Here is a 230686-nt window from a genome sequence, read left to right as displayed (position 1 = left end):
GTCAAGGACGCGTGTTTGGTCTTTACACGGTCTGCTCTTTTCCTACCGACACTTTGGGCAACTGCCGGAAGCCGAAGCCCATCCGGCTGATCTCGCCCGCTTCATCCCGAAAAAACCGGATGTACGAATCTGTCTCGCCCCGTTTGAACACGAAGCCGTCCTCTCCTACCGCCCGCAGCGGAAGCTTGCCACCCATCGCTTTGAGCACCAAACCGTTTTCTTCGATCTCGACGGTTACGTTGGCCCCTTCCGAGGAACGATACTCCCCGACATACGTAGCCAGTCGCTCGACAGGCAGTTCGTAGTCTGCGTAAGGGAACGGAGGAGTTGCAGCAGGTTGGCCGCGATACTCGTTCAACAAGCCATGCATCAGGTCAGTGGCAGGCCCGCCGTCCACGTTCATGAGAATCGCCCCTGTCGTGTCGCTTTCCGGAATCGTAAAAATTTGCGCGCTGACCCCTTTGATCGCCCCGCCATGCTCGATGAGTGTACCGCCGTGGCCATCTTTGCCGATCATCAGCCCGTACCCGTAGCCTTGAAAAGGAGTGAGCGGAGCGTAAGGAGTTGTCATGTCCTTGACACTGTCCGCCGAAAGCAACCGCTTGTCGCCTACCAGACCACCCGTGCGGAACAACTCCGTGTAGCGCAACAAATCGCGAATGGTCGATTTCAAAAAGCCTCCCGAACGCATGGCCGGAGCGTCCCACCAAGCTGGCGAGCGAAACACCGCCCCGCCTTCCTCAGGACTTTTGCGGGTGAAAAGAGTTGCCACCTGCGCATCTGCTGGCAGCTCCTCGATGAGAAAAGCGCTGTTCGTCATGCCGGCAGGCTCCAGAATATGCTCGCGGACAAATTGTTCGTACGCGATTCCGCTCACCCGCCCGACAATAATTCCGAGCAAGGCGTAGCTGTCGTTGGAGTAGCTGAAATGTTCGCCAGGAGCGCCGAGCAGCTCATATTCGAGCTTTGCCATGTAGGCAAGCAACTCGTCGTAAGTCTCGATCGCTTCCGCTTTGTCCAGGTCCCATTGCAACCCGGAGCTGAACGTGCGGTTGGCCGTATCTTCGAGCATGCTGTTTTTCATCGCTCCGACGAGTGAATCCAACGGAGGGAAGCCTGCGGTGTGGGTCATCAGATGATGAATCGTCATCGCGCGAGTATAGTCTTCGTTTGGTGTGGACAGCTCAGGGATGTATTTGCGAACCGGATCGTGGACATGCAGCTTGCCTTGCTCCTGAAGCTGCATGATGGCAACGCAAGTAAATGATTTCGTGACAGAGCCGATGCCAAATACCGTGTCCGGCGTCAACTCCAGCGCGTCTTCTGTATCGTCCGCAAGCCCGAAGCCGCGGAAGTAGTCCATCTGTCCTTGCTTGGCCAAACCAACTGCCGCACCTGTAATTTTTGCCTGGGAAAGCAACTTTTGCGCATACTCCTCAAACGATTCCACCCACACCGCCATCTTTACTTCTCCCCTTTTTTCCCTTTATTTAGAAAAATCGTGAAGCAAGCCTAGCTACGGCCGGAAATTTTGCGAACGCAGGACGTAGTTCCCGACCGCTCGCTTGTTCAGTGCATAGCCGATGCCAGGTCCTTCCGGTACCGCCAATTGCCCTGGAGCAATCAGTTCTACCCCGTTCTCCACGATGTCTTCTTCCCAGTAACGGCTCGATGCCGCTGTATCGCCCGGAATTGTGAAGTTCGGCAGAGTCGTAATGGCGATATTGTGAGCGCGGCCCACTCCGGACTCGATCATTCCCCCGCACCAGACCGGAATGCCGTGTGCCTGGCACAAATCGTGAATCCGCTTCGACTCGGTCAAACCGCCCACGCGACCGACTTTAATATTGATAATGCCGCAGCTGCCCAACTCGATTGCTTTTCGCGCATCTTCCACACTATGAATGCTCTCGTCCAGACAAATCGGCGTGGACAGCTCCCGCTGCAGCTTGGCATGGTCGATGATGTCATCGTGAGCCAACGGCTGTTCGATCATCATCAGTCCGTAGTGATCCAGCTCCTTCATAATATCGACGTGCTCCATCGTGTAAGCGGAATTGGCGTCGGCCATCAGCGGCACATCGTCACCGAACTGCTTGCGGATCGCGCGAATCAGCTCCACATCGAAGCCCGGCTTGATCTTTACCTTGATTTTTTTGTAGCCTTCCGCCAAGTGCCGTTCCACTTTCGCCAACACTTGATCCACCGTCGGCTCAATTCCGATGCTGATGCCCACGTCGATCACCGCTTTGTCGCCGCCGAGCGCCCTGGCCAAAGAAATCCCTTTTTGCTTGCTGTACAAATCCCAAATCGCGCCTTCCAACGCTGATTTAGCCATGTAGTTGCGGCGAACGGGAGCGAACAGCCGATCTACGTCTTCCGGCGTCTCGATCGGGTTGGCAAACAGCTTGGGGATGAGAAAACGCTCCATCATGTGCCAGGCAGTCTCGGTTGTTTCTTCATTATAGTAAGGATCAGGCATCGCCACGCTTTCCGCGTAGCCAACCTCGCCCTCACCGTAGACGCTGACCAGAATCAACTCTTTGACAAGCGTATAGCCAAAGCTCGTTTCAAAACGGAAGCGAAGTGGAATATGGAGTTGCTGCAACTCAATGCGCTCGATTTTCAATGATCTTCATCCCTTCTGTTTCATATAGGTGGCATGCGACAAAATGACGGGGCTGTACCTGGCTGGGAACGGGACGAATCGTACGGCAAACTTCCGTGCTGTGCGGACAGCGGGTGTGAAAAGAGCATCCTGCCGGAACCCGCGAAGGACTGGGCACATCGCCCGTCAGTACAATCCTTTCTTTGCGACGAAACGGATTGGCTTTCGGCACAGCCGACATCAATGCCTGTGTATACGGATGAAGCGGGCCCGCAAACAAATCTTTCTTGTCGGCGATCTCCACAATTCGTCCGAGATACATGACGGCGATTCTGTCACTGATATGCCGAACGACTCCCAGGTCGTGGGAAATAAACAAGTAGCCAAGTCCAAGCCGTTCCTGCAAATCTTGCAGCAGATTGACAATTTGCGCCTGAATGGAGACATCCAAGGCCGACACAGGCTCATCGGCAACGACCAGCGAAGGCTGCACCGCCAAAGCCCGGGCAATGCCGATCCGTTGCCGTTGCCCGCCGCTGAACTCGTGCGGATAACGGGCAGCGAACTGCGGATTCAGCCCGACCAGTTGCAGCAGTTCCTTCACCTGCTCCCTGCGCTCGGCAGACGACATTTTCGGCTCCTTTACCCCCAGCGCTTCCTCCAAAGCCCCCTGCACGGTCATGCGCGGATTCAAGGAAGCGTACGGGTCCTGAAACACGATTTGCATTTTTTTGCGAAACGCGCGAAACCGACTCTCTGGCATGGCGGTTATTTCTTGATCCTCAAAATGAATCGTCCCGCCTGTTGGCTCAATCAAGCGCATGATGCTTCTGCCTGTCGTCGATTTGCCGCAGCCGCTTTCCCCGACCAGCCCCAGCGTCTCGCCTTTTTTCAACTGGAAGGAAACTCCATCGACTGCCTTGACCACTTCGCCGCTCTGACCGAACAGTCCTTTCTTGATCGGAAAATACGTCTTCAAATCGTTTACGGACAACAAAACTTCGCTCATACCGCCATCTCCTCTTTCGCGTACAGCCAGCAGCGGACGGCTTGCGTTCCTTTGCCTGACAGCGGCGGTTTTTCCAGATGACAGCGTTCTTCTGCCAAAGGACAGCGAAAGCGGAACGCACACCCTTGCGTCACTTCTCCGAGCAAAGGGACGCTGCCTTCGATCGGGTCGAGACGTTTTTTCTCTGCTTCATCCAAGTCCGGGATACAGCGCAAAAGTCCGGCGGTATACGGATGAAGCGGCTGCGAGAACAGGCTGGCGACATCTGCTTCCTCCACAATCTCTCCGTAGTACATGACCAGGACGCGGTTCGCCATCTCCGCGACGACGCCGAGATCGTGTGTAATCAGGAGCAGTGACGTGTCGGCCTTTTCCTTCAAGTCGTTCATCAGCTCCAAAATTTGCGCCTGGATCGTCACGTCCAGAGCTGTCGTCGGTTCATCCGCGATCAGCAAATGCGGGTTGCAGGCCATCGCCATGGCAATCATCACCCGCTGCTTCATGCCCCCCGACAACTGGTGCGGATATTCCCGCATAATTTCCTCGGCACGCGGAACTCCGACCTTTTTCAGCATCTCGATTGCCTTGTTCTGCCGTTGTTTTTTCGGCAAATCGGTGTGCAACCGATACACTTCCTCCAATTGCCTGCCGATCGTGTGCACCGGATTGAGGGAAGTCATCGGCTCCTGAAAAATCATGGCGATCTCTTTGCCCCTGATCTCTCGCATCTCCTTTGGCCCAAGCTGACCAAGCTCCTTGTTCCGAAAGCGGATGTTCCCTTTCATTTGCGCAGACGAGCTGGCCAACAGCCCCATGATCGCAAGCGAGGTGACGCTTTTTCCGCAGCCGGATTCTCCTACCAGGGCTACTGTCTCGCCTTTTTTGATCTGAAAAGAAATGCCTTGCAAGGCGGGCAGCACACCGTTTTCCGTGCGAAACTGCACCCGCAAGTCATCGACTTCCAAGAGAGAGTCTTTCATCTGTCCATCCTCCCTTACCTCGTTTTCGGGTCCAGGGCGTCGCGCAATCCATCCCCAAGCAGATTGAAGCCCAGAACCACCAGCATGATCGCCATTCCAGGGAAAATCGACATCCACCAAGCCTGACTCAAAAACGACTTGCCGACAAAAACCATCGCCCCCCATTCAGGCATCGGCGGCTGTGCGCCCAAACCGAGAAAGCTCAAGGCCGCAGCAGCCAAAATACTGACGCCAAACTGGATCGTCGACAACACGATGATCGGCGACATGATGTTCGGCAAAATGTGCTTCAAAAGAATTTGCCAATCCCGGATGCCCAAAGCGCGGACGGCTTCGATGTACTCTTTTTCCCGAATCGACAGCACCGCGGAACGCACGACCCGCACGTAGGACGGGATGACCGCGATCACGACGGCAATCATCGCATTGGCCAATCCTGGCCCGAGCACGGCAATGACTGCGATCGCCAAAAGCAAGGCGGGCAGCGACATGAGAATATCCATCCCCTGCATGATAAACAAATCAAGACGCCTGTAATATCCGGCAATAATTCCGAGCGTGACCCCAATCGTGGTCGACAACACGACCGTTATCAACCCCATCAAAAGCGAGATGCGACCGCCATGCAACAAGCGGGAAAAAATGTCCCTGCCAAAATCGTCCGTTCCCAAGAGATGGGTAGAACTGGGAGCAGCCAGGCGTTGATCAAAGTTCATCTGTTCGACGGGATGCGGGGCGATCACGGGAGCGAGCAGCGAGCCGAGTGTAAAAACAAGCAGGATGATCGCTCCGGCCATAGCTGTTTTATTGCGCTGCAATCGCTTTCTGATCCCTGACCAGTAAGACATGTGACGACTGTTATTCACGATAATCCTGCTCCTCCCCTAATCGAAGTGGATGCGCGGATCAATCCGGCTGTAAATCAGATCCACGATCAAGTTGGTCAGTGCAAAAATCAGCGCCATGAAAAATACCATCCCTTGCACCGTCGGCATGTCTCGCTTGCTGATCGCTTCAATCGCTAGGCTGCCGATGCCTTGCAAGGAAAATACCGTCTCCACGACTACAGCGCCTGCCATCAGCGAGCCGAATTGCAAGCCGATCATCGTCACGACCGGGATAATCGCATTGGGCAAGCCGTGGCTGAAAATGAGTGAAACGAGCGAAGCCCCTTTTGCTTCGGCTGTCCGCATGTAGTCCTGTTTGATCACTTCCAGCATGCTTGCCCGGGTCATTCGGGCGATCATCCCCGCTTCCGCCATCCCCAAAGTGATGGCTGGCAGCAGCAAGGAATGAACGCCCTCATAGCCGGAAATCGGAAACAGCGCGAGCTTGTAAGCAAAAATCCAGATCAGGAACAGGGCGATCCAGAAGCCTGGCGCGGAAATCCCGACCAGCGAGAGCAGGACGACGAATCTGTCCACCAGCGTATTTTGTTTCACAGCGGCAATCGTCCCGAGCAAAATACCGAATATTGCGGCAATCAAAACACTGAAAATAGCAAGCTGCAACGTGATCGGGAAGCGCGTGACAATCTGCTCCCACACACTCTCTCCCGTAAAGAGAGACGTACCCAGATCCCCCGTCAAAAGTCTGCCCAGAAAGCCGACATACTGCTGCCATAGCGGCTGATCCAGTCCGAGCGCCGTGCGCATCTGGCTGATGGCTTCCGGCGTGGCAAACTGTCCCAATATTTGCGTCGCAGGATCGCCGGGAATCAGGTGCACCATGAGAAATATCAGGACAGATACGCCCAGGAGCGTGCCCAATAGAGAAATCAGCCTTTTCACCACATAGCGGCGCATACCATCACCCCTGTTTCTCTATTTATCGAGAGTGACATCATTCAAAATGAAGTATTGCGTGTAGGAATTGAGCCCAAAGCCTTTGATGCCTCTCGTTGCCGTCACGACTTCGTTCACCCAGAGCGGCACCCATGGCGAATCGTTCAGCAAAATTTCCTGTGCCTGTTCGTAAATGCGAATGCGTTCCTCTTCGCTGGAAGCTTCCCGCCCTTTGTTCAGCAGATCGTCCAGCTCGGGCCGCGTATAGTGCATGCGGCTTTCGGCGTTGCTCTTTTCAAAAATGAGAAACAGAATGTCGGCATCGTACCAGCCGTAGTACATCAGTGCCATGTCGTACGACTTTTTGCTGATCCGGTCTTTGATTGTCGTCATTTCCTGAACGGTAATTTTGAGATCGATTCCCGCTTCTCTCAGCTGGCTTTGGAGAATTTGCGCGGCTCTGGTAAACGCTGGCTGCTGTGACACCAAAATCTCCACCGACAACGGTTTGCCGTCCTTGTCCACGATGCCGTCGTTGTTGGTGTCCGTCCATCCGGCATCTGCCAGCAACTGCTTGGACTCCGCTACATTGCGGGTGTACATTTGCTTCGCCTTGTTCTCGATCGCCTCGCTGTAGCCGAAAATCGTCGGTGCCAACGGTCCGTATATCGGTTTGCCGAAACCGTTCAACGCTACTTGTACCAGCGGATCGCGGTCGACGGAGAGAGCTACCGCCTTGCGCAGGCGAACGTCACTGAACAGTGGATGCTTGTTGTTAAAAGCGATGTACTTGATGCCGATGTCCATCGTTTTCTGAATGTCGACGCCAGGCAATGACTGCAATTCAGCGACAGAGTTTGCCGGAACATCGTGCAGCACGTGAATCGTCCCTTTTTTGAACTCCATCATGCGCGTATCGTCGTCTTTCAAAAAGCGGAACAAAACGTTGTCGATATGAAGCGGGCCTTTGTTTGCGACGTACTCCGGCCCCCAGTTGTACTCGGGATTTTTCTTGAACAGAAGCGATGCGCCCCGCTCCCGCTTCTCAAACTGGATCGGCCCCGTTCCCGATGGCTTGTCGCCAAAACCGTCGCCCAGCTCTTTTGCCGCCTTCGTGTCCACAGGAGAAACCATTCCGCTAATGACGACGTTGATAAAAGGAGAAAATGGCTTGCTGAAATGAACTTTCAGCGTCTGCTCGTCTGTTGCCTCCACTTTTTCGATCGGCCCGACGATCCCTTTGACAGGGGAGATTTCCAGCATCCGGTCAAACGACTCCTTCACAGCGGCTGCCGTCACAGGATTGCCGGTGTGGAAGCGGATATTTTTGCGTATGGTGAACGTCCACGTTTTGCCGTCCGGCGAAATCTCGTATTTTTCCGCAAGGCCGGGGATGATTTTTCCCGAAGTGTCCCGGCTCAGCAGCGGTTCGTACAAAAGGCCGTTCTCGTTGCCGAGCCAGGTTGTTTTGTGCAGATCGAGCGTGTCCGGGTCAATCAGCGATGAGACAACGAGCGTGTTGCTCGTCTTGCCCGCCTCATCGGTTTTCGGCTGCGTCGTCTGGTTGGCTGTCTGCGATGAACAGCCTGCGATGACTGCCGTTGCCAGCAGTACGCTTAGTGGCCCTGTTTTCCACCAGCTTTTTTTCATACCCTCATCCCCTTTTTTCTCTCAGCGTCACATGTCGGTTTCCCCCACGAAGGGATAGATTTGGCGACTCGTGTTTTCGTAGTTTAGCAGCCGTTCTTTCACCTGCTCGCCATCGGCCTGTACCACACCGCTGACCAGTACGCTCAGCATGGAAAAGATCGCGGTCATTCCTTTCAGCGCGGTAGGAGCAGGTGCATGAACTTTCAAGACTTGATCGGCAATCGGCCCGACCGGAGAAAGCTCGTCGTCGGTAATCCCCAAAACGACAGCCCCTCTCTCCTTTGCCGCCTTGGTGAACAAAATCGTTTCACTGACATAGCGGGGAAAGGACAAGGTAATGACCAACCAGTCCGAATTGATCTGGGTCAGCAAATAGTTCGCATCGTCGACAGGTCCTCTGTACAGGTGCGCATTTCCTTTTACGACATTCAGTGAAAAAGCGAGCCAATTGGCAGGGGCATACGAGCTGCGGAAGCCGACGACGAGAATGTGCCTGGCGGCCATGATGCTTGCTACCGCCTGCTCCAGCTGTTCCTTTTTCAGTCCGCCGAGCGTTTGCCGAATGTAGGCGACGTCCTGCTCCATGTTGAAGGAGATCAGATCGTCCTGATCGCGCAAATCTTCCGCTGCTGCCCGCAGGCTGTCAATGGCATTTTCTTTTTGCACTTTATCCAGCAAGGAGCTGCGAATTTCTTGCTGCAACTCGCTATACCCGGAGTAACCGAGCGCGTAGGAGAGGCGAATGACTGTCGTTTCACTCGTGCCGCTCAGCGCCCCGACCACCTTTGCGGGTTTTTGGGCTACGACTTTTGTTTCGGCGAGAATGTATTTGGCGGCCAGCTTTTGCTGGTTTGTCAATTCCGGATAATGTTTGCGAATGCGCTCCTGTACGTTTTCCATCTTCTTCTACTTCCTTGTCAGTTGTGGTAGGGTCGGATCTGTGATCGGGTCTAGCGGATAAAGTGGGCGATTTGCCCGTTTGTATTGGAAAAACCGGAAGTTCAGCGTCGTCAGGCCGGGTGAATCAACCGTGATGACTTTGGCGCTGATCGGTTCAAAGGCGGCCCGGAAGTGCGTACTCGACTTGAGGGCAACGATCTTGTAGCGCGTGACATCAATGCCGTGCAGCTGAAAAATTTGTTCGTCGAGCACCTGCGATTTGACCGAGCAGACGAGCACATCGACACCGCCGATTTGCAAGCGGACAGATTTGCCGTAGTCGATACGCGCTCCTTGGCCCATCGGCGTCGTGGCGACAAACTTGCCATCGGTCAACGCTTTGACGTACGCGGTTACTTCAAGCGGCTCGCCGTGCAGATGGTCGGTTTTCCCGCCTAGGCTAATCTCCAGCGTGGCCCCGACTCCCGCTGCAAATGCTTGTTGCACCACTTCTGGATCGTACATGTAGCCGAAGCAGGCGTTGGTCAACTGCGCGTCGAGCATGGCCCGCAACAGATGCGTCCCGTCGCCGGGAGTTCCTCCGCCCGGGTTGTCCGATGTCTCGTTGATGACAATCGGCATTCCTTCTGTAGCGAGTGCTTGCGCGATTCCTTCCGCAGGAGTCGGCATGATCAGCTCGAAGTCATCCCTGTGTTGCCAAACGAGCTTCGCTACATCCTCGCTCACTTTGCGGGCAAGCTCGCTGTCGTTGTTCGTGACCGTCAAAACCGCCACTCCCAGCTCCGGAATGTCCGTGTACGGGAAACCGTGAAAAAAGGCGCAGTCGATCACGTTCTCTTCCTTTTCCCAAGCCCAGCATGCCTCGTTGATTTCGTTCGCCGGAAAATGGTGGGTAGCAGAGGTAGGGATCAAAAGCGGCAATCGGGTGAGATGCATCGTCGGCTTCCACTCGCCTGCGACCATTTTGCTGGCGACGTCAATCGCCTCCAGGCCGCGCTCATAGCAGTCAACGTGCGGATACAGGTGAACGCCGAGCAGCGCGTCCGCCTCCTCAACCATCTTCGGAGTCATGTTGGCATGCAAGTCGAGCGTCACGACCAGCGGAATGTCGTAGCCGACCACGCCGCGAACGGCCGCGAGCAGATCGCCTTCCAGATCGTCGACGCCTTCTGCAACGCCCGCTCCGTGAAGCGCGAGACAGATCGCATCCGCATCCTTCGCCAGCCGCAGCCCTTCCAGCAGCTCGTTTTTCATCCGCTCGTACGTCTCATGCGTGATCGTGCCAGCCGGGTAGGCGAACGTGGAGAAAGTCGGCAAAAGTTCAATCCCCAGCTCCTCCGCCCGGTCGACCATTCCGCCGAGGAAGTTTCGGACTTTGCGGTTGCGTGAAAGGATGACCTCTCCGTGATCCCACTCCCAGCTTTGAAACAGGTCTAGCGTAGAAGGAACGTTGGAAAATGTGTTCGTTTCGTGCACGACGCCACCAATTGCCACTTTCAATCCGATCTCCTCCTCAGTCATTTTCCATTTTGAAGTTTAAACTTTAAATTTAGAATTTTTTGAAGTTATTCCTTTTCGCAAATTATATCGGCAAAAAAATCACGAATCAATGATTAATTCATGAAATTTTGTCAAGCTGGATTGTACTCGTTGAACTGCAAAACAAACGCCAAAAGACCCTCCTGCAAAAAGGAGAGCCTTTTGTCTGCACCGATTGAATTACGATGTTTTCCACTTGGCCAATTCAGACGGGAACTTGTCATTCAGCACTTTGATGTATGTCCCTTTCATGCCGAGCGAGCGGGATTCGAGTACGCCAGCGCTGGCCAGCTTGCGCAGCGCGTTGACGATGACAGAGCGCGTAAGCCCGGCCTGATCCGCCAGCTGGCTTGCTACGAGCAAGCCTTCGCGCGCGTCGAGCTGCTCCATGATTTTCTCGATGGCAATCTGTTCACTGTAGGAAAGGGAGGACAATGCAATTTTGGCAAACGTTTTGTCCCGCACTTCATTTTCAATCTGCTCCGTGCGCTGACGGACAATTTTCATCCCGATGACCGTGGCGCCGATCTCGCCCAAAATCAAATCTTCTGTCTCGAACTCGCCGTAAGCGCGAAGCAACACGAGTGTGCCCAGTCGGCTTCCGCCCGCGTTAATCGGGACGATCGTCGTCATCATTTGCGGAAACAAACTGCCCAGCTCTTTTGGCACAAAGCTGTACGGGCTTTGAATCGACTCGTTCGCCAACGTTTGCGTCACTTCCAGCAGCTTCTGGTGTACTCCGCTTTGCAGGTGGGTCTGCCCTTCTTCATTCAGGGAAATTTCCTGATTCATTCCGCTGCCGAGAATCGAGCCGTCAGCCGTAATGATGTACACATTGGCCGAGATGACTTCGGACAAAAGCTTGGCGAGGTCTTGAAAGCCGACACCGCTGCCTCCCATTGTTTTTTGCAGCATGACATTGATTTTTCTCGTTTTTTCCAACAAATTCATAATAATATCCTCCTTGGATTTCTTCATGCTCACAGTATTGTCAGAAAAATCCAGCCCCATACATGCAAATCAAAAAATTAGAAAGACACCTCATGCAATCGGTTTTTCGCCCGAAAAATGGGTGTTTGCCTGAACACGTTTGCCCCTGTCGGCGACTATTCTATATAGGGAACAAACATCACGTCACGGATTACGGGAGGATTTCAAATGGGGCTGTTTAACGGAGGCTTTAACGGGTTGTCTTTGATTCTTGTATTGTTCGTCCTGTTGACGATCGTCGGCGCAGACGACTAATTTGCTCGCTTTTTCGCCCATACAAAAAGGCTGCCTGGTTTTCTCCCAGACAGCCTTCTTTTCTTTTTCGCACTCGCTTGGCTCTTAACTCTTAGCGCAGCTGTTTCTTGATCAGCTGCTCGATCGCATCCGCAATCACATGTGTCGGTCTGTTCAAATCTTCGTCATGCAGTCGGAAGCGCACGTAGCGCTCGTCGAGGTTAAACGCTTCTTCAAAAGCGCCCAGGAAGCCGCGCGCACGCTTGTCTAGCTCCAGCAACACTTCCAGCTCTCCCTCGCGCAAGTAGAAGATTGCCTCCAACTCTTCCAGACGGCTGCGGTACGGCCCGGTCGGACGAAACTCGAACTCTTGCACAAACGGATACGATTTGCCCAGATGGCGATTGTACTCGCAATCTACTTTGTACAGTTGGAAGCCAAGGGAAGAAACAGCATCCAGCACTTTTGTCATCAACGGATGCGGACGCACTTCGATGAAATCGGAATCGCCAGGATCAATCGCATTTTTGATATCCAGTCCGGTTCGCAAATAAACAGGCTGGCGCCCCATTGTCAGCGGGGTTTCATAAGGAAGCGGGAAAGCAAAAGGAAGGACTTTGCTCTCTTTTGGCTGCAGGTACACGCGCTCGGTCAAACGGTATTTGACCAGGGTGCATTCTTCTTTCACCTTGTTGTCGTTCACTTCTCGTTCATAGTGGGTAACAACGTACATGTAGATTTCGTCGATTTCCTGTGCTACATCTCCTCCTGTAAGATGCACCTCGCCTTTTACGAGATCCCCGGGAACGAGCGACTCCTCCTCCAAACGGGTATCTACTTTCGCAGCTCCAATTCCAACACTCGCCAGCAACTTCTTGAACATGGACATGTACTCGCCTCTCCTTTGCGTTGACCCCAGACCTTGATCGATCTGCCTTCAGGTATCTATGTAGAAATATACGAGGGAAGAAAAAGAAAGTTTCGCGCAACCTTTTGCCAAACATCATCCGATATGACCTCTGCCGTGACGAAGACTTGCAGCGTCCGCGCGATGAAGACCGTCTTGATTCGCACTTCGACCATCGTGCGATCCGACAGGACGTACTCCCTGCGGCGCAGCATCTCATGCAGAACCTGGTGAACTTCTGCGACCTGCTCCGCTTTTTTGCCTTTGAGCGAAGCGAAGTCTTTTTCCACCATATCGACGACTTGTACGACAATCGTGGCATGCAAAGGCTGCTTCTGATCCGCCGTCAGCACAAAAGCGCGAACCTCCTCGATCACCTGATCCTGGTTTTTGCGGTAGACGCGCTGGTTTTGCTTCAGCTCCTGGTTTTCTTCGTACAGCTTTTTGTTTTGCAGCTCCAGGCTTTTGCGCACCAGCATCATTTGTTCCATCTCGCGCCCGTACACGAACAAAATCACGGTGCCGCCCACAAGACAGCCGATGAGCAGAAGCGCGAGGTATCGTTTCCAGAAGATGACCATCATGAGCGCACCTGCACGAGCCAGTGCACGCAAATCGTTCCGATATGAGCGCCCAAAAAAGCCACGACGATCATGACAAGCTGCTTGAATACGGGCGAGAAGTTGCCCATCAATATTTTTTCAATTTGCAAAAAGGAGTCGAAGGTGCCGCCCAAAGCGCCGACCAGCCCCCATATTTTCAGTTGGTCTGCCAGTTGTACCATCGAAAACAACGGAGGCTTTTCTGTCAAAAACGCACCCAATCCTCCGCACAAGGCTCCTCCCACGACAATGCCATAGGCTACAAAAAACGTCAAAATGACTTGTGCCATGCTGATCCCCCATCCTCCCGACTGCATGACGTATGCTTATCCCTACGCGGCTTGTCTGGTTTTTATGATCGAAAAGCCTTCCCGCCCCTGTCATCTGTTCTCTTGCCACGGCATGCCCTCTGCCAAACTCCAAAAAAAGAAGGCATGCTTATGTCGGTAGCATGCCACTGGTACTCATGGCTTGTTCCTGCCCCATCTGCGCAGACGTTTTTGGATGCGCGGGGAGTTCATCACCATAAGATCCATAAACAAATTGACCATATTCGGATTGCTTAACACTTGTTTGAACACTTCCGGATTTTCTTTGAACCATTGCTCATTGGCCTTGATCCATGCTTTGAAGCCTTGATTGGAGCGATAGTGATTGTTCAGGCGGCGAACTGGCCGATATGCGCTCATCTCAATCTATCCCTTCGTCAAAGAATATGGAGAGGAGAAAGATGATCACGATAATCCAGATCACCACTTCAAAGCCATCTTGGTTAAAAAAACCAAAACCTTTCATGCGAGATCCCCCCTTCACACTAGCTCGAACCATTGCACCTGGCATACCGCCCATGGCACCTTTTCTCTATAGGTATATGTATCGGGATGAATGTTGGATTGGACACCCGCCTGCCTCGCGTGCACATTTGTACGCTCGCCCATTTTTGTTGCATAGAGACAAACCTTTTCCACTCATACTAGAAAGGATGTTGAACAACTAGAGGAGGCGATTATGACAGCCTCACAGGGAGCACTCTGGCGCAACAAGCCTTATTTGATCTTGCTGCTGCTCGTTTTTTTCATGCACATGGCTTCGTATTTGGTCATCCCGGTGTTTCCGATTTTTTTGCAAAAGGTGCGGCTCTTGCATCTGGCTCAGGTGGGCTTCATTCTCGGGGCAGGCAGCATCGCCTATCAAATCGGCAGCCTGATCGGGGGGCCGATGTCGGATCGGTGGGGTAGACGGGCGATCATCGCGTTGGGAGCCTTGCTTCAGGGCAGTGCCATGCTCGGCTACCATTACAGTGCGAATTACGGGTTTTTCCTGTTGTTTTCGACGGTGAACGGGCTGGGGCTCGGACTGTTGGCCCCCACGATCAAAGCGATGATTGCCGATGAAGTGGCGGAAGCGCAGCGGACGACAGCTTTTTCCTGGCGGGGCATTCTCGCCCACAGCGGGATTATCGTAGCAGGTCTGGTGATTACGTGGATGACGGCGATTCATCAGCAGCCGTTTATCGTCTCTGCCATCGTTTTTGGCCTGCTCGCTGTTTTGACGTTCTTTTCCTTGCCGGATGACCGCTGTGTCGGCCCTGACTGTCGTCGCACGCCGATCTCGGAATATCGGCATATTTTGAAGCACCGCAGCTTCCTGCTGTTCTCGGGAATTACCTTGCTGATGTGGGCGCTGTACGCGCAGTTCACCATGATCCTGCCTTTGCGCGGCGAGCATGTACTGCATTCCGCAACGCTCATCGGCCTTGTCTGGACGATCAACTCGCTCTGTGTCGTTTTGCTGCAAGGCTTTATCTCGCGCTTTATTCTGCAGCGGATCAATCCGTATATCGCACTCGCCATCGGAACGACCTTGCTCGGGGCCGGACTGACCGCGATGGGCTGGGCCAATCACTTTGCCACGCTCAGTGCCGCGGCCGTCCTGTTTATCCTCGGTGAAATGCTGTTCATGCCTGTCCAGGATTCGCTCGTTACCCATTTTGCCAAAGAAGAGTGGCTGGGAGCGTACTTCGGCTTCTCCAACTTTGTCTCCGGAGTGGGAACCGCCATCGGGACAAGCCTTGGCGGCGCCATGGTCGAAAAACTCGGCGGAGTGGCGAGCCGAAGTCCGTGGATAGCTTACGGCATCGTCACCTTGTTTCTGGCGGCACTGCTCGGGTTGTTTGCCGTCTATGCCATCCCGCGCTACAAAAATCCGGCGCAGACCAACGAGTCCAGCACGAAAAGAAAGGAAGGTGCGACGTAAAATGACTCAGTCAAAAAATCAGCAGCAGCAGCAAAACGGGCAAGATGCGGAACGCAACCGTCAGCCCAAATCAGTGCAAAACGATGCCCCTGGCTACGGAGACAAAAAGCTGGAAGGGCCGAATCGCCCTTCTACTTGAGAGCTTCCCGCTTTGTTTCTGCACGAAAAAGCCATTTCCCCGATGCAGAGGAAATGGCTTTTTTCATGAAATCGGATGTAACCGCTTGCGTCAACAAAACAGTCATGACCGTTTTGTTTGGCTCGTCACCGTCTCGTTCAACTGATGGGCACGAGCTTGTATGGCAGAGAGAACTCCGCGAGCTTTTGCAAAAAGCTTTGGCTTGCCTGTTCGTCAGGGGCAATCAGCTGCAAATAGCGTGTGAAGTAAAACACGATTCGGTCTTCGTCGCCTTCCTTCAGGCGGTAATGCGATAGTTGGGCGATGTCTGTCAGTTCGTAAAAATACGCGTAGCGCTCGGGAGTCATCGGCGCTTGAAAAGAACGGCTGACGACGATTCCGTTGCTGAGATGTTCCTTGCTGTTCTCTCTCGTCGCCCCGAGGAAGCGCAAAGTTTCCCCCGCCCGCTTCGCTCCCAGCTTTTCTGCCAGCATGCTGTCGTTGTACTCCACTTCCAAATCGGTCAGTCGGTCGCGGACGGACTCCAGCATGGACATCAGCACTTTGCGGACAGCGAGATTTTCCGTTGCGAACTGGTTGTCAAAAACATTAAATTCGTAAGACGTCGCCTGACCTTGGCGCTTCGTATACAAAATAATTGCGTTCAAAAGCGCCACCTCCCCTCGTTATCTCGGCAAAATCGCTTCAAAGGTCGCCCGATCCAGCTTGCGCACGATCGCGAACAAGAGGCGCTTGGCCGCTTCGTAGTCTTCCCGATCGATGATCGAAGCATGGCTGTGAATGTAGCGGGAAGGGATTCCGATGACGGCGGACGGCACTCCTTTTCCGTGGTGCTGCACGACCCCTGCGTCTGTATAACCTTTGGCAATGTAAATCTGGTACGGGATGTTTTCCTGCTCGCATGTAGAAATCAACAGTTCCCGCAAGCCGAGCGGCATCATGTACATCGGATCGTAAATCCGCATCAGCAGGCCGCCGCCCAGTTTTCCGCCTTCGTCTTTCACGCCGGGAATATCGGTCGCCGGGCTGGCATCCAATGCGAGGAACAAATCCGGCTCGATAACGGCTGCTGCGGTTTTCGCTCCGCGCCCGCCAGACAGCTCTTCCTGAACAGTTGCTCCCACATACACCACGTTCGGATGTCCTGGCCGCTCATGCAGTTCTTTTGCCAGCTCAACAGCCAAGCTGCACCCGTAGCGGTTGTCCCACGCTTTCGCCATGACGCGGCGCGGGTTGGTCATGACCTGGAGCGGGCAGACCGGAACGATCTGCTGACCCGGACGCACGCCTGCCTGCTCGGCTTCTTCCCGCGTATCGACTCCGATATCGATGTACATATTGCGAATGTCCATCGGGCGATTGCGCTGATCTTCACTGAGCACGTGCGGAGGAATCGAGCTGATTACGCCTTCCACCGCGCCTTTTTCCGTTATGATTTGAACGCGCTGGGCGAGCAGGACTTGTCCCCACCAGCCTCCCAACGTCTGAAACGAAATAAAGCCTTTTTCCGAAATGCGCGTCACCATGAACCCTACTTCATCCATATGTCCGGCCACCATGATTTTCGGACCGTTTTCATCCCCGCGCATCACGCCGAGCATACTGCCGAGGTTATCGTATACGAACTCGTTTGTATATGTACCCAAGTATTCCCGCATGATATCGCGAACCGGACCTTCGAAGCCGGGTGCTCCCGGCGCTTGGGTCAGCCGTTTCCACAGCTCCAGTTGAAAGTCGTTTTCCATTGTGGTCAAGCCTCCTGTCATCCCTTGTCGGATGTTTGTCTATCTCTCCTATTATCCGTGAGGCTGATTTTGGATGCAACCGTTCACAAGCAGGAATGTGCCGCCTTCTGTCCGAATGAAGTAAAAATACGAATTGGATAGGGGGAAAAAAGAAATGGCGATCACGTTGCGAAGATTGACGGAAACGAGCGAAATTGAGCAGTTGGAAGCGATGGAAGGGAAAATATGGGACCCTGCTTCTGCCATTCCGTACCACATGACGCTGACCATGCACAAATTTGGCGGACTGTTTCTCGGGGCGTTTGACGGAGACGAAATGATCGGGTTTTTATACAGCTTCCCAGGCTACACCAACGGGGAGACGCATCTCTGTTCGCACATGCTGGGCTTTTTGCCCGAATACCGCAAGCAGGGACTTGGCGTGCAGATGAAGTGGCTGCAAAAGGACGAAGCAAAAGCGATGGGCCATTCCAAGATTACCTGGACGTACGATCCGCTGGAAACAGTGAATGGCGTGCTGAACATCGTCAAGCTCGGCGGGATCGTCCGCACGTACTTGCCCAATTGCTACGGCGACCTCGATGACGACTTCAACCGCGGCTTGCCGACCGACCGTTTTCTCGTGGAATGGTTCATCGACAGCGGACGGGTAGAAGCCCGCCAAGCAAACGGAGCACCGCGACTGTCTTATGACGGCGCTCCAAATATTTTGCACTATGAGATCACGGATGGCATCCCGACCCCTGTTGCTCTGGCGACCGATCGGGAAGAGTCTGTCCTGCTCTTGCCCGTCCCTGCCTTCTTCCAGCAGGTGAAGCAGGCAGACATGAGTGTAGCCGCTCTTTGGCGCAAGCAAACCGGCGAGTTGCTCACGACGTATTTTGCCAAAGGATACATGGTGACGGATATCGTCCGCGATGAGACAATCGTCCGCTACGTGCTTACGAAAAAGCCGCTCGCAGACATTCTCGCCTGACGCACAGGCATCCCCCTTTTACGCCCGCGGTTCCCTTCGCTCTCTTTTGGGCGAGAGAGCAGGTGTTGTGGTAAAATGGGGGATGCCTCACCCTACACCATAACTAAGGACGAAAACGAAATGAATCGATCACAGTACGATTTTGATGTCATCATTATCGGCGGCGGGCCTTCCGGGCTGATGTCCGCTGTTGCGGCTTCGAGTCAGGGAGCGCGTGTCTGCCTGGTAGAAAAAGGCGGGAAGCTCGGGCGCAAGCTGATCATTTCTGGCGGCGGCCGCTGCAATGTTACCAACGCCAAGGAACAGGACGAGCTGATCAAGCAAATGCCAGGCAATGGCCGTTTTATGTATAGCGCTCTGACGCAATTCGGCAATCGGGAAATCATGCAATTTTTCGAGGGCTTGGGAGTCGCCCTGAAGGAAGAAGATCGCGGGCGAATGTTTCCTGTGACGGACAAGGCGGTTACTGTAGCGCAGGCGCTCATTGACCTTTTAAAGCGGCAAAATGTCACCATCCGGCTGAACTCTCCCGTCCAGGAAGTGCTCTATGAAAACGGCAGAACGACTGGCATCTTGCTGCAAACGGGCGAAAAGCTCTCAGCCCCTTGCGTCATTATCGCGGTAGGCGGCTGCTCGGTTCCTCAGACAGGCTCGACGGGAGACGGATACGCCTGGGCCAAGGCTGCCGGACATACGGTGACGGACTTGTATCCAACAGAAGTGCCGCTGACCGCAAACGATTCGTTCATTCGCGACAAAACGCTTCAAGGACTGTCTCTGCGCGATGTGACGATGACGTTGTACGCCCCGAACGGCAAAAAGATCAACACGCAGGAAGGCGACATGATTTTTACCCATTTCGGGCTGTCTGGACCAGCCTCGCTGCGGATGGGACACTATGTTTCTACCAGCCAACGCAAATACGGCGCGATCCCGCTGTCGCTCACGCTCGATCTGATGCCAGCGAAAAGCAAAGACGAGATCAACGCGGAAAGCTGGCAGCTTTTGGAGGAGCAACCGAAAAAAGCGGTCAAAAACGTGCTGAAAGGCTACTTGCCTGAACGGATTATCCCCTTGCTGCTGTCGCTTGCCGACATCTCGGAAGACACGACGTACAGCCATATGAAAAAGCAAGATTGGGCAAGCTTTGCCGGCATCATCAAAGCATTTCCACTGACAATCACAGGCACGCTTTCCTTAGAAGAAGCTTTCATTACGGGCGGCGGAGTCAGCGTCAAGGAAATCGACCCGCGGACGATGCGTTCGAAGCTGATGGATGGCTTGTACTTCGCTGGGGAAGTCATGGATGTTCACGCCCATACCGGAGGCTACAACATTACTATCGCCTTTTCATCGGGACATTCCGCAGGTACGCACAGTGCGGAAGAAGCTTTGGAATTTTTTTGCGAGAATAACGTTTAGGGGAAGACAAATCGGGGAAACTAGCAAGCAGGTACTCTTTTTTGCGAAAGAGTGATCAGCACCTTACTCCCCCCTAGTTGTAAGGTGCTGGTTATCAGACCTTTACTCCCTTTATCTTCCCTAGATGGAGCATCGCCCTCGTGAGCGATGCTTCTTTTTTTTTTGCACAAAAAAACACCTGTCGCGTACGGAGCGCATTCCGCCTGCGATCAGGTGTTTTTTATGGAAAATGCTAGGTTAGGCTGCCATCCGGAACAAGTAGGCAAAGCCTGCTAAAACAAAGGCCAGGCCGAGCAAAAAGAATGTGTTCGCCCTTTGCTTCACCCGCTTTTCATTGCCCCGGAAATAGTGGTTCATCCGACTTTGCCATCTTTTCGTTCGGGGCTGAAGCATGACAAGCACCCCTGCGGCCATCAGGAAAAAGGGAAGGAGCTTCATCGGTGGCTCACCCCTTTTTCTTTCTGCGCAAAAGCCAGCGATTGTCTTCCTCGGCTGGAGCGCCTTCGATGACAAGACGCGCTTCCTCCGCCAGTTGGTATGCTTCCGCGAAAGCGAGCTGTCGGAATGATTGCTCCGCTTTTGTCAGCAGTTCGTTGACATGCCTGTTTTGGCGGCGGTAGCGGTTGGTGTACTGGATAGCTCCTTCCGCCAGCTGGCAAGTCGAAATAATTTGCTCCGCCATTCGCTCTGTCTCTACGACCAGCTCGTGCGCATCCTGAACCAAAATCGCCACTTCCTCCAAATCGTAACGATACTGCTCCATGATCATCTTGATCCGGCCCAAAGTTTGCACGACTTCTTCAAACATGTACTTCAAATGATCGGGAATGCCAGGCAGGTAGCTTCGCTTGATTTGCTGGCGTACACGAACTAATGTACTCGAAATCCGCTCCAGCTCGTCGAGAGCATCGTCCTCTGTCTCGATCAGCAAATAAGCTTGCTCCTGGACTTCCTCTTCATAGACTGGCTGCGGCTCAGCCTGGGTTTTCGGGATCACCAGCTCGTACTCCGTCTCTTCCTCGACGTCACGGCTCGGCTTGGTCGGCGGAGCATGAACCGAAGTCGCTTTTTCCGAGTTGGCAGGCTTCTTGAGTGCTTGCAGCAGCACAGCCCGTTCCGCTTCGCTCAACTGGTCGCGTGTTGCAGTTGCAATCATCGGCGCCGCTTCCGCAAAAGTCTCGTCAGCTTGCTCCTGATCGTACACTGCCGCTTTTGGCGCTTCATGCACGAACTCTTTTGGCTCTGGCTTGTGGATCACAGGCGCATGCTCGTCTTTGCTCGCCTGATTCCATACTTGTGCAGCCTGCTCGATGATCGCTGCCACTTCTGCATCGCTGACTTCGCGTTCTTTGTCAGTCGCAGGGGCATGCTCTCTTCCGGCTGCTTCTTCCTCGCTCTCGCTCCACTCATCTGCAAGCGGCTGCTCCAGAACCTGTGCGGAAGCGGAAGCCGCAGCAGCCTCGTGCTTGGCCATTACTCCTTCTTCAATTCCTTGATAAGTAGCGTCCAGCAACACATCGAAAGCTTTGGAGTGAGTCAAGACCATCTCCAAATTGCCTTCTTCCAGTGCGCTTTTCGCGGACGAAAGCAATTGCTTTGCCTGCAGCAGCGCCTTATCCAGCGCGTCCTGCTTCAAGTCAAAGCCGTCGCGAGTCGCTTGGCTGATTCCGTCCTCCAGCTGCTTGAACTCCTCCGGCATCGCCTTTTTCACGCGATGCACCAACGTCGGGAGTTGCTCCATCGTCTGCCCTACGCGTTCCAGCAGCTGCTGTGCCTTGATCGTCGTATCGTAGGCAGCGATATCGTCGCCTGCCGCCCGCGCCGTTTTCACCAGGCTTCGCATCGTCTCGACCTCATCCAGCGATGCTTTCAGCTCGTGAAACGACAGGCCGTATTCCAAACGCAAATCGGACAAGCGGCGCTCCATCTGCTCCACTTGCTTGCCGATTTCCGGGATGACAACTTTGTTCTCCTGTTTGGTAATCGCGACTTTTGAGGTGTCTTCCTTCAGCTCGTTCAGTTCATCCTCGATCTGGTTCAGCGTCTCGCGCGCTTCATCGAGCATGCCGAGCGCCAGCGAAAACCGGAAGCGGTCGCACGCTTCTTCCGCATCGAGAATCATCATCTCCACATCGGGGATGCGGATGCGCAGCAAGTTTTCCTTTTTGTCTGCCAGGTGGTGATAGCGCACCTCTGTCATTCCGCTGGAGCGGCGCAGCGGCTTTTCCACTTCGATGACATTGATTTTCTCTATCAGCTCATCCTTCCAATCTTCTACGTCGTCGACTAATTTAAAGATCGCGCGGCGACGAATCATGGCGTAGACCAGTCCGATTGACAAAGCCGCAAAGACAGCTCCGATCGCGTAAATCCACCACGGGATGCCGCCAAGTCCGTCTTTTTCCTCCGTCTGTTCCTGTGCTTTCGCATCGGTTGCACCCGCAGGAGCGGCAGCCTGCTTGTCCGAGATGCGGCTCAGTTCCCGGTTTACTTCCCCGATCAAAGTCTGAATGCCGTTCAAATACTGCTTCTGATTGCGGAATGGTTCGTAGTACGACGTCATTTTTTCATGCAGCATTTCCATCGATGCGCCTTTGGCCTGCAAGGCTGGCCCTGCATACATCCCGAGCTGTTCGGTGTTGTAGTCCAGGACGACCATCATGGCGTCATCAGCCAAATTGTAATTGTCAAACAGCTTCTGCGCGTACATGTCAGGGGATTCTGCTTCCGGTGCTGTGCTTTCCACTACGACAACTTTGTAGCTGCCAGGCAGATTTTGCATCGACTTCGCAAAGTTCGCCTTCTCTTCTTTTTTCAAGTAGTTGTCGGCGTCCTGCACAACTTCCTCTTTTTTGTCAGGAAAAGGCGTGGCGTAAGCCGGATTCGTATATAGCAACATGCCTGCCAGACAGAGCAGGAACAGTTTTCGTTTCACTTGTCAAACATCCCCTTAAAAAGTAAATTCATGGGAGAGGGCGCACCTTATGCCGGCAGCAAAATCCCATGCAAAAAACGCATGATGGAATCTTGCAGCCACCTGGCGAACTCCTCGGAAAACGGCTCCAGGTCATAAACCTGCCGAACCATCTGCGGTTGTAAAAACGGATATATCATCTGGCTGCTTACGGCCAGCACTATACGATCAATGGATACGGGCAAAAAATCACCCGCTGCGACTCCGCCTTCCAGCACCCTCGAAAGGCCGTGCTTCCAGCGGCTCATGTAAAGTGTCATCACTTCACGGGCAAGCATCGACTCGACACTCAGTTCCCGATGAATCAGCCTCGTGATCGGCGCGTGTTCCATCTGAAAACGCAAATACAGCTGAATCACCTGTTCAAGTCGTTGAATGGCAGAGACGTGCTCCTGCATCGTTTCCTGCTCCTCCAATAAACGAAACAGCGTCTCGAAGTAGGAAGCGATCAAGGTCTCCAGCACTCCCTGCTTGCCCTGGAAGTGATAAGAAATCAACGCGGAATTTACTTGTGCCTCGGCAGCGATTTGTCTAACGGATGTCCCTTTGTAGCCATACGTGTCAAACAGTTTGGCGGCTGCGGACAAAATACGCATTTTCGTCTGATCCATCGCTGAATTTCATCCCCTTTACACCCCGGCTGTGGCAAAACCGGAAAGCGACCATAGCCAAAAGAGTAGCGGTCGCAGTAGACACTCGATTTTCAACGGACATCTTTTCTATTGTACGGATGATTCGACGCAAAAAGATAGACCTGTTGTAAGTTCGACAAAGTTTTCCACTATTCCTCCTAGGAATAAAGACCGTCTGCGAAAAAAGCGGGGAACAATCCGGCCCGGCTCCTCGCAAACAATAAAGACGGACAACAACCCGAAAGCGTTACTTCTCCGATTGGAAAATTGCACCGTGTACCAGACGGGGGCAACAGGCTTTATTCAGACAGTCAAAGCAGCCGCAAACACCTCGCTTTTGCAGACGTGCGGGCATTTCTGGAAAAAGCTGCCTCACGACTCACAGAAAAAAAGACGCTCCCTTGCCCGCAGACATGGAAGGTGAGCGTCTCTTTCTTCTGCTGCTTATTTGCCGCCTTCTGCCGCAGTTGGCACCGGCTTGGCCCGACCGTAATTTTGCAAATACGTTTCTACCTGGGAGTGCTCTTTTACCCGCTGGTCGTTCAAATCGTATGCGGAGCGAATCGACATCGTCATGTTGGTAGGCAGCATCGTCTTCTTGTTGTAGTAAATCGTGTACTCCGCTTCCACATCCATCTGATCGACCATCGCCTTCACGTCCTGCGCCTGTGCTTGTTTCGCCTGAATCGAGACACCAGCCCCAGGCGCAGCCGCTCTCGTCCAGTTTCCGTCTGACAGCTGCATCGCCAGCTTGACCCTTGGCTTGTGGGAGGCGAAAGGGCCCGCTGCGGACTGAATCCGCGAGCCAGCCCCGGCTTGTTCCTGCATTTGCGCAGCCAGCCATTCTTTCAATTTGAGCGAATCCAGCGTCACACCGATTGCTTCGAGATCGTCCTGCGGATTTTCATCGGGCAGCTGGCGGACGCTTTTTTTCAGCTCGTCCATTTGCTGAAAGCAAAATGGCGGACTCCAGTTGTTCATCTCCTGCCGCAAAGCAACTCCTTCGCCCGGGACAGGCTTCCATTTTTCTTCCTGGCCTTGTTTGGCGTACAGCTCGCTTCCTTCGGAGAGCAGCGACAAAGTCTCCACTCGCTGCTGTTCTGGAACGGAAAACTTCACGTTCATATACACCGCTTCCCCGTCTTTTCGCCCGGAGAAGTTCACCATGTTGGCATTGGCGCTGTTCGCTGTCAAAAGCTTTGTCCTTCCGTAAAACGCGTACGAGTTCTGCGCCGCAAACTGATCGCGCACCTGTTCAAAAGCTGAATGGGGGTCTTGCTTGACGCCCATTTGATTACAGCCTGTCAAAGCGGTGCACGCGATGGTCAAAAGGCACATGGTCCAATACTTGCGCATCTGGTTCCTCCCTCGGCTACCCCGGATTATGCCACTTCCAGGTGGTTGCAGGGTAATTGTCCCTTTTATCGTTTCCGGGGAGGAATAGGCTTATTCTGCTTGTTTCGCCAATGCCAGGAATCCGTCAGGCTACAGGTGATAGTACAAGACCCCGTCTTGTTCGCGCACCTCGATCTGATGCAAGATCATCAGCAAATCGATATGCCCGAGCGTCTCGGAAAGCGTCAGCGGCAGCTCTTTTTCATAAATAGCCGGAAACAGCAGCGTCGTCAGTTCATACGCTGTCAATTCCTTGTCAGCAAGCAGGCTGCGCAATGTGTCGGTCCGGCTCCAGTTTTTTTGCAGGCGAGAGGAAATCAGCTCGCGGTGGTTCCGGACGATCTCGCCATGACCCGCCAGCACCTGCTCGATCTCCATGTCCGCGCACATCTGCAAAGCCGTCCGGTACTGAACGAGTGTCAGCGGACGCGCACCCGAACGATCCCGCGGTGGCTCAATAAAGGCATTGGACGAAATATGTCCGATAATGTGATCTCCGCCGATCATCGTGCGATCCCGCTCCCGGTACAAGGACAGATGGCTCTGGCTGTGCCCCGGCGTGTAGAGAACCTGCCATTCCGGAAGATGCGGCACTTGTTGTTCATGCTTGAGCTTCAAGTCAATCTGGCTTGGCTCGGAAAAAGTCGTCATCAATTTGTGGAACTTCTCGATGATAATCAGCTTGTCGCTTGGCACGCCGCTTTTTTTGTACAGCTGCAAAAAGAACTGATCGTGAAAATCCATGAACTCCGCATCCAGCTCGACGTACGGCGCTGCCTGCGGATGCGCCAGTGTCAACGCCCCTGACTTTTGCCTCACTTTTTCCAATTGGCCGCAATGGTCAACGTGATGATGGGTCAGCACGATCTGCTCAATCTCTTCCACAGAGACGCCAGCCGCTTGCAGCCCTTCTGTGAGCGCCTGCCATGCCTCGTCTGTCTTCGGCCCCACATCGATCAAGGTCAGCTTCTCGCCTTTTACCAGATAGACGTTGACCGCTCCGACATTGAAGGGAGTCGGGATTTCCAGACAGTAAATATCCGGCGTGATTTGTGTCGCCTTGGTGTGCCATTCACGCATGTCCATTGCCAATTCCTCCATCTACCTCTCAAGTTTGTCCGATTTTTTTCCGAAAAAGAGAAAAGAGCCATTTATTTGGCTCTAGGCGAGAACAACTTGGTTTCGACCAGAATTTTTCGCTTCGTACAACGCGATATCTGCTTGATGGAATAAGGCTTCGACGCTCAGATTCACATCCAGCTCCCGGTTCCATTTGGCCAGACCGCACGAGATGGTCACGCGCGGAGAAGTTTCCTGCTCCACACATTCCCTGATGCGCTCGGCAACAGAGTGGGCGGTCGCTTTGTCAACGCGCGGCAGGTAAACCGCAAGCTCCTCCCCGCCCCAACGCGCAGCGATATCGCTGTCTCTGATGCTGTGGCGAATGAGGTCGGACACCTGGATCAGCACTTCGTCGCCTACCTGGTGACCAAACGTATCGTTAACCGTCTTAAAATAGTCGATATCAATCAAAATCAACGAGCCGTAGCTGTCTTTTTCAAGCGAAGCCCTGACTCGCTCATTCAAATACCGCCTGGTGAAAAGTCCCGTCAAGTTGTCGGTAATGACCATCCGTTCCATCTCATTGTGCAAAACGGCATTGGTCATGGCAAGACTTGCGTGTTGGCCAAAAATTTCGAGCAGCTTGTAGTCGTCAAAACTAAAAAAATGATAGCGGGAATCTGCGACTAAAAGCACTCCGCTAATCTCACCCTCAACGACGAGCGGAACTCCCATGAGCGAGCAGCAGGAAAACAGCGAAAATGGCAGCGGACCTGTCCCTGGCTGAGCCAAAAGCAGCGTTTGCTTGCTCTGCATGATTTGCTGAAACGGCTTTTCCAATGCGTTGACGACTGTGCCGTTAAAGGCGGGAACAGATGAAGAGAGGACGTCGAATTTGTCTTCCCCTGGCTGTTTGCGGAGAATCGCACAAAACTCCGCATCAAAGGTCGCCTGCATCATTTCTGTGACAAAATCTAGAATTTCCTTTAAATCAAGACTTTTATTAAGCTGTCGCGCCATTTCATTAATGAGACGCAGTTCACGAATGAGATTGCGCGATTGCTGATACAGTTGGGCGTTCTCGAACGCAGTGCCCGCTGTATCTGCCAAAATGGAAATGTAGTCCTTCTCGTGCTGGCTCAACGAAATCGGCTGTTCCGAAGTCACCTGCAAAACGCCGTAGATGCCTTGCTTGCCGAGGAGCGGAGCGGCAATGACAGTCACCCGCTGATCGCCTTCTCCCACTTCTTCCGCGATCAAGCGCCCTTCCAGGTACGCTTTTGTGCTGGTGGACGGCTCCACTTCCTGGAATGACAGCTGCTTGACGGGCGTAGTGGCATTCGGCTCTACCGTCAGGAACAGCTCGACGGAGAAATACGGGTACAAGCTGGGAATGCTGGTGACGATTTCGTGCAAAACGTCATTGACATCAATCGACGCCTGGATTTTGGACATGAGCTGGTACAACAAATCTTTTTTGCTGGCTTCACGGCGCAAATCGTCGGACATGATCGCCCGCCAGAGAGCGCAGCTCGACTTTTCCGCCACCTCCTGCAAAAAGGCGATATCCCGCACATCGTAGACGCAATCCTTTTCCTCGGGCGGCAGGTGCATAAACAGCGCATAGAGCGGGATGTCATTGAGGCTCACCGGAACGACGATTACCCGGTGATCGTCGAGAACCGAAGACGTCACAGGCGTATTGCCTACCCGCGAGACCAGCTGGTGGATGTGAGCCTGCCCGGGTTCAGCTTCTTGCGTGGTGACGATCTCCTGGGGAATCAGCACCCCGTCCTCGGACAGCTTCACTGCCGAGCAATGACCCTTGGAAATGATGTGACTGATTTGTCTCGTCAAGCTGCCGAGCAAATCCCGCGCGGTGTCATGCAGGGTCAAATCCGTGACAATCTGGCCGGTGGCGTGCTGGATGTACGCATCGTATCCCATGCGGATGAGCGGCTCCAGTCCGCGCATGTAAGCACGCAGATCGAAATCGATCTCTCGCTGTGGAATGAGCATGCCAATGACAGCCCGCACGCTCCCGTCCAGCTCCTTCAGCGGAAAAGCTCCGCAGACCAGCGTGTTCTCTCTCTTCGTCTTGACGACAATCTCTTTCGTGCTCAACGCTTCCGATACATAATCGCAGACTTCTTGTGTCTGCATGTAATGGCGTGCAGCGTCGGACAGAGAGCTTCCAGATTGACTATCATGCATGTCCATGAAGTTGATTATGCGGCCCCCGGAATCTGTCAAGAAAAGGATGCCTGGGCGCTTTTCCGGCCAAGATTGTAAGATAAAATGGGCCGTGTAGGAAAAGACCGTCTCTAACTTCCCCAACATTTTACTTGACACGAGAAACTCCCTCTCTCAGCATTTTCTCAAGCTTCCAAATGGTCAGTATCATTTACCTGGAGCACTTCCCACCTGCGATCGACGTAGCGGAAAACGGATATCCCGGTGTTGTCGATCCGCGTGATGCCAGTTCCTTGCTCCCCTGCTGTTACGTAATGCAAAAAGCTGTTGATCAGGCCGCCATGAGAAACCACGACAATCGCTTCATTCGGATGCTTCGCTGCCAGCTCGCTGAGAGCAGCAACCGCGCGCCGCTGCATGTCTTCGAAAGTTTCAATTCCACACGAAGCCTCATCCTGACTCTCAAAACGCTCGCGGATTTCCTCGTAGGTGAGCCCCTCCCATTGTCCGTAGCAGCGCTCCCGCAAAGTCGGATGCGCCCCGACGGAAAACGAGAAGTTTTCCGCTATTTTTGCTGCCGTGTCACGTGCCCGGCTTAAATCACTGGAATAAACTGCGTGAATCGTCTCGCTTCGGAACCTTCCGGCTACCAGCTCGGCCTGCCGCATGCCCAGCTCGTTCAAAGCGATGTCGCTGTGTCCTTGAATACGCCGAATCTGATTCCACTTTGTCTCTCCATGACGAACGAGGTACATGATGGTTTCCAAAACGCAATAGCCCCTTTTCTGTGGAAACCGCCCTGCATCGCCTGCCAAGCACAAAACAGAGCGGGGTTATTTTCAAAACATGCAGATGACCCGTTGCGGTCATTGGAACAGTCGAAACTGTCTTTTTCAATTGTAGGATGGATAGTACTACTTATTATATAAGATGGTTGTTCACAATTCTAGTTTCATCCGTTAACATTTGGTACAAAATTCCTATGTTTCTTGCTTTTTCGCAAATGCGCTCTCTTTTTTCTCGTTTCCAGATGAAACGATTCCACTCTTCCTCTCGTCAGAGGTTGTAAAGCAAATGATATTAACATCGTGGGGGGAATTTTCATGAAGCCTTGGATAATTCGATCCAGCTCATTCGTATTGACAGCAAGCCTGCTGCTTCCCGCAGCACAAGCATATGCCCAAACACCTGCAGCCGCTACAGGCAAAATAGTCGCTGCCAATCCAGCTGACAGCACTCTGCTGGCGGCGGCAAGCAAAGTAAAGCTGTCCAAAGAAGCGGCGCTTACTCTTGCGGCAAAAGTGGTTCCGACCAGCGGGCTCACACTGACAAACGTGTCGTTTCGCTCCTCTGACAGCTGGCGCGCCTTCCCGGAGTGGTCGTTCAGCTGGACAAAAAAGGACTCGAAAAATGAGCAAACGCTTCTGTCGTACAGCGTCAGCATCCATGCCAACACTGGCGAGTTGACCTCTTACTCCTATTACGATCAAAGCAGCAGCAACCTGCCTTACGCCAAAAGAGTGTCCTATGAAGATGCCCGCACTGCCGCCGAGCAGTTTTTGAAAAAGCACAATCCGGGCAAGGCTGCCGAAACTCGCCTCTACCTGCGCGAGACGCCGGAGCAAAAAACGCCGCTCAATGCCGATGCTTCCTATACATTCCGCTTTGTCCGCGTGGTGGATGATGTTTTGTTCCCGGATAACGGAGCAGACATCACAGTAAACGGCTCAGGGGTCGTCAATCAATTCTCCTTGTCGTGGAACGAGGTGAAATTCGAAAAGCCTGACCAGGCGATTTCTTTGGAGGAAGCGGAAAAGCTTTTCCAGGAACAGGCAGACCCGCAGCTTGCTTACCTTTTGCCCTGGAATCGTTCCGGTTCTGAAAAAAACAGCGTCTCACTCGCCTATAACAATCCGTTTGCTTTCTACATCGACGCCAAAAGCGGCAAAGCATTGAACACTTCATCCCTCACTCCCCGCAGCGAGTTGAAGGAGCCTGTCGCCGTCAGCAGCAAACCGCTCTCTCCGCGCCGCTCCGGCGGGGTACTGAGCCAGGACGAAGCGGGCAAGTGGGCGGAAAAGACGTTTGACCTCGCCAATTACGAGCTTCGTTCCGCCAACTACAACGAAAGAGATTACCAGGCCAACCGCGCGATCTGGAATCTTGAATACGCCCAAAAAGGCAAGGAAGGCGACGGCTACGTATTTGTCTCATTCGACGCCGTAACAGGAGACATCTATTCGTACAGCAAAGATCGGCCTGTGCGAAAAGACGGGGAAAAATCCGGAAAGACTGCCGATGCGAAAAAGCTGACGGAAGCGGCAATGGAAACCGTGCGCAAGTGGACGCCGACTTCAGCACACCAGTTGTTTTTGCTTGATCGTGGCGAGAGTGAAGCAGAAGTAGAACCGTATAACTCCGACCGCTTCCGCATCTCGTTTGAACGCTATATCGACGGTGTCGCCGCAGCCAGCGGTTCTGCCTACCTTACGTACGACTCGGAAACAGGCGAACTTTTGTCCTACAACGCTGATTTCGGCGGCGAAACTTATCCGACGAAAGTACCAAAGCACTTGTCTGCGGAAGAAGCTGTCCAGTCTTGGTGGAAAGAATCGGAGGCAGAAGCGGTTTATGCCCTTGAACCGCTCAGCGAGGAAGACAACAAGAAAGTGCAGAATCAGCCTTCCTACATTCCGAAACGAACTGCGAAGCTTGTTTATCGCGTGACCGCAACGCCGTTCGAGCAGCCTTACTACCTCGATGCGACGTCAGGCGAGTGGCACTCGACTGCATCTGGAAAAGCGATCAACCTGCATCGCCAGGCACCGCTTGATCTCAAAGATCATCCCGCTGAAAAGGAACTGCTTTTGATGTACGAATACGACGCCCTCTCTCTGGAAGATGGCAAAATTTTGCCGCAAAAACCGATCACTCGCGGCGAAATGATCGAAATGTTGATGATCAGCCTGAACCAGGGCCAGCAATACCCGGTGTACTCCGCCGAAAGAAAGGCGACTTACAGCGACGTGGCAAACGGCTCCCGCTTCTTCTCCGCTGTCGAAGGTGCTGTAGACCGCGGCCTTTTGGACAAAAACGCGTCTGCCCTGAATCCTGATCAAGCGATTACGCGCGATGAATTGGCCGACATGATCGTTCGGGCGCTTGGCTACAACAAGCTGACCGACTACCCTGGCATGTTCCAGTCGTCGTTCACGGATATCGCAAACGCCAAGCACCGTGCTTCGATTATTATCGCGACGGCCATGGGCATCGTGCCTGCGGAAAAGACGACGTTTGCGCCACAAGCAGCCGTATCGCGTGCGGATGCGGCCATTACGTTCACACGCTTTTTGGAAAAACGCGGAACCCCGGAGTCTCTGTCAGCTGCCCTCCGCGACTAATAAGACTTTTGCGCCATCGCTCTTATAGGATGGCGCATGTCTTTTCGCATGTCTTTTCGCATGTCTTTTCGCATGTCTTTTCGCATGTCTTTTCGCATGTCTTTTCGCATGTCTTTTCGCTTGACTTCCCCACACCTCGCCTAGTATGATTAAGTGTATGTGTACAGGGTAGCATTGATTGTAGGTAAAAACGGAAGGATACACCTTCTTAGTTCCCTCCCTTTACAGACTGCGGCTGAATATCTGTGAGGAGCACGATGCGGAAACGCTACCGTCCGAAGTTCGTGTAGATAAAGTAGGAACTAACCTGCCGGAAGTAAACACCTACGAATCCAATTTAAAGGAGACTGAATACATGTCACGTTACACAGGACCTCGCCACAAACTGGCTCGTCGTCTGGGCATCTCCCTCGACGGTACAGGAAAAGACATCAAGCGCAACTTCCCTCCGGGCCAACACGGTCACAACAACCGTCGTAAACTGTCCGAGTACGGAATCCAGTTGCAAGAAAAGCAAAAACTGCGCCACATGTTTGGCCTTAACGAAAAACAATTCCGCCGCACTTTCGACCAAGCTAGCAAAATGGCTGGCGTAGTCGGTGAAAACTTCATGAAATTGCTGGAATCCCGCCTGGACAACCTGGTATACCGCATGGGCTTCGCTCCAACTCGTCCTGCTGCTCGTCAGCTGGTAAACCATGGCCACTTCCTGGTAAACGGCAAAAAAGTGAACATCCCATCTTACCGTGTTCAACCGGGTGATGTGATTTCCATCCGCGAAAAGTCCCGTGGTCTGCAACTGATCAAGGACTCTTTGGAAGCTCGCAACTTCCTGCCAAACTACGTAACATTCAACGATGCTGCTGCTGAAGGTACTTACACTCGTCTCCCAGACCGTGAAGAAATGCCTTCCGAAATCAACGAAGTTCTGATCGTTGAGTTCTACAGCCGTTAATCGTCTGGACATAAAAAGAGCAGTGCCGCCCGTCGGCCTGCTCTTTTTTCTATGATCTGCCCTCTTTCGCTCCTCGTCCATCCGTTGCAGAAAATCACCCCGAATAGTAGATGGCCATGCTCACGCGGACCAGCTCCGCTCCTTCGTTGCGATAGCTGTGCGGCCTGTCTGCCTTGAAGCGAAGCGCCAGCCCGCAACGTATACATCTCTCCTTTGATCTCGACTGCCAGCTCCCCGGAAAAAACCGTCAAAAACTCTTCCGTTCCCTCCTGATGAGCACCAGAGCCTAACGAGCCTCCCCCTTCGATTTCAACAGCCCCTCTTTCGATCTGCCCGATCATCCGCCGCTCAACTCCGCTCGTTTCTCCCGAGAAACAAGCGCGGCTTTCACATCACCATGGCTGTGCTCCTGGTGGCAAGCTCGATCCTGCTTCTCGTATAAATCTAAACCGCGTTCGGCCATAAACAGGCAAAACGCAACACTTTTTGACAGATTCAGACGATGCACGGAACTTCTCTGTAGACGCTATCATCGCTTCTACCCTCATGGTTCCTCGTATGGTATAATTAGGGGGTATGCTAGGGGGTCGTAGACTATGTCGAATAACCACACATCTTCCTCTGAACCGTCGAAAAAAAAGCGACGCCGTAGCCGTGGCAGAATAATATGGATCATCGTACAGATGGTGTTTCTGCTTGGGCTTATGGGGGCAGCTGTCGCCGGAGGAATCGTGACAGGTTATGTTGCCGCACTCGTGAAAGACGAGCCAGTGCGCAGCAAGGAGGAACTGGAGGACAAAATTTTCACCAATTATCTGACTGGATTCGCCTACTACAACGACGGCTCTCTCATCGGCCAATTGCGGGCTGAAGAAGGCGATCGGCGCTTGGTGAAAAAGGCAGACGTTTCTCCTTATTTGATCAATGCCATCATCGCAACAGAAGACAAAACCTACTACCAACATTCCGGCGTTTCCCTTCAATCCACAATGCGTGGAGCGATCCAGGAATTCACCAACCAACCTGTCGTGACAGGCGGTAGTACGATTACGCAGCAGCTCGTAAAAAATACGATCCTCTCCGCTGAAGTGAGCCACACCCGAAAAGCGCGGGAAATCTTCAGTGCCATCCGGATCGAGCGCATGTTTTCCAAAGATCAGATTTTGGAAGCCTACATGAACGAAATTTACTTCGGGAAAAACGCCAACGGCTCCAACGTCTACGGTGTACAGGCTGCCGCCAAAGGGATTTTTGGCAAAGATGTGAAGGAACTGAATCTCAGCGAAGGCTCTTACCTCGCTGGCATGATTCAAAATCCTGGCGCGTACTCTCCATTTCGCGCCGAAAGCTATCAGCGCGGCAAGGAGCGCCAGAAAATGGTGCTGGACCGCATGATGGAAAATGGCTACATTACCCAGGCCCAGTACGATGGTGCGCTCAAGGCCGACCTGAAAGCGCAGCTGGCCAAGCCTGCCCAGCAAGCGTACCGCGAAGTTCCGTTCCTGATGATGGAGATCGAGGATCGGGCCGCCCGTCAGCTGGTCGATGCTGATCTCGCGGAAAAAGGGCGCGACAAGTCCACCATCGGACGCAACGAATACCGTCAACTGGTCGAGGACAAGCGCCGCGACATTTTGCGCAAAGGCTACAAGGTCCACACCACGATTGACAAAAATGTCTACAATATTATGCAAGCTGTTGCGACCGATCCGAAAAACTTCGGAAAAAACCGCACCTACACGATTCGCCGCTCCAACGGCAAGACGGAGAAAATCGAGAACGCGCTGGAAGAAGTCGGAGCCATGCTCATCCATAATAAAACGGGCGCGATTCTCGGGATGATCGGCGGACGCGATTTTAAAGTGGAGCAGACAAACCACGCGACTGTGCCGCGCCAGCCTGGTTCGGCCATGAAGCCGCTGGCAGCCTACGCTCCTGCCTTTGAACTGGGGCTTTTGCAGCCAGCTTCGCCAATCGATGACGCACCCGTGCTGCTCGCAGACGGCCAAAACGGCTCTCACCTGCCGAAAAACTGGAACAACAAATGGCAAGGAATCATGAGTGCACGTGAAGCGCTGCGAATGTCCTGGAATATTCCCGCGATCAAGACGTACTTGAAGGTCGGGATTCCTACCGCACTCGAATACGTCAAAAAAATGGGGATCACCACGCTGGTCGATGCAGACAACCACGCTGCAACAGGCGTAATCGGCGGACTTACATACGGGACGACGGCGGAGGAAATGACCAATGCCTACGCGACGTTCGCTAACCACGGCTCCTTTGTGGATGCATACCTCATCGACAGAATCGAAGACAGTCAGGGCAAGGTAGTCTATCGTCACGAGGCTCAGCCTGTTCAAGTCTACAGCGAGCAAACCGCTTACCTGATCACAGACATGATGCGCTCGGTCGTAAACGCGGGAACAGGTACCCACATTCGCAAATTTGTACCGCGCAAAGTCGATGTGGCAGGCAAAACCGGGACAACCAACAACAGCAACGACCTCTGGTTCGTCGGCTACACGCCGGAGTTGTCCATGGGTGTCTGGGTCGGATTTGACGAGCCTTACCCGATGCCGGATGCGGACAAATACGTGCCAATGGTTGTCTGGGGCAAGGTCATGAAAGAAATCATGGACAAGCACCCGAACTTGTCTCCCCCTGACGCAACCTTTAAAAAGCCGGCAGGGATTGTCAGCGCAACAGTCGATTCCAAATCCGGATTGCTGCCAAGCGAGCTGTCCAAGCAGGCAGGACATGTGATTACCGACTTGTTCAACCGCCGCTTCGTTCCGACGAAGGTGGACGATTCCCACCAAAAGGCTAGATTGATCACGTACAACGGGGAACGTTATCTGGCGAAGGAAGGCACTCCGGACGATTTTGTCACCGAAGGCATTTTCTACCGCTCGCCTGATCCGCTTCCTTCCAAGGAACAGATTCAAGCCAAAAACAGCAAAGTGGCAAGTCAGCCGCCTGACTGGGAGCAGCGTCTCCCGGACAAGGAAGACCCGCGCACAGAGGTTGGCGGAGCGCCGTCAGCGCCAAGCGGAGTGACCGCAAGCGGCTCTGGCAAACAGATTTCGCTCTCCTGGCAGTCTGGCAAGGAAGCCGATCTCGTCGGATACCGCATCTACCGCGCCGATCCGCAAAACGGCTTTGTCAAAGTCGCAACAGTGAAAGATCCGGCCGAACTGACCTTCGCCGATTCGGCATCAGGCAGCGGTGATCTGGGCTACTATGTCACAGCAGTCGATATCGCCGGAAACGAGTCCTCCCCTTCTGCTATCGCTTCTGTCGGCTCGTCCTCCCATACGTGGGAGCTGCCGGGCACAGACACGGGAACGCAGCCGGGTGACACGACGACTCCACCGACAGATAACGGCAGCGGCAATAACAGCGGCAACAATCAAACGAATCCAGGCGAGCAAGGGGCGGGAGACGACACAAACGGCAATTCGAATCCAAACCCGAATACGCCTTCCGCTTCACCTCCTTCCGCTCCGAAATCGCTGTCGCTCAAGGCAAGCGGCAACAACGTGAAGCTGTCCTGGAAAGGCAACAGTTCCACAGAGCAGGTCATTGCCTACAACGTGTATTTCAGCCCGGATGCGGCAAGCGGCTATTTGCTGCTCGACACCGTATCGGCAACGAGCTACACGCACGCAACAAACGTTCCGAACGGCAGTTACTACATCACCGCCGTCAACAGTTACGGAGAATCGCCACATTCAAACAACGTAACGGCAACCACCACAGAATAGACTAGGAAGAAGAATCAGCAGAGATGGTCGCAATCGCCATCTCTCTTTTTCTACAAGCAAAGGGGGGGAACTGATGGAACACGTCAAACGCTATCATTCTGCGAGCATGATCGTGAACGGAAAAGAGCTTCTCATCGAGGGACCGGTTACGGGGAGGCATTTGGCTGACCTGCGCTTTGATGAAGGGCTGAAGGCATTCCGCATCCCGGAGCAGCAACACGAAGCTCTGATCGAAATTGCCGATCTGCCGGAAGGACGCATTATTTTGGCGCGGGAAGGCGACCTCGTTCTCGGCTATGTCACCTTCCTCCATCCCGATCCGCTGGAGCGCTGGTCCATGGCCAAGCTGCCCGACCTGCTTGAGCTTGGCGCCATCGAGATCAGTGACAAAGTTCGCGCGGGCGGCGTAGCCAAGAAGCTCCTTGAAGTATCTTTTGCGGACGACGCGATGGAAGACTACGTGATTATCACGACCGAGTACTACTGGCATTGGGATCTGAAAGGTACAGGGCTTGATGTCTGGCAGTACAGAAAGGTCATGGAAAAAGTAATGGGCAGCGTCGGACTTACCTGGATGGCGACAGACGATCCGGAAATATGCTCTCATCCCGCCAACTGTCTGATGGCCAAAATCGGAAAACGAGTTCCTGCTGAAACGGTTGTCGCTTTTGATGCCATGCGTTTTCAGAATCGCTTTCTTTATTAGTCTGGACATCTTTTTCAAAGGATGCAAGGAGGCCATCACTCATGCGCGTAGAAGATATCATGCGAAAAAACGTCGTTACCACCCAACCAGCTACCACGATCGGAGAAGCCCTCTTGCTGCTTCGAGCCAACCGAATCAGGCACTTGCCTGTTCTGGATGACGATAAGCTGGTGGGCATCGTCTCGGACCGCGATCTGCGCGATGCCCTCCCCTCCCGCTTGCTTACCCACGACGATGACGATACCGTGCTGCACAAGCCTGTTGCCGATATCATGCAAAAACAGGTCATCACTGCTCACCCGCTTGATTTCATCGAAGATGCCGCCCTCCAGATTTATGAGCACAAGATCGGTTCCTTGCCGATTGTGGAAGGAAACCGCCTCGTCGGGATGATTACGGAATCCGATCTGTTTTCCAGCCTGATCGAGCTGTTCGGGGTCAACAAGCCCAGCTCGCACATCGAAGTAGAAGTGGATGATCGCGTCGGGATGCTGGCTGAGGTCAGCCAGATTTTCCGCGAAGCACAAGTGAATGTCACCAGTGTCATCGTGTTTCCAGGAAAAAATCCCGGCAAAAAGAATCTGGTCTTCCGCGTCCAGACGATTGACCCGCGCGTCGTGACACAATTGCTGCTCCAAAGAGGATTTTCTGTCGTCGGACCGACGGATGGGGGGGTAATTTTGTGAGCCGGAACGCTCGTCTGATCTACTCCCCCGACTACACCACGTATTACTTTAACGATGACCACCCTTTTAACCAACGCCGTCTGCTCCTCATGCACGATCTGATGAGCAGCTACGGCCTACTCGCTGAGTCAGACATCATTGCCCCGCGCATGGCAACCGACGAAGAGCTTGCTCTCGTTCATGACGCACGCTACATCCAGTTCGTCCGCGATCAGGGCCATAGCGAAAAAGAGCTGCCCCAGGCAGCGAGCTACGGTCTTGGCACGGAGGACGTCCCCTGTTTTCAGAACATGCACGAATCGGCTGCCCTCATTGTCGGAGGGACGTTGAACGCCGTCGATGCTGTCATGAAGGGACAAGCAGAGCACGCCTTCAATCCTGCTGGCGGCCTGCATCACGCGTTTCGCGGGAGAGCCTCGGGCTTTTGCATTTACAACGATTGCTCCGTCGCCATCGCCTATTTGCGCAAACATTGGAACGCACGCGTCATGTACATCGACACCGACGCGCATCATGGAGATGGCGTACAATGGGCGTTTTACGATGACCCGAACGTCTTGACTGTCTCCATTCACGAGACGGGAAAATACTTGTTTCCGGGAACGGGGAATCTCTCGGAACGCGGGGATGGAAGCGGTTACGGATTTTCGGTCAATGTGCCGCTCGATGCGTTCACAGAGGACGACTCCTTTCTGGAAGTGTACGGCGAGCTAGTGTCCAAGCTGGCAAGAGGCTTCAAGCCGGACGTGATTTTGACCCAAAACGGCTGTGATGCCCATACGTTTGATCCACTCACGCACCTTTCCTGCTCGATGCGCATTTATCAAGATATCCCAAGGCTCGCCCACCGCCTCGCTCACGAGCTGTGCGATGGCCGCTGGATCGCGGTCGGCGGCGGCGGCTACGACATTTGGCGAGTGGTGCCGCGGGCATGGACGCTTGTGTGGAGCGAGATGAGCGATCAGCCACTGGAAGATGGCGACCTGCCTTCTGGCTGGCTCAAGCGCTGGCAGCCGCAGACGGACTTGCCGCTGCCAACCCGACTGTTTGACGAACCGTTTCCCGCTATCCCCCGCCGGGCAGAGATTACGGAAAAAAACCGGATCACGCTGGAGCGCGCCATGATGTACGCGCCTACGGAAGCAAGCAAATAGCAGATGACATTTGCGAAAAAACATACGAAAAAGCGGGGAGATCGCGCACCGAAACGATGCTGATCTCCCCGCTTTTGTGTGATTTTATGATTGCTTCACCAGTTCTTCCAGCTCGGCTGGCGCAAAGCCTTTGACCGCTTTGTCGCCCACAACGGTTACCGGAACGCCCATGAAGCCAAAACGCTCGACATCCTCTTGGTAGGCGCGGCTGGTCATGACATCGCGCACTTCGAACGAAATCCCTTTTGCCGTCAGCCACTGCTTGACCATGTCGCAATCGACGCAGTTTTTCGTCGAGTAGACGATTACGCCTGGCTCGGACGAACTGGCATCGGACAGCAGCATGTTGCGGACAATCGCATACGAACGCTGCGAAGCAAGCTTGGTAAACTCGACGAAGTTGACATGCGCAGAGCCGTCTGCCTTATCGGACATCGATCGCACGACGACAAACGGCACGCCGTTCATCGCACACACTTGTCCGACTGCCGCTCCTTCCATCTCCGTGCAATGAGCCTGGAACTGCTCGTACAGCCATTGTACCTTTTCCCGGCTGGCGACAAACTGGTCACCGGACAAAATGCGGCCGCTCACTACCTGAACACCCGCTTCCAATCCTTTTCCAGCCTCGATCGCTTGCTGCATCAGCTCCTGGTCGGCTTGCCATGTCCATTGCTCCGTAAACGGAATTTGCCCCGGGGCAAAGCCGAGCGGCGTCACGTCGATATCATGCTGCAAGCAGTCTGTCGACACGACAATATCGCCAATGTTCAATTCCGGGTGAACGGCACCAGCTACGCCTGTAAAAATGACGCGCTCCACCTGAAACTGATCGAGCAAAATTTGCGTCGTGACCGCTGCATTCACCTTGCCGACACCTGACTTGCAAAGCACGACTTCTTTGCCTTCCATCTTCCCGCTATAGTAAGCCACTCCGGCTTTGACCGTCGTCGTGGCTTGTTGCATCGCTTCCAAATACAGCGCAATTTCTTCGTCCATCGCGCCGATAATTCCGTACCGCATCCACTTATCCTCCTCTTGCTGGCAATCTGTTGCGGGCGATGCGATCAAGCCTGCTGCGGCTTGGTGCTCTCCCGATACTCGATCCGGTGCGGCAACAGCACAACGTGCTCTTCCACGTTTTCGTTGTTCATGTACTTGGTCAGCAGGCGCATCGCGACCGCACCAATATCGTACATCGGCTGAACTACGGAAGTCAGGCGCGGGCGCACCATTTCCACGAGGCGAATGTTGTCGTGGCCGATGACCTCGATATCGCCCGGCACGTTCAGACCGGAATCCTGGATGGCATGGATCGCTCCAATCGCCATTTCATCGTTGGCAGCAAAAATCGCTGTCGGCGGCTCAGCCAGCGCGAGGAATGCCTTCGTTGTCGAAAGCCCTGACTCGTAAAAGTAGTTGCCTGTCGCAACCAGCTCCTCGTCCAGCTCGATCCCGTTGTCCTTCAACGCCTTTTTGTAGCCTTCGTAACGCATCAGGCCGTTGAGCGGATCGTTCGGCGGGCCTGAGATCATGGCAATCCGCTTGTGTCCGCGCGAAGCCAAAGCTTCCGTCGCATCGTAAGCGGCCTGGAAATGGTCGATGCTCACAGAAGGCAGCACGTTGTCCGCATCGCGGGTAGCCGCAAGAACGGTCGGCACCGAAGTGCTGGTCAGCGCCTGAAGGTGGTCTTCCTTAATCTCCGCCCCCAGGAACAGCAGCCCGTCCACTTGCTTCTCCAACAGCGTATTGATCAACTGCAATTCTTTTTCCATCCGCTGGTCAGAGTTGCAGAGGATGATATTGTATTTGTACATCGTTGCAATGTCTTCGATTCCACGGGCCAATTCGGAAAAAAACAAACTGGAGATATCCGGGATGATGACACCGACGGTTGTTGTTTTTTTGCTGGCGAGACCGCGAGCAACGGCATTTGGTCGATACCCCAGACGTTCAATCGCAGCCAGTACCTTTTTTCGGGTCAAAGGCTTTACGTTGGGATTCCCGTTGACTACACGGGAGACAGTCGCCATCGAAACCCCCGCTTCTCTTGCCACGTCGTAGATTGTAACCGGCATCACACACCCTCACTTTCCCTATATTTTGGTTTTCATAGTTATTTTCATAAATATATGCACCTATGATACGACAAGCCGTATGCGGTTGCAATCGTTTTTACGGGCTTTGGCGCCGCTATTTCATTAGTTTGTTCATCGTTTTCAAAAGCTCGTCAATTACTTCGCTATCCCCTTGCTGAATGCGCTCGATGACACAAGATTTCATATGTCCTTCCAGCAGCATTTTGCCCACGGCATTCAAGGCGGACTGCACAGCAGCGATCTGGTTGAGGATGTCGTCACAGTATACGTCTTTTTCCACCATTCCGCGGATTCCGCGAATTTGTCCCTCTACGCGGTTGAGCCGCGAGACAAGGTTGGACTTGATTTTATCAGGCCGCACGGTGGCGCGATCAGACGAGCAGCAGTGATCTTGATCATTCATCTGGCATAGCCTCCTTCGCCGTTATCAGCACTTAAATCCTAGCTTACTTGGTCGACCTCGGGTTCGTCAAATCAAAAGGTCCTCCCTGCGCGCAGGAAGGACCAGCAAACTCACATCAAACTGTTTCGTTATCCTCTGGTTGCTACCACTTCGCCTTTGTACAGGCCGGAAGCAAGCAATTCGTCCACAAATTCGTTGAACTGAGGAATGTTGAGCTGTTGCTTTGCATCAGACAGAGCAACATCCGGGTCCGGGTGAACTTCTACCATCACACCGTCGGAACCGATTGCGAATCCTGCTTTCGCGCAAGGCAGCAGCAGGTCGCGACGACCAGTAGAGTGGGTCACATCGACGAAGACAGGCAAGTGCGTTTCTTGTTTGAGCAACGGTACAGCAGAGATATCAAGGGTGTTGCGAGTCGCTTTTTCGTACGTGCGGATACCGCGCTCGCACAGCATGACTTGCGTGTTGCCCTCAGATACGATGTACTCGGCTGCGTAGATAAATTCTTCGATCGTTGCGGACAGACCGCGCTTCAGCAGGATAGGCTTGTTTACACGGCCTGCTGCTTTCAGAAGCTCGAAGTTTTGCATGTTGCGCGCACCGATTTGGATGACATCGATGTATTTCGTCGCCATTTCCAGATCGGCTGGCGTGACGATTTCGCTGATCGTTACGAGGTTGAACTCGTCACCGATACGCTTCAAGATTTGCAAGCCTTCTTCTCCGAGACCTTGGAAATCGTATGGGGAAGTGCGAGGCTTGTATGCGCCGCCGCGGATTGTTCTCAAGCCGCGTTTGGCATGGTTTTCCGCTACCGCTCTCACTTGCTCGTAGCTTTCTACGGAGCAAGGTCCTGCGATCAGGATCGGGCTTTTGCCGCCGAACTCGACGCCTTTTACTGTAATGACCGTGTCTTCCGCTTTCTTCTTGCGGCTGACCAGCAGAACTTTTTTCTTGTCTTCGTTTTGCAAGTCCAAGGATACTTGGAAAATTTGCTTGAACAGATGGCGAACCGTGCTGTCGTTGAACGGACCTTTGTTATTTTCTACGAGCAGATTGAGCATTTGGCGCTCGCGCTCTGGATCAAAGCGGTTGCTGCCCAGCTTTTCTTTTTCTTTGCCGAGCTCTTGCACCAAAGTCGCCCGCTGGTTGATCAATTCCAAAATTTGCAGGTTGATTTCGTCTATCTGTTTGCGCATGGTCTCAATTTGATCGTGTGCCATTGTTTCTCTCCACTCTCCTCTTTTTATATAGGTCTGCTAGGTGGTTGCCGATAAATTAGGGTTATTATAATCGATTCAAACTCCCTTGTCAGCAGTTTAGCGCCAAAAAGCGCGAAAGTAAATTATTTATGTTTTTTTACCTTTGCAAATTCTTCGCCAAAAAAGGGATAATTCCTTGTTTCGACAGGATTCTTGATAGCTGTGGTCGAATCCATTGGATATATGTTCTAACGAAAGCCTTCATCTATTTCTACTGATCGACACGAAAACGAGGGAGTGACTTACCTTTGTCAGCCTATAACGAAACAGGCTCCCCTGAGCTGATTTTTTCACTAGATATTGGCACACGCAGTGTGGTCGGACTGATTGTGGAAACGACCGGAGATCAATTTCGCGTGCTGGACTGCGCCATTCGCGAGCACGATGAACGCTCCATGCTCGATGGACAGATTCACGATGTGGTTGCCGTTGCCAAAGTGATCAAGCAAATCAAGGACGAATTGGAAGAAAAGCACGGGCAGCTTCATCAAGTAGCTGTGGCAGCAGCCGGTCGTTCGTTGCGCACCCGCCGCGTACGTGTGGATATGCCGCTGTCGAGACACGCCTTTATCACGCGGGAAGATGTGGTCGCACTGGAGTTTGCCGCCGTGCAGGAAGCCCAGGCAGACTTGGCAAAAGAACTGCGCGAGCTGGATGCGACCCGCTATTACTGTGTCGGCTACAGCGTCGTCAACTACTACCTGGACCAGGAACTGATCGGCAGCCTGATCGATCAGCGCGGAGACATAGCCAGCGCAGACGTGATTGCCACATTTTTGCCGCGGGTAGTCGTCGACTCGCTGATTGCCGCCTTGAAACGGTGCGATCTGGAGATGCAGGCGCTCACGCTGGAGCCGATTGCGGCGATCAACGTACTCATCCCCGTAACTATGCGCAGACTCAACATCGCGCTCGTCGATATCGGCGCAGGCACATCTGACGTCGCCTTGACCGAAGAAGGTGCGATTACCGCCTACGGCATGGTGCCTGTAGCCGGAGACGAGATCACGGACGCGCTGATGAATGCCTTTTTGCTCGATTTTCCGATGGCAGAAGAGGTCAAACGTCTGCTCACCACCCATGAATCGGTGACGTTCACGGACATTCTCGGCATGGAACACACGATGAGCGCAGCGGAAGTAACCAGCGCCATTGAAGGAGACGTTTCCCAGCTGGCAGAAAAAATCGCGACGAAAATCATAGAGCTGAACGGCAAGGCACCACAAGCTGTCATGCTGATTGGCGGAGGCAGTCTGACGCCGGGCTTGACCGGAAAAGTCGCCCAGTTCCTGAACATGCCTGCCGCTCGCGTCGCTGTGCGTGGTGGCGATGCGATCAAGCAATTCGTGGGAGACAATCCGCTGCTTAGCGGGCCAGAATTTGTCACGCCAGTGGGAATCGCGGTAGCAGCACGCCGCCACCCGCTCCGCTACGTGACTGTTACCGTCAACGATGTGCCGCTGCGCATTTTTGACTTGCGGAAAATGTCCCTAGGAGATTCTTTGATCGCTGCCGGACTGGACATTCGCCGCCTTTACGGAAGACCGGGTCTGGCGATGAGCGTCACGGTAAACGGCCGGATGAAAATGATTCCTGGCGGTCACGGCACGCCTCCTGTCATCATGAATAACGGAGAAGCGGCCAGCCTTGATTCACCGATTGCCGATGGAGACACCATCACGGTTGTCGCGGGAAAAAACGGCGAGGACGCCCATGTTTTCGTGCGCGAGCTGCTCGATCAGCTGGACACGTTGGATATCGTCTGCAACGATCGCCCGCTGTCGCTGGGGCCAGTGATCCACGTCAACGGCACGCCTGCGCAGCTCGACGACTCGCTGGCCGATCGCGCGGAAGTAGAAATCCGCCTGCCCCGCACCGTTTCCGAAGTGCTGGCGGCAGCTGGTCTTTTGGCGCCTGATGAACAGCCAGCGCCATCCGGGCTGCACTTCAGCGTGAACGGGCAGTCTTACACCCTCCCAGCGCACAACCCGATTCTGCTCTTAAACGGCAAAACCGCCACTTTCAGCGATGTCGTCCGCCAGGGAGACGAGCTTTCCTATCGCCTGGAGGAAATCGCACCGCCAGCCATCCGCGACGTCATCCCGCTGGAAGAATGGGTGCAAGAAACGATGACCGTCTCCTTCAACGGCGAGCGAGTGATGCTGCCCGTCGCACAGGTGACGATCACGTTGGACGGCAAAGTGGCATCCGCAGACGAGCTTGTGCCTGATGGGGCCGTCATTACGGTCAAATCTGCCCCATCCGCCCCTCCGGTATTCAGCGATGTGTTCCGGTTCGTCAACTTCTCTCTGGAGAAGCCGGACAATGAGAGCATCTCCGGCTTCGTCATGCTGGTAAACGGACAGCAAGCCAGCTTCCAGACCGAGCTGAAAAGCGGAGATAAACTGGAGCTGTTTTGGGAGTAAACACAAAAAAGAGCTGCGCTAAAAGCGACAGCTCTTTTTTCGTAACAAACTTTTTCGATGCGGAGACTAGGCGCCGACTGCCTGCTTGATGGCATCCTTGGTAATTTTCCAGTGAGAAGTATGCCATTTCACTTCTCCGTTTTCCAGCAGGAAAATTTGCGGAGACTCGTGTTTGATCGCAAAACGCTCCGCTACTGCGTTCGATACCGGACGATCTTCGCGCACGAGAATCACGGCCGCTTCTACGGAATGATCCAGCAGATACGCCTGGAACTCTTCATAAGCGGATGTGCTGATCGGGCAAATCGTGCTATGCTTGAACAAAAGCTGCTTCCCCTTTTGCGCAACGAACTGATCCAGTTCCTCGATCGAGTGGAGTTGTTTTTGGGCCACCATTCATCTCTCCTTTTGTCGCTTCCTCTGCGCCTTTCAGTATACCGAAATCTGGATGGCAAAGTCTACGCTTGCGGTGCACGGGGGCAAAAAGGGGCAGAAGCTGACGTCTCGACTGCGCCAACAAAAAGGAGCCGCCTGTTACAGCGCCTCCTCTTTCGTGTTTATACCATGATTTTGGTCAATCGCTCCCGCAGTTCCAGCATCCATCTCTCATCGCCTAGGGACTGCGCCAACAAAAACAGATCCAGAAGCTCGTTGACCCTCTCGCCCAGCACTTCACGAACAGAAGAATCTGCCTTTTCGTTAGCAATCAATACCAATAAGTTGGATAACTCTGACATTTCTTCAAATTCGATCGCCTGGCGCTGCGGATGTTGGCCCAGTTCCTCCATGAGTGATTTCAAATCTTCTTTGATGACATCTACCACCTGGGAATGCGCGCAGCAATCGTCGACGCAAACGTGTACCGGGACGTTCATGATTTTGACCCGCTTTTTATACACGACATTGCGCAGCACGATCTCCATGTCATTCCCGCAGCGGCTGCATTTCTTTTGCACAAAGTTCACCCCTAACTCTATCTACATATGTATACCTCTCATACTATTCGAGGCTCCTCCCTTCAATCCTGCTAAAACGCAGGTGGTACATGGTGGATGCAGTGGCAAATATCGTCCATCCCTGGAGGACGTGTCAAAGCAAAAAGCGATGCCCGTTTGAGCATCGCTTTTCGTGTATGTGCCACTGTCTCGCCGCTTACGCGTAAATGGCGTTTACTTTTTCACAGTGCGGGCAAACCGCTACCTTGCCGGAATGCCCCGCCTCATCTTCCACCCGGTATCCTGTAATCTGCTCCGAGAAGCAAAACAGGCATTCCGTATTGAAATCCATATCGTACTGGGCTTTCCACACAATGGACTTGAAATCCTCGCCTACATTAATCGTAATGGGAACCAGCTCGTGCTGAAGACTCGACAATGATCTTTGCATCGCCATAACATCCTTTCGTTTTTTGCAAAGTCTTTTCGTATCCTCTAGCTTTTCCTGATTTTCAGAATAATAAACATGCGCAAGCAAGCAGATGGCATGGAAAGAATCTTCGCAAAAATGGGCGGATGCCCGTATCGGGACTGTGCATAAACCCATATGTTATGGATGTAAGCACAAGAGGCTTAACACACAACAAGGAGGATGTTCATCCTATGAGTAGCATTTTCAATGGAGACCTCGATGATTTCACCTTAGTGTTGATTCTTTTTATCCTGTTGGTCATCATCGGCTGCGGCTGCGATTGACATAGCCATATTGGCGCAGGACCCTGCATATACATGAAGAACCGAATCCTGTAAACGCGTTTCCTCCGCACGCTACCCTGGTATGGGTAGCTTTTTTCTATGCGATTTGTGTACAATACATACTGATATGATATGGAAAGCGAGGGATCCCCTTCCTATGAAAGATCCACGTATTGAGCAATTAGCTGACGTCCTCGTCAACTACTCCACCAAAGTACAAAAAGGTGAAAACGTTTTAATCTACTCCATCGGCGATGTGACTGACTTGACGAAAGCCGTAATTGCCAAAGTTTACGCAGCGGGAGGCAATCCTTACGTTCAACTGATTGACCAAAGCATTCAGCGCGAACTGCTTCTCGGTGTCAACGAAGACCAGCTTGGCATCATGCGTGAAGCTGACGTCTCCTTTATGAAGCAAATGGATTGCTACATCGGTATCCGTGGCGGCGACAACATCAGCGAGCTGGCTGACGTGCCGGGCGACAAAATGCAAATGTACTCCAAGCTGTTCGCCCGCCCTGTGCTGGACGTGCGCGTGCCTGAAACCAGATGGGTCGTGCTTCGCTACCCGAACGCTTCCATGGCCCAACTGGCCAACATGAGTACAGCCGCTTTTGAAGATTTCTACTTCCAAGTGTGCACGCTCGACTACGGCAAAATGGACAAGGCGATGGACAGCCTCGTCGAGCTGATGGAAAAAACCGACAAGGTGCGCATCACAGGACCTGGCACCGACCTGTCCTTCTCGATCAAAGGCATTCCTGCCATCAAATGCGCCGGAGAAGCCAACATCCCGGACGGGGAAGTATTTACAGCCCCAGTGCGCGATTCCGTCAACGGCACGATCTCGTACAACACGCCATCCCCATACCAAGGCTTCACTTATGACAACATCAAGCTGACCTTCAAGGATGGCAAAATTATCGAAGCGACTGCCAACGACACGACGAAAATCAACGAAGTGTTCGACACAGACGAAGGCGCCCGCTATGTCGGCGAATTTGCGATCGGGGTCAATCCTTACATCCAAAACCCGATGAAAGACATTTTGTTCGATGAGAAAATCGACGGCAGCTTCCACTTCACGCCTGGACAAGCCTATGACGATGCGTTCAACGGCAACAAGTCGTCCATCCACTGGGATCTCGTCATGATTCAACGCCCTGAGTGGGGCGGAGGGGAAATCTGGTTTGACGACCGCCTGATCCGCAAAGACGGACGTTTTGTCGTGCCAGAGCTGGAGTGCCTCAACCCGGAAAACCTGAAGTAAACAAAAAGAAGGCTTCGCCACTTTATTGCGGCGAAGCCTTCTTGCATGCGTGTTCAACCCAATTGGTCAAATCCCTGCTCAGATGGAAGCAGACAATGCTGGTTGTTTGGCTAGCGAGGGCATTTTGTGCTCCAAAAAGGAAATCGTCGACTCCAGATGATGGATCGTATATTCCCAGCAAAAGCGCTGATATTCGTCAAAATGCAGCTCCAGCTTCTTGAATGAGGCTCGGCTTTGTTGAAGCATTTGGCGCTGAAGGTTCAAACAGCTCTCCAGCATGTCCTTTTGCTCCTCGGGGGAACGGCTCTTGCCAAAGAAAATTTTCACCAGCATGTCAGAGCGCAACACAGGAGGCAAAATCGGCGTCTGGATTTCTTGACGGAACGTGTCCTTGCCCTGCTCTGTAATCTGATACAAAATTTTGTTCGGCTTTCCAGACTGGATGACCTCTTGCTTGGTGACCAGTCCTTCCTCTTCCAGCTTGCGCAGTGCGGGGTAGATCGCGCCAAAGCTGGCATCGTAGAAAAAGCCGATGCTGTTGGAAAACGCCTGCTTGATATCGTACCCACTCATTTCTCCATAGCTCAAAAAGCCGAGTATGATCGTTTTAACATCCATCTCTTCGCATCCTCCATTATCTTTCTTTTTCTCTCTCTAGCGACAAAGCAGACAATTGCCTTTTTTCAGACAGAAGTGAATATCCATCTGCTAAGCCTTTATGTTCAAAATATTCTCTAACTACATGTATTATAATTCGATTCTAATAATTATACCAATGCTATTTCTTTATTATATCAATCAAAAATAATGATATAACAAACGCCGCGCTCAAATTGGGCGTCCCTTCCCTTTCGCCCCTCCATAAGATGATATATACCTAACTGCTGTAGGGGGAGAGATTGGTGAAAAGTAAAAAATGGTCCCAATATACGCGAGTAAAGTACCCTGTGAGCAGCAGCAGTCTGCACCCGTTCAATTTTTTTGTCCCTATTGTAGAGCGCGTACAGGAGGGAGTCGTTTCCATCGTCACGGAAGACGCTCCCCTAGCTAAAGACGTCGATTCTCTGATTCGCAGTCTCATCGACCAGGATGATAATACTTCGTCACCGCCTACCGAGCGCAGTTTCGGCTCCGGTTTTATCTTCCACCCGAGAGGCTATATTTTGACCAGCGAGCACGTCATCGGCAAATCGAAAAACATTTTTGTCAAGCTGTACAACGGCAAAGTATTTGAAGCCAAACGCATCATTGCCGATCGAGTCAGAGACTATGCTGTTATCAAAATCGACGCGGACTGCAAGCTCTATCCTTTGGCACTCGGAAACTCTTCACACACCAAGGTTGGTGAATGGGTCATCAGTGTCGGTTCCCCACTTGCTTCCAAAGGAACAAAAACCAAGCTTCTTTCAGACCCTGACACGTTGTTCCCTCTGCCCTACATCCCCGGTCTGTCTCTTGCGGGCGAGATGGAGAGCGAATTGCACAGGCCGCTCGATCGCCTTGGCGTACGTGACCATATCCCCCATTTGGCGAAATACTTCCCGCCCCGGTTTCGGATTGACCTCGATCAGCCAGACGCTCCCGTCTACAGCGACACCGATATCCAGCCCGAACTCCATCATTCGTCCAAAGTAATCCTCCAGCGTCTTCGCCACCTCATGGGCAAGCGAGTGACACTCCTTCGTGATCAGCTGTGCTTGTCTCTTGCCGAATCGCTGCTCGATCAACCCTTCAAAGGAAACAGCGCGCCCTCCGCCGTGCAAATTGGAGGTCGAACTGCCAGCCTCCCCGATCCGTACCCCGGAGCCAGTCACCCTCCACTCCCCTGCCTGATCCTTTTGGATGAGCACGCGCACATCTGCCACATGATTCGGAATCAATCCGAGATCGATCCCTTGCTGCACGAGAAAATTGCCATCTGCAATCTGCTGCTCGACTACCCAGCGGCCAACCCAGTTCTCCACGGCACTGACGCTGTCCAGCTTGGCAGTGTGCGTCTGATATTGCTTGTCGCGCCCGGAGAGGCTAAATTCTTTGCCCTTGGCCGATATCCGCAAAATGCTTTTCCCTCCGGAGCCGTTCCCCGGCTTGACGTACACGAGTGGATATTTGCTCAGCATGGTTGCAACTCGCTTTTTTTCGTACAAGTGTGTTTCCGGAATCCAGTGCATCACCCGCCTGTCCTTGGCCAAAAGCTGGGTGACCCGCCACTTTTTGCTGAACGGGCTGTTGGCAAAGAAAAGCAGGTCGCTGTTTCGCAGCCGAATGTACTCGGGGACACGCCGCCGATAGCGGTCGATGACGACCTGTGGCCACGGAAACCATCTGCTGCTCCAGCCGCCGCCTGCTTTGGGAAGAAAGCCTTTGATCTTTTTTTCCTTCATGTTTACGTCCTGATGCGAAAACAGGTAAATTTCCGCCCCCAGCTTCTGCCCTGCCAGCACCAGCTTGCGCAAGTAGTCCGGCTCGCCAAAGCGCTGCCCCTGGCGCCAGGTCAAAATCCCGATCACCGGTTTTGGAAGCATCCTAACACCCTCTTCTTCTCGTATCGTTCGCCACAGTCTATGTGCATGTGCCTGCCTGTGAAACGATTTTTGCCGGAAACGGGCTTGGCTCGTGCGGGCAATCCTATTTCCAGCATAACCCCGCCCCGGTATGGCAAACATAGATAAGCACATGCCAAACACTTCGTTACTTACTTTTTTCAAGTTTATCTGCTACAATAAGCGTTAACATAACCATGCTGTATAGAGGTGACACCAACATGAGTCAAGAATTTGCTGGCGAGCACATGTGTCCCAAGTACGAATGCGCCATCAATGTCCTCGGCAAGCGCTGGACAGGTTTGATCATCCACGTTTTGCTTCGCGGCGCTGTTCGCTTCAAAGATATTCGCGAGATGGTTCCGCACATGAGCGACAAAATGCTTTCGGAGCGACTGAAGGAGCTGGAGGAGCTGGGAATTTTGGAACGAAAAGTATACCCGGAAATTCCTGTGCGCATCGAGTATGAATTGACAGAAAAAGGAAGAGATCTGCGTCCGGTCATTGAATCCATTCACGAATGGGGACAAAAATGGATGTAGCGCAGCCCCACTTGTCCAATCAGGATAAGCGGGGTTTTTTTGTGCGCAAAAAATCCAAGTTTTCCAATCTGTCCAGGCATACAAAGCGCTGTTTTGCTGTAGACTCTAGCAACCTCAGTTGATGGGAGGAAATCCGATGCGAACGGCTGTCTACATGCGCGTCAGCACCGAAGACCAGGCACGTGAAGGATTTTCAATCCCGGCCCAGCGGGAAAAACTGTTGGCTTACGTCCACTCACAAGGGTGGGAGGTTGCCGCCATCTACGCGGAAGAAGGCGTGAGCGCCAAAGATACGAACCGCCCTGAACTGAAACGGCTGCTGAAAGATATCCGCGAAGGGAAGACCGATGTCGTCCTCGTCTATCGTCTCGATCGCCTCACCCGCTCTGTGCTGGATCTGTACCGGCTTCTCCAGGAGTTTGAAAAGTATGACGTGCGCTTCAAAAGCTGCACAGAGGTGTACGATACGACTACCGCCATCGGCCGACTGTTCATTACGCTGGTGGCGGCGCTCGCCCAGTGGGAGCGGGAAAATTTGGCGGAGCGAGTCAAGCTCGGCATGGAGCAGATGGCGAAGGAACGAAAACGGCCAGGCGGCCCCCCGCCTTTTGGCTACGAGCTGGTGGACGGGGCGTTGACCATTCAGCATGCGGAGGCGGCTGGCGTCCGCGAAATGTTTGAGCGCTATGAGAAAGGCGAGTCGCCGCGGCAGATTGCGGAGTGGGCAAATCGCCAAGGACTTCGCGGAAAAAATGGCGCAAGCTGGGGGGCAAGTTCTGTCCTGCGCCTGCTGAAAAATCCGGTGTATCACGGGGCGCTGCGCTGGAACTACACCGACGGGCTTCAGCGCCAAAACTCGCCGGATCAATGGATCGTGGAAGAGGCCGCCCATCCGGCGATTATCGACAAAGACCTTTTCATGCGCATTCAGCAAAAAATGGCTGCGCGCAGCTCGCTCCACCCGCGTGTCCTTGGCTCCACCTTTTGCTTTTCCGGTTTGCTCTACTGCTCCCTGTGCCACTCCCCCATGCGCGGCAAGACAGCCAACACCAAGAGCGCGGGAAAGCGTTACGTCCATCGTTATTATGTATGCAAAAACAAGCAGGCTGGCCGCTGCGACGCCCCTGCCATCCGGGAAGACCGTCTGGAGCAGGCCATCCTCTCCGAGCTGATGAGCTATTCGCACGAAGCGCGTGCTGCTTTGGAAGAAGTCCGGGCCTCGCTTTCTTCTGTGGTCCCTTTTGCAGATGCAGAAGCGCGGGAACAGAGGCGAGCGCTCAAATTGCGGCGCTGGGAAGCAGCTTACGAGGAAGGACTGCTCACCCTCGAAGCATTTCGGCTGAAAATCGCTGCCCTCGCCAAAGAAGCTGACGCTCTGTTCCCCGATCCACCTCCGTCTTTTGCCAAAGCTGCCTTCCCGCCCTACAGTCAGCTGACCAATTGGCCGCTCCTCTGGTCCCATGCCAGCGATGAAGAGCGCCGCATGCTCATGACGGCACTCGTCAAACGCGTGGAAGCAGCCGAAGCTCCCGGCAGGAACGCACACGGCCGGACGATTCAGCTGCAGCAACTGGTCTTTTTGTAGTTTTTGTCGCTATGTACACAGGCGGTTCCCCGCTTGGGTTGGAAAACTCTGTAACGGCCGGAATTATCAGCGCCAAAAACCGTCGCCTCCAGGTGGCAAAACGAATGTATGAAGAGATTTTCCAAACCGATGCCGCCATCAACCCCGGCAACAGTGGTGGGCCACTTATCAATCTGAATGGCGAGGTCGTGGGGCTGAACGCCTTTATCATCCAGTCCAGCCAATGCCTGGGCTTTGCCATCGGGATTGACGCACTGAAAACGCAGCTTGAGCAGTATGTTTTCAAATAAGCGGAGAAGCAGATATTGGGAAAATAAAAAAACCCCGTCTACGATGACGGGGATTGCTTCTCAAATGCGATCAGGTACACATTCTCGCCTTCTGAATTGAGTTGTTCCTCTGCCTGTTTCAACTGTTGCAGCTGCACGGCCGTCAGCTGCGCAATAGGCAGTTCGCTTAAACGATTTTGCTCCATGCGCCATTCCTCCGTTGGTATCAGACTCAAGTGTTAGTCTGTCCACCTGAACGGGTATGTATTTACGCCGTCAAATCGAAAGCTTTGGCAATCGCCGAACACGAGCGCTTGCAGAATACGATTGGCAGCTCACGATCCTTCGCCTGGTTTTTCACGGTTTTCGCGAGGTTGTGATTGACGAAGTCGGTCAAAACGAGAATCATATGAATGCCCGCAGGAATTTTCACACCTGTTTGGGAGCTTTTGCGCCCCGTTACGTGATGAATATCTTTAAACCCTTGTCCGTGCAGCAAATCTACGATATTACCAAGGCGATCTCCGCCAATGACTAAAATGGATGACATAATGTTTTCCTCCTTAAAATGGGTGAGTGTCGATGTATGTTCTGGTTCTCTGTTTTCTAATTGATAATGAATATCACTATTATTGATAAATATTATCATTCCCAATTAGCTTTGACAATACTCTCCATGATAACTTTTTTGTAAAAATCCAAAACTAAACGTATCCACCCCAGTCGTGGCGTGGCTTGAGGCGATGTGCTCCCGGCAAAACGTGCCATTTATTAACAGAAAACGCCGAAAATCTACATATGTATTGCCCGGTTCATTTTTCCAACTGTATAATGAACAAATAGATCGTGAATGAGGAGGTGGCGGAGGGTGCAAGAAATTACACAGCTGCACGCCATTTTTGATCGCACCAGAGGTTACATCAATCGTTTCATGGGCATCATCCAGCCGATTATCGACGCTGCACAGGACGAGCACACCCGCTTGTACTACCATCACATTTTGGAAGAAGAAGAACAGCGCATGGGACGTCTCCAGGAACTGGTTCCTTACCTGGAAAACGTATCCGGAAAAGAATCGCTTGCCCAACTGAGCGACCGCGAGCTTTCTCAGTTGCTGTCGGATGTGAACCTGGAGCGGTTTGGCCTGCACAATTTCCGCGAGCATCTGGAGCTTTCCCTGTACGAGTTTCAAGATGACGAAACCCGCACGACATTGGACGGCATGCGCGAAAAAACTCACGCCGACTACTTGCAAGTAAAAGAAATCATGGCTTCGCTCAGCGGACGGTTCTCTGACGGGTCCCATCCTGACCTGACCGACCACGATGAAGGCCACGATATTCATCAGGTGGATCACCTGAAAGCTTCTGCAACGGCTGCTCACGGTGTTGCTTCCGTCATCAAACACGCGGCTCCTGCCAAGACTGCCGCTCCTGGCAAAAAGGGGCTTACTGTTGGAAGTTTGAAAGGACATTAAGGAAACACCGATCTTATATGACCTGGAGGTTACGCTATGGACAAGCTTCGCAAATACCCAGACTCTCCATTAACCAATGAAGAATGGAGCCAGCTGGACGCTACTGTAGTCGACATGGCCCGCCGTCAACTCGTGGGACGTCGCTTTATCGATATTTACGGCCCGCTCGGTGAAGGTATCCAGACGATCACCAATGACGTATACGATGAATCGCGCTTCGGCGGTCTGTCCTTGCGCGGCGAATCGCTGGAAATGACACAGCCTAGCCGCCGCGTAAGCATGACAATCCCGATTCTTTACAAAGATTTCATGCTTTACTGGCGCGATGTCGCGCAAGCTCGCACACTGGGCATGCCGCTTGACATGAGTGCCGCTGCAAACGCCGCTGCTGGCGGTGCGCTGATGGAAGACGACCTGATCTTCAACGGAGCGGCTGAGTTTGATCTGCCTGGTCTGATGAATGTAAAAGGCCGCCTCACGCACCTGAAGAGCGACTGGATGGAATCCGGCAATGCGTTCGCTGACATCGTGGAAGCGCGCAACAAGCTCTTGAAAATGGGTCACAGCGGTCCTTATGCGCTGGTCGTGTCCCCCGAGCTGTACTCCCTCCTGCACCGCGTACACAAAGGCACTAACGTGCTGGAGATCGAGCATGTGCGCAACCTGGTGACAGACGGCGTATACCAATCGCCTACGATCAAGGGACGCTCCGGCGTGCTGGTGGCTACAGGCCGCCACAACCTCGATCTGGCGATTGCCGAAGACTTCGACTCCGCTTTCCTCGGAGACGAGCAAATGAACAGCCTGTTCCGTGTATACGAGTGCGTAGTGCTGCGCATCAAGCGCCCTAGCGCCATCTGCACATTGGAAGAAACAGAAGAATAAACAGCCTCGGATGGCGCAAACAAACCATCCCGGCCAACACGAAAAACGTATCCATTCGATCTGATCGCTTGGATACGTTTTTTTATGGCTTTTTCTCATATTTTTCTATTTCCCTCTTGCTTTTTCCAGATCTTAGATTAAAACAAGAACAAACGTTCCTTTTTTAGTTATGGAACGCAAAATCGGCGGGAGAGGTGTTAGCCAGTATGATTCAGTCACTGCACAACATTGACTTTTTTCAAGAACAAATCGGTTCCGGCGTTCCGATTGTCATGCTTCACGGTTTTTCGCTCGATCATCACGTCATGAAAGGCTGCATGGAGCCTGTTTTTGCTGAGCGCGAAGGCTTTCGCCGACTCTATATCGACCTGCCCGGTATGGGAAAGACGAAAAATTACGACAGCGTGCAAAATACGGACGACATGCTAGAGGCTGTTCTGCACTGGATTGATCGTGAACTGCCAGGCGAACCGTTCCTCCTCGCTGCTGAGTCGTACGGAGGTTATTTGGCGCGTGGAGTCATCGAAAAGCGCAGAGAGCAAGTCAAAGGCGCCCTGTTCATCTGCCCGAGTGTTTTCCCCAAAATGAGCCAGCGCACGCTGCCAGACAAGGTCATTTTGGTAGAAGAGCAAAGCCTGTGGGACAAGCTGACAGAGTCGGAGCGCGCCGAGTTCGAAGCCATGGCTGTGGTCGCCACAGAAGAGACATGGGACCGCTACAAAACAGAGATTATAAGCGGGTACAGCATCGCGGACTTCCCCTTTTTAGAACGACTGAAAACATCGTACGGCTTCTCTTTCCCGCTTGATACGCAGCCTTTTCCCCATCCTGGATTGTTCGTCGTAGGCAAGCAGGATCATGTCGTCGGCTACCAGGACGCATGGAGCTTGCTTCCTCACTATCCGCGCAGTTCTTTTGCCGCGCTCGATTGCGCTGGACACAATCTGCAAATCGAACAGCCCAAGCTGTTCACAGAGCTTGTCCATGAGTGGCTGAACCGGGTCGAAAGAGAGCTTTCTTTGTCCTAACAATAAAAAAGACAATCAGCTTTTCAGCAGCATGATTGTCTTTTTGCATCCTTTTGCTTTTCACTTACACGCCCCGGACGCTATTGCGTCACGAGACTTTTGCTGTACTCTGTAAACGCTTTGCCGAGTCTTGCGATGGCGAGCTGCGTATCTTCGCGGTTCAACAGCGTGTAGTTCAAGCGCATCGTGTTGTGCTGCGGCTCGGCGGCGTAAAACGGCTTGCCTGGCACGAATGCCACGCCTTCTTGTACAGAGCGGGCCAACAGCTTCTCTGCGTCCACATCGGCTGGCAAGTTGACCCACAGGAACATGCCTCCGCGCGGCTTTTCCCACTGCACGCCATCCCAGCTTTGTGCGAGCAAAAGCTCGTTCATCCATTCCATGCGCTCTTTGTAGGAAGCGCGGATTTTTTCGATGTGGCTTTCCAGATCGAAGCGGGAGAGCAACTCGTGCAGCGCGATCTGGTCAATGGTGCTGGACTGGAGGTCGACGGCTTGCTTCGCTTTTACCATCATCGAAATGACGCGCTGGTCGCCGATTGCCCATCCGGTGCGCAGACCAGGAGCAACGATCTTGGAAAACGTGCTTGTATAGACGACACAGGAATTGGTCGGATGTTCGTCGAGCGAGAAAATCGAGCGGTACGAAGCTTCGCCGTCAAACTGGATTTCGCCGTACGGATCGTCCTCCAGAATGAGAATGTTGTTTGCCTTGCACTGGGCGAGCAAGCCCTGGCGGCGTTCGAGGCTCCATACTTTTCCCGTAGGATTCGCAAAAGTCGGAATGACGTAGACCATTTTCGGACGATACTGCGCGATCTTTTTCGCCAGATCCTCCAGGTCCATCCCTTCCGAATCACCTTCCACCGGAATGGCGCGAATCCCCCGGAACTGGAACAATTGGACTGCAGCCAGATACGTTGGATTTTCTACCAGCACGACGTCGCCTTCATCCAAATAGACTCGACACAGTAAGTCGACGGCCTGCTGGGAGCCGGTGGTCAACAGCATATTGTCCAAGCCTACGTTCATATGTTTTTGCTTCATTCGTGAGGCTACCCACTCCCGAAGCGGGATATATCCGTCTGTCAAACCGTATTGCAACGATTTCGCGCCCAGATCGAATGCCCGATTAAACGCTTCGCGCATTTCCTGGATGGGAAAAGAATCCTCGGCTGGCAGGCCACCTGCGAGCGAGAGCACTTGATTGCCTTGGGTCAGCTTCAAGATTTCCCGGACAGCCGAGGAGGATAATGCATCTACTGATTTCGAAAATGTGTACTCCATGTTCCGTTCCCCCTTGATTTTGCTTATTCTTGTTTTATCACTGTCGATAGGCAAAGTCCAATCCCCGCTGGCTATGAGCGGATAGGTTTTGGCTATGTCGAGCGATTGTTCAATCGACTGCTTCCTCGGCTAAGGTGATCAGGATGCCGCTAACTGCTGCCTAGTGTGCCGTGCCGTTGCAGGCTGTTTTCCCATGTAAAAAAGCCACTGCCCGCTTTTCGCGCAGGCAATGACCCTACTTTTCGATGCACCAGTCCGCTGTGCGAAAATCTGTGTACACCCCTTTTGTCTCGGTCGAGCAGGAATAGCTTTTGTGGTGAGTGAGATCGAGCAGCGTCAATCTGACGCCGTGCTTCGCCCCGGTATCAATGCCGATCCGGTCAGCTTCTGCCCAGATGTCTCCCGGCGCAACCCCCATGCGATAGGTGGGAGTGTGACCAAAGACGACGATCCACTCGTAGCGAGACGGGCTGTTCCAAAACTCCTCGCGAATGGAAAGCAGATCGACCTGCTGCTGGGCAGCGAGCGCGATTCCCGGGCGAATGCCCGCATGGACGAACAAGTATGGCCCGTGCTCGATGTACAATGGCAATCCGGCGACAAAGGCAACGGCTTGCTTGATCGACTCTGGCTGCTCTCCTGCCGCATGCTGGTCGAGAAACCATTGCTCCAGATTGCCCCGCACGGCTGCCGCCCCTTCTTGCAGCAGTCCTTGCACAAAAGAGAGCGTCTCCCACGTCTCCGGGCTTTTGTCGATATAGTCGCCGAGCAGAAACAGCCGATCGACTTTCGGATCGTACTGGGCCAGCTCCAGAAGCTGCTTTGCCCCTGCACCGTGCCCGTGAATGTCTGAAATGGCAAGGATACGTGACATGACTTCGCTCACCTTTCGTCCAGATGAGGAAACAAGTAAGCGGCTGATGGCTTCAGGCAGACGTATCCCCGTTCCGTATTTTCCAGTCGCTCCGCGTGAAAAAAGGCCAAAGTCTGCCCTCCGCCGATTTCACCGAGGATGCGCCAGCGGTTGCCTTCGTATGTGCTGTGCACGACGCGAACTGGAAAACTGTTTGCCTCCGGCTGCTGCGCCCACTCTGCTTCTTCGGGACGAAACAAAAGGTCAATCTGCTCGCCGTCTGCAAGCGCTGACTGGACATGAGCGCGATCCCCGCTTCCTTTTGCGGCGGGTATTGTACCCTCGACGAGCGCTTCTCCGATGAGCGCGATGTCGCGGCCAGCTGCCTTGCGCAACGTGCCCGTCAGCTGATTGCCAGCCCCCAGCAAAGACGCGGCAGAGCGTGTCGCTGGCTGCTCGTAGCAATCTTGCGGCGCTCCCATCTGATCGATCGCCCCCGCTCTCATGATGACCAGCCGATCTGCCATGGCAAACGCTTCATCCGGATCGTGTGTCACATGAAAGACGGTTGTTCCCAGACGGCGGAACAAGTAAGCCATTTCCGTGCGCATGCGGATGCGCAGCCGCATGTCGAGATTGGATAGCGGCTCATCCAGCAAAAGCAAATCCGGCTCTGTGGCAAGCGCGCGAGCAATCGCCACACGCTGCTGTTGGCCTCCTGACAGCTGTGGCGGCAGGCGTTGCTCCAGTCCTTCGAGACGCAGCAAGCTGACAAGCTCGGCAATCTTGGCCTGTATGTAATCCGCTTTCGCTTTTTTGCGCTGCAATCCATAAGCGATGTTCTCGTGGACCGTCATGTGCGGCCACAGGGCGTAGTCTTGAAACACCATGTTGATATTGCGCTTTTCTGGGGGCACCAGTCGCGTAGGCGAAGCGACCTGCGCACCTCGCAGCTGCACTTCTCCCGCATCTGGCTGCGTCAGCCCGGCAATGACTTGCAACAAAGTCGACTTCCCGCAGCCGGATGGCCCCAGGACGCTGATGATTTCTCCCTTTTGGACGGACAAATCAATTCCGCGCAGGGCAGCATAGTTGCCAAACGATTTGTGTACTCCGCGAACTTCCAGTATCGGATTCAAGCATGATCTCTCCCAGCTTTCCATTTTTTCGGCTGAAACAACAGCTCGACAATGACGATGATCAGGACGACCAAACCGCCGCCCATCAAGGTCGAAGCCGCCGCGTAAGCGAATTTCAGATCTTCAAACGCCTTGTTAATAAAGACGGGCAAGGTCATAAAATCAGGCGGGAACAAAATCGAAGTCGCCGCCAAATCAAACACACTACTGCCAAAAGCGGACAAACCTGCTGCGACGAGCGCCCCGCGGATCAACGGCAGCAAAATCCACCTCACGCGCTGGACGAAGCTTGCTCCCTGCATTTGCGCAGCTGCCAGCAGCTGCCCCGGCACTTTTGCCATCGCGCCGACAATGACCCGCGTAATGATCGGAATGGCACCTGCCACACTTGCCAGCGCGAGAATCCACGGCGTTCCGTACAGCAACAAGCCGATCGGTTCGAGCCAACGCTGATTCCAGACAAAAATATAGCCAATGCCGAGAACAACGCCAGGTACAGCCAGCGAGACCAGCGAGATAACGTCGACAGCCCTGCGGTATTTGAACGGCGAATACGTCAGCACGTAGGCGACGAAAAATCCGACGATCAGTCCGATAATGCCTGCGGTAGCGGCGATGCCAAGCGAATGCAGCAAGCCGTCCAGCAAGGCTTCTCCATCGGCAAACAGCTCTTCGTAATGACGCAGAGTCAATCCTTGCAAGCCCTGATCCATGCTCGATGTATCCGAGATGGACATGAGCAGGTTCGCCCCGAACGGAATGCCGATGACGACCAGCAAAAAGCTGATGCAGCCGATATTCAGCCACAGGCTGCCCCGCTTTGTTGTCTTGCGCTCCTGTCTGGTCGCCCGGGAGGACAGTACATCAAACCGCGCCTTGCGCATCACATAAAACTGAATGCTCATCGCAGCGACAATCAGCAGCACGAGGTAAAACGACAGCACTCCCGCCATGTCAAAGCGGATGGGCGACGTGTACAGAGCCGAATAAATCGAATACGGCAGCGTCGGAAAACGGAAGACAGCAGCAATTGAAGCTGGCAAGCCGAAGTCGCCGATCGTATCCATGAACACGAGCAGCGCCCCGGAACAAATCGCAGGCAGCAATAGCGGCAGCTCCACCGTGCGCCAGACCGTCCAGAGCGAGCCGCCGCACAATCTGGCTGCCTCTCCCAATCGGTCCACCTTCCATTCCAGCGCACTCGCAATCGCCAAGTAAGCGAGCGGGAATTTGCTGAGCGACATCACCACAACCAGACCTTCTGGCGAAAAGACGAGACTTGTGATCCAGGTCCAGCCCAGCCAGGCGTTCGCCAGACCATCTGCCGCAGCAAACATCACCCAGCCTTGCGCCAAAATGAACGATGGCGTAATCAGCAACACCCAGACCGCCAGATCGAGCAGCCTTGCCGTTTGAAACGACCAGCGCGAACGGACGATAGCCAGTGCGCAGCCGAGCGCTGTCGCAAATACCGTCGTTCCTACGCCAAGGTATAAGGAATTTTTCAAGGAAGCCAGCCAGAGCGGCCGGGTGAACACGTCCAGCAGCAGCGATAAATCCCCGATGTTCCACTGCCCGAAAAACACACCGGGCAACAACACTTGAATGATGACAGCAGCAAGCGGCAATAAAATCAGGAAAAAGAGAATGGCCAGCACGAGCCAGCCCATTCGGTTTCCATATGTCCCTAGCAATCTCATCGCTTTACTTTACCGCTTTGTCGGCAAACCATTGCTTGATTTCCGCTTCATGCTCGGAAGCCCACTCTGGATCGGCGACGACCAGCTTGGCATTCGCAGCCCGGTCTTTTTTGGCAACGGCTCCTTTTGCGGACGGCTCGAAGTAGCTTTCTTCTCCCTGATCGATCAATTGCTGCTGGACCTTCGGATCGAGAATGAAGTCGATAAACGCTTTCGCTGCTTCCACGTTTTTCGTATCCTTCTGAATCCCGGCTACGCGCACAGATGCAGGCGCTCCTTCTTCTGGCCAGATGATTTCAACAGGCTCTTTTTTGTTTTTCAGCGTGTAGGCATTGCTTTCTTGCAGGGCTGCCAGTTTGATCTCGCCCCCTGTCAAAGCTTTTGCCACATTCGGATTTTTCGGGTAGACGCGAGCGCCGTTTTGCAGCAGCTGATCGAAGTAAGCTTTGCCTTTGTCCATGCCCTCCTGCTGGAAAAACCAGGCGACAAACGGATAGGCTGGAGCAGCTACCGCCGGGTCCGCCATGCCGACCATATTTTGAAACTCCGGCTTGACCAGATCGTTCCACGATTTCGGAGCTTTGTCTGCCGGGAGTTGTTTCGTATTGGCAATGATGACACCCGCTGCATGTGCACCTGTCGGGTAGTACGTTTTGTTCGCTGGAACGAGCTTCGCCGCAAAGTCTGTCAAGCCCGCAGCGTTATTCGGCGTCCAGCCTTCGAGCAGTTGTCCGTCTTTGCCCAGCTTGTGAATCGACGGCATCGCGTCCATCCAGACGACATCCCAGTGCGGATTGCCTTTTTCCGCTTCGATCCGCGACATGATTTCTGCTCCGTTGCCAGAGACGAGTTTGACTTTGTAGCCTGTCTCTTTTTCAAACATCGGGCCGATGATCTCATCGAAGTCATTGAGATAGACGACGAGCGGCTCTCCCTTCGACTTGTCTTCTTTTGTTGGCGCGCTCCCGGTTGTTGTGGATGCTGCCGGCTGATTGCCCGCTTTGTCTGTACCTGATGCTGCCGGAGTGGTGGAGCCTTGTCCACATCCTGCAAAAAGCAAAGACGTGGAGACGAGCAGCGTCAATACGGACCATTTTGGCTTGCGATTTTTCTTGTTCATTCCGTTTCCCTCCCATTTCTTTTCCTACCGACAACTTTACGCGATTAGTGTGAGCGGAAAGTAAATGAGATGCTAAGCTTGTGTTAAATAACGTCTATGTTTATTGATGGAACGATAGAGAGTATCTATACTGGTGGCGGAGGGATCGACTCGATGAATATTCAGCAATTGCGCGTATTTGCCGTTTCCGCTCAGTGCAAGTCGCTGACCGAAGCCGCCGAAGCTTTGCATATCAAGCAGCCAACCGTCAGCTTTCACCTGAAAAAACTGGAGAGCGACCTCGGCGTGGAGCTGTATTACAAGCAGCCGCGGCACTTTCGCCTGACGGAAGCAGGAGCGGCGCTCTTGCCTTATGCCCGCAGAGTGTCCACTTTGCTCACAGAGGCCGGACAAGTCATGGAGGAGTTTCGCCACGGCGGCAGAGGAACGCTGAAAATCGGGGCGAGCTATACGCCTGCCACCTACTATCTTCCCCCTTATCTGGCTTCATTTCAGGCGGAGCATCCGCACGTCCTGCCGATTTTGACCGTAAAAAAAGCGCGGCCGCTCATGGAGCTGCTGCGCGATTTTGAGATCGATTTGGCGATTGTCTCGTTGTCCATGCAGCCCCAGGACGGTCTGCATGTCATTCCGCTGCTTGCCGACGAGCTGCGCCTCGTTCTCGCTCCGCAAAATCCGCTTGCCCAAAAAAGCGTGATCGAGCTGACTGATTTGCAATCCGAGCCATTTCTCATTCACGAAGCAGGCTCCACCTCACGCGAGCTTGCTGAACTTTGGGCCCAGGAAAACCAGCTGCGCTGGCAAGTGCGCATGGAGCTGGGGGCGATTGAGACGATCAAGGAAGCGACCAAACACAACATGGGCGTCAGTGTCCTGCCGTATCGCAGCGTCGTGCGCGAAAGCGAGACTGGTGAACTGATCGTTCGCGAACTGCCCGGCTACGTCAATCGCCGGCACATTTGCCTCGTCTATCGCCAGGACGACATCATGCCTTATCCGGTCCAGAGCTTCATCCGGTTTTTGCAGCATCAACGCCCGCACGCAAAAAGCCCCTCTCCGCTGTAAAAGGGAAAGGGGCGATTATGTAAATCAAATAGCTATTCTACGCGATGCGAACAACACGAGCCTTTTCTGCTTGCGGCAAGAAAGACAAGTCTACGTGTCCACGTGCTTCATCCAGTCCGATGTCCTCTGCCAAAAGCAGCGCTTCTTCCTGGAAAGTCGGCGTACAGCTTCCTTCGTTCAGCTCACAGAGACGCTTCAAACGCTTCAAGCGATCCGCGCATTTCTCTGCACGCATGCATTCATTGGTCAGCTCACATACATTTACATGGCGCGCATCTGCGATCATGCTGATATCATCTACGTGCACAATCAGCCGCTTGCCTTCTTCTGTGACGAATCCGATCGAGCAAAAATGCGCACCTGACATTTCCAAACGAGTGAGAACCGCATTGGCAAAAATCTCTCCCGTGCGCAGTCGAACCTGAGCTGCTTCAATGGCTCCACCGATCTTCCGCTCGTTGGCGATCACCGTATACATGTCCGTGTAACCGTTAATCTGATAGCGCATAGTACCCTCCCGCTCTTGCTGAGATCAATTATCATTACCATCCTATAATGAAAATCATTATCTGTCAACGGTGAGAATGATTTTTATTCGCCTTGCCTGTCTTGGTTTCCAAAAACGCATGGCCCTTACATTTTACCCAGAAAATCTCCTGCTATCCCCTGATTTCCAAACAAAAACCGCACTTTCTCATGCAGGAAAGTGCGGTCCGTTCTCATCCTATTTGGTATTGGCAAACAGTCCTAATTTCTCAATGCGCTGTACCGCTTCGGCCAGACGTTCTTCACTCGACAACAGCGCGGCGCGAACGTATCCTTCCCCGGTAGGGCCGAAGCCGTCACCGGGAGCAACGACGACATGCGCTTTTTCCAAGAGCAAATCGGAAAACTCGATGGAAGTGAATCCGGCTGGAACCGGGAGCCAGGCAAAAAACGAGCCTTGGGACGGCGGCGCTTGCCAGCCGATGCGGTGCAGATTGGAGAACAAGGCGTTGCGTCTGCTTTCGTAGACAGCCACCAAATCCCGAACGCATTGCTGCGATTCGGTCATCGCGGTTACCGCGGCCATTTGCACAGCACCGAACAGGCTGACGAAATAATGATCCTGAATCAGATTGATCAGTCTCACCAGCTCGCGGTTGCCGACCATCGCCCCTACGCGCCAGCCAGCCATGTTGTACGTTTTGGACAAAGTGTAAAACTCGACACCGACCTCTTTTGCCCCTGGCACCTGCATGAAGCTGACCGGCTTTTTGCCGTCGTAGCTGATCGCGCCGTAGGCAAAGTCGTGGCAGACGACGATCTCATGCTTGCGGGCAAATTGAATCGTTTCCTCGTAAAATTCAAACGGCGCGTTCACCGCTGTCGGGTTATTCGGATAGTTCAAAAACATCAGCTTGGCCCGATCCAAATCGGCTTGCGGAATTTTGCTGTAGTCCGGCAAAAACTGATTTTCTGCTGTCAGCGGCATCATCGACATCCGACCATTGACGACCGCCACACCCGACCAGTAATCCGGATAGCCCGGGTCCGGTACGAGCGCGACGTCGCCTGCGTTCATCAGCACCTGGCAAATTTCCACCAGTCCTGTTTTGCTGCCGAACAAAACCGCTACTTCTTCTTCCGGATCAAGGTCTACGTCAAATTGTTGTTTGTACCAGTGCGCAACAGCCTGCTTCAGCTCCAGTCGGCCGGAAAAAGGCGGGTACTTGTGGTGAAGCGGGTTGGCTGTATGTGCTTGTAGCGCTTCTACGATGTGGGGAGGAGTCGGCAAGTCCGGGTTTCCCTGCCCCAGGTTGATCACATCGTGCCCGTTGGCGATGACTTTATTTACTTTCGCTACCAACGTCGCGAAAAATTGGGTTGGCAGTCGGTCAATCATGTCGGAAGGTTGGATACGCATTTCTCTTCAGTTCCTTTCTTTTCGCCCATACAGCAAAAACCCCCTTTTTCCGTACAGAAAAAGGGGGAGATCAGCTTGGTCACGTCCTTATCTGTCAGGAATGCTCCTGCTGGAATTGGCACAGCATCTGCATCGCTACACGCGCAGATCCGCTGCCGGGCTTCATAGGGCCAGTCCCTCCGCCTCTCTTCATAAGTAAATCACACGGAATATACTGTTTTTAATCTTCTTCATACTACATTGCCTGCTCTCGACGTGTCAAGATGCTTCCCCGCAGGCGCTCGCCTTTTTTCGCTACATCTTTTCTGCGGTTGGCACAGCCACCTTTTGACGGCGATTCAAAAACGTTGTGTGGAAGGCGAAAAACGCCACGGACAAGAGCGCAAGCCCTGCCATGATGTACAAAAGCCCTTGCGCCTGGAAGTGCTGGAAAATGATCGCGCCGAGCAACGGTCCGAGCATCCTCCCTGCCGAGCCTGTTCCCGCGATCAGCCCTTGAATAAAGCCTTCCCGTCCTGCTGGCGTAATTTGCGCCGCTACGGCAGGAACGGCTGGCCAGACGAGCATTTCGCCCAACGTCATGATAAACATCGCGGCGACGAAGCCCGCATAGGAGGTCGACTGCGACAAAATCAGCATCGACAAGGCAAAGACGTAGGAGCCGAGCAGCATTTGCGCTTTCAGCGTGCGAGCAAAGCGGCGAATGACCCAGGCGATCAGCGGTTGACCAAACAGGATCAAGCCGCCATTCAGCGTCCACAGCAAGCTGTACTGGCGCAAGGAGATGCCCAAAGATTGCATGTAAGTCGACAACACCGTCGTCCATTGCACGTACACAATCCAGCTGATCAGCAAGCCGCTGCACAAAAACAGCAAGGCTCCCCAAACCACTTTTCGCGTTGGCTGAAGCTCTCCTGCGCCATGTGCGCCAAGCTGTCCGTCAGCATCGGTCTTGCTCGTGTCCGACTCGCCCGCTGGCGAAGCAGGCAGTGGCCGATTCTCCGCCGCTTTCAGATGGCGCGGCAAAAAGATCACGAAGATGGCGAGAACGATCATTTGCGTGAGTGCGTTCCCGAAAAAGGTCCAAGAAAACGATACGCTCGCCAAAAGTCCGCCCAGCGCCGAGCCTGCCGCCACTCCCGCATTCAACGCGACGTAAATCATGTTGATTCCTTTGCGCCCGCCTTCCGGCCACAAAACGACCGCCAGCGCGTTCATGACAGGAGACAGCGTTCCGTAGAACAGCCCGTTTAACAGCAGCAGGATCGTATACACGGTAAAATCGTGCGTAAGTCCAAGACCGATTGTAATCAAAATAATGCCGACAGAGCCGATTATGATCGTCCGCATTCTTCCCCAGCGGTCAAACAGCATGCCACCCGTGATGCTTCCGATCAAAAACGCGCCCTGGTTCAATAACAGCAAAAAACCCGCTACAGGCAGCGGCTTCCCCAAGTAATCGTGAATGTAAATCGTGACGAGCGGCCATATACATGCCATACCCGTAGAAAAAATGATGGCAGCAACCGCCAGAAGACGAATGCTGCTCGGATAGGATTCCCATTTCTGTCTCATGATCTAGTTCTCTCCCCGACGAAAATCGCCGTTCTTCCCGCCTGATTTGCTCAACAGACAGGTCGGCCCGATGACCATGCCTTTGTCCATCGCCTTGCACATGTCGTACACCGTAAGAGCAGCAACGCTTACCGCTGTCAAAGCTTCCATCTCGACGCCTGTTTTTCCGGTCGTCCGCACGCTTGCTTCCAGGCCCAGCGTTGTCTCGTTTTCAAACGTGAAGCGAATATCAATCCCGGTCAAGGAAAGCGGATGGCACATCGGAATGATGTCCCACGTCTTTTTCGCAGCCATGACTCCCGCTACTTGCGCGACTGCCAGCACATCCCCCTTCTCTACCCGCCCTTCGCGAATACGCTGAAGCGTCTCGGGCTTCATGACGATTTTGCTTTCCGCTACGGCCTCCCGCTTGGTGATGTCTTTTTCCGAAACATCCACCATGCGCGCACGGTTTTGTTCATTAAAATGCGTCAGTTGATCACTCATGTTCCTGTTCGTCCTCCATTTGTACGATCCCGTAACCCGCTTGCAACTTTGCTTCTTCTACCTTACTCCCGCCGCTTGCGAAAAGCAATGGGAACACCGCGAGATTTGTCTTTGGCAAATCATGTCGCACCGCTTTCACTATCTTGCTGATTTATTGCCGAAAACGTACGGAATCGCGAAAACAAAGGTATACTGTGCGTACATCGGCAATCGTTAAGGAGGCGCAAACAAAATGAACAAAAATCAGCACATATACTGGGCAAAAGTAGAGCATGGCGAGTGGAGTCTGCACATCGCAGCAACAGAGAAGGGACTTGCTTTCGTCGGCTCCAATCACCACCCGATTGACGAATTGGCACAATGGGCAGCGCGGCGCAAACCCCGATACGCTCTCGTCCAGGATGCGGCTCGGCTGGCTCCGTACGCCAAAGAGATCATCGAGTATTTGCAGGGAGAACGCCAGCAGTTTTCAGTCGCTCACGATCTGTCGGGCACTCCTTTTCAACAAGCGGTTTGGCAGGCGTTGCAGCAAATTCCGTACGGACAGACGGCCTCTTACTCCGACATTGCTGCCCATATCAACAACAGCGCGGCTGTCCGGGCAGTGGGCGCAGCGATTGGCGCCAATCCGTTGTTGTTGACGATTCCGTGCCATCGGGTGGTCGGAAAAGACGGGAAGCTTACAGGCTATCGCGGCGGCCTCCCCATGAAAACAGAGCTGCTCAAGCTGGAGAAAACGAGCGTGAAACGGAGCGCTGTCCATGTCTGACACGTTGGCGAATCGAATCGACGCGCAAAGCTGGGAGCAGATCGTTCATGAGTTGGATGCACAAGGCTACGCCACTCTCCCGCGTCTATTAAAGGAAGAAGAATGTCAGGAGTTGATCGCGGGCTACTCCGCTGACTCGCTTTTTCGCAAAACAATCCAGATGGAGCGCTACCGCTTTGGCAGCGGCGAATATCGCTACTATCAGGCTCCGCTGCCGCCGCTCGTCCAACAGCTCAGGGCAAGCTTGTATCCCCGGCTGGCTCCAGTAGCCAATCATTGGGGGCAACTGCTCGGACATACGGCTGCTTTCCCTGCGGCTCTGACTGATTTTCTCGATCATTGTCACCAGCACGGACAGACCAGGCCGACGCCGCTGATTTTAAAATACGAAGCAGGCGGCTACAATTGTCTGCATCAGGATATGTACGGAGAGCTGTTTTTTCCGTTTCAGGTTGTGTTTGTCTTAAATCAGCAGGAAAAAGACTTTTCCGGCGGGGAATTTCTCCTGACAGAGCAACGACCACGCGCGCAAAGCAGAGGTCATGTGATAACCTTGGAGCAAGGGGCGGGATTGATTTTCCCCACCTCCTACCGCCCTGTAGCCGGGACACGCGGCTACTACAAAACGACGATGCGTCACGGAGTCAGCACGATCACGACAGGCACGCGGTACAGCCTGGGCATCATTTTCCACGACGCTACGTAAAAGAAGGGATTAGCTTGAAAAGCACGCTCTTTTACAAACAACCGAAGTCGCTCCTGAATAAAGGCAGCGGCTTTCTCGCAGATTACACGCATTCGCTCAACCCGTACACAGGCTGTTCGTTCGCCTGTTCTTACTGTTACGTGCGGCAAATGCCTGTCTCGCTGTTTCGCGGTTTGGACTGGGGCACGTGGGTCGACGTCAAAACCGAAGCAGCCACGCTGCTTGCCAAAGAGCTGAGCAAAGCAAAGGCAAAAGGCAAGGTCACGATTTTCATGTCGTCGAGCACAGACCCTTATCAGCCTGCGGAGTACCGGGAAAAAGTGACACGCTCGCTGTTGGAAGTCATGGCGGACAATCCACCCGACTTTTTGCTCGTTCAGACGCGCAGTCCGCTGGTCACACGCGATATCGATTTGCTCGTTCAACTCGGAGAGCGTGTACGGGTCAGCATGACGGTGGAAACCGACCGGGAGGATATGCGCAAGCTGTTTTCGCCGCAGGCCCCGCCGATTGCGGCTCGGCTGAAAGCGTTGGAGCGACTGGCTGCCGCTGGCGTCCCGACCCAGGCGACGATCGCTCCGGCCTTGCCGAGCACGGAAGCGTTTCCCGACTTGCTGCGGCCGCTGGTCACGCGCGTCTGCCTGGACGACTTTTATATGGGAGACGGCAGCGGCGGCAAACGGACGAGCAAAAACGGCATCCCCGCCCTGTTCAGCGAAGCGGGACTAGAGGAATGGGCGGGACCTTCCGCGTATCGGATCGTCTACAAGCGGCTGTTGCGCGTCTTCGCCCCTGACGAAGTCAAAATCAGCCAGGAGGGATTCGCCCCCTAGCCCTTTTAGCGTGCACCTTGCAGCCCTTCGCTCATTGGCATCTCTCTCCGATTGTGATATCGTCAAGCCATAGAGAACTGTCATTTACAAGCGGAAGTGAGGAATTGCCTTGACGATTACCGTATTGTTGTTTGCCGGACTGGCCGAACGCGCCAATGCCCGCGACATCCAATTGACTTTGCCAGAAAACGCTACTGTACACGATCTGCTGCAAGCAATCCGGGAAGAGTACCCTGTCCTCGCCCCGCTGCTCGGCAGCAGTTTTGTTTCCATTAATCACGAATACGCCCAGCCTGATCGCGTCATTTCCGCTCAGGATGAGATCGCTCTTTTGCCTCCAGTCAGCGGCGGTGAAGAAGTGCCCTTTTTTGCCGTTACCCGGGAAAAGCTCTCGGCGGACAAGCTGGTCAGCCTCGTGAGCAACCCGCACGCAGGCGCGATTCTCACCTTTGTCGGGACGGTGCGCGAATTTACGCACGGACAGCGCACGGTCTACCTGTCCTATGAAGCGTACGAACCGATGGCAGTGGAAAAAATGAAGCAGGTCGCGGACGAGATCAAGGAACGCTGGCCTGGCGCGACCGTCGCGATGCATCATCGCATCGGAGATTTGGCTGTAGAGGAAATCGCAGTCGTCGTCGCTGTCGCTACTGCGCACCGCAACGAGTCTTTTGAAGCAGGGCGCTACGCCATCGAACGACTGAAGCAAATCGTTCCGATCTGGAAAAAAGAAATGTGGGAAGACGGCAGCGAATGGAAAGGCCACCAGCAAGGTCCGTGGAATCCGCTTGCCTCCGAGTACGGAAAGGAGGAGTAGTCGCTTTGGATACACGCTATTCCCGTCAAATCCTGTTTCATCCGATCGGACGCAGCGGGCAGGAGAAGCTCGGACAAAGCCGTGTGGCCATCGTCGGCATGGGGGCGCTTGGCACCGTGCTGTCGAATCATCTGGTTCGCGCCGGAGTAAGCTTTGTCCGCCTGATCGACCGCGACTTCGTGGAGCCGAGCAACTTGCAGCGGCAGATGCTCTACGACGAGACGGATGCCGCCGAGCATTTGCCAAAAGCGATTGCAGCCCACGCCAAGCTGTCGAACATCAATTCATCCGTCGTCATCGAACCGATTGTCGCCGATCTGTCCGCCTATAACGCCGAGGAACTGCTTTCTGACGTCGATCTGGTGCTGGATGCGACAGACAACTTCCAGGTTCGCTATCTGGTCAACGACGTCTGCGTCAAGCACGGCATTCCGTGGGTGTACGGCGGTGCTGTCAGTGCGACGGGCACGTTTACCACGATCCGTCCCGGCATCACGCCATGTTTGCGCTGTTTGTTCCCGGAAGCTCCCAACCCGGGCGAAATGCCCACTTGCGATACAGCGGGCGTCATCGGCCCGATCATTCATATCGTAGCTTCGTATCAAGCTACCGAAGCGTTCAAGCTGTTGGTCGGCGCAACAGACGACCTCAACTTGAATCTGGAGCATTTTGAAATCTGGCAAAACCGCCACCAGCAAATCAAAGTGGCGAATGCCCGCCGCAGCGATTGCCCAACCTGCGGCAAGCACGAATACACCTTTTTGCAGCCCGAATCACAGGACGGACAGGCAGTCTCTCTCTGTGGCCGAGACACGGTGCAAATCTCGCCGGGCGCTGCTGTCTCGCTCGATTTGGACGCTCTCGCAGCACGGCTCGCTCCACTGGGCCGAATTGAGCAAAACAAATTCCTGCTCCGCTTCCACGTCGATGCTTACACCCTCGTCGCCTTCCCGGACGGGCGCGTACTCGTGCAAGGAACGGATGAGGTCAGCGTAGCAAGATCGCTGCACGCCAAATACATCGGCGCGTAATGCCACGAAAAAAGACCTTGAGAATGTATGGCTCTCAAGGTCTTTTTCTTTTTCGATGCTGTTCCTCGGCGCCAGGCTGCCCATCTGGTTGAGCGTCCGCCTGCTCGCTCGGCCATGCTACTGTAAAAGTCGTTCCTTTTCCCGGCTTGCTCTCCACGGAAATGGTCGCCTCGTGCATCTCCACAATTTTTTTGACGATGGACAGTCCAAGACCGCTTCCGCCTGTTGTGCGATTGCGCGACTTGTCTTCCTTAAAAAACCGCTCAAAAATGCGTTCGAGATTTTCTTTGGCGATGCCGATCCCCGTATCGGAAATGCGCACCTGTACAGCGCCCTGCTGCTCGTGCAGTGCGACGCGAATCTGTCCGCCCGGCTCGGTGAACTTGATGCTGTTGGCAAGCAGATTGTTCCACACCTGGCTCATCATGTCCTCGTCAGCCACGATGTACACCTTTTCCAGATCAAGCTCCATTTCAATTTCTTTGTCCAGCCATTGCGGCTCGCACGCCAAAATGATTTGTTGCAACTGCTGATCGAGACGATAGCGCTTGCGTTCAAACGGGTGATGCTTGCCCTCCAGCGAGGTCAGCTTCAACAAGTTGTCGCTGATTTTGGACAAGCGGTTGCTTTCCGTTTCGATGATCTCCAAATAATGTTGACGCTCTTCGGCGCTCAGGCTGTCGTTTTGCAGGGCGCGGGCGAAGCCGCGAATCGAAGTCAGCGGCGACTGGATTTCATGCGAGACATTGGAAATGAACTCTTGGCGCATGTTCTCCATTTCCTGCAATTGCTCCGCCATGTGATTGATGCCCGCCACGAGCTGCCCCCACTCCCGCTCCACTTTGAAATCCAGATTCACGTTGAAATCCCCTTTGGCAATCCGTCTTAACGCATCGATCAGCAATTGAAACAGCTCCAGATGTCGCGGACGGACAAAGCGAGAAATCACAGACGCTATGAGAATAAACAAAACGAAGCTGAGGAAAGAGCTGACTACTGCCCGAATAAATTCGCTCTGCGTAAGTCCCGCATAGTGGAAAACGAAACCGGTCGCCCAATACGCCCCAGCCCCGCAGGCGATGAGCAAAGCCACCAGCCCGACCAGAAACAGCAGTTTCAGAACGATAAACTTGCGACTGGAATGGGACAAATGGTTCGGCATTTGTTTTGGCTGTTTCATTTGTCCAGCTCCAGTCGATAACCGAGGCCGCGGACGGTGCGGATGCGAAAGCCGTACTCCCCTTCCGGAAAACGCTCGCGCAACCGATTGATGTGCACGTCGACGGTTCGTTCGTTGCCTTCAAAATCGTAGCCCCAGATTTGCTCGATCAACTGCTCGCGCGGAATCGTCTGCCCCGGATAGCTCGCCAGCTTGAACAACAGTTCAAACTCTTTCAACGGAATCGTCCACGCCTTGTCCTGACACGCAATCTCGAACGTCTTGCGATCCAACTGCAAAAGCCCTGCCTGTACTTTGTGGGAGGCGGCGATTTTGTAGCGCTTGAGCAGCGCTTTTACCCGCACAGCCAGTTCTGCCGGCTCAAACGGCTTGACGAGATAATCGTCCGTTCCGAGTTCGAAGCCTTTGACTTTTTGTGCCGTCTCTCCTTTGGCCGTCAGCATGAGCAGCGGGGTATCGTAATGTTCACGCAATTGTCGGCACAGCTCCCAGCCGTCCATCTGCGGCATCATAATATCGAGGATGACCAGATCGGCACCGGGCGATTCCATTTTTTTCAGCGCCTCGACGCCATTTTCCGCTTCCACGACCTCGAAGCCCTCGTTGCGCAAAAAGACGCGGACAAGCTCACGAATGTGCGGATCATCGTCCACTACCATAATTTTCGTCATGTCGCCTGCACCTTCTCCTTCATCAGCAATTGCTGGCTAGCCAGCTCCTTGTACATGTCGTGCGATTCAAACAGTTGTTCGTGCGTTCCCATTCCGGTTATTTTGCCTTTTTCCAGGAAGATGATCTGATCCGCGTCCACCACGGTAGACAGTCGGTGGGCAATCACGAGAGTCGTGCGCCCCTTCATCAAGTTTTGCAATGCTTGCTGAACGATGATTTCCGACTTGCTGTCGAGGCTTGAGGTCGCTTCATCCAGCATCAAAATTTGCGGATCGCGCAGCAGGGCGCGGGCAATCCCGATGCGTTGGCGCTGTCCTCCCGACAGCTTGACGCCTCGCTCTCCTACTTGAGTGTCGTAGCCATCAGGCAATTCGTCAATAAACTGGTCCGCGTACGCCATCGCCGCCGCTTGTTTCAGTTCTGCTTCGCTAATCGGGCGGGAAATGCCGTAGCAAATATTTTCCCGGATCGTCCCTGCAATCAAAGGGCTTTCCTGGGAGACGTAGCCGATCTTGCTGCGCCAGGACGCCAGCGAAAACGCATCGATCGGATCATGTCCCAAGCGAATCTCGCCTTCTGCTGGCTGATAAAACCGTTCCAGCAAGGCGAACAGCGTCGTTTTGCCGCTTCCGCTCGGCCCGACAATCGCCGTCACTTTTCCCGCCGGAATCGTGAAGCTGACCTGATCGAGAATGCGCTCCCCGTTTTCGTAGGCAAAGCCCACTTTGTCCAGTTGGATCGGCAGCGCTGCATTTTCCAGTGTGCGACCTGTCTCGTGATCTTCCTCCGGTTCCTCCAATGTAGCTATGATTCGCTCTGTTGCGCCCATTGCCTTTTGCAGTTGGGTAAAAAATTGGGTAAACTGCCCCAGCGGCATGATGATCTGAACGAGGTACAAAATAAACGCGACAAGTTCGCCAGCGCTCAGAGCGCCAGTCGCAACGCGCATCCCGCCGTAGCCCATGATCACGACGAGCAACACCATCAAAACAAACGAGATCAACGGCCCGATCATCGCCTGCACGCGGCCTTCTTTCAGCCCGTAACGGAACAGGTTGCCAATCCCCCGGCTTCCGGCTGCGTACTCATGCGGCTCGGCGTTTTGCGCCTTGACCAGCCGCACCTCGGACAAGACTTGATTCATAACTGTAGTAAAGCTCGCTGTCTCATCTTGCAGCCCTTTGGAGATTTTGTACATTTGCCGGCCTAACGGGACGAGAATCGCGATGGACAGCGGGACGGCGATCAGCATCGTCAGCGTCATTTGCCAATCGAGGTACAACAGCGTTGCCACCGATCCGATGATGGCGATAATTCCGGTAAAAAAGTTGGCGAGGTGCTCGCTGATCAGCCCTTTGACAACCCCGGTGTCGTTCGTCATCCGGCTGATCGTTTCTCCCGTGCGATGGTTGTCATAATAAGCGACGGGCAGGACGAGCAGCTTTTTCCACAAGCGCTCACGCAGCGCAGCCACAATGCTCTGGCCGACGTGATTCAACAAGTAAATGGACAAGCCGCTGGCAATGGCTTGCGCGACGAAAGCAATCATCAACAGCGCAATTTGCCCCTGGCTGATCGTCGAAAGGGTGAAGCTGTCGACGAGGTCTTTCGTAAACATCGGAATGACCAGACTGACCACAGTCGTCGCGATGCTCATAAACAAGGCGATGCCGAGCTTCATTTTGGACGGCTTCGTTGCCTTGATGAGTTGATAAAAAGGTCGCCAATTTCCCAATCCGGGTCGTTGGTTGGTCGTTTGTTCTTTCATATAGCTGACTCCTCTGCTTGTTTTTCGTGACAAGTGATACGATAACGGATGAATGTAAACGAAATATAAACGGGATAATACATGAAGTCTGGATATTTTTCCTTCATTAAATACAACGGGAAACATACCGGTTTGTTTTTTCTCCCATCATTTTTGTATATAAATGATGAATTTGGGGTAGAAGCCGGGAAACAAATCGAGTATAATAAGTTCGTAATAAGGAAACGAAACTGCGTTTCACCAGATGAAACCCCAAGTTACAATAGGGAGGTTGTATACATTGGCTAAACAAGATGCTTACAAAGTGAAATCTTCCCTGCAAGTAGGCGACAAGTCTTTCGCGTACTATCGCCTGCAAGGATTGGAAGAACAAGGACTCGGCGATGTTTCCAAACTGCCGTTCTCCATTAAAGTTTTGCTTGAGGCTGCTGTACGTCAGTTCGATGGCCGTGCGATCACCAAAGAACACGTACAACAACTGGCGACCTGGACAAAAGGCCGCGACGAAAACCAAGAAGTACCACTCATGCCAGCTCGTATCGTCCTGCAAGACTTCACAGGCGTACCTGCTGTCGTTGACTTGGCAGCGATGCGTATCGCGATGAAGCGCGCTGGTGGAGATCCAAAACGAATCAACCCGCTCGTGCCTGTTGATCTCGTAATCGACCACTCCGTGATGGTTGACGATTTCGGTAATGCAGCAGCTCTGGACAACAACATGAAGCTCGAATTTGAACGCAACCAAGAGCGCTACCGTTTCCTGCGTTGGGCGCAAACAGCGTTTGACAACTTCCGTGCTGTTCCTCCAGCTACTGGTATCGTTCACCAAGTAAACCTGGAGTACTTGGCAACTGTTATCGCTACTCGCGAAGTAGATGGCGAACTCGTTGCTTTCCCTGACTCTCTGGTAGGTACTGACTCCCACACCACTATGATCAACGGTCTTGGTGTTCTTGGTTGGGGTGTCGGTGGTATCGAGGCAGAAGCAGGAATGCTCGGTCAACCTCTGTACTTCGTAACACCAGAAGTTGTCGGCTTCAAACTGACTGGCACCCTGAACGCTGGTGCAACGGCAACTGACCTCGCCCTGACTGTTACGCAAATGCTGCGTAAAAAAGGTGTGGTAGGTAAATTCGTGGAGTTCTACGGCCCTGGCCTGTCCAACATCTCGCTGGCTGACCGCGCTACCGTAGCAAACATGGCTCCTGAGTACGGCGCTACAATGGGCTTCTTCCCTGTAGATGCGGAGACACTCAACTACATGCGTCAAACTGGTCGTGAAGAAGACCTGATCTCTCTGGTAGAAACTTACACCAAAGCACAAGGTCTGTTCCGTACCGACGACACTCCAGACCCAGTCTTCTCCGAAACATTGGAACTGGATTTGTCCACTGTCGTACCAAGCTTGGCTGGTCCAAAACGCCCGCAAGACCGCGTAGAGCTGACTGCTATGAAGGAATCCTTCAACAACAGCCTCCGTACGCCAATCGACAAAGGCGGATTTGGTCTTTCCGAAGAGAAAATCGCAGCAAGCGCACCAGTTGCTTATCCAAACGGTGAAACCGCTACGCTGAAAACAGGTGCTGTCGTGATCGCAGCGATTACTTCCTGTACCAATACATCAAATCCTAGCGTAATGCTGGGTGCAGGTATCCTGGCGAAAAAAGCAGTGGAAAAAGGTTTGAAAAAGCCTCCTTTCGTGAAAAGCTCCCTGGCTCCAGGTTCCCGCGTCGTAACGCAATACCTGACTGACGCTGGTCTGATTGATTCTTTGGATGCGATCGGATTCAACGTAGTCGGCTACGGTTGCACCACTTGCATCGGTAACTCCGGTCCATTGCCGGAAGAAACCAGCAAAGCAATCGCTGACGAAGACCTGACAGTAGCAGCCGTCCTGTCCGGTAACCGTAACTTCGAAGGACGTATCCATGCACAGGTAAAAGCGAACTACCTCGCTTCTCCTCCATTGGTTATCGCCTACGCACTGGCTGGTACTGTAGACATCGACCTGACTACAGAACCAATCGGTACTGGCAAAGACGGAGAGCCTGTTTACCTGAAAGACATCTGGCCAACTCCACAAGAAATCTCGGAAGCAATGGGCAAAGCAATGAACCCAGACCTGTTCCGTGCCGAGTACGGCCAAGTGTTCACACAAAACGAAGCTTGGAACAAAATCGACGTTCCAACTGGCGATCTGTACGAGTGGGACGAAAAATCCACCTACATCCAAGAACCGCCATTCTTCAAAGACCTTGCTGGCGAAATCGCAGCGATCGCAGACATCAAAGCAGCGAACACCATCGCTCTGTTCGGTGACTCTGTGACAACTGACCACATCTCCCCAGCTGGTAACATCTCGCCAACCAGCCCTGCAGGTATTTATCTGCAAGCAAATGGCGTAGAGCGCAAAGACTTCAACTCCTACGGCGCTCGTCGTGGTAGCCACGATGTCATGATGCGCGGTACGTTTGCCAACATCCGTATCCGCAACCAAGTGGCTCCTGGCACTGAGGGCGGCGTAACGAAATACTTGCCATCCGGCGAAGTTATGTCCATCTACGATGCTTCCATGAAGTATCAAGCAGACGGCACTCCACTCGTTGTACTGGCTGGTAAAGAGTACGGTACTGGTTCTTCCCGTGACTGGGCAGCAAAAGGTACTTTCCTCTTGGGCATCAAAGCGGTTATCGCTGAGAGCTTCGAGCGTATCCACCGTGCGAACCTCGTAGGTATGGGCGTTCTGCCTCTGCAATTCGCTGACGGCCAAAGCTGGAAGTCCCTGGGCATCGACGGCACTGAGTCCTTCAGCATCCTGGGTCTCTCCGACGAAGTTCAGCCAGGCCAACGCGTAAAAGTAGAAGCAACCAAACAAGACGGCAGCAAGTTCGAGTTCGAAGTAATCGTTCGTCTCGACTCCATGGTAGACGTAGACTACTACCGCAACGGTGGTATTCTGCAAACCGTTCTTCGCCAGCTGCTGGACGAAGGCAAACCAGTAAACGCGTAAGTTTTCGCGACACAAATAAGTTCGTAACAGCACCCACCCAAAAAAGCAGGCCCCGGAGTTTTCGGCGGCCTGCTTTTTCGTGTTCTGGAGCACGTACAAAAACCACCACAAAAAGTCTGTGGTGGTTACTGATTTACTACTCTACTGGCGTTTGGTTTGGAAAGAAAGCAGTTCAAGTGTCACGGAGCTTTGCCAGCGGAGGCTGGGAATCCCGCACTTTTATTAGCTTACCTGCGTCTCGCTGTCTTGCGAAAACTGGCTGTTGTACAAATCGGCGTAGAAACCGCCCTGCGCCAGCAGTTCTGCGTGATTCCCCTGCTCGATCACCGTGCCCTTGTTCATGACGAGAATCATATCGGCATCGCGGATCGTCGACAGGCGATGGGCGATCACAAAGCTCGTTCGTCCTTCCATCAGACCAGCCATCGCTTTTTGAATCAACAGCTCTGTCCGGGTATCGACGCTGCTCGTCGCCTCATCGAGAATCAAAATCGCCGGATCGGCGAGGAACGCCCTGGCAATCGTCAAAAGCTGCTTCTGTCCTTGCGAGATATTCGATGCTTCCTCATTCAGCATCGTCTCGTATCCTTCCGGCAGTGTCCGCACAAAATGGTCGGCATGTGCTGCTTTCGCCGCCTCGATGATCTCGGCGTCGCTTGCCCCCGCCCGTCCGTAGGCGATATTTTCCTTGATCGTTCCGTTAAACAGCCACGTGTCCTGCAACACCATGCCAAACTGGCTCCGCAGCTCGCCCCGCGGCAAATCGCGGATGTCGTGTCCGTCAATCGTAATGCGTCCGCCATCAAGCTCGTAGAAGCGCATGAGCAAATTGACCAAAGTAGTCTTGCCAGCCCCGGTCGGTCCGACGATCGCCACCGTCATGCCTGGCTGTACATCGATGTTCATATCCGTGATCAGCGGTTCCGCTTCCTTGTAGCCAAACGACACGTGTTCGAACTGCACATGCCCCTGCGAACGGACAGCGACAGCTTCCGAGCGCTCATCTGCCGACTCCTCTTCTGCGTCCAGCACTTCAAAAACGCGTTCGGCAGCGACAAGCGTTGACTGGATGATGTTCGCAATGTTGGCCGTTTGGGTAATCGGCTGGGAAAACTGCTGGGCGTACTGGATGAACGCCTGCACATCCCCGATCGTGATACTGCCGCGAGTCACGAGCACGCCTCCGACTACACAGACAAGCACAAATCCGATATTGCCGACAAACATCATCAAAGGCATCATGATCCCGGCAAGAAACTGCGCCTTCCAGCCTGATTGATACAGCTTTTCGTTAATCGCATCGAACTTCTCGATCGCGCTTTTTTCCCGGCCAAACGCTTTGACGATTTTATGCCCTGTGTACATTTCTTCCACGTGACCGTTCAGTTCGCCGAGCGCTTGCTGCTGTCCTTTGAAATGCGGCATCGAGCGGGAAGCCACCAGTTTGATCACAACGACGCTAAGCGGCAAGGTCAGCATCAAAATCACTGTCATCAGCGGACTGATCGTCAGCATCATGACGACTACCCCCACCAGCGTGATGATCGACGTGATCGTCTGCGTCAAGCTTTGCTGCAACGTCCCGCTGATCGTATCCACATCGTTGACGACCCGGCTCATGATCTCGCCATGCGTGCGCTCGTCAAAGTATTTCAGCGGCAGCCGCGCCAGCTTTTCATTTACTTCTTTGCGCAAAGCATACACGGTCTTTTGCGCGACAGAAGCCATCACGTATTGCTGAATATAGGCAAACAGAGACGAAAACAAATACAGCCCGATCAGCGTCACGATAATTTGCCAGATCGCAGAAAAATCGAACGTCGCCCCAGGTACTCCCTTTACCTTGCCCATGAATCCTTCGAAAATCGTAGTCGTTGCATTCCCCAGCAGCTTCGGACTGAGAATACCGAAAATCGTACTGAGTGCAGCGGTCAAAAAGACGATGAACAGCTGGAAGCGATACGGCTTCAAATAGCCGAGCAAGCGGCGCAGCGTCCCTTTGAAATCTTTTGCCTTCTGACCAGGCATTGTCAGCATTCCAGGCCCGCCGAAGCCCATCGGCCTTTGCCCGCCTGGCCCTTGGGGAGGTCGTTGTTGATTTTCCTTCATGCGAGTTCCTCCTCTGTCAGTTGGGATGTGACAATCTCCTGGTAGATGCTACAGGTAGCAAGCAGCTCGCGGTGTGTGCCGATCCCCGCCACTCTGCCTTCCTCCAGCACGATGATTTGGTCAGCGTCCATCACCGTGTTGACCCGCTGTGCCACGATGATGACCGTCGCCTCCTGCGTTTCGCTTTTCAAGGCAGCTCTCAGCTTGGCATCTGTTTTGAAATCAAGCGCCGAAAAGCTGTCGTCAAAAATGTAGACGCCCGGCTGGCGAACGAGCGCCCGGGCAATCGAAAGCCGCTGCTTTTGCCCGCCGGACAAATTGGCTCCGCCCTGCGAGAGCACCGTATCCAATCCGTCCGGCATGTTCTCGATAAAGTCTGTGGCTTGGGCAATGTCCAGTGCGTGCCGGATTTCCTCTGTTGTCGCCTCTTCTTTTCCGTAACGAATATTGTCCGCAATCGTCCCGGTGAACAGCAGAGCCTTTTGCGGCACGAAGCCAATGTTTGTCCGCAGCTCGCTTTGCGGCCAGTCGCGCACATCCGTGCCGCCTACTTGAACACACCCGCTCTCGACATCGTAAAAGCGCGGGATCAGGCTGGCAAGCGTGCTTTTCCCCGAGCCGGTTCCCCCGATCACGGCCGTCACCTGTCCACGCCGGGCCACGAAAGAAATGTCGGAGAGGGCGGGCTTTTCTGCGCCTGGATAGCGGAACGTCACTTGGTCAAAAACGACGTCTCCCCCTGTGCTTGCTTTCCCTACACTTGCCTGCTCGCGGTCGACGATGACCGGCTCAGTCGAGAGCACGTCGTGAATCCGCGCCGCTGAAGCGGAAGCTCTCGGCACCATGCTGAACATCATCGACGCCATCATCAAGGAAAACAAAATTTGCATCGCATACTGCAAAAAGGCCATCAAATCGCCTACTTGCATATGGCCCGTGCTAATCCGCAATCCGCCAAACCAGATGATCGCAATCGAAGTGGCATTCATCATCAGCATCATGACAGGCATCATCCCAGCCATGATCTGGTTGGCTTTGATCGCTGTCGCAGTCAAATCTTCGTTCGCGCGATTGAAGCGTCCCCGCTCGTGCTCAATCCGATTGAAAGCCCGCACGACGCGGATGCCTGTCAACGACTCGCGCAGCACGAGATTGAGCTTGTCGATTTTGCCTTGCATGGCTTGGAAATACGGAATCCCTTTCGAGCCGATCCCGAAAATCGCCAGGACCAAAATCGGAATCGCCACAATGATCACGATGGACAGCTCCGCGTCTTTGGACAAAGCCATGATGATCCCGCCGATACACATCATCGGAGCCATGACCATCATCCGCAACATCATGTTCAGCACCTGCTGGACTTGGGCAATGTCATTGGTCGTTCTCGTGATCAGCGAAGCGGTCCCGTGCTTGTCGAACTCCTCCAGCGAGAACCGTTCAATATGACTGAACACGCTGCTGCGTATCCGCATCCCGAAACCGGAAGCAGAACGGGATGCCATGTAGCTGGCCGCGACAGACAAAACTGCAGCGCCTGCCGAGACAAGCAGCATGAAGCCGCCCGTTGTCCATATATAAGCCGTATTTTCCTTCACGATCCCTTCGTTGACGATATGTGACATCAACGTCGGGAGATACAAGTTCGCAATCGACTGAAGCAACATAAACAACATCGTCAGAAAGACCATCTGACGGTATGGCCGTAAATAACGCAATAATTTCAGCAAAAAAATCCTCCTTTTGTCCTTCAGCTACATGCGCGGTTAAGGCCGGAGCATGGAGACGCACGATTCAGTTGCCGCTTCAATCTCATCCGTGAGCAACGCCTTGATTTGTTCCATATCATGTCCGTCCGCGCGCAAGTTCTTCTTTTTCCGGTGCAAATAACCCATCGCGTGCATCATCGCTCCCCAAAACTGCTCCGCGAGCAACTCCGGCGACATTTGACGCACATCGCCTGCCTCCATCCCTTGGCGGAGCGCATCTACCATGACTTGCAAATTGTTGTCGCGCCACATCAGCCCACGCAGTTCTTCCCCCGTAAACAGCTCACGCAAATCATGGCGCATGCGAAAAAAGAACATGACATGCAAAGAGCGTTCAAACAAATTATGGAACATGACGAGGGCAAACTGTTTGCACAGTTCTACCGCTGTCCCTTCCTGCGAAAAATGATAGCGGGTATGCTTGTTGGAGAGCTGAAACATATGCGCAAACAAATCGCGAAACAACGAGCGCTTGTCTTTGTAGTAGTAATACACCAGTCCTCTGGCTACTCCGGCATGCTCAGCCACATCCTTGATATCTGCGGCTGCATAGCCCTTTTCCACATAAACAGCAAGAGCGCCCTGCATGATCGCTTCCTTTCGCTGGGCGCGAATTTCTTCGTTCTGCTCCTTTGAGCGAGGCACGAGCTGCTCCCCCCTTTTTTCATTGACTTTCGTGTCAGTCAAAATATAATCCTGTTAGCAGCGACTGTCAATAGGTGAAAATCGTCGCTGTAAAACGAATGCATGTTCTCTTCCCGCTTGAGCCACCCTTATAGGGAAGGAGGGATACGATCATGAGCGAGCAAAACTTTGAACAAATTTATGCGGAATACAAAGCGGCAGGCGAGCAACAGGCTTTGCGCGAAAGCGACCAGGGCTACCTCCCGTCTGCTGCGGGCAAAGAGCAAATTGTTGCCGTGCGCAAAAATGACGATGGCGATTTGATCGCCTTCAAAACAAACTCGGGAAGGGAGCTGGATTACCTCACCGCTTTGCAGGAGGCCAAGGCGGGGAACCTGGCGCATGTAGACGTGTTTCACAAGTACGGACGGGATATTTTGCGCAGCGAGCCTGACGGCATCAAGGAAAACAACCTGGACAACCTCCCTGCTTTTTAAGTCGCCACACCCTGTACAGGCCATTGATCCGATGGCCTGCTTTTATTTGCTTCGCGAAAAGCAGGCCACGCCTAAGCAGCAGGGGCAGCGAATATTTATGGAAAAAGCAGGATTTCTCATTTCACCAAATGGGGAGGAACATACTGTGAAACAGTTGTTTCGAGAAACGTGGATCGAAGTCAATCTCGATGCGATCAAGAAAAATATTCGGGCGTTCCGTCGCTATATTCCCAAGCAGACGAAAATCATGGCGGTGGTCAAGGCGAACGCTTACGGACATGGTTCGGTAGGCGTTGCCCGCCACGCTCTGCAGTACGGAGCAACCTCTCTTGCTGTCGCGATCATCGAGGAAGGCATTGTCCTGCGCCAGGCGGGAATCACCGCCCCGATCCTTGTGCTTGGATTCACCCCGCTCTCCCGCGTCAAGGAAGCACTCGCCTGGAATATCGAGCTATCCGCCTTCCAGGTAGACTGGATCAAAGAAGCGCAAAAAATCGTCCGCGCATCCGATTTCAGCGGCCGCCTGAACATTCACGTCAATATGGACACAGGGATGGGACGTCTTGGCGTACGGACAAAGAAAAATCTGCTCTCCGTCGTAAAAGCATTGGAGGCCAGCCCGGACTTGCACTGGAATGGCATTTTCACCCATTTTTCCACCGCCGATGAAGCCGACCACACCTTGACCAAGCTACAGCACGAGCTTTTCGTCAATGGCCTGCGCTATTTGGAGCAACACGGGTTCAAGCTCCCGACCGTACACATGTGCAATACAGCCGCCGCCATCGCCTATCCGGATTACAGCGCAGATATGATTCGCCTCGGCATCGGCATGTACGGACTGTATCCGTCCGCTTACATTCGCAGCCTGAATCGCATCAGGCTCGTGCCCGCGCTCAGTTTGAAGTCGCGTTTTTCGTATGTGAAAACGATGCTGTCGGAACCGTACACGATCAGCTATGGAGCGACGTACATAGCGAAAAAAGGCGAAGTCATCGGAACGATTCCCATCGGTTATGCCGACGGCTACTCGCGCGCTTTGTCGAACCGCGGGTTTGTGTTGTACAAAGGCAAGCGCATGCCCATTGCCGGGCGCGTGACGATGGATCAGCTGATGGTCAGTCTCGGCGAGCGAAAAGCGAAGCAAGGCGAGGAAATCGTCTTGTACGGCAAGCAAGAAGGCGGAGAAATTACCGTGGATGAAATCGCGGAAATGCTCGGAACGATCAACTACGAAGTCGTGGCTACTTTAAGCAACCGCATCCCGCGCTTGTTTTTGGTCAAAGGAGAAGTCGTGGAAATCACGCATTTGCTGCCAAAAGGATAACCGCTTGCCCACTCCCCTGTACGAACAGCACCCGCTGTCAGCAGGGGAGTTTTTTCGCATAGATTAGCCGCCAGCAACAAAACATAAGAGAATCTTGCCATGGAAAGGATTGGATTGAACCCATGAAGTCACGATGGACCTGCGCCATTCTTGCCTTTTTGCTGCTCAGCCTGCCCCTTTTCGGCTGCAAGGCTGGTGAACCATTTCAGCTCCAGGAGAAAAAGGGGCCAGCCCCGCTTTCTGACGACGGCTCGGTTCAGGCGCATAAGCCAGTCGTGGTCATCCTGATCGATTCGTTAATGGACAAGCCCCTGCAAGAAGCCATCCGCCAAGGCCGCGCTCCTGCCCTGGCTTTTTTGCAGGCAAAAGGACACTACTTCCCGCGCATCGTCAGTTCTTTTCCCACGATGTCTGTCACCATCGACAGCACGCTGCTCACAGGAAGCTACGCCGATCGCCACCACATCCCCGGACTTTCCTGGTACAGCGAAGCGGAAAACCGGATGATTTACTACGGATACGGCCCGAAAGAAGCGCTGAAAATCGACCAGCCGCAAGTGCTGCTCGATGCCATTCAGCAATTGAACCAAACCCAGCTCGGCAAAGACACAAAAACGATCCACGAAGAACTCGCGGACCTGGGCAAAGACTCTGCTTCCATCAATGCGATTGTCTGGCGCGGAAAAACAGCCCATACCTTGAAAATCCCTCATCTGATCGAGGTGGCCGCTCAACTTCCCGGCGAGCTTTCGGTTACGGGACCGACATTCATGTCCTACGCCGCCTTTGCCCAACTCGATCCGAATCAAAAGCGGCACACGCGAATCTGGCGCAAATACGGCATGAACGATGAGTTCTCTGCGCAGGAAACCGCCTTTTTGATCGATCATAGCCGACTGCCTCCGCTGACCATTGCCTACTTGCCGGAAAATGACGCAGAGGTCCACAAAAAGGGGCCAGCGACGATAGACGGGATTGAAAATGCGGACAAGGCGCTGCAAAGTCTGCTTGATACTTTTGGATCGTGGGACCAGGCGGTCGAGGAAGTGCGTTGGATCGTCATGGGAGACAGCGCACAAAGCGCGGTAAAAGCGGATCGGCAAGCCGCTATTATCGACCTGCGCAGCTTGCTCGCGCCTTTTCTCATCCCCCCGATCAGCCGTCCTCCGCAAGCGAATGACCAGGTCGTCATCGCCGCCAATGAACGGATGGCGTATGTGTACGCCCTTGATCCAAAACTCTCCCTCTCTGCGCTCGTCACTCAGCTTCAGCGTGAGCCGAGGCTCGATATCATCGCGCGCAAAGAAGGATCGTCCATCGTCGTCTCCGCTGGCGGAAGCGATGGCAAACGCCGGGTGGCGTACAAGCCAGGCGGGCCTTTTCAAGATGAGTACGGGCAGTCGTGGAGCTTGCAGGGTGACGCGAGCGTGCTCGATATCAAGCGGGCAAAAAAGCGCATCACGTACGGAAAATACCCCGATGTGCTTGCCAGGCTGAACGGTGCCTTGAACTCCCATCCTGGGCGCTACGTGGTTGTCACCGCCCAGCCTGGCTACGAGCTGGTGACAGAAAGCTCTCCTGCCCATCTGGGAGGTGCTGCACACGGCTCGCTGCATGAAGTCGATTCACTCGTCCCGCTCTTGGTCACCGGGACGGACAGCCGACCGAAAACGAACCGCATCGTCGATCTCAAAGAATGGCTGCTTCGCCTCGTAAACGAATAGGCTTGCCGACGCGCTTATTCTTTGTTGATTCGCTGTCGGGCTGATTCCCGCTTGCCTGTGGCGGGAACCAGCTCTCCCACTTCTCCCAGGCCAAAAGCAGGCATATTGACGTACACGCACTCGTAGTTTCCTGCTTCCACCAGATACGTCTCGTGATAAATCCCTACCGAGCCATCCGTCCCTACCGCCTGATTGAATTTTCGCCACGCTGTCAGGTGAAGGGGCGCATGCCGCGCATACTTTTCCAAATGCTCAAACGACCGCCAATATTGAATCTGCGTAATTGTCCGCATGTTGACGCTGGAGCGGCTGCCCAAAAACCCGAGTTCGGGATTTTGATACAGCTCCTGCATCATCCCGCCCATTGCCTTCGCCACCGGAACCCATTTGTGCACTGCCAGCAGCTGGTTGATTCGCATACCGATAATGAACACCACGTAAGACCCATCCACTTTTGCCGTATACCGCCCTGGCATTACGTTTGCCATCTGCAATCCCCTACCTTGTCAACGTTTTGAGATGAAGCTCATAGTAAGCCATGAAATCATCAGAATGAAACAAATGCGCCGACAAATACGCTCCGTAAAACATCGAGAATAACAAAACGACTGCCTCTTCGTTGCTGACATGAGCAACCAACTGTCCGTCTTCGCGCGCTTCCTGCACACACTGCTCAAAAATCTGGTGCATGTTCTTGCCGCCGATTTCAGCTCGCTGCGCCGCTTCGACATCGGGGAACAGCAAGGACAGTTCCGCCTCCGACAGTGCCGGAACGCACGGATGCATCTTTTGCTCGGCGAGAAAACTGATCAGGCTGAGCATGATTCCAGGCTGCTTTTCCGCATATTCCGCCACCATGGAAAAAGCGTGGCGCACGGCGGCAAAGCCTCGCTTCCCGTTGTCTGCCAGCTCTTTGTAACACCGCACCTGCCAAATGCTCATAAAATAAATCAGCAGCTCTTCTTTTTGCGGGAAAAATTTGAAAAAGGTCACCTTGGAGACTTCTGCCTGCGCGCATATGTCATCCACAAGCACGCTGCGGAATGTGCCTTCGTTGATCAGCGCAAGCGCTGCCTCCAGCAAGGCGAGCTTCGTCTTCGCTTTCTTTTTCTCACGCAACGAAATCGTTTCAGCCATTGTTTCCTTCCCTTCCAGTTACACCCAAGACTAGGATAGCACTTGAGTTAACTTTAGTAAAGTTTTTTATTAGAGTAAACAAAACTCAAAATCGCTTGCTGATTTCTCCTCCCCCAGTAGCCAATGGCCCAAAAACCCATACGATAGGGAAAGAGCCTTGTTGAAGGAGAGAATCCCCCGTGAGAATTTGTTTTTCCTGCAATCTCATCGAGTTCAAGCCAAAGGGGAACGTCCTGCAATTTTTTATTTTGCTGCGCTCCCTCGACCGCAAAGTGGCGAAGCTTGGGGCAAACGAACGCAAGCGGTACGTGCTCGACTGCGTCCTCCCTTTTCAGTTTCGCAACGGGATGGGCGGCTTTACGTTTGAACACGTCCGCTTTTACAAATCCGACCAGCTCGTCGACGACCTCATTGCCCGCGACCAAAAGCACAACTACGACTTTTTGTTTATCCGCGGCCGCAACGAAGCGTTTCATCTGGTGGAAAAAAAGCCGTCCCTCGGCAAAAAGCTGCTGTATTTGGCCGTCCAGTACAACTTGCGCGATCCGTACATCATGGGCAGGCTGGATCACATCTTTCAGCATTCCCGTGTCGTTTTTTTCCAGACCGAGCCGAACGCCGAGCGCTATCGCCGCTACCAGTTAAGCAAAGCCAAATACGCGGAAAAGGAACTGAACCGCAAAATCCAGGTGCTGCCCCAGTTTGTCGAGCATCAGGAAGACGGGGCGCTCATCCGTCAGCCGGGAGATCCGCTGCACCTGATCTGGGCAGGCGTCATCCGACCGCGCTATGGACTTGCTGTAGCCACCAAAGCGATCCGCCTGATCCGCAAATCGGTTCCGCAGGCGAAGCTGCGCGTCCTTTACCCGTCCATCGTCGGGAGCTATCAAAAGAAAGCGCGGCTTCTGCTGCGCACGCCCGGAGTGGCCGACCACGGGCAAAAATCGATGTGGGCGACGAAAAAAATGATCGTCCAGAGCGGGATCGGCATTGCGCTGCTCTACGACAACACTCCGGACCAAAACCCGTCCCACTCCTACTTGTCGCGGATCATCGAATGCATGGCGCTCGGCGTACCCGTGCTGACGACCCGGACGCTCGGCAATCTCGCTCTGCTCGGAGAAGCGTATCCCCTTTTCGTGCAAGATGCCCACGACATCGCTTTTCATTACGAAAAGCTGCGCAACCCGGCCTATTACGCGGACATGAGCGCGTACGTGCGGTCGCGCGGGGAGCGCTTTCTCGCCGACAACGCCGTCCAGTCTTTCTGGCGCGTCCTGCAAACGGAATTTAGCTACCGCAAATAGCCAAAAGCCAACACGCTCCTTGAGCAGAAGCTGTGTTGGCTTTTGGCGTTATTTCATCATTTTTCCCATGCGATAGGCTGCTTCCATAATGTACGGCGCGTACTGGCTCATTTTTTCCGGTGTCAGACGATTGGACGGGCCAGAAGCCGCAATCGATGCGACAAGCTGCCCGTTGCGGTTGAAGATCGGAACCGCGACCGCCGCTGTCCCAAGCTCCCGTTCCTCCACACTGGTGGCAAATCCTTGTCTTCTGATCTGGTCGAGCTGCTCGATGTACGCTTCCTGATTCACGAAGTCGGGCCAGTTCGGATCGTTCAAGACTTGCTCCAGCACATACGGATCGGCATAAGCCACCAACACCTTGCTGGACGCTCCCACAGCCAGTGGCATGCGCGCCCCGATCGGAGCGACCCGGCGAATCGGTTGTCTGCTCTGCACAGCCTGAATACGTATCCGCTCGTTTCCATCTCGCACATACAGGCTGATTGTTTCTTCGACCAAATCCCGCAATCTCTCCATCTCAGGCAAGAGAAGCGTAGCCGGATCATCGTTATGCGTCAAATTGGCCGAAAGCTCCCAGATTCGAAAGCCCAGCCGGTATTTCTCCGTCTGAACATCACGGATGAGAAAGCCCTTGTTCTCCAGCGTCGCCAGCAGACGATGCACGGTGCTTTTATGCAAGGAAAGGCGACTCGATATCTCACTAAGCCCAAGGTCTGTGGCGTCCGTAAAACAGAGCAGGATATCCAAAGCACGTTCGACAGAGCGAACGTTTGCTTTTTGTTCATCCATTGTTTCTTACCCCTTCTTCCTACTTGGTTCCGTTCGTTTCATCTGATGAAACAAATATGCTACTTTTCAGTATACAAAAATTAAAGGCATAGTAAAGAGCGAATCTTCGCCCTCCCCGCCATATCCTACCTATTTTTTGACAGCAAGGACATTCCCACAAGCGCTGAAACAAGCTGCACATACATTATGAAGAAGCAAAAGACGTTTCATGTTTCGATTGGGGGAATGACCTCTTTGGGCAAAAAAAGCGAGTCCAAGCTTACCAAATACTACGTCTTGCGCGCAAGCTCCACCCTGTCCGGCGCATTGCCGCGCACGCGTCCCTTTTCCAAACGCGCCTTGTACGATTTCCTCGATCGCTACAGCAAAGTGATCGCCAAGCCAGCCGCAGGCAGCGGCGGAGCCGGAGTCATTCTCGTAACCGGACTGGGGCGCAGCAAATACCGCATCCAGCGCGGTGCCAAACGCAAGACCAAGCACAGCAAAAAATCGACCTACAAGTATTTGCGCAAAAAAATTAACAGCCGCTATCTCGTGCAGCGAGGCATCTCTTTGGCTCGCGTCAGCGGATCTTTGTTTGACGTCAGAGTCATGGTGCAGCGAAAAAGCGGTCAGCCTTGGGTCGTGACCGGAATGCTTGCCAAAGTGGCCGGACGCGGCTATATCATAACCAACATCAAGCGCAGCGGCGGCAAAGTGCTCCCGCTCTCCACAGCCCTCCACCGCTCGAACATTCGCGGCGCTTCTCCCGCTGCCGTCATCGCCCGCATGCGGCAGGTTGCTCTGCTCGCTGCCCAGCGTCTGTCCCGCTACTATACGAGTCAGCGCGTTTTCGGCCTGGACATGGGCGTCGATGCAAAAGGGCGGGTGTGGATCATTGAAGCAAACTTGCGTCCTGACATCTCACTATTTTTGAAGCTCGCGGACAAAAGCGTGTACAGAACGATCGTTGCCTATCGCGGGCGCAGATAAACCGGGCACAAGCTCCTGATCGGGACGAAATCGTCCGGCGGGGGCTTTGCCTTTTTTGAGCACGCCTTGCCTTGATCTTGTTCGACCAGGAAAAGGCAAAAGAAAAGGGGCACATCCCCTTCGTCTGCGCGAGACGTTCGGGACAGCCCCCTGCTATTATCACCGTGATTTTAGAAATCGAAGTTGTCCGGGTCTGGCCCAAAGCGCTTGTTCTCGTTCAACGCACTGATTTTGTCCACGTCTTCCGCGCTCAACGCAAAATCAAAGACGTCGGCATTTTGCTCAATCCGAGCAGGCGTGATCGATTTCGGGATTGTGACGACCCCGTTTTGCAAATCCCAACGAATGACGATTTGCGCAGGCGATTTGCCGTATTTTTGTCCCAGTTCCACCAGCAGCGGATGATCGAGGTTTCCTTGCATCAGCGGGCTCCACGCCTCCAGCTGGATAGCGCGATCCTTGCAGTACGCATGCAGCTCCTTTTGCGTGAGCAGCGGATGGTATTCGACCTGGTTGACAACCGGCGTAATTTCGCTGTGCTTGCGCAGCTCTTCCAGATGGTGAATGTGGAAATTGCTCACGCCGATCGCGCGCACGTAGCCGTCCCGATACAGCTTTTCCAAGGCTCTCCACGTGTCCACGAACTTGTCTTTTACCGGCCAGTGGACCAGGTACAAATCAAGCGTGTCGAGCTTCAGCTTTTTCATGCTCACGTCAAAAGCTTTGAGCGTCGACTCATAGCCTTGATCCGCATTCCAAACCTTTGTCGTGATGAACAGCTGATCGCGATCGATTCCCGCCTGACGGATACCTTCTGCTACGCCTTCCTCGTTGCCGTAGACAGCTGCCGTGTCCACACTGCGGTAACCCGCCTCAATAGCCGAGCGGACTGCCACTGTTTCGTTGCCTTCCTTTGCTTTCCAGACACCCAGGCCCAACCAAGGCATTTCCACTCCGTTGTTCAAAACGGAACGATCCGTGATTTTTGTTGCCATCCGATCTCCTCCCGACTAACGCTGTTTATGTACTTACATTAAGAAAGTATATCACAGGTTGGTCGATCGGAAAACTTGTCTCATACAAGCTGGCAAAAAGCCCACCTTTTAGTACAACCGATTTTTATAGCTATCCTGCAATCCCTCAGCCACTTCTTTCGCCCCTAAACCGGGCAGCTTCACATGATCCGCGATCATTTTGGCGATATCCGGGGTCGTTCCAGCCTCAGGCCACGTGTCCGGCTTCCACAGCCCGGAGCGCATGAACGCCTTGGCGCAATGGGCGTAACATTCTTCCACTTGCACGCCGATTCCATGCGTCGGCACCTTGCCTTTGACCGCCATTTTCTCCAAAATATCCTGATCCTGGATGATGCACGCCCGACCGTTGATCCGCAGCGTTTCTTCCAAGGTCGGAATCAAAAAAATCAGGCCGATGTGCGGATTCACGAGGATGTTGGTGATCGAATCCATCCGCTTGTTGCCCGGGCGCTCCGGGATAACCAGATGGTGGTCGTCGACGATGTGCACGAAGCCTGGAGCATCGCCGCGCGGGGATGCGTCACAGTTTCCTTTTTCGTCGGCAGTCGAGATAATCAAAAAAGGCGACTGGGCTATATAATTGCGGCAATGGTCGTCCAGTTGGGTAATCACCTTGTTTTGCACCAGACGGCTCGGCTCTCCGAAAATTTCCCGCAATTGGGTTTCCGATGTGATTACTTCACGAAATATTCCGAATCCTGACATGATAGCACCTCTTTTTCCTTTTGTGGAAAAGCTCTCCCCTTCATCATACCATAACGATCGGCGGACAAGTCCGGGGATTTGCTTTGCTCACTGCCGGAAGCCTTCGACGAATTGCTGAATGTACTGCACCGACTGGACATTCAAGAAGCGATCTTCAATCAGCAGCGGCAAAAAACGCGCCTGCCTTTTCAAATAAGCACCGACGATGCTGGTGCAGACAATCAGCTCGGGCTTGGCCGCCAGCACTTCATCCAGGGATGAGGGGTACTCCATCGTGCCGACCAAAAGCTCCAGATGAGTCATCCCGGCATTCATAATCGACTGGCGGAAATTGTGCGCGCCCTCCCAGGTCGTGCCCCCGATTCCGACCAGGCTTCCGGGCGGCAATTGCTGAAGCTCGCGGATCGACTGGAGATTGGAATCCAACAGGCAGCCGATGACGATCGGCACGTTGTCTCCTTCCAGACGATCCAGCCATTTTTGCACTTCTTCTATATGCAAAAACGTCGTGACGACGAGATCGTAGTAGCCGTTCACGATGCTTGTGGCAAACTGGTCCAAGTCTTTGATCAGGCATGGCTTCACCGTGTAGCCTGTCGCTTTTTCCAGCTCGACTGCGTACTCCTGCACTTGCACGACATTGCACTCGGCAAACAGGATCGCTGGCTTCGTCCTTTCCTCCCGCTTGAAGCTGGCCGGATGTCCCGGCTTTCCTGAAACGGGCGGTGAAACAGCGGCATCCTTCTGCTGCTCTCGCGAAGAAATGCCACTCGCAGCGGGCAATCCGCTTTTTCTCGGGAGCGGGTCCGCAACCACTGCTTCGCCATCGTTTCCAATCGTGACGTAGCCCTCTGCTTTCAGCGCCTCGTACGCCTTTTGCACGGTATCCTGATTCAGCCGCAAAAAGCCGGATAGCGCACGGACTGCTGGCAATGTTTCGCGTGGCTGATAAATTCGTTGTTCCATCAAACTTTTTAGCTGCTCTTTCAATTGAACAGAGACAGAGATCGAGGATGAATCATGGACAGGCATCTGCATCAAATCACCCCAAGGAAACGGTATCGCAGTAATATTCTGTCATCTTACAATAGGTCAATCGGACAAAGCAAGTGCCAGATGCAGGGCAGCTTCGCATCTGGCACTTCTTTTTGAGATCAGGCTTTTGTTACGGCTTTTGTGGAAATTCGCCTTCCAGACAAATGATATAGTGAACACCCAAAAACGGCTGTCGATTGTTGTGCGGCATTCCTTCACCCGCAACTGAAATCGCGGCTTGGCTGAAAGGAGTCTGCTCCGAAGCGTTCGGCGCTCCATAGGCAAAGACACGTCCTCTGCCTTCCGTGTTCGCCCAGATCATCCCGTCCGGATTGTTCGTCGTCGGCTTTTCCGCTGCATTGGGAATGTGCGTATGCGCAGGCATCTCCTGAATCGTCAGTCCGACCTCGCTGCTCCCGCCCTGCTCGCCAATCGTGCGCGGCGTCAAATCCGGCGCTGCTCCATGGTGCATAGGTGCCGCCCCTTGCAAATTAGGCAGAGCAAAGGTGTTTATGCCATCTCCGCCAAATCTCGTGCCCAGGATGGCGTACAGAGCGGTATTCTGCCGAATTTGCATTAAGGCTCCATCGCAAAAAGCCCAGCCTCTTGGAGCGAACTTTCCTGTAAAAATGCGAATTTCCCCGTAATAGGCTTCCATTCGTTTTCCTCCTCTATCAATCGCGGCTCGGATATACTCCTTGGGTGGCAATGCAGTAATTGAACACCTGATACGGCTGCATGTTATAGTGCGGCTGGCCCCCGCCCGTTGTGAGCAGAGCATCCTGGCGCATCGTCGCATTAGGCTGGGCAGCAAATGCCTGATAATCCGTCTTGGCCCATACGTTCGCAACTGCTTTTTCCGTTACGCCCGTTGTGACAAGAGGCTTGGCCACGTGCTGATGCTGCGGCATTTCGCGAACCGTCAGAGCATGGACCTCCTCACCGCCAGCTTGTCCATACCCCACGCCATTTCCGACATGCACAGGCACTCTGCCCCGCAAATCCGGCAAGGCAAACGTCGTTTTTCCGTCCCCTCCGTAGGTTGTTCCGATAATGGAGTACAGCGCCTGATTTTGGTTGATCGGCAAAATCTGCCCATCGCACAGCGCCCATCCTCTCATCGGAAAAGGAAAAGCAAAGGCGCGAATTTCGCCGACATACGGTTCTGACATGATCGTCAACCTCCAGTGGTTAATAGTTTCCTTATGATTGCGGTGGATAATAGCCTTGCGTGGCAATAATGAAGCTGATTACGGTAAACGGCATCATGTTGGAATGCGGCTGGTTTCCGCCCTCAAATGTTACAGAGCCTGGGCTCATCTGGATTGCGGCGGGATTTTGCGAGAATTGCACGATTCGTTTTGCCCATACGTGCTGGCCCGGCTCGATTTCTGTGCCTTCTGCTGACGACACGTTGACCGTGTGGGTGTGGATCGGCAATTGGTTTGTCTGCAGGTGTACCGTCTCTGTTCCCCCTTTTGCCCCGATAGAAAAGGTTGTTTGCGTACGCGGATTTTTTCCCTGATGGACGGGAACCCGCCCACGCAAATCAGGAAGGCCAAACGTAGTCATGCCATCGCCGCCATAGGTCGTCCCAATCAGGTTGAACAATGCATCATTTTCCGCGATGCTGAGCAATTGACCGTTGCAAAAGGCCCAGCCTACTGGCGCAAATTCTCCGGCAAACATTCTGATTTCTCCCAAAATTGATTCCATCTTTGTCGCTGCCTCCTTGATTGCTTGTGGCGGATCAGAAAAAGCGCACATCCTATTGCGAAAGGGCCAGCTAAATCATCCAGCTGGCACCTCTCTCCTGTTGCTTGCTACTGCCTGACCTCTACTGTGATTTTGGCTGTCTTGCCTTTGTAGGTGACCGTAATCGCAGTTCTTCCGGCTTGTTTGGCGACCACATTTCCGTCGACTACTTCCGCAATCTCGGGGTCCTCGACCGCCCATTCCACTTCTTCTGCAATGAGATCTGTATAGCTTTTGCTGTATGTTCCGATCAAAGTAATCGGCTTTTCCTGACCTTCTTTCAGACGCACATACGAAGGAGCAGCCTCCAAGCGAACCGGGATTTTCTCCTCTACAACCATGAGGCGAACCCGGAATTTGCTCTTGTCCACTTTTCCGGAAATTACCGCGGTACCAGTCGCTTTGGCGATCAGCTTGCCTTCTTCTGTTACCTCCACGACTTCAGGATCGGAGGATATCCAGTTTGCCTGCTCGGTAATATCTTCGGTCTCGTCACCGTCCAGCATGACAAGCTCCAGCTGCCGCTCCTCGTCTACTTCCAGCACGCCTTCGCTGCGAGTCAGCAGCTTGATTCTGGCGTCTGTACCGCTTGCAATCGTAACGGGGATGTGCAGCTCTTGCCCTTCATACGAAACCGTGATTATGTCTTTGCCCGTTTTGCTGCCTGCCTGAATCTCGCCCGCTGTCACCGTGACAAGATCGTTTTCGGTGGAATACTCTACCGCTTCATCCGTGGTGATGTCGACCTTTTTAGCGCCATCCACCTTGAAGATTTGGAAGCTTTGCCGCTCTTTGGGCTTCAGGCGAAATGCTTTTTGTGATGCCTGCAAAACGTCAGAAACAGTTGCCTTGACGGTTACGTCCGCCGTTGCGGTATAGCCGCCGTCTGCCGTTGTGACGGTGATGCGCGCGGTACCAGGTGCTACGGCCACGACCTTGCCTTGCTCATTCACTTCTGCTACGGCACGATCGCTGCTCTCCCACTTGACCCGCTTGTCAGTCGCATTTTCCGGCTGAATCACGGCCTTCAGTTCGTGCGTCTCGCCAGCTTTTAGCACCAACTGGCGAACGTCCAGCTCCACACCCGTTACCTTGACCGCGCTTGGCGGCTGATAGACAGACAGCCTGATCTGCGCTTCCAGCTCGGTCGTGTTATGCGCTTCGTCGCGCAGTTGCAGCAGCACCTTTTTCATGCCATTGCCATACGCGAGCCGCCAAGACGTGCTTGCAGCGACCTGTTGCCAATCGCTCCAGCCCTCGTTTTCATTGGCAAAACGCATTTCTACCGTCCCTAGCGAGTCCGTGGCGGTTACATTCAGCGTCACGTAGACGGAGCTGGATGTTTGCGCGCCGCTGTTGATGGCAAACGTGCCTTGCGGAGCAGTCTTGTCAATCGTAAAGGCAATCCGTGTGACATGGCTCGCGGCATCCGTGACGACAAGCTCATGCTCGCCTTCACTGCTTACGGTCGTTCCGCTGGTAAACGGCTGACCGTCGAGGGTTGCCGTCCCTTCGTTGAACGTAATCTGCACATCGTCTTTGTAGCTTTTGCCGTTCTCCACGCCCAAAACGACAGGCGCTTCCATATCAAGCTCGATGTTGGCGGAGACGTCGGCTACATTGCCCGCCTTGTCACGCATCTGCATGTGGACGATTTTTTGCCCGTCGTTAGCAGAAAGCATCCACGTCTGTGTCGGAACCGCATCGTTCCAGGCGCTCCATGCATTACTTTCGTTGGCGAAGCGAACCTGGACAGGTCCATTGGCATCAGTAGCGGTGACAGTCAGATTGACCGTTTGATCCTGCGTCACGCTGGCCCCTCCATTAATGCTGAGCGACCCTGACGGCAAGGTTGTGTCCAACGTAATTTCATCTTGCATGTTCGCGATGTAACCCGATTTGTGCAGCAATTTCACATAGACGGTTTTGACACCGTCACCGACTGACAATTGCCACGCTTTTGTTAGTGCAAAAGGTTCTGGCACGCTCCATGTAGTACCGTCCATCGAGAAAGACATGCTTGTGTCAGCTGCACTTTTGCTTGTTGTCACGTGCAAGGTCACGTCTCGCGAGGTGGTGAACGGCGCATCTTCATTGATCGAGAAGGCGCCAAACAGCGGCGTCTTGTCGATGGAGAAGACGACGATCGTCTTGTTTCCGGCTTCGTCTGTCACGACAAGCGTGTAGTTTCCTTGCTCCGTGACAGTCGTGCCGCTCGCGAATGGCGCGCCGTTCAGCGTAGCTGTTCCTTCCGAGAAAGTAATCAGCCTGTCTGAGTTGTACACGCCCTCATCGTCAACGCCTGTTACGACAGGAGCAGTCGCATCGAGAGTAATTGACTTTTGCAGGTCAAGCACGTTGCCAGCACGATCGCGTATTTGCAAAAATACCGTCTTCGCGCCATCCCCGTCTGACAAAGTCCACGATTTTGTCTCCTGTACCGCTTCCCATCCAGACCAATCGCCGCTGCCTGTCGGAGAAAAGCGCATTTGCAACTGATCGTCGGCATCGGCGTATTGCAGCTTCAGTGCCACCTGCTTCGCGTTTGTCGCACTCGCGCCGTCATTGATCGTGAAGCTTCCGGTCGGAGCCGTCTGGTCGACGATGACGGTCGCTTCCAATGTAGCGGTATTCCCTGCTGCATCTGTTATGTTTGCCGTGACTCGCTTCTCTCCGTCTCCGGGAGCAAGCGTCCATGTCTTCGTGCTTGCGTACGGCTCTGGCAAACTCCAGTTGGCCCCGTCATTGGAATAGACAGTGGTCATGGAAGTCAAATCCGTCACGTTCAACTGCAAGCTGACTTGCGATTGATTCGTGTGAGTGTCGCCATTGCCGATCGTCATCGTTCCTTGCGGCTTCGTCTGATCCACGGTAAAAGACAGCGTTGTGACATTGCCCGCCTCGTCTGTGACGACAAGCGTGTAAGCCCCGTCTTGGGAGATCGTATCCCCGCCGCTGAAAGGCTGGCCGTTCAGCAAAGCTGTTCCTTCCGAAAACTGAACCGTAACAGCCTGCTTGGAAATCTGGTTCGCCGCAACTCCTGTCACGACTGGCGGAACCGTGTCCAGCAAAATGCTCGCTGATTTGCTCGTTTCATGCCCGGCCTGATCGCGGAATTTGGCGTAGACGGTTTTGGTGCCGTCGCCATTCGTGAGCGTCCAGGACATTTCCGGTTGCACCGGCTGCCAGCCGTCCGCGAACACGCCGTCAGTGTTGGACAGGCTCACCTCTACCGGCCCGTTAGCGTCTGTCGCTTCGAACAACAGCTTCACTGCTGCCGTGGAAGTCGCCGTATTGCCCGCATTCGTGCCTTTAATGGACATGGTGGCTACCGGAGGAACCGTATCCAGCATGATGCTGTCAGAATATTGCTGCTCATGCCCTTCGCCATCCTTGAGCTTCATGTACACGGTCTTGTTTCCGTCTCCAGCAGCCAGTTGCCATGCTTTGGTGGCGGCAAGCTGCTCCCAAGTAGACCAAGTCGTTCCGTCATTGGAAAAGCTCATCTGGATTTGTCCACTTCCCGCGCCGTCTGTACCCGTGATCGTCAGTGCAACGTCCCGTGTCGTCGTGAACGTCTTGCCGTTTTCGATCACAAGCGTTCCCGTCGGAGGAGTTGTGTCCAGAAAAAAGCGAATGGTCGTCGTATTGCCGGCCATATCTGTCACGACCAATGTATGGTCGCCATCTGCCGTTACCGTTCCGCCGCCGACAAATACAGCGCCGTCCAATGTCGCTGTTCCTTCGTTGAATGTGATTGTCACTGCTTGCGAGTAGGAGCCGTTATTGCTCACTCCAGATACCACAGGAGGTGTCGTATCCAGCGTGATATTGGCGCTCGCGGAAATTTGGTTGTGAGCCTCGTCACGCGCCTGCATATAGACGGTCTTCGCTCCGTCGCCCGCAGTCAGCGCCCAGTTATAGGAGGTAGCCGCACTGTAAGGCTTCCAGTCCTCCGTCCACTGATCGGACGCATTGGAAAAACGCACCTCTAACGGCTTGCCCGTATCGGGGTCGACAACGGTTGCCTGCAGATTAACCTGACTGGAACCGGTGGCCAGCATTCCGCCATTGATTTTCAGCTCGGCAGAGGTAGGCGGCTCCTGCACATCCTCGATTTGAATGGTAAAAGCTTTGGTGAATGAGCCTCCCGACGGATCGCTTACCTTGATCGAGACGGAATAGCTGCTTTTCGCTTCGTAGTCAAACGATTGCGTTGTGTACAAATTGTTGTCAACCAGCTTGAAGGCGCTTTGATCGCCCCCTGCGAGCTCGAAGGTCAAATTCCCTTGGTCTTCGCTGTCAGGGTCTGTCGCGCTCAATGTTCCGACCAGCGTGTTCGGTGGCAGATTTTCTTTTACGGATTGTTTGCTGAGTGAAATGTCTGTCGGTGGGGAGTTATCGACATACTTGATTTCGAGTCTGGGAAGCAAAGGTGAGTTGTTGGAAGCTTTGTCGTAAAAAAGGACTTGTACTTGCGCATTTGGGATAGGCGGAGCGGTTTGAGCACCCTTTAGCACAAAGCTCGCCACTTTGTCGTTCGATTGGAGCTTGATGTAATCAGTCACATCAAAAGACACCCAGCTGTCCTTTTGCAAACTCGAGCCGGACGCGGGAGCTTTTCCAAGGGCAGTGCCGGTAGCAGGCAAGGTCATGTCCAACTGCGACCAGGAGTCATTGTCCACTCCATACAGGTCGAGAAAAGGCTCGCCCCCTGTCCTGTCCACTTTGGTCAGGTAAAGCTTCAATTGGGCAGATTCGATCTTTCGGCCAAAGTCCACCTTGTCTGGCCCCAAATGAAACTTCATTGCAGCATTCGAAGGTCCAAAAGCAGCGTCATACCCGACAAATACACGATTGTTTCCTCCTAGGCCATCTGCTTCCCCGTACGGATACGCACCCATAGGATCTACAAAAAAATCTTCATCGACAACGATTTGAAACGGATCTTCTACCTTGGCTACGGCAACACGCTCAGGCAACACCATCGGCTGCACCAGCGAAAAAACCAACAACATGGACAACAGCCTTGAAAGCATCTTTTTCATATCGGCCTCTCCATTCCTCCTTTCGCAAATAGTAAAAATGGCTCATTCCCTCGTCTTCTGCTGACTTTCTTCCGTCATGGATAACCCAAGAAATGGCAAGTAAATTCTACCAAAATTTGCTTGAAAAAGAACCTTACTAAAGTTAGCTTTTTTTCGACAAAAAACCGCTGTCCCTCTGTCAGCAGCAGAGAAACAACGGTTCGCCAAGCAAAAAAACATTTGCAGGAGCAGATTTGACGCCAAAAATTACTTTCGCTGCCGATATCCCGTCAAAAAGGACAGCATCACATGAACGGCTGTTTTGACTGTCGCCTCCGTCCGGTCTTTGTACGGGTCGAGACATACGATGTCCATGGCTTTGACCTTCGGGTGCAAGCCTGCCTCATAGACGGCGTCAAACAGCTCGTCGACCCGCATACCCCCGGGAGTAGAAGCAGGGACGCCCGGCCCGTAGCCGATGTCGAGCACATCCATATCGACGGTCAAATAAATCGTATCGACTTGTGCCGCCAGCCGTTCGAGCGCTTCCTGCACGGTTTGGGCAACGCCTTTTTGCCGCGCCTGGCGCAGCGTCGTATAGCGCACGCCTGCCTCATCCGCGTAAGCCTTGAGCGACCGGGCATTGAAAAAGCCGTGCAAACCGATGTTGTGAACGTCCTCGGCCTGGATCGTCTTGCTTTCGATCAAATTGCGAATCGGCGTGCCGTTCGAAGGTCCGTTATCCGTCAGGTCGCGCAAGTCAAAATGGGTGTCCAGCTGCAAAATGCCTACCCGCTCGTCCGTGTGAACGTCCTTGTAGCCTTTGATCAGCATGGCCGTAATCGAGTGATCGCCGCCCATCATCATGGGCAAAAGCTGAGGATGGTTCGTGCGCATGTGCGCCATGGCTTCGCGAATGTTGCGGTGGCACTGGGCGATGTCGGTAACATGCTGCCTGACGTCGCCCAGATCGACCACGCGAAGCGATTGCAGGTCGACATCGTAATCGAGATTGTACGTCGTAAAATATTTCCACGCCCGCCGCATCGCATCTGGATTTTCGCTGGCGGCCGAGGCCGAGATGGACGAACGGGAAAGCGGCACTCCGAGCAGCGCTACGTCGTAGTCGCTCCAATCAGTGCTGCCCGCCGTTGCCACCTCTAGCGTCTTGATCCATTCGCTCACTTTTGGCTCGGCTGGCGCGGCACTCCTGTCCCAGGCAAAGCTGGGCGGTTTAAGCAGCGGGTACGGGTATGCCGTCATACGAGCCGCCCTCCCGCCACGACTACTGCTCCGTTTTTGATTACCGTATCCACATGGTTCACACCGTAACGGTATTGCAGCGTCATGAAGTCAGGCACAGCAAAAATGGTAACATCGGCTTTTTTTCCGGCCTCGATGCTGCCGACCTCGTGGGCGCAACGGATCGCGTGTGCCGCATTGATCGTCGCCGCCGTCAGCACTTCTGCCGGGGTCATGCCCATTTTCAGGCAGCCGAGGTTCATGATGAGCGGCATCGAGACAGTAGGCGAGGAGCCGGGATTGCAGTCGGTCGAGATCGCGACTGCCACGCCACGGTCAATCATTTTGCGGCCGTTTGCGGACTCCGCCATGAGGAAAAAGGCCGTTCCCGGCAGCAGTACCGCGATGACGCCTGCTTCCGCCATTCGCTCGATGCCCGCATCTGACGCCCGCAACAAATGATCGGCGGACACCGCTCCCAGAGACGCCGCCAATTCGGCTCCCTCGTACGGCTCGATCTCATCGGCGTGAATTTTCGGCAAAAGGCCGTGCTCCCGGCCCGCTTCGAGAATGCGCCGCGACTGCTCGGGAGTGAACACGCCACGCTCGCAAAACACATCGTTGAAGACGGCCAGCTTGCGGCGCGCTACTTCGGGAATCATCTGCTCGATGACGAGATCGACAAACGCATCCGGCGTTTCCTTGTACTCGCGCGGTACCGCATGTGCGCCCATGAAGGTGCTCACGAGATCGATCGGGTGGGTTTCATGCAGCTTTTGCGCTACTTCCAACTGCTTGATCTCGTCTTCCAAAGTAAGGCCGTAACCGCTTTTCGCTTCGACCGTCGTCACTCCGTGCAGCAAAAACTGGTCGAGCCGCCGCTTGCTCTGCTCATACAGATCGTCATGCGTCGCCTGTCGCGTCGCAGCCGTCGTGGCGTGGATTCCGCCGCCGTTGTTCATGATTTCCATATAAGTAGCGCCAGAGAGCCGCATGTTGAACTCGTTTTGCCGCGTGCCTGCGTGTACCAGATGTGTGTGTGGATCAATCAGGCCAGGCGTAACCAGTTTGCCTGTGGCGTCAATGACATCCGCTTCGTGGGCGCGTTCGCGGAACCACTCAGCCAGTTCTTCATCCGTGCCGACGCGTTCGATTACACCGTTTTCCAGCCAGACGCTGCCATTTTCGATGATGGACAGCTCGTTCATTCTGGCACCTGTCACCGGAGAGTGAGTGCCGCCAGCCAGCGTGGCAAGCTGGCTGGCATGGCGAATCCATACTGGTTTGTTCATCGCTTTTACTCCTTCAACATCGGGATGTGGACGCCTTTTTCCTTGGCGGTCTGAATCGCCAGCTCGTAGCCTGCATCCGCATGGCGGACGATGCCCATTCCCGGGTCGCTGGTCAGGACGCGCTCCAGGCGACGCGCCGCTTCCGGCGTGCCGTCTGCCACGATGACCATACCTGCGTGCAAGGAGTACCCCATCCCGACGCCGCCGCCGTGATGCACCGACACCCAGCTTGCGCCGCCTACCGCATTGATCATCGCGTTCAGGATCGGCCAGTCGGAAACAGCGTCACTGCCGTCTTTCATCGCTTCCGTCTCGCGGTTTGGCGAAGCGACAGAGCCAGAGTCGAGGTGATCGCGGCCAATGACGATCGGCGCTTTCAGCTCGCCGCGCGCCACCATCTCGTTAATGATTTGGCCAAAACGCGCCCGCTCGCCATACCCCAGCCAGCAAATCCGGGAGGGAAGTCCCTGGAACTGAATCCGCTCCTGCGCCATGCGAATCCAGTTGCACAGATGCGTATTATAGGAAAACTCGCGCAGAATGACTTCGTCCGTCTTGTAAATATCTTCAGGATCGCCGGACAGCGCTACCCAGCGGAACGGGCCTTTGCCCTCGCAAAATTGCGGGCGGATGTAAGCCGGCACAAAGCCAGGGAAGCGGAATGCGTCCTCGACACCCTCGTTTTTCGCTACTTGTCTGATGTTGTTGCCGTAGTCAAACGTAACGGCCCCCTTCTCCTGCAAAGCCAGCATGGCGCGGACGTGGTTGGCGATGCTCGCTTTGGAACGTCGCTCGTATTCTTTCGGATCGCGCGTGCGCAGCTCTGCTGCCGCTTCCAGGCTCATGCCCTCCGGAATGTAGCCGTTGAGCGGGTCATGCGAAGAAGTCTGGTCCGTCAAAACGTCCGGTATAAAGCCGCGGTCAAGCATCGCATTCAGCACTTCCGGCGCATTGCCCAAAAGTCCGATCGAAATGCCTTTTTTCTCCCGCTTGGCTTCCTCCGCCATTTTGATCGCTTCATCGAGGCTGTCTGTCATCACATCCAGGTAGCGTGTATCCAGTCTGCGCTGGATGCGTGTCGGGTCGACCTCGATGTTGATGCTCACGCCGCCATTGAGCGATACGGCCAGAGGTTGTGCGCCGCCCATGCCGCCGAGGCCAGCGGTAACCGTGATCGTGCCAGCGAGTGTACCTGCAAAATGCTGGCGAGCCAGCTCCGCAAACGTCTCGTACGTTCCCTGGACGATCCCTTGGCTGCCGATGTAAATCCAGCTACCTGCTGTCATCTGTCCGTACATCATCAAGCCCTTTTTGTCCAGCTCGTGGAAGTGCTCCCAGTTGGCCCAGGCCGGAACGAGGTTAGAGTTTGCCAAAAGCACGCGCGGCGCGTCCGTGTGGGACTTGAACACCGCCACTGGCTTCCCGGACTGGATCAGCAGTGTCTCGTCACTCTCCAACGTTTGCAATGTTTTGACAATGGCATCGAAACATTCCCAGTTGCGCGCCGCTTTCCCGATCCCGCCATACACGACCAAATCTTCCGTACGCTCCGCCACGTCGGGATTCAAATTGTTCAAAAGCATGCGCAGCGCCGCTTCCTGAATCCACCCTTTTGTATGCAGTTCAGTGCCCGAGTAAGCCTGAATCAATTGCTCAATGGATTGTGTCGTTGTCATCCTGCTTCCACCTGCTTTTCCTTAGAGTGTGTATCTCTTAGCTATATTGTAAAAGCCGGAAAACAGACAAAAAAGGCACCGTGCTTTCGATTTGGTGCCTCTTCTTTCGATTGAATCAAGGGAAGCAGATTGAATTTTCTAAAAAACTCTCTTTTCTTTCGATTTCTATCTTTTCTTTTGATTTCGTAACAAACGTGGGGTTGTACCCGTCTTTTCCTTAAAAATTTTACTAAAGTAATTGGCATTGACGAACCCGCTGCGCTCGGCCACCTCCTGGACGGACAACGCCGTTTCCAGCAGCAGGCGCTGCGCTTCCTTCACCCGCATCGCCGTGAGAATTTGCCGGAAGGAGCTGCCTTGCTTCTGCGCAAACAACGTGCTGAAATAAGCCGGGCTGCGGTCGACATGCCGGGCCACATCTTCCAGGCGCAAAGCCGGATCGGTGTAACGCCCCTCCATGTAGCGCAGCGCTTGCTCGATCACATCCGCTTTGATCTCGTCGCCCCTGTTGTTGAAAGTATCGAGCAGTTCGTTGATAAAAAGCAGCAGCTCCGTCACGATCCGGTACAAGATCGGGGCGTACAAAATCGTCTCAAACACACGATGGTACGCTTCTTCGAGTAAAGCGCTGTCCAGCCCGTGCGACTTCATGTAGCGCCTGACCTGCGCGAGAATGCTGGTCAGACGAATGCGCAACAGCCCCGGCTCGGGGTACGGCTCGTCCTTGTAAAAAAAATGCGCATACAGCCACTGCTTCAGCTGCTCGCGATTGCCGCTGTGCAGCATGTCGATCCACGTTCGCTGCTCGCCTGGCGTCAGGAACGGGTCGATCATCAGCCAGTTTACGCTGCCTTCCACCATGCTCACTTGCCGATAGCCCTTGAAAAAACGCAAGTGCAGCGCCTGGCTCGCCTGCTCGTATTTTTGCTGCAAGCTCTGCTCGGAATCTTCGGCATCGTGGATGACGAGAAAAAGCGGAGCATCGCTCGACGCCTCCCAGTCCATCAGCAAGCGCTTGCCGAATTGGTGCCACTGGGACCAGGACAAGGTAGCGTCTGCCGGAAAAACAGCGGCAATCGCGTCTTTGGTCGGCAACAGCACAGGCTTGTCGCGAAACGGGTAGCCGGAAAAAAAGTCGAGCAGCTCCGAATGTCTGCGGGCATCCTCCAATTGGGCGAGCATGACTTTTTGCTGACCAACTGGCGACGATCCGGGCAAAAACAAGTCGAGATACGAGATTTCCTTGCGCAGCCCCTGGACGCTCCCCGCTCCTGGCTCCAGCCGTTCGTCTCCTGAGCGTTCCTGACAGCAGCGCGTCAAAACGCGGCGGATGTATTCAGGTGTTTGCGGCTTCAGCCACAAGTCCCGCGCGGAAAGCTCGATTCCTTGCATCGCCCGCTCAAAGGTCGCTTCCGAAGTCGTGACCAGCACGATCGGCCGATATTGGGCGACCAAAAGTTTGAAGCGCTCCCAGTGCGCCTTGTCAATCATATCCAGTTCCATGCAGACGACTTGCGGCAGGTGTGCTTCCATCACCTGAAACACTTCCGCCATCGTCCCGGCCGTATGTACTTGGTCATACGGGATGGCGCAGCTTGCGACGAGCCAGCTGATCCCGGCCCGCTCTGTCGCGTCCCTGTCTGCAATCAGTATGCCGGGCATCGTCAGCCCTCCTTTTGCGGCTTGCCAGAAAAATGCGAGAACTTCTCTTGTTGCAAACAAAGGTTGCCCGTGAATGGACAACCTTTGCTCCTGCTATTTCTCTTCGTTTGTAAACGGATTTTGGATCATCGTGCCCATGATGTGATCAAGTGGAATAAAGCCGATCTCACGGGAATCCGTGCTATGGTTGCGGTTATCCCCCATGACGAAAATATGGTTGGCTGGCACTGTCACTTTTCCATCGGATACGTACTCCATCGTTTCCTTGATGTACGGTTCGTTGAGCACCGTGCCGTTGCGATACACCTGATTGTCTTTGAACTCCAGCACATCGCCAGGCTTGCCAATCACTCGCTTGACGTACATCGAGTGGTCGTCGTCCGCTTTCCCTGTCACCAGCGCCACCAATGGGTGACTGACGACATCGTCCACAAGGGACCTTTTGCGTTCCACGCGACTGTCGATGACGACGATATCGCCATAGTCCGGCAAATACGAAAACGTATGCGATAGCTTGGACACGTAAATGCGTTGCTGGTCTTGCAAGGTAGGGTCCATCGAATGACCATCAACCTTGTACGGCTGGAACACGAAGATTCCGAGAACCAGAGCGAAGACGATTGCAAAGGCAATCGAACGGACCCATCCCATCAGCTCTTTCATTATGCTATGCCACTCCTCTCATACAACTTCGTTCCCCTATCCTCTACCCTCTATCATATCACAAAAATGACGCAAACCCAAAAAGCCGGTCCCATAAGCTCCCCGGCTCTTTTCGCTCTTCATCCACGTCAGCACGCGAGAGTCACAACAGTCCGTACTCGCGCATTTTCCGAAACAGCGTCGCCCGGCTGATCCCGAGCAGCGCGGCTGCTTCTTCCTTTTTGCCCTTGCGCATCCGCACTTCATTCAAAGCTTGCGCCACAGCAGACTTTTCCAGCTCTTTGAGCGTCGCGATCGGCTTTGGCGCTTCGCTGCTATCTGTGCGTCCCGTTCTTTCCGCAGGCTTTTGCAGCCGGAATGTGTGTCCAGGCAGGCTTGCCGCTTGTATCCAGTCGGAGTTTTCCAGATTGGCCGCGTATTCAACCGTATTTGCCAGCTCGCGGACGTTGCCAGGCCAGTCATGGCAAAACAGCACGGACTGCGCCTCCTGGGAAAAGCCGCGAATCGTTTTCCCCAGCGTTTTTGTATACGCAGCCAGAAATTCATGGGCGAGCAAAAGAATGTCTTCCCTGCGCTCCCGCAAAGCAGGCAGTTGAATCGGAATGACGTGCAGGCGGTAATACAAATCGAGGCGAAACTGGCCTTGCGCGACCCGCTCCTGCAAATCGAGGTGGGTCGCGGCGATAATCCGCGCTTCGACGGGAAGCGTTTTTCCGCTGCTGCCCAGCCGCTGGAACTCTTTTTCCTGCAACACCCGCAGCAGCTTGCCTTGCAAGTGCATCGGCAAATCCCCAATTTCGTCGAGAAACAACGTCCCTTTGCCAGCCGCCTCAAACACGCCTGCCTTTCCGCCTTTTCGCGCGCCGGTAAACGTGCCGTCTTCATAGCCGAACAGTTCGCTTTCCATCAGATGCTCGGGAATCGCCGCGCAATTGATCGAAATTAGCGGCTGTTGCCGCCGCGGACTGGCCTGATGGATCGCTTTGGCGAACAGCTCTTTTCCCGTGCCGCTCTCTCCCTGGAGCAAAATCGTCGATTCGCTGCCCGCCACTGTCCGCGCGATCGTTTTGGCCTGGAGCAGCGCAGGGCTGTTGCCGGAAATCGCCGCAAAAGCATCCCCTGCATCTGTGGCCGTGACCCGGCGCGCCATCTCGACGACTTCCTGCGCATCGTCGAGCGTAATGACCCACTCCTTGATCTCGTCGCCAAGCTGAACAGGGCGGATGGCAAACAAAAACGTTTTGGCTTTTCCGCCAACCGAAAGCACCACTTGCTTGGGCGTGGGCTGCGAGCCATCGGCCAAGCGAATGGCGGCAATCCATTCTGCGGCCTGACTGTCGTCTGCATCGAGTTGCAAATATTGCCGCGCCCGCTGATTCGCTTCGACGATGCAGTTTTTTTGATCGATCAAAAGCATTGCCTTGTCCATTTCATCCATGACGACACGCAGCTTTTCGGCAATGAGCTGTTGCCTGGTGTACATGATGTGCTCTTTGAGCTTGACCGCAATCAGCTCGGCCATTTTTTGCAAAAAGCCGAGAATCGCCTCGACATCGGCGAACAACCGCTCCCTTTGTTCGTCGTCAAAAGCGAGCAGCCCGATCACGCCTACGCTTTGCCCATCCAGCCGGATCGGACAGCATATTTCCCCCGTCTCCGCACAGCTTCCATAATGCGTGCAAGGGCGGCATTTTTCATCCTGCCCCGGTCGGGTAATCACGACAGGCTCGCCATTGACAAGCGACGCCCGGTAAATATGATCTTCGCCTGCCATCGTGCGCAACACGCCGGATTCGGTTTTGCCCGTCCCTGCAATTCGCAAAAAATCGCTGTCGGCAATCTCTACTTCCACTCGCAGCACGGCGGCGACTGCCTGGGCGATTTTTTGCACGCTCTCCTGAATCTCCCGCAAGGACATCGGCTTGTTCCTCCTCTGCTTGTCTTTTTCTCATTATAACGCGGCGACAGGAGGAACCGCCTGTCTACTCCTGGCAAAACTCGCAAATGGTTTGGGCCAAAATATAGCTCATGTCCACGAGGCTATCCACCTCGACGTATTCCACTGCCGAATGCAGTCCCGCTCCCACCGGGCCGAACAGGACGGTCGGAATCCCCGCTCCTTGCAGCAGCGCGGCGTCTGTCCAGCCGGAAAAGCCGCAAATGCCGGGCGCTGCCCCCAGCCGCTTTTCGCAAGCCGCTTGCAGGGCGAGAAAAATCGGCTCGGCCAGTGCCACCTCAAACGGCTCGCGCCAAAACGTCAGCTCGGCACTCGCGCGGAATGCCGCGTCCTCTGCCCGCAGCTTCGCAAGCAACGATTCGATTTCCAGAGCCACTTGTTCTTGCGTCTCGTTCGGCACCGTTCTGCGCTCCCAGTCGATCCGGCAATAGTCGGGATACGTAGACAGTTCTGTTCCGCCTTGAATCAGCGACGCGTGAACAGATGGCGTCCCGAGAATCGGGTGCGGCGGCTCTTGCGCCAGCTTTTCCGACAAGCTTTCCAGCTCGCGCAGCACCCTGCCCGCGTGAACGATCGCATCGATTCCTTCTTGTGGCCTGCTGCCGTGCGCCGCCTTGCCGAACACCTCGCACTTGACCCAGACAAAGCCTCTGTGCACAACGCCGATTTGCAAATCAGACGGCTCGCAGCAGATCGCGGCATCTGCGGAATAGTCTTGCACCAATGCTTCCGTCCCGATGCTCTTGTACTCCTCGTCGGCGACAAACGCCAGGATCACATCGCCCGCAAGCGGAACTTTCGCCTGGGCAACCGCTTCGACTGCCGCCAGCATCGCCCCGAGACTGCCTTTCATATCCTGGCTGCCTCTGCCGAAAATTTTGCCGTCGGTTACAGTCGGTTCAAAAGGCGGGATCGACATGCGCTTGGCGCTCACCGTGTCCATGTGCCCGTTCAGCATGAGCGACTTGCCGTTTCCACTCCCGCGCAAAATCCCGATGACGTTGCACGCCGTCTCGTTGATCGGAATGACGGCTACCTCAAGCCCGATTGACTTGAGCTTTTCAGCAATAAACGCAGCAATCCCGGCTTCTCCTGCTCCATCCGCGTCCAGGTACGGATTGACCGAATCGATGCGAATCAACTCTTGCACAAGTTGAACGAGTCTTTCCCGGTCGATCGTGACATTCATCGTCGCTTCCTCCTTTTTACTTGTCGTCAGACGAACACGCGCCCTCCCAAACAATGCGCCGATAAGAATCCTGGTCCGTATCTCCTTCGGTGCTGAAGCACAAGACGACCGACTCTTCGTTTAGCCCCAGTTGCTTGGCAAGTCCTCTGTACTCCGGCTTGTTCATTAGCGCCGCCAACAGCCCTACTCCAACAGCACCGCTTTCGCCACTGATGACCTGCGGGTCGCCTGCTTTTGGCGCAGCCAGCATCCTCATCCCGTTTGCCGCGATGAAATCAGGGCAGCTGACGAAGAAGTCGGCATGGTCGCGCAAAATTTCCCAGGCAACCGGATTCGGCTCGCCACAAGCGAGTCCGGCCATAATCGTCGCCAGCTCCCCGTGCGCCACGTGCGGCTCTCCGTCCGCTGCTTCGGCAGACAAAACCATGCAATTCGCCGCATGCGGCTCGACGATGACGCTGACCAGCTCCTCCCCGCCAGCTTCTGCGACGAAGTGTCCCAGCACAGCCGCCGCCATCGAGCCAACGCCCGCCTGCAAAAACAAGTGCGTCGGCTTTTTGTCCGGCAAAAGGGCATCCAACTGCTCGCGCGCTTCTGCCGCCATCGTCGCATAGCCTTGCATGATCCAGCCCGGAATCGTCGTGTAGCCCTCCCAAGCCGTATCTTGCACCACCTGCCAGCCGCGCTCCCTGGCTACTTTTTCCGAAAGGCGGACAGCCTCGTCGTAGTTGCCATTGATGACATGCGCCTGTGCCCCCAGCGAGCGGATCGCTTCCACCCGTTCTGCTGTCGAGCCTTTTGGCAAGTAAACGACTGCGCGCTGGCCCAGCTCCCGCGCTGCCCAGGCAACCGCCCGGCCGTGATTGCCGTCGGTCGCGGTGACAAAGGTCACTTCTCCGATCTGTCTTCTCGCCTCTTCCTCGCCGAGAGCAGCGAAGCTCATCCCCTCGGGCGTGTGCCCCAGCTTTGCATACAAATACCGGGCCATCGCATAAGACGCGCCCAACACTTTGAAAGCGTTCAGCCCAAAGCGCAGCGATTCGTCCTTCACCAGCAAATGCCCAACTCCCAGCTCGCGGGCGAGTTGCGGCAGCGGGACGAGCGGCGTCGGCGCATAGACGGGACAAGACGCGTGAAAGTCGCGCGCAGGCTGTGTTTCCTCTGCGGACAAAAAGACAGGGATTGCCGGGCGCTCGGCTTGCGAGCCGCGCTGCTTTTTCGTGTTTGCCACTGCTCGTATCGTTTTTTCTGCTGACATCGGCAGTTTCCTCCTTTTGCTGGCTTTTGCCATTCTGGTTGACTATTTGAATTGCAAGGAATGTGCCAAGGCGGTTGAAGGCATGAGGATAGGCAGCCCGGCGATTTGCTCATCCCGTTCCGTTTCTTCTGGACAAAATATCCATATCAAAATGAGATGACAGAAGGATCATTTTGAGACTTTTTGTATCAAATTGAGACTATCGCATAAAAAACTTGGCTGCGCCAATGGTGGTGACAGAACCTTTCGCTGGCTGGTATCCGCCCTTTGCATTTGCGCGATACGAATTTCCATCCCGGTTTCTTTAGCAAAAAAACGCCGCCCGCACCTTCACTCCCAAAGGAATGAAACGGTACAGGCGGCGCTCTCCGTCATTCTGTTTTGCCTAAAAAGGCGCGCTACTGCTGCAAGCTATCCGCGGCGCGCGCTGCCCCCTCACTCATTTTCTTCCAACAAGAACCGTAAACTCGACGGAAATCTCTCCGCCCTCCAGCTCATGCGCCTGTGCCAACTGCTGTGGCGCGCCCCCCCACGTCAGCGGCGTCATCTGGACCAGCGCGGCCAGGCTCGGCTGGTCCAGCCGAAACGAATACGCCACCTGCTCGCAGTCGATCAGCGAAAAGCTGGCGGCGAAGCGCTGGATCGTCGCTGCATTGGAATACACCTGCTTTACAGGCTGGGCATAAAGGCGCTCGCGCAGTTCCAGCAAATATCGCTCGCCCGGCACGACCTTGATGACGAACCCGTCTTTTATCAGCATTCGCGCAAACTCCCGCGTATTGGACGGCGACAGCACGTTGAGGATGGCCGCAAAGCGATTGTCGGCAAACGGAGCATTCGCCAGATCGCCGACGCACCAGATCAGCTCGGGGTGCGCCTTGGCTGCGAGGGCGATGCCCGCTTTGGACAGATCGACACCCGCGCCGACGACATCGGCTGACTGTCGCGCTATCACCTCTTCGCGAATGCGGGCCAGGTGCGAACCTTCGCCGCACCCGGCATCCAGCACGTACAGCGGCTCGCCGCTGGTCGCTGCGTACTCCGCCAGCTTTTGACTGACAGCAGCGTGCAGCGGAGAAAAAAAGCCTTGCTCGCAAATCGTTCTTCTCGCCAAAAACATTTCTTGCTCGTACTTCGATCGGTAGCCCGCATTCGCCAGATGCACATAGCCGTGTCTCGACACATCAAAGCAATGGCGGTTGGCGCATACAAGGCTGGCTGTATGGATGAGCGTCAGCGCCCCGTGGCAAACCGGGCATCTAAGCATCCCGCTATGCCGGGCCAGCAGTTCGGCCTGCCGCTCTTTTTTGGTTGGAAGCATAAAAAAAGCACCCCATTCATTCGAAATCGGTGAATGAAAAAAGGCACAGTCAAATAAACCCCGGCTCTCCTTTTGAAAAAACGAGCGGGATCAGGCTAGACTGTACCTTTTCTTACCGATAACGCATGAATTGGGGACTCATAGTCATAGCGGACGACACTCCTGTCAAAATGCTCACGGGGGGCATTTCTCCCCCGTACCTTGCATTGTACAACAGATCGCCCAAGACCGCCGCGCTTTTTTACATCTCCTCCCCCGCCAGCCGACTGCTGTGGACGAGCATGACCTGATCGTATTTCAGCATGATCGTCCCTGCTTCGTAGTCGCCTACATTCGGCTTGCTCGCCTCTTTGCGCAAATTGCGGAACAGAGCAGCGACGGCGTTCACGCCGCTTTCGTGTGCATGAGGATAGCCGCCGCCAAACCGCGGATTGATCTCGGAGATCACGTACTGGTCCCCGAGCAAAAAGCAGTCGATGTCGAACGGTCCGCGAAGCGGCAAGACAGAGACGAGCGACGCGGCCAGCGACGTCAGCCGCTCGTCCCGGATCGCCAGCGAGCGGTCTGTCTCGCCAGCACGCATGCGAATTTTTTTGCGCGTAAAAAGCGTCGTCAGTTCACCCGTGACGAGATCGGCGTAGCCGTCCACGCCGTATTCCTCCGCCTGCAAAAACGGCTGGACAATCAGCTCCTCTGTCTTTTGCGCGAGTGCGGCAAGCTCCGACCCGCTCTCGATACGGACCAGGCCCAGGCTGGCGCTGCCTTTGCGCGGCTTCGCCAATAGCGGATAGGCAAGCTCTCCGCAGGCAAGCGCCGCTCGCGCCTCTTCCAGCGTGTAAGTAGGAACGCACGGAAGCCCGTGGTCGCGCAAAAAATCGCAGGTCGCCTTTTTATCGAGGCACAAGTCCACCACGTCCGTCCGAGAGACGACGGCCTGCACGCCAAGCCGCGAAAACTGCTCGGCATGGGCGGCGAGCACGCCAAGCTCGGGATCGATCAAGGAGAGCACCGCCCTGATGTCATAGCGCAGGCAAATTTGCTCCAATGCCTGTACGTAATCCGGGTCGTCGATGCGCGGGACGATCTGCCTGTGATGGGCGGCGAACAGCGCGGGAGCCGTAGGATCGCAGTCCACCGCGATAATTTTGCCGGCACTGCCCCACTCTTGGACGAAATACTCGATCAGCTTGACCCTGCGGCCTACGCTCGTCATGAGCACATTCATTGGGCGTATCCTCCTGTTTTGCCAGCCTGGCCAGCCGGAAATTCATAGAGCGACTCCGGGAAAAACTCCGCCAGCGTCTCTTTGCGCCTGGCGACGACGACATCGCCGCCTGCGATAGCCAGGACAGGCGGCCGCTCGCGAATAAACGGCGGATTGAATACGAGCGTGTACGCCCCCGTGTGCCCGAACACGAGAAAATCTCCCGGTTCCGGCACTTTGCCGCGAAAGCCTTGCAGCAAATAGTCTTTTTCCATGCACGTATAGCCTACGACATGGTACGTCCCTTCCCTTGCCTCGCTGCTCTGTGTCACGACGGTGGCGGGAAGCCGATGTGCATGCATGGTCGGCTTGATATTGTGGACACTGCCGTCTACAAGCACAAAGCGATCGTTGCGGTTCACCTTGACATCCACGACCTGGCAGACGAACTCGACCGCATCGGCCACAAGCGAGATGCCCGGTTCCAGAATCAACTGCGGCAAGCGTGCCGCCTCCGCCAGTTCGTCCTTGAGTACAGAAGTGATCGCTGCAGCGTAATCGTCAAAGCTCGGAACGCCGACCATCCCGAACGTGACGGGCAGCTCGCCGTAAAATCCGCCCCCGATGTCGATAAATTCAAGCCGCTCTCCGAGATGCGCTTTGCCCAGTCGGCACAGCTCGCGGGCAATTTGCCGATACACCCCCACGCTGCGGTTCGTGGAAAAATGCCCGTGCAAGCCCGTGACCCGCACATTCGGCACAGCAGACAACAGCGCCAGCGCTTGGGCAAAGCTGCCGTTTTCCACGCAAAAGCCGAAGCGGCTCACTTCATAGCCGTTTTGCAGCGGACTGACGCCGCCGCGCGTCAAATCGAAATTGACGCGCAAGCCGACGCGGACCGTCTGTTCAGGGTGCTGTCTTGCGTAGGTGAGCACAGGGGCAATCTCCGAAAACGAATCCAGATTGACCAGGCTGCCCAGCTCCAAAGCCAGCTGAATATCTTCTGCCGTTTTCAGCGGCCCGTTGAAAACGATGGCAGCAGGCTCGACACCAAGCTTCCGGGCGAGATCGTACTCCAGCCTGGACACGACCTCCGCCTGCGCCCCGAGCTGGTGCAAAGATTGGCAGACATACGGCACGTAGTTCGTCTTGTACGAGTAGGCAACGCTCACCTGCTCATAGCGACTGGCAAACGCTTCGTAAAACCGTCGGTAGTTGTCGCGGAGCCTGGCCGTATCCAGCAGGAAAAACGAAGATTGACAAAGCTTTCGCCACTCGGCAAGCTGCTCATAAGTGTACATGACCGACCTCCTTCGCGCGTCCCGACAGGCAACTCCTGATCACGGAAATGACCCGCTCCTGCTGTTCGTCGCCCAGACTGGAGCCGGAAGGAAGGCAGACGCCACGCGCGTACAGCTCGTCAGACACGCTGTACCCCAGCTCGTGCGGGTAGTAGCGGCACCCTGCAAACAGCGGCTGGCGGTGCATCGGCTTCCACACGGGCCGCGCCTCGATGTTTGCCTTTTCCAATGCATCAATCAGTTGCGTTGCGGTAATTCCGGCCTGCTCGGGGTCAACCGTCAGCGCCGTCAGCCAGCGCGTCGCTCTCCCTGTCGGAGATTCCGGCATGAAGGTGATGCCAGCATACGGCTGAAGCGCCGCTGCATAGCGTTGATAGATTCGCCTTCTCGCCGCCACCCGCTCCTCCAGCACGCGCAATTGCCCTCTGCCGACAGCCGCCAGCAAATTGCTCAACCGATAGTTGTAGCCCATCTGCACATGTTCATAATGGCGTTCCCGCTCGCGGGCCTGCATCGCCCAAAAGCGCGCTCGCTCCAAAGCTTCGAGATCGTCCGAGACGAGCATGCCCCCGCCGGAGGTCGTAATGATTTTGTTGCCGTTGAACGAAAAAATGCCGAAATGCCCCAAGGAGCCGCTCATTCTCCCTTTGTAGTCGGCGCCGAGCGACTCTGCCGCGTCTTCCACGACCGCGACCTTGTATTGCTCGCACAGCGCAATGAGCGGCCCCATGTCGGCGCTTTGCCCGTACAAGTGAACGATGACGACAGCCTTGGGCAATTGCCCTAGCTCGTTTGCTTCTCGCAGCGCTCTCGCAAGCGCCGCCTCCGACATGTTCCAGGTCGCTTCATCGGAATCGATAAAGACGGGAGTGGCTCCCAAGTACAAGATCGGGTTTGCGCTCGCCACAAAAGTCAGACTGGAGCAAAACACGAGATCGCCCGGCCCGACCCCGGCCAAGCGCAGCCCCAGATGGATAGCCGCCGTGCCTGACGAGACGGCAAGCGCTCCTTTTGTCCCGACATACCGGGCGACTTCGTGCTCAAACGCATCGACATGCTCCCCGAGCGGCGCAATCCAGTTGGAGGCGAAGGCGTGGGCAACAAGCTCCTGCTCCTCTGTTCCCATGTGCGGCGGCGACAAAAAAATGCGCGATTGTTCCCCCATATTCATTTCCCCCATGCGCGGTAGGCGGGAAAAAAAGTCGAACTTCCCGCGTCATCCGCCCGATTTTGTTCGCATAGCACCTGGTACACCTCTTCGTCGTGCACACGCTTGCCCATCCAGTAAGGATAAGGCGCATCTTTTGTAAACGATGCCTTGAAGCGAAACAGACCGTCTTGCTCCTGATTTCCTCCCCCGAGCAGCAAGTAATCCAGTCCGTCCTCCTTCGCCAGCGAAATCATCGCATCGAACAGCAAATGATTGATCCCGAGCGGCATGTCCTCCGTGTGCGATGCTCCCAGATGGAAATGGGCATAACGGCTGCCGCACAGCATGATCGCGCCCGCTACCGCGATGTCATCGTGAATCGCCAGCAACAGTCGCGGCTTGCACAGCGCCGTTTCCTGCAACAGTCCGGCAAAAAACGGATTGTCATAATAATAGGAAGCGCCAGCGTGATTGCGCTCCATCGTCTCGCGATACAACGAAATGAAAGCCGCGAGGTCATGATTGCTTTTTCCTTCCACTATTCTCACCGCATGGTCTTTGGCCTTTTTCATATTGCGCCTGACATTTTGACTGTACTGCGCCTGAATCTGGGCGAGCGAGGGCCGCACATCGACAGCAATCGTTTCGCGCACGAGATCAAGCTGCATCTGATCGCGAAACAGTTCGGCGTTGTTCAAAAGCGGATGAAAACGCACCGTTTCTGTGACGTACTTTTTGCTCTGGCAATAGGCGTGAAACTGCGCGGAAAACGACTGGACCACGCTTTGCTTGGAACACAGCGACGGGCCGCCGTACCCGATCGATACGATATCCGAATAGCCCGGGAGGAACGAGTCGAGGGAGCGCACCACATACGGATAAAAAATCCGCTCCTCTCCCTCTGAGAAGAACACTGCTTCCGGCACTCCCCCTTCTCGCTCGGCGTACAGGCTTACGTACTCTTTTGTGTAGGAAATGTCCAAATGCGCCACCTCGCGCATACAGCACGTCCAGTCATCCTGATTCGTAAGCACGATCAAACTCACGCAAGTCCCTCCTAGCCTGCTCTGCCTGTTTGCTTCCCGTGAATTTTTCCATCGTGACGCAGCCTTCGTGACTGATTCCGGTTTTTTGCAAGACCCGCTTGACGGTCAACAGCAATATTTTCATGTCGAGGAGAAAGCTGCGATTTTCCACGTACCAGACATCCAGTTCGAATTTTTGCTCCCATGTAATCGCGTTTCGTCCGTTGACTTGCGCCCATCCGGTAATGCCCGGCAGCACATCGTGCCGTTTCATTTGCCGGGGGGTATACAGCGGGAGATACTCCATGAGCAGCGGCCTCGGCCCGACGAGACTCAGCTCGCCCTTCAACACATTCCACAACTGCGGCAGCTCATCCAGGCTGTATTTCCTGAGCATCATGCCGAATGGCGTCAGCCTCTGGGCGTCTGATAGCAACTCGCCGGACGTGTCCCGCTGGTCGGTCATCGTGCGAAACTTATAGATGAAAAAGGGCTTTCCGTAGCGGCCCGGGCGCTCCTGGACGAAAAAGACCGGGGCACCGAGCTTGCAGCGAATCAACACGGACAACACGAGCAGCAGAGGCGAAACCGCGATTAACAGCGACAAAGCGACCAGCCGATCAAACAAAAGCTTCATGCCGCCCCTCCTTTTGCTTGTTCCAGTCCGCTGCCGCCTCCTCCATGCTGAGACTCTGCATCCCGTACTGGCGGCGCAAATCGGCAAAATAGGCGAGAAGCCGCTCCAGAAAACGCACATTTTCCGCCGGATAGCTGCCGAAGTTTTCCGGGTGCCACCACAAGTGATACAGTCGCTGATGTTTCGCGGCAAACAGCAAGTCGCGCCTGAGCCGTGCATACCGAAGCTCTTCCAGCCAGCGAAGCTTGGGCGAATAAGGCCGCAAAAAACGGCTGGAAGGGACGTTGACAAGCCCTTCCCGACTCGTGAACAGCTTGTCGTAAGCGTGATGTCCGCTCAAATTGACGTACGAGTCGGCAAGCCGCAAAGCCCGTTTGAACAGCGAGTCTTCCGCTCCCGGCCCGGCGCGGTACATCCACGCTGACTCGTTTCCGCGGTACGAAGTGAAGCCGTGCTTTTTGCAGAGCGCCAAATAGGCAGGCTGGAGCTGGTTGCGCGGAAAAACGATGCTCGTCGGGGAATGTCCTTTCTTGCGCGCCACTTTTTTGCAGGCGGCCAAATCTGCTGCAAACGTCTGGGCGGTCTGTCCCGGCTCCAGGCAATAGTAGTGGGAGTGCGTGTGGCTGCCGATAAACTGGTGCGGGTAGGAGGAGATCAGTCGAATGAGGGACGGGGCGTAGTGATACGGATCGGCCTGCTCGCGTTCTCCCACTGTTCCCGACTGCAAGTAACGGTAAGGCGACAAGTTGGCGTCTGCATAGTCTGGCAACAGTCCGGGAAGCGTGCTCATCAGTTCCTCGCGCGACTCGCAGAACAAAAAGCCGACCGTCGCCCAGGTAGCGTGAATCTCGTATTTTTGAAAAAGCTCCAAAATGGCGGGAATGACCTGGCGAGTTCCGTGCAAATTTTCCTGGCAGGAAGACAGCGCTCTTTTGTCGCGCACGCCCCAGTACAGTTCAAAATCAAGGGATATGACCAACGCTCCTGTTGTGCCCAATCCGTTCGTCAACCTCCTTTTCCGTGCGCGGCGGCTTTGTTTTGACGGCGATCAAGTCGGCGAACAGGCGGGCTTGCCTGTCGAGGACATGTCGCTCGTTGAAATGCTCCTCCGCAAGGTAGCGGCTGTTTTGTCCGTACGCTTCGCGAAGCCTGGCGTCCAAAGCGAGCTTTTTCAAAGCCTTGTACAAATATTCGCTATGCTTTGGCTCTACCAAAAGTCCATTCACGCCGTCCGTCACTTCTTCCCGGCAGCCGCGAATGTTCGTGGCGACGATCGGCTTGCCCATCGCCATCGCTTCGATGATCGACCGGGGCAAGCCTTCGCGGTGGGAAGGCAGGACGAAGATGTCGCTTGCCGCAAGCAACTGCGGGATGTCCGAGCGAAATCCGGTCAGGACGATTTGCGGATGCGACAGGCAAAGCTGCTGCAAATCTTGTCCGCGCTGGTCCCGCTCGCTCGCCAATACTTCCCCCACCAGCAAAAGACGCACGCGCGACGATTCTCTCGCCAGCCTGTGAAACGCCTCCAGCAGCTCGAATATCCCTTTTTCGCTCACCATCCGGCCCACGTACGCGATGACCAGCTCTTCCTGGCCGATGCCGAGAGCAGCGCGCACTTGCGCAGCCTCCTCGCTCGTGACTGCCTGCGGATGGAAGCGGCGTTCCACATCCACCCCGTTTCCGAGGTGCACGATCCGCTCCGGAGGGGCAAAACCTTCCTGCACGCTCAATTCGTAATCCTCCCTGCTTTGCAAGAGCAAGTAGTCTGTCAGGTGCTTGGCGAACCACTTTTCCAGCCCGTAGTAAAACTGGTACTCGCCCCTGCTCATTCCGTCGTGGAAGTAATAGCCGTGCGCCGTATAAATGACCGGACGGACGCCCGCGAGCTTCGCTGCCACCCGCCCGAGAACCGCGGCTATCGGCGTGTGAACGTGCACCGCATCGTACTGCTCCTGCTTCATCAGCCGGTACAGGGCGTGGATGGAACGGCAATTGGAGACGGGGGCGATTTTACGTTTGATCGGGATATGCCAAAGGACGTGGTCCATAGCCCGCAGCGACGCGAACCGTCCGGTATCCGTGCAAGCGGTATGCACTTCGTGGCCTTCGTCCGTCAGCTTTTCGATCAGCGGCAGCAGCAAGCTTTCCACTGATCGGTCAATTGCGCAAATTTGCAAGATTTTTCCCATGCAGGTCACCGCCATTTTTGATTGAGCCAAGACTCAGTCCGGCTGTCACACAATAGAGCGCCAGCAAGATCCAGAAAAACGTTTCGCGGATGCCGTTGTGCGTCAAGCCGTACACAATTTGAAAAAAGAGCGGATACCAGGAGTACAGCCGATGCCCTCTCACGCCAGCGTACAAAAGCAGCAAAAACAGCAGCGTGCCCACAATGCCGTACGAAAAGAACAGATTGGCAATCGTCGAGTGCAGTTCGAGCGTAATCGTGCTCTCAAACCGCTCATACTGCCCTTCTCCGGCACCGAAAAACACGTACTGCGGATGATTGGCGATCCTGTCGTAGCCTCTGGATGCCAAATTGTCGTCCGAGTCCTCCCCCAATGTTTCCATCCGCTCTTTTACTTGTGTGTAAATGGTCGCATCGTGCAATACGTTTTCATTCGTGTACAGCGATACGCAAAACAGCAGAAAAAAGAGAGCGAGCACACACACCACGTTTTGCCAAAAAAGCCCTGTCCGCTCTTTTGACGAGACGAACAGAAACACGAGGTACATCAGCACGGCACTCAAGATCGCTGCTTTGGACAACGAGGCGGCAATCACGCTCAGCGAGCAGCCGATGACGAGAAACAGGTAGAGCGATTTGACAGGAAAAAAGCGGGCGCAAAACAGGCAAATCCCGAGACAAAGCAAGCCGTAGTAGCCGAGCTGATTCGGGTTGTTGAAAAACAGCGCCTGACGGAAGTCGTGCTCCCCCGGGGCAAGTCCAAAGAGCAGCGCAAGTGTCTGCACAGCAAGCGAACAGGCGACGGCCCAAAACAGCCATTTCGCATAGCCGCGGGGATCACGCTGGCCCAGCACGATGATGGTCAGCATGACCGCTCCGTTGTACAAATACCATTTCGTCGACTCAAACACTTCCATGACGCCGCCCAAAGCGATCGCCCAAATCCCGTTCACCAGCAAAATATCGTATAAAAATAACAGCGTAATCACGACGAAAAAACGGTATTTGCGTTCCAGCCATTTCAGCTGAAACAAAAACGTATACGCGATGAGAAGCATCATGACAAAATCGGCAATTTGCGGATTTCCGCTCGGGAAGAAGTAGAAGGGCTTCAGCAGTACGTAGAGAAACAGCAGAACTTTGTCCAGCGAGAGCTTTGCTTTAGCCATCGCCTACATATGTGCCAAATGATTCGTAAAATGAAGAATCCGCTTGTAGTCCTCCCATGTATCTACCTCTGCCCAGAACAGCCCCGGCGGTATTTGCGCCACATGCACGTCTCTTTCTCCCAAAAACGAATACAGAACATTTTCCCACCACAAATCGTGCTGCCGCTGCAAAATCAGACTTTGCAGCCGCTCCTGAAAGATCGGGACAAACTCGCGGTGCAGCCGGGCAATTCCGACGTATTCCCCTGTCGTCTCCTCCAGGGGGAGTTCTTTGCCGTGCTTTTGCAAAAGGCCGTTTTCGTAGCCGAATTTGTAATCGCCTTCCGCCCTGCGGGAAGGGTCGGCGAACATGACCGGACTCCTCGTCTCCTGGAGCACGACATCCAATACTTGCTCTTCAAAATAAACATCCGCGTTGAGCAAGAGGCAGTCGCTGTCCGTCAGAAAATCGCGGGCAAACCACATGGAGGCGATGCTGTTGGTGCGATCGTAAAACGGGTTGTGAAAAAAGCGGATGTTTTCGCCGCCAAGCAGACTGGTAATCACGTGAGCACGGTATCCGACGACCATGGCAATCTCGTGAATCCCTTTTCGCTTCAACTCCAAAATCGTATTTTCGATCAACGCCTGGTTGCCGATATCGATCGTGCATTTCGGGCTGCCGTCAATTTGCCCGCTGATCCTTGATCCGAGTCCTGCCGCCATGAGCAGAGCCTTCATGTGCTTCCCCTCCCTCTTGTCTCGATGAAGTGACATACTTGATGTTCAGTTTCAGCTTGTATAGCGCTCTGAGGAGTCCCACCAGCAGATGATACCCCGTCCACAAATCGAGAAACTGATGCTGTCCGCTAAATGCCCACATGAGCGCGGCGATCAGCACGCCACTCTGGAAGCCTGTCTGGGTCAGGAACAGAAACACTCCGGCATCGAGCCATCTGCTGCGCTTGCGCATGGATACGGTTTCGTGCGAGATTTTCCCTTGACCAAAAGCGAGATCCGAACCGTTCGTCGCCAATATTTCCGTAAAAATCGTAAACAGGATCAGGTAGATCAAGTACGGCCCGAGCGTCGGCTGGCTGCTGGCGACGCCGTAGATGACGCTGAACGAGACGAGGTACAGCGAGTAGTTCAATCCGATATCGAGCCAGACGCCCCCTGCGCTGTTCTGGTTTTTGATCCGGGCGACTTCTCCGTCGACGCAGTCAGCGAGGTAGCACATTTGGTAGAAAAAACACCCGATCAAAAAGGCCGCGGCCGATCCGTACATGAAAGCTGCGGCGGCGATCAGCCCGGCAGCGATTCCCGCGATCGTGATGGCATTCGGGGAAACCCCTTTTCTTTTTGCCAAAAACAGACTCAAGTAAATCGAGATGCGCCTGGAGAAATAGTACGACCAAAACTCCTCGCGAACCCATGGCTTTTGCACCTGAATCCGGCAATCTCGAATCTTCTCGCTGTCCCAAAACATGTTCGGATACAAGTCTTCCTTCACCGTAAGCCACCTTCTTCATTACCTCGTCTTCGTATCAAGACGGAATTTTTTTCAGAGAAGAACGGGATATACCACGTGCGGAAACCGAAATATCGGTATGCCCAATACGAAGCACAGATATCTCGACAGCTCAGGCTGATAGCGGTGGCGATTGCTGCTCCTGTAATGCCAAGCCAGGGAATCAACAGGCAGTTGCCGCAAATGTTGAGCAAGGCTGAAAAAACGAGGATGTTGCGCGACGTTTTCTGGCGGCCCGTCATCGTCAAAAGCGGAATGACGCTGCCGGAAGAAAAGTTGATAAACTGCCCCAGACAAAGAATGACGAGGACGAGACTGCTGCCAGCGAACTCTTCGCCGAACAAGGTAAGCAACGGGGCGGCAAAAATGGCGACCAGCAAATTGATCGGAGCAGATGCGAAAAAAATGAGCCGATTGGCAAACGCAATCATTTTTCTCAGCCCGTCCATATCCCCACGGGCGTACATCTCGGAAAATTTCGGGGAGAGAATCGTGTTGATGGAGATGAGCGCAAAGCTGGTCACCATCGAGAGACGAATGACGACGCTGTACACTCCGACTGTTTCCGCGTCTGTAAAAATCCCCAGCATGATCGTGTCTGTCCAACTCATGATCAGCTCCATCGAGGCGCTCAGGTACATCGGAATCGCCATAGCGCAAAGCGTGCGAAAGCCGATGGCCTGGCCTTCCTCCATCTCGCGCGGCTGAATGCCCGCGTTCATGCTTCGCGACACAACATGCCACTTCCCCATGCCGATCAGCGTGTTCAAAATGACAGCGACTGCGAGCAAGCCGATCAACAGATTGGGGGTCGGAGCAAGCAAGGGCAGCGCGATCACGAGAAACAGCAGATGGAGGAAGCGCATGCCCACCGTATCGACGATCACGGACGCCGTCACGCGATGCAGGGCGCGGAAAGCCGAAGCGTACAGTCTGGCAAGCGAGACAAACGGCAGCATCCAGGCCATCACCCGCAGCGTTTGCGCAGGCAGCTCGTTGGCAAACACATAGCTGGAGATCGGCTCGGCAAACAAATAGAACAGTCCCGAAAGCAAGAGAGAGGGCACGAATGTCCAGACCGCAACCTTGTTGAACAGCTGCCGAATCCGCTGGGACGCCCCCTGCGCCCGATACTCGGCCAGCAAGCGGATGATCGCCGTGTCGGTGCCAAACAGCGCCAGCACCATCCCGATGTTGAGCAGCGTGATCGTCAGCGAGTAAATGCCCAGATTGCCTGCCCCGTACTCCCTGGCAATAAACAGCTGCAACGAATAGAGCAGAACAAACCCGAAAAGCCGGAACAGAAACGTAATCGCTGAACCGTGCAATACTTCATGAACGTCCCGATTGTTGCGGACTTTGGCCAACTGCTGCTGCCAAACAAGTTTGAGGGCATTCATCCATTACTCGCCCCCGCTTCTGACTTGACTATTCCATATACCCATAACCGTAATAGCCTTCTCTCTTCCCGAGCTTTTTGTTGTTGAGAACAACCCCGAGCAGGTTGGCCCCGGCCGTCTTCAGCTGCTCGACTGCGCGAACGGCCGAATCCCGCTTTGTTTTGCTCGCGTCCACGACGAGAATGCACCCGTCCGTCTCTCTCGCCAGCACCATGGCATCGCTCACAATGAGCGGAGGACTGTCCACGACGATCATGTCAAAGTTGTTGCGCAGCTGCTCCAGCAATTCCCCCAGTCGCGGCGTTCCCAACAGTTCAGCCGGATTGTGGGGAATCGGCCCCGCTGTCACGATCGACAAATTCGGAACGCCCGCATCCTGAATGATGTCGGAAAACTGGCACATCCCGGTCATATAAGAACTGATCCCGTACAAATTCGGCATCTCAAACGTGAAATGAATGCGCGGATTGCGCAAGTCGAAATCGATCAGCACCGTCTTGCGCCGATCTTTTGCCATCATCAGCGACAAGTTGGCTGCCGTAATCGTCTTGCCCTCCGATGGCCCCGGGCTGCTCACCAAAACCGTCTGCAACCTTTGTCCCTGTGTGGAAAACGAAATGTTCAGCTTCAAGGTGCGGTAGCCTTCCACCAGGGGAGACAGTGGCTCCCAATGGGCGATCAGCTTCTGGTAACGATCGTCAGGCTTCTGCCTTCTCATACTCGCTTCTTACCTCCTCCGCCCTTTTTTGCCGCAAGTGCTTCTTTGTCTTTTTGTCGATGACGGCGATGGTGGCGAGCACAGGCAGGCCCAAATATTCCTCCACTTCCTTTTCCGATCTCAGCCGTGTATCGAGATGCTCCATGAAAAACACAACGCCTACAGAAGTAGCCAGCCCAAGCACAAAGCCGATAATCGAGTTGAGCAGCGGCTTCGGACTGACAGGCTTGGCTGCCGGGTTATCGCGCGCTTCCGCCAAAATGTGCACGTTGTTCATGCTCAACATTTTGACCACTTCTTCCTGGAAGGTCGTGGCAATCGTGTTGGCAATCAGCACGGCTCGCTTTTGATCAGGGTCTTCCACTGTAATAGAAATGACTTGCGAATCTTTGACCGGCTCTACTTTCGTATGCAGCAACAGCTCATCCATGCTCGCTTCCGGCCCGAGTGTCTGCACGACTCTCTCCATGATTCGCGGACTCTCGATAATGACCCGGTACGTCTCGATCAGCTTGAGATTGGAGTCAATCTCGGCAACCGACAGCACTCCCTCCAGATTCGAGTCCAGCGAGCGATTCACCAAAATTTCCGTTTTTGCCTGATAGATCGGCGTCAATGCAAAAAAACTGATGAGTGCCGTTCCTATCGTAAAAATGGAAGTAATGGCGAGAATCACGCCCCAGCGTTTGGACAAAACCAGCAATATTTCCCGGAGATTCACGGTTTCATTCATTTTGCTCCCCCCTTCGCCCCTCCATGCTGTCACTCGCTTGATTCGGCAGTGGCTTGGCCTCACCGGCTTTCTCTGCGCCTTTCTCAACGACTTGCTCGCGAAAGGCAGACAGCCGACGGATCAACTTTTCCCGCTCCCCCTGGCTTATGATGTAGTAGTAAATCCCGTTGATCAGCTGGCCGTTTCCTTCCATCCGAATCGTCTCCACGCTTGATACGGCCGTACCGTAGCTTTGAACAAGCATTTTCATGTCGTCAAAGGTCATGTTCGTCTTCACGTATTTCCCCATGGTATCGAGGACTCCGTTCAAGGTAGAGGGAGACGCCAAAGCCCCCTTTTTTTGCATCAGCGCTTTGATAAGCAGTTGCTGTCGCTCGTTTCTCCCCAAATCTCCCCGCGGGTCTTCATAGCGCATGCGCGCATACACGAGCGCCTGCTTTCCATCCAGGTGAATCGGCCCCAGCGGAAAGTGATAATCGGCGTAGGTAAAAGCGAGCTTGTTCTCGACATCCACACCGCCCAACGTGTCGATGATCCCGGCGAAGCCTTCCATGTTGGCGGCCACCACGTAATCGACAGGCGCGGAAATAAATTGCTCGACGGTGTCAACGGCTTGTTGCAGTCCGCCAAATGCGTAGGCGTGGTTAATTTTATCCAGCGTTTTCGAATGGGCCAGCTGCGTGCGCGTGTCCCGTGGAATGCTGACCAACAGCGCCGATTTTGTCTGCGGATTGACCGTCAACACGAGGATCACATCCGAGCGCCCCTTGTCGTTTTCCCGTTCATCGATCCCGAGCAAGAGCAAGGTGACGGGTTCGTGCACTTCTGCTTTCTCTGGCTGCACAGCAGGTTGTGCAGGCTGGGCTTGCTTTTCTGCTCGCTCTTGCTGCCTCACGGTTGGCGCAGGAAGGGAAGACGCCTTGGTCTTCTCCGTCCGCAGCGGGACGTACATGCTGTTTACGGTCTGTTTGATCGAAAAATAGACGTAAGTCGCATACCCTCCCAGTCCAACCAGACAGGCAATCCCCCCTGCCAGCAGGATGCGCGCCCACTTTTGCCTCGCTGTCCGCGCGATTCGCTCTTTCCTCGTCGTCTCTTTCATCCTGTGGCTACCGAGAAAGGAACTGGCTTGGCGTCGTCGACAGGCTGGGAGGCAGACTGATAGCTCGGAATGACCGCCTGCAAGATTTCAATCATTTTCGAGTGATCCTCGATCAGCCCGCCCTTTTTGGCCAACTGCTCCAAACGGGAAATCGCAGACAACAGCTCGCTCCAGGAAAAGTCGAGCGGCTTTCCGATGAAAATGCGGTCGTGGCACGTCGAAGTCAGCCCTTCTTCCGCCGTCAAAAGTTCCTCGTACAGCTTTTCACCCGAACGGATGCCTGTGTAGACGACCGGGATATCTTTTTCCGGCTCCAGGCCCGCCAAGCGGATCAGGTCCTTCGCCATATCGACGATTTTGACGGGTTTGCCCATGTCGAGCACGAAAATCTCGCCACCGTGCGCCAGCGCGCCAGCCTGAATGACCAGTTGGGCCGCTTCGGGAATAGTCATGAAATACCGTTCCATCTCCGGATGCGTGATCGTCACCGGACCGCCCGCCCGAATTTGATCGAGAAAAATCGGCACGACGCTGCCTCTGCTTCCGAGAACATTGCCAAAGCGAACCGCCGCAAAACGAGTGTGACCAAAGCGGTTATATCCCTGGATCAAAAGCTCGGCAATGCGCTTCGTGGCGCCCATCACGCTCGTCGGATTGACGGCCTTGTCGGTGGAAATCAGGATGAAGTGCTCGGCTTGCGCTTCCAGGGCGCATTCGGCCACATTTTTCGTTCCCAAAATGTTGTTTTTCAACGCTTCACTCGGGTTTTGTTCCATGAGGGGCACATGCTTGTGGGCGGCGGCGTGAAAGATGACGGCAGGACGATACTCGCTCATGATCGCAGCAATCCGCTGCCGATCGCGTATATCTGCGATGAGGCTTGCTGTAGACAATTCAGGAAATGCTCGCTTCAGCTCCAGACTGATCTCGAAAATGCCGTTTTCCTCATTTCCAAGCAAAAGCAGTTTCCCTGGGCCAAATCTAGCGATCTGACGGCAAAGCTCCGAACCGATAGACCCCCCGGCTCCGGTAACAAGTACGACTTGCTGGCGCAAATAACCCGTGATTTCTTCTAAATTCATTTCCACCGTCTCGCGCCCGAGCAAGTCCTCCAGCTTAACGTTGCGAATCATGCCCATGCTGATTTTCCCGCTGAGAATATCCGAGACGTGCGGCAAAATTTTGACGCTTGCCTTCGTCGTCTTGCAAATATCAAAAATGTCGCGGATCGTTTGACGCGACGCAGACGGCATGGCGATCACAATATCGGAAATCGCGTGCCGCTGTACGATGCGCGGGATGTCTTCCCTGCTCCCGATTACGGGCAAGCCGTACACGCGCAAATTTTGCTTGCTCGGCTCGTCGTCAATGAAAGCGATCGGCCGTTGCTCGGACAGCGGCGACCGCCGCATCTCCCTGGCAACGAGCACGCCTGCGCTGCCGGCCCCGACAATCAAGGTGCGCCTACGATCCAGGCTCCTTTTGTCGCGTTCCTCATACCACCATTTCCACAGAAAACGCGAGCCTGTGATCCCGGCAAGCACGAACGTCCAGGCAATCAAAAACAAAGATATCGGAAACCGGATTGGCATCCACAGCCAATGCCCCAGCGTGTTCAGGAAAAAAGCGAGAATCAGGATGGACAAACTCGTCGCCTTGACAATCGAGGCAAGCTCGCCCGCACTGACGTAACGGTAGACGGGTCGGTACAACTCGGCGAGATGCATCCCCGCCAAAACGAACAGCACATGTCCAATGATCAAATAAAGAGGGCGATGCTCGTATATTTCGGCAAAAGAAAAATCAAATCGAACCAGGCAGGCCAGCCAAACAGCCAAACTGATAATTCCTGCGTCCGATAAGCTTAACCAGAATCTTCTCTTCCGGTAGCTCATATTCATCCGCTCCAGGCAGTCTAGATTCGCAATCGTGGCTGCATCTACAAGCGCCAGACAACGATATCAGACGGGCATGTTTTTTGATTCAACACGCTTTTCACATCTGCAATCACTCCGCAGTTTTGGTGCAGCAAAGACGACAGCTCAGCCCAGCTCAGATGGACGTATTTCGCGTGCGGCACAGCCAGAACCAGCGCATCGGCAGGCTGCAATTCGTCCCATTCCCTCAGCTTGATGCCGTACTCTGACCATGTCTTCTCCGGGTCTGCCAAATCGTCTGTCACCTGAACTTCCACGCCAAATTCCCGCAGCTCATGGACGATGTCGATCACTCTGCTGTTGCGAATATCCGACACATTTTCCTTGAACGTCATCCCCAAAATCGTGACGCGTGAGCCTTGAATCGGAATATGACGCCAGATCATCTGCTTGACCAGGGAGGTCGCGACGAATTTTCCCATCCCGTCGTTGATGCGCCGTCCCGCCAAAATCACCTGCGGATGGTAGCCTACGCGCTCCGCCTGATAGGTCAAATAGTAAGGGTCCACTCCAATGCAATGACCGCCGACCAGTCCTGGCGAAAACGGAAGAAAATTCCATTTTGTTCCAGCCGCCTCCAGCACGTCGGCTGTTTCGATTCCCAGTCGGTCAAAGATGATCGCCAATTCGTTGATCAACGCAATATTCAGGTCGCGCTGCGTATTTTCAATCACCTTGGCTGCCTCTGCCACCTGAATCGAGGACGCTTTATGAATCCCTGCTTCGACTACCAGCCCGTACATTTGCGCGATCTCGTCACACGTTGCCTGATCCTGCCCGGAGACGACCTTGACGATCTGGGCGAGTCTGCGCTCCTTGTCCCCCGGATTGATCCGCTCGGGCGAATAGCCGACAAAAAAATCGGCACCTGCCCGCATCCCGGATGAGCGCTCCAGCGCCGGAATGCACGTTTCCTCCGTCGCGCCAGGGTATACGGTCGATTCATAGACGACGATCGCTCCTGGCTGCAAATGCTTTCCTACTGTCTCGGAGGCGAGCAGCAACGCCTTCAAGTCAGGGCGCTTGGCGTCATCCACAGGCGTAGGCACGGTCACGATGATAAAGTCGCATTCCGCAAGCAGCCCGGGATCATCCGTATACGTGATGCTGGAACGTGCCAGCTCGTCAGCCGTCAGCTCTCCCGTCTCATCCCGCCCTGTCTGTAGCGCGGCAATGCGCGCAGCGTCCACGTCGTAGCCGATCACCGGAACCTTTTGCCCAAAAGCAGCCGCAACAGGCAAGCCCACATACCCGAGTCCTACGACTCCTACTTTTTTACGCATGGGCATCACCGTAATAATCAAGATACCAATCGACAAAACGGGAAATTCCTACCTCGACCGGAGTATCTGGCCGAAAGCCCGTTTCTGCGAACAGCGCATCGACCGAGGCGAAAGTAGCAGGCACGTCTCCTGGCTGAATCGGCATGTACTGGCGGTTGGCTGGCCGTTTCAGCTTCTGTTCCAGCAGTTCGAGGAACGAAAGCAGCTCCACAGGCCGATGATTCCCGATATTCAAGACTTTGTGCGGCGCCTTTCCGTCTTTTGGTTCAGGCAAACGATCCATGAGTCGCAAGATGCCCTCGACCACATCATCAATGTAAGTAAAGTCCCGGATCATTTTTCCGTAGTTGAAAATGCTCACTGGCTCCCCCGCCAAAATCGCCTTCGTGAACGCATAGAGCGCCATGTCCGGGCGGCCCCACGGCCCGTAGACGGTAAAAAACCGCAGCCCGGTCGCCGGAATGTTGTACAGATGGCTGTACGTGTACGCCATCAGCTCGTTCGCTTTTTTCGTGGCGGCGTACAGGCTGTTCGGCTCATCCACCCGGTCGCCCTCGGAAAAGGGGAGTTTCTTGTTCCCGCCGTAGACGGAGCTGGAAGAAGCGTAGAGCAAGTGCTTGACCCCTGTGTGCCGGCAGCCTTCCAATATATGCAAAAATCCCGTGATGTTGGAGGACGTGTATACGTGAGGGTTTTCCAGGCTATACCTGACTCCAGCCTGCGCCGCCAGATGGATGACCCGCTCCGGTTGCATTTTGCGGAACAACTCGTCCATTGTCGTCTGATCGGCTATATCTGCTTGATAGAAGTGGAACTGTTCGAACTCTTGCAGCATCGACAGTCTTTTTGCCTTCAAGCGGGGATCGTAATACTCGTTGCAATTATCCACCCCCCATACGACTTCCCCTCCTTCCAAAAGTCTTTTCGCTACGTGAAATCCAATGAATCCAGCAGTTCCTGTCACCAAAATCGACATACATTCCACCTCTTTGCTTATTCATACGGAGGTTCTAGGACAAATATGCCAGTAGGATGAGGACGGCCAGGAACGGTTCAGGAAGACTAGGACACTTTTGCCAGGCAAACAAGCTCTTGCCTGTTTTGCAAAATGGTTGTCAACTTTTTTCGTTTTTTGAATGAAATGAAAGAAGACAATCTAATCTTGTCTGACTATTTTTTCAAAGTGGAGGAGATTGATGCATGATGCTTGATGTAAAGTCCTACGGGGCGCGAGGAGATGGGGTGACAGATGATACGCAGGCGATATCCGCCGCGCTGGCAGCCGCGGTCAACCAGCAAATTCCGCTGTATTTTCCCCCGGGAACCTATATCATTGAACCGAAAAGACTGGCTGTCACACTAGGGAAAGGCAAAAGCCTGGTGCTGCAGGGTGCCGGTCCTTTTTCCGTTTTGAAACGAAAAGCCAATTCTACCGCCGAGGACTGGAGGTGGCTGTTTTCGATCACCTCAGTGGGCGGAGACGCTGATTCGTTTGTCGTGTCCAATCTGAAAATCGACTCCAATGCGCGCGAAAATCCCGTTCCGCCAGAACCATATGCCTATGAGCACTCCGCCGACTTCTACATTCGCGGCGACGGACCTGGAAGCTATATCAACTACGTGCTGCTGAGTCACATATGGTGCACCGATGCCGTAGCCGATCATTTTTACTTCGCCGGAGAAGCGAACTGCTACGTCCGCTCCGTGTCGATCAGCGACTTTACGAGCGACAACCGGACACGCACCCGCTCCGACATCACGGTCACCGGAGGCTTGGAGCGTCTGAACGCTGTCAATGTTTCCTGCGACCGCTTTGAAGTAGAGCTGAATGAAGCATACGACGGCAAGCTCCCGATGATCGCCAATCTGAGCAATATTCACTGCCGCCAACAGCTCGATCTGGAAGGGATTGCGACAGCGCCGATTCGCGTCCAGGGAAGCCACCTCGTCTCGCTTGCCAGCTTCAGCCTGAGCTGCTTGACTGGCACGATCAGCGCCTCTACCTTTTATACCGCTGCCGCGCAGAAAAACCGGGTCAACTTCATGCGGAACATGACTTTCCACCAGTGCAACTGGGTTCTGCATACAACCTCGCAAGGCGCAGCCAAAACAATCGGCAGCGGCCTGACTATCGACTACAACAACGTCGGTCTTGTGTTTGACGGCTGCTGCTTCGAGGCCGCCGATAGCGCTGCCGTGATCGATGGCTACGCGCTCAGCTTTGATCCATGGGATGTCCCGGCGCAACGAATCGTGACGGTCCGCAACTGCGCGTTCGACCCCCGCCTCAAGCAAAACCTGTACCTGAACCGCTGCGGCAATGTGTATCTGGAAAACAACCGCTACTCCGGCAGCGATCATGTGATTGCGCTGTACGGCTCCGGTTCATACCCGCTTTTTCTCACCGTGGACGGCGGAGATTTCAGCCAGGTCACCGGAAAAATGTTTTATCACAAAGCGGCTGACAAAGTCACACTTTCCATGAAAAACGTGCCCGTACCCGTCAGCCTGACGAGCGGCTACAACTCTGACAACTCTTCCTACCTCCCCAACGTGGCGATTAACGAGCGAATCGTCTACGTCAGCACTCCTCCCAGCTCGTCGGTTAAATACGGAGGGATCAAAGGCGACACGCTCCGGCTGATCACGCCTGTCAACGGGCAGCCGTGCGAGTGGATCGCTACCACGACAAACAAGACCGCCTGCACGTGGCTGGCGACCAAAACCGCAAAAAGCTAACTTTCCAGCACAAAAAAACATCCCTCCTCCCCGGTGAACTTGCCCGGGCGAGAAGAGATGTTTTTTATTAGGCAATCCGCTCCAGATCCGGATTGTATCGCTTCACATAGTCATAGATTTCGTCACCGATGAGACGCACGTGGTTCAGATCGCTTGTCTTTTCGGACAGGTGTTGAACCAATTGTTCGGTGCCTTGCTCAATCCGTCTTTTGGCTGCTTCTGGCAAGGTGAGGACGTGCGGGACGAGCAGTTGCAGGTACCAGTTCCCTTTGTCCTCCTCGGATACATCGATTTCCAGCTCCATATCTTTGCTGTCGAAATCGTAGAGGTGATTGAACAGCGCTTCTCTGATTTCCAGCGTCAGCGCGGAAATATCGATTTTTGCCACACCCAGATAATACTCCTCGTTGAACAACACGATCTTCTCGTCAATTTGCTGATACTTTTTTGCAAGCGGATTCATTGTCTCGTTCCCCTTCCAGCTATCGCCACAATCTATCCTATAGCATACTATCTCCCCGAATCATTCGGCAACAAATTCGTCGGAAAATGTTGAATAGACAAAAAAGTTGCATGTTCAAGCGGCCTTTCCCTTATGTTTGTTTCAACGCCTGATTTTCCGCAGGCGCAGGCACCTCTCGCTGAATCAGCAACGAAGCCAGCAGACCTATGCCGAGGAGCAGCGCCAGTAACGCAAAAGTCAGCAAGTAGCTGCCGCTTTCCATCAAACGGATAGAGATAATAGGGCCGAGACTTGTTCCCGCAAATAGAACAAACGTGTAGACCGAAACGGCAATTCCGCGCGCCTTGCCTGCCAATTGGCCGACGAGAGAGACGAGCGCTGGAACGGAGAGCGCAATGCCCGCCACAAAAATGACACTCATCGCAATCAGCAAAGGCAAGCTGGCAATCAGCCCCAACGAAGCCAAGCCTGCCATCGCCAGCAGCAATCCGCCTCGCAGAACCGCGCGAACCCTAAAGCGCATCGCTACTCTTCCAGACAAAGGAGAAATCAGCATGCCCAAAACACCGACAGAGCGAACATAAAGAACTTCTGCTTTATTCAGGCCAAAATCGGGACCGCTCAAGTAATTGCCCAAAACGGTGTACATGCTGACAAAAGACATGAGCAGCACCAATGCCACCACATAGCACAGAACAAGGTTTTTTTGCGAAAATACTTTACCGATTTGCTTCAAAGGTTCCCATATATTCGCGTGTGGCTGTTGAATCTCTCCTTTTGGCAAGAAGCGCAGAATCAGAACCGCTGTTAAGGCATACACCCCTGCCAGGAGATAAAATACGGCGTTCCATCCGTGCTGTTCACTGATGAGGCTACTGACAACCTGCCCGACGATGCCTGCGACCAAAAACCCGGTGCTGATAAATCCGATCGTCGTCACCCGTTTGTCTGCCGGAAACATTTCTACCGCATAAGCAAGGGCAACTGGCGAAAACGTGGCTGCCGCAAAGCCTTGCAACCCTCTCAGCACAATCATCCAGGAGAAGCTTTCGACCATGCCAAGCAGCAAAGAGATGGCCGCAAGCGCAACAAGTCCAATCAAAATGACTTGCTTGCGTCCGTATTTATCCGATAATGCGCCATAAATCAGGCAGCCAATCGCAAAGCCGACCGAAAAAACACTTCCTGTAGCCGCTGCCTGCGTAGGCGTAATGCGATAAAGCTCGGCAAACAAGGAGATTAAAGGGATCGTTACATACAAACTGGACATGACGACCATGCCAGACCAGCATAAAATCGCCGCCATGAGCGAAAAGTTTCTTTTCGTTACTGCTGAACTCGCTGCTTGTGACATAAGGCACCTCTTTTCATAAATGTTGGAGCGTAAATGGACTAAGCTAGAAGCGTCTCCTTCGCTTTGATCATTTGCGGAAACTGCTTATCGTATAACGTTTTGTATCGACCGGAAAGGGTCAGCAGTCCTTCGTGCGTGCCCGCTTCGACAATCCTGCCTTTTTCCAAAACTACGATGTGATCGGCGCTTTGAATCGTGGAGAGACGATGGGCAATCACCAGGCAGGTTCGCCCGGGAAGCAGAGTGGAGAGCGCGCTTTGGATCAGTTGTTCCGATTCTGTATCCAACGCCGCTGTCGCTTCATCCAAAATAATCAAGCGTGGATTTTTCAACAACGCCCTCGCGATCGACAGCCGCTGTTTTTGACCGCCAGACAGCTTGACGCCCCTTTCTCCGACCAACGTATCGTACCCTTGCGGAAAAGCTTCAATAAACTCCAGAGCATTCGCAGCTCTCGCCGCTGCCTCGATCTCTTCGCGAGTGGCCTGTGGCTTTCCGTAGGCAATATTGTCCCGAATCGTTCCGTTAAGCAAGATGACATCCTGTGATACAATCCCGATTTGCGTGCGGAGCGATTCAAGCGTGACATCTGTTAGTGGATACCCATCGATGAAAATCGCTCCTTTTTGCACATCGTACAGACGGGCAATCAAGTGCGCGATGGTCGACTTCCCGGAACCAGACGAGCCAACCAATGCGGTAACTTGTTGAGGCTCTATTTGCAAATAAAAATTTTCCAAGACTGGCACGCCTTTTTCATAAGCGAAATCCACATTGTCAAACAGAATCTCTCCTTGAATGGGTGGTAAAATGATCGCTCTCTCTTTGTTCCGCACTGCTGGCACCGTCACCAGCACTTCATGGATTCGTTCATAGGCAGCCGAAGCTTGTTGAATTTTACTAACCATTCGGCTGAAGGAACGAACAGGTCCTTGCAGCAGACGCAAGTAAGCCAAATAGGCGACAATGTCTCCTACAGTAATGTGGTTGTGCATCGCCTGCCACGCACCAAAAAGCAGTACGAGTGTCATTCCGATGTAATTCAGCCACTCGATAATCGGCGGGAAGGACGCGGACAGCCGGGAAGCTTTCACGATTGAGGCCCGATTGATCTCGGTCAGTCCAGCGAATCGATCGATTTCATCGTTCTCGCTCGCAAATGATTTAATCACGCGAATCCCTGACAACGTATCCTGCAAATGATTGCTCAATTCGGCAGAGGATTGTCGTACCGTTCGATAGACCGACTTGATTCGTCCGCTGAAAAACCGCGACGTGTAGAACAGAAAAGGAAACGTGCTCATCAGCAAGAGCGCCAGTTGCCAGTCGACATACAGCAAATAACCGCATATGGCGATAAACGTGAAGAAATCGGCCACAATGGATAATGTGTCGGCCGAAACCAGTTCCTGCAACTGGTTGACATCACTCGTCAATCTGGACATGAGATCGCCGGTGCGATTGCGATCGAAAAAGTTCAAATCCAGGTTCACGGTATGTCGGTACAGCTTGTTCCGCAGTTGTGAAATCGCTCCTTGGCTGACAATCGTCATCACGAAGCTGCTAACAAACCGAAACACTCCCAACAGCAGCGCAGCTCCAACGATCGCGGCTCCCAGTTCAAACAAGGCAGCAATTTGTTGCTGGGGGATGACCTGATCAATGACGACTTTCGTCCACTGCGGAATGATAAATTCAAGGACGGAAATCGCCAGGATAGACGAAGCGGCTACCAAAACAAACTTCCATTGCCCTTTTGCTTGAAAAAACACCTCCCGGAGCATTTCTGAAAACAATCGATAACGGTGGGAACGGGATTTCATCGCATCACCTGAATTTCTCTTTAAAATAGTAAGACTATCTAACTATATGCACAAAAAAATTATCTGCCCACCCCTAACCTTTTTTCTATACTTCCATTCAATTTAACCAGAATTTTCTCAAACAGCTTGCGTTCCTCCGCATCCAAGTCGTCGAGCAAGGAAGCGCAAGTCGCCCAAAAGGTCGGCAGCACATTGTCAATCAAGTCCACTCCTTCTTCGGTAATACGGACATGAATCATGCGGCGATCTTTGGCGCTTTGCTCGCGGGCAATCCATTTTCTTTTTTCCAGCCAGTCGAGCAGAGCTGTTACAGAAGCCCGGCGAATCCCCAGCCGATCTGCGATGGCCGAAGGAGTGACCAGTTCTCTTTCCTCATGCAGCAGAAGCAAAAGCAACAAATCCAGCTTGCTCTCGGTAATTCCGAACGCAGACAAATCCTCGTCGATCACATCCAGGACATTGTCACTGAGCCACAACATCAGCAATCCCATCTGAGCCGATTTGCGATCCGTTCCCTTTGCCATCGTGTTGTTCATCAGTTGCAAATAAGGAGCGATCCCTAATTTGGGCAACTGTTGATCCACTGTGCTTTCTTTTGCCATGACATCACCTCTGTAATTCAATTAGATTATCTAACTAAAATCAGTTATATCTTATTTTGCCTGATCTTGCAAGCAGGAAACTTCTCGGTGAAGCCAACGGACACCTCCCTAACGAAATGAGGTTGCGCGGGTTTGGCACGACGGGAGCGTCCTTCTCTGGGCGCGGTGCCTTTTTATATATTCTGCTGTCTGTTTTGCAAAAAAGCTGCCACAGCAGCGTGTTTACACGCCTCTGCCTACCTGCCTCGGTTAGCAAAAAGAGCCTGCCACCTTGGGCAAGCTCCTCTGCTTTTGCAACATTCTTTTACAACAAAGTCGAGCCGTCCGCTACAGCCTGGGCGTCCTCGCGGGTGATGAGAACAGCTCGCGCCTTGCCTCCGCTCTGTCCAGCGACGTAGCCGTCCGCCTCCATCATCTCGATCAGGCGGGCAGCGCGGTTGTAGCCGACCCGGAAGCGGCGTTGCAGCCCGGATGCCGAAGCCTGACCCTGGTCTGCCACGAACAGCAGCGCCTCCATATACAGCGGATCATCCCCTGCATCAAAAGATTGCACCTGCTGCTCCAAATCTTCCTTGCTGAACAGGTACGACGGCTTGCGCTGCTTCTTGATCGCCTGCGTAATGCGCTCGATCTCATCGTCAGAGACGAAGTTGCCCTGCAAACGCACCGGGGTGGTGCCGCTCTCCAGGAACAGCATGTCGCCTCGTCCCAGCAACCGTTCCGCCCCCGACTGGTCGAGGATCGTGCGGGAATCCACCTGCGAGAATACGGCAAACGCCAAACGCGTCGGCACGTTTGCCTTGATGTTGCCCGTAATGACGTCCACCGAAGGCCGCTGGGTCGCGAGCAGCAAATGAATGCCGCAGGCGCGCGCTTTTTGCGCAATCCGGATGATGCAATCCTCCACATCCTGCGGGGAGACCATCATCAAGTCTGCCAACTCGTCAATGACAATCACGATATACGGCAGCTGATCGTCTGTCGTCTGGTTGTAGCGGTCAATATCCCGCACACCTGCGTCAACAAACAGGGCATAGCGCTTTTCCATTTCCTCGACCGCCCATTTCAGCGAGGCTGTCGCCTGCTTCGCGTCGGTCACAACAGGTGTGACGAGGTGCGGCAAATGGTTGTACGGTGCCAGCTCGACCATTTTCGGATCGATCAGCAAAAGCCGTACTTGTTCTGGCGTCGCTTTGTAAAGCAGGCTGACGATGATCGAGTTGATGCAGACGCTTTTCCCTGATCCGGTCGAGCCTGCGATCAGGCCGTGCGGCATTTTTTTGATATCCGCAATAATCGGCTCGCCGCCGATGTCCATGCCGAGGGCTACTGCCAATGGCGACGAATGCTGCTGGAACTTTTCCGATCCGATGATCTTCTCGATCAGTACAGGCTGGCTCGCCAAATTCGGAACCTCGATCCCGATCGCGTTTCGTCCCGGGATCGGCGCTTCGATCCGAATGTCCTTGGCCGCCAGATTCAGCTTGATGTCGTCGACCAAGCCGGTAATTTTGTTTACCTTCACGCCAGGAGCAGGCTGCAGCTCAAAGCGCGTGACGGAAGGGCCTTTGACGATCCCGACGACTGTTGCGCTCACGTTGAAGTTGGACAACGTTTCTTCCAAAAGCAGCTTTTGCAGTTGCGTATGCTCATCGTCGTCATCGCTTGGCGGCGGGCTCGGATTCAACAGCGCAAGCGTCGGCAAGCAGTACGGAGGTTCCGCGATTTCCGCTTCGCTTGGCTCGGATGGTGTGCTTGATTGCGCCGTACTTGCAGGTGGATTCGCGCTCGGACCCGGTGTTGCCACCCCGGCGGCTGGCGATGTCTGGAAGCCAGTCTGTTGTCCAGCGTTTGGCAGCTGGATCACGAGTGCTTGCTGTGCTGGTTGGGCGTTCTCTGTAGCAGCATCCGCCGCTAGAACCGGGGTTGCTTCGGCTGTTTCTGGCTTCGCTTCTGCCACGGTCAAGGTTGCTTCGGCCGATTCCAGCTTTGCTCCCGCTACGGTCAAAGTTGGCTCGTCCGATTCCGGCTTCACTCCTGCCACGGTCAAGCTTTCTTCGCCCATTTCCGGCTTCGCTCCCAACATGGTCAAAGTCGCTTCATCCGACTCCAGCTTCGCTCCTACCACAGTCGACGTTGCTTCATCCGACCCTGACTTCGCTCCCGCCACGGTCATTGTCGCTTCATCCGACTCTGGCTTCACTTCCGCCACGGTCAGCGTTGCTTCATCCGACTCTGACTTCACTCCCGCCACAGTCAGCGTTGCTTCATCCGACTCTGGCTTCACTCCTGCCACGGGCAAGCTTTCTTCGCCCGTTTCTGTCTTCGCTCCCAACACGGTCAACGTCGCTTCACCCGACTCCGGCTTCACTACTGCCATGGTCAAGCTTCCTTCGCCCGTCTCCAGCTTCGCTCCCACCACAGTCGACGTTGCTTCATCCGCCCCTGACTTCGCTCCCGCCACGTTCAGCGTTGCTTCATCAGACTCTGGCTTCGCTCCCGCCACGGTCATTGTCGCTTCATTCGACTCTGGCTTCACTCCTGTCACGGTCAACGTTGCTTCATCAGACTCCAGCCGCTTCACGCTCGCCACAGACGAAGCTTCACCGCCCGACTCCGGCATCGCACGCGCCAAAAGACGGTTGACATCCGCATCAAAATGATTGTTGCTTCCCGTAACAGCAGGCTTGGCGCTATCGACTATTTGCCCTTGTCCGTGAACAGCCGCGAAGCCCTCCTCGATTCCTGTGCGCACGGCGTCGCCTAGCGCTGCGATCAGCTTTTGCTGCGCCTGCGCTTCGCTCTCGTCGGTCACCGAACGCCCCTGCGCTGTTAACGTCGACTCCGCTGCTTCCGCGGTTTCAACCGCTTCACCTGCACCCGCTTGTTCTCGCACGACCACAAGCTCCACGTCAGGCTGTGCCTGCCCCTCCGCGATCTCCGCAGTTGCCGCGGCTTCGTGAAGTTCTCCCTCTGCCCCGGCTTGACCCGATGCAGATGCTGACTCTGGCTCCACTCCTGCGCTTGCGCCGCCACGTTCCGCATCCGCCAACTCGCCATCTGCTTCGGTTGCCGTCGCATGGTCGGTCGAGAGCACAACCGCTTGCGTCTCGCCTTCCTGATGAACCGCGCCGCTCGCTGCCCTTTGCTGCCATTCTTGCGTGTTTTCTGGACCTAGACCTGACTCATACGCCCCGTCCAGCTGCTCTGTCTGCCCTGGTTCAGTCGTCCATTCAGTTAGCTGCCCGACTTCTGTCTTCTCGCCGTCTCCGTGTTCACCGCCAACCATTTCTGGCGGCTCCACAACAATACGTCCAGGCTCCGAAACCGCTGCTTCCGCCTGCGAAGCCACAAAGGCCGCTGCTGCTGCCTGGTCCTGTGCATCCGCGATTTCCTCTGCTGCTTGCTCAAGCGGAACAGCTTTTTCCCCACCTTGCTCGCTGACCCGGCTGTCCGCCTTCGTCGCGCTTGCGGCATCAATGGTTGAATCGCTCGCAAAATCGTTTGCGGGGTCGCTTGCTGAACCCGCATCGCTCGCTGAATGCACATGCTCCCACGTCTCATCCGGGAAATAACGCTCGCTAATTTCCTGCTCCCACTGCTTGAGCTGCTGGAGATGCTCCTCCTGCTCCAGACGCGGGTACACGATACCGCCTGTCGTATGGATGCGATGCTCAGCCTCACGGGTAGCCGGGGTGATTTTGCCATACACGGGCGACACAATCTCCGATGGCTGGTACGCCTTCTTTCCTTCCGCAATCGAAGGCGCGCGCCCTGCGCTGTCCGGCTGTTTGACAGGCTCCCTTCTCGGTGTCTCGCGCTTGTACTCGGTGGAAGCAGACGGCTTTTTGTCTGCGCCCGTCTCTATAGGCTTGTCCGGTATGTATTCTTCGCGAGCAGCACGAAAAGACTCGCGGGAAGACTCCCTGACGCTTGGCTCCCGCCGTTCACGCACGGGCGGCTGAACTCGCTGGGCCTCTTCTGTCGCCTGCTGCTTCATTCTCTCTTTTCGCTTGTTCTCCAAATAATCGTCTGGCACGACAGGAAAACGAAACTGACGATCCCTGCGTGGACGCGCATCCTCTATATTCCGGCTACTTACCCGCTCTTTCGGGTAAATGCTTTTCGTCTTCGCTTGGGGCTGGCGGGGAGCCGGGCTTGCAGGAGGAGGACTCGCTGCCGGACGCCCTTCCACTACTTCATCTTGCTCCTCTTCGCCCTGAAAAAATTTCATCAGCTTTTGAAGCCACAACCACATGCTGCAACGTCCTTTCTTTGCTAACCATCTATTCCCTTTCATCTTACCATGAAATCGGCACCGAATTAGACCGATTGTGATTTTTTTCCGTATTTGCGAAACCTTTTCTTTACTAAAACGTAATACATAGAGGAACAAAAATACAAATACATAGGGGAGGAACACAGCATGTGGAAAAAAGGAAGTGCCCTACTGCTCGCAGGTATGCTGGTACTCACTGGATGTGCTGGTGAGGCTTCACTGGTGCGCGATTCGATCGTGGCATCCATCGATAAACCAAACTACGACTTCCAAGGCACTGTGAAATTGACCGGAGACGTAGACAAATTGCCTCAGGCATTTGGGGAAACCAATCCTGACAAAGAAGGACAAGCCATTTTGTCCGCTTTGAAAGCAGGGGTAACAGTAAAAGGCTCCCAGCTTGACTTGAAAAACGCAAAAGTTCAACTGGAAGTAAACGACGACAAACTGCTGCGCGACAACAAGCTCTGGACTGGCGACAAAAAAGCGTCTGTTGAGCTGCTCGTAAGCGACGACAAAGTATTCGTGAAATCTCCGCTCGACAACAAATACTTGGCTGTGGATGCAAACACTTCCGGCGCTTTCACTGGCGTAAGCGGAAACGACAAGGCAAACCCGGCGAAACTCAAAGAATACCAAGACAAAATGAACAAGCTGACGCTTGACTTCATCAAAAAATACGTAGGCAAATACGGCTACAAACTGGCTGATGCGAAAAACCTCGGCACAGAAACCGTAACCTTGCCAAACGGCGAAAAAGTGGAAGCGACTCACGTAAACGTGAAGATCGATGCCAAAGAACTGGTAAAAATGTTCTTCTTCACTGCCAACGACGCGGTAGCAAGCCAAGACGTCAAAACGTTCGCAATCGACATGCTGGTGCTGACCAATTCCCTGACAGAAGAAATGTATCCGGAAATGGGCAAAACGACAGAGGCAGAAAAACGCGCCAATGCCGAAGCTACCATCAACGAAGGCTTGAAAGAAGCAAAACAATGGCTGGAAGAGACAGGCAAAACATACACACCTGAAAAAATCGTAGAAGAAATGAAAAAAGAAGGCTTCCACAAGCTGGCTTGGAACCTCGACTTCTACGTAGACAAAAACAAAATGCCTGTTCACCAAAAGAGCGACCTGAGCGTAACGTTCCAGGCGCCAGAAATGAAAGAGCCTTTGACAGTCGGTCTGTTTGCTGATCAATACGCGTTCAACTTCGGAAAAGCAACCAAGTTCGAAATCCCTGCAAAAGACGCTTACCTGACAGCGGAAGACCTTTACAAAGACGAAAAAGCGATCAACAACTTCAGCGACAAAGGCTTCATGCGTCACTTTGCACAAAGCCTAGTGGACGATCTGAAATGGCAAAAAGAACTGGAAGCGGAGTGGGCTGAAGAAGTAACTCCAGCTACTCCTTAACAGCAGCCTTAGCTGCACTTGTACAAAAAAAGCACGGCGCATTTACGCGTCGTGCTTTTTTTCGTAGGTGAGGATGCCCGCCTGCTCCAGATAGGCCAGGACCGCAGCAACCGACTCCTCAATCGACTGCTCGCTGCTGGCGACGACAAGCTCTGGCTGATCCGGCTCCTCGTAGGGCGCCGAAATTCCGGTGAACTGGCCGATCTCCCCGCGCCGCGCCTTTTGATATAGCCCTTTCACGTCTCGCCGTTCGCATTCTTCCAGCGGACATTGGACGTAGACTTCGATAAATTCCCCTGCTGCTACCAAACTGCGCGCCAGCTCGCGATCCGAGCGATACGGCGAAATAAACGCGGTCAGGACAATCACGCCTGCATCCACAAACAATTTGGCAACCTCGCCGATGCGGCGAATGTTCTCTTTTCGGTCCTCTTCCCCGAATCCCAGTCCCTTGTTCAAGCCGTGACGGATATTGTCGCCATCCAGCACATAGCTCGCCAAGCCGCGCTGATTCAGCTCGTACTCGACCGCGTTGGCCAATGTCGACTTGCCCGCCCCGGACAAGCCCGTGAACCAGAGAACAGCGCTTTTATGTCCAGCGCGCTGCTGCCGCTGTTCTTTCGTCACCGTTGTCGGGTGCCACACAATATTCGCAGCACTGTCGTTCGCCATAGTCGTTCCCCTTTCTTCCCTTCCTTGCCAAAAAGCTGCTTGCCTGGTCATACGGAGATCGGCCGCAACCCCTCGATCAACACTTGCGCCACTTCCGGACGGCTAAATTCCGCTGGCGGAGCTTCGCCGCGAGACAGCATTTCCCGCACCTTCGTTCCCGACAAGGCGACATGGTGTTCAGCGCTGTGCGGGCACGTCTTCGCAGATGCCATATTACCGCATGTCTTGCAGTAGAAGCTGTTCTCGAAAAACAGAGGCGTGATGCCCAGTTCCTCAGGCTGGAACTGGCGGAAAATATGCTGGGCGTCATATGTACCGTAGTAGTTGCCGACACCCGCATGGTCTCTGCCTACGATAAAATGAGTGCAGCCGTAGTTTTTGCGCACCAGCGCGTGGAAAATGGCTTCGCGCGGCCCGGCGTAGCGCATCGCGGCAGGAAACACGGCCAGCTCGACCCGCTCAGCCGGGTAGTATTTGTCCAGGAGCACCCGATAGCTTTTCATCCGCACTTCGGCCGGAATATCATCGGATTTCGTCTCGCCCACGAGCGGATTGAGAAACAGGCCATCGACGGTTTCCAATGCCGATTTCTGGATGTACTCATGCGCCCGATGCACAGGGTTGCGCGTCTGGAAGCCGACGACCGTTTTCCAGCCTTTGGCGGCAAACGCCGCTCTCGTTTCCACCGGGTCGAAATGGTGAGCAGCAAACGCCCCTTTATCAGCTCGCCGCACCAACGTAATCGGCCCGCCGAGATACACATCAGGACGTTCCAGCAGCTTTTTCACGCCGGGATGGTTCTCGTCGTCCGTGCCGTATACGAGGCGCGCTTCCTGCCGCTTATCCGGGGAATAAATGTCGGAAATTTCCAACAGGCCGTACACCTCGCCCTGATAGACCAGGCGCACCGCGTCTCCTGCTTGCAGACTTCCTGCCACAGCTGCTGAAACGGGAAGCGTGATCGGAATGCTCCAGACCGATCCATCGACCAGCCTCATGCGTTCCACGACAGATGTATAGTCGTGCCGATCCAAAAATCCGGCAATCGGACTGTATCCTCCGATCGCGATCAGCTCCAAATCTGACAGGGCAAAAGCATCCAGTTCGACCTCTGCTGTCGCACGGGACAGGTCAGCGGTCGGATCAAAACGGTTTACCAGTACGTTGCCATGCGGAATGCTACCACTCACTTTCAAGCCCTCCTCATCCATATCCGTTTTCTCTATCTTCACACTCACTTGGCGAGATGCAGCCCGCACTCTGTCTTGCCCAGATGCGACCAGCGACCAGCCCGTTCGTCTTCGCCCGCTCTGACCGGACGCGTGCATGGCGCGCAGCCGATGCTCGGATAGCTTTGGTCGTGCAAAGCATTGTACGGCAGCTCGAACACGCGGATGTACTGCCACACCTCTTCTGCCTTCCAGTGAATCAGCGGGCAAATTTTCAGCGACTGAAACTTCTCGTCGCGATTGACAAACTGGACGTCTGCTCTTGTCGCAGACTGTTCGCGGCGCAGTCCTGACATCCAGGCCACTGTGCCCTTCAACACGCTTTCCATCGGCAACACCTTACGCAAGTGGCAACACAGATCCGGCTTCGCGATCCACAGTTCGTCGCCGTGCTCTGCTGCCTGCTGGGCAAGCGACAGCTGCGGCTCCTTGATCGTCAATTGCAGCGCAGGATAGCGGGCACGCACTTTTTCAATCAGCTCATACGTCTGGGCAAAGTGCAGATGGGTATCCAAAAACGTGACGCGGGCGTCTTTTTTCACATCGCTGATCATATCGATGAGCACCATGGCTTCTGCCCCGAAGCTGCATGAATAGATCAGATCATCGCCAAACGTCTCGTAGGCCCACTTGATGACATCGACGGTATCTCCCTTTGCCAGCGTTTTGTTGATCGCGGCAAGCTGCTCGGCTGTTGCCGTGTCGTAATGTAAACGGCTCATATGCCCCCTCCTTGATCGTTGATGGAACTGTTTTCCCTGCGAATCAGCCGGATCAGTCCTACGAAGCCCAATGTCGCTACGAATACGCTCACGAGCACGACGAGCGTGTACAAATCCGAGCGCAAAAAGAGATGGACAAACGCGAAGGAAACGACCAGCGAGGAAACAGGCGAGACAATCCAGACCATGAGAATTTGCTTGATAATCCCTTTTTGCCACAAAACAAAACCTCGCTCAGACGTCCCGACACCCAAAATCGCGCAAGTAGTCGCCTGCGTCAGAGGCACGGGAATCCCGAACAAAGACGCGACAATCACCAATGTCCCACCCGTTGCCGATACGGCACTCCCTTGTAAAAGCGACAGCGACGTAATTTTCTTGCCGTTCGTTTCCAGCACTTTTCCGCCCAGCAACAGGCACCCGGCAGCGACGGCCAAACCGCCGAGCCACACGCCGGAGTCGGTCGACATCAAGCCTGCTCCCACTAACGGGCCAACCGCATTCGCTACGTTGTTCATTCCGGCTGAAAACGCTTCGTATACCCCACACAAAACGAGCAAGATCGTCAGCCAGCGCTCTCCTTTGGAGCCTGGTTTTTGCAAGTCTGGCCAGCGCCGCTCCACACGGGAAATGACCCTCCCGGCGACGTAGGCTCCGATAAAAGCCGCGATTGGCACCACGATCCAAAAGAACAGAATGACGAGAATGTGCCCCACAAACAGCGACTGATAAGCAAGCCCTACCCCGACGATCGATCCGACTGTCACTTCGCTGGTCGAGAGCGGAATCCCGAGCAGGTTTGCGCCGAAAAGCGTCAGTGTGGCGGAAGCAAGGATGATCACGACGACCTCGATGCTGAGCAAATTCGTCGGAATAATTCCTCCGCTAATCGTCTTGACGACCTCGCCGCCGCCAAGCACAGCTCCAAGCAGAGCCGCGATGGCGACGAGAATCATCGCAAGCAGCTTGCTTTTAACCGCTCCGCTGCCGTATGCTGCACCCATCGAAGCAGCAGTCCCGCTTGCGCCGATATTCATTGCAAAAAACAAAGCGATGGCGATGGCGACGTAACTCCAATCCACGAGCAGCCCTACCTCCTGTCATGCCAATCTGTTTTTCCAAAAAAGCAGGGGCGCCGGATTCGTTACACTGGCGATTTGCTCATGCGGATGGATTCCTTGGGCAAAGCTTTCCAGGCTATCGTCGATGACGATGCGCCACCCCATTTTTTTCGCCACCTGCTGTGTACGCTGGTTGGCGCAAAAGAGTGGCACATTCTCCCAGCCAGCCCCTGCAAAATCCGCCAAGGCAGGCAAAACCTCGCCGTCATCGGCTGCAAACCAGTCAAACGGCCGCTTTTTTATCCAGGAAACAATCGGATGCGTCTCCTCCCACTCCAGGACTCCCCCTGCTGTGAGATGGATGACATCTGCCGACGGATGGGCAAGCGCTGCCACGCCTTTTGAGCGCAGATGCAAAACCCGCTGTTCCCCGTTCTTTTGCACAAGCTCCTCGATCAAAGCCGACGAAGCGAGCGACTCGGCAAAGACCCGCTCCGGATACAATCCTCTCTCCGCCAGAAACAGTGCTGTACGCTCCCCGCGCACGGCGAGCTTGCACGTCAGCTTTCGCAGGTCAAAGCGGCGCCTGCCAAGCTCCGCGAGAAACGCCCTCGCTTGCCGCTCGTCGTCGAGCAGCACCCAGCTGTATGCCGCCATGTCTTTTGGCACGCCCAAGCATTCCGCTGCCAGCAAGGGTCGCTCCGCAAGCGGCAGGGGGACCACTTCTGCCCCGAGCTGCTCCAGGCGGTTCGCCAGCAGTTGGCTGCCTGATCCTGTCCGGGTTGCCACGGCCACCCGCTGTCCGAACAGTGGCCGAGACTCGTACCAGTTCAATTGCTCGCGAAGCTGCACCACTTCGCCGACAATGATGATCGCAGGTGCCGAAAACCCTGCTTTGGCTACATCCTGATCGATCGTCGCAAGCCTGCCGACCAATGTTTGCTGCTCGCCAACCGTGCCCCATCTGACCAGGGCGACTGGGGTATTTCCCGCTTTTCCGCACGCAAGCAATTGTTCTTGAATGTGCGGCAAATTTTTCACGCCCATGTAAATCACGAGCGTCTCCACTCGGGACAATGCCTGCCAATCCGCTTGCTTGTCGGCATTTTGCTCGCAGAGATGTCCGGTGACAAAAGCGACGGAGGAGCTGAACTGGCGATGGGTCAACGGAATGCCCGCATAGAGCGGCGCAGCCATGCCGGAGGTAATCCCCGGCACGATCTCATACGCCACGCCATGCTCCACGCACATTTGCGCCTCTTCGCCGACCCGGCCGAACATGCTCGGGTCCCCGCCTTTCAGGCGCACGACGTTATTCCCCTGTTTGGCTTCTCGTATCAGCAGGAGGTTGATCTCTTCCTGCGGCAGCGTATGGCTGTCTCTTTCCTTGCCGCAGTAAATGAGTCTGGCTTCCCTTTTGACATGGGAGAGGAGCAACGGACTAGCCAGACGGTCGTAGACGACGACATCCGCATTTTGCAGCGCCTCCATCCCGCGGATGGTAAGCAGTTTCGGATCGCCGGGGCCTGCCCCTACAAAGACGACTCTGCCAGCATTCATTGTTGATCACTCCTCCTTGACGCCTTCCTAGCATGAAAAGCAAAGCTGCCTGTTTCACATCCGGTTAGCTGAACCGGGATGTCTCCACGACGTAGCCGACTCCCTGACGGCCGAGCGGCTTTTTCTCGACCAGGCTCAGCTCCTTGACCTTCGGCGGGACAATCGTGTGCCGAAGCAGGTTGTTTTCCGCAGTGGAAAAGGCACGCTCATCCGATTTCGCAATCACGACCACGGTCAGCAACTGGCCTTCTTCCAGCACAGCCTCCAATTTGTACAAATAGCTCTCGGCTTGTTCCTCTGCCATGGTACTCCCTCATTTCCTCAGATTGCGTTTTTCGCTCGGCTTGGTTATGCGGTTTGCAAAATGCTGTCGACTTGCTCCTGAATCCGGGCAAGCCCGACCCGTTCGACGTAGCGCCAGTATTCCTCGCCCTCCAGCCGATCTTCCTTGTAAAGCGCGATCAGCTGCGCCAGGAAAGCCCCCAGCCTGTCTACGGTGACGCGCGCGTTCAGCTTGCGGTTGAATTGCGGCTCTTCCAGCGTTCCGCCTACGTGGACATCAAAAGCTTCGACCATCCCGGCTGGCGTCTTCACCAGCGCGCCTTGCAGACCGATGTCGGCAATCTGGCGTTGTCCGCACGAGTTCGGGCAGCCGATCATGTGAATGCGCAGCGGTGTGTCGAGCGAAACCGCATCATCCAAATATTGCGCCAGCCCGCGCATTCTTTCTTTTGTCTCGACGATAGCCAGATTGCAATACTCGATGCCTGTGCAAGAGACGGCATATCCGACAAACGTATTCGGCTTTAGTTTGAAACGGTTGACAATCAGCGGTTCTTGGCGGAACGCCGCCACTTTTTCTTTGGCGATGTTACGGATCAGGATATTTTGCGTGTTGCAGGCTCCGATCGTGCCATCCCCGTATTCGTCCGCCAGACGAGCCAGTTCGATCAGCTCCTCCGCGTTCATCCGCCCGACGGGAACAGACAGCCCTGCGTAGTACAATCCTGGCTGGCGCTGCTCGTGCAGACCGTAGAAGTAACCGCCGTTCCAGCCTTTCGTCAAATCCTCTCCGCCAGCTTCCAGCTCGCCTACCAGTTGGACAAGCTCTTCCTTGAACTTCTCCGGTCCCCAGTCCGCCACCAAAAATTTCAGGCGGGCATGCGTGCGCTTCTGCCGATAGCCGAAGTCGCGGAACAGCGTCGTGACGCCTGCCGCCACTTTGACGACCTCTTCCGGACGGACGAAAATATCGAGCTTTTTCGCCAAATACGGCTTTGCCGACAAGCCTCCGCCCACCCAGACGTGAAAGCCGATGACTTCTTCGCCAGCGATGACTTTTTTTGCCGGAGTAAAGGCGAGATCGTTGATTTGCGCATGGGCAGCGTTGTAAATGTTCGCAGATACGGACATTTTGTATTTGCGCGGCAGGTTGGAGAAGTCGCGGTTAAGCAGGAAAAACTGCTCCAGCTCGGCTACGATCGGGCGCGTATCCAGCACTTCATGCGGATCGATTCCTGCGAGCGGATTGCCCATGATCTGCCGCGGACAGTCTCCGCAAGCTTCGAAGGACGACATGCCAGCCGCACCGAGCCGATCAAAAATGTCTGCGAGCGACTCTACGGTCAACCAGTGAAACTGGACAGCCTGACGCGTCGTTACGTCGACCAGATCGCGGCCGTAATCCTGGGCGATTTTGGCAAGCACTCTCGCTTGCTCGCTGCTCATGATCCCGCCAGGTATGCGCACACGCATCATGAAGTGGCCGTCTTTCGGGCGTTGCTGATAGACACCGGCCCACTTGAAGCGGTCCATATCAGAAGATTCGATCGATTCGAAGCCTTCTTTGGAATAAGTGTTGACGATTGTCTCGATGACATCCAGTCCGTCCTTTTCCAGCTTGGTAAATTCCATTTTGTTCAGGGACGGATCATCTGCCCACTTCCACTGTTTTCTCTCTGCCATGCTCATACACGCTCCTTTGCGTAAAAAGGTCTGTTACAAGTGCCATGCGAATCGATTGGGCAATCCAATCAGCAATCAGCGGATGGGGCAAATACGCGCTGCCGTTATACCGATACGACAACTCTGCCAGCCGTGCCGGAATCGCCTTGCGGGTGAAATACCCTTGACTGACAAACAGAGGGAGCACGATGACCTCTCCTTTTTCCGAGAGCGCCACGACTTGTTCCCGCAGCGTGTCTGGCCGAAGCGTCGCATATCCGGCTGCAGCAAAGGCATAGCGGTTTTGCAGGCGAAACGTCATGCGGCGCAGCAGCTTTTCCCACCGCTCCTGGCATCCCGGCCAGTCGCTGCCGTGACCGACGAGCAACAACGCTTCCTTGCGAGGATCTTTTGCCAGCTCCATGGCGCGCTGTCCGACGATCTGCTCCACCAGCGAATGATCTTCCAACGGCGGACACCATAAAATCCTCGCCCGAACAGGAATGCGCACCTGCTCCGTCTCCCAGGTGGGCCAAGGCGTAAGCCCCAGCATCGCCCGTATCTCTGTCACATGATTGCTGCCCGCCGAGGCAAACAGAGGAACCACGACAATCCGCTTCGCTCCGGATGCCTCCAGACGCTTCCACTCGTCGCTGATGCTGCGCCCCTCTACTCCCCCCAGATAGGCGACCCGGGTCGGCAGCTCGCTCTGGCACTGCCTGACTGCTGATTCAACCAGATTCAGCCAGTCGGGATCGGGAGAACCGTGAGCGATTACCAAAGCCGCAGTTTTTGCCATCGGATATACCCCTCATCCAAACTTATTTAGTAAATCATATGTGTTTACTCGGAATTATAAATGGGTTGCTTTTCCGCGTCAACAATCAATTCGTATTTCTTCGGTATAATCTTCACGAAAATAGCTTCTTTTCTGTATTTTCCCCCGAAAAGTCATGAAAAAAAGCTGCCGGCGCACCGACAGCTCACTCTTCTTCGTGTTTCTTTCTCGTTCGACGATACAATAAGTCCAGACTTTCTTTTAACGTCTCGTACTCTTCTTCCCGCAAGCTCTCGATTTGCTGGATGTAGGAAATCGTCTGCTTCCGGATTTCTTCTGTCAGTCGGTCGGTTTCGGAGTCGCTTTTGGCATCGTGCGTCTCCGTCCAATGGGTCGCAAAGTTGGCTGTCAGCGCACCGATCATGCCAATCCCTGTCACCATCAAAATCGTCGCCATGATCCGCCCGCCTGACGTCACAGGGGAAATATCCCCGTACCCTACCGTCGTCGTCGTCACGATCGACCACCAAAGCGCATCGGTGAAGCTCTTGATATTTTCGTTCACGCCGTATTCCAGCAAATAAATCGCTGTCGAGCTCCAGAGCATGATAATCGTAACGACCCCGAGAACTTGCCGCATAGGGCCGGAGCGGATGACGCCAAGCAAAAACGGAGAAGCCCGCACAATGCGCACCAAACGCAGGACACGCATGAACCGGGCCAAATACAAATACTGGTCCAAGGGAATCATCGCCACCAGATCGAACCAGTTGGAGATGACAAACTGCCGCTTGTTTTTTGCCTTCCACAAGCGAACCATATATTCTGCGATGAGCATGACGATAAGCCCGTTGTCGACCCAATGCATCAATTCGTCTGTCAGCAGCGGGTGGTTCGAGAAATCAGCAAAAAGCAAAATTGCATACGTAATTACTAGCATGATGACGAATATCTCATACATGACGCGCCAAAACACGAAGGACTCCTCCCGAGGACCGATCCCGCTTTTCTACTATATCTTAGTAGCTGATGAGAGCCGCCATCAGCAAGCCTGCCGCAATGCTCAGCCGGGAGGCGAAAATGCCGACAGAAACGTTGCCGTTCGGGATTTCCGACACCACTTTGAACGGCGTGATCCACTCGAACAAATAAAAAATAACGACTTGAAACACCATGCCAACCAATCCCCACACGACCAGATCCAACAGGTTGACGGAGTGATAGACAGCGGATGCAAGCACGATCGCCAGACCGATAATTTTTCCGCCCAAATCGTGTGCCGCTGCTTTCGCCGCCGCCATTTTTTTCGGGTCGTCTGTCTGTGCCCCGTCTTTGATCAACGCAAATTCCTTATACGGAGTCGTAAACGTAAAAACGAAAATGCCGACTGCCAATATCGGAATAGTCACGGCCAAATAGGCCAAAAAATTGAGTATGTAACTCCATTGTGTAATCATGCCGCACTCCTCTCCTTTTCGTTACCCTTTCATGCCGACCGGCAAGTAATAGGACAAGTTGTTGGTGATCGGGCCGCCGACACGGGCCACGACCGCAGACGCTTCTCCGCCAATCCAGAAGGAGCCCCACAACAGCCTGCCTTGATACGGGCCTGACAGCGTCTGTACCGTAATCTCGGGCAATTCCACCCGCTTTTGATAAATCATCGGCTGCTCCCAGTAAAATTCCTCCTGATCTTTTTCGACCAGTGTCCCATCGGCTGCAAACAGCGCGACACCGCCACCCTCTCTGCCGAAAATCGGCTTGGTGACATAGTCATTCGCTCCTGCAAACCGATTTTCGAAGTACGTTGGAAGCATGTACGTCTCGATGATCGCGTGTTCTTCTTCCTGGAAAAATTCGCCTGCCTCGTGCAAGTTCCAGATCAGCGCCTGGAGCGCTTTCGTCTGGATCAAAAACGCAGACGGCGGATTGATAATCGCCAGTTTTTTCGCAGCGATCAGGGAAAGCACGTGCTCCCCTGTGGGATAGCCGTCTTCGTCCCGCTCTTCGGCCAGCTTTTCCAAGGCGTGCAGCCGATACAGCACATCGACGGGAAGCAAGCTGCCCTCTGCTTCGACGTACAGTCCGTCTTCCCAGACGCGAAGCTTTTCCAGCGGCGCAAATCGGGCGTCGATTCCCGACTTTTCCATCAGATACAAGGTCGTTCCCTTGTCTTCCTCGTGCCAGTCCAGCGAGCTGAACCAGACGTGCTCAACCGGATAGCCCTTGTCGCTGTAAGCTTGCATCAGCCTGGCAAAAGCGCGTTGCAGCTGCGCGTCCATCCCGGCATTCGGGTTTTTCACCCCGAAGTAGCGACACGCGTGTTCGTTGACGTGAAAAGCTTCCACAATCCCTGTCGGGGTATCGCTGTTGCATTCCAGCATCTTCAGCCCTTCGCTCGTGCTGGCGAAGTCAAAGCGGCCGATCGCTGTAGGCAAATCTTGCAGGACAGCGGTTCGCACGGTTTGCAACGCTTGCGCCGGAACGCCCAACTCAAGCAGAAGCGCATCGTCCGCGCGTTGCAAGACAGGCATCACTTTCGTAAAAATGCGGCCGAGCTTTGCCGTTGCTGTCGCAAGCTCCTCCCGAAACGATTCGGAGATGAGGTGGATATCCGCCAGCGCATACTCTTCCCCGTACATCCAATCCCACAGGAAAATTCCTTCCTCGCGCAAAGGGCCGTACAGCGCTTCTCTTCGGTTCTTGTTATCCACTTCCATCACCCCGAGCTGGACACGCCCGAGCTGCCGATTCCACCTTTGGAGCTGCTGGGGCTAATGCCGCTGGATACTCCTGACGACTTGCTTTTGGACGAACTGCCGCCGTAGTAGCCGGACGATCCGCGCGAACTGCTCCCGCCGTCGTCGCAATATCCGTCATTGTCATCGTCGTAGCAATCGTCATCATAATCAGACGAGCATCCGCTAATAGCCAGCGTTGCCGCCACAAACAGACCGACCACCTTTGCCGATTTTGTCAGTGCCATGCTTTTTCCCTCCTACCCTGCCGGCTGTGCGTAGTAAATGTACACCTGACGATCCTCATCCACCTCAGCCGAGGTTTTTTCCCATTCGCGGCCATTCAGATACAAATAGTCGCTTTGCAAATGCAGGAGAGCATCGTCGTCATCTTTGAACGAAAACGTGTGCACGAGTGGGTAGAGACGTGTGTTCTCCCTGTATTCGCGCATCTCGATCTGGATGCTCCCCCAGCGCACGGACGGTCTTTCGGCATAGTCCACCGCCGTCTCCTCGGACGAGTGGCGGACGTAGATCACATATGTCCCGCCCTCGATGGCGCAAGAAGTCTTCTCGTAGACGACATGCCCCTTCACCAAATAGTCGCAGGCAAAGCGCAGCGACACCTCGTCCTTGTCGATGCGATCGTAATAAAACAGGACAGGGTACCCGTTCGTCTCGTCCAGCAGACGATATTCCAGTCTAGCCATGCTGTCACCCCATTTCTCAGTAAAATGATGCCCTTTTCAAGATAGCACCAATTTATACGCATCACGGAACAAATGGTTGCCGAAAAAACACGAAATTCGGCTAAAAAGGGAAAAGCTGGTGCAAGAGTCCCGTCTCCTGCCCCAGCCTTGGCCATTTTTGTGAAGGCTCTTTTCGCAAATTTTGTTGCTATTGCTGTTGTGGAAACGTGTGTTCTATAATGAAAATCAGGAAGTCTATAGGATTTCCATTTACCGTGAATGCACGCTTCGCTTGGTACTATAAATATCAAGCAACTCACGGCTTTTCTAAAAGCAACAATTTCTTAGAAAAGAGCGTTTGTGAAAATGGTCGCGCTGTTTGTATGTGGCTTCCAAGCCTACCGCTGCACATTCGCCACGTGCTGCTCCACTGTCATCGCGCGGATCGTATCGTGCAGCTGACCGTTTGTCGCTACGAGCGAACGCGTCTGATCCTGGAAAAACGGCTCGTGTCGGTAAGGCTCACCTTGCCAATCGGTTATGGTAGCGCCCGCTTCACTCGCGATCACGATTCCGGCAGCCACGTCCATGATCCCCGAACGCTGCATGACGATGTAGTCGAGCCAGCCATTGGCGAGCAGGCACCAATCGAGTGCCGGAGCCACGTTGCGCAACAGACGCTTCGTCTGGAGCATGAACGGCTCTGTAACAGCAAGCTCCTCCTGCCTGGTCACGGTTTCGCGTCCGCGAATGTACGTCCCTGCTGCCCGCGTCAAGTCTGTCCGGTTGTTGATCGAGATGCGTTTGCCGTTCAGGAACGCTCCTTGCCCTTTTTCCGCCCAGAACATTTGACCTGCTACCGGATTGTACACGACGCCAAGGGCGAGTTCGCCTTTGTGCTGCAAGGCAATCGATATACTAAAATACGGATGGCCGATAAAATAATTGTTCGTGCCGTCCAGCGGATCGACAATCCACAAATACTCCTCGTCGCGGCTGACCATCCCGATCTCTTCGGAAAAAATCGTATGCGTCGGGAAGTGACGGTGCAGCACTTCAATGATGCGCTGCTCGCTGCCTTTGTCCTCCGGCAGTTTCACATCGTTATGCAGCTCCTCGTCAGGGGTGAGCTGCTCCAGAAAACGCTCCTTCAAAAAGGCTCCTGCCACACTTGCTGCTTCCTTGGCAATTTCCAGCATCGGCTTTTCGCTCCTTCATTGGGTCGTTTGTCCATTGTTTTCCCTTGCATTCCTCATGCGCACATCACTATGATAGAATGACACCCATCGCGAAAAAGACAAAAGACGCAGCGCAGGCGAGCGGGCGCAAAGCCAGGCTTTGGCGCATACAGCCCGACGCTTTTTAGGAGGGGAAAAACATGAACAGCGACTTCATTCGTCTGAAAAATATGGAGGGTGAGCTGAAATTCACCCAGATGAACAATAGCTACGGCTTTACGGTCACGACAAAAGAACTCGTGTTTTTCAAGCCGCACCTGACCTACCACCTGTTTTTGCACGATATCGTCAGCATGGTGCCGCATACGCTCGATACGGCGCCGATGTCGTTTCGGCTGAACAGAGAAACCGTCCACACGACCTTTGGCTCCCAATACTACAAAATCGGCGTCAAATGGGCGCGGATCGTCTCTCGTTCCGGCATCGTGGAGAAAGAAAACATGGAATTTATCGTGCCCCTCTCCGGCAAGATGCTGACCTATATTTCACAATACAGCGGACTTGTTGTGATCCGGTGAAGTTCAGGTAAAAAATTTTCGATTTAAAACGATAAACGAACCCGTGCCGTGCGCGATCCGATGGTTACGCTCGTCGTAAACGCTGCCTTCCATAACGACCAGCGTCTGTCCCCGATGCAAAAATGTCGCTTCAGCGCGCAGCCGTTCCCCTATTCCCGGACGCAAGTAGTTGAGCTTCAACTCGGTCGTGACCGCGTACTGCTCCGGGGGCAGGGAACGGTTGATCAACGAGCCCATGGCCGAGTCGATCAGCGTGGCGAGAATCCCTCCATGTACCGCGCCTCCCGAATTGTGCATGAACACCGTGAGCGGCAGTTCGAAGCGATACGACTGCTTCTTTTCGTCGATAAACTCTCCCTTCAAGCCGAGAAAGCCTGAAAGATAGGCACTTTTGCGCTCGCGCTTTTGCCGGATAGCCTGCATCGCCAACTCCAGTATTTTGCGCTCCTCATCGCTGCCTTCCTCGCAAATACTTTTCAATTCCTCTATCATTTTGTTCACTCCAACAAAATTAAAATTCGTTCTCTTATTGTAGCTGATAAAGCTTGTTTTCGCCATGCTGCAAGCGGCATGGCAAGCTGCCTGCAAGCGTCAGACTGAGCAAATGTTCAGACTTTTACGGTTGTTTCTACTAATAAAAATTGATAAGATAGTGCAAAACATAAGACAGGTCATTTTCAAGCAGGAAGGGAGAGCTATACATTGGCTAGACAACGCAGTGACATGATTAAAAAAGGTTTCGACCGCGCACCGCACCGCAGCTTGCTCCGGGCGGCAGGCGTAAAAGACGAGGATTTCGACAAACCGTTTATCGCCATCTGCAACTCTTACATTGATATTATCCCAGGCCATGTGCACTTGCAGGAGTTTGGCAAGCTGGTCAAAGAAGCTGTTCGCGCCGCAGGCATGGTTCCATTTGAGTTTAATACCATCGGGGTTGATGACGGGATCGCCATGGGCCATATCGGGATGCGCTATTCCCTCCCAAGCCGCGAGATCATCGCAGACAGCCTGGAAACGGTCGTAGCCGCGCACTGGTTCGACGGCATGATTTGCATCCCGAACTGTGACAAGATCACTCCGGGAATGATCATGGGCGCTCTGCGCGTCAACATTCCGACTGTCTTCGTGACAGGCGGACCGATGAAAGCAGGCAAGACAAGCGACGGCCGCTCTATCTCGCTTTCCTCCGTATTCGAAGGAGTCGGGGCGTACCAGGCAGGTCTGATCGACAACAAGCAGCTGGAAGAGCTGGAGCAATACGGATGTCCGACTTGCGGTTCCTGTTCCGGTATGTTTACCGCCAACTCGATGAACTGTCTGCTCGAAGCGATCGGTCTGGCGCTGCCAGGCAACGGCACCGTTCTCGCCGTCTCTCCGGAGCGCCGCGAACTGGTACAAGCCTCTGCAGAAAAACTGAAAAATTTGATCGAGCGTGATATCAAACCGCGCGATATCGTTACCCTCGAAGCGATCGACGACGCCTTCGCGCTCGATATGGCGATGGGCGGCTCGACGAATACCGTTTTGCACACATTGGCAATCGCTCAGGAGGCAGGCATCGAGTATCCAATCGAGCGCATCAACGAAGTGGCGAAGCGCATTCCGCACATTTGCAAACTGGCGCCATCGTCCGACTACCACATCGAGGATTGCCACGAAGCAGGCGGCGTCTCCGCTGTTCTCAAGGAAATTGCGCGAAAAGAAGGCGCGATCCATCCGAACCGCATCACCGTGACAGGCAAAACGCTCGCGGAAAACATCGCGGAAGCGGAAATCAAAAACGACCAGGTGATCCGCCGTCTGGAGAACCCGTACAGTGCCTCCGGCGGTCTGGCCGTCCTGTTCGGCAACCTCGCCGAGCAAGGCTCGATCATCAAAACGGGCGGTGTCGATCCTTCTATTAAAAAGCACGAAGGACCAGCGATCTGCTTCGACTCCCAGGAAGAAGCGCTGGCGGGCATCGCGGCAGGCAAAATCAAGTCCGGTCACGTCGTCATCATCCGTTACGAGGGACCAAAAGGCGGCCCGGGCATGCCAGAAATGCTGGCTCCTACTTCGCAAATCGTCGGGATGGGACTCGGCAAGGAAGTGGCTCTCGTCACAGACGGCCGTTTCTCCGGCGCTTCCCGCGGCATCAGCATCGGGCACGTCTCCCCGGAAGCGGCTGAAGGCGGCCTTATCGCGTTCGTCCAAGACGGCGACATCATCTCGATCGATCTCGAAGAGCGCACGATTCACCTGAACGTTGACGAGGCTGAACTGGCCCGCCGTCGCGAAGGCTGGAAAGAATTTGAGCCGAAAGTGAAAACAGGCTACCTGGCACGCTACTCCAAGATGGTAACGAATGCGAGCATGGGCGGCATCCTGAAAATCTAGTACGCGCACGACCTAATAGAAAAGAGAAAAGCCCCCTTCCCTCTGGCCTAGAAGTAATGGCCGCAAAGGAAGGGGGCTTCTTCTTATTCATTCATGAACGAAACACTTGCCGGACTCAAATCACCCAGGCGCCACAAAGCGAGCTTGTGGTAGCCTTCACTGGCAATGACTTGCGACCAGGTTTGCAATGTCGTCTCGTCGGCATACCAAACCGTGTGCTTCTGTTTTTGCTCGTCTACGTACTGGAAATAAAGGCTGCCACTCGCCTCGTCACGCTGCGGTTGCGCCATATTGACTTTCGCCAAATACACGGCTTGCTGCTCCGTTACCTGGACCGCCTTGCCCGAAGCTGTCCAGTCAAACCCGCCAGACGCAATAGCGATTACCTTTTCTCCCGGCACGACCTTCATGCGGGTTGCCAGTTCTTTGATAAACGCCCGGTCCGCTTTCGGTCCTGGCCCGGTCGAGGTTCCGTACAGGTTGTACGCCATCATCACATAGACGGGGCCTTTGGGCAGCGCGAGTGTTTCAATCGGCGTCCGCGGCTCCAGCACCACCCGGAGGGTCTTTTCTTTTGCCTGAAGGCGCTTATGCAGTTCCTGGATAAACAGCAGCATGTTCTGCCAGTCTTTGTCCGCAACCCGTTCGTAGTCGATCTCCACCCCATGGAACTGGTACGTCGTTACCGCCTCCATGATCTGGTCGATGTGCTTCGTCCGGCTTTGCGGCGTCGCCATCAGCCGCGTTACGATCGCCGGGTCCTTTTGGCTGTCCGTGCCATTCTTGCGCTTCTGATCGTTCACGATCGTCAAATCCACATGGACGAGACTGCTTTTTCGCGAGATTTCCTGGACTTTGGGCAACCCCTCTTTGAACATATCGGTAAACAGCAGTTGATCCGCTTCGTCAAAATAGGCGGCAAACATCTGCACACTGGTCAAACCGTTCGTCATGCCTTGCAAATCCGCGGAGCCGTCCATCCATTGCCAGTCCGTGACCCAGGCTGTCTTCTCCATCGGCTGTTCTGCCGCCTCCACACTTTTCCACGAATCGGAAGTGCTTCCCAAGATATCGCAGCCCCCGAGTAACGTCCCAATAGCACTGAGGCATACTGCGAGAACAATCGTCTGTTTTTTGAACCGCTTCTTCATCGTCACCTGACCTGGTTCCCCTTTTCCTTCTATGTTAGAACGTTTCGATGACCCAGTCGATGGCAGCATGGAACGCTTTCTCCGATACGTGCACCACTTCATCCCAGCCCGAATACGAATTTTTGAACAGGATAGCATCGCTCGCCTCGCCATTGGTCGGAACAAACACGCTCATGTCCGTAAAAATCGCATCGTAAATGTCATCTTTTTTGTTTTGCTTGCTGTACTGGGCTTCCAGTGCCAAGCCGCCTTTCTCCATGGTAGCATCTATTTGCTGTTTGTCTATCAGCAGCTGTTTGTCCACAGCCACAGATAACTGATTGTCCCGGAGAGTGATGTCAAGCAGCCTAGATTGTTGAATATTGATCGGGTATCCCTCGTCTTCCTTGGGAGCACCCGCTTCCGTCTGGGCCTTGCTGTAGACGGTCGCCTTGTCGTACGCCAAATCTTCCGGCTTCCATTGTACCTCGCCGAGCTTGGTCTTGGACAGCTCTTTTACAGCGCTGCCGGGCTTTTTCTCTTCGAGCTTGAGTTCATTGTTTTCCAAAGTCAGGCGCATGAACGAGTTTTTCTTGCGGTCATAGCGCAAATAAATCGCTTGCTTGCCGACGACGTTGCCTTCGAGCTTTGCTGTAAAGCCCACATTCTTGTAGTTTTCGCTGTCGCGCAAATAAATCTGGCCGTTCTCGCTCGGCGGGGAAGTCAAAATCAGTCGGTTGTCCTTAAATTCTTCCGCTCCGCTCATGCGCTCCCATTGTTTCGCCTGGTTCTCGTCTCCCAGCACGAATTTCATCTTTTGCTGCGTATCCTTCTGAATTTTCATCAGCAAATGATTGGTCGACCAATAAGGGGCAGGCTGCACGCGAGTCAAGTTGTACAAGCTCTCGTCACGCGAATTGTACACGTTGCCTTCCCGGTTGAAATGCATGGCGAACAGCTTGCGGATGTTCGCATCATTGACATCGGAAACGAGCCGGTTCATCCCTTGATAGAGCGTATTGGCGTGCATGATCATGTACACGCGCGGGACAGACCCGAGCTGCTCGGTGTAAATATCTTTCATCAACTGATAGTCGTGGGTAATCCGTTCTTCCATCTGCGTCCGATTTTCCACCGGAATCATGTCCTGATCGCGGATGAAGTCCATCAAAAAATGGTTGTAATACTCCACGTGGTTTTTCGTAGGCAGCTGGTTTTCGTCTCTCACGCCGATAAACGTGCCGTCCCGGTCAAAAATATTGATGTAGGTCAGCCGATAACCGTTTGTGCCCATTTCCCAGAAGCCTTTTTCCTGCATGCGCAGCAAATCTTTGGGCTGGAGAAACTTGTTGTCGCTGTTGCCCATCTTGTTGGCGTACGTCAGCGCAGTTGCCTTGTAGTTGTACTTTTCCAGAAGCGGCTGAGCAAACAAATGAGAGTCGTTTCGCCCATCTTCAAAAGCGAGAAACAAAGCTTTGTCTGGCAGCGGCTTGTTTTTTTGGTAAAAATCCAGAACATCTTGTTGCGAAATCGTCACGTAGCCTTGCTTGCGGAGCGCCTTCAGATGTTCATCCAGCAGCTCTTTGGCAATCAGCTTCGGTGTGCCGTTGCGCCCGACGCCAAAGTAGGAAAGGGCAATGAATCCTTTTTGATTTTGCCACTGTGTCGTATCTGCCTGCACGTATTGTTTCGTATCGAAAACGGCTTGATAGACAATCATGCCGACAAGCAGCAAAATCGCAAATTGCCAGACAGTGCGAATCTTTTTTCGGCGATCCTTCTTTTTGTAATCCAGGGCGGCACTACGCTTTCCTCTCATCTCATCCCCCCCTTGCTCTCGAAATCTCCCACGCAGCAACTGTGTTTAAAACGGCAAGCTGAATCCTTTTTTGCCTTTTTGCTTTCGGGCTTCTTTTTTCAATTTCGCCTCAATGTCTTGCGGTGTCTCCCGTGTGCCCCAGGTCGATTTCCAGAACGTCACCCAGGCGACAGGCATTTGCCAAAGCAAGACAAATTCGTAGAACACGCAAAAAACAAACCCGAACACCCACAGCTTGCTCCTGCGGAACAGCAAATGAGCCAGACTCATCAGCATCGCCATCAGCAAAAGCCCCATCAAAAACGTTCCGGGGAACACGTGATGGACGAGCGGAACGTATCCGAGGTTGTACAACACGATGACAGGTGCTGCAATCGGAACAATCAGGCCAATGTAAAAGAATAGCGCCATGAACGGCTCTTTTTTCCAGATGAACATGCTGGCCCGCAGCGATTCACGCAGCCACGAACGCTTCCAGCGCATTTGCTGCTTCAAGAACACGCTCATCTTCGACGGCACAATCGTCGAACAGATGGCCGAGTCCTGGTAAGAGGTTCGATGTGTCTGCAAAATGTAGTTGGTCATGCTTCGGTCGTCGCCAAAAGTCGCAGGCTGACCGAGAAACTTCTGACTCAGCCAGGCATCGGAATGCTTGGTGATCAAATCTTTGCGATAGCACGACAGCGGCCCGGACAAGCACGTCACGCTGTCAAACCAGGCTTCTGCCGCTTTCATGATGCGAAAAGCGATATAATACCGAACCGTTTGCAGCTTCGTAATCGAGTTCGTGTATTTGTTCTCCACGTCTGTCCGCCCGGCTACGCCGCCCATTTTCGGGTCCTGAAAAGGCTGAACCAGATGGCGGATCGCGGTCGGCTCCAGGAAGCTGTCCGAGTCCACAAACACGACCAGATCGTGCTTCGCCATCTCCACGCCTTTGACCAGAGCGACGCGCTTCCCGCCATTTTCGGGCAGGACATGCATGCGCACCCTTTCTCTCGTCATGAAGCGGTCGGCCTCGTTATGGATCATCTCGATGACCTTCTCGATCTGCTCCACCGAGCGGTCCGTCGAGCGATCATCGACCACGATTACTTCCAGTTTGTCGATCGGGTAGTTTTGATTGACACAACTCAAAATCGTGCGGTGAATCCATTCCTCTTCGTTAAAGCACGGGATGATGATCGAGACTCCCGGCGTAAAGTCCGGATTGATCGGCACATCCCGGTACAGGGCGCCAAAAAAGTAGCGGGTCAGCAAAAAAGCCGCCGCGATCAAGCTGTACATGTACAAAAGAATGTTGTACTGGAAGTAAATCACGCTCTCCGCGCGCATGAGCATGATGAAAATCGTCGAGAACAACAGCATGGCGCTGGAGCCGTAAATGGCGTAGCCCCATCGTTTTCTTTGCAGATATTCTGTCAGCGGCTTGGCAAATTCAAACGCCACCATCAGCTTCTCCTGCTCATCCTCGGTCTTCGTAAAGTTTCGGACGACCTTCGCCTCTAACTTGACGGATGATTCAAATCCTTCCGGCATCGTGCCTGGGGGAATATCGCAATGAATCGAAACCGTTTTTCCCACAAACAGCCGCTCTTGGGCAGCTGGCCCAAATTCGCACAAAAGACCTGTTGTGGAAATATCGACTGCGCGCCCCTTGAACGCGCTTTTTTTCTGTTTCTTGCGCGTGTAGACCACGACATCAAAATTGGCCATGTAACGCAGGCTCAGCATCCGCAACCTGTCCAGGTAAGCTGGATCATCCTGAGCCACATCCGCAGCCTGTCCTCTTCGATCTGCCTGTGTCCGAATATTTTCTGGGTCTGGAACATTGGAGAGGAGTCGCCGATCCGCTCGAGAAGCCGTCAGCACTTCATCTGTATTTTTCTTTTTCTTTTTGAATATCACTGTCGCTTCTCCACTCCCTCTTACAAGCTCCAGTAATGGTAACCCTTATTCACAAAATCGGCTTTTTGATAAACTCCTTTGATATCGAAAATCATTTTTGTCTGACCGCTTCCGTACATGGCATCGAAGTCGTCCACACTCATGCTGGCAAAAAAGGCGTGCGGAACCGCTACGATCACCACGTCCAATTCTTTCAGCGCATCCGGGTGGGAAAGCTCGATCCGGTATTCCTCGTACGCCAGTCTGGGATCAGCCAGCGGATCGACGACAAGCGGCACAATCCCGTACTCGTGAAGCTCGGAAACAATATCCACTACTTTCGAGTTGCGAATATCCGGGCAGTTTTCCTTGTAGGCCAAGCCCATGATGCCGATTTTCACGTTTTTGACGTCCAGCTTCATCCGTACGACAGACTTGATGATTTGTTCCGCGATGTATTTGCCCATCCCGTCATTGATGTGGCGACCCGCCAAAATGATTTTGGAATGGTACCCGCTGTCTTCTGCCTTGTAGGTCAAGTAATACGGATCGATGCCGATACAGTGCCCTCCTACCAGACCGGGTGTGAACGGCAAAAAGTTCCACTTCGTCCGGGCAGCCTGCAGCACGGCCTTCGTATCGATGCCCATCTGATGAAACAGCATCGCAAGCTCATTCATGAACGCAATATTGATGTCGCGCTGGGCATTTTCAATGACCTTGGCTGCTTCGGCGACCTTGATGCTCTCCGCCCGATACACGCCCGCCTCCACAACCAGCCCGTACACCCGCGCCACCGTATCCAATGTTTGTTCGTCCATGCCTGATACAATCTTCACGATCGATTCAAAACGGTGCACGTCATCGCCCGGATTGATGCGCTCCGGCGAATAGCCGACTGTGAAATCCTCTCCACAACGCATGTTCGATTCGCTTTCCAGTATCGGGATGCATATTTCCTCGGTCACTCCCGGATACACGGTCGATTCGAAGACGACAACCGATCCTTTTGGCATATGTTTCGCTACCGTCCGCGTCGCCGCCTGTACGTAGTGCAGATCAGGCACATTGCCGCTCTTGATCGGCGTGGGCACGGCGACGATGAAAAACCGCGCTTCCGACAGTCTTGTTTCATCTGACGTAAAGTCAATCGTACTGGCTCGCAGCCGCTCCTCGTCCATGCTTCCATCCGGGCATAGCCCGTTTTGGTAATTATCCACTTTTGCACGATTGACATCAAAACCGATTACAGACACTTTTTCTGCCAACGCAACTGCTACTGGTAACCCTACATATCCGAGTCCGACGACAGCAATTTTTTCCTGGCGCTCTACAATTGCGTCAAACAGATCCATGATGTTTCTTCCTCTCTCATTGTCGATTACGAACCAAACATTTCTGACATTTTCACAAACGTATAGCCTTTCTCTTGCAGCTTCTCAATGATGGTTGGCAACGCGTCTACGGTTTTTATGTCATCGAGCATGTGCAGCAGGATCACACTTCCATTTTTTGTTTTCTCGATGACGATGTTTGCAATTTCGTCCGCCGTCTTTGTTTTCATGTAATCGGAAGGATCTACATCAAAGTTCGTAATGGTATGGTAACCAGTCGCTGAAATAGCTTTTAATGTATTGTCATTAATGGCTCCGGTCGGTGGTCGGAAGTACATGGTCGGCTTTTGCTGAATCGCGCCTGTAATGATCTGATGCGCTTTGACGATTTCTTCCTGCATCTGAGCCACTGTGATTTTGGTCAAAACGGGATGAGAGTACGTGTGGTTCGCCACATCGTGTCCTGCTTCATATATCGCTCTGGCGAGGTTCGGATTTTTTGCCACCCCGTCGGCCCGCAAGAAGAACGAAGCTTTAATCTGGTACTTGTCCAATGTGTCCAAAATTTTTGTGACAGTAGCATCGCTTCCCCAGTCGTCAAAAGACAGGGCGATCTGCGGCTTGTCTGACTCGTCTCTTTGTACATATCGATAAGTAACATTTTGAACATCCAAATTGATTTTCGCAGCGTCATAGCCTTCAATTTGCTCAGCTGGCTTTCTCTCTTGGCTGCCTGCAATCAAGTCTTTCAAAGGAACAAAGCGATATCCGGCATCGTTTGCTGCCCGCGCCAAAAGAGCAACATTCTCGGCGAGTTGCTTGCTCTCAACGGTGTCCATGGTTATGATCCCGCCACGATTGATGTATTTTCTGACGTAGCGCATTTTTTGTTCTTCTGTCTCTTTTTCCCAGTTATGCAAAAACAGGCTGGTGGAGATAACAGCTTCATGGCCTGCGCCCGCTGCGGCCAACAAAATGTCATCGGTATAGGTCGCCGATTTTGTTCGCACGTAACGTGTTTTAATCCCTGCCTTCTTCTCAATGACATCTTTGGCCAGCTTGATCTCGGAGCTGATCTTGTCATAGGGAAGCTTGCTCAGATCGAGCAGATTCAGTGTATTGTTCTCGACCTCATGGCCGCGCGCAGCGATTTCTTTTGCCAGATTCGGCTCCTCGGCTACACGCATGCCAGGCAAAAAGAAAGTCGCCTTGATCTGCTGCTTGTCCAGTGCATCGAGCAGTTGTTTCATCTTCTTGCTGTCAGCCATCCCGTTAAAGGTAAGAGCCAGTTCTCGCTTGGTCGTATAGACGAAAGGAATGCCCTTGCTTTTTTCTCCTGTATAGCGAATGATCTTTTGAGTCGTTTTGGTTTTTTGCGCAGCGTAGCCAAATGGCTGGCCCCGATCGTGCAGCGGAGCGCATCCTGCTAACACGGCAATCGCAAGCATCGCCATGGCTATGGAAAACAAGAATGATTTTTGGTTTCTTCCTATCTTTTTGGGCATGTCTTTTCTCCTTTTCTCCCGATATACGCAAAGAAAATTCCTCGACTACAGTCCTTCATACTACTCCTTATGAAAGAAAACAGCTATAGTCAATTCCAGGCAGTTTTCCCGCGTTTTACTTTGGAACCATGTCAGCCATTTTGACGAATTTGAAGCCTTTCTGTTTCAGCTTTTCCAAGGCAACAGGCAGCGCTTCAACTGTATGTATGTTGTCGAGCATATGAAGCAAAATGACGCTGCCGTTTTTCGTCTTGGTCATGATTCCGTTGACGATATCATCGGCGCTGTGTCTGGCATCCCAGTCCAGCATCGTCACGTCGTACATCGCGATGTTTTTGTATCCGACTGCCGAGATCAATCGGGCTGTCTCGTCGTTAACGACTCCTGTCGGTGGACGAAACAGCATCACAGGCTGCTGCTGAATCGCATCTGTAATGACACGGTGCGCTTTCACCAAGTCTTCTTGCAACTGCTGCGGCGAAATCGTCGTGACGACCGGATGGCTGTAACTGTGGTTCGCCACGTCGTGCCCGCCTTCCACCATCGCCCGCGCCAGGTTGGGGTTGTCCTCTACCCCTTTTGCCCGCAGGAAAAAGGTCGCGACAACATCGTGCTCTTCCAAAATATCGAGAATCTTCGTAACCGTCTTGTCGCTGCCCCAGTCGTCAAAAGTCAGGGCAATTTTCGGTTCGTTCGTCTCCATCTGATAGATGAGGTGATAGGTGGCATTTTTCGTGTCGGGATTGATTTTTGCCGCATCATAGCCAGGAATTTGTTCCAGCGGCTTGCGCTCTCCTCCGTTTTTCACAAGCTCCCCCAGCGGAACGAGCTTGTAGCCGATGTCATTGGCCGCTTTCGCAATATAGGAGATGGCGGGAATCACTTCGGGATTGATGTCTGTATTCATCGTAATAATCCCGCCCCTGGTCATGAACCTCTCCACGTACTCGCCAATCGCCTTTGCATCCTTTTTCATGTCCCGGTCTTTCGGATTGATGCTGTAGCTGACTACGCCTTTCATTCCCAACGCAGCCGCAGCCAGACGGACATTATCGGTAACATCCCCCGATTTGGTGCGCACATAGCTTGGAGTGACTCCGGTCTGCTTTTTGATTACGTCGTTGCCAAGCTGAATCTCTTTGTAGATTTGCTCATAGCTGAGTTGGGCATCGTCCAAGTGATTCAGCGTGTTGTTCTCGATTTCATGCCCTCGCTTGAGGATTTCCTTGGCGATCTCCGGCTCTTCCGCAACCCGCATCCCCGGGAGAAAAAAGGTCGCTTTGATCTGGTACTTGTCCAGCTCGTCCAGCAGCTTCTTCATGGTTGCGTCATCCCCCATCCCGTTGAAGGTCAGGGTCAGTTCTTTCTTTGCTGTATATACAAAAGGAATGACTTTGCTCTTCTCACCGTTGCTCGCGGGAATCGTTTGAGTCGTATTCGCTTTCGGAACGTTGTTTGCTTCTTCAACCCCAAACTGGCAGCCGACAAGCAAAGAGCTTGCAATCATCCATGCACTCCACGGCAGAACCCGCCGTTTGCGTGGCGTACGCGTAGTAACCATCAAGTTTCCTTTCCCCTTGTCATAAAATATGTACAAGAATGACAATATAGGTAATTTTACCTATGAAAAAAGTTCCAGAAAAGCAGTTTTCTTTCTAATTTCGCACTATACACTACTTTTAAAGAGGTAGTAAAGCCCTAAATTCCACACTTTCCCTGCGTATGCCTGTGTTCATTTTACATAAACGGCTTATGAATGAACAACATACATATTGTAGTTTACCATAAACATTATCAGTCACTTTTCTACCATTTTCGCACGTATACAAAAAGAACGATCCACAAAGGATCGTTCCGAGAAGCATTGCGGCTTGTTCTTTTCCAAAATTTGCTTGCGCTTTTCTCGCAACAATCTGCGCTGCGAGACGTATTACTAAGTAAGAGAACAAAGAATCAGCTACAGAACACGTCGCGCAGAAACGAAGCGCTTCTCCCAGGACGTTCCTTTAAATGCGGTAAAGGTCACACCCGGTTGCCCGTAGGTATGTAGAATCTTGTTGTTTCCCGCATAAATAGCAACGTGAGTAATCCGCTTGGACTTCGTCGTCGTGCTCGCCTTGAAAAATACCAAATCCCCTTTTTTCAGGTTGGCCTTGGACACACTCACGCCTTTTTTCGCCTGGTCACGCGAGGTACGTGGCAAGCTTTTGCCTACTGCTACACGGAATACGCGCTGCGTGAAAGAAGAGCAGTCAAAAACAGCTGTTGTCGAGCTCTTTGCACCAAATTTATAGGGGGTCCCCAGATATTTTTTACCTGTGCTGATGACTTTGTCTGCCTTCGCTTGCGTCCAGGCTGCGTGAGCTACATTTTGCTCTCCTGGCATTGGCAGTGCAATCGCTGTTACTCCTAAAGTCAATCCCATTACGATTCCGATGAGGGTTTTTCGCAATTTCATGTTGTTCATCCTCCCTTTTGACAGAACGCGCTTCTACGAGATGGTTTCGGTAGAAGCTTTATTTATGCAAAGTTTGGGTGACCTCTCACTTGTTCTCTACTTTACCAAAGCTGTCGCGCTGTGAAATTACCAAAAACTTGGCAGAAACCGATTGAACAAATGGATGTGATTTCCGCTTGACGCCCTCAAGCCCGCTGTAACAGGCATTCCTTAAATTTTCAGTTTATTTTCATGCCAAAATGTTCCTCCGGTTTTGTCCAATTGTATCCAGTGCGATTCGCCGATTGTCCGCATCATATGCGACTTATGACCTATACCCACTTGCAAAAAATCCCTTTTCGCGCTATTTTCACGCGGGCAAAAATGGTTTCTTCCTTCTCTCTCTTCTCTATGCTTGCAACCTGTTGAGAGTCATCGTAAAGTAGATAGGAGTTCGTTTTGAAGGAGGAACATATGCGACTGCGTAACATCCCAGGCGCCGAAGCGGCCCTGCGTGAATATCCGACATTTGTAGACAGCCCGCTTTCCTATAAAGGAAGATGGAAGGAACGCTTCGGAAATGACCATCCGATCCACGTGGAGATCGGCTGTGGAAAGGGACGCTTCATTAATACACTGGCAAAGCGTCACCCTGATACGAATTTCATTGCGGTTGAACTGAAAGCAGAGGTTGTTTTGCGGGCCTTGCAGCGAACCGAGTACGAGACGATTCCGAATCTGGCATTTATCCAGTTCGACGCCTCCAAGCTCAGCGAACTGTTCGCCGATCATGAAATTGCCCGGATTTATTTGAATTTCAGCGATCCGTGGCCAAAGGCGCGCCATGCCAAGCGCCGCCTCACCTACGCCAGCTTCCTGAACAACTATCGCCAGGTGCTCACCCAAGACGGCGAAATTCATATGAAGACCGACAACGAAAAGCTGTTTGAGTTCTCCCTCAATCAATTCGCTGCCGAGCGCTTTCAGATGAAGAACATCACCTTTGATCTTCACCAATCGAAGCTCGCAGAAGAAAACGTGATGACCGAGTACGAAGAGCGCTTTTCTTCCAGAGGACAGCGAATCTACCGGGTAGAAGCCAGCTGCTTGATAAAGTAAGCGAAGCGCAACGCTTTTACAAGTAAATGACTCCCACGCGAACACGCTATGGATACAGCTCGTGCTTGCGTGGGGTTTTTTCGATCTTTCAAGCAAAGGATTGAGAGAAAAGCATATGAATCGCTACGATGATGCCTTTCACGAATGGAATAACAGCCTTTTGTTCGCGCGGTTACGGATGACCTCGATATTCTTGCTTTTGTGCTATCCCGTCTTTCTGTACGTCGATCTCGTCCTGCTTAAAGACGTCGGCAATCCGCTGTTTCTTTACACGCTTACTTCTATACATACATCAGGCTTTATCGCCTCCTTGATTCTCGTCTTCATCTATCAAAAATTTCAGAAGAGCGAAAGCTTCATGCGCTCCTCCTGGCCGCACTCTCTGATCATTTTGTTCGTGGCGGGCTACGTCCTAGCAAGCGCTCTGTCGTCTTTGAACAGCCACAGACTCTCGGGAAATATTGACGCCTACGTCGTCGTGCTCATCGGGGTTGCAGCCGTCTTTCCGCTGCGCCCGCGGTACTTCGCCTATATTCTTGTGCCTTGTCACTTGCTGTTTCTGTATGTGTTGGCGCAAATTCCCCAGGATGATTTCTCGCTTCACGCCAAACAGATCAATACGAGCATGACGGTGTGCATCTCCTTTTTCATCGTGCTTGCTTTCCATTCTTATAGAAAAAAAGAGTTCAACTACAAGCGTGAGCAAAAGGAATCAGCGGAAAATTTGCGCAAATTGTTTGACATCAATCCGTACCCGCTGCTTCTCTCCCGCCTCTCTGACGGGCGCATTTTGCTGATGAACGAGCGCGCCCAAAAAGAATGGCCCTGCACAGCAGGTGACGAAGAACGTTACGACACGAGCTATGTTTTTCAAGACGCAGCAGATCGCCAGGAAGTCGTCGAGCAACTGCGCAAAACAGGCAGCATCAAAAACCACGTGCTCCAGCAAAAAAGCGCGCCGGGCTTTACCCGTTGGGCCATGGTTCACTATGAAGTGATTGAGTATGACAACATCCCGTGCATTTTATCCGGGATGACAGACATCACCGAGTTGAAAAAAGTAGAAAGCGAGCTGGCAAAGCACGCCTCGATCGACTTGCTGACTGGTCAGTTGAATCGCCGGAGCGGGATCGAAGCCCTGCAACAGATCGTCGCTGAATCCCGCAGCTCCTGGATTTCATGCACGATTTGCTTCGTCGACATCAACAATCTCAAGCAAGTAAACGACCAGTACGGACACCGGGAGGGCGACGCGCTGATCACGACGGTGTGCGATGTGATCAGAGGCGTCATCTGCGCTGACGACATTTTGTTTCGCTACGGCGGTGACGAGTTCATCATCCTCTTTACCGGCAAGTCGCAAGAAGCAGTCGAGGCGCTTTGGGACGTCATCTGGCAGCAGTTTTTGGCGATCAATGCCGCCCAGAAAAAGCCGTACCTCATTACGGCGAGCCACGGACTGTTTTATTTCTGCTCTGGTATGGATGTAACGATCGAGGACATGATCGAGCAAGCTGATGCAGCCATGTACAAAGAAAAAACCAGACGGAAAAAGGAGCTGTCCGACATGGTCGGCGGCGCTCATCCGCTGGTTTAATCCTGAAAAGCCGCTAGTTGTTCAGTTGCCGTCTTTTCGCCCGCTCACCATTCTGTACACACGTTCTGGCCGTCCAACCACGCCGTAGGAAAGGTCAGCGACGGCTTCGCCAATAGCAACCAGATACTCCAAATAGCGACGGGCCGTTGAACGGCTGATGCCCGTTTCTTTGCTGACCAGCTCGGTAGTAGCTTCTTGTGTTTGCATCAGATAGCCGGATATTTTGTCCAGTGTAATCTGATCAATCCCTTTGACGGCTCTTCCTTCCGCTGGTTTTTTGCTGCTTGTCCGGGAAATCAGCTCATCAATCTGGGCCTGGCTGATTTGCTCCCTGTCCTGTTTCCACTCCCGCACTTTTTGCCTGAACTCCTGGTAGCTCTGCAAAGTCTGTTGCAGGCGGGCAAAAATCAGCGGCTTGGTGATGAAATCAAAGACGCCGTAGCGTATCGCTTCTACGACGGTATCCACCTCTTTGGCTGCTGTTAGCATGATGCAGTCGCACGCGGGAAACTGCTCCTTGATCACAGACAAGAAATCCAGTCCGTCCATGTCCGGAAAATAAATGTCCAACAGCACCAAATCGGGCTGAAGCAGCTCCAGCTGATCCCTGGCTTCCTGGGCATTGGTCGCAATGCCGACAACCTCGTACCCTTCCACCTTTTCCACAAAGCGACGATTTACTTCGGCAATCCTCAAATCGTCCTCTACAATCAAAACCCGTATTGCGCTTTTTCCCGCCATGCTCTTCAATACAGCTCTCCCTCCTTCATCTGCGACGTTCAAACCTCTTTCGGCAGCGTCACCGTAAAAATAGTTCCGCCCGCCGGATTACCTGTATGCGTAATATTGCCATGCAGCTTGGAAACCGCTTGTTGCACCAGATGCAGGCCGTACCCGTGATTCGGCTGCTGCTTGGTAGAAAAGCCAAGCTCGAATACCCGCTCGGCATGTTCCCGCGAGATGCCTGGGCCGCGATCTTCTACTTCGATCAACAGCACCTCTTCCATATCGAGCAAAAAGATCGTGATCTCCTGGGCAAAGGCGCCCGGTGCCCAGACGGCATCCATCGCATTATCGAGCAAATTTCCCAAAATGACAATCAGTTGGGCGCGATCAATAGCCGCTGGAATTTCGCGGAAGTTGCTTTCCGGATCGATTTTCAGCTCAATTTTGCGCTCATTGGCCTGATTCAGCTTGCCGAGCAAAAGTCCGGCGATCAGCGGATCTGGCACCTCTTGCAAAATGAATCGCGTGTGGCTGACGTGTGCATCCAGCTCGGACGAGATAAACTGGATTGCTTCCTGATACGACTCCAGCTGGATCAAACCGGAGATCAGGTGCAGCTTGTTGGAATACTCGTGCGTTTGCGAGCGGAGCACTTCAGCATATTCCTTTACCCTGGACAGCTCCTGCGTCACCTCGAACAATTCCGAACGGTTGCGGAAGCTGGCGACAGCGCCCGTGATCTGGTTGTTCGCATCCTTGATCGGCACGCGGTTGACAATCAGCACCTGCTCGTTCACCAGCGCTTCGCGGTCAAACTCGGCTTCCCCCGTCTCGATTACTTCCGTGAGGCCAAGCGCGTGCACCAGGTCGTCCTGCTTCTCTGTCAAACAATCGCGCTCCTTTTCCTGCTTTTGGCCGAGCAGTCGTTGCGCCGTCTGATTGGCAAGCGTGATCGCCCCTGTCTCGTTGACCGCCACAATGCCTTCGCGAATCGATTCAAGCACAGCCTGGTTCTCCTGATACAACCGTCCGATGCTCGCTGGTTCCAAGCCGAAAATCGCTTTTTTGACATTCCGGGCAAGCAGCATCGTACACACGACGCCCAAAAGCAGCGTGATGATCCCGACAAGCACAATCCGGTCGCGGTACGCTTCAATCGTCTCATTAATATCGGCAAACAAAAATCCGACAGATACGACTCCTATCACTTGCCCTGCTTCATTATAGATCGGCGTTTTTCCCCTGAGGCCAGGCCCCAGCGATCCGACCGTTTCCGAGATGATCGAGTTTCCTTCGAACACCGTTTCGTTATCGCCCCCGACCATCGGCTTGCCGATTTCATCCGGGTCTGGATGGGAGTAGCGAATCCCTTGCAAATTGCCAACTGTAATAAAAGCGGCGTTTGTGCTTCCCCGGATTTTTTCCGCAATCGGATTGATGATTTTGGCCGGGTCCTCTGTGTAAAACGCCTGCTTGATTTCCTCCATTTGCGCCACGGTTTTCGCCGTGTCCAACGCCCGTCTGCCAATCTCTTTTTCCAGGGCATCCGCGAGCATCAGCTCAAACGTAATCCCCAAAATCACGATGACACCCAGCAGGAGCGAACAGATGATCAACATCAGCTTGCTGTGAAAACGCACGTTCCTCCCCCCTTCTTCTCATTGTAACCCAATTTTGCGTCCAACTGAAAAAGAGGCCCTTCGCCCGGCCTCTTTTTCCCGCAAGTTCGCAAGTTCTCTGCTACAACGTGAGCACTCCCGTAAGCAACGCGACAACGATCATGACAAGCGAAGTGCCGAATGCCCATTTCATGATAAAGCGCTGCGTCTGCGCGTAGTCCACGCCAACCATCCCCAGCAGCAAATATTGAGCGGCAAACAGCGGACTCAAAACGTGCAAGGGCTGGCCGAGAATCGACGCCCGCCCGATCTCTGCCGGATCGACTCCATACGCTGCTGCCGCATTTGCCAAAATCGGCACCACGCCGAAATAATAGGCGTCGTTGGACATGAAATACGTAAAAGGCATGCTGGTCAAAGCGACCAATACAGGCATGTGCGAGCCAAGCGAGTCCGGCAGCCAGGAGACAACCGTATTCGACATGGCGTCAATCATTTTTGTCTCGGTCAAAATGCCCGTAAAAATTCCGGCAGCGAAGACCATCGAGACAGTCGCGAGAGCGTTGCCCGCGTGCGCTGCGATCCGCTCCTTCTGGTCTTCCATTTTGGGATAGTTGATCAACAGCGCGATGGCAAACGCGATCATGAACAAGATGGGCAAAGGCAAAAAGCTGGTGATAAGTCCGAGCATCAGCGCAACGGTCAGCAGCAGATTAAACCAGAGCAACTGTGGACGCTTGCTCGCAGTTGCTTCATGAGCCGCCGCCAACTCGGCTTGTGCTGGCGACGATGCGCGAGATGCACCGCCAAGCTCGATAATCCCCAGCCGTTTCCGTTCTGCTTTGCCCAATATACAGGCGACGAAAATGACCCAAGCGATCCCGGCAGCCATGGCAGGAATGAGCGGAGTAAACAGCTCGGATGCGTCCAGTCCCAACACACTCATCGCTCTCGCAGTCGGACCGCCCCACGGCGCCATGTTCATGACGCCCAGCGCAAGCATCGGAATGACCGCCAAAATCATCGGTTTGATCCCCATTCGTTGATACAGCGGCAACATGGCCGTGACCGTAATCATGTAAGTCGTCGTACCGTCTCCGTCCAATGCGACCAGACTGGCGAGAATCGCCGTACCGACGACGATTTTCAGCGGATCGCCCTTGACGATCTGCAATATTTTCGCAATCAGCGGATCAAACAAGCCAGCATCCATCATGATTCCGAAGTACAGGATGGCAAACAGCAGCATGATTCCCGTAGGCGCAATCTGCTTGATACCGGCAAGCATCATCGTGCCAAGCTGATCCGCAAAGCCGCCGAGCAAAGCAAACACAACAGGAACCACAATAAGTGCAACCAAAGCCGAAAGTCGCTTCGACATGATCAAATACATGAAAACGGCTACCATTAAAAAGCCAAGCCATGACAGCATACCTTTTTCCTCCTTGGGAGAATGCGCTTACAACAACGTGTACGAATGCGCTTTCATTTGCTGCTGTCATTATAGCAATGTTCGTAAAAATCCGAATACAATTTGCGCATAAACAGTTTTACCCGCATTTTTGTCATAAACGTCATAAAATTCACGATACGCCTGTCTGCTTATTCGTTTAAATGGTACAATAGTGACAACCTATATTTTTCCAAACGGAGGTTTGCATGCTCGATTTCGGAATCGCATCCATCCCACTGTTCATCATGCTTTTGTTTTACGGCCTGATCATTTATTTGCTCATTAGCCTGATCCGGTTCATGAACAACAAAATTGCCCTCGACCAAGAACGAAATGAAAAGCTGGACCAATTGATCCAGCTTCTACAAAAAGGCGAACAAAAAGAACCAGCCGCTCCCCCGCAATCCGACCACCTTGACACACGCTAGACCGTCCTGTTGACCGCAAGCACTCACATCCCATTTCATGAAAAACGTCTCGACGTTTTTCCCAGAAAAAAGCCCGAGTCCGTCTCTTCACGGCTCGGGCTGCTATTATTTTCATCTTTGTGCGATCTACACATCCCGCTTTCCAAACAACCGGACAGCCAGCGCCAGCGTCGCCGCGCCGTAAAACAGCGTGTAGAAAAACATCAACTGGCTTGGCGGAGACGTGGTGCCAAATATCCCCTGGGAAGCAAACGAAATCGGGTCCTCCGCTGCCTCGAAAAGCGCGACCGTCGATTGTCTGAACAGCGAATCGGTAGGAAACAACAAGCTGGATATAATCCCGATGTTGATCAGTGCGTTCTCCCCCAAAATCGACCCGATCTGCTCGACAAACCCGCCGATGAAGCTGATTCCGTACAAAATGATCAGGATGATGCCGCCTGTTACCGTCGTCGTGATGCTGCTGAGCAGCAAGGAGACGCAGACGAGAATCACTGGCATCAGGATAAAATACCCGAGCGACGTCCCTATTTGCTGCGCACTCACGTCAACCGCCAGCATGCCTCCGCCAACCCATTGATTGATCCCGAGAATGCCGAGAAACATCAGGAGCGCATAGAGGACAAGCATGCTCGTCAATCCGCCGAACTTCCCCAGGACGTATCGGTGGCGCGGCAACGCCCGGGCCAACCACGTATCAATCTGATGACTCTCGACTTCGTGGGCAATACTGCCGACACTGCTCAGGATCGCGAGCAGCGCCGTAATGAACGAACCAAAGTACAGGCCCATGCCGAGCAGTTGCGTGGAGAAAAAGTTTTTTTGCAGCAGCATGTCACTTGCCCTGCCACCCCATGACTCGTTCATTTCCCGCGCCGCATACCAGGTCGCTACGCCAAACAGCAACAGGAAAGCCAGCGACATCAATATCGTAATCGTAAAAATCCGCTTGGAGATCATCTCCCTATACGTGATTTTCATGATCGGCCACATGTGCTTCCCCCTCCTTCTTTTGCACCCAGTACAAAAATACTTCCTCCAGCGATTGCTGCTTTTGCACAACCTCATGTACCGCCGCGCCTCGGCCAACCAGCGCCTGCAAAAGAGCCGGAACCCGGTTGTCCTGATCCAGAGTCAAAAGCCACGTGGCACGAGAAGCAGCTTCCCTGAGCAATCTGCTCTCTGTCACGAATGCCGGAAGCTCCTCCCCCGCCGAAAAACTCGCCGCTTCCACCGTAAGCTCCACCTGCGGGGCAACGCTGCTCAGCTTGCGCCAATCTCCATGCACGACCAGCTCGCTGCGGTGAATAATCCCTACATAGTTGCAGACGCTCTCCATCTCGCTCAGCAAATGGCTGTTGAGAAAAATCGTTTTTCCTTGATCGCGGAGCCTGGTAATCAACTCGCGCACTTCTTTTCGTCCAATCGGGTCCAGCGCCGAGGTCGGCTCATCCAAAAAAATCAGCTCGGGATCGGACAAGAGCGCACAAGCGATTCCGATGCGCTGCTGCATACCTTTGGAATAGCCGCGAATGCGCTCGCGCTCACGCCCTGCCATCCCTACCTGCTCCAGTACATCCCGGATGACCGCTCTGCCCTGGGAACGGGACAATCCGCACAGCTGGGCGTGGTGCTCCAGGAGCTGTTGGCCCGTCAGCCAATCGGGGTAGCGAAACAGCTCCGGCAAATACCCGACCTTTTGCCGCGATTCCACCGTGCCGATCGGATGCCCAAGCATGACGGCCTTGCCCGCTGTCGGGTGCAGCAGACCGAGCATCGTTCTGACAAACGTGCTTTTCCCCGCGCCATTTTGCCCGAGAAATCCAAACACACTGCCACGCGGCACTTGCAAAGTGATGTTTTTGCAGCCCGCCTTGCCGTTGTACTGCTTGGACAAATCCCAGGTCTCGATTACGTAATTGGACATCTCATGCCTCCTAAAACTTGAAACTTGAAACTTTAGCGGAAAACGGGACAAAGCAGAGCCTCCCCTACAGGAAAACTCTGCCATTCCGCTTTATATTTCGCTTTATGCTGCTTCTTTAGTTCAGCTGTTTTGCCAAAGCCAGAAGTTCTTCTCCACGCTTTTCGCTGCCATCCAAAATGTGGATTTTCCCGTCTTTTTGCCAAACGAGATGCGTATTGTACTCGCTTGTGAGCAGCATGCCCTCTTCGCCGTTCACTTTGACTTCTTTCATGTCGCTTTTGCCGTCCGCCATGTACGGAACAGGAATCGTATGTTTCCAGTCTTTGATGTCAAGCATTTGCTTTTTCACTTGCTCCGGGATGAACGGCAGAGCCAGCATCGTCTCGCGCAGCTTTTCCAGATCTACGCCATCGGGAGCTTTCAGCTCAGGCGCGTCCACAATCGTGTAGGAATAGCTCTCTTTTCCGGTGCCGATATATGTTGTTTGCATTTTCGGCACTTCCAGCGAGATGCGCTTGCCATTCAGCTCGTCGTCGAAGCGAGCATCGATTTGCAGTTGGGCAAGCAGCTTGTTTGCCCGCTCGGTGTCGATTTCGAGATGCATGCGATACGGCGAGGTAACTTCTACCCCTTCCACAGCCATGTCGGCAGGCACTGACGGCAGCTTGACTCCCGCTTTTTCCGCAGCTTCCCGGTTGTTGTAGTAGTGGTTACGGCTTTCCTGTTTGTTGTCATCCATTCCGTCGATTTCGATCTTTCCGATTCCTTTCAGATCGATCTCCCCGGCTTTGCCGCTTGCCATCCAGTTTTCCACTTCTTGCAAGTCTTCTTGCGTCACTTTGACAAATTCGACTTTGCTCATGCGAAACATGGACAAAAAGTCATTAGCCGCCGCCTGTACTTGCGGAAAAGACAGAGACACGGCGACCACAGCTGCTGCCGATGCCGCTGTTACCCAGCGTTTCGTCGATTTGTTCATTTCGTTCCAGCTCCTTTTTGCTTTGCGCTCTTTGTGGTGATTCCACTCACGCAACTGATTGCTCTTGTTTGCCTTTCCTACTGTTTGCGAAAACCGCTGCCAAGCTGCGTCCGTGTTCACTTTCGCCTGATCGGCACGGGCGAATACGTCTGCTTCGATCTGTTCCCGCGACCAGACGTCCAAAGCCATCAGCTCATCCAGGCGAGCGCGGCATTGCTCGCACTCCGTCAGGTGACTGCGGAACTGCTCGCTCTCCCGGGCTTCGCACTCTCCATCCAGAAAAGCCTGGATAAAGCCCGTATCTGCACATTTCATCCCTCTTCCCCCCTGATCCGCTCGTATAGCCTGCGAAATTTGTTTTTCGCTCGCGCCAAAATCGTTCCGACAGATTGAACCGGAGTTCCAGTCGCTTTTGCCAGCTCGGCGTAGGGAAAGCCGGAGTATTTCATGACCAGCAAAGTACGCTCACGCTCATCCAGCTCGTCCAGCACCTCTTGCACGTGGCTGATCGCTTCTTTTTCCAGCCATGCTTCCTCGGATGACGGCGTGGTGTGCGCCTGATCCGCAGTAGTGCGCTCCTGCCTATCCTGCCTGCGCTTCTCTGATCGCAAATAGTTGCAGGCTGCATAGAGTGCCGCTTTGGATAGCCAAGCCGGGATATTCTCTACAGTGGAGCGATCTGTATCGTAAAAGGAGAGAAACACTTCCTGAGCGACATCTTCTGCTGCTTGCTGCTCGCGGACAATCCGCATCGCCTGCCGGACAACGAACGGGTAGTAAGCGGTAAACAGATCGTGAAACGAGTCTGCATCGTCTTGCACCCGCGTCTGGTTCATCGCCAGTTTTGCCTGCACCTCCATCACGTCTCCTCCTTCCTGCAAAGGCCGCTGACTCAGCTTCTATCGCGTTCTACACCTTATAGAAACCGCCGGGACCTTTTTTGTGACAGGATATTTTAAAAAAAATCGTTATTCGTCTAAAAAAGCAGCCGGCTTCTCCAAAAACCGCCGGGTCAGTTGGTAGTGCTCCGTCTCCTGATACCGCACTTCCTGCACAGGCGATTCGTCAAAGCTGAAGATTTTCGCTCCGGGAAAGCCCATCAAAATCGGGGAGTGAGTCGCGATCACAAACTGCGCGCCCTCTGCCACCAGTTCCCGCATCAAAAACAAGAAGGCCAGTTGACGTTTGGGCGACAGGGCCGCCTCAGGTTCGTCCAGCAAGTAAATGCCTTTGCTGTTGAAGCGGTTGGTGAACAGCGACATGAACGCTTCCCCGTGCGATTGCGCGTGCAGCGACCTCCCGCCGTAACTGCCGCTGCCGCCGATCGAGTCGATGTGGCTGGCAAACTGGTAAAAGCTCTCGGCCCGCAAGAAAAAACCGTTCGTCTGCTTCGGAAGCCAGGAAAGCCGGATATAGTCGCCCAGACTCGCTTCGGACTTGTGGACGTCATAATAATTGTTGCGCGATCCGCCAGCCGTGTGAAAGCCGCACTGATACGCGACGGCTTCGAGCATCGTCGACTTGCCCGAACCGTTTTCCCCGACCAAAAAAGTCACGCTCGTGTCCAGCTCGATCGCCTCCAAATTTCGCAGCGACGGCAGGTCAAACGGATACCGCCCCGCCTCGGGAAACTTCTCGCGTAACAGCTTGATCGTCCGTAAATAAACCATTATTTTCCCCTCCACACTCACTTTTTTGCCGAGCCACGCCGATACAACCATATAGGGGGGAGTATCGGTGGACAAGGTTTCCTTTCTTCAGGAAAAAAGCGCCTTTCATATGAAATATCCAGAGCAAAGCGACCTCTCCTTCTACCGGTGGTTTACCCAGCAACACCCGGATGAAGCGATTGGCTGGTACCATCTTGGCCAAGCAAAAGAAGCGCAAGGCGACACGCAGCAGGCGCTCGCCGCTTACAGACAAAGTCTTTTTGCCAAACAAGGCCCTTATTTTAACGAGGCGCGAGACGCCTATCAAAAATTGCTTCGCGAGCAAAAACGCCAGAACTGGCGCAACCAGGCACGCTTGCTTCTGGCGGCACTCGCCTTTTTGTACGCCCAGTTTGTGTTCTCACCCGGGCCTTTGCAAGATGCCGCTCCTGCTGCCCGCACACAGACAGCGGAAAAGCCTGTCGGCACTCCTGCTGGATCGCAGCCTCATGTCGAGGTGATTGCGGTTCCTGCGGCACTTGACCCGAAACAATTGCAGAGCCAGGTTCGCCGTTATGTAGAGGGGCGTCGTCCGGCGCTGACACAGCCGTATACAGTCATCGTCGTTCCGGAAGTGCCCGGATCGCCGCTGTTTACGCCACTGTTGTTTTATCAGCCCAAACAGGTGAAAGGGATTGTGCAATACAATCCCGCCAGCCGGAGTGTCATCAGCCAGCGCTGGTTTGCAGCGCCAGCCAGCTTCGCTCAGGAGGCGGCGCTTGCAACAGCGCGCACAGACCTCGTAACCGAGCAGCAAACACTCCAGCACGTGCTGACATTGCGCAATGCCCTCTATCGCTACTATCAGCAAAAAGGGACCCTTCCAACCAGGCTGGCAGATTTGGCAGCAAGCTACCCCGGCAACTATTTGCCGCAAATCCCTGTTCCGCCAAAACGTCTCTTGCTGGAAAGCTATCCGTATCACCCCGCTGCTTTTCAGAGCGGAGCGGCATGGGCAAGCTTGCGCGATGTCCTGCCGCTTCCCGGCTATCCTGAGCCGCTGTCGCCTTTGGAACCGCTGCAAGTTCGCCTTGCACAAAAGTCGCACACGCTCCAGCTTTTGAGCGGCACGCATCTCGTGCGCAGCTATCCGGCGGGCATCGGCAAAAACGACTCGACGCCAGAGGGGTACTATACGATCTTGCAAAAAATCAACAAACCGCGCGGCCATGACAACATATACGGCACACGAGGGATGGTTTTTCAAGGAAACGGCTATGCGATCCACGGCACCAACCATCCGGAGAGCATCGGAACCTCCGTGTCTCTCGGCTGTGTGCGCTTGCTCAATGCCGCTGTGGAGGAACTGTACTCCTTCGTCTCACTGGGCACCGAATTTATCATCTCGGATGCCCCTGCTCCCGCAAGCCCGTGGAGCAATCCGCCTTTGTTCGTCCTTCCGGCGGGACCGGAAGAAGAAACGCCACAAGTCATTTACACCTGGCTGCATTAATGTGCAGCCTTTTTCCTTTGAAAAGACGAATCAGCCCTTCGTCTGGTTACGTGGAGATTCCATCCAAGCCAGTCGCCGAACCCGCATCCGCGGACGAAAAAAGCGCGCTCCCCAAGCGGGAACGCGCTACTTGTATTTGGTCTTATTTTTCTTCTTCCAACTGACTGATCGTTTCTTCCTGTTCTTCTTCCGGATTCCAGTAGTCGAGCACTTTGCCTTGCAGAACCTTGCCTTTGATAAACTCCACCTGCTGCTCACTGAAATCTTCTGTCCATTCGACGCCTAATTCCTCCGCCAACCGCACGACAGTCAACAGCTCTGACCAAGCGACGTAGCGTTTGTACCAGAAAAACTGTGGCTGCTCGTTCATATATGGGTACAGGTCGTCAAAATCGGTATGTTTACAGTCGAGAGCTCGCTCAAAATTCACTTTGGCTCGGCTAAGTTGTTCCTTGAAAAAAGTGGGCAAATCTCTTTGTGCGAAGTCAGACATGGACTGTCCCCCCTGTCTCCCGATTTACTGGTATTGTACCACGCGAAAGAAGATGTGCAAATAGCTGAATCTGTCGAGTTGTCTATCCTATGCCGCTCAGCCGCCGGTTGTTCCATTTGCTGGCGGCTGCTGTTGGCCGCCGTCTACAGGCTGTACTGGCTGCTGGCTGCCGTCAGAAACTCCCCCCGGCTGGTTGGCTCCCGGATTGGCGATATCAGGCGGAATCTCTCCAGGATTTCCCGGGTTTCCCGGGTTGCCCGTATTGCCCTGGCCCGGATTCGGATTCTGACCGTTCGGCTGGCCGCCGTTGTTGCTGTTGTTGCCCTGGTTGTCGCCGCCGAAATTCGGCGGAATCGTCACAGAGCCGTCGCCATTGCCGTTATTGTTTTCATCCGGATTTTGTCCCTGATTGTTGCCGTCCTCGTGGTGCTCTTCTCCGTCGTTAATCAGGTTTTCCAGATTTTGCATGTTAATCTTGGTGATCGGGGAAGGAGTCTGCTCCTCGCCCTGGGCGTTGCGCGGAACCACCACATAGCGATACTGGTTCGGATCATCCAGCACATCGACATAAGTCGTATCCTTCAAGCCGGAAGCGATCAGCACGCGCTCGTCATTTTGCTTGACGCGATAGACGTCATACGTGTAATCAGGAGAACCGCCAATCCAGCTCAAGACTACTTTCATCTGGTTGTTTTCCATAGTCAGGTCTGCTGCCAGTTGCAGCGGCTGCACTGCCTCTTCTTCCGGCTGTTCTTCGACGGCACCTGCTGGCGGTTGGAAATCTGTCGCCTTCACGCCCTTCAAACCTGCTGCGAGCACTTTGGAGAACATTTGCGCCGTCAAGCTGCTTCCCTGACGCATCAGATGCTGTTTGTCCTCGGGATCGAAGCCCATCCAGACCGCTCCGACGTATTCTGGCGTATAGCCGACAAACCAGGCGTCTTTGTTCACACCGCTGTCTCCGGCAATCGATTGGGTCGTCCCGGTTTTTCCGGCTACATGACGGCCAGAGATTCGGGCAGCTTTCCCCGTCCCTTCCTGAACCGCCCGCTCCAGCATCGTGTGAACCGTCCACGCCGCCTGCGGCTTAAGCACTTGCGTTTGCTTGTCTTCGTATTCACGAACGACGCCTTCGCTCTTGTTTTCGATTTTGGCAATCGTGTGCGCTTCCGACATAACCCCGCCGTTGACAAAAGTCGTGTACGCCTGCGCCATTTTCAACGGAGACGTCCCTTGGCTAAGACCGCCGAGGGCGATGGCCAGGTTGCGGTCCTCCGGCGCCAGGTCGACGCCGAATTTTTTCAGGTAATCCAGCCCGTTATTGACTCCGATTTCATTTAACAGCCAAACAGCAGGCACGTTGAGCGAGTCGATCAGGGCGCGGTTCATGCTCACCGTTTCGCTGTATTTGTTGTTGTAGTTGCGCGGCTCATAGCCGTTGAAGCTTTGCTTTTTGTTGCTGAGGGAAGAGTTCGGCCCCCATTTTCTGCCGTCCATATCAACCGCAGGCGCGTACACCGCCAGCGGCTTGAAGCTGGAACCTGGCTGACGCTTCATATCGGTCGCGTAGTTAAAGCCTTTTGCGGCGTAATTGCGGCCGCCCATCATTCCGGCGATCCCGCCGTTTTTCGCATCCACGACAATCATCGCGGACTCGACGCCGCGTTTTGCGCCGTCTTTCGGGAAGTTTTTCGCGTTGGCGTACTCCGCGATCATCGCATCCTGTACTTTCGGATCGAAGGTCGTATAGACGTGCCAGCCGCCACGGTACAACTCTTCCTCCGTCACGCCGTAATTTGCTTCCGCTTCGTCCACCATATGGTCGAAGAAAGCGCGGTAGCCTTTTTTCAGGCTCGCTCCAGCCGTCTCTGTCGGCTCGGTAGGCAATGCCTCCGCCTGCGCTTCATTTTTTTGTGCCTCGGTAATAATGCCTTGCTCGTACATCAGGCGAATGACCGTATCGCGCCGCAGCTTCGCCTTCTCTGGGTTGTTGAACGGCGAGTACGTCGTCGGCGCTTTCGGAATTGCTGCGAGCATCGCTGCTTTGGCAACCGTAAATTTATCAGAGCTGACGGACATTCCGAAGTAGTAGTTCGAAGCGTCCTCGATCCCGAACTCCCCTTCACCCAAGTACACGCGGTTGAGATACATTTCCAAAATCTGATCCTTGGAATAACGGCGCTCCAGTCCGATCGCAATGCTCATCTCTTTGGTCTTGCGCCAAAACGTTTGGTCCAGGTTGAGGAAAACGTTTCTGGCAAGCTGCTGGGTGATCGTGCTTCCCCCTTCAGCCAATGAACCTTTTTTAATGTCATTGATGATAGCTCCGCCGATCCGTACCATATCGACGCCTTTGTGCTCGTAAAACCGTTTGTCCTCGACAGCAAGGAATGCGTCAATCAACACTTTGGGCACTTCGTTGATCGGTTTGTATTCACGGTTTTTTTGACGAATCAGACTCGTCATCTCTTCACCGTTTTTGTCATATATGACCGTTGGTTCTGCTTTCAAGTCTTTCAGCTTCTGTTCGTTTTCCGCAATCATCCGGTCTCCCGCGTACAACAGGGAAAAGTATCCCCCGATGACGCTCAAGATGAGAAAGACGGCGAATCCTACGGCAATCATCAGCAAGTTGTTCTTTTTCTTCCTGACTTTCTTCTTGGCCTTTGTTGCCATTTCTTACCTCCTGGTTTTCTCTCTCCCCCGCATCTTATATAGACGGATGCTTTTGAAAAAAGTTTCTCCCTTTTGGCACGTGTCTATCATTCCACACTGTTTCGGTTTTGTCACTGGAAAAGCCTATCTCCTTGTGAGAGATAGGCTTTTCTTATGAAGCAAAGGCAATTTATTTGAGCAGCCCTTCTGCTGTAGCCACTACATTTTCTACGGTGAAGCCGTATTCGCGCATGATGCGGTCGCCAGGTGCGGAGGCGCCGAACTGGTTGATCGCGATCACTTTTCCGCCATCTCCAGCATAACGTTCCCAGCCCATAGGAGAGCCCATCTCTACTGCTACACGCGCTTTTACTGTCGGAGGAATGACCGCATCGCGATACTCTTGCGGCTGACGCTCGAACAGGTTCCAGCTTGGCATGGACACGACGCGTGCCTCGATTCCGCGGGAGAGCAGCTCTTCACGCGCTTGCATCACCAAGGATACTTCGGAGCCGGTAGCCAGCAAGATCAGTTGCGGATTGCCGCTTGGAGCGTCTGCGAGCACATATGCCCCTTTGCTCACGCCTGCTTCCGCTTTCTCGATGGTCTCTGGCAAGACTGGCAAGTTTTGGCGAGTCAAAACAAGTACGACTGGCTCGTCTGTGCGGGAAACAGCGTATTTCCAAGCTTCGTTTGTCTCTACGGCATCAGCCGGACGCATAATGGTCAGTCCTGGCATCGCGCGCAAGGACGCCAATTGTTCGATCGGCTCGTGAGTCGGGCCGTCTTCCCCTACAGCGATGGAGTCGTGCGTGAACACGTACACAACCGGCTGTTTCATCAGAGCAGACAGGCGGATAGCCGGACGCACGTAGTCAGAGAAGACGAAGAACGTACCTCCGTATACTTTTACCCCACCGTGCAGAGCCATACCGTTGAGTGCTGCCCCCATGGCGAACTCGCGAACACCAAACCAGATGTTGCGGCCATCGTAGGAGCCTGGCAGGAAGTTGCCCGCTTCTTTGATCACTGTGTTGTTGGAGTGAGCCAGGTCTGCGGAACCGCCGAGGAAAAACGGCACGGATGTTGCCAATGCATTGATTGCGTTTCCGGAAGCGACGCGGGTTGCCAGCTTCGCCCCTGCTTCGTATACCGGCATGTTGGCATCCCAGCCTGCTGGCAGGTGGCCTTCCTGTGCTGTCGTGAATTGCGCAGCCAGGTCCGGATATGCTTTGGCGTACTCGGCAAACAGGTCACGCCATGCCGCTTCCGCTTTTTCGCCCGCTTCTGCCAGTCCTGCGTAGAAGTCAGCCACTTCCGCAGGAACGTGGAACTCTTGGTCATGCGACCACTCGTAGTTTGCTTTTGTCAGCTTCACTTCATCTTTGCCGAGCGGTGCGCCGTGGGAAGCGCTGGAGCCGCCTTTGTTCGGGCTGCCGTAGCCGATGACAGTTTTGACTTCGATCAGCGTAGGACGATCCAGATCTTTTTTCGCTTCAGCGATAGCGGCATCAATCGCTGCCAGATCGTTTCCGTCTTCTACGCGCAAATATTGCCAGCCGTACGCTTGGTAGCGTCCTGCCACATTTTCCGAGAACGAGCGGGACAGTTCGCCGTCCAGCGAGATATCGTTCGAATCGTACAGCACGATCATTTTGCCCAGTTTCAGGTGAGCAGCCAGGGAAGAAGCCTCGCTGGATACGCCCTCCATCAGGTCGCCGTCGCCGCAGATGACATACGTGTAGTGGTTCACGATGTCAAACTTGTCGCGGTTGTAGACAGCTGCCATATGTTTTTCCGCCATGGCCATACCGACCGCCATCGCGATCCCTTGTCCCAGCGGTCCAGTCGTTGCGTCAACACCAGCCGTATGTCCGAACTCCGGATGGCCAGGCGTTTTGCTGCCCCACTGGCGGAAGTTATGTAGGTCTTCCAGAGAAACATCGTATTTCATCAAATGCAACATCGAGTATAATAGCATAGAGCCATGTCCCGCAGACAAGACAAAACGGTCGCGGTCGATCCATTGCGGATTGCTTGGATTTACTTTCATGAAACGGCTCCACAGAACATGAGCCATTGGGGCAGCGCCCATCGGCATTCCCGGGTGGCCGGAATTTGCTTTTTCGATGGCATCAATAGCCAGCGTGCGGATGGTGTTAATGGATAGCTGATCGACAGACGTATGCTGAGTCATCTCGCGAAATCCTCCCTGTGCTTTTCTATAAAATCATACCTAGTATCGGGTAAAACACACTGTGCCATTATAGCACAGTTCAAAGTCAGATTCATGCTTGCTTTCATAGAATAAGGAGGTCTTTTTCGAATGTCTTCTACGCTCTACCTCATCATTGGAATTGTTTTGGCCATCGCCGGTTTCGGCATGCTGTTCGCAGCGATGAGCAGTTCCCCTGCCCTGAAGAAAAACCGGGAAAAACTGCGCAGAAAAGCGGCCGAAAATCATCGTCCCGAAGAGCATTGAGAAAGGAACCTCGTCATGCGAAACTACTTTACGATGCCAGTTGCCGTGCACCTGTTTTTGCTGCGCGGACAGGAAATTTTATTGCTTCGCCGTTACAATACCGGATATGAAGACGGAAACTACAGCGTTCCGGCTGGACATCTGGACGGCAATGAAGAAGTCAAGGCAGCAGCCATTCGCGAGGCCAAGGAAGAGTGCGGGATCGACCTCGCACCAGCGGACCTTTCGCTTGCGGGCGTCATGCACAGACGGTCTTTTGACGAGCGCATCGACTTTTTCGTCGCCGCGCGTAACTGGCAGGGCGAGATCGTCAACGCCGAGCCTGACAAGTGCGACGAACTGATTTGGGTCGACCTCGACAAGCTGCCCGACAATATGATTCCCTATGTGAGACAAGCCATCTCCAATTACAGAAGGAACGAGTGGTTTGACAGCTTCGGCTGGGAAGCTTCCTCTGCACACGCCGCCAATTGAAAAAGGAGCCAACTGTACCTGCAAGCTCTTCGCTCAGGCAGTCGGCTCCTTTTTCAATTGTTGAGGGCAATCCCCGCTTTCCTGCGAGTCGGCAGGAAGCATAAAGCAACGCAGTCGTATGTACTGGCGAATCACCATGTAGACAGCGGCTGCCAGTGCTACCGTCGTCAACGTAATTTTGCTGTAGGAATACACGCCTGCAAGCATCACATCCAGCTCAGCGGCAAACCAGTAGCCCATGAGAAAATAATGCAGCGTCCAGACAAACGTGCTCGGTAAAAAGAAAGCCAAAAACTGTCTGAGCGGCATCCGATACAAGCCCGCGACGATTGGCACGATATGGCGAATCACCGGAATAAACATGCTGATCGCCAGCACCCAGCCCATGTATTCTTGCTCCCAGTCCATGAGCCTGACGTGCTTGTGCCAACGCTTGCCTGCCCATTTTGCCAATACGGGCGCTCCCAGCCAGGCACTCACCAGATAGCCAGCCCCCACTCCCGCGCTCACGGCCGCAAACACCGCTGCATACACAACCAAAAACCCGGTGTCCGCATGCGCCATTCGTGCGCCAAAGCCGATCACTGACATCTCATCGGGTGAAAGCTGCCAAAAAAATTGTTTCCATAACGAATGAAACATGATTGCAAAACTCGCCTGCTCCACAGCCGCTCCCCCCTCTCCGATTCCCTGCTTCTATCGTAGCGGGTAAACCTTTCTAAAAGAGAGAGAATGCCTTAAGTTTTCTAAAAGGAATCCTGAAGAATTTCTTAAGAGAGCGGTACGGGTGTGAACAGGCGCACAAAACAAAAAACGCGCTTATCATCGCCGCGTCGCAAAACGGCAGATAAACACGCCTGTCCCTGGTTTATCGGGCTTCCATCGCTTTGCGCTTGCTGTGCACAGCTGACATGGCCTCCATAAACTCTTCTTTTTCAATCACATTCAGTTCGTACAACTCGCGAATTTCGTCTTCTATCAGCAACAGATCCCCCACCGGGTCCCCCGTGTAGATGAACAAGCCGAAGCGGTGCAGAAACGCCTTTAAATCGAAATCATTGGGGTTGGCTTTCAATAGGCTCCCTCCAGATCGATTTCCATCCTCGCGAGGACGGCATCGTAGTCAAACTCGACAGCAAAGCCGGTAATAACGATGATCTTCGCATACGGATACGCCTCTTTCCACGCCTCCTCCTCAACCGGTTTCAATCCGACAAGATAGAGCGGATCTTTGGAAAGCTCCGGGTGCTCCTGGCACAGACGCAAAAACTCGCGGCATCTGTCCTGCTCCTGTGCCGCATTCAGAACGAGTACCGCGCGTTCCACTTCCTTTGACTCCCGTTGTCCGGCAATCAGTTCAAACGTTTTTGCAGTAGGCACCATCGCGTTCACTTCCGGAAAACGGTCGAGAACCTCATCCAGCCAATCATCTTCATGCCAGGCCAGGTAGTACAGCATTGCAGTAGACATGATCACAAACACCTCATGGATATATACTAGACAACTTGCCAAACGATTCTTCTTTCTTTTCCATTATAGCACGAGAAGTGCACGGCTGCCCACGCCGCTCGCTTGACTTCGACAGTTCGTTCACGTAAGGTGGAAAATGCAAGCAACTGATAGTGATGATTTTTGTGTGAAACGAGGTAATTTGTTGTGAAGAAGAAGCATCTTGCCCTCTTGTTCTTCGTCGCATTTTTGACCATGCTCGGATTCGGTATTATCATTCCCATCCTTCCCTTTTTTGCAGAAAAACTGGGTGCGACCTCTTTTCAGATCGGCGTTCTGTTCGCCAGCTACAATATTATGCAGCTGTTGTTTGCACCCGTTTGGGGAACTCTGTCGGACCGGATCGGGCGCAAGCCGCTCGTTTCTTTCGGGCTACTCGGCTTTGCCGTGACGTTTATCCTGTTCGGAATGGCGGAAAGCTATACGGAAATGCTCGTTTACCGCATTCTGGGCGGAATCGTCTCTGCTGCCGCGTTGCCGACTGTAACGGCGATGGTTGCCGATTTGCTCCCAACTGAAGAGCGAGCAAAAGGGATGGGGGTCGTCGGCGCGGGCATCGGGCTCAGCTTTGTATTCGGCCCTGTCATAGGCGGCCTGCTCAGCGGCTACGGCTTTGCCGTTCCGTTTTACGCTTCGGGGCTTGTCGCGCTGCTGACGTTTTTCTTCATTCTTTATGCGTTGCCGGAAAGCTTGCCGAAGGAAAAGCGGACGAGCCTGCGAAAAGAGGCCAGTCAAAACCCGCTGGTCTCGCTCTTTGGCTCCCTGTCTCTTTTGTACGGCATTTTGTTCGTCGTGTCGTTTGCCTTTTCCGGTCTGGAAACGACTTTTGCCCTGTACATCCATGACTTGTACGGCTTCACATCCAAAGACCTCGGCTACATGTTCCTCGTCATGGGCATTATTGCAGCCTGTGTGCAGGGCGGCTTGATCGGCCGCCTGGTCAAACAGTTCGGGGAAGCGGCCATTCTCACCGTGGGGATGATTTTTTACGGGATCGGCTTTTTCGCCATTCCGCTGTCGGGAAACTTTTGGGTACTCGCTTTGATTCTGTCTTTGTTCGGCGCGGGCCAAGGCATGATTCGCGCAACTGCCACCGCGATGATTACGCAGCGAACAACGGAAGGCCAGGGGATCACAAGCGGAGCGATCAGCTCGATGGACAGCCTCGGTCGCATTCTCGGCCCGTTGGCTGGCGGCGCCGTCTACACCTTTTCGCACAGCGGCCCGTTTTTCCTCGGCGGCGTCCTGATGGTGCTGATTCTGCTCTGGTTCCAGTTGAGCCATCGGCGGTTGCCGGACCCGGAGCCGACGGTGCAAGCTTAGAGCCATAGGCGAGAGCTGGAACAGCAGCCGAAAGTTCGATCTTGAGGCGTCGGTGAGGACTGCTGAACCCGGAGCCAATCATTCAAGCCTAGTCACATCGCCAGGCAAAAAGCGAGGCAGCAACAGTCTTATTGACGACTGTTGCTGCCTTTTTTATGAACATAGTCTCTAACCTTTTCCAAATCGACGCACTTGCCGCCTGCCTTACACTTCCTGCATGCTCACCCAGGCGACGTAGCAGTCATCGATTTCTTGCTGGACGTGCTCGATTTCTGTTTGCCACGCAGCCAGTTGCTGATAGTCCGTCTCTGCTTGGGAAAGCAGCCCGGTCAAGCTCGCCTTTTTCTCTTCCAGCTTGGCAATTCGCTGTTCCAGCTCAGACAGCTTGTAAGTGTTCGGGCGTTTTGGCGCTGCTTCTGTGGCTACCACTTCCCGCTTAGGCTCTGGCGGCTTTGGCTTTGCTGCTGGCTTGGCTTTTGCTTCCCCCGCAAGTCTGTCCGCCCTCTTCTGCGAACGTTCCTTTTGCTTGGTTCTCGCCTCTTCATACGTGCCTACGTCATGCACGATCCGCTTGTCTTCCACCCAGAAAACGCCGTCTACCATTTTTTGCAGAAAATAGCGGTCGTGGGAAACAATAAACAGCGAGCCGTGGAAATCGGCGAGCGCTTCCTCCAGCGTTTCCCGCGCTTCAATATCGAGATGGTTCGTCGGTTCGTCGAGAATGAGCAGGTTGATGTCCTGATGCATCAACTGGGCCAGGCGCAAACGCATTCGCTCGCCACCGCTCAGCTGGCTGACCTTTTTGAACACATGCTCGCCGTAAAACAGAAACTTCGCCAGCAAATGTCTCGCCTCTGCTTCCGTCACTTTCGCGACATCGCGGAACGCTTCGATCAGCCGCTGGTTTTGATCCCCTTCCAACGCTTGCTGCGAGAGATAGCCGACTTTGACGCTGCTGCCGATTGCGAGCCTGCCTGCATCCGGCTCTGTCTCTCCCAAAAGCATGCGGATCAACGTGGACTTCCCGCAGCCGTTTGGCCCGAGCAGTGCTTTGCGCTCCCCGAAACGAAGCAGCAAGCTGGCGTCTGCAAACAGCTGCTTTCCTCCGTACGTCTTGTGCACGTCTGTTACGATCAGCACGTCCTGGCCGCTGCGGTCTGTCTTTTTGAATTGCAGCCCCATCCGGTCCGCTTCCATTTTCGGCCGCTCGATGCGTTCGATCCGGGCCAGCGCTTTTTCCATGCTTTTCGCCCGACGGTGAAACGCCTCGTTTGGCGGATTGGAGCGATTGCCCCACTCTTTTAGCCGCTTGATCGTCTCTTTCATTTTTTTAATCTTTTTCTGCTGCTCCTGGTAGGCGGCAAACTGCCGCAGCAAACGCTCCTCCCGCTCGGTGGCAAAGGCGCTGTAGTTTCCGATGTAAAACTCCGCTTCCCCGCCGTCCACATGGTAGACAGAAGTAACGACTGCATCCAGGAAATAGCGGTCGTGGGAAATAATCAGCACCGTTCCCGGATAGCTCTGCAAAAATTGCTCCAGCCACTCCATCGACTCCACGTCCAGATGGTTCGTCGGCTCATCCAGCAGCAGGACATCGCTCTTTTGGCACAAAAGCTTGGCAAGCCCCGCCTTCGTTTTCTCCCCTCCGCTCAGTTGGGCAAACGGCGTAGCGAGCAGCTCTTCGCTTACTCCCAATCCTTGCACGACCTGAGTCATACGCGTCTCCCACTGGTAGCCATCCTGCTGCTCAAATTCGTCTTGCAACTTCTGGTAACGCTGCATCAGCCGATGCAACGCCGCTTCGTCCTCGTAGAGCAGCGCCATCTGGCTTTCCAGCTCGCGCATCTGCTCCTGAATGTGGCGAACTTCAGCAAAAGCGCTCGCCACCACATCTCGCCCCGTCCACTCCTGCGGATACTGCGGGGATTGCGGCAAATACGCCCACACCGTTCCTTTTGCCCGGTACAGCTCGCCTGAGTCCGGACTTTCGATGCCTGCCAGCAGTTTGAACAAGGTCGTCTTGCCCGCACCGTTTGGGCCGACGATTCCTACCCGCTCGCCCGCTTTTATTTCCAACGTAATATTTTGCAAAACCGGATCGGCTCCGTACGATTTTTGTAATTGGGTAGTTGCGACGATAATCATGATTTTTTCCTCCCTGGTATGTGGTACGGTTCAACATAATGGTCTTTCCTGGCCGGCCCCGGCGATTTTTGCCCCCATATGCCATCTGTCTGCCAAAAGGCAAAAATGGACGCAAAAAAGCCGCAGGCCATTACCTGCGGCATCGCGAGGGGAAGATATCGTCAGCCAAAAATGCTGCCCGAATCAGTCACCCATTATTGACAAGAACAAACCGTCCCTGGTCGATGCATGGTACGCCTATGGAAACTTCGTTCAGTTGTATGCGCAAAAATGGGCAGACTGGTCCCGTTGAAAGAAAAATCATGCGTCATACTGGAAGTTTCTACCACAAACCACGCCTGAACGGTTCCGAACACGTACACACACCTCCATTCCCAAGGATTAGGTAAATCTTATCCACCATCATAGTACAGCTGCGAGCGAAAAACAAGGGGCAGTCAGCAAAAGAAACGGCTGCTTATTGGTTGCTTTGCGTCCCTTCAAACAAAGGTTTGTTCGTATCGGCATCGATGAACACAATCGTGTTGTACGGCGGGAGCTTCACTTTTGCCGTCAAGTACGGATAGGTGATCACTTGCGGATACATCATCCCTGGAACTGGCTCTGTCAATTTCACGTAGACCAAAAGCTGCTCCCAGCTCTGCTGCACCTTCGTGACTTGCAGGCCGTAACCGGGGTGAGGAGATTGGCCGCGCGCGATCACGTACAAGTCTCCCTGTTGGTGAATGCCTTGCTTGCCTTTGACGGACTCGACGAACTCCTGCTCTGCTTCGGTCAACTGCTTTTCATCCACGAGGACGAACGAATCATTTTGTCCGGATGACACAATTTCCACCGCCCTTTTCTCGGGATTCCAAGCAATCTTTTGGCCTGCCTGCTCCACTAGCCACCTCAGCGGCACATACACGTCTTTGCCGCGAAGCAGCGCTGCTTCGCCACCTTGAACCGCCTTGCCGTCAACCGTCACCGCTCCGGAATCCAGCTGGTAGGCGATCGTATAGTTGCCGACTTTCATCTGTCCTGTTTGTCCTTGCAGCGTCCACTTCGCTTTCAGGATGCTCGCTGCATCTTGGGCCAGTACGTACGTTTTTTGCTGATGCAAAACGGCCTGTTTTTGCAAAGCCGCCGCTTTTCCATCTACGGAAATCGTTGCCGTCTGTGCCTGGCTCCCGCTTGTCGCTGCCGCCACCGAGTAGACGGACACAAGCTGGAGGCTGAGGGCTGCAATCAGCCATGCTTTTTTGTTCATCTTCGTTCCTCCATTCCTTTTTGCCGGGATTCATTCTATCTTCTATCTTGTTAGACTTACCTCAGGTCTTATTCGTTTCAGTGCTCTTGCCACGAAAAGAACAACCGGCCTGACCAGGAAGCAGACCGGTTGTCCATGGAAAAAACAAATTAGTGCAACAGCCAGTTGCTCATCAGCACAACAGCCGGAATCGTCAAAAGCGCCAGCAACGTCGAAAAGACGGTCGTCATCGCGCCCATTTCCTCATCTGCCTTGTAGCGTCCAAACAAAATCGAGGCGAGCGTCAAAGTCGGCATGGCCACCTGTACCAATGTCACACTGACGATATCGCTGTCCAGCGAAAACACGGAGAGCAGCAGCGCCGTCAAAAGCGGAAAGACAAACAGCTTGAAAGCAAGCGGCATGCCAAGCAGCGGCAATGATACTTGCGGCTTGCTGCGCAAAAACAGCGGGAGCAGCATCCCGATATACATCATGGCGAGCGGCGAAGCCAGTTTGGCCAGCGTGCCAAACAGGTGCTTGACTGGCTCAGGCGGGGCAAAGCCGATCAGCGCGGAACCAAGCCCGAACACGATGGCAATCATCGGGATGTTGATCAGCGTTTTCAGCCCTTTGAGCGAAAACGAGCCTTTTTCCTGGAGCATCATGACCCCGACTGTCCACAGCACGACGTCGACGCCAGCGTCAAAAATGGCAGCCAGGAGCGCACCTTTTGGCCCGAACAGCGCTGCGCACAGCGGCAGACCGATAAAGCCCGTGTTGCCGAGGCCAGACAAGATCGCGATTTCCCTGCGCTTTTTGGCAGGCAACGGCAATGTCCTCGCTCCTGCCCAGCCGAGCAGGATGCCCAAACAGTTCAACACAATCGAAATGACGAATATTGCAAAAATTTGCACCAAAAGCTGGTTATCGATCTGGGTTTGAAAAATCCCGTCCAAAATGATGCAGGGCATCGCCACGTTGATAATGATCGTAATGACGAGCTGCCGCGAATCGGCCGTCAACGGCTGTCGGTAACCGATCAGGCTACCGATGCCGATGATGACGGCCATGATGAGTACGGATTGCTGCAACGTCTGAAATTCCATCGCACCGTCCCCCGCTTACATTTCGATCGGGAGCCATTGCAAATTTGCCGGCTCGCCTTTATCGCATGTCCGCAAAACATCCCCGCAAAGCGGAACAGCTTGTTCGAGCGGAACGCACCAGGAGAGCGGGAACACCGCTTCGCTGCCTTCAATCACGAGCGATGCCATCACCGCGTTCTGCTCGCCATTCGTCAGCACAAAATGCTGCTCGCCTGGCTCGTGCTCTTTCCACTGGACAAGCACTTTGCCGTTGTTGCCGCCAGCCACCACCAAATCCACGTGGTCACCGTATGCGGCATGCACCAGCGTGCGATTCTCGCCATTCAACTGCGCGATTTCCTTCAATACTTCGTGCCAGGCTACATGCTTCTGCTCCGTTCCACTGCCATCGGTATACATACGCCAGTCGTTTAACATGCTGATTGACTCCTTTTATCCATTCATGGTTGTCTTTGTCCCAAAGCATCAAGATGTTTCGTCCGAAAAAATGGGCAAACGCCCAAGGTCGTACTTATTGTACGCTATCTGCCCCCACAACCTCAACCACTACTTGCAAGCCCTCTGACGCTCCTGCACATAGCGATAGGGCAATTGGAGAATCCTGAGAAAGGAACCGTTTGCAGGCCAAGAAATTCACAGTAAACAAATCGGAATAAATATTTTTATGATTGACAAAGACCGATGAGGCTACTACTATGAATCCATGAAATTCGATCAGCATAAAGGGGATTTAATCATCATGAAAAAAGTCGTTTTCTCTACTTTGCTCTCTTGTCTGTTGGTAGGAATCGTTGGTTGCAGCAGCTCTGGCGCCCCTTCCCAAACCGATAGCGCTACACCGCCGGCTGCTTCGCAAAACTTGCTGGAAAAAGTAAAAGCGGAGAAAAAGCTCGTCATCGGGACAGAAGGCACTTACTCGCCGTTTACATACCACGATCAGTCCGGCAAACTGACCGGATACGACGTGGAGGTCGTAAGCGAGGTTGCCAAACGGCTCGGTGTAGAGCCTGTTTTCCAGGAAACGCAATGGGACGCCATGTTTGCGGGTCTGGATTCCAAGCGCTTTGACGTGGTTGCCAACCAGGTAGGGATACGCCCTGACCGTCAGGAAAAATACGATTTTTCCCAGCCGTACACGATCTCGCGCGCTGTTCTCGTCGCGCACAAAGACAATACGACGCTAAAAAGTTTTGCAGGCATCAAAGGTTTGAAAGCCGGGCAGTCCATGACCAGCAACTACGCAGACCTCGCCCGCTCGAACGGGGCAGAGATCGTCGCTGTCGACAACTTCAACCAGGCGATTGACCTGATCGCGCAAAAACGCGTCGATGTCGCTATCAACGACAACTTGTCCGTGCTCGACTTTTTGAAGCAAAAACCGGATACGCCAATCCAAATCGTCACTAAAAACGACAAAGGCCAGCCAACCGCCTTCCTGTTCCGCAAAGGCAGCACAGAACTGGTCGCCGAGATTGACAAGGTGCTGGATGAGATGAAAAAAGACGGCACGTTGAAGGCGATTTCGGAAAAATGGTTCAGCGAAGATATCACGAAGTAAACATTCATTGACAAAATTGTCTGTCCCTTTTAGTATGTTCCTAACAAAAATCATATCGGTTTAGTGGGGGTTTCATTTATGAAAAAACTATTGTTTTCCGTTCTCACATCTGCTTTGCTGGTCGCCTTGGCCGGTTGCGGCTCCTCTTCCTCTCAGGCGCCACAAAACAACGCTTCGCCTGCTCCAGCTGCCAGCGAAGAGAAAAAAGAGCAAAACTTGCTGGAAAAAGTCAAAGCGGACGGAAAAATTTTGATTGGTACCGAGGGTACTTACTCCCCCTTCACCTTTCACGATCAATCCGGCAAGCTGACCGGATATGACGTCGAAGTCGTAACCGAAGTCGCCAAACGCCTTGGCGTTGAGCCAGTGTTCCAGGAGACACAGTGGGACGCCATGTTCGCGGGACTGGATTCCAAGCGCTTTGACGTCGTAGCGAATCAGGTCGGAATCCGCCCTGACCGCCAGGAAAAATACGACTTCTCCAATCCGTATACCGTATCGACAGCGGTGCTCGTCACTCACAAGGACAACACGACGGTAAAAGGCTTTGAAGATATTAAAGGCTTGAAAGCAGCGCAAACGCTGACGAGCAACCTCACCGACATCGCGAAGAAAAACGGAGCGGAAATCGTCGGAGTAGAGGGCTTCAACCAGGCGATCGACCTTTTGACTTCCAAGCGCGTCGACATTACGATCAACGACGGTCTTTCCTTGCTTGACTTCCTGAAGCAAAAGCCTGATACGCCAATCAAAATCGTCGCCAAAGATCCGAATGTAGCGACAAACGGGTTCCTCTTCCGCAAAGGCAGCACAGAGCTGGTTGAAGCGTTCAACAAAGCGCTGGATGACATGACGAAAGACGGTACACTCGCAAAAATTTCCGAGAAATGGTTTGGTGCAGATGTTTCTAAGTAACTTCTTTGACAACCCGGAACGCCTGAACCGATGGATCGATATCGCGCAAAGCTCCTTTCTGCCTCTGCTGAAAGGAGCCTTGCTCTATTCTTTGACGCTTGCCATCGTTTCCTTTTTCTTTGGCCTGATTCTCGCTGTTTTGACCGCATTGGCCCGCCTGTCCGGCATCAAGCCGCTGGTTGGCCTTGCCCGTTTTTATGTATCGCTCATCCGTGGAACGCCGCTGTTGGTGCAGCTTTTCATCATTTTCTTCGGTTTGCCGAGCGTAGGAATCATGATCGATCCGTTTCCTTCGGCCGTCATCGGCTTCTCGCTCAGCGTCGGCGCCTATTCCTCCGAGGTCGTGCGCGCCGCGATTCTGTCCATTCACAAAGGACAGTGGGAAGCCGCCTACTCTCTCGGGATGACGTACTGGCAAGCGTTGCGCCGGGTCGTGTTGCCGCAGGCAGCGCGCGTTTCGGTTCCCCCTCTGTCCAACTCGTTTATCAGTCTGGTCAAGGATACGTCGCTCGCCGCAGCCATTCTCGTTCCCGAGATGTTTCGCAAAGCACAGGAAATCGTCGCCTCGACCTATGAGCCGTTGCTTGTCTACTCGGAAGCCGCGCTCATCTACTGGATGATTTGCTTTGTCCTTTCCTTTATTCAAGACCGGATCGAAAACAAGCTGGACCGCTACGTCTAAAAAGCAGGTGAACGCAGATGATTACCATCACGGATTTGCATAAACAGTTTCACAACTTGCAAGTGTTAAAAGGAATTTCGCTGACGGTGGAAAAAGGCAAGGTCGTCGTCATCATCGGCCCTTCCGGCTCCGGGAAAACGACGCTGCTGCGCTGCCTGAACGCACTGGAAGTACCGACCAGCGGCAGCGTGCAGATCGGCGAAGTCAAGCTCGACTTTTCGCAAAAGGTTGATCGTTCAAGCATCCCGCGACTGCGCAAACAGACAGGCATGGTGTTTCAAAGCTACAATTTGTTCCCGCATATGACCGCGCTGGAAAACGTCATGGAAGGTCCCGTGACTGTCAAAAAGGCAGACAAGGACAGCGCGCGGGCGAAAGCAGCCAAGCTGTTGTCCAAAGTAGGTCTCGGAGACAAGCTGGATCATTACCCGGCGCAGCTTTCCGGCGGCCAGCAGCAGCGCGTGGGAATCGCCCGCGCCCTGGCGATGGACCCGCAAGTCATGCTGTTCGACGAGCCGACTTCCGCCCTCGATCCCGAGCTGGTCGGCGAAGTATTGAAGGTCATGAAGGAGCTGGCCCAGGAAGGCATGACGATGGTCGTCGTCACGCATGAGATGGGATTTGCCCGCGAGGTGGCGGACGAAGTCATTTTCATGGATCAGGGCGTAATCGTGGAGCGCGACACTCCTGCCAAGCTGTTCGCCCAGCCGCGCGAGGAGCGCACTCGCCAGTTTTTGCAGCACCTGAAAGCGTAAAGCAAAAGACTCTGCCAGCGCAGTAAAGCGGGCAGAGTCTTTTTTGCTAACGTCTATCCGTGCTTAGTCATCCCAGAAAGAAGTGACCAGAAGAATGATGAGGATGATCCAAAAAAACCCGCCACCTCCGAAGCCGAAACCACCACCGCGCCTGCATCCCATGGCTTTTCTCTCCTCTCTTCTCACGTCATCAAGCAAAACTGGCCTCGTAAACTCGCAAAGAAGCCAGCGCTTCCTTTCAGCTTATGACAACCTAACTCTGTCCGCATGGATGCCTGTCTAGTTGACTCGCAAAATAAAAAAAACGGGTGCTTGCCCTTCTCGCCCGCTTTTCGCCTAAAATTAACAAATGCTTCATGCTGGCTCTACTCTCCCTTAACATGTCCGGTCTATGATGGTATTGTCAGACCCTACGATGGACATTACGTCCTCCATTACCGCCCGAATAGCCCCCTTCTAGATCGGGCGGGCTTTTTTTCGTGGCTTTTTCGCGGGCTGGTGCCCCTTTCCCAAATCCGCTACAATACATAATAGTTGAACAATTCCCTGAATTTTGTTGTGGAGGTCATTTTCGCCATGGGTTATCAAAAAGCGCTTGAACAGTACATCGCCGCTACGAACACACACGACTTTTCCCAGGTGGAAAAAGTCTTGCACCCACATGCCGTCTACTGGTTCTCGGACAAGACCTGCACATCGCTTGAAGAAATCGGCCGTTACTTCGAGAATGCCTGGAATGTGATCAAGGAAGAAGTGTATTCCGCTGTCGATGTGCAATGGATCGCGGTAGACCAGCATTGTGCGACCTGTCTGTACACGTACCAGTACGAGGGCTACTACAACGGCCAGTTCGTCACCGGAAGCGGCCGCGCCACCAACGTGTTTACGAAGACAGCAGACGGCGAGTGGAAGCTGATTCACGAGCATCTGAGCAATCAGCCTAAATAAAAGACCGGAGAGAGGAACTGCCAGGAGCAGGATGGTTTATGACAACACATCCGGTTCGTACAGTTCCTTTCTTTGTTTTTCGATCAGTCTGCACAAAAGCGCAATGCCTTCCTCCAGCTTGTCGTCCGGGACCGAGCCGAAGCCGATCCGGATATGCCCGCCTCCTGACAAATCGGTAAAACAGGCTGCCCCCGGCAAAAAAGACAGACCGTGCGGCTTGGCGAGAAGCGACAGCGCCTCTGTATTCGCACTCGTTTGCAGCCAAAAATTAGGGCCAGCCTGCGGCGCTTCCCATGTGAGCGAGGCTCCGCCATGCTGCCGCAAAAGCTTGTCCACCCGCTCTTTTTTTCGCTTCATCTTGGCGCGAACCGACTCGAAGTAACGCTCGTCTGATACAGTTTGCAACAAATGATAGAAGCTGCGCTGATTGAACAGCGGCGTCGCCAAATCCGCGATCGCTTTGACATTGGCCAGCCGCAAAAAGACAGACCCTCTGGCAACCAGACAGCCGATGCGCAAGCCAGGCGCAATCACTTTGCTGTAGCCTTTCAAATAGATGACATGCCCGTTTTGATCCATGCTGCAAATGCTTGGCGGTATGTTTGCCGTATAATGCAGCTCTGACCACGGATCATCCTCGACGATCAGGCAGTGAAAACTTTCAGCCAGCGCAAGCAAACTTCTCCGCGTCTGCTCGCTCATGATTTTTCCGGTTGGATTTTGCCCGGTCGGAATCACGTAGATCAGCTTGGGCGGCCGCTGGTCGAACATCCGTGTCAGCAGATCGATGCGGATTCCGCTGCTGTCGCAAGGAATCGGCAAAATCGTCGCCCCTCGCGAGCGAAACGCATCCAAAGCAGCAGGGTACGTCGGAGATTCCACCATGACGATGTCGCCCGGCCCTGCGAAGGTGCGAGCCACGAGGTCAATCCCTTGCTGGCAGCCCGTCGTCACCATCAGCTCGCTTTCCGTAACGCGTATGCCTCTTTGCTGAAAAGCATGCGCCAAATGCTCGCGCAGCGGCAGATCGCCGAGTGGAGAGGAATATTCGGCAAAAGTATGCGGATCACGCGCTGCCAAAGCGGTTGCCTTTTGCAGCGCTTCGAACGGAAGGTGCTCTTCTTTTGACAAGGTCGCAGAGTGAAAAGGAAAAAGCAGGCGGCTCCCGCGCGGCGTCTGCTGCCCGAAAATCGACCTTCCCACGTAATCGTAATACGACTCTTGCCACTCGTAGTCGTGACTGGCAGCGGGTGGAGCCGCTTTTTCCAGCCGCCTGACGTATGTTCCCTTGCCATGCAGCGTCACGGCATAGCCTTTTTCCTCGACGATTTTATAGGCGCGAATGACCGTCAACACGCTGACCCCGATTTCTTTTGCCAGCTTGCGCACAGACGGCAACAGCTCGCCCGCCTCGTATATCACGGAGCTAATCCGTTCGATCACGGCTTGGGCGATTTGGACGGTCAACGATTCTTTCCCGGTTTTGTCCAATGAAATATGCATCCGTTCCCCTCCTTACTTACCAACTGTTTTACCACGAGCTGTACTGTTATAACAACGGTTTGCTTTACTGGAAGAAAAGATGAGGGAGTGGATGGCAATGGTCAGCAAAATGCAAGCAGATCAGCAGGATTTGGCGGCCCTTTTGAATCGGGTGGTGCAGGAATCGCTCCAGTTTTTTGCCGGACTGGAAGAGCGGCCAGTCGCTGCGCAAGCGAAAACGGAAGCGGTGGAGTCGTTGCCGTCAGATGGCCGCGGGGGCTTGCAGGCATTGGAACGGTTTCAGCAGCTGTATGCGAAAAAGTTGAGCGCAAGTGCCGGGCCGCGTTACCTCGGATTCGTCACAGGCGGGGCGACCCCGGCTTCCATCGCGGGCGACTGGCTCGTCAGCGTCTACGACCAGAATCTGTCCGGGATTTCCGATTCGATCGCAGGTTACGTGGAGCTGGAGACGATCGCCATGCTCAGAGAGCTATTCCTGCTCCCGGACGATTTCAGCGGAGCATTTGTCAGCGGCGCGACGATGGCGAATTTCGTTGGTCTGGCCCAAGCCAGGCAGTGGGCTGCCCGCAAGCAAGGGGTGGACGTGGCAAACGATGGCCTGTACCAGTTGCCTCCGCTCAAAATCGCCAGTGGCGCTCCGCATTCCAGCATCTATAAATCTCTCTCCATGCTCGGCATCGGCAGAAAAAGCATGCACTTGATCCCGTGCCAGCCGAACCGGGAAGCAATCGACATCGCTGCGCTGCGCGCTTTTTTGGAGGAACATCGCAACGAGCCGTGCGTGGTCGTAGCCAATGCCGGAACCGTCAACACGGTCGACTACGACGATCTTGCGGCCATCGCCCGGCTGAAAAGCGACTATGCTTTCTGGCTGCATGTCGACGCTGCTTTTGGCGGGTTCGCGGCATGCTCCCCTCGCTTCAGCCATCTCGTAAACGGCTTGGAGCACGCTGACTCCATCACCATCGACGCGCACAAATGGCTCAATGTCCCGTACGACTCCGCCATGCAGTTCACGCGGCACAAGTCGCTCCAGGTAGACGTTTTCCAAAATAACGCCGCGTATTTGGGCAGCGCAATCGCCCAACCCGAATTTGCTCATCTCACTCCGGAAAACTCCCGGCGTTTCCGCGCCCTCCCCGCCTGGTTCAGCTTGCAGGCTTACGGACGCGCTGGGTACAAAGAAATCGTGGAGTCAAACGCCGAGGCAGCCCGGCTGTTGGGCGAAAAAATCGCGGGCAGCGACAGCTTCGAACTGCTCGCGCCCGTCAGGCTGAATATCGTGTGCTTTTCGCTGAAAAGGAAAACGCGTGCGGAAGAACCACTGACTATGAATGACATCACTCGGTTTCTCGACCATCTCAGTCGGGATGGGCGTGTGTTCATGACCCCGACGAACTATCAAGGAAGACCGGCAATTCGAGCCGCCTTCAGCAACTGGCGAACAGTCGGCCAAGATGTGGACGTGATCTGGCAAGCGTTGTGCGATAGTTTTGCCGCCTATTCGCGGGAAGGGTGACTGCTTCGTCAGCATGCAAAAAAGCGAGACCCTGTGTGGGCCTCGCTTTGCACGTCTTTTGCTGAACAGGAAGATAGCTGCTGCTATTCAAATCTTGTAAACTTTTCTTCTGCTCTCGTCCGCGGACGAGCTTCCGGCACGTCTTCCTGGTCGAAAAAGCCCAGGTGCAAAAAGCCGACGATTTTCTCGCCTGGCGCAACGCCCAGCAGCTGGTGAGCCTTCGGGTCCCAGTTGTGCGCGTTCGTTTTCCAGACAACGCCCAAATCGCGCTCCCAGGCCAACAGCTGAAAGTTTTGAATCAACGCGCAAACGGCGCTGAAATCTTCCTCCCACTGTTTTTGGCGCGGGTCTTCCTTCATGATGACGATCAAGTAAGCAGCCGGCTGGTTGTACATTTCTCTGCGCGCCTCGTGCGATTCGGCCGGATAGGCTGTAATCAGTTTCTCTACAAAAGCGGCCTTGTTCTCCGTCGGCACAAACAAGAAGCGCCATGGCTCGCGCAAACCGTGATTCGGTGCGTATACAGCATCATTCAACAGTTCCAGTACGAGTTGTTCGGGTACGGCATCCGGTTTATAAGCCTTTTTAATCGAGCGGCGCTCGCGAATGACTTTGGCAATGGACACATCGTTCACCTTCTTTGGACGGACATAATTATATCCTGATAATGGTTATCAGTATCATATGTTATCGTTTGGCTGGGAGAAAAGCAAGGGGAAAAGATTGTTGGCTGCACTTTGCTTTTTGGGAAGCAAGGTTGGTAGGGCAGGAGAAAAAAGCTTCACCCTGACCACCTCTTGTTTCGCGTCTGGGATGAAGCTTTTTCTATCTGTTTGACGTATGCGAGCAAATAAAGAAACTTACACAGCCTGTTAACTATTCTTCATCGTATAGTTATAGAGTTTAGCTAAAAATTCACTGAAGCTCGCTGCCAGTGGGCTGATCGCTTGTCTTTGCCATTCATTTAATGTTTTCTCTTGCAGATCCGATTCATCTAAATCTGATTCAGAGATCAAAAATTCATGGTCAGCGTACACGACCACCGGGTCAGAAAGCGTTCCATTCGTATAGTCAAAGCAGATATCACCACCGCCAGCATCGTAACCAATCGGAATGACCCCTTCTGGCAAGTAATTCTTGGTGGCATTATATGCATCAAGTATATAGTAATGACCAACTGCATCACTCAAGCTATAAAATGTATGAAACACTTTCCCTTCCACTTCGCCATAATCAAACGCGCAAGGAACTGGGGAACCATCATTATTTTCCAGCATGCATTCTGTAAAATCCTTGGGGAAAGTTACTCCTAGCGCAGCTTCAACTTTTTTTATATCATCCATTGTGATTTTTTCACTGCAATTTTCAAAGATCACATGGTTCCACTTGTTCATTTTCATAGCCTCCAAAACTTCAGCAATATAAAAAAATAGACCAACAAGAAATGTTTTTCTAAATTCAATCTTTTATCAAACATACCATAATTCGGAATCTATCTTCAATCAGTCTTTCTCTTTTGTTTCCCCGGTAAATAAAAAAGGATGGCCTCCTCAGCCATCCCGCTTTCCGCCATCACTTCGGCCGCCGCTCCTCCAGCCAATGCCCTCCGGCGATTTTGCCGACGGACGCCATCAATACGGACAAATGCTCCTTGCCATCGATTCCCAAAAATTCGTTCATATCGTGATCCATCCAGTGGCCGACCGTGCTGACTCCAAGTCCCAAAGCGTTTGCTGCCAGATGCAGGTTCTGCGCGGTGTGGCCGGAGTCCCACCAAATGTAGCGGTAAGCCCGTTCGTTGTATTTATGCCGCACCCGATCCACTTTGGCCGTCCAGACAAAATTGACGGCTGCGCGCCGCGTCATCTCCTGCTCCTCTGTAAGCTGATAGGCTACTTCAGACACGTCTTGTTTTTTCAGGCCTTCCAGGCACCATTTTTCCACGTCGAGATGATACAAGCCTTTTTCCAAACCTTCGACATGGTTGATCAGCAAAAACGTCTCGATCGGATACAAAGCGCCTGCCGAAGGAGTCGTGCGCAGCTGGTAGTCTCCCATGTCTGCCGTGATGCCTTGCGTGCCCCAGAGCAGCAAGTTCAGCTCGTTCAGGCTGAGCGGCTGGGGCAAAAAGTTGCGTTTGGAGCGGCGATTTTGCAGAAGCTCCCACAAATCAGCCGAATCACCGGAGCTTGGAAAGTCGGGCTCGCCCAAAGGAATGCGCACAAACGCCTCTTCATACTGTAAATAGGTCGGCGGCCGTTTGGAAAAGTCGTAGCGGGCAGCCCAGCCCTTTTCCAGATCACCCAGCCGATACGATGTAGCCTGGATAAATTCATTCGCAATTCGTTGCCATTCAGGATGCATGCCAAAATCCTCCCCGTTTTTCAAATCGTTGTTGGTCTTGCTACGTCTTTTACTATACGGGGAGGTTTTCTATCAGTAAAACAATGCTTTATAATACATTCCATAAGATTTTACTAATGGAAAAGGAATGAGCCATGATGACGCTCACTCAGCTTCAGGTACTGGTCGCCGCAGCCAAGGCAGGCAGCTTTACTCGCGCTGCGGAGGAAATCGGTTTTACGCAATCGGCTGTGTCGCAAATGATTCAGGCGTTGGAAAAAGAACTCGGCGTCTGCCTGTTTCTGCGCAGTCGCAGCGGCATCACTCCGACGAGCATCGGCGAACGGATGCTGCAGCATGCCCGCGACATTTTGACGATTACCGCTTGCATGACGGAAGAGGCCAATCTGGCGAGGGGGCTTGCGTCCGGTACTTTGCGCATCGCCTCGATTCCGAGCGTCGCTTCGCGCTTTTTGCCGGGACTTCTCGGGAGCTTTCGCAAACGGTTCCCGGCGGTGGAGATCATGCTGCTCGAAGGCGACAGCGACGAGATCGACAAATGGATGAGCAGCTCGGTGGTGGACATCGCTTTTACCGCGATTCCGGGCCGCGAGCTGCAAACGATGCCGCTGCTGTTGGACGAAATGATGGTGATTTTGCCTGATACGCATCCGCTGAAAGATCGGGCGACTTTGCGCTTCGACGAGATTGCCGATCGCTGTTTTATCATGCCAAAAGACGGGTGTATCAAAAAGATGTTGCAGGAAAACGCGATTACGCCCGCGATTACGTTTGAAGTCCGGGAAGTGTACACGATTTTGACCATGGTTCAGGAGTACATCGGCGTCACGATCATGCCGGAGCTGTATATGCCCGCTGTTCTGCCCAAGGTCGTCGCCATTCCGCTCGACCCGCCGATCCGGCGCGAGGTCGTTCTCGCGGTGCGCGACTGGCAGACGATCTCCCCCTTGACCGCCGAATTTGCCGTGCACAGTCAAAAGTACGTGCAGGCAATGGAGCCGTTTTTGCCTGACCGCAAAGCTGTTGGGGAGGTTTAGTTCGTTGTCGTCAGGGGGCGGCGAATCTGGTGCCGCCATTACAGGAACAAGAGCGGCTTCTGTTTGACTGCAAAGCTGCTGGCGGGGCTTAGAGGCGTGGGCAGGCTTGCGACAGCAAAATTGATTGCCGACGTTACAGGCAATCGAGCTGTTACTGTCTGACCGCAAAGCTGCTGGCGAGGCATGGGAACGTGGGCAGGCTTGCGAATTAATTGCCAGCGTTACAAGCAATGGAGCCGCTTTTCCCTGATCGAAAAGCTGTTGGGGAGGTTTAGTGACATGGGCAGGTTAGCAGATTAATGACACCGTTACAAACAATGGAACCTTTTCTCCCTGCACAAAAAGCTGCTGGCGCGACATTATAGCCACTGGCAGGCGAGCAAACCAGCGCCGCTGTTACAAGCAATGAAGCCGCTTCTCCTTGACCACAAACCTGCCAACGAGACACAGCCCGTTGTCACCAAGCCAAGCGAGCGAACCCGTTGCCGCCGTTACCGGAACAGGAGCTACTCTACTCGCCCTCCTTTATTTCTGCAAAAGCGCAGCGACAATCTTGCCGAGACGCTCGATCCCGGTGTGCAGCTCTGCCACCGAAGCGTAGGCATAGGACAGGCGCACGTACCCTCCTTGCGTCTCGCCGTATATATAGCCCGGATTAATCAGCAACCCTTGGCGCTGCGCCGCGGTAAACAGCTCCGTCATGGACAGCTTGCCATTGATTTTCAGCCAGATAAAAAAGCCGCCCGCGGGCACTTCCCAGCTTGCCAGCCCGTTCATGTGCATGTTCAGCGCGTGGACGGCTGCCTCCTGGCGCATGAGCAGCTGCCAGCGAACCTCGTTCATCTGCTGCTCGTACATGCCGCTTGCCAGCCACTCCGCTGCCACCCGTTGCGACAGCGAGCTTGCCCCGTAATCTGTCTGCATTTTCAGATCGGCGAGCCTGGCAATCACAGGCTCCGGGCCAACTACCCAGCCGATGCGCAAACCAGGCGTCAGCGACTTAGACAGGCTGCCGAGGTACAGGACGTGCCCATGGCGATCTCTGGCCTTGAGCGGCGGTGGCGGCGGTTCTGTCGTCCACAGCTCGCGGTATATATCATCCTCGATGACTGGCAACCGTTCTTGCTCGCACACCCGCAGCAGCTCGCGGCGGCGGCGTTCTGTCATCAGGATGCCTGTCGGGTTGTGAAAGCACGGATTCGTGTAGAGAATCGCTCCGCTCCCCTGCTTGTTCCCCGGTGCAAGCTCGTCCGGGACAAGCCCTTCCTGATCCATCCGCAGACCGGACAGCTTCATGCCCGCCGATTGAAACACGTGCAAAGAGTTCAAATAGGAAGGCTGCTCCAGATAGACCGTCGAGCCGCGATGCAACAACCCGACAGATATCAACTGGAGCGCCTGCAAAGCTCCCGAGACGATCAAAATAGACGAGGCGGACGCCTGGATGCCCAACCTTTTCACGTATTCGCTCACCGCTTCGCGCAGCGGCAAATACCCTCTCGGCTCCTCGTAGCCAAAGCGTGACAGCCGCTGCGTCACCCGCTCCATCACCTGCTTCATCCCTTCCAGCGGGAAAATCTCCGGCGACAGCTCCCCTTTGCTGAGTTGAATCAGTTCGCTGTTAAATTCATCCTCGTTGATCTGATGCACAGCGGTCTGGCTCGGCTTGTGCAAGCCCGCCTTGACGTACTGCTCCCAATCCGGCGGAGGCGTCGTGGCGAGCAGTGTCCACGTATTGTTGACGACCACCGTTCCCATCCCCAGCCTGCCCTCGATCAAGCCGTCCGCAGCAAGCTCCTCCAGCGCCGTGATGACCGTGCTGCGATTGACCCCAAAAGTAGCTGCCAGGACGCGCTGGCTGGGAATTTTGCTGCCGATGGGCCATTCCCCTGACGAGATTTTGCTTTTGATGTAAGCGATAATCTGCTTGTATTTTGGCGTTGCCTTGGCGCCGTTTGGCCCTTCGCTGCTCACTTGTCCCGCTCCCCTCGCCTTTTTCTTTTTGAGCAAAAGTGGTTGGTTTTTTTGTTGCCCGAGTGGTTGCAGCTATTTTACCACTTCTTGATTACCATGGAAAAAGCAACTCAACTGGTTGGGTTCATTTTATAGCGAGGGGATGTTGTACACGTGTCGGCTTATTCCAATTCCAAAGGACGAGTGTTGGCCGCTCACGGCGTCAGCCTGGTGCTGTGGGCATCTGCTTTTGCAGGCATTCGCGTCGGATTGCAAGGGTATTCGCCGGAGCATCTGTCGTTGCTGCGGTTTTTGATCGGTTCTGCGTTTTTGCTGGTGCTTGCTCCTTTTCTTCGCCTGCCGCTTCCCGCGAAAAAAGACATTCCCGCTCTCTTTCTGCTCGGAGGGCTTGGCTTTTCCGTTTACCATACGGCACTCAATATCGGCGAGTTGACGGTCAGCGCCGGAGTTGCCAGCCTGTTTGTGACGACTACCCCGATTTTTTCTGCCCTGTTTGCCTTTCTGTTCTTCCGGGAACGCTGTGGGGTGCGAGGCTGGATTGGGGCGCTGATCGCTTTCACGGGAGTCGTTGTTTGTTCGCTAGGAACCGACAGCTCCTTGTCTTTTAATAACGGAATATTCTTGATTTTGTTGGCAGCAGTGAGTGAGAGCATCTACTTTGCCTTTCAGCGAAACTATGTAGAAAAATACGGCGTCTTCGCGTTTACCGCCTATACGCTCTGGGCAGGCACGCTGTTCATGCTCGTTTTTTTGCCGGGGCTTGGGAGCGCTATTTTGTCCGCCCCGTGGGCTGTCACGCAAAGTGTCCTGTACTTGGGCATCTTTCCGAGCGTCGTCGCCTATTTGGCTCTGGCTTACGTCACTTCGGCTGTCGGCACGAAGGAAGCGACCAGCTCCCTTTACTTGACGCCTGCCCTGTCCTTTTTGATCGCCTGGGGCTGGTTGGGCGAGGTTCCTTCCTGGCTGTCCATCGCGGGCGGTGTTGTGACACTTGCAGGCGTGCTGCTTGCCGTGAACAAAAAGCTTCCTCAACAGCAAATAAAAGCGGATGCTCCATTGTAACTTTCTACCAGTCAAGTGCGTATAAATGAACGGGCTTGTCGCCTTTTCCACTAACGCTTGCAAACAGCAAAGGAAGTGACTGAAAAATGAAACCTTATTTGCTGGCAATCATGGCTGTCTTGTTTGCCACGCTGTCCGTTTTGCCTGCCAGGGCGGCAACTTTCACCGACGTGCCTGAACAACACTGGGCCAAAGATACGATTGCACGCGCCGTCGAGCAAGGCATTGTACAAGGCTATCCGGGAAATCGCTTTGCCCCGGAGGAGCACGTTACCGTCGCCGCTTTTTTCACCATGCTGGCCCGGACTTATCGCATCCAGATTCCGCCAAGCCAAAAGCAAGCCCTCCACTGGGCCGATCCCATTTATAACGCTTTGGCGCCTTACCACTACCCTTACTCAACTTTGCAGCAACAATACTTGTCCCGCTTCGAGCGCAACCAGTATTTGTACCGGGATCGACCGATTACCCGATACGAGGTAGCCGAAATCATCGCGGGTGCCGATGGCGAGAACTATCATGGCGATTTTGCCGTTCACTACCTGCTTGCCAAAGGCTATGCCAGCGGAAAAGCAGCGGGGCAGGCCAGCATCCAGTCTTACCAGGGCCAAAGCTATTTGACACGGGCAGAAGCCGTCGCCTTTTTGGAGAAGCTCAAAAGCAATGGCTTGAAACAATTAAAGGTTCGTCCCCAACAACCTAGCGATCCGCAAAAATTGCCGACGCTCTCTGGCCAGCAATTCGCCGATCCAAAAGAAGAGAAACTGTACACGGTGCTTTTTCAACACCCAGGCTATTTTGTGGAACGATACCAGCCGGGAGTAAACAGCATGTTCCGAACCATTCAACGCGAAATCACGCCAACCGAACAGGATGGAGACGACACGCAGGCCGTCCTCTATGTTCATTTTGACGATACTTCCGAATTGGGTCCCGATTTCCACGGCTTCAAAAACGAGCAAGACCAGCGTCTGGCCGGGCTGACCAAAATTGACATTAACGACGTCCAAAACCAGACTGCGGTGCAAATCGCCATGGATGTGCTCCGCCAGTTCGGAATCGAGCCTCCTCCCCAGCTTCCGGCTACCATCAGCGAGATGAAGCAAGGCCCGGAGGACAAGGTGCTTTCTCACAGCAAGGTGCGCTTTGTCATCACATACAGACAACACAACTCGCTGTCGATTGCCTGGCAAAAAGAATAAAGCAAGCCTCCGCAAACAAAACGCGGCCTCCCGCCCAGGAGTGCCGCGTTTTACGTTCCAGACTCAAGCAGGCCAAGCTCAGCCGCAAGAACGAGAAACATCGCGTGCGACCACAACAGGGGAACCGCAGGCTGACCAGCCCTCTCTACCCATGCCGCATACTGCTCAGGCGCCAGCAAATGCTCCTGCACCTGTTCAGGCAGTCCCTCCGCTGCTTGCTTGGCGACAATCCAGTCCAAAATCTCTTGTGCCCTGTCCGTTTTGCCTGCACGCACATAGTACCAGCCAAGCCAGGCAGACAAAAGCAGCCACTGTCCTCCTCCGTAGTACGTATCCGCCGCATACCGATGCACGCCGCAGCCGAACAGCAACTCTTGCTCGATCGCCTCTACCGTTTTCACCATGAGCGGGTCTGTCACCTCGACCAAGCCGTACGGCAATGCCAACCACAAAAGACTGGCGTCTACCGCGTGATTGCCGACAGATTTGAGGAATTTTCCGTTTGCCGTCCCATGCTCAAGCACGTACTGACGAATCCGGTCCGCCAAAAGCGCAAGCTCGGATGCGCGCTCGGGCAGATGCCGCTCCATCGCTTTGACTCCGGCAAAAACGGCTGCGAGCGTGACAGGGTGAATCCGTTCGCCCCATTCCTCCCAGCAATCGAAATTGGGCAGTGGCCAGCAGGCAGACAAGTAGTCCAAAGTCAGCTCAATCGCCGGGGCGAGCCTGTCGATGATCGCTTGCTCCCCGCTCATCCGGACATGCTCGGACACCCCCCACAGCCATGTCCCATAGCCATCGAGTTGAAAGCTGCCCCACTCGCCCGCCACTTCTTTGCCATCCACGGTGTAGCGCGTGTGCAAAAACAGCTCGTTGCCTGCTTTGCCATCCCACTTGCCTGACTGTACGGCCAAAATGGCTGCTCTGGCCTTTTGTTCATGCCTGACGATGACATCTCCGCACCATTCATAAAAGCGGGAAGCGCTGTCATGTTGCCCTGCGCGATTCATCGCATACGCCGTGAACGTCCCGTCGCGCAGCCAGGCGTATTGATAGTGGAGAAAGCCAGGTGACGCGAGATACGCTCCACTCGCCGCTTGGTGCTGCAAGATCAACCGTACACTGTCAGCCATCAAGGTTTTGGCAGCCACACTCTTTCCCCCTTTTATGAGACAAGCCTTCTCCATGGAAAGCCTGACGATTTGTGCTCTCTTGTGCTCTGCTCGCTTTTTTGTAGCATATGCATCAAGCCCCGCGAAAGGCACCTTTTGCGGCGCTCGCCTAGACAAAACCCACTGGCAGCCTGTGTCCAGTGGGTTTTGTCCGATGTGTTGCTCCCCTAATCGGTTTGCGTATTTTCTGCCACATGCAGGTATTGCTGCAATTCTTCGTAAAAAGTCGGGTTGCAGGCCATTACGCTGCTTTTTTCGTTGTAAGGAAGCGGCGTGCCCGTCATTGTCGTGACCCGGCCTCCTGCCTCTTCCACCAGGATTCGCCCCGCGCCAAAATCCCAGGCATTGAGCGAAAGGCTCACATAGCCGTCCAGCCTGCCTGCCGCCACGTAAGCCATCTCCAAGGCCGCGCTGCCGAGCAGGCGCATCCCGCGCACTTTTCCCGCGAGTTTTTTGACGATCAAGTCAATGCCCATCTGTTCGGCGCGCTTGTTCCAGAACACGCTCGTGCACAAAAGCGCCTCTTCCAGACTGACGATGCGGTCCAAATGAAGCGGACGGTCGTTCAAGTACGCCCCTTCGCCCTTCACCGCGTAAAACAGCTCGTCGCGGGAAGGATCGTAAACCACTCCAACCAGGCCCTCTCCCTTATGATAAACGGCAATGGAAACGGAAAAATTGATTTGCTGGTGCACGTAATTGGTCGTTCCATCAATAGGATCGATGACCCAAAGTGTCTCGAACTGTGCGGGGTCTTGCGCAAAAGTGCTCTCTTCCCCCAAAATCCCGTGATCGGGAAAGCGTTTCAAAATCATGCTGATGACATGCTTCTCCACTTCTTTATCTACTGCTGTGACAAGATCGGAGGCAGACGTCTTATATTCGACGGTAAAAGGCTCTTTCATTCGCTTCAGACTCAGCTCACCCGCTGAACGGGCGCATTGCAGAGCCAGCTCTTTTAGCGCCGCCAGAGTTGATGCTTGCACGCATATCGCCACCTAAAACTTGACTTTCTTTTTAGTGTACCATACTTTACCTGTTGATACACCACACGCAAAATCTGCGGTCACACTTGAATTTGCGTCTTGTTCACCGCGTACAAAAGGTGCCCACCCGCCATCTGCTGATGACAGGGGCACCTTTTGTTACAGACGTTGCAAACTAGCAGCAGCGCGTTACCCCGCCTTTTTCAAAGCGCTCTTGCAGGGCGTACATGTAGTATTCTCGCTCGGTCATCGGGAAAATGCCCGGCGCGCCGTGCGTCTCATACCAATGCTTGAGGTAGCGGTCGTAGTCCGGCATGCCGAAAATCGTTTTGATCGCAGAGCTGACCCGCCGCAATGCCTTGCGCATCTCCCTCCACTTTCGCCTCATGCGACATGATGTCCTTTGCCGTCAATCACAACGCCTTTGGACTCGATGTACGGCGACTCGTGCAGCGGATACTTCTTGCCGCGCAGGATGTTGATCCACACCCGCGCTCCATCGAGAATAATCCCCGCGGTGATGACCATGAAAATCGCGCACACCGCTGCGTCGATATGGTCGTTCATGATCATTTTTTGCGCGGCCTCGATCGTCTTTACCCCGTTTGGCAGCGTTCCGGAATCCAACGCCTTCTGGAAAGCGTCTGCGTGAGCGAGAAAGCCGATTTTCGGATCGGCATGGAACAGCTTTTGCCAGCCTGCGGTCAAGGTAGCAGTCGTCAACCACGCCATAGGCACAAGCGTGACCCACGAATAAGCGGCCTTGCCCATTTTGAAAATCAGCGTCGTGCCGACTGTAAAGGCGATCGCGGCGAGCATCTGGTTGGCGATACCGAACAGCGGCCACAGCGTGTAGATGCCACCGAGCGGGTCCATGACGCCCTGGAGCAGGAAGTAGCCCCAGCCGAATGTAATGATCGCCGAGCCGATCAGGTTCCCCGGCAGCCAGTTGACTTGCTTCATTTTCGGGATCACGTTGCCGAGCATATCCTGAACCATGAAGCGGCCCACCCGGGTTCCCGCATCAATCGTCGTCAAAATGAACACCGCTTCAAACAAAATCGCGAAGTGGTACCAAAACGCCATCAGTGCTTTTCCGCCCAAAATGCCGGAGAAGATCGTCGCCATGCCGATAGCCAGAGACGGTGCTCCGCCTGTCCGGGACAAAATGGTTTTTTCCTGAATGTCGTTGGCAAGCGTCGTCAAATGGTCGGGCGACACGGTAAAGCCCCAGCCTGTAATCGTCTGCGCGGCGGCCGCAGCATCGACGCCGATGACGGCAGCAGGCGAGTTGATGGCGAAGTAAACGCCGGGAGTCAAGACGCAAGCGGCAATCATCGCCATGATCGCCACGCCGGATTCCATCAGCATGCCGCCGTAGCCAATCAGCGGAGCATGCGATTCTTTGGCGATCATCTTCGGTGTCGTACCGGATGAGACCAAGGCGTGGAACCCGGACACCGCCCCGCACGCAATCGTAATGAACAAGAACGGGAACAGATTGCCTGCAAAAACCGGGCCCGTTCCATCGATAAACTTGGTGAGAGCTGGCATGTGCAGCGGCGGCAGCGTCAACACGATGCCTACCGCGAGCACAGCGATGGTGCCGACCTTCAAAAACGAGCTGAGGTAATCACGCGGCGCCAACAGCAGCCAGACTGGCAAGACGGAAGCGATAAAGCCGTAAATGATGATCATCCAGGCGAGCTGGACTTTGCTGAACGTAAAAGCTGGCCCCCACGTTGGCGATGCAGCGACAAGCTGGCCCAGCCAGAGGGAGAAAAACAGCAGCGCCAAACCGATGAGCGAGCCTTCCATGACTCGTCCGGGGCGAATGTAGCGCATGTACAGGCCCATCAAAATCGCGATAGGCAATGTCATGAAAATCGTGAAAGTAGCCCACGGAGATTCCGCGAGAGCGTTTACAACAACCATCGCCAAAACGGCAATCAAAATGACCATAATTGCAATAATTCCTACCAAGGCGAGGACGCCGCCGACCGGACCGATCTCCTCCTTGGCAATCTGCCCCAACGTTTTCCCGTTGCGACGCATGGAACCGAATAAAATGACAAAGTCTTGTACTGCCCCGCCGATGACGACCCCGACAATGATCCAGATCGTCCCTGGCAAATACCCCATCTGTGCCGCCAAAGTCGGACCTACCAGCGGCCCGGCTCCGGCAATCGCGGCGAAGTGGTGCCCAAACAAGATCCACTTGTTCGTCGGCACAAAATCTTTGCCGTCGTTGTTCACCTCGGCAGGTGTCGCCCGCTTGTCGTCCAGCCCCATGATTTTTCGCGCAATAAATCGGCTGTAAAAGCGATAAGCAACCGCGTACGTACAAAATGCAGCGGTCAGCAACCAGAAGGAATTGACTGATTCTCCACGGCTGAGCGCGATAATCCCGAAGCCAACCGCACCCAAAGCGGCAATCCCGCCCCAAATCAGGAGAGAGAGAAGCCATTTTTTCATTCGAGTCGCCCCTTTCCATTTATCCAAAATTCAGGCAATTCACCTTGGTACAAGGTATCACGAAGGGGTTTCCTCACAGAACAAAAAATGGCTGAACCGTACAAAACCATGCACGAGATGCAACATATCCGTTTGAGCGAAAACGCATACATTTTCTTTCCCATACCGAAACCTTTTCCCGCCTCGTTCGTAAACGTAAGGAATTGGATGATGCAAAAACGGAGGTACCCCATGCTGGCGCATTCTTCCGCTCTGGTCCGCACATGGCTGGCAGCTCTTTTGCTTGCCTGTGTGTGCCTGTTGCCCACGGCCTCGCTGACAACGGAATGGACATCCGCAGATGACTCTGCTACATATACCCCCGCCCATCAGGGGATTTTTCATTGGGCTGGCTACCGTCCGCCTGCACCGATCGCTTCCTGCGACCTCAGACTCTCTCGGGCGATCCTGGTTGAACCGCCAGCGACGGTTCTGTTTTTGCTAGTTTTCCTGCTCGAACTGTTGCTGTTCCTCGTGCAAAAAAGACTGCACTGGCTCAAGCTGATGCCGCTCAAATTCGGGTCGCGTTTTTTGGACAACGCTCTTTTTCGGACCATGTAACTATCCGGAAAAGGAGCGTCGTCTAACTATGAAATATAGCAAAAAAGAAATGGAAATGATTCAGGGCACGGTCAAGAGCATCAAGATTTTTGCCGTCAGCCTGATCTTTGTCGTGATCGGTCTGTTTGCGTTGAAGTATTATATCGGATAAATCGATTCAGAACTGGCAGCCTCTCTCGCAATCTCCGGCGAAAGAGGCTGCTGCAGTCTGAGACACCCTCCGTCCCAAGGCCGATCCACGCTCCCGCCAATCGTGTTACACTTAGACATAATTGCCATTCCCACCCAAAAGGAGAACACGTTCATGCGACAAATCGGAGGCTATTTGCTGATTGGAATCGGCGCCATTTTTGTACTGACGACCTACCTCGGCATCCCCCTGGCCATTGACAAGCTGTGGCCTGCCTTTCTGCTCATCCCTGCTATCGGCTTTCATCTGTTTTTCTTCATGGACCCCAAGCCTCATCGTGCCGGGCTGCTCGTTCCCGGCGGCATTTTGCTCGTCTATGCCCCGCTGTTCTTTTTCAGCGCGGTGTTTGCGGACGGAGACATGAGCCATACGTGGCCTTTCTTCTTGCTTGGACCAGCGCTGGGACTGTTCGAGCTGTACGTGTTTGGCGGCCGCAGGGCAGCGCTGCTCATTCCCATCGCCATCCTGACGATTGTTGCGATCGTGTTTTTGATGGCCAACTTCCTGTCGACGCAAATCGGAGGAACTATCGGACTTTTGCTGATTCTCGTCGGCGGCTTCCTGCTGACGAAAAAGAAGCAGGATCAACAACCGTTCTAAACAAGCATTTCCGCTTGCCAAAAAGCCCCTTCTGCCCGACACGTTTTTCCGTGCGGGAGAGGGGGCTTTTTTTGCAAGCTCCGGCTGTCACTTCGCCCGAACGACAGTCCAGGCGCCAGCCGACTTGAGCAGTATACGGACGATTGACGCCAGTTCCTCGCGTCTTGCGATGGAATGCTTTGTTGGCACGTACTTGGGCGACAGGTAGATAGCCGCACTCATCATGCGCTCACCCGATTGTATGGCGCATAATCGCTACGCCCTCTGCTCGCCGCGTCAAAACCCCAACCGCTTCTTCAACTCCTTCACGACATTGCGGCTGACGGGCACCTCTGTTTTGCGGCTGTCCTGCATGACCAGATGAATCGAGCCTTTGAACCACGGAACCAGTTCCGCCGTCTTGGCCAAATTGACGATGAACGCCCGATGCGTCCGAAAAAACTGCTGGCGCGACAGCCTGCTCTCCAATTCTTGCAAAGTAAAGCTGGTGGCGTATTGCTCGCAATGGGTGTAAATGCTCGCATACCTGCCTTCCAGTGTGGCAAAGACGATCTCGTTCGGATCGATCAGCATGATTTTCCCGTTCTTCTCGACGGGAACACGGCGGGGCTGCTGATCAGCCAGCACGGTTTGCAGCAGGCTTTGCAATTGCTCCTCGGAAAAGCGGACCGCCTCGGCAGGCGCTTCCATCGTCCGCAGCATTTTCCGGACGCGGTTCACCGTCTTTTCCAATCTCGCCTCGCTGAACGGCTTGACGATGTAATCGACCGCTTCTGTTTCAAACGCGCGAACGGCATGAATCTCGTACGCACTGGCAAAAATGATCACGGGCGGCCTCACCATCGACTCCAACAGCTCCTGTCCTACGTCGACGCCATCGCGATCCTGCAAGTGAATGTCCAAAAAGACGGCATCCGGTTCCAGCTGCATGACTGACTCGATCGCTTCCTCGCCGCTGGCAGCCTCGCCAATCACCGACACCTCAAAAAATTGCTCCAGCAAATAGCGCAACTCTTCTCGCGCAGGTGCCTCGTCATCCACGATGAACACTTTTAGCACTACTACTCACTCCTATTGGCAATTGTATCGTACACGTCGTCCCGCTCCCTGCACTGCTCTGGATGACGATTCCGTATGGCTCGCCGTATATGGAGGCAAGCCGGCTTTTCACATTCGCCAAACCGATTCCCGACAGACGCCGCCGCTCCCTGTTTGGCGTCTTCGCCTGTAAAAACGGGTCGGTATCCATCCCTACTCCGTCATCCGCCACCGTCAGTTCGAGCGTATCCGGCTGAATTTTTCGCGCCCGGATTTGAACGGTCCCGCCCTCGCGCTTGGGCAGCAGCCCGTGCTTGACCGCATTTTCCACCAGCGGCTGCAAAATCAGTCCGGGAACTGTATAGCGTTCCACCCCGTCCTCGATGTCGTATTCGACGTGCAGCTTTTCGCCAAAGCGCGCCCGTTCAATCGCCAAGTACGCTTCAATATGCTCCAGCTCCCCCGCAAGGCTGACATAGCCGCTGGAATCGTGCAGGTTGCGGCGAAAATACTCGCCGAGATGGATCAGCAGCTCGCGAGCCTGCTCGGGCCGGAAGCGGATAAACGAGACAATCGTGTTGAGCGCATTGAACAAAAAGTGCGGGTTGATTTGCGCGTGCAGCGCTTTGATCTCGGCGTCTGCCAGCAGCCGCGACTGCTTTTCCAGCTCGGCCAGCTCCAGCTGGGTAGAAATCAGGTTGCCCAGTCCGCGCACCAGCTCCAAATCGACTGCCGACAGCATGCGAGAGCGATCCTGATACAGCTTGAGCACGCCCGCAACCTCCTGTCTGCGCATCAACGGGACGATAATCGCATAGCGCAGCGAACAGTTCGACTCCTTGCAACCGATCTCTTCTTTTGTCCGGGCGATCATCAGCATTTTTCTTTCCAGCACTTCCTTGGTCGCCTTCGTCGTGATGCCTTCTCCCACCACATGATGCGACGAGCCTGCCCCTACATGGGCAAGCACGCAGCGTGTATCGGTGATCGCGACAGCGGCCACTCTCGTCGTGCGCAAAATTTCCTCTGCTACTTTTCGCGCGGATTCGTAGGTCAATCCTTCCCGCAAATAGGAAAGCGTCTTGTCCGCTACCCGCATCGTTCTTTGCGCTTGAAGCGCCCCGATCCGGTCTTCTTCTTTTTTCGCCAGGTCAATAATGATGATCAAAATGGCGATGCCGAACGAGTTGACCACAGACATCGGAACACTGATCGACTGCACGAGGGCAAGCGCATCCCCGTACGGCTTGGCGACGAGCAAAATGATGCCCATCTGCATCCACTCCGCCAAAAACCCGACGACGAGCGCCGTTGTCCAGCCGATCTCCTGATTGCGGTTGCGCCGAAACTGATAAATCCATCCGGCCATTACGCCTTCGCTGATCGTCGAAATCGTGCAGGCCAAATCCGTAAAGCCTCCCAGCGAGTAGCGGTGAATGCCGGCAACCAGCCCTGTCATCAGCCCTACCCCTGGCCCTGCCAGCAGTCCGGCTACCACCGTGCCGATCACGCGGGAATTGGCGATCGCGTCCTGATACCAGATCCCGTTGTACGTCCCGAGAATCGAGATCGCGGAAAAAATCACGACCATCACGGCTTTTTCCCGCCAGGTCGCCTGCTGGTTCAAAATGCTGCGGAAAGCCCGCACGCGCGTAAACAACAAAGCGACTACGATCAGAACTGCTGTACGCTCCGCCAGTGGAATCATCAAAAATACATCCATCTGCTCACCCTCTTCGCTCGCGTCAGGACGGGGCCACCTCCGGCTCGTCCGCCTTTGCTCCATTATCTACAGCGGGCAAAGATGCGGTCAAGACAATTGTCAGAGTAGGCTGATTAGGCAGAATAAAAGAACGAGACACAAACAAAGCCATCCATCGTGCTTTTGTGCACAACAGATGGCTTTTCTTGGGCGATGGAACGTATTACAGGTTGCCCCTGCGCTCTTGCTCGCGCTCCAATGCCTCGAACAGCGCCTTGAAGTTGCCGTTGCCGAAGCCGCGCGCTCCTTTGCGCTGAATCACTTCGATAAACAAAGTCGGGCGGTCGACGATTGGCTTGCTGAACAGTTGCAGCAGGTAGCCTTCATCGTCTCTGTCCACCAGGACGCCCAGTTTTTTCAGCGCCTCGATATCTTCGTCGATCTCGCCTACACGCTCCTTCAAATCCTCGTAGTACGTGTCTGGCACGGTGAGGAAGTCTACGCCATTATCGCGCAGCTTGGAGACGGTTTCGATGATATCGTTGGTCAACACGGCAATGTGCTGTACGCCTGGTCCTTGGTAGAACTCAAGAAATTCCTGGATTTGCGATTTGCGGCGTCCTTCTGCCGGCTCGTTAATCGGGAACTTGATTCGTCCCGTACCGCTTTGCATCACTTTGGACATCAAAGCCGAATACTCGGTGGAAATGTCGTCCTCGCTGAAATTTTGCACAGCGGTGAATCCCATGACCCGCTGATAATAGCCAACCCACTCGTCCATCACTTCCACGTTTCCGACGATGTGGTCGATTCCGATCAGCCCGGTGCTTTCTCCTGTGACCGGAGCCTGATAAGCGACATAGCCCGGCAGGAATGGACCGTTGTAATTTTTCCGTTCAATAAAAGAGTGCACGTTTTCGCCGTATGTTCCGATTACCGCTTTTTTCACCGTACCAAATTCATCGGTGTACTCGGTTGGCTCCATGATCGGGATCGCACCGCGCGAGACGGCTTCGCGGTAGGCTTGCTCACAGTCGTCCACCCGGAGGGCAACGTCTTTGACGCCGTCTCCATGCTTTTTCGCAAAATCGGCGATGGGGCTGTCAGGCGTCAGAGCGCCACTGATGACAAAAGTCATGTGCTTTTGCTTGAGTACATAGGAAACTTTTTCGCGCGAGCCTGTTTCCAGCCCGGCGTACGCTACTGCTTCAAAGCCGAACGCTTTTATAAAATAATGCATGGCCTGCTTAGCGTTCCCTACATAAAATTCCAAATAGTCCCAGTCCTGAATCGGGAAAAAATCGGTATTGCTCATTGCCTACCCCTCCGCTTTCCTTCTTTTTCAATAATTATTACTTTTTGGTTTATTGGGATTATTTTGTCGTTATATTGAGATTACATTGGAAGCGCTTCCTCGTGCAAGAACACGGAACAACGCGAAAACGCTCAAACGCTTTCACCAATTAAAGTACGCAATTGAGCGCCCGCTTGGTACAATAAAGCCAGTTCACACTTTCATTAGGAGGTGGAAGAGTTGTCAGGTCAATGGAGCAAAGAAGCTGCCAGACAATGGGATGAGTTTGCCGCCGACTGGCACAAAAGAAGCGAGCAGATGTGGGAAAAAGGAAGCCGCAGCACGATTCTCCCGTTTTTACAGCGACATGTGTCGGCAGAACAAGGGCCGATTCTGGATGCAGGCTGCGGAGATGGCTACGCAAGCTGCAAGCTGGCCGAGTACGGATATCAGGTCCAAGGGGTCGACATTGCCGGGGAAATGATTCGTCTCGCCCAAAGCAGGCAAACCGCTTTCCCGGAAAATGTCCGCTTCCAGACAGCAGATATCAGCAAGCTTCCCTTTGCAGACGGCACGTTTGCAGCAGTCATGTCCATCAATGTCGTCGAATTTGCGCCCGCTCCCTTGCAAGCTTTGCTGGAGCTGCATCGCGTCCTCGCTCCAGGCGGGATTCTCATCCTCGGTATTTTAGGCCCGACAGCAGGCCCGCGCGCCCATAGCTATCGGCGGCTGTATGAAGAAAATACGATTCAAAATACGATGATGCCGTGGGAAGCCAAGCAGCTTGCGGCTGAAAACGGCTTTGTGCTGCTTGCGGAGGAGCCTGTGTACAAGGAAGGCATTACTCCGGATATCGCCGGGCACTTGAGCGTGGAGCTGCGAGAAGCTGTCAGTTTTCTGACTTTGTTTGCCCTTCAGAAGCAATAGGCAGGATTCCATAGCAAAAGGCTGCGGGAGCTAACTCTCCTACAGCCTTTTTTTGCCGTGTCTTACTGGGAATACGCGATGTTGTTTTTTTGCATCCATACTTGCTTGCTCGCGATCAGCTGAGCGATGGTTGGTTCCTCCATGCCGTGAAGCTGTTGATACAAGCGCTGGGTTTCTACCAAGTCGTTGTAAGTCAAAGTCGGATAGTCCCGCCTTCCGAAAGTTCCGTTCGGGAAGTAGGCATAGTGCAAGTCGCCGTTGGGAAGAATCCATTTGCTTCCCAGGTTAATGACCCCTGTCAGCATAACATCAGCCAAATCTTTGTCTGTCGGATTGCCGAATTGCTGGTAGCTGCTGTACAAGTAATTGATTTCCGCCAGCTGATGGTTGAGCGACACATGTGTCTGAATGCCAGGCTTGGCCGGATGGGCATAATCGGCCACGAGCCAGCCTTCCGTTACGCCTGCTGCTGAATAATGATGTTCAGCCGCATATTTATGGAAATACGCGCTATATTTTTGCGCCGCCTGGCAAAATTGTTCTTCGTTGTATTTCTGGCAGCCCCGCAGCATCAATTCGGCTGCCCCTGTGTTAAACCGCGTGTCAAAAAAGCCTTCGGGAATCCCGTAATCGTCGCTCAGCCATTGGGAAAGAGGCAGCGTCTTCCAATCTCCCTCCGGCTCCTGCTGCAACATGCTCGCCTTCAACATGACGTATGCCATGTTTTCTCCCGCTCTGGCACCGCCCGTGTACAAAAAGGAGCGCAATACATAATTTTCTGGAATCCGCCAATAAGAAGTATCCGAAGTCGGTACATAGGTGGACGGACTTTTATAGTAATAGCCGTCCTGCAACCATTTCGCATTTTGCGAAACATCGAGTGCGAGCCAAATTTTGTCATAATGTTTCTCGCCCCACGGCACGAGCGGTTCCCTGAAGTCAAGCGCCCACATCTCGCTTGTATACCCCGCCCTGATCGGCAGCTTGATTTCCAGCTCGACCCCTTTTGCCTTCTGTTTGACTTCAACTGGCAGGGCAAGCTCGATATGTTCCTGTATCGTGCCCTGGCCTAAGTGGGCATATACTGTCGGCATTCCCAGCCAAATATACCGCCCTTCTGTTTCCACGAATCCGGCAGCCAATGGCAGCTCTTTTACCTGATCGAGCGAAACGGATTGCCAATATGGCTGTTTATCCTCCGTGTAGGCTCGATAGCGAAACAGCATGTTCTGGCTGTTGCCCTGGATCGGAACGGTAATCACGTGCGGCTGCTTATCTTGCTTGCCCGTGATCTGCTGGCTCCAATACACTTCGCCCTCGCCGAAGACAAACTCCCGCGTGGAAAGAGTACCGCCATTTACTTTGCTCGTTGTTGCTTTTTCAGCAGGCTTTTGCCAAAACTGCGCCGTAGCCGAACCGTAAAGAAACGAAGATACGGCAATCGTCACCATCAATAGAGTCAAGAAGCTCAATTTTTTAACCATCTCATCCTCCTGTTTGAAAAAAACTCCTCCATTTCATACTTGCGAATCAAACATTTCTTGTATCAGCTTGAAAATGATACCATCTAACGCGAAAGGACTCCCACGATGTCGCGTCGCACAGACTCAACAACAGCCGTCCTGAGCAACTCGATCAAGTTTCGACTGGCGCTTACCCCATGAGCGCCCAACCATATCCGCCTATCACGAATGGCTGCCAAGCTGGATCGGCTCGGCGTACACTGCCAGGTGTTTTTTTCCATAAAAAAAAATCCCTCACCTTTAAAGACTGTGCTGAGGGACTTTTCGTTTCTAAAAAAATGAATTAGGACAATACTTTTTTGAGTTCCTTCAAACTTGCCTGCAAAAGATGATCGACCACACCCGCTTCTTTGACGTGCCCGATCAAATCGTCGTTCAAGCCGTCCAGCAAGTCCCGCGCTTCATTGACCTGGCCGGAAACCTCATCGGCAAAGCGTTTTTGCTGCTGGATGATCTGCATCACGCCTGCCACTTCGCCGTTGACTTCGTGGAAAGCACGCGCGATGCCCTCCATTTTCTCCGATGCTTCCTTGCTGATGGACAGTCCGCTTTTGATCGCGTTGCCGCTCTTCTCGCTGTTGGCGAGCGCTTCCTTCGTCTCTTCCTGGATTTTGCCGATCAAATCAGCGATCGTCTTGGTCGAATTGGCCGTCATTTCCGCCAGCTTGCGCACCTCATCCGCTACTACGGCAAAGCCGCGGCCTTGTTCACCCGCACGCGCCGCCTCGATGGCTGCGTTGAGCGCGAGCAAATTCGTCTGGTTGGCGATGTCGCTGATCACTTTGACGATGCTGGTAATTTCCGAAGAACGTTCTTCGAGACGGCTCATGGAGCGGGATGTGTTCGTCGATTCCTTTTCCAACTGGCTCATGACATCTACGACTTCTGTCATCGCCTTTTTGCCCGCATCGGAACGCTCTACGGACTCTTTGCAGATAGCCGTCAACCGCTCGCCACGAATGGAGAGCTGGTTGGCGGATTCATCGTCTTTTTCGTTGATGGCCTGAATTTTTTCTACGACGTTTTTCATTTGTGTCGCCAGACGGGCAAGCCCATCATGCTGGGCATTTACTTCATTGTGCTGCGAAATGATGGCGCCCATCTGCTCGTATAACCCGCGAAGTTCCTTTTTCCACGTGTCTGCCTGGTGTGCTGCGCTCTCTTTTGTCACGGTTGTCACTGCTGCCGCTGCTGCTGTTTCTTTTTCCGCAAGTCCTTTGTCCTTTTTCCAAAACATCCGCTTTCCCTCTCCTTTTTCGCTTTACATGTCTTTTCGCCGAGAATACGCGCGGGATTCGGTGATCCCGGGGTGCTGCTTGGCGAGACTCAGCAAATTCTCCAAGAAATAGTAATGTCCCTCCAACAACTCCACGTCTTTGCGCTCAAATTGCTTGACCTGCAAATACTGTTGCATTTCCAGGGCATAGCGCTCCAATCTATCGTGAAAATCGTTGGCTCGAAGCATCTGATCCACTTCTGGATATTCTGTTTTTAACCGGCTGATTTCGCTGTACACTTTGCCGCCCTCCAAAATCATCTGGTAGGCCGTGCGCTCCAGCGAAGCAGCCGTAGCTGCCTCCTGCTCCTCACGCTCCTCGCGCAAAGCGGACAAGTACGTGATAAAATGGTAGACAGTCAAAAACAAAGGCCCTAAAAATAGAATGATCCCTGCCTTGTACACATGCTGATTGGACAAGTTGCTGATGAGCAGGAACAGGTGAAACAAGATCGCCCCCAACCATACATAGATGATGATCTGGTGATTGATCTTCCCTGCCTTTTGATGGCGGGAAAAGGCAAAGGTAAGCCCGAGCAGGTAAAAGGCGAGCAAAGTAAAGCTGGCCGAAAACAAAGCCATCTCCATATCCACAAGCCAATCTGCATCGGCGGGAATTTCGATGAAGAATTCAAAAGCGAGCACCAGCAGTGAGAAAAGCAACCCCATGATCCAAAACCGGCTGACTTCCGAGTCGTTCCTCCGCCGGGAGCGGTAGCGTTCTGCACGGGATCCCTTCATAAAAGCTCTCACCTCATTTTCTATGATTCGCCATGATTCTAGCTTTTCCTTTTACTTGCGGCCAAAATCTGACAACGGAGGCATTTATGACACAAAATCTACCCGGACTCTTCACAGAACGTATGAAAAGCCTGCTGAACCAGGAGTTCGCAGCGTTCCTCGCATCCTACGACCAGCCTGTTACGCACGGATTGCGGGTCAATCCGCTCAAAGTCGCGCGCGAGCAGTTTCTGTCCCGCTCGCCTTTTGCTTTGGAGCCGGTACCCTGGTGTGTGAACGGGTTTCGCTACCAAGACCAGGAGCGTCCCGGAAAACATCCGTATCACGCCGCTGGGTTGTATTACTTGCAAGAGCCAAGCGCGATGTCTGCGGCCGAAGCGCTGGACGCCCAGCCAGGGGAACGCATTCTCGACCTGTGCGCCGCTCCGGGAGGCAAGTCGACGCAGCTCGCTGCGGGCCTGAACGGTCAGGGCTTGCTCGTTGCCAACGAAATCCATCCGGTTCGCGTCAAGGCTTTGGCGGAAAACCTGGAGCGCTGCGGCGTCAAAAATGCGGTTGTGACCAACGAGACACCGGAAAAATTGCAAGAGCGCTTCCCGCAGTTTTTCGACAAGATTCTCGTGGACGCACCGTGCTCGGGCGAAGGCATGTTCCGCAAGCTGCCGGAAGCCATCGAAGACTGGTCGCCCGACAAAGTGACAGAATGCCACCTCATGCAGCAAGACATTCTCGACGCTGCCAGTGCCATGCTCAAGCCCGGGGGAACGCTGGTCTACTCGACGTGCACGTTCGCGCCGCTGGAAAATGAGCAGTCTCTCGTCGATTTCCTGACCCGTCACCCGGAATTTACGGTCGTGGAGCTGCCTGAGCCAGGATGGTTTGCACCGGGGCAACCCGACTGGGCCAATCCTCGCTGCGAGCCGCTCGGCAAGACAGCGCGCTTGTGGCCGCACCTTTTGCAAGGGGAAGGTCATTACCTCGCCAAGCTGCAAAAAAGCCGCGATGCCGACTCCAGCGAGCTACCAGAAAAGCGCAAGGACAAACGCGCGGCAAAAGCCAAAACCGCTCCCGCCGGACGCAAGGAAGCGCTCTTGGCCTGGCGCGCCTTTGCCGAGGAAGCGATGCCCGAGCTTCTCGCCGAGTTTGCGGACGAGTCCGCATTTCTTTTGTTTGGCGAACAGCTTTACTACTCGCCGCTGCCTGGCTTTGATTGGGACAAGCTGAAGGTCGCACGCGTCGGACTCCACCTCGGCACCGTGAAAAAAAATCGGCTGGAGCCAGCCCATGCGCTCGCGCTCGCCAGCACACCCGCACAGGCAGCCCGCGTAGCCTCCTACGCTTCGGACGATCCGCAAGTCGTGCGCTATTTGAAAGGCGAAGCCCTCGCAAGAGACGGAGCAAACGGCTGGACACTTGTCACCGTCGACGGCTTTTCGCTCGGCTGGGGCAAACAGTCCGAGGGGCAGTTGAAAAATCATTATCCGAAAGGACTGCGGTGGCTGTAGCCAGCACTGTCATCATTACACTGGCACAATCAAGTCTGAATCTTGATTACACAAAAAATGACCACCCTTATGCATGCAGAGCACGGGCAGTCATTTGCTGCAACCTATTGAACCGAACCTTTCGGAAACGACCGTCTTCATGTACTGAGGCCAAGCTGCGTGCACAGCTCTGGCCTCTTTTTAATTTGTCCACACACCGTCTTTGTACTGCGAAAGAGTGCGTAAACACGCTGGAGGATCTTTTTAAATAGTAATGGGCTGGATAACAACCGTTTCGATTTGCTTTTCGTGTGTATCCAGCGATTTCCTATATGTGTTGCAGAAAGCATCGACATTTGCTATTACTCCATGCTTATCGTAAATAAAGAAGTAAATGTACTTTTCTTGATAATGAAAAGCATCCGATCCGATTTGCTCGGTTAGCTCACGTTCTTGCATCGATGGCCGGGAGCATTTGACTTCGATAACCGTTTCGTATGCATCAAAAAAAATATCATAGCGATAACTTTTATATCCACCATCCCCGTAGATTTCAACTCTTGCATCAGGGAAAATCGGGCGGATTAATGAATAAAGCATACGTTGCACATCGTACTCATTCCCGAGAACAATCTTCTGTAAGTCCGCTTTTGTCAATGTCCCTCTGCCATGCACAGGCTTTTGATACATTTCCTGAATATGCTTATAAAAATTGGCAAGGATTCTCCGAATAATGATGTGAAAATGCTCCACGTCAATTTCATCTCGGGTTCCATTAGGTTCGAATAAACCTTTATTTATATCACGAATCAAGCTTTCAAGATAAGATACTCCAAGTAGATGGGAATCCCTCTTCATTGACCCAAAGACGCTTATTGCAAAAGACTGTCCGATTGTCTGATCAGAAAATAAGCGTTCTAAACCTCTGGCGGTGGTCGTTTTCCAAGAAGAAAATTGTTCCTCCAGAGTTAATTTCCGCCCTTCGTCTATCAGCTCTTGTATTGCTCTAATGGCATCAGCTTTACTTTGAATTAACTTAGTCAAGATGATCCCCCTCTTGAATAAACCTGTGCTTGCTACGTTCAGTTAAGCCTTCCCCAGCGCAAATAGAAAAGGAAAAGAGGCTCTAGTATATAAACCTCGTCGTCTTTATATTCAAATACTTGATACATTGGTTCACTGGTTTGCATGATTGACTGTACTTGACCAATTGTCGTTTTGATTTTTAATCGATCCGGTTTATCTGTATCACTTACCAATGCATCCATTCTTCTTTTCATTTCATCGATAAAAAAACTTACCTTCGGCGGATCAACACTTAATGCCTTTAAAAGCAATTCGTAAATATCAACTTGATTACCACTGTTAATGGTGTACGTTTTCCGCTTTTGTCCTCTCGGATTGGGGCCATTTTTGAGCTTTCTAGCAACTTCTCTGTAAGAAAGAAGGTTCAAAGAAGTCATCTCATATGCTTTTTTCAGCATGGATGAATCGAGTTTGGGGTTATCTTTGTTGTCTATATCAAGTAACAGGGAGAGATTTAGGCAAATGGATTGCATGAGCTGTGGTGAAGACAAACTTTCTTGCGCCATGTTATTCGCTAAAGCAGAATTTATATTTAGCCCAAGTTTACCAAATCCAGTTACGGCGATTTCTCGCAATTCCTTCGTATTCCAAGGTTCAATATTGATCAAATTCAATCTACCGCTCAAATCTGAGTTTTTTCTAATCGCGTCATCAGATCGATGGGGTAAGGAAATGACCACTGTCTTAAAATATTTGCGTATGGCGTCTTTTAGCTGATAAGCTATTTCCATTTGCATATTTGGGGAAGCGTAATGAAAATCATCTAAAACCAGCACCCAATCATTTTCGAGAAAATATTGAATGACTTTGTCTTTATTTGAATGATACTTTTCTGTTATTGAAGATGCTACACCCTCTCTAGTACCAGCGATCCCCTGTCCTTGTATCGTCCTTTGCTCAGTTTGGTCACTCTCAAGTGGCAATCCAACTCTTTTTGCAATTGTTACCCAAAAGTCTTCGGATTCCTTGAAATCACTTCCTGAAAAATCCTTCATTTTATCAATACCTATTACTTTTTCACACAATACGGTTTTACCCGTCTTCGAAGGACCGACAATTGAGGTAAGAAAGCCAACTGTGTTTAAAGATTGGTTTAATCGAAATTCATAGGAAATATCAAATTCGGACGATTGCCGAGAAATATACGTATATTTAGGGAAAGCACCCGGAATAAATACTTCATTTGCTTTTAATTTCATGTAATCACCCCTGAATTATCTAAAATATTCCATTATATGAGTGTAAATTATTCCCTCCTCCTAATTATAAACCTTAAACTTTGTTAATTAAACACAAATGACATCCTTTTCAAGCAAATACCCCTAAAAGTAACTAAAAGTCATCTTAAACCATATGAAATTATACCGTATGTAACCTGAGCAAAATAAAAAACAGCCCATTTCCGAGGGCATGTGGAGGCAAGCACGATTGACATTCATATGAGATACTTACTGGCATGCTCTTACAAGCTGCTGGACACCATTTGCTTTCAGCACAATAAAGCCCGCACGCTCACATGCTTTTACGCATGTTGCCGCGTGCGGGCTTTTCGCCCATCTCCGGTTCAGTCAAAACGCCGTCCTCTGCGCGACTGATTGTCCACGACGGTCAGGGAGCCATTTTTGATGTAGCGCAATATTTTCGAGACGGAGATGCCCGTCGCGTTGGCAATTTGCATCGCATTCGAATTGGGATAACTCCGCACGTAATTGCGAATCATCCGATAGTCTTCCATTTCGTTTTGACCACAGACGTGACAGCTATATTCGTTCGGATTCATTTTGCTTCCGCATTTGAAACACGTATCCATCATCACTCGTTCTCCTCACGCCCTCTACGATCCATTGCTTTCTCGCACACGGTTCTATCTACCTATATATTACCCTCATTCTACTAGGAGGAAAACACTATTTCACAACATTGCCTTATCTCTGCTTGTCTGTTCCATAGGAAAAAGGAGCCTCCCTGACTTGAGAGGCTCCCCTTGTTTTCTTGCGTGTCCCGGGCCAGCGGGCACGATTTATTCGGCTACCTTTTTCGCCTGGCGGAAATCCGGCTCCCGCGTTACGCTGTACTGGATTCCTTCGATTTTTTTGCTGTTCAAGTAGTTTTGTGTATAGAAGTAGACCGGAATGATCGGCAATTCTGCCATCAATACATCTTCTGCTTCATGCAAAAGCTTGTTGCGTTTTTCCTGATCCTGCTCCACTCTCGCCTGTTCGATCAGCTGGTCGTACTTCGCATTTTCCCATTTGGTGAAGTTGCTGGAGCTTTTGCTTGTGTACAGTTCCAGCACAGCCAGCGGGTCCAGATACGATCCGGTCCAGCCCATGCGCGCGATCTGGAAGTTCATTTGTTTGTACGTATCGATGTAGGTCTTCCACTCCTGATGCTCCAGCTTGATTTCTACGCCCAGGTTTTTGCGGAACATTTCTTGCAGAGCTTCTGCTACTTTTTTATGCGTCTCTCCTGTGCTGTATTTCAACGTAACGGCAGGGAGCGTCGACCAGCCTTGCTCCTTCATGCCTTCTTCCAGCAGCTTTTTCGCTTCGGCTGGATCGTTGCTGTAATAAGGCGCTACTTCATCGCGGAAGTCTTTGCCGGATGGCGTGGTCACGCCGTAAGCGACGTAGCCGTAGGCCGCTTTCTGATCGCCTTTGGTGATGTTATTGGTGATCGCCTCGCGGTCAATTGCCATTGTGAATGCCCGTCTGATTTTCGCGTTGTTGAACGGCTCTGCGGAAGTGTTGAACGTGTATGTATACACGCCAAAGTCAGCGACTGCCTTGTACTCATCCTTGCCTTTTTCCTGTTCGATCACATCGGTTGGCAACGTATCGATCAGATCAAGCTTGCCTGTCTTGTACATTTGATAAGCGGTCGTGGCATCGTTGACCATTTTAAAATGCACGGTTTCCATCGTCACGGCATCTTTTTCCCAATACTGGTCGTTTTTCGCCAGCGTCAGTTCGTTGTTGTGCTCCCAGGCGCCAACTTTGTATGCGCCGTTTGTCACGATGCTTTTCGCTTCTCCTGCCCAGTTTTTGTCCGCTTGCACGACTTTCGGGTTCACAGGCAAGTACGGGCGGCCAATCGCCACTTTCGGGAAGAAACTTGCCGGATTTTTCAGGCCGACGACGAGCGTATATTCATCCGGCGTCGAGATTTTCACCTTGTCCAGCGGGCCTTTTCCTGTGTTGTACTCCTCGGCGCCTTCGATGTAGTACAGGGCAGAAGGCTCATATGCCGCTGTTTGCGGGTCCAGTACCCGCTTCCAGGCAAATTCGAAATCTTTGGCGGTCAACGCATCGCCGTTGGACCATTTCAAGCCTTTGCGAATGTGAAAAGTGTACGTCTTTCCGTCCGGGGAAATCTCGATTTTTTCGGCTGCGCCTTCCACCAGTTCTCCCTTGTCGTTATAGCGATACAGCCCTTCGTACAGATGGTCGATCACCCAGTATGAAGTCGAGTCGGAAGCGAACGCCGGGTCGAGTGTGTACGGCTCTCCTTTGAGGTTGGCGGTCACTTCTTGCTTGATGGCGGCCGCTTGCGTAGTCGTTTGGCCTGTCTTTGTATCCGAAGCTGCTGGCGTGTCCTTACTGCACGCGGCCAACCCTGGAACAACCAGCATCAGCAAAGCAGCAGCGGTAAGTAGTTTCTTTTTCATGTCTCTCTCCTCCGTATGTTTCTCTCTCAATTACTCGTATAAAAAGCAGGCTACCCAGTGCTTGGCCTCCACCTCCCTCCAGGTTGGCGCGATTTGTTTGCAAATGCCCATAGCCTGCGGGCATCTCGTCTGAAACGGGCAGCCTGTTGGCGGATTGATCGGGCTT

208 protein-coding genes, 2 pseudogenes and 1 riboswitch (1 of these 211 only partly in view) are annotated in these 230686 nt (G+C 53.7%); of the genes and pseudogenes, 58 read left to right on the top strand and 152 right to left on the bottom strand.

Features of this window, described 5'->3' with window-relative positions; genetic code table 11:
• Positions 1-22 precede the first annotated feature (22 nt).
• From IRJ17_RS13080 to codY, 10 genes are all read right to left on the bottom strand, one after another.
• Complete coding sequence (locus IRJ17_RS13080) at positions 23-1462, bottom strand: serine hydrolase (protein ID WP_173598193.1); 1440 nt, start codon at positions 1460-1462, stop codon at positions 23-25.
• Positions 1463-1516: 54 nt separating this feature from the next.
• A complete protein-coding gene (gene menC, locus IRJ17_RS13075) occupies positions 1517-2629 on the bottom strand; it encodes an o-succinylbenzoate synthase (RefSeq protein WP_173598194.1) in 1113 nt (370 codons plus the stop codon).
• A complete protein-coding gene (locus IRJ17_RS13070) occupies positions 2610-3617 on the bottom strand; it encodes an ABC transporter ATP-binding protein (RefSeq protein WP_173598195.1) in 1008 nt (335 codons plus the stop codon). The genes menC and IRJ17_RS13070 overlap by 20 nt, the downstream gene beginning before the upstream one ends.
• A complete protein-coding gene (locus IRJ17_RS13065) occupies positions 3614-4597 on the bottom strand; it encodes an ABC transporter ATP-binding protein (protein WP_242774961.1) in 984 nt (327 codons plus the stop codon). Before IRJ17_RS13065 ends, IRJ17_RS13070 begins: the two co-directional genes overlap by 4 nt.
• A 14-nt stretch (positions 4598-4611) precedes the next feature.
• Positions 4612-5466 (bottom strand): ABC transporter permease, encoded by an 855-nt coding sequence (locus IRJ17_RS13060; RefSeq protein WP_122964041.1) that lies wholly within the window; start codon positions 5464-5466, stop codon positions 4612-4614.
• 15 nt (positions 5467-5481) lie between these two features.
• Complete coding sequence (locus IRJ17_RS13055) at positions 5482-6402, bottom strand: ABC transporter permease (RefSeq protein ID WP_122964040.1); 921 nt, start codon at positions 6400-6402, stop codon at positions 5482-5484.
• A gap of 18 nt (positions 6403-6420) precedes the next feature.
• Entirely contained in the window at positions 6421-8031 is a 1611-nt protein-coding gene (locus IRJ17_RS13050) for an ABC transporter substrate-binding protein (RefSeq protein ID WP_122964039.1), read from the bottom strand.
• Positions 8032-8058: 27 nt separating this feature from the next.
• The gene (locus IRJ17_RS13045) at positions 8059-8931 is read right to left on the bottom strand and encodes a MurR/RpiR family transcriptional regulator (protein ID WP_173598197.1); all 873 of its coding nucleotides are present in this window, start codon (positions 8929-8931) and stop codon (positions 8059-8061) included.
• 6 nt (positions 8932-8937) lie between these two features.
• Entirely contained in the window at positions 8938-10431 is a 1494-nt protein-coding gene (locus IRJ17_RS13040) for a M81 family metallopeptidase (RefSeq protein WP_122964037.1), read from the bottom strand.
• Positions 10432-10650: 219 nt separating this feature from the next.
• Entirely contained in the window at positions 10651-11421 is a 771-nt protein-coding gene (gene codY / locus IRJ17_RS13035; RefSeq protein WP_122964036.1) for a GTP-sensing pleiotropic transcriptional regulator CodY, read from the bottom strand.
• A 207-nt stretch (positions 11422-11628) separates the two neighbouring features.
• Here codY and IRJ17_RS13030 point away from each other — a divergent pair, with 207 nt between their 5' ends.
• Positions 11629-11715, top strand: coding sequence for a YjcZ family sporulation protein (locus IRJ17_RS13030; RefSeq protein WP_122964035.1), 87 nt, complete (start codon positions 11629-11631; stop codon positions 11713-11715).
• A gap of 91 nt (positions 11716-11806) precedes the next feature.
• On the opposite strand, the gene IRJ17_RS13025 is transcribed toward IRJ17_RS13030, so the two are convergent.
• The 4 genes from IRJ17_RS13025 to IRJ17_RS13010 form a co-directional block, all read right to left on the bottom strand.
• Positions 11807-12583: a sporulation protein gene (locus IRJ17_RS13025; RefSeq protein WP_122964034.1), complete on the bottom strand. Its 777-nt coding sequence runs from the start codon at positions 12581-12583 to the stop codon at positions 11807-11809.
• 56 nt (positions 12584-12639) lie between these two features.
• Positions 12640-13185, bottom strand: a complete 546-nt coding sequence (locus IRJ17_RS13020) for a sporulation membrane protein YtrI (protein ID WP_122964033.1) — start codon at positions 13183-13185, stop codon at positions 12640-12642.
• A complete protein-coding gene (locus tag IRJ17_RS13015) occupies positions 13182-13493 on the bottom strand; it encodes a YtrH family sporulation protein (RefSeq protein WP_063228142.1) in 312 nt (103 codons plus the stop codon). Before IRJ17_RS13015 ends, IRJ17_RS13020 begins: the two co-directional genes overlap by 4 nt.
• Before the next feature lie 174 nt (positions 13494-13667).
• Positions 13668-13892 carry a hypothetical protein gene (locus tag IRJ17_RS13010; protein ID WP_063228141.1) on the bottom strand — a complete coding sequence of 75 codons (225 nt, stop codon included), beginning with the start codon at positions 13890-13892 and terminating at the stop codon, positions 13668-13670.
• Positions 13893-14211: 319 nt separating this feature from the next.
• Between IRJ17_RS13010 and IRJ17_RS13005 the strand changes: the two genes are divergently transcribed.
• Both IRJ17_RS13005 and IRJ17_RS13000 read left to right on the top strand, forming a co-directional pair.
• On the top strand, positions 14212-15459 hold the full coding sequence (locus IRJ17_RS13005) for an MFS transporter (protein WP_242774959.1): 1248 nt from the start codon (positions 14212-14214) through the stop codon (positions 15457-15459).
• Position 15460: 1 nt separating this feature from the next.
• Positions 15461-15598, top strand: a complete 138-nt coding sequence (locus IRJ17_RS13000) for a hypothetical protein (protein ID WP_167470277.1) — start codon at positions 15461-15463, stop codon at positions 15596-15598.
• 137 nt (positions 15599-15735) lie between these two features.
• Here the strand turns inward: IRJ17_RS13000 and IRJ17_RS12995 are convergent, their stop codons facing one another.
• Positions 15736-16245: a hypothetical protein gene (locus tag IRJ17_RS12995; RefSeq protein ID WP_122964031.1), complete on the bottom strand. Its 510-nt coding sequence runs from the start codon at positions 16243-16245 to the stop codon at positions 15736-15738.
• A gap of 18 nt (positions 16246-16263) precedes the next feature.
• Positions 16264-17343 carry a M42 family metallopeptidase gene (locus tag IRJ17_RS12990; protein WP_242774956.1) on the bottom strand — a complete coding sequence of 360 codons (1080 nt, stop codon included), beginning with the start codon at positions 17341-17343 and terminating at the stop codon, positions 16264-16266.
• Positions 17344-17497: 154 nt separating this feature from the next.
• On the opposite strand from IRJ17_RS12990, the gene IRJ17_RS12985 reads away from it, so the two are divergent.
• Complete coding sequence (locus IRJ17_RS12985; protein ID WP_122964029.1) at positions 17498-18319, top strand: GNAT family N-acetyltransferase; 822 nt, start codon at positions 17498-17500, stop codon at positions 18317-18319.
• A 120-nt stretch (positions 18320-18439) separates the two neighbouring features.
• Positions 18440-19741, top strand: coding sequence for a BaiN/RdsA family NAD(P)/FAD-dependent oxidoreductase (locus IRJ17_RS12980; RefSeq protein WP_173598200.1), 1302 nt, complete (start codon positions 18440-18442; stop codon positions 19739-19741).
• Between the two features lie 237 nt (positions 19742-19978).
• On the opposite strand, the gene IRJ17_RS12975 is transcribed toward IRJ17_RS12980, so the two are convergent.
• From IRJ17_RS12975 to IRJ17_RS12945, 7 genes are all read right to left on the bottom strand, one after another.
• A complete protein-coding gene (locus IRJ17_RS12975; RefSeq protein WP_173598214.1) occupies positions 19979-20179 on the bottom strand; it encodes a hypothetical protein in 201 nt (66 codons plus the stop codon).
• 7 nt (positions 20180-20186) lie between these two features.
• Positions 20187-22676 (bottom strand): septation ring formation regulator EzrA, encoded by a 2490-nt coding sequence (locus IRJ17_RS12970; RefSeq protein WP_173599881.1) that lies wholly within the window; start codon positions 22674-22676, stop codon positions 20187-20189.
• Positions 22677-22723: 47 nt separating this feature from the next.
• Positions 22724-23326, bottom strand: a complete 603-nt coding sequence (gene refZ / locus IRJ17_RS12965; RefSeq protein WP_063228134.1) for a forespore capture DNA-binding protein RefZ — start codon at positions 23324-23326, stop codon at positions 22724-22726.
• Positions 23327-23791: 465 nt separating this feature from the next.
• A complete protein-coding gene (locus IRJ17_RS12960) occupies positions 23792-24703 on the bottom strand; it encodes a DUF6612 family protein (RefSeq protein WP_173598216.1) in 912 nt (303 codons plus the stop codon).
• 129 nt (positions 24704-24832) lie between these two features.
• Positions 24833-25828, bottom strand: a complete 996-nt coding sequence (locus tag IRJ17_RS12955; RefSeq protein WP_242774954.1) for an MBL fold metallo-hydrolase — start codon at positions 25826-25828, stop codon at positions 24833-24835.
• 75 nt (positions 25829-25903) lie between these two features.
• Positions 25904-28144: a sensor domain-containing diguanylate cyclase gene (locus tag IRJ17_RS12950; RefSeq protein WP_122964023.1), complete on the bottom strand. Its 2241-nt coding sequence runs from the start codon at positions 28142-28144 to the stop codon at positions 25904-25906.
• A 38-nt stretch (positions 28145-28182) separates the two neighbouring features.
• On the bottom strand, positions 28183-28764 hold the full coding sequence (locus IRJ17_RS12945) for a histidine phosphatase family protein (RefSeq protein ID WP_122964022.1): 582 nt from the start codon (positions 28762-28764) through the stop codon (positions 28183-28185).
• Positions 28765-29100: 336 nt separating this feature from the next.
• Between IRJ17_RS12945 and IRJ17_RS12940 the strand changes: the two genes are divergently transcribed.
• Positions 29101-31398, top strand: a complete 2298-nt coding sequence (locus tag IRJ17_RS12940) for an S-layer homology domain-containing protein (protein WP_242774952.1) — start codon at positions 29101-29103, stop codon at positions 31396-31398.
• Between the two features lie 355 nt (positions 31399-31753).
• A complete protein-coding gene (rpsD, locus tag IRJ17_RS12935; RefSeq protein WP_063228128.1) occupies positions 31754-32353 on the top strand; it encodes a 30S ribosomal protein S4 in 600 nt (199 codons plus the stop codon).
• Positions 32354-32447: 94 nt separating this feature from the next.
• Here rpsD and IRJ17_RS12930 read toward each other — a convergent pair.
• Positions 32448-32667: pseudogene (locus IRJ17_RS12930) on the bottom strand (cupin domain-containing protein); the annotation flags it as partial.
• Between the two features lie 282 nt (positions 32668-32949).
• Between IRJ17_RS12930 and IRJ17_RS12925 the strand changes: the two are divergent.
• The 4 genes from IRJ17_RS12925 to IRJ17_RS12910 all read left to right on the top strand — a co-directional run bounded on the left by IRJ17_RS12925 (position 32950) and on the right by IRJ17_RS12910 (position 38666).
• Positions 32950-36120 carry a penicillin-binding protein 1A gene (locus IRJ17_RS12925; protein ID WP_242774950.1) on the top strand — a complete coding sequence of 1057 codons (3171 nt, stop codon included), beginning with the start codon at positions 32950-32952 and terminating at the stop codon, positions 36118-36120.
• A 73-nt stretch (positions 36121-36193) separates the two neighbouring features.
• On the top strand, positions 36194-36826 hold the full coding sequence (locus tag IRJ17_RS12920; protein ID WP_063228124.1) for a hypothetical protein: 633 nt from the start codon (positions 36194-36196) through the stop codon (positions 36824-36826).
• 41 nt (positions 36827-36867) lie between these two features.
• Entirely contained in the window at positions 36868-37512 is a 645-nt protein-coding gene (locus IRJ17_RS12915; protein WP_122964019.1) for a CBS and ACT domain-containing protein, read from the top strand.
• Positions 37509-38666 (top strand): acetoin utilization protein AcuC, encoded by a 1158-nt coding sequence (locus tag IRJ17_RS12910; RefSeq protein ID WP_173599883.1) that lies wholly within the window; start codon positions 37509-37511, stop codon positions 38664-38666. Before IRJ17_RS12915 ends, IRJ17_RS12910 begins: the two co-directional genes overlap by 4 nt.
• 84 nt (positions 38667-38750) lie before the next feature.
• Here the strand turns inward: IRJ17_RS12910 and IRJ17_RS12905 are convergent, their stop codons facing one another.
• The 4 genes from IRJ17_RS12905 to IRJ17_RS12890 all read right to left on the bottom strand — a co-directional run bounded on the left by IRJ17_RS12905 (position 38751) and on the right by IRJ17_RS12890 (position 42394).
• On the bottom strand, positions 38751-39689 hold the full coding sequence (locus IRJ17_RS12905) for a 5'-methylthioadenosine/adenosylhomocysteine nucleosidase (RefSeq protein ID WP_217022312.1): 939 nt from the start codon (positions 39687-39689) through the stop codon (positions 38751-38753).
• 44 nt (positions 39690-39733) lie between these two features.
• Positions 39734-40744, bottom strand: a complete 1011-nt coding sequence (gene ccpA / locus IRJ17_RS12900) for a catabolite control protein A (protein WP_122964016.1) — start codon at positions 40742-40744, stop codon at positions 39734-39736.
• Between the two features lie 115 nt (positions 40745-40859).
• Entirely contained in the window at positions 40860-41168 is a 309-nt protein-coding gene (locus IRJ17_RS12895; protein WP_063228119.1) for a metal-sensitive transcriptional regulator, read from the bottom strand.
• A 128-nt stretch (positions 41169-41296) separates the two neighbouring features.
• Positions 41297-42394, bottom strand: coding sequence for a bifunctional 3-deoxy-7-phosphoheptulonate synthase/chorismate mutase (locus tag IRJ17_RS12890; RefSeq protein WP_122964015.1), 1098 nt, complete (start codon positions 42392-42394; stop codon positions 41297-41299).
• Between the two features lie 287 nt (positions 42395-42681).
• Between IRJ17_RS12890 and IRJ17_RS12885 the strand changes: the two genes are divergently transcribed.
• Positions 42682-44859, top strand: a complete 2178-nt coding sequence (locus IRJ17_RS12885; RefSeq protein ID WP_242774948.1) for a cell division protein FtsA — start codon at positions 42682-42684, stop codon at positions 44857-44859.
• 66 nt (positions 44860-44925) lie between these two features.
• Here IRJ17_RS12885 and ytxJ read toward each other — a convergent pair whose 3' ends face one another.
• The 3 genes from ytxJ to IRJ17_RS12870 form a co-directional block, all read right to left on the bottom strand.
• Positions 44926-45252: a bacillithiol system redox-active protein YtxJ gene (ytxJ, locus tag IRJ17_RS12880; protein ID WP_167470276.1), complete on the bottom strand. Its 327-nt coding sequence runs from the start codon at positions 45250-45252 to the stop codon at positions 44926-44928.
• Between the two features lie 164 nt (positions 45253-45416).
• On the bottom strand, positions 45417-45815 hold the full coding sequence (locus IRJ17_RS12875; RefSeq protein WP_229049716.1) for a hypothetical protein: 399 nt from the start codon (positions 45813-45815) through the stop codon (positions 45417-45419).
• A gap of 196 nt (positions 45816-46011) precedes the next feature.
• Positions 46012-46245 (bottom strand): hypothetical protein, encoded by a 234-nt coding sequence (locus tag IRJ17_RS12870; protein ID WP_063228116.1) that lies wholly within the window; start codon positions 46243-46245, stop codon positions 46012-46014.
• A 125-nt stretch (positions 46246-46370) separates the two neighbouring features.
• Between IRJ17_RS12870 and yjcZ the strand changes: the two genes are divergently transcribed.
• Together yjcZ and IRJ17_RS12865 are read left to right on the top strand one after the other, a co-directional pair.
• Complete coding sequence (yjcZ, locus tag IRJ17_RS28285) at positions 46371-46550, top strand: sporulation protein YjcZ (protein WP_122964012.1); 180 nt, start codon at positions 46371-46373, stop codon at positions 46548-46550.
• 157 nt (positions 46551-46707) lie between these two features.
• Entirely contained in the window at positions 46708-47820 is a 1113-nt protein-coding gene (locus tag IRJ17_RS12865) for an aminopeptidase (protein ID WP_173599886.1), read from the top strand.
• Between the two features lie 78 nt (positions 47821-47898).
• Here the strand turns inward: IRJ17_RS12865 and IRJ17_RS12860 are convergent, their stop codons facing one another.
• Positions 47899-48438 carry a PadR family transcriptional regulator gene (locus IRJ17_RS12860; protein WP_122964010.1) on the bottom strand — a complete coding sequence of 180 codons (540 nt, stop codon included), beginning with the start codon at positions 48436-48438 and terminating at the stop codon, positions 47899-47901.
• Positions 48439-48722: 284 nt separating this feature from the next.
• Between IRJ17_RS12860 and IRJ17_RS12855 the strand changes: the two are divergent.
• Positions 48723-49148: pseudogene (locus IRJ17_RS12855) on the top strand (trypsin-like peptidase domain-containing protein); the annotation flags it as partial.
• A gap of 78 nt (positions 49149-49226) precedes the next feature.
• Here IRJ17_RS12855 and IRJ17_RS12850 read toward each other — a convergent pair.
• On the bottom strand, positions 49227-50345 hold the full coding sequence (locus IRJ17_RS12850) for a YheC/YheD family endospore coat-associated protein (RefSeq protein ID WP_122964009.1): 1119 nt from the start codon (positions 50343-50345) through the stop codon (positions 49227-49229).
• Positions 50346-50584: 239 nt separating this feature from the next.
• On the opposite strand from IRJ17_RS12850, the gene IRJ17_RS12845 reads away from it, so the two are divergent.
• The 3 genes from IRJ17_RS12845 to IRJ17_RS12835 all read left to right on the top strand — a co-directional run bounded on the left by IRJ17_RS12845 (position 50585) and on the right by IRJ17_RS12835 (position 52780).
• Positions 50585-50905, top strand: coding sequence for a winged helix-turn-helix transcriptional regulator (locus tag IRJ17_RS12845; RefSeq protein ID WP_005828119.1), 321 nt, complete (start codon positions 50585-50587; stop codon positions 50903-50905).
• A gap of 136 nt (positions 50906-51041) precedes the next feature.
• On the top strand, positions 51042-52490 hold the full coding sequence (locus IRJ17_RS12840; protein WP_242774946.1) for a recombinase family protein: 1449 nt from the start codon (positions 51042-51044) through the stop codon (positions 52488-52490).
• Positions 52491-52501: 11 nt separating this feature from the next.
• Positions 52502-52780 carry a S1C family serine protease gene (locus IRJ17_RS12835; protein ID WP_122964007.1) on the top strand — a complete coding sequence of 93 codons (279 nt, stop codon included), beginning with the start codon at positions 52502-52504 and terminating at the stop codon, positions 52778-52780.
• Positions 52781-52818: 38 nt separating this feature from the next.
• Here the strand turns inward: IRJ17_RS12835 and IRJ17_RS12830 are convergent, their stop codons facing one another.
• Together IRJ17_RS12830 and IRJ17_RS12825 are read right to left on the bottom strand one after the other, a co-directional pair.
• Positions 52819-52965 (bottom strand): hypothetical protein, encoded by a 147-nt coding sequence (locus tag IRJ17_RS12830; RefSeq protein WP_173596902.1) that lies wholly within the window; start codon positions 52963-52965, stop codon positions 52819-52821.
• A gap of 62 nt (positions 52966-53027) precedes the next feature.
• Complete coding sequence (locus IRJ17_RS12825) at positions 53028-53309, bottom strand: DUF2325 domain-containing protein (protein ID WP_005828113.1); 282 nt, start codon at positions 53307-53309, stop codon at positions 53028-53030.
• Positions 53310-53627: 318 nt separating this feature from the next.
• On the opposite strand from IRJ17_RS12825, the gene IRJ17_RS12820 reads away from it, so the two are divergent.
• The 3 genes from IRJ17_RS12820 (at position 53628) to IRJ17_RS12810 (ending at position 56149) form a co-directional block, all read left to right on the top strand.
• Entirely contained in the window at positions 53628-54236 is a 609-nt protein-coding gene (locus IRJ17_RS12820; protein WP_122964006.1) for an IMEF encapsulin system ferritin-like cargo protein, read from the top strand.
• Between the two features lie 36 nt (positions 54237-54272).
• Positions 54273-55121, top strand: coding sequence for a family 1 encapsulin nanocompartment shell protein (locus tag IRJ17_RS12815; protein WP_063228109.1), 849 nt, complete (start codon positions 54273-54275; stop codon positions 55119-55121).
• Positions 55122-55327: 206 nt separating this feature from the next.
• Positions 55328-56149, top strand: a complete 822-nt coding sequence (locus IRJ17_RS12810; protein ID WP_122964005.1) for an alpha/beta fold hydrolase — start codon at positions 55328-55330, stop codon at positions 56147-56149.
• Between the two features lie 80 nt (positions 56150-56229).
• On the opposite strand, the gene IRJ17_RS12805 is transcribed toward IRJ17_RS12810, so the two are convergent.
• From IRJ17_RS12805 to IRJ17_RS12785, 5 genes are all read right to left on the bottom strand, one after another.
• Positions 56230-57435, bottom strand: coding sequence for an aminotransferase-like domain-containing protein (locus IRJ17_RS12805; RefSeq protein WP_122964004.1), 1206 nt, complete (start codon positions 57433-57435; stop codon positions 56230-56232).
• A gap of 235 nt (positions 57436-57670) precedes the next feature.
• Positions 57671-58309, bottom strand: a complete 639-nt coding sequence (locus IRJ17_RS12800) for a metallophosphoesterase (protein WP_242774943.1) — start codon at positions 58307-58309, stop codon at positions 57671-57673.
• Positions 58310-58317: 8 nt separating this feature from the next.
• Positions 58318-59427: an ABC transporter ATP-binding protein gene (locus tag IRJ17_RS12795; RefSeq protein WP_242774942.1), complete on the bottom strand. Its 1110-nt coding sequence runs from the start codon at positions 59425-59427 to the stop codon at positions 58318-58320.
• Complete coding sequence (locus tag IRJ17_RS12790) at positions 59424-61127, bottom strand: ABC transporter permease (RefSeq protein ID WP_242774940.1); 1704 nt, start codon at positions 61125-61127, stop codon at positions 59424-59426. Before IRJ17_RS12790 ends, IRJ17_RS12795 begins: the two co-directional genes overlap by 4 nt.
• Before the next feature lie 4 nt (positions 61128-61131).
• Entirely contained in the window at positions 61132-62247 is a 1116-nt protein-coding gene (locus tag IRJ17_RS12785; RefSeq protein WP_122964000.1) for an extracellular solute-binding protein, read from the bottom strand.
• Positions 62248-62400: 153 nt separating this feature from the next.
• On the opposite strand from IRJ17_RS12785, the gene IRJ17_RS12780 reads away from it, so the two are divergent.
• A complete protein-coding gene (locus IRJ17_RS12780) occupies positions 62401-63312 on the top strand; it encodes a LysR family transcriptional regulator (protein ID WP_233454101.1) in 912 nt (303 codons plus the stop codon).
• Between the two features lie 37 nt (positions 63313-63349).
• Here the strand turns inward: IRJ17_RS12780 and IRJ17_RS12775 are convergent, their stop codons facing one another.
• From IRJ17_RS12775 to moaC, 4 genes are all read right to left on the bottom strand, one after another.
• The gene (locus IRJ17_RS12775) at positions 63350-63820 is read right to left on the bottom strand and encodes a hypothetical protein (protein ID WP_122963998.1); all 471 of its coding nucleotides are present in this window, start codon (positions 63818-63820) and stop codon (positions 63350-63352) included.
• A gap of 216 nt (positions 63821-64036) precedes the next feature.
• The gene (locus IRJ17_RS12770) at positions 64037-65218 is read right to left on the bottom strand and encodes a pyridoxal phosphate-dependent aminotransferase (protein WP_122963997.1); all 1182 of its coding nucleotides are present in this window, start codon (positions 65216-65218) and stop codon (positions 64037-64039) included.
• A gap of 84 nt (positions 65219-65302) precedes the next feature.
• A riboswitch (SAM riboswitch) is annotated at positions 65303-65416 on the bottom strand.
• Positions 65417-65512: 96 nt separating this feature from the next.
• Complete coding sequence (locus IRJ17_RS12765; RefSeq protein WP_173599133.1) at positions 65513-66793, bottom strand: MFS transporter; 1281 nt, start codon at positions 66791-66793, stop codon at positions 65513-65515.
• 3 nt (positions 66794-66796) lie between these two features.
• Positions 66797-67279: a cyclic pyranopterin monophosphate synthase MoaC gene (gene moaC / locus IRJ17_RS12760; protein ID WP_063228098.1), complete on the bottom strand. Its 483-nt coding sequence runs from the start codon at positions 67277-67279 to the stop codon at positions 66797-66799.
• Between the two features lie 232 nt (positions 67280-67511).
• Here moaC and IRJ17_RS12755 point away from each other — a divergent pair, with 232 nt between their 5' ends.
• From IRJ17_RS12755 to IRJ17_RS12735, 5 genes are all read left to right on the top strand, one after another.
• Positions 67512-68048, top strand: a complete 537-nt coding sequence (locus IRJ17_RS12755; protein WP_122963995.1) for a methylated-DNA--[protein]-cysteine S-methyltransferase — start codon at positions 67512-67514, stop codon at positions 68046-68048.
• Positions 68041-68754: a 2OG-Fe(II) oxygenase gene (locus tag IRJ17_RS12750; protein WP_173599131.1), complete on the top strand. Its 714-nt coding sequence runs from the start codon at positions 68041-68043 to the stop codon at positions 68752-68754. Before IRJ17_RS12755 ends, IRJ17_RS12750 begins: the two co-directional genes overlap by 8 nt.
• 14 nt (positions 68755-68768) lie before the next feature.
• Positions 68769-69587 (top strand): SPL family radical SAM protein, encoded by an 819-nt coding sequence (locus IRJ17_RS12745; protein ID WP_242774938.1) that lies wholly within the window; start codon positions 68769-68771, stop codon positions 69585-69587.
• A 109-nt stretch (positions 69588-69696) separates the two neighbouring features.
• The gene (locus IRJ17_RS12740) at positions 69697-70404 is read left to right on the top strand and encodes a molybdenum cofactor biosynthesis protein (RefSeq protein ID WP_173596893.1); all 708 of its coding nucleotides are present in this window, start codon (positions 69697-69699) and stop codon (positions 70402-70404) included.
• A 5-nt stretch (positions 70405-70409) separates the two neighbouring features.
• Positions 70410-71435: a ThiF family adenylyltransferase gene (locus tag IRJ17_RS12735; RefSeq protein ID WP_173596892.1), complete on the top strand. Its 1026-nt coding sequence runs from the start codon at positions 70410-70412 to the stop codon at positions 71433-71435.
• A gap of 34 nt (positions 71436-71469) precedes the next feature.
• On the opposite strand, the gene IRJ17_RS12730 is transcribed toward IRJ17_RS12735, so the two are convergent.
• Genes IRJ17_RS12730 through IRJ17_RS12720 form a run of 3 tightly spaced genes read right to left on the bottom strand, consistent with a single transcriptional unit; the run spans position 71470 to position 75055 of the window.
• Positions 71470-72615 carry a sensor histidine kinase gene (locus tag IRJ17_RS12730; protein ID WP_173596891.1) on the bottom strand — a complete coding sequence of 382 codons (1146 nt, stop codon included), beginning with the start codon at positions 72613-72615 and terminating at the stop codon, positions 71470-71472.
• Positions 72612-73286, bottom strand: a complete 675-nt coding sequence (locus IRJ17_RS12725) for a response regulator transcription factor (RefSeq protein WP_122963989.1) — start codon at positions 73284-73286, stop codon at positions 72612-72614. Before IRJ17_RS12725 ends, IRJ17_RS12730 begins: the two co-directional genes overlap by 4 nt.
• Positions 73283-75055, bottom strand: coding sequence for an ABC transporter ATP-binding protein (locus IRJ17_RS12720; protein ID WP_242774936.1), 1773 nt, complete (start codon positions 75053-75055; stop codon positions 73283-73285). The genes IRJ17_RS12725 and IRJ17_RS12720 overlap by 4 nt, the downstream gene beginning before the upstream one ends.
• Before the next feature lie 280 nt (positions 75056-75335).
• Between IRJ17_RS12720 and acnA the strand changes: the two genes are divergently transcribed.
• The gene (gene acnA / locus IRJ17_RS12715) at positions 75336-78065 is read left to right on the top strand and encodes an aconitate hydratase AcnA (protein ID WP_122963987.1); all 2730 of its coding nucleotides are present in this window, start codon (positions 75336-75338) and stop codon (positions 78063-78065) included.
• A 222-nt stretch (positions 78066-78287) separates the two neighbouring features.
• On the opposite strand, the gene IRJ17_RS12710 is transcribed toward acnA, so the two are convergent.
• From IRJ17_RS12710 to IRJ17_RS12700, 3 genes are read right to left on the bottom strand one after another with little or no spacing between them, the layout of a single operon-like run.
• Positions 78288-80174: an ABC transporter ATP-binding protein gene (locus tag IRJ17_RS12710; protein WP_274874142.1), complete on the bottom strand. Its 1887-nt coding sequence runs from the start codon at positions 80172-80174 to the stop codon at positions 78288-78290.
• Positions 80171-81901 carry an ABC transporter ATP-binding protein gene (locus IRJ17_RS12705; protein ID WP_242774934.1) on the bottom strand — a complete coding sequence of 577 codons (1731 nt, stop codon included), beginning with the start codon at positions 81899-81901 and terminating at the stop codon, positions 80171-80173. The genes IRJ17_RS12710 and IRJ17_RS12705 overlap by 4 nt, the downstream gene beginning before the upstream one ends.
• Positions 81902-81937: 36 nt before the next feature.
• Positions 81938-82585 carry a TetR/AcrR family transcriptional regulator gene (locus IRJ17_RS12700; protein ID WP_122964072.1) on the bottom strand — a complete coding sequence of 216 codons (648 nt, stop codon included), beginning with the start codon at positions 82583-82585 and terminating at the stop codon, positions 81938-81940.
• Between the two features lie 152 nt (positions 82586-82737).
• On the opposite strand from IRJ17_RS12700, the gene IRJ17_RS12695 reads away from it, so the two are divergent.
• The 3 genes from IRJ17_RS12695 to IRJ17_RS12685 all read left to right on the top strand — a co-directional run bounded on the left by IRJ17_RS12695 (position 82738) and on the right by IRJ17_RS12685 (position 86112).
• The gene (locus tag IRJ17_RS12695) at positions 82738-83061 is read left to right on the top strand and encodes a DUF3892 domain-containing protein (protein WP_122963985.1); all 324 of its coding nucleotides are present in this window, start codon (positions 82738-82740) and stop codon (positions 83059-83061) included.
• A 145-nt stretch (positions 83062-83206) separates the two neighbouring features.
• Positions 83207-84388: an alanine racemase gene (gene alr, locus IRJ17_RS12690; protein ID WP_122964071.1), complete on the top strand. Its 1182-nt coding sequence runs from the start codon at positions 83207-83209 to the stop codon at positions 84386-84388.
• A gap of 122 nt (positions 84389-84510) precedes the next feature.
• Positions 84511-86112, top strand: coding sequence for an alkaline phosphatase family protein (locus IRJ17_RS12685; RefSeq protein ID WP_242774932.1), 1602 nt, complete (start codon positions 84511-84513; stop codon positions 86110-86112).
• Between the two features lie 14 nt (positions 86113-86126).
• Here the strand turns inward: IRJ17_RS12685 and IRJ17_RS12680 are convergent, their stop codons facing one another.
• Together IRJ17_RS12680 and IRJ17_RS12675 are read right to left on the bottom strand one after the other, a co-directional pair.
• Positions 86127-86600: a DUF4188 domain-containing protein gene (locus IRJ17_RS12680; RefSeq protein WP_122963983.1), complete on the bottom strand. Its 474-nt coding sequence runs from the start codon at positions 86598-86600 to the stop codon at positions 86127-86129.
• A gap of 10 nt (positions 86601-86610) precedes the next feature.
• Positions 86611-87249, bottom strand: coding sequence for a TetR/AcrR family transcriptional regulator (locus tag IRJ17_RS12675; RefSeq protein ID WP_122963982.1), 639 nt, complete (start codon positions 87247-87249; stop codon positions 86611-86613).
• A gap of 179 nt (positions 87250-87428) precedes the next feature.
• Here IRJ17_RS12675 and IRJ17_RS12670 point away from each other — a divergent pair, with 179 nt between their 5' ends.
• The gene (locus IRJ17_RS12670; protein WP_242774929.1) at positions 87429-88556 is read left to right on the top strand and encodes a glycosyltransferase family protein; all 1128 of its coding nucleotides are present in this window, start codon (positions 87429-87431) and stop codon (positions 88554-88556) included.
• Between the two features lie 48 nt (positions 88557-88604).
• Here the strand turns inward: IRJ17_RS12670 and IRJ17_RS12665 are convergent, their stop codons facing one another.
• Positions 88605-89348, bottom strand: a complete 744-nt coding sequence (locus tag IRJ17_RS12665) for an IclR family transcriptional regulator (protein ID WP_122963980.1) — start codon at positions 89346-89348, stop codon at positions 88605-88607.
• Positions 89349-89534: 186 nt separating this feature from the next.
• Here IRJ17_RS12665 and IRJ17_RS12660 point away from each other — a divergent pair, with 186 nt between their 5' ends.
• Positions 89535-90320 carry a YheC/YheD family protein gene (locus IRJ17_RS12660; protein WP_242774925.1) on the top strand — a complete coding sequence of 262 codons (786 nt, stop codon included), beginning with the start codon at positions 89535-89537 and terminating at the stop codon, positions 90318-90320.
• 170 nt (positions 90321-90490) lie between these two features.
• On the opposite strand, the gene IRJ17_RS12655 is transcribed toward IRJ17_RS12660, so the two are convergent.
• The 33 genes from IRJ17_RS12655 to IRJ17_RS12495 all read right to left on the bottom strand — a co-directional run bounded on the left by IRJ17_RS12655 (position 90491) and on the right by IRJ17_RS12495 (position 130472).
• Positions 90491-91315, bottom strand: coding sequence for an aldo/keto reductase (locus IRJ17_RS12655; protein ID WP_242774922.1), 825 nt, complete (start codon positions 91313-91315; stop codon positions 90491-90493).
• A 108-nt stretch (positions 91316-91423) separates the two neighbouring features.
• Complete coding sequence (locus IRJ17_RS12650; RefSeq protein WP_173596885.1) at positions 91424-92062, bottom strand: pyridoxamine 5'-phosphate oxidase family protein; 639 nt, start codon at positions 92060-92062, stop codon at positions 91424-91426.
• A gap of 87 nt (positions 92063-92149) precedes the next feature.
• The gene (locus tag IRJ17_RS12645; protein WP_242774919.1) at positions 92150-93094 is read right to left on the bottom strand and encodes a GntR family transcriptional regulator; all 945 of its coding nucleotides are present in this window, start codon (positions 93092-93094) and stop codon (positions 92150-92152) included.
• Positions 93095-93227: 133 nt separating this feature from the next.
• Positions 93228-93755 carry a phage tail protein gene (locus IRJ17_RS12640; protein WP_122963975.1) on the bottom strand — a complete coding sequence of 176 codons (528 nt, stop codon included), beginning with the start codon at positions 93753-93755 and terminating at the stop codon, positions 93228-93230.
• Between the two features lie 16 nt (positions 93756-93771).
• The gene (locus IRJ17_RS12635) at positions 93772-94269 is read right to left on the bottom strand and encodes a phage tail protein (RefSeq protein WP_173596883.1); all 498 of its coding nucleotides are present in this window, start codon (positions 94267-94269) and stop codon (positions 93772-93774) included.
• 31 nt (positions 94270-94300) lie between these two features.
• Positions 94301-94813, bottom strand: coding sequence for a phage tail protein (locus IRJ17_RS12630; RefSeq protein ID WP_122963973.1), 513 nt, complete (start codon positions 94811-94813; stop codon positions 94301-94303).
• Between the two features lie 107 nt (positions 94814-94920).
• Complete coding sequence (locus IRJ17_RS12625) at positions 94921-99900, bottom strand: Ig-like domain-containing protein (RefSeq protein ID WP_242774916.1); 4980 nt, start codon at positions 99898-99900, stop codon at positions 94921-94923.
• A 246-nt stretch (positions 99901-100146) separates the two neighbouring features.
• Positions 100147-101142 (bottom strand): agmatinase family protein, encoded by a 996-nt coding sequence (locus tag IRJ17_RS12620; RefSeq protein ID WP_242774913.1) that lies wholly within the window; start codon positions 101140-101142, stop codon positions 100147-100149.
• Complete coding sequence (hutI, locus tag IRJ17_RS12615) at positions 101139-102413, bottom strand: imidazolonepropionase (protein ID WP_242774911.1); 1275 nt, start codon at positions 102411-102413, stop codon at positions 101139-101141. The genes IRJ17_RS12620 and hutI overlap by 4 nt, the downstream gene beginning before the upstream one ends.
• Before the next feature lie 5 nt (positions 102414-102418).
• The gene (gene hutU / locus IRJ17_RS12610; protein WP_173599122.1) at positions 102419-104089 is read right to left on the bottom strand and encodes a urocanate hydratase; all 1671 of its coding nucleotides are present in this window, start codon (positions 104087-104089) and stop codon (positions 102419-102421) included.
• Positions 104090-104254: 165 nt separating this feature from the next.
• Positions 104255-105751, bottom strand: coding sequence for a helix-turn-helix domain-containing protein (locus IRJ17_RS12605; protein WP_173599121.1), 1497 nt, complete (start codon positions 105749-105751; stop codon positions 104255-104257).
• A gap of 93 nt (positions 105752-105844) precedes the next feature.
• The gene (lepB, locus tag IRJ17_RS12600; RefSeq protein ID WP_122963967.1) at positions 105845-106414 is read right to left on the bottom strand and encodes a signal peptidase I; all 570 of its coding nucleotides are present in this window, start codon (positions 106412-106414) and stop codon (positions 105845-105847) included.
• Positions 106415-106556: 142 nt separating this feature from the next.
• A complete protein-coding gene (locus IRJ17_RS12595; RefSeq protein WP_173596877.1) occupies positions 106557-108332 on the bottom strand; it encodes a sigma-54-dependent Fis family transcriptional regulator in 1776 nt (591 codons plus the stop codon).
• 64 nt (positions 108333-108396) lie between these two features.
• The gene (locus tag IRJ17_RS12590; RefSeq protein WP_242774910.1) at positions 108397-109560 is read right to left on the bottom strand and encodes an ArgE/DapE family deacylase; all 1164 of its coding nucleotides are present in this window, start codon (positions 109558-109560) and stop codon (positions 108397-108399) included.
• Between the two features lie 16 nt (positions 109561-109576).
• Entirely contained in the window at positions 109577-110818 is a 1242-nt protein-coding gene (gene dpaL / locus IRJ17_RS12585; RefSeq protein WP_242774909.1) for a diaminopropionate ammonia-lyase, read from the bottom strand.
• 439 nt (positions 110819-111257) lie between these two features.
• Complete coding sequence (locus IRJ17_RS12580; protein WP_242774908.1) at positions 111258-112139, bottom strand: putative RNA methyltransferase; 882 nt, start codon at positions 112137-112139, stop codon at positions 111258-111260.
• A 241-nt stretch (positions 112140-112380) separates the two neighbouring features.
• Positions 112381-113364, bottom strand: a complete 984-nt coding sequence (locus tag IRJ17_RS12575; protein ID WP_173599117.1) for an ATP-grasp domain-containing protein — start codon at positions 113362-113364, stop codon at positions 112381-112383.
• Positions 113361-114644 (bottom strand): type III PLP-dependent enzyme domain-containing protein, encoded by a 1284-nt coding sequence (locus IRJ17_RS12570; protein ID WP_242774905.1) that lies wholly within the window; start codon positions 114642-114644, stop codon positions 113361-113363. Before IRJ17_RS12570 ends, IRJ17_RS12575 begins: the two co-directional genes overlap by 4 nt.
• Positions 114631-115809 (bottom strand): DegT/DnrJ/EryC1/StrS family aminotransferase, encoded by a 1179-nt coding sequence (locus IRJ17_RS12565; protein WP_122963960.1) that lies wholly within the window; start codon positions 115807-115809, stop codon positions 114631-114633. The genes IRJ17_RS12570 and IRJ17_RS12565 overlap by 14 nt, the downstream gene beginning before the upstream one ends.
• Positions 115810-115811: 2 nt before the next feature.
• Positions 115812-116840 carry a GNAT family N-acetyltransferase gene (locus IRJ17_RS12560; protein ID WP_122963959.1) on the bottom strand — a complete coding sequence of 343 codons (1029 nt, stop codon included), beginning with the start codon at positions 116838-116840 and terminating at the stop codon, positions 115812-115814.
• Positions 116809-117456 (bottom strand): sugar transferase, encoded by a 648-nt coding sequence (locus IRJ17_RS12555; protein WP_122963958.1) that lies wholly within the window; start codon positions 117454-117456, stop codon positions 116809-116811. The genes IRJ17_RS12560 and IRJ17_RS12555 overlap by 32 nt, the downstream gene beginning before the upstream one ends.
• A complete protein-coding gene (locus tag IRJ17_RS12550; protein ID WP_242774903.1) occupies positions 117440-118453 on the bottom strand; it encodes a polysaccharide deacetylase family protein in 1014 nt (337 codons plus the stop codon). Before IRJ17_RS12550 ends, IRJ17_RS12555 begins: the two co-directional genes overlap by 17 nt.
• Entirely contained in the window at positions 118419-119645 is a 1227-nt protein-coding gene (locus tag IRJ17_RS12545; RefSeq protein WP_242774901.1) for a glycosyltransferase family 4 protein, read from the bottom strand. Before IRJ17_RS12545 ends, IRJ17_RS12550 begins: the two co-directional genes overlap by 35 nt.
• Positions 119614-120813 carry an O-antigen ligase family protein gene (locus tag IRJ17_RS12540; RefSeq protein WP_173596867.1) on the bottom strand — a complete coding sequence of 400 codons (1200 nt, stop codon included), beginning with the start codon at positions 120811-120813 and terminating at the stop codon, positions 119614-119616. The genes IRJ17_RS12545 and IRJ17_RS12540 overlap by 32 nt, the downstream gene beginning before the upstream one ends.
• Before the next feature lie 3 nt (positions 120814-120816).
• The gene (locus tag IRJ17_RS12535) at positions 120817-121533 is read right to left on the bottom strand and encodes a phosphocholine cytidylyltransferase family protein (protein ID WP_122963954.1); all 717 of its coding nucleotides are present in this window, start codon (positions 121531-121533) and stop codon (positions 120817-120819) included.
• Positions 121478-122305, bottom strand: coding sequence for a CDP-alcohol phosphatidyltransferase family protein (locus IRJ17_RS12530; protein ID WP_122963953.1), 828 nt, complete (start codon positions 122303-122305; stop codon positions 121478-121480). The genes IRJ17_RS12535 and IRJ17_RS12530 overlap by 56 nt, the downstream gene beginning before the upstream one ends.
• Positions 122302-123723 (bottom strand): flippase, encoded by a 1422-nt coding sequence (locus IRJ17_RS12525; RefSeq protein ID WP_173596866.1) that lies wholly within the window; start codon positions 123721-123723, stop codon positions 122302-122304. The genes IRJ17_RS12530 and IRJ17_RS12525 overlap by 4 nt, the downstream gene beginning before the upstream one ends.
• A gap of 28 nt (positions 123724-123751) precedes the next feature.
• Positions 123752-124441: a CpsD/CapB family tyrosine-protein kinase gene (locus IRJ17_RS12520; protein ID WP_063228054.1), complete on the bottom strand. Its 690-nt coding sequence runs from the start codon at positions 124439-124441 to the stop codon at positions 123752-123754.
• A complete protein-coding gene (locus IRJ17_RS12515; protein ID WP_122963951.1) occupies positions 124422-125174 on the bottom strand; it encodes a YveK family protein in 753 nt (250 codons plus the stop codon). The genes IRJ17_RS12520 and IRJ17_RS12515 overlap by 20 nt, the downstream gene beginning before the upstream one ends.
• Positions 125167-126276 carry an LCP family glycopolymer transferase gene (locus IRJ17_RS12510; protein WP_242774899.1) on the bottom strand — a complete coding sequence of 370 codons (1110 nt, stop codon included), beginning with the start codon at positions 126274-126276 and terminating at the stop codon, positions 125167-125169. The genes IRJ17_RS12515 and IRJ17_RS12510 overlap by 8 nt, the downstream gene beginning before the upstream one ends.
• Entirely contained in the window at positions 126273-128171 is a 1899-nt protein-coding gene (locus tag IRJ17_RS12505) for a polysaccharide biosynthesis protein (protein ID WP_173596864.1), read from the bottom strand. The genes IRJ17_RS12510 and IRJ17_RS12505 overlap by 4 nt, the downstream gene beginning before the upstream one ends.
• 44 nt (positions 128172-128215) lie before the next feature.
• Positions 128216-129496: a nucleotide sugar dehydrogenase gene (locus IRJ17_RS12500; protein WP_242775264.1), complete on the bottom strand. Its 1281-nt coding sequence runs from the start codon at positions 129494-129496 to the stop codon at positions 128216-128218.
• A complete protein-coding gene (locus IRJ17_RS12495) occupies positions 129489-130472 on the bottom strand; it encodes an NAD-dependent epimerase/dehydratase family protein (RefSeq protein ID WP_122963947.1) in 984 nt (327 codons plus the stop codon). Before IRJ17_RS12495 ends, IRJ17_RS12500 begins: the two co-directional genes overlap by 8 nt.
• 224 nt (positions 130473-130696) lie before the next feature.
• On the opposite strand from IRJ17_RS12495, the gene IRJ17_RS12490 reads away from it, so the two are divergent.
• The gene (locus IRJ17_RS12490; protein WP_122963946.1) at positions 130697-132235 is read left to right on the top strand and encodes a glycosyl hydrolase family 28-related protein; all 1539 of its coding nucleotides are present in this window, start codon (positions 130697-130699) and stop codon (positions 132233-132235) included.
• Between the two features lie 67 nt (positions 132236-132302).
• Here IRJ17_RS12490 and IRJ17_RS12485 read toward each other — a convergent pair whose 3' ends face one another.
• From IRJ17_RS12485 to IRJ17_RS12465, 5 genes are all read right to left on the bottom strand, one after another.
• On the bottom strand, positions 132303-132698 hold the full coding sequence (locus IRJ17_RS12485; RefSeq protein WP_122963945.1) for a hypothetical protein: 396 nt from the start codon (positions 132696-132698) through the stop codon (positions 132303-132305).
• A gap of 130 nt (positions 132699-132828) precedes the next feature.
• A complete protein-coding gene (locus IRJ17_RS12480) occupies positions 132829-134052 on the bottom strand; it encodes an MFS transporter (RefSeq protein ID WP_242774896.1) in 1224 nt (407 codons plus the stop codon).
• 38 nt (positions 134053-134090) lie between these two features.
• Positions 134091-135875: an ABC transporter ATP-binding protein gene (locus tag IRJ17_RS12475; protein ID WP_242774894.1), complete on the bottom strand. Its 1785-nt coding sequence runs from the start codon at positions 135873-135875 to the stop codon at positions 134091-134093.
• A 59-nt stretch (positions 135876-135934) separates the two neighbouring features.
• Entirely contained in the window at positions 135935-136477 is a 543-nt protein-coding gene (locus IRJ17_RS12470; protein WP_122963942.1) for a MarR family winged helix-turn-helix transcriptional regulator, read from the bottom strand.
• A 304-nt stretch (positions 136478-136781) separates the two neighbouring features.
• Positions 136782-140735 (bottom strand): DNA translocase FtsK, encoded by a 3954-nt coding sequence (locus IRJ17_RS12465; protein ID WP_278189521.1) that lies wholly within the window; start codon positions 140733-140735, stop codon positions 136782-136784.
• Positions 140736-140903: 168 nt separating this feature from the next.
• Here IRJ17_RS12465 and IRJ17_RS12460 point away from each other — a divergent pair, with 168 nt between their 5' ends.
• Entirely contained in the window at positions 140904-142172 is a 1269-nt protein-coding gene (locus tag IRJ17_RS12460) for a hypothetical protein (protein ID WP_122963940.1), read from the top strand.
• Positions 142173-142214: 42 nt separating this feature from the next.
• Here IRJ17_RS12460 and cysC read toward each other — a convergent pair whose 3' ends face one another.
• The 14 genes from cysC to IRJ17_RS12390 form a co-directional block, all read right to left on the bottom strand.
• Positions 142215-142844 carry an adenylyl-sulfate kinase gene (gene cysC, locus IRJ17_RS12455; RefSeq protein ID WP_242774892.1) on the bottom strand — a complete coding sequence of 210 codons (630 nt, stop codon included), beginning with the start codon at positions 142842-142844 and terminating at the stop codon, positions 142215-142217.
• A gap of 47 nt (positions 142845-142891) precedes the next feature.
• The gene (sat, locus tag IRJ17_RS12450; protein ID WP_173596854.1) at positions 142892-144034 is read right to left on the bottom strand and encodes a sulfate adenylyltransferase; all 1143 of its coding nucleotides are present in this window, start codon (positions 144032-144034) and stop codon (positions 142892-142894) included.
• Between the two features lie 44 nt (positions 144035-144078).
• Positions 144079-144795, bottom strand: a complete 717-nt coding sequence (locus IRJ17_RS12445) for a phosphoadenylyl-sulfate reductase (RefSeq protein ID WP_173596853.1) — start codon at positions 144793-144795, stop codon at positions 144079-144081.
• A complete protein-coding gene (locus IRJ17_RS12440) occupies positions 144792-145877 on the bottom strand; it encodes a sulfate permease (RefSeq protein ID WP_122963936.1) in 1086 nt (361 codons plus the stop codon). The genes IRJ17_RS12445 and IRJ17_RS12440 overlap by 4 nt, the downstream gene beginning before the upstream one ends.
• Before the next feature lie 18 nt (positions 145878-145895).
• Complete coding sequence (gene cobA / locus IRJ17_RS12435; RefSeq protein ID WP_242774890.1) at positions 145896-147416, bottom strand: uroporphyrinogen-III C-methyltransferase; 1521 nt, start codon at positions 147414-147416, stop codon at positions 145896-145898.
• Between the two features lie 64 nt (positions 147417-147480).
• On the bottom strand, positions 147481-147720 hold the full coding sequence (locus IRJ17_RS12430) for a DUF3906 family protein (RefSeq protein ID WP_063228036.1): 240 nt from the start codon (positions 147718-147720) through the stop codon (positions 147481-147483).
• Positions 147721-147764: 44 nt separating this feature from the next.
• A complete protein-coding gene (locus tag IRJ17_RS12425; RefSeq protein ID WP_173596851.1) occupies positions 147765-149381 on the bottom strand; it encodes a nitrite/sulfite reductase in 1617 nt (538 codons plus the stop codon).
• Positions 149347-150159 (bottom strand): sirohydrochlorin chelatase, encoded by an 813-nt coding sequence (locus IRJ17_RS12420; RefSeq protein WP_122963933.1) that lies wholly within the window; start codon positions 150157-150159, stop codon positions 149347-149349. Before IRJ17_RS12420 ends, IRJ17_RS12425 begins: the two co-directional genes overlap by 35 nt.
• Before the next feature lie 184 nt (positions 150160-150343).
• Positions 150344-151114 (bottom strand): potassium channel family protein, encoded by a 771-nt coding sequence (locus IRJ17_RS12415; protein WP_122963932.1) that lies wholly within the window; start codon positions 151112-151114, stop codon positions 150344-150346.
• 43 nt (positions 151115-151157) lie between these two features.
• On the bottom strand, positions 151158-151595 hold the full coding sequence (locus IRJ17_RS12410) for a DUF350 domain-containing protein (RefSeq protein WP_063228032.1): 438 nt from the start codon (positions 151593-151595) through the stop codon (positions 151158-151160).
• Between the two features lie 21 nt (positions 151596-151616).
• A complete protein-coding gene (locus IRJ17_RS12405; protein WP_173599138.1) occupies positions 151617-152858 on the bottom strand; it encodes a glutathionylspermidine synthase family protein in 1242 nt (413 codons plus the stop codon).
• The gene (locus IRJ17_RS12400) at positions 152858-153124 is read right to left on the bottom strand and encodes a hypothetical protein (RefSeq protein WP_122963930.1); all 267 of its coding nucleotides are present in this window, start codon (positions 153122-153124) and stop codon (positions 152858-152860) included. The genes IRJ17_RS12405 and IRJ17_RS12400 overlap by 1 nt, the downstream gene beginning before the upstream one ends.
• Before the next feature lie 12 nt (positions 153125-153136).
• Positions 153137-153586, bottom strand: a complete 450-nt coding sequence (locus IRJ17_RS12395; protein WP_173596849.1) for a hypothetical protein — start codon at positions 153584-153586, stop codon at positions 153137-153139.
• A 377-nt stretch (positions 153587-153963) separates the two neighbouring features.
• Positions 153964-154764 (bottom strand): inositol monophosphatase family protein, encoded by an 801-nt coding sequence (locus tag IRJ17_RS12390; RefSeq protein ID WP_122963928.1) that lies wholly within the window; start codon positions 154762-154764, stop codon positions 153964-153966.
• A 179-nt stretch (positions 154765-154943) separates the two neighbouring features.
• Here IRJ17_RS12390 and IRJ17_RS12385 point away from each other — a divergent pair, with 179 nt between their 5' ends.
• Entirely contained in the window at positions 154944-155321 is a 378-nt protein-coding gene (locus tag IRJ17_RS12385) for a hypothetical protein (RefSeq protein ID WP_122963927.1), read from the top strand.
• A 3-nt stretch (positions 155322-155324) separates the two neighbouring features.
• On the opposite strand, the gene IRJ17_RS12380 is transcribed toward IRJ17_RS12385, so the two are convergent.
• Positions 155325-155813, bottom strand: coding sequence for a PaaI family thioesterase (locus tag IRJ17_RS12380; RefSeq protein WP_122963926.1), 489 nt, complete (start codon positions 155811-155813; stop codon positions 155325-155327).
• A 210-nt stretch (positions 155814-156023) separates the two neighbouring features.
• On the opposite strand from IRJ17_RS12380, the gene ilvD reads away from it, so the two are divergent.
• The gene (ilvD, locus tag IRJ17_RS12375; RefSeq protein ID WP_122963925.1) at positions 156024-157700 is read left to right on the top strand and encodes a dihydroxy-acid dehydratase; all 1677 of its coding nucleotides are present in this window, start codon (positions 156024-156026) and stop codon (positions 157698-157700) included.
• A gap of 83 nt (positions 157701-157783) precedes the next feature.
• Here the strand turns inward: ilvD and IRJ17_RS12370 are convergent, their stop codons facing one another.
• From IRJ17_RS12370 to IRJ17_RS12340, 7 genes are all read right to left on the bottom strand, one after another.
• Positions 157784-158851, bottom strand: a complete 1068-nt coding sequence (locus IRJ17_RS12370; RefSeq protein WP_173599137.1) for a glycosyl hydrolase family 18 protein — start codon at positions 158849-158851, stop codon at positions 157784-157786.
• A gap of 34 nt (positions 158852-158885) precedes the next feature.
• Complete coding sequence (locus IRJ17_RS12365) at positions 158886-160649, bottom strand: polysaccharide deacetylase family protein (RefSeq protein ID WP_242774888.1); 1764 nt, start codon at positions 160647-160649, stop codon at positions 158886-158888.
• A gap of 45 nt (positions 160650-160694) precedes the next feature.
• The gene (locus IRJ17_RS12360) at positions 160695-162557 is read right to left on the bottom strand and encodes a glycosyltransferase (protein WP_242774886.1); all 1863 of its coding nucleotides are present in this window, start codon (positions 162555-162557) and stop codon (positions 160695-160697) included.
• A gap of 20 nt (positions 162558-162577) precedes the next feature.
• Complete coding sequence (locus IRJ17_RS12355; protein WP_122963922.1) at positions 162578-163891, bottom strand: nucleotide sugar dehydrogenase; 1314 nt, start codon at positions 163889-163891, stop codon at positions 162578-162580.
• Between the two features lie 26 nt (positions 163892-163917).
• Complete coding sequence (locus IRJ17_RS12350; protein WP_122963921.1) at positions 163918-165375, bottom strand: polysaccharide deacetylase family protein; 1458 nt, start codon at positions 165373-165375, stop codon at positions 163918-163920.
• A 115-nt stretch (positions 165376-165490) separates the two neighbouring features.
• On the bottom strand, positions 165491-166936 hold the full coding sequence (locus IRJ17_RS12345; RefSeq protein WP_371736944.1) for a polysaccharide deacetylase family protein: 1446 nt from the start codon (positions 166934-166936) through the stop codon (positions 165491-165493).
• Between the two features lie 396 nt (positions 166937-167332).
• Positions 167333-167833, bottom strand: coding sequence for a C40 family peptidase (locus IRJ17_RS12340; protein WP_122963919.1), 501 nt, complete (start codon positions 167831-167833; stop codon positions 167333-167335).
• A 453-nt stretch (positions 167834-168286) separates the two neighbouring features.
• Between IRJ17_RS12340 and trmB the strand changes: the two genes are divergently transcribed.
• Positions 168287-168931, top strand: a complete 645-nt coding sequence (gene trmB / locus IRJ17_RS12335; protein ID WP_242774884.1) for a tRNA (guanosine(46)-N7)-methyltransferase TrmB — start codon at positions 168287-168289, stop codon at positions 168929-168931.
• 115 nt (positions 168932-169046) lie between these two features.
• On the top strand, positions 169047-170528 hold the full coding sequence (locus IRJ17_RS12330; protein WP_242774882.1) for a sensor domain-containing diguanylate cyclase: 1482 nt from the start codon (positions 169047-169049) through the stop codon (positions 170526-170528).
• Between the two features lie 21 nt (positions 170529-170549).
• Here IRJ17_RS12330 and IRJ17_RS12325 read toward each other — a convergent pair whose 3' ends face one another.
• The 3 genes from IRJ17_RS12325 to IRJ17_RS12315 form a co-directional block, all read right to left on the bottom strand.
• Positions 170550-171269 (bottom strand): response regulator, encoded by a 720-nt coding sequence (locus IRJ17_RS12325; protein WP_122964069.1) that lies wholly within the window; start codon positions 171267-171269, stop codon positions 170550-170552.
• 38 nt (positions 171270-171307) lie between these two features.
• Complete coding sequence (locus IRJ17_RS12320; protein ID WP_242774880.1) at positions 171308-172894, bottom strand: ATP-binding protein; 1587 nt, start codon at positions 172892-172894, stop codon at positions 171308-171310.
• 100 nt (positions 172895-172994) lie between these two features.
• Positions 172995-174305, bottom strand: a complete 1311-nt coding sequence (locus IRJ17_RS12315; protein WP_122963915.1) for a CitMHS family transporter — start codon at positions 174303-174305, stop codon at positions 172995-172997.
• Positions 174306-174532: 227 nt separating this feature from the next.
• Between IRJ17_RS12315 and IRJ17_RS12310 the strand changes: the two genes are divergently transcribed.
• Positions 174533-174754, top strand: coding sequence for a hypothetical protein (locus tag IRJ17_RS12310; protein ID WP_122963914.1), 222 nt, complete (start codon positions 174533-174535; stop codon positions 174752-174754).
• A 126-nt stretch (positions 174755-174880) separates the two neighbouring features.
• On the opposite strand, the gene IRJ17_RS12305 is transcribed toward IRJ17_RS12310, so the two are convergent.
• From IRJ17_RS12305 to IRJ17_RS12285, 5 genes are all read right to left on the bottom strand, one after another.
• The gene (locus tag IRJ17_RS12305; protein WP_063228018.1) at positions 174881-175747 is read right to left on the bottom strand and encodes an ABC transporter permease; all 867 of its coding nucleotides are present in this window, start codon (positions 175745-175747) and stop codon (positions 174881-174883) included.
• A complete protein-coding gene (locus IRJ17_RS12300) occupies positions 175719-176681 on the bottom strand; it encodes an ABC transporter ATP-binding protein (RefSeq protein ID WP_242774879.1) in 963 nt (320 codons plus the stop codon). Before IRJ17_RS12300 ends, IRJ17_RS12305 begins: the two co-directional genes overlap by 29 nt.
• A 115-nt stretch (positions 176682-176796) precedes the next feature.
• Positions 176797-177975, bottom strand: coding sequence for an anti-sigma factor family protein (locus IRJ17_RS12295; protein ID WP_173596843.1), 1179 nt, complete (start codon positions 177973-177975; stop codon positions 176797-176799).
• Entirely contained in the window at positions 177972-178520 is a 549-nt protein-coding gene (locus IRJ17_RS12290) for an RNA polymerase sigma factor SigX (protein WP_122963911.1), read from the bottom strand. Before IRJ17_RS12290 ends, IRJ17_RS12295 begins: the two co-directional genes overlap by 4 nt.
• A gap of 108 nt (positions 178521-178628) precedes the next feature.
• Entirely contained in the window at positions 178629-179330 is a 702-nt protein-coding gene (locus tag IRJ17_RS12285) for an AAA family ATPase (RefSeq protein ID WP_122963910.1), read from the bottom strand.
• 67 nt (positions 179331-179397) lie between these two features.
• Here IRJ17_RS12285 and IRJ17_RS12280 point away from each other — a divergent pair, with 67 nt between their 5' ends.
• On the top strand, positions 179398-180822 hold the full coding sequence (locus tag IRJ17_RS12280; protein WP_173599096.1) for a L,D-transpeptidase family protein: 1425 nt from the start codon (positions 179398-179400) through the stop codon (positions 180820-180822).
• Between the two features lie 142 nt (positions 180823-180964).
• On the opposite strand, the gene IRJ17_RS12275 is transcribed toward IRJ17_RS12280, so the two are convergent.
• The 3 genes from IRJ17_RS12275 to tkt form a co-directional block, all read right to left on the bottom strand.
• A complete protein-coding gene (locus tag IRJ17_RS12275) occupies positions 180965-181315 on the bottom strand; it encodes a hypothetical protein (protein ID WP_122963908.1) in 351 nt (116 codons plus the stop codon).
• Positions 181316-181411: 96 nt separating this feature from the next.
• Positions 181412-183991: a transglycosylase domain-containing protein gene (locus tag IRJ17_RS12270; RefSeq protein WP_242774877.1), complete on the bottom strand. Its 2580-nt coding sequence runs from the start codon at positions 183989-183991 to the stop codon at positions 181412-181414.
• 169 nt (positions 183992-184160) lie between these two features.
• Positions 184161-186167, bottom strand: coding sequence for a transketolase (gene tkt / locus IRJ17_RS12265; RefSeq protein WP_122963906.1), 2007 nt, complete (start codon positions 186165-186167; stop codon positions 184161-184163).
• Positions 186168-186296: 129 nt separating this feature from the next.
• Between tkt and IRJ17_RS12260 the strand changes: the two genes are divergently transcribed.
• Positions 186297-186452 (top strand): hypothetical protein, encoded by a 156-nt coding sequence (locus IRJ17_RS12260; RefSeq protein ID WP_167470275.1) that lies wholly within the window; start codon positions 186297-186299, stop codon positions 186450-186452.
• Positions 186453-186467: 15 nt separating this feature from the next.
• Entirely contained in the window at positions 186468-186926 is a 459-nt protein-coding gene (locus IRJ17_RS12255; protein WP_173596840.1) for an NUDIX hydrolase, read from the top strand.
• 33 nt (positions 186927-186959) lie between these two features.
• Here the strand turns inward: IRJ17_RS12255 and IRJ17_RS12250 are convergent, their stop codons facing one another.
• The 3 genes from IRJ17_RS12250 to IRJ17_RS12240 form a co-directional block, all read right to left on the bottom strand.
• Positions 186960-187592 carry a DedA family protein gene (locus tag IRJ17_RS12250; protein ID WP_242774875.1) on the bottom strand — a complete coding sequence of 211 codons (633 nt, stop codon included), beginning with the start codon at positions 187590-187592 and terminating at the stop codon, positions 186960-186962.
• Positions 187593-187794: 202 nt separating this feature from the next.
• Positions 187795-188001, bottom strand: a complete 207-nt coding sequence (locus IRJ17_RS12245) for a YqgQ family protein (protein ID WP_063228008.1) — start codon at positions 187999-188001, stop codon at positions 187795-187797.
• Positions 187998-188396, bottom strand: coding sequence for a hypothetical protein (locus tag IRJ17_RS12240; protein WP_122963904.1), 399 nt, complete (start codon positions 188394-188396; stop codon positions 187998-188000). The genes IRJ17_RS12245 and IRJ17_RS12240 overlap by 4 nt, the downstream gene beginning before the upstream one ends.
• Positions 188397-188582: 186 nt before the next feature.
• On the opposite strand from IRJ17_RS12240, the gene IRJ17_RS12235 reads away from it, so the two are divergent.
• Complete coding sequence (locus IRJ17_RS12235; protein ID WP_122963903.1) at positions 188583-189758, top strand: MFS transporter; 1176 nt, start codon at positions 188583-188585, stop codon at positions 189756-189758.
• A 204-nt stretch (positions 189759-189962) separates the two neighbouring features.
• On the opposite strand, the gene abc-f is transcribed toward IRJ17_RS12235, so the two are convergent.
• The 4 genes from abc-f to IRJ17_RS12215 all read right to left on the bottom strand — a co-directional run bounded on the left by abc-f (position 189963) and on the right by IRJ17_RS12215 (position 194657).
• Positions 189963-191903, bottom strand: a complete 1941-nt coding sequence (gene abc-f / locus IRJ17_RS12230) for a ribosomal protection-like ABC-F family protein (protein WP_242774873.1) — start codon at positions 191901-191903, stop codon at positions 189963-189965.
• Between the two features lie 457 nt (positions 191904-192360).
• The gene (locus IRJ17_RS12225) at positions 192361-193152 is read right to left on the bottom strand and encodes a stalk domain-containing protein (RefSeq protein ID WP_242774871.1); all 792 of its coding nucleotides are present in this window, start codon (positions 193150-193152) and stop codon (positions 192361-192363) included.
• A 149-nt stretch (positions 193153-193301) separates the two neighbouring features.
• The gene (locus IRJ17_RS12220) at positions 193302-194240 is read right to left on the bottom strand and encodes an AEC family transporter (protein ID WP_122963900.1); all 939 of its coding nucleotides are present in this window, start codon (positions 194238-194240) and stop codon (positions 193302-193304) included.
• 15 nt (positions 194241-194255) lie between these two features.
• On the bottom strand, positions 194256-194657 hold the full coding sequence (locus tag IRJ17_RS12215; RefSeq protein WP_122963899.1) for a hypothetical protein: 402 nt from the start codon (positions 194655-194657) through the stop codon (positions 194256-194258).
• A gap of 322 nt (positions 194658-194979) precedes the next feature.
• Here IRJ17_RS12215 and IRJ17_RS12210 point away from each other — a divergent pair, with 322 nt between their 5' ends.
• The 5 genes from IRJ17_RS12210 to IRJ17_RS12190 all read left to right on the top strand — a co-directional run bounded on the left by IRJ17_RS12210 (position 194980) and on the right by IRJ17_RS12190 (position 199098).
• On the top strand, positions 194980-195798 hold the full coding sequence (locus tag IRJ17_RS12210) for an amino acid ABC transporter substrate-binding protein (protein ID WP_242774868.1): 819 nt from the start codon (positions 194980-194982) through the stop codon (positions 195796-195798).
• 78 nt (positions 195799-195876) lie between these two features.
• Positions 195877-196713: an amino acid ABC transporter substrate-binding protein gene (locus IRJ17_RS12205; RefSeq protein WP_173596836.1), complete on the top strand. Its 837-nt coding sequence runs from the start codon at positions 195877-195879 to the stop codon at positions 196711-196713.
• Entirely contained in the window at positions 196700-197395 is a 696-nt protein-coding gene (locus IRJ17_RS12200) for an amino acid ABC transporter permease (RefSeq protein WP_122963896.1), read from the top strand. Before IRJ17_RS12205 ends, IRJ17_RS12200 begins: the two co-directional genes overlap by 14 nt.
• Before the next feature lie 17 nt (positions 197396-197412).
• Positions 197413-198150, top strand: a complete 738-nt coding sequence (locus IRJ17_RS12195; protein WP_122963895.1) for an amino acid ABC transporter ATP-binding protein — start codon at positions 197413-197415, stop codon at positions 198148-198150.
• A 576-nt stretch (positions 198151-198726) separates the two neighbouring features.
• Entirely contained in the window at positions 198727-199098 is a 372-nt protein-coding gene (locus IRJ17_RS12190; protein ID WP_242774865.1) for a YybH family protein, read from the top strand.
• Positions 199099-199134: 36 nt separating this feature from the next.
• On the opposite strand, the gene IRJ17_RS12185 is transcribed toward IRJ17_RS12190, so the two are convergent.
• Positions 199135-200601, bottom strand: coding sequence for an aminotransferase-like domain-containing protein (locus IRJ17_RS12185; protein WP_242774863.1), 1467 nt, complete (start codon positions 200599-200601; stop codon positions 199135-199137).
• A 91-nt stretch (positions 200602-200692) separates the two neighbouring features.
• Here IRJ17_RS12185 and IRJ17_RS12180 point away from each other — a divergent pair, with 91 nt between their 5' ends.
• Complete coding sequence (locus tag IRJ17_RS12180; protein WP_242774861.1) at positions 200693-202120, top strand: pyridoxal phosphate-dependent decarboxylase family protein; 1428 nt, start codon at positions 200693-200695, stop codon at positions 202118-202120.
• An 83-nt stretch (positions 202121-202203) separates the two neighbouring features.
• Here IRJ17_RS12180 and IRJ17_RS12175 read toward each other — a convergent pair whose 3' ends face one another.
• The 3 genes from IRJ17_RS12175 to IRJ17_RS12165 all read right to left on the bottom strand — a co-directional run bounded on the left by IRJ17_RS12175 (position 202204) and on the right by IRJ17_RS12165 (position 204484).
• Complete coding sequence (locus tag IRJ17_RS12175) at positions 202204-202746, bottom strand: nitroreductase family protein (RefSeq protein ID WP_122963892.1); 543 nt, start codon at positions 202744-202746, stop codon at positions 202204-202206.
• A gap of 246 nt (positions 202747-202992) precedes the next feature.
• Positions 202993-203514: an SMI1/KNR4 family protein gene (locus tag IRJ17_RS12170; RefSeq protein WP_122963891.1), complete on the bottom strand. Its 522-nt coding sequence runs from the start codon at positions 203512-203514 to the stop codon at positions 202993-202995.
• A gap of 178 nt (positions 203515-203692) precedes the next feature.
• On the bottom strand, positions 203693-204484 hold the full coding sequence (locus IRJ17_RS12165; RefSeq protein ID WP_242774859.1) for a SagB/ThcOx family dehydrogenase: 792 nt from the start codon (positions 204482-204484) through the stop codon (positions 203693-203695).
• A gap of 134 nt (positions 204485-204618) precedes the next feature.
• Here IRJ17_RS12165 and IRJ17_RS12160 point away from each other — a divergent pair, with 134 nt between their 5' ends.
• Positions 204619-205521, top strand: coding sequence for a LysR family transcriptional regulator (locus IRJ17_RS12160; protein ID WP_229049725.1), 903 nt, complete (start codon positions 204619-204621; stop codon positions 205519-205521).
• A gap of 525 nt (positions 205522-206046) precedes the next feature.
• Here the strand turns inward: IRJ17_RS12160 and IRJ17_RS12155 are convergent.
• A complete protein-coding gene (locus tag IRJ17_RS12155) occupies positions 206047-207495 on the bottom strand; it encodes an aminotransferase-like domain-containing protein (protein ID WP_242774857.1) in 1449 nt (482 codons plus the stop codon).
• Positions 207496-207648: 153 nt separating this feature from the next.
• Here IRJ17_RS12155 and IRJ17_RS12150 point away from each other — a divergent pair, with 153 nt between their 5' ends.
• Together IRJ17_RS12150 and IRJ17_RS12145 are read left to right on the top strand one after the other, a co-directional pair.
• Positions 207649-208557 carry a DMT family transporter gene (locus IRJ17_RS12150; protein WP_122963887.1) on the top strand — a complete coding sequence of 303 codons (909 nt, stop codon included), beginning with the start codon at positions 207649-207651 and terminating at the stop codon, positions 208555-208557.
• An 86-nt stretch (positions 208558-208643) separates the two neighbouring features.
• Positions 208644-209759: an S-layer homology domain-containing protein gene (locus IRJ17_RS12145; protein ID WP_242774855.1), complete on the top strand. Its 1116-nt coding sequence runs from the start codon at positions 208644-208646 to the stop codon at positions 209757-209759.
• A 50-nt stretch (positions 209760-209809) separates the two neighbouring features.
• Here the strand turns inward: IRJ17_RS12145 and IRJ17_RS12140 are convergent, their stop codons facing one another.
• The 4 genes from IRJ17_RS12140 to IRJ17_RS12125 form a co-directional block, all read right to left on the bottom strand.
• Complete coding sequence (locus tag IRJ17_RS12140) at positions 209810-210910, bottom strand: glycoside hydrolase family 15 protein (protein WP_242774853.1); 1101 nt, start codon at positions 210908-210910, stop codon at positions 209810-209812.
• Between the two features lie 188 nt (positions 210911-211098).
• Positions 211099-211917 (bottom strand): inositol monophosphatase family protein, encoded by an 819-nt coding sequence (locus IRJ17_RS12135; RefSeq protein WP_122963885.1) that lies wholly within the window; start codon positions 211915-211917, stop codon positions 211099-211101.
• 175 nt (positions 211918-212092) lie between these two features.
• Positions 212093-212305 carry a CstA-like transporter-associated (seleno)protein gene (locus tag IRJ17_RS12130; RefSeq protein WP_063227988.1) on the bottom strand — a complete coding sequence of 71 codons (213 nt, stop codon included), beginning with the start codon at positions 212303-212305 and terminating at the stop codon, positions 212093-212095.
• Positions 212302-214392: a carbon starvation CstA family protein gene (locus tag IRJ17_RS12125; protein WP_122963884.1), complete on the bottom strand. Its 2091-nt coding sequence runs from the start codon at positions 214390-214392 to the stop codon at positions 212302-212304. The genes IRJ17_RS12130 and IRJ17_RS12125 overlap by 4 nt, the downstream gene beginning before the upstream one ends.
• 231 nt (positions 214393-214623) lie before the next feature.
• Between IRJ17_RS12125 and IRJ17_RS12120 the strand changes: the two genes are divergently transcribed.
• The 3 genes from IRJ17_RS12120 (at position 214624) to IRJ17_RS12115 (ending at position 215782) form a co-directional block, all read left to right on the top strand.
• Positions 214624-214992, top strand: coding sequence for a hypothetical protein (locus tag IRJ17_RS12120; protein WP_242774851.1), 369 nt, complete (start codon positions 214624-214626; stop codon positions 214990-214992).
• Between the two features lie 28 nt (positions 214993-215020).
• On the top strand, positions 215021-215143 hold the full coding sequence (locus IRJ17_RS28155) for a hypothetical protein (protein ID WP_255679119.1): 123 nt from the start codon (positions 215021-215023) through the stop codon (positions 215141-215143).
• Positions 215144-215296: 153 nt separating this feature from the next.
• Positions 215297-215782, top strand: a complete 486-nt coding sequence (locus IRJ17_RS12115) for an LPXTG cell wall anchor domain-containing protein (protein WP_122963882.1) — start codon at positions 215297-215299, stop codon at positions 215780-215782.
• 87 nt (positions 215783-215869) lie between these two features.
• Here IRJ17_RS12115 and IRJ17_RS28150 read toward each other — a convergent pair whose 3' ends face one another.
• The 4 genes from IRJ17_RS28150 to hppD form a co-directional block, all read right to left on the bottom strand.
• Positions 215870-216004 carry a hypothetical protein gene (locus IRJ17_RS28150; RefSeq protein WP_267901853.1) on the bottom strand — a complete coding sequence of 45 codons (135 nt, stop codon included), beginning with the start codon at positions 216002-216004 and terminating at the stop codon, positions 215870-215872.
• 54 nt (positions 216005-216058) lie between these two features.
• Positions 216059-216841, bottom strand: coding sequence for a LytR/AlgR family response regulator transcription factor (locus tag IRJ17_RS12110; protein WP_122963881.1), 783 nt, complete (start codon positions 216839-216841; stop codon positions 216059-216061).
• Entirely contained in the window at positions 216816-218543 is a 1728-nt protein-coding gene (locus tag IRJ17_RS12105; protein ID WP_122963880.1) for a sensor histidine kinase, read from the bottom strand. Before IRJ17_RS12105 ends, IRJ17_RS12110 begins: the two co-directional genes overlap by 26 nt.
• A gap of 202 nt (positions 218544-218745) precedes the next feature.
• A complete protein-coding gene (hppD, locus tag IRJ17_RS12100) occupies positions 218746-219837 on the bottom strand; it encodes a 4-hydroxyphenylpyruvate dioxygenase (RefSeq protein ID WP_122963879.1) in 1092 nt (363 codons plus the stop codon).
• Positions 219838-220056: 219 nt separating this feature from the next.
• On the opposite strand from hppD, the gene IRJ17_RS12095 reads away from it, so the two are divergent.
• The gene (locus tag IRJ17_RS12095) at positions 220057-220743 is read left to right on the top strand and encodes a class I SAM-dependent methyltransferase (RefSeq protein ID WP_242774849.1); all 687 of its coding nucleotides are present in this window, start codon (positions 220057-220059) and stop codon (positions 220741-220743) included.
• Positions 220744-220805: 62 nt separating this feature from the next.
• Here IRJ17_RS12095 and IRJ17_RS12090 read toward each other — a convergent pair whose 3' ends face one another.
• From IRJ17_RS12090 to IRJ17_RS12080, 3 genes are all read right to left on the bottom strand, one after another.
• Positions 220806-222227: a hypothetical protein gene (locus IRJ17_RS12090; RefSeq protein ID WP_242774847.1), complete on the bottom strand. Its 1422-nt coding sequence runs from the start codon at positions 222225-222227 to the stop codon at positions 220806-220808.
• Between the two features lie 322 nt (positions 222228-222549).
• Positions 222550-223503 carry a methyl-accepting chemotaxis protein gene (locus tag IRJ17_RS12085; RefSeq protein ID WP_122963876.1) on the bottom strand — a complete coding sequence of 318 codons (954 nt, stop codon included), beginning with the start codon at positions 223501-223503 and terminating at the stop codon, positions 222550-222552.
• Positions 223504-223527: 24 nt separating this feature from the next.
• Positions 223528-224283, bottom strand: a complete 756-nt coding sequence (locus IRJ17_RS12080; protein ID WP_122963875.1) for a hypothetical protein — start codon at positions 224281-224283, stop codon at positions 223528-223530.
• A gap of 86 nt (positions 224284-224369) precedes the next feature.
• On the opposite strand from IRJ17_RS12080, the gene IRJ17_RS12075 reads away from it, so the two are divergent.
• Positions 224370-225788: an RsmF rRNA methyltransferase first C-terminal domain-containing protein gene (locus IRJ17_RS12075; protein WP_173599084.1), complete on the top strand. Its 1419-nt coding sequence runs from the start codon at positions 224370-224372 to the stop codon at positions 225786-225788.
• Between the two features lie 243 nt (positions 225789-226031).
• On the opposite strand, the gene IRJ17_RS12070 is transcribed toward IRJ17_RS12075, so the two are convergent.
• The 5 genes from IRJ17_RS12070 to IRJ17_RS12050 form a co-directional block, all read right to left on the bottom strand.
• Entirely contained in the window at positions 226032-226811 is a 780-nt protein-coding gene (locus tag IRJ17_RS12070; RefSeq protein WP_242774845.1) for a PD-(D/E)XK nuclease domain-containing protein, read from the bottom strand.
• A gap of 38 nt (positions 226812-226849) precedes the next feature.
• On the bottom strand, positions 226850-228052 hold the full coding sequence (locus IRJ17_RS12065) for an ATP-binding protein (RefSeq protein ID WP_242774844.1): 1203 nt from the start codon (positions 228050-228052) through the stop codon (positions 226850-226852).
• 365 nt (positions 228053-228417) lie between these two features.
• Positions 228418-228666 (bottom strand): hypothetical protein, encoded by a 249-nt coding sequence (locus IRJ17_RS12060; protein ID WP_217365125.1) that lies wholly within the window; start codon positions 228664-228666, stop codon positions 228418-228420.
• A gap of 207 nt (positions 228667-228873) precedes the next feature.
• Entirely contained in the window at positions 228874-230520 is a 1647-nt protein-coding gene (locus IRJ17_RS12055) for a peptide ABC transporter substrate-binding protein (protein ID WP_173596821.1), read from the bottom strand.
• A gap of 30 nt (positions 230521-230550) precedes the next feature.
• Positions 230551-230686 carry the 3' portion of an ABC transporter ATP-binding protein gene (locus tag IRJ17_RS12050; protein ID WP_173596820.1) on the bottom strand. It continues 818 nt past the right edge of the window, so the window shows 136 of its 954 coding nt (coding positions 819-954); the start codon falls outside the window, past its right edge; it ends in the stop codon at positions 230551-230553.

The sequence above is a fragment of the Brevibacillus parabrevis genome, from assembly GCF_022701015.1.
GTDB classification, from domain to species: Bacteria; Bacillota; Bacilli; order Brevibacillales; family Brevibacillaceae; genus Brevibacillus; species Brevibacillus parabrevis.
The sequence above is the reverse complement of the archived record's forward strand: the minus strand, read 5'-3'. Positions and strand labels throughout refer to the sequence as shown.

Bases quoted from the DNA above. Each gene is read 5' to 3' on its own strand.
- IRJ17_RS13080 (WP_173598193.1), bottom strand. From the start codon at position 1,462: ATGGCGGTGTGGGTGGAATCGTTTGAGGAGTATGCGCAAAAGTTGCTT.
- IRJ17_RS13070 (WP_173598195.1), bottom strand. From the start codon at position 3,617: ATGAGCGAAGTTTTGTTGTCCGTAAACGATTTGAAGACGTATTTTCCG.
- IRJ17_RS13065 (WP_242774961.1), bottom strand. From the start codon at position 4,597: ATGAAAGACTCTCTCTTGGAAGTCGATGACTTGCGGGTGCAGTTTCGC.
- IRJ17_RS13055 (WP_122964040.1), bottom strand. From the start codon at position 6,402: ATGCGCCGCTATGTGGTGAAAAGGCTGATTTCTCTATTGGGCACGCTC.
- IRJ17_RS13050 (WP_122964039.1), bottom strand. From the start codon at position 8,031: ATGAAAAAAAGCTGGTGGAAAACAGGGCCACTAAGCGTACTGCTGGCA.
- IRJ17_RS13045 (WP_173598197.1), bottom strand. From the start codon at position 8,931: ATGGAAAACGTACAGGAGCGCATTCGCAAACATTATCCGGAATTGACA.
- codY (WP_122964036.1), bottom strand. From the start codon at position 11,421: ATGAATTTGTTGGAAAAAACGAGAAAAATCAATGTCATGCTGCAAAAA.
- IRJ17_RS13030 (WP_122964035.1), top strand. From the start codon at position 11,629: ATGGGGCTGTTTAACGGAGGCTTTAACGGGTTGTCTTTGATTCTTGTA.
- IRJ17_RS13025 (WP_122964034.1), bottom strand. From the start codon at position 12,583: ATGTCCATGTTCAAGAAGTTGCTGGCGAGTGTTGGAATTGGAGCTGCG.
- IRJ17_RS13020 (WP_122964033.1), bottom strand. From the start codon at position 13,185: ATGATGGTCATCTTCTGGAAACGATACCTCGCGCTTCTGCTCATCGGC.
- IRJ17_RS13015 (WP_063228142.1), bottom strand. From the start codon at position 13,493: ATGGCACAAGTCATTTTGACGTTTTTTGTAGCCTATGGCATTGTCGTG.
- IRJ17_RS13010 (WP_063228141.1), bottom strand. From the start codon at position 13,892: ATGAGCGCATATCGGCCAGTTCGCCGCCTGAACAATCACTATCGCTCC.
- IRJ17_RS13005 (WP_242774959.1), top strand. From the start codon at position 14,212: ATGACAGCCTCACAGGGAGCACTCTGGCGCAACAAGCCTTATTTGATC.
- IRJ17_RS13000 (WP_167470277.1), top strand. From the start codon at position 15,461: ATGACTCAGTCAAAAAATCAGCAGCAGCAGCAAAACGGGCAAGATGCG.
- IRJ17_RS12990 (WP_242774956.1), bottom strand. From the start codon at position 17,343: ATGGAAAACGACTTTCAACTGGAGCTGTGGAAACGGCTGACCCAAGCG.
- IRJ17_RS12985 (WP_122964029.1), top strand. From the start codon at position 17,498: ATGGCGATCACGTTGCGAAGATTGACGGAAACGAGCGAAATTGAGCAG.
- IRJ17_RS12980 (WP_173598200.1), top strand. From the start codon at position 18,440: ATGAATCGATCACAGTACGATTTTGATGTCATCATTATCGGCGGCGGG.
- IRJ17_RS12975 (WP_173598214.1), bottom strand. From the start codon at position 20,179: ATGAAGCTCCTTCCCTTTTTCCTGATGGCCGCAGGGGTGCTTGTCATG.
- refZ (WP_063228134.1), bottom strand. From the start codon at position 23,326: ATGGATCAGACGAAAATGCGTATTTTGTCCGCAGCCGCCAAACTGTTT.
- IRJ17_RS12960 (WP_173598216.1), bottom strand. From the start codon at position 24,703: ATGCGCAAGTATTGGACCATGTGCCTTTTGACCATCGCGTGCACCGCT.
- IRJ17_RS12955 (WP_242774954.1), bottom strand. From the start codon at position 25,828: ATGGACATGCGTGAATGGCACACCAAGGCGACACAAATCACGCCGGAT.
- IRJ17_RS12950 (WP_122964023.1), bottom strand. From the start codon at position 28,144: ATGTTGGGGAAGTTAGAGACGGTCTTTTCCTACACGGCCCATTTTATC.
- IRJ17_RS12940 (WP_242774952.1), top strand. From the start codon at position 29,101: ATGAAGCCTTGGATAATTCGATCCAGCTCATTCGTATTGACAGCAAGC.
- rpsD (WP_063228128.1), top strand. From the start codon at position 31,754: ATGTCACGTTACACAGGACCTCGCCACAAACTGGCTCGTCGTCTGGGC.
- IRJ17_RS12925 (WP_242774950.1), top strand. From the start codon at position 32,950: ATGTCGAATAACCACACATCTTCCTCTGAACCGTCGAAAAAAAAGCGA.
- IRJ17_RS12920 (WP_063228124.1), top strand. From the start codon at position 36,194: ATGGAACACGTCAAACGCTATCATTCTGCGAGCATGATCGTGAACGGA.
- IRJ17_RS12915 (WP_122964019.1), top strand. From the start codon at position 36,868: ATGCGCGTAGAAGATATCATGCGAAAAAACGTCGTTACCACCCAACCA.
- IRJ17_RS12905 (WP_217022312.1), bottom strand. From the start codon at position 39,689: ATGCGGTACGGAATTATCGGCGCGATGGACGAAGAAATTGCGCTGTAT.
- ccpA (WP_122964016.1), bottom strand. From the start codon at position 40,744: ATGCCGGTTACAATCTACGACGTGGCAAGAGAAGCGGGGGTTTCGATG.
- IRJ17_RS12895 (WP_063228119.1), bottom strand. From the start codon at position 41,168: ATGAATGATCAAGATCACTGCTGCTCGTCTGATCGCGCCACCGTGCGG.
- IRJ17_RS12890 (WP_122964015.1), bottom strand. From the start codon at position 42,394: ATGGCACACGATCAAATTGAGACCATGCGCAAACAGATAGACGAAATC.
- IRJ17_RS12870 (WP_063228116.1), bottom strand. From the start codon at position 46,245: ATGCAAAGATCATTGTCGAGTCTTCAGCACGAGCTGGTTCCCATTACG.
- yjcZ (WP_122964012.1), top strand. From the start codon at position 46,371: ATGCCCGTATCGGGACTGTGCATAAACCCATATGTTATGGATGTAAGC.
- IRJ17_RS12865 (WP_173599886.1), top strand. From the start codon at position 46,708: ATGAAAGATCCACGTATTGAGCAATTAGCTGACGTCCTCGTCAACTAC.
- IRJ17_RS12860 (WP_122964010.1), bottom strand. From the start codon at position 48,438: ATGGATGTTAAAACGATCATACTCGGCTTTTTGAGCTATGGAGAAATG.
- IRJ17_RS12850 (WP_122964009.1), bottom strand. From the start codon at position 50,345: ATGCTTCCAAAACCGGTGATCGGGATTTTGACCTGGCGCCAGGGGCAG.
- IRJ17_RS12845 (WP_005828119.1), top strand. From the start codon at position 50,585: ATGAGTCAAGAATTTGCTGGCGAGCACATGTGTCCCAAGTACGAATGC.
- IRJ17_RS12840 (WP_242774946.1), top strand. From the start codon at position 51,042: ATGCGAACGGCTGTCTACATGCGCGTCAGCACCGAAGACCAGGCACGT.
- IRJ17_RS12835 (WP_122964007.1), top strand. From the start codon at position 52,502: ATGTACACAGGCGGTTCCCCGCTTGGGTTGGAAAACTCTGTAACGGCC.
- IRJ17_RS12830 (WP_173596902.1), bottom strand. From the start codon at position 52,965: ATGGAGCAAAATCGTTTAAGCGAACTGCCTATTGCGCAGCTGACGGCC.
- IRJ17_RS12825 (WP_005828113.1), bottom strand. From the start codon at position 53,309: ATGTCATCCATTTTAGTCATTGGCGGAGATCGCCTTGGTAATATCGTA.
- IRJ17_RS12815 (WP_063228109.1), top strand. From the start codon at position 54,273: ATGGACAAGCTTCGCAAATACCCAGACTCTCCATTAACCAATGAAGAA.
- IRJ17_RS12810 (WP_122964005.1), top strand. From the start codon at position 55,328: ATGATTCAGTCACTGCACAACATTGACTTTTTTCAAGAACAAATCGGT.
- IRJ17_RS12805 (WP_122964004.1), bottom strand. From the start codon at position 57,435: ATGGAGTACACATTTTCGAAATCAGTAGATGCATTATCCTCCTCGGCT.
- IRJ17_RS12800 (WP_242774943.1), bottom strand. From the start codon at position 58,309: ATGTCACGTATCCTTGCCATTTCAGACATTCACGGGCACGGTGCAGGG.
- IRJ17_RS12790 (WP_242774940.1), bottom strand. From the start codon at position 61,127: ATGAGATTGCTAGGGACATATGGAAACCGAATGGGCTGGCTCGTGCTG.
- IRJ17_RS12785 (WP_122964000.1), bottom strand. From the start codon at position 62,247: ATGAACAAGAAAAATCGCAAGCCAAAATGGTCCGTATTGACGCTGCTC.
- IRJ17_RS12780 (WP_233454101.1), top strand. From the start codon at position 62,401: ATGAATATTCAGCAATTGCGCGTATTTGCCGTTTCCGCTCAGTGCAAG.
- IRJ17_RS12775 (WP_122963998.1), bottom strand. From the start codon at position 63,820: ATGCGCTATCAGATTAACGGTTACACGGACATGTATACGGTGATCGCC.
- IRJ17_RS12770 (WP_122963997.1), bottom strand. From the start codon at position 65,218: ATGCGTATCCAACCTTCCGACATGATTGACCGACTGCCAACCCAATTT.
- IRJ17_RS12765 (WP_173599133.1), bottom strand. From the start codon at position 66,793: ATGAGACAGAAATGGGAATCCTATCCGAGCAGCATTCGTCTTCTGGCG.
- moaC (WP_063228098.1), bottom strand. From the start codon at position 67,279: ATGAGTGATCAACTGACGCATTTTAATGAACAAAACCGTGCGCGCATG.
- IRJ17_RS12755 (WP_122963995.1), top strand. From the start codon at position 67,512: ATGAACAAAAATCAGCACATATACTGGGCAAAAGTAGAGCATGGCGAG.
- IRJ17_RS12750 (WP_173599131.1), top strand. From the start codon at position 68,041: ATGTCTGACACGTTGGCGAATCGAATCGACGCGCAAAGCTGGGAGCAG.
- IRJ17_RS12730 (WP_173596891.1), bottom strand. From the start codon at position 72,615: ATGAAACAGCCAAAACAAATGCCGAACCATTTGTCCCATTCCAGTCGC.
- IRJ17_RS12725 (WP_122963989.1), bottom strand. From the start codon at position 73,286: ATGACGAAAATTATGGTAGTGGACGATGATCCGCACATTCGTGAGCTT.
- IRJ17_RS12720 (WP_242774936.1), bottom strand. From the start codon at position 75,055: ATGAAAGAACAAACGACCAACCAACGACCCGGATTGGGAAATTGGCGA.
- IRJ17_RS12710 (WP_274874142.1), bottom strand. From the start codon at position 80,174: ATGAAGGAAAATCAACAACGACCTCCCCAAGGGCCAGGCGGGCAAAGG.
- IRJ17_RS12695 (WP_122963985.1), top strand. From the start codon at position 82,738: ATGAGCGAGCAAAACTTTGAACAAATTTATGCGGAATACAAAGCGGCA.
- IRJ17_RS12685 (WP_242774932.1), top strand. From the start codon at position 84,511: ATGAAGTCACGATGGACCTGCGCCATTCTTGCCTTTTTGCTGCTCAGC.
- IRJ17_RS12680 (WP_122963983.1), bottom strand. From the start codon at position 86,600: ATGGCAAACGTAATGCCAGGGCGGTATACGGCAAAAGTGGATGGGTCT.
- IRJ17_RS12675 (WP_122963982.1), bottom strand. From the start codon at position 87,249: ATGGCTGAAACGATTTCGTTGCGTGAGAAAAAGAAAGCGAAGACGAAG.
- IRJ17_RS12665 (WP_122963980.1), bottom strand. From the start codon at position 89,348: ATGGATGAACAAAAAGCAAACGTTCGCTCTGTCGAACGTGCTTTGGAT.
- IRJ17_RS12660 (WP_242774925.1), top strand. From the start codon at position 89,535: ATGAAGAAGCAAAAGACGTTTCATGTTTCGATTGGGGGAATGACCTCT.
- IRJ17_RS12655 (WP_242774922.1), bottom strand. From the start codon at position 91,315: ATGGCAACAAAAATCACGGATCGTTCCGTTTTGAACAACGGAGTGGAA.
- IRJ17_RS12650 (WP_173596885.1), bottom strand. From the start codon at position 92,062: ATGTCAGGATTCGGAATATTTCGTGAAGTAATCACATCGGAAACCCAA.
- IRJ17_RS12645 (WP_242774919.1), bottom strand. From the start codon at position 93,094: ATGCCTGTCCATGATTCATCCTCGATCTCTGTCTCTGTTCAATTGAAA.
- IRJ17_RS12640 (WP_122963975.1), bottom strand. From the start codon at position 93,755: ATGGAAGCCTATTACGGGGAAATTCGCATTTTTACAGGAAAGTTCGCT.
- IRJ17_RS12635 (WP_173596883.1), bottom strand. From the start codon at position 94,269: ATGTCAGAACCGTATGTCGGCGAAATTCGCGCCTTTGCTTTTCCTTTT.
- IRJ17_RS12630 (WP_122963973.1), bottom strand. From the start codon at position 94,813: ATGGAATCAATTTTGGGAGAAATCAGAATGTTTGCCGGAGAATTTGCG.
- IRJ17_RS12625 (WP_242774916.1), bottom strand. From the start codon at position 99,900: ATGAAAAAGATGCTTTCAAGGCTGTTGTCCATGTTGTTGGTTTTTTCG.
- IRJ17_RS12620 (WP_242774913.1), bottom strand. From the start codon at position 101,142: ATGACGGCATACCCGTACCCGCTGCTTAAACCGCCCAGCTTTGCCTGG.
- hutI (WP_242774911.1), bottom strand. From the start codon at position 102,413: ATGAACAAACCAGTATGGATTCGCCATGCCAGCCAGCTTGCCACGCTG.
- hutU (WP_173599122.1), bottom strand. From the start codon at position 104,089: ATGACAACGACACAATCCATTGAGCAATTGATTCAGGCTTACTCGGGC.
- IRJ17_RS12605 (WP_173599121.1), bottom strand. From the start codon at position 105,751: ATGCCCGGCATACTGATTGCAGACAGGGACGCGACAGAGCGGGCCGGG.
- lepB (WP_122963967.1), bottom strand. From the start codon at position 106,414: ATGAAAGAGCTGATGGGATGGGTCCGTTCGATTGCCTTTGCAATCGTC.
- IRJ17_RS12595 (WP_173596877.1), bottom strand. From the start codon at position 108,332: ATGTCCTTGCGGGAGATTCAGGAGAGCGTGCAAAAAATCGCCCAGGCA.
- IRJ17_RS12590 (WP_242774910.1), bottom strand. From the start codon at position 109,560: ATGAATGTCACGATCGACCGGGAAAGACTCGTTCAACTTGTGCAAGAG.
- dpaL (WP_242774909.1), bottom strand. From the start codon at position 110,818: ATGTCAGCAGAAAAAACGATACGAGCAGTGGCAAACACGAAAAAGCAG.
- IRJ17_RS12580 (WP_242774908.1), bottom strand. From the start codon at position 112,139: ATGCTTCCAACCAAAAAAGAGCGGCAGGCCGAACTGCTGGCCCGGCAT.
- IRJ17_RS12575 (WP_173599117.1), bottom strand. From the start codon at position 113,364: ATGAATGTGCTCATGACGAGCGTAGGCCGCAGGGTCAAGCTGATCGAG.
- IRJ17_RS12570 (WP_242774905.1), bottom strand. From the start codon at position 114,644: ATGTACACTTATGAGCAGCTTGCCGAGTGGCGAAAGCTTTGTCAATCT.
- IRJ17_RS12565 (WP_122963960.1), bottom strand. From the start codon at position 115,809: ATGGGGGAACAATCGCGCATTTTTTTGTCGCCGCCGCACATGGGAACA.
- IRJ17_RS12555 (WP_122963958.1), bottom strand. From the start codon at position 117,456: ATGAAGCTTTTGTTTGATCGGCTGGTCGCTTTGTCGCTGTTAATCGCG.
- IRJ17_RS12545 (WP_242774901.1), bottom strand. From the start codon at position 119,645: ATGGGAAAAATCTTGCAAATTTGCGCAATTGACCGATCAGTGGAAAGC.
- IRJ17_RS12540 (WP_173596867.1), bottom strand. From the start codon at position 120,813: ATGGCTAAAGCAAAGCTCTCGCTGGACAAAGTTCTGCTGTTTCTCTAC.
- IRJ17_RS12535 (WP_122963954.1), bottom strand. From the start codon at position 121,533: ATGAAGGCTCTGCTCATGGCGGCAGGACTCGGATCAAGGATCAGCGGG.
- IRJ17_RS12525 (WP_173596866.1), bottom strand. From the start codon at position 123,723: ATGAATGCCCTCAAACTTGTTTGGCAGCAGCAGTTGGCCAAAGTCCGC.
- IRJ17_RS12520 (WP_063228054.1), bottom strand. From the start codon at position 124,441: ATGAGAAGGCAGAAGCCTGACGATCGTTACCAGAAGCTGATCGCCCAT.
- IRJ17_RS12515 (WP_122963951.1), bottom strand. From the start codon at position 125,174: ATGAATGAAACCGTGAATCTCCGGGAAATATTGCTGGTTTTGTCCAAA.
- IRJ17_RS12510 (WP_242774899.1), bottom strand. From the start codon at position 126,276: ATGAAAGAGACGACGAGGAAAGAGCGAATCGCGCGGACAGCGAGGCAA.
- IRJ17_RS12505 (WP_173596864.1), bottom strand. From the start codon at position 128,171: ATGAGCTACCGGAAGAGAAGATTCTGGTTAAGCTTATCGGACGCAGGA.
- IRJ17_RS12500 (WP_242775264.1), bottom strand. From the start codon at position 129,496: ATGCGTAAAAAAGTAGGAGTCGTAGGACTCGGGTATGTGGGCTTGCCT.
- IRJ17_RS12495 (WP_122963947.1), bottom strand. From the start codon at position 130,472: ATGTCGATTTTGGTGACAGGAACTGCTGGATTCATTGGATTTCACGTA.
- IRJ17_RS12490 (WP_122963946.1), top strand. From the start codon at position 130,697: ATGATGCTTGATGTAAAGTCCTACGGGGCGCGAGGAGATGGGGTGACA.
- IRJ17_RS12485 (WP_122963945.1), bottom strand. From the start codon at position 132,698: ATGAATCCGCTTGCAAAAAAGTATCAGCAAATTGACGAGAAGATCGTG.
- IRJ17_RS12480 (WP_242774896.1), bottom strand. From the start codon at position 134,052: ATGTCACAAGCAGCGAGTTCAGCAGTAACGAAAAGAAACTTTTCGCTC.
- IRJ17_RS12475 (WP_242774894.1), bottom strand. From the start codon at position 135,875: ATGAAATCCCGTTCCCACCGTTATCGATTGTTTTCAGAAATGCTCCGG.
- IRJ17_RS12470 (WP_122963942.1), bottom strand. From the start codon at position 136,477: ATGGCAAAAGAAAGCACAGTGGATCAACAGTTGCCCAAATTAGGGATC.
- IRJ17_RS12465 (WP_278189521.1), bottom strand. From the start codon at position 140,735: ATGTGGTTGTGGCTTCAAAAGCTGATGAAATTTTTTCAGGGCGAAGAG.
- IRJ17_RS12460 (WP_122963940.1), top strand. From the start codon at position 140,904: ATGTGGAAAAAAGGAAGTGCCCTACTGCTCGCAGGTATGCTGGTACTC.
- cysC (WP_242774892.1), bottom strand. From the start codon at position 142,844: ATGGCGAACGACAGTGCTGCGAATATTGTGTGGCACCCGACAACGGTG.
- IRJ17_RS12445 (WP_173596853.1), bottom strand. From the start codon at position 144,795: ATGAGCCGTTTACATTACGACACGGCAACAGCCGAGCAGCTTGCCGCG.
- cobA (WP_242774890.1), bottom strand. From the start codon at position 147,416: ATGAATGCTGGCAGAGTCGTCTTTGTAGGGGCAGGCCCCGGCGATCCG.
- IRJ17_RS12430 (WP_063228036.1), bottom strand. From the start codon at position 147,720: ATGGCAGAGGAACAAGCCGAGAGCTATTTGTACAAATTGGAGGCTGTG.
- IRJ17_RS12425 (WP_173596851.1), bottom strand. From the start codon at position 149,381: ATGGCAGAGAGAAAACAGTGGAAGTGGGCAGATGATCCGTCCCTGAAC.
- IRJ17_RS12420 (WP_122963933.1), bottom strand. From the start codon at position 150,159: ATGGCAAAAACTGCGGCTTTGGTAATCGCTCACGGTTCTCCCGATCCC.
- IRJ17_RS12410 (WP_063228032.1), bottom strand. From the start codon at position 151,595: ATGATTACACAATGGAGTTACATACTCAATTTTTTGGCCTATTTGGCC.
- IRJ17_RS12405 (WP_173599138.1), bottom strand. From the start codon at position 152,858: ATGGAAGTGGATAACAAGAACCGAAGAGAAGCGCTGTACGGCCCTTTG.
- IRJ17_RS12400 (WP_122963930.1), bottom strand. From the start codon at position 153,124: ATGGCACTGACAAAATCGGCAAAGGTGGTCGGTCTGTTTGTGGCGGCA.
- IRJ17_RS12395 (WP_173596849.1), bottom strand. From the start codon at position 153,586: ATGGCTAGACTGGAATATCGTCTGCTGGACGAGACGAACGGGTACCCT.
- IRJ17_RS12390 (WP_122963928.1), bottom strand. From the start codon at position 154,764: ATGCTGGAAATTGCCAAGGAAGCAGCAAGTGTGGCAGGAGCCTTTTTG.
- IRJ17_RS12385 (WP_122963927.1), top strand. From the start codon at position 154,944: ATGAACAGCGACTTCATTCGTCTGAAAAATATGGAGGGTGAGCTGAAA.
- IRJ17_RS12380 (WP_122963926.1), bottom strand. From the start codon at position 155,813: ATGATAGAGGAATTGAAAAGTATTTGCGAGGAAGGCAGCGATGAGGAG.
- IRJ17_RS12370 (WP_173599137.1), bottom strand. From the start codon at position 158,851: ATGAAGAAGCGGTTCAAAAAACAGACGATTGTTCTCGCAGTATGCCTC.
- IRJ17_RS12365 (WP_242774888.1), bottom strand. From the start codon at position 160,649: ATGAGAGGAAAGCGTAGTGCCGCCCTGGATTACAAAAAGAAGGATCGC.
- IRJ17_RS12355 (WP_122963922.1), bottom strand. From the start codon at position 163,891: ATGGATCTGTTTGACGCAATTGTAGAGCGCCAGGAAAAAATTGCTGTC.
- IRJ17_RS12350 (WP_122963921.1), bottom strand. From the start codon at position 165,375: ATGCCCAAAAAGATAGGAAGAAACCAAAAATCATTCTTGTTTTCCATA.
- IRJ17_RS12345 (WP_371736944.1), bottom strand. From the start codon at position 166,936: ATGGTTACTACGCGTACGCCACGCAAACGGCGGGTTCTGCCGTGGAGT.
- IRJ17_RS12340 (WP_122963919.1), bottom strand. From the start codon at position 167,833: ATGAAATTGCGAAAAACCCTCATCGGAATCGTAATGGGATTGACTTTA.
- trmB (WP_242774884.1), top strand. From the start codon at position 168,287: ATGCGACTGCGTAACATCCCAGGCGCCGAAGCGGCCCTGCGTGAATAT.
- IRJ17_RS12330 (WP_242774882.1), top strand. From the start codon at position 169,047: ATGAATCGCTACGATGATGCCTTTCACGAATGGAATAACAGCCTTTTG.
- IRJ17_RS12325 (WP_122964069.1), bottom strand. From the start codon at position 171,269: ATGGCGGGAAAAAGCGCAATACGGGTTTTGATTGTAGAGGACGATTTG.
- IRJ17_RS12315 (WP_122963915.1), bottom strand. From the start codon at position 174,305: ATGCTGTCATGGCTTGGCTTTTTAATGGTAGCCGTTTTCATGTATTTG.
- IRJ17_RS12310 (WP_122963914.1), top strand. From the start codon at position 174,533: ATGCTCGATTTCGGAATCGCATCCATCCCACTGTTCATCATGCTTTTG.
- IRJ17_RS12305 (WP_063228018.1), bottom strand. From the start codon at position 175,747: ATGTGGCCGATCATGAAAATCACGTATAGGGAGATGATCTCCAAGCGG.
- IRJ17_RS12300 (WP_242774879.1), bottom strand. From the start codon at position 176,681: ATGTCCAATTACGTAATCGAGACCTGGGATTTGTCCAAGCAGTACAAC.
- IRJ17_RS12295 (WP_173596843.1), bottom strand. From the start codon at position 177,975: ATGAAATGTGCAGATACGGGCTTTATCCAGGCTTTTCTGGATGGAGAG.
- IRJ17_RS12290 (WP_122963911.1), bottom strand. From the start codon at position 178,520: ATGGAGGTGCAGGCAAAACTGGCGATGAACCAGACGCGGGTGCAAGAC.
- IRJ17_RS12285 (WP_122963910.1), bottom strand. From the start codon at position 179,330: ATGGTTTATTTACGGACGATCAAGCTGTTACGCGAGAAGTTTCCCGAG.
- IRJ17_RS12275 (WP_122963908.1), bottom strand. From the start codon at position 181,315: ATGTCTGACTTCGCACAAAGAGATTTGCCCACTTTTTTCAAGGAACAA.
- IRJ17_RS12270 (WP_242774877.1), bottom strand. From the start codon at position 183,991: ATGGCAACAAAGGCCAAGAAGAAAGTCAGGAAGAAAAAGAACAACTTG.
- tkt (WP_122963906.1), bottom strand. From the start codon at position 186,167: ATGACTCAGCATACGTCTGTCGATCAGCTATCCATTAACACCATCCGC.
- IRJ17_RS12260 (WP_167470275.1), top strand. From the start codon at position 186,297: ATGTCTTCTACGCTCTACCTCATCATTGGAATTGTTTTGGCCATCGCC.
- IRJ17_RS12255 (WP_173596840.1), top strand. From the start codon at position 186,468: ATGCGAAACTACTTTACGATGCCAGTTGCCGTGCACCTGTTTTTGCTG.
- IRJ17_RS12240 (WP_122963904.1), bottom strand. From the start codon at position 188,396: ATGTCTACTGCAATGCTGTACTACCTGGCCTGGCATGAAGATGATTGG.
- abc-f (WP_242774873.1), bottom strand. From the start codon at position 191,903: ATGATTATCGTCGCAACTACCCAATTACAAAAATCGTACGGAGCCGAT.
- IRJ17_RS12225 (WP_242774871.1), bottom strand. From the start codon at position 193,152: ATGAACAAAAAAGCATGGCTGATTGCAGCCCTCAGCCTCCAGCTTGTG.
- IRJ17_RS12220 (WP_122963900.1), bottom strand. From the start codon at position 194,240: ATGGAATTTCAGACGTTGCAGCAATCCGTACTCATCATGGCCGTCATC.
- IRJ17_RS12215 (WP_122963899.1), bottom strand. From the start codon at position 194,657: ATGTTAAACGACTGGCGTATGTATACCGATGGCAGTGGAACGGAGCAG.
- IRJ17_RS12210 (WP_242774868.1), top strand. From the start codon at position 194,980: ATGAAAAAAGTCGTTTTCTCTACTTTGCTCTCTTGTCTGTTGGTAGGA.
- IRJ17_RS12205 (WP_173596836.1), top strand. From the start codon at position 195,877: ATGAAAAAACTATTGTTTTCCGTTCTCACATCTGCTTTGCTGGTCGCC.
- IRJ17_RS12200 (WP_122963896.1), top strand. From the start codon at position 196,700: ATGTTTCTAAGTAACTTCTTTGACAACCCGGAACGCCTGAACCGATGG.
- IRJ17_RS12195 (WP_122963895.1), top strand. From the start codon at position 197,413: ATGATTACCATCACGGATTTGCATAAACAGTTTCACAACTTGCAAGTG.
- IRJ17_RS12190 (WP_242774865.1), top strand. From the start codon at position 198,727: ATGGGTTATCAAAAAGCGCTTGAACAGTACATCGCCGCTACGAACACA.
- IRJ17_RS12185 (WP_242774863.1), bottom strand. From the start codon at position 200,601: ATGCATATTTCATTGGACAAAACCGGGAAAGAATCGTTGACCGTCCAA.
- IRJ17_RS12180 (WP_242774861.1), top strand. From the start codon at position 200,693: ATGGCAATGGTCAGCAAAATGCAAGCAGATCAGCAGGATTTGGCGGCC.
- IRJ17_RS12170 (WP_122963891.1), bottom strand. From the start codon at position 203,514: ATGAACAAGTGGAACCATGTGATCTTTGAAAATTGCAGTGAAAAAATC.
- IRJ17_RS12165 (WP_242774859.1), bottom strand. From the start codon at position 204,484: ATGCATCCTGAATGGCAACGAATTGCGAATGAATTTATCCAGGCTACA.
- IRJ17_RS12160 (WP_229049725.1), top strand. From the start codon at position 204,619: ATGATGACGCTCACTCAGCTTCAGGTACTGGTCGCCGCAGCCAAGGCA.
- IRJ17_RS12145 (WP_242774855.1), top strand. From the start codon at position 208,644: ATGAAACCTTATTTGCTGGCAATCATGGCTGTCTTGTTTGCCACGCTG.
- IRJ17_RS12130 (WP_063227988.1), bottom strand. From the start codon at position 212,305: ATGAGGCGAAAGTGGAGGGAGATGCGCAAGGCATTGCGGCGGGTCAGC.
- IRJ17_RS12125 (WP_122963884.1), bottom strand. From the start codon at position 214,392: ATGAAAAAATGGCTTCTCTCTCTCCTGATTTGGGGCGGGATTGCCGCT.
- IRJ17_RS12120 (WP_242774851.1), top strand. From the start codon at position 214,624: ATGCTGGCGCATTCTTCCGCTCTGGTCCGCACATGGCTGGCAGCTCTT.
- IRJ17_RS28155 (WP_255679119.1), top strand. From the start codon at position 215,021: ATGAAATATAGCAAAAAAGAAATGGAAATGATTCAGGGCACGGTCAAG.
- IRJ17_RS12115 (WP_122963882.1), top strand. From the start codon at position 215,297: ATGCGACAAATCGGAGGCTATTTGCTGATTGGAATCGGCGCCATTTTT.
- IRJ17_RS28150 (WP_267901853.1), bottom strand. From the start codon at position 216,004: ATGAGTGCGGCTATCTACCTGTCGCCCAAGTACGTGCCAACAAAGCAT.
- IRJ17_RS12105 (WP_122963880.1), bottom strand. From the start codon at position 218,543: ATGGATGTATTTTTGATGATTCCACTGGCGGAGCGTACAGCAGTTCTG.
- hppD (WP_122963879.1), bottom strand. From the start codon at position 219,837: ATGAGCAATACCGATTTTTTCCCGATTCAGGACTGGGACTATTTGGAA.
- IRJ17_RS12090 (WP_242774847.1), bottom strand. From the start codon at position 222,227: ATGGTTAAAAAATTGAGCTTCTTGACTCTATTGATGGTGACGATTGCC.
- IRJ17_RS12085 (WP_122963876.1), bottom strand. From the start codon at position 223,503: ATGTTTTGGAAAAAGGACAAAGGACTTGCGGAAAAAGAAACAGCAGCA.
- IRJ17_RS12080 (WP_122963875.1), bottom strand. From the start codon at position 224,283: ATGAAGGGATCCCGTGCAGAACGCTACCGCTCCCGGCGGAGGAACGAC.
- IRJ17_RS12075 (WP_173599084.1), top strand. From the start codon at position 224,370: ATGACACAAAATCTACCCGGACTCTTCACAGAACGTATGAAAAGCCTG.
- IRJ17_RS12065 (WP_242774844.1), bottom strand. From the start codon at position 228,052: ATGAAATTAAAAGCAAATGAAGTATTTATTCCGGGTGCTTTCCCTAAA.
- IRJ17_RS12060 (WP_217365125.1), bottom strand. From the start codon at position 228,666: ATGATGGATACGTGTTTCAAATGCGGAAGCAAAATGAATCCGAACGAA.
- IRJ17_RS12055 (WP_173596821.1), bottom strand. From the start codon at position 230,520: ATGAAAAAGAAACTACTTACCGCTGCTGCTTTGCTGATGCTGGTTGTT.